At 62.8% G+C, this 225104-nt stretch carries 220 protein-coding genes, 4 tRNA genes, 1 pseudogene and 2 riboswitches (2 of these 227 running past the window's edge); of the genes and pseudogenes, 91 read left to right on the top strand and 134 right to left on the bottom strand.

Annotation, left to right across the window (positions count from 1 at the left end):
• Positions 1–1831: the 3' portion of a translocation/assembly module TamB domain-containing protein gene (locus ACYU8T_RS12705; protein ID WP_461159633.1), read on the top strand. It extends 2384 nt beyond the left edge of the window; the window shows 1831 of its 4215 coding nt (coding positions 2385–4215); its start codon lies beyond the left edge, outside the window; its stop codon occupies positions 1829–1831.
• On the opposite strand, the gene ACYU8T_RS12700 is transcribed toward ACYU8T_RS12705, so the two are convergent.
• The 10 genes from ACYU8T_RS12700 to dapA form a co-directional block, all read right to left on the bottom strand.
• Positions 1825–2286 carry a GFA family protein gene (locus tag ACYU8T_RS12700; RefSeq protein WP_461159632.1) on the bottom strand — a complete coding sequence of 154 codons (462 nt, stop codon included), beginning with the start codon at positions 2284–2286 and terminating at the stop codon, positions 1825–1827. The genes ACYU8T_RS12705 and ACYU8T_RS12700 overlap by 7 nt on opposite strands.
• 215 nt (positions 2287–2501) lie before the next feature.
• The gene (locus ACYU8T_RS12695) at positions 2502–6116 is read right to left on the bottom strand and encodes an error-prone DNA polymerase (RefSeq protein ID WP_461159631.1); all 3615 of its coding nucleotides are present in this window, start codon (positions 6114–6116) and stop codon (positions 2502–2504) included.
• Positions 6113–7708 carry a Y-family DNA polymerase gene (locus tag ACYU8T_RS12690; RefSeq protein WP_461159814.1) on the bottom strand — a complete coding sequence of 532 codons (1596 nt, stop codon included), beginning with the start codon at positions 7706–7708 and terminating at the stop codon, positions 6113–6115. Before ACYU8T_RS12690 ends, ACYU8T_RS12695 begins: the two co-directional genes overlap by 4 nt.
• A complete protein-coding gene (locus tag ACYU8T_RS12685) occupies positions 7605–8420 on the bottom strand; it encodes an ImuA family protein (protein WP_461159630.1) in 816 nt (271 codons plus the stop codon). The genes ACYU8T_RS12690 and ACYU8T_RS12685 overlap by 104 nt, the downstream gene beginning before the upstream one ends.
• 180 nt (positions 8421–8600) lie before the next feature.
• Positions 8601–9674 carry a recombinase RecA gene (recA, locus tag ACYU8T_RS12680; protein ID WP_097090727.1) on the bottom strand — a complete coding sequence of 358 codons (1074 nt, stop codon included), beginning with the start codon at positions 9672–9674 and terminating at the stop codon, positions 8601–8603.
• A 102-nt stretch (positions 9675–9776) separates the two neighbouring features.
• Positions 9777–10133: a response regulator gene (locus ACYU8T_RS12675; RefSeq protein ID WP_097090726.1), complete on the bottom strand. Its 357-nt coding sequence runs from the start codon at positions 10131–10133 to the stop codon at positions 9777–9779.
• A gap of 80 nt (positions 10134–10213) precedes the next feature.
• Positions 10214–12652 (bottom strand): hybrid sensor histidine kinase/response regulator, encoded by a 2439-nt coding sequence (locus tag ACYU8T_RS12670; RefSeq protein ID WP_461159629.1) that lies wholly within the window; start codon positions 12650–12652, stop codon positions 10214–10216.
• Positions 12653–12697: 45 nt separating this feature from the next.
• Positions 12698–13306: a DUF2062 domain-containing protein gene (locus ACYU8T_RS12665; RefSeq protein ID WP_236575055.1), complete on the bottom strand. Its 609-nt coding sequence runs from the start codon at positions 13304–13306 to the stop codon at positions 12698–12700.
• Entirely contained in the window at positions 13306–13788 is a 483-nt protein-coding gene (smpB, locus tag ACYU8T_RS12660; RefSeq protein WP_097090724.1) for an SsrA-binding protein SmpB, read from the bottom strand. The genes ACYU8T_RS12665 and smpB overlap by 1 nt, the downstream gene beginning before the upstream one ends.
• 46 nt (positions 13789–13834) lie before the next feature.
• The gene (gene dapA / locus ACYU8T_RS12655) at positions 13835–14713 is read right to left on the bottom strand and encodes a 4-hydroxy-tetrahydrodipicolinate synthase (protein ID WP_097090723.1); all 879 of its coding nucleotides are present in this window, start codon (positions 14711–14713) and stop codon (positions 13835–13837) included.
• A gap of 154 nt (positions 14714–14867) precedes the next feature.
• Here dapA and ACYU8T_RS12650 point away from each other — a divergent pair, with 154 nt between their 5' ends.
• The 3 genes from ACYU8T_RS12650 to ACYU8T_RS12640 all read left to right on the top strand — a co-directional run bounded on the left by ACYU8T_RS12650 (position 14868) and on the right by ACYU8T_RS12640 (position 18143).
• On the top strand, positions 14868–16907 hold the full coding sequence (locus tag ACYU8T_RS12650; RefSeq protein ID WP_461159813.1) for a lytic transglycosylase domain-containing protein: 2040 nt from the start codon (positions 14868–14870) through the stop codon (positions 16905–16907).
• Positions 16908–16993: 86 nt separating this feature from the next.
• Positions 16994–17476, top strand: a complete 483-nt coding sequence (gene greB / locus ACYU8T_RS12645) for a transcription elongation factor GreB (RefSeq protein ID WP_461159628.1) — start codon at positions 16994–16996, stop codon at positions 17474–17476.
• A 373-nt stretch (positions 17477–17849) separates the two neighbouring features.
• The gene (locus ACYU8T_RS12640) at positions 17850–18143 is read left to right on the top strand and encodes a hypothetical protein (RefSeq protein WP_461159627.1); all 294 of its coding nucleotides are present in this window, start codon (positions 17850–17852) and stop codon (positions 18141–18143) included.
• 182 nt (positions 18144–18325) lie between these two features.
• On the opposite strand, the gene ACYU8T_RS12635 is transcribed toward ACYU8T_RS12640, so the two are convergent.
• The 5 genes from ACYU8T_RS12635 to aspS form a co-directional block, all read right to left on the bottom strand.
• Positions 18326–19675, bottom strand: a complete 1350-nt coding sequence (locus ACYU8T_RS12635) for a S41 family peptidase (protein ID WP_097090721.1) — start codon at positions 19673–19675, stop codon at positions 18326–18328.
• 91 nt (positions 19676–19766) lie between these two features.
• Positions 19767–19952, bottom strand: coding sequence for a hypothetical protein (locus ACYU8T_RS12630; RefSeq protein ID WP_097090720.1), 186 nt, complete (start codon positions 19950–19952; stop codon positions 19767–19769).
• Positions 19953–20034: 82 nt separating this feature from the next.
• Entirely contained in the window at positions 20035–21288 is a 1254-nt protein-coding gene (locus ACYU8T_RS12625; RefSeq protein WP_461159626.1) for a methyl-accepting chemotaxis protein, read from the bottom strand.
• 137 nt (positions 21289–21425) lie between these two features.
• Positions 21426–22220, bottom strand: coding sequence for a polyphosphate kinase 2 family protein (locus ACYU8T_RS12620; protein ID WP_097092645.1), 795 nt, complete (start codon positions 22218–22220; stop codon positions 21426–21428).
• Between the two features lie 155 nt (positions 22221–22375).
• Positions 22376–24160 (bottom strand): aspartate--tRNA ligase, encoded by a 1785-nt coding sequence (gene aspS, locus ACYU8T_RS12615; protein WP_461159812.1) that lies wholly within the window; start codon positions 24158–24160, stop codon positions 22376–22378.
• Positions 24161–24287: 127 nt separating this feature from the next.
• Here aspS and rnd point away from each other — a divergent pair, with 127 nt between their 5' ends.
• Both rnd and ACYU8T_RS12605 read left to right on the top strand, forming a co-directional pair.
• Positions 24288–25454: a ribonuclease D gene (gene rnd / locus ACYU8T_RS12610; RefSeq protein WP_097092644.1), complete on the top strand. Its 1167-nt coding sequence runs from the start codon at positions 24288–24290 to the stop codon at positions 25452–25454.
• Between the two features lie 11 nt (positions 25455–25465).
• A complete protein-coding gene (locus tag ACYU8T_RS12605; RefSeq protein ID WP_461159811.1) occupies positions 25466–25762 on the top strand; it encodes an I78 family peptidase inhibitor in 297 nt (98 codons plus the stop codon).
• 340 nt (positions 25763–26102) lie between these two features.
• Here the strand turns inward: ACYU8T_RS12605 and ACYU8T_RS12600 are convergent, their stop codons facing one another.
• The 4 genes from ACYU8T_RS12600 to lepA form a co-directional block, all read right to left on the bottom strand.
• Complete coding sequence (locus tag ACYU8T_RS12600) at positions 26103–26801, bottom strand: hypothetical protein (protein WP_461159625.1); 699 nt, start codon at positions 26799–26801, stop codon at positions 26103–26105.
• A 150-nt stretch (positions 26802–26951) separates the two neighbouring features.
• The gene (locus ACYU8T_RS12595) at positions 26952–27338 is read right to left on the bottom strand and encodes a PH domain-containing protein (protein ID WP_097090717.1); all 387 of its coding nucleotides are present in this window, start codon (positions 27336–27338) and stop codon (positions 26952–26954) included.
• A gap of 54 nt (positions 27339–27392) precedes the next feature.
• Positions 27393–27599: a hypervirulence associated TUDOR domain-containing protein gene (locus tag ACYU8T_RS12590; protein WP_097090716.1), complete on the bottom strand. Its 207-nt coding sequence runs from the start codon at positions 27597–27599 to the stop codon at positions 27393–27395.
• 63 nt (positions 27600–27662) lie between these two features.
• Positions 27663–29468, bottom strand: a complete 1806-nt coding sequence (lepA, locus tag ACYU8T_RS12585; protein ID WP_097090715.1) for a translation elongation factor 4 — start codon at positions 29466–29468, stop codon at positions 27663–27665.
• A gap of 166 nt (positions 29469–29634) precedes the next feature.
• On the opposite strand from lepA, the gene ACYU8T_RS12580 reads away from it, so the two are divergent.
• The gene (locus tag ACYU8T_RS12580; protein ID WP_461159624.1) at positions 29635–30447 is read left to right on the top strand and encodes a CsgG/HfaB family protein; all 813 of its coding nucleotides are present in this window, start codon (positions 29635–29637) and stop codon (positions 30445–30447) included.
• A gap of 93 nt (positions 30448–30540) precedes the next feature.
• Here the strand turns inward: ACYU8T_RS12580 and ACYU8T_RS12575 are convergent, their stop codons facing one another.
• The 29 genes from ACYU8T_RS12575 to rpsL form a co-directional block, all read right to left on the bottom strand.
• Complete coding sequence (locus tag ACYU8T_RS12575) at positions 30541–31581, bottom strand: acyltransferase family protein (RefSeq protein ID WP_461159623.1); 1041 nt, start codon at positions 31579–31581, stop codon at positions 30541–30543.
• A gap of 99 nt (positions 31582–31680) precedes the next feature.
• Complete coding sequence (locus ACYU8T_RS12570) at positions 31681–32223, bottom strand: SRPBCC family protein (protein ID WP_461159622.1); 543 nt, start codon at positions 32221–32223, stop codon at positions 31681–31683.
• 44 nt (positions 32224–32267) lie between these two features.
• Positions 32268–32918, bottom strand: coding sequence for an adenylate kinase (locus ACYU8T_RS12565; RefSeq protein ID WP_461159621.1), 651 nt, complete (start codon positions 32916–32918; stop codon positions 32268–32270).
• A gap of 42 nt (positions 32919–32960) precedes the next feature.
• Positions 32961–34325 carry a preprotein translocase subunit SecY gene (gene secY, locus ACYU8T_RS12560; protein ID WP_201515253.1) on the bottom strand — a complete coding sequence of 455 codons (1365 nt, stop codon included), beginning with the start codon at positions 34323–34325 and terminating at the stop codon, positions 32961–32963.
• 218 nt (positions 34326–34543) lie between these two features.
• A complete protein-coding gene (gene rplO, locus ACYU8T_RS12555; protein ID WP_461159620.1) occupies positions 34544–35068 on the bottom strand; it encodes a 50S ribosomal protein L15 in 525 nt (174 codons plus the stop codon).
• A gap of 211 nt (positions 35069–35279) precedes the next feature.
• Positions 35280–35456, bottom strand: coding sequence for a 50S ribosomal protein L30 (gene rpmD / locus ACYU8T_RS12550; protein WP_013847753.1), 177 nt, complete (start codon positions 35454–35456; stop codon positions 35280–35282).
• A 6-nt stretch (positions 35457–35462) separates the two neighbouring features.
• Positions 35463–36182 carry a 30S ribosomal protein S5 gene (rpsE, locus tag ACYU8T_RS12545; protein ID WP_201515255.1) on the bottom strand — a complete coding sequence of 240 codons (720 nt, stop codon included), beginning with the start codon at positions 36180–36182 and terminating at the stop codon, positions 35463–35465.
• 2 nt (positions 36183–36184) lie between these two features.
• Entirely contained in the window at positions 36185–36538 is a 354-nt protein-coding gene (rplR, locus tag ACYU8T_RS12540; protein ID WP_097090709.1) for a 50S ribosomal protein L18, read from the bottom strand.
• 1 nt (position 36539) lies between these two features.
• A complete protein-coding gene (gene rplF / locus ACYU8T_RS12535; RefSeq protein WP_201515256.1) occupies positions 36540–37073 on the bottom strand; it encodes a 50S ribosomal protein L6 in 534 nt (177 codons plus the stop codon).
• Positions 37073–37468 carry a 30S ribosomal protein S8 gene (gene rpsH / locus ACYU8T_RS12530; protein WP_021239751.1) on the bottom strand — a complete coding sequence of 132 codons (396 nt, stop codon included), beginning with the start codon at positions 37466–37468 and terminating at the stop codon, positions 37073–37075. The genes rplF and rpsH overlap by 1 nt, the downstream gene beginning before the upstream one ends.
• A 12-nt stretch (positions 37469–37480) precedes the next feature.
• Positions 37481–37786, bottom strand: coding sequence for a 30S ribosomal protein S14 (rpsN, locus tag ACYU8T_RS12525; protein WP_009820643.1), 306 nt, complete (start codon positions 37784–37786; stop codon positions 37481–37483).
• Positions 37787–37835: 49 nt separating this feature from the next.
• Complete coding sequence (rplE, locus tag ACYU8T_RS12520) at positions 37836–38408, bottom strand: 50S ribosomal protein L5 (RefSeq protein WP_097090707.1); 573 nt, start codon at positions 38406–38408, stop codon at positions 37836–37838.
• Positions 38408–38719, bottom strand: a complete 312-nt coding sequence (gene rplX / locus ACYU8T_RS12515; RefSeq protein WP_097090706.1) for a 50S ribosomal protein L24 — start codon at positions 38717–38719, stop codon at positions 38408–38410. The genes rplE and rplX overlap by 1 nt, the downstream gene beginning before the upstream one ends.
• Positions 38719–39087 (bottom strand): 50S ribosomal protein L14, encoded by a 369-nt coding sequence (gene rplN, locus ACYU8T_RS12510; RefSeq protein WP_007686569.1) that lies wholly within the window; start codon positions 39085–39087, stop codon positions 38719–38721. The genes rplX and rplN overlap by 1 nt, the downstream gene beginning before the upstream one ends.
• Before the next feature lie 164 nt (positions 39088–39251).
• On the bottom strand, positions 39252–39515 hold the full coding sequence (gene rpsQ, locus ACYU8T_RS12505) for a 30S ribosomal protein S17 (protein ID WP_006960320.1): 264 nt from the start codon (positions 39513–39515) through the stop codon (positions 39252–39254).
• Between the two features lie 15 nt (positions 39516–39530).
• The gene (rpmC, locus tag ACYU8T_RS12500; protein ID WP_013847759.1) at positions 39531–39734 is read right to left on the bottom strand and encodes a 50S ribosomal protein L29; all 204 of its coding nucleotides are present in this window, start codon (positions 39732–39734) and stop codon (positions 39531–39533) included.
• Positions 39735–39737: 3 nt separating this feature from the next.
• Positions 39738–40169 (bottom strand): 50S ribosomal protein L16, encoded by a 432-nt coding sequence (gene rplP / locus ACYU8T_RS12495; RefSeq protein WP_007686573.1) that lies wholly within the window; start codon positions 40167–40169, stop codon positions 39738–39740.
• A 21-nt stretch (positions 40170–40190) separates the two neighbouring features.
• Positions 40191–40886 carry a 30S ribosomal protein S3 gene (rpsC, locus tag ACYU8T_RS12490; protein WP_022682110.1) on the bottom strand — a complete coding sequence of 232 codons (696 nt, stop codon included), beginning with the start codon at positions 40884–40886 and terminating at the stop codon, positions 40191–40193.
• Positions 40887–40891: 5 nt separating this feature from the next.
• Complete coding sequence (rplV, locus tag ACYU8T_RS12485) at positions 40892–41278, bottom strand: 50S ribosomal protein L22 (RefSeq protein WP_025547267.1); 387 nt, start codon at positions 41276–41278, stop codon at positions 40892–40894.
• Entirely contained in the window at positions 41278–41556 is a 279-nt protein-coding gene (rpsS, locus tag ACYU8T_RS12480; RefSeq protein WP_007686576.1) for a 30S ribosomal protein S19, read from the bottom strand. The genes rplV and rpsS overlap by 1 nt, the downstream gene beginning before the upstream one ends.
• Before the next feature lie 5 nt (positions 41557–41561).
• Positions 41562–42398 carry a 50S ribosomal protein L2 gene (gene rplB / locus ACYU8T_RS12475; protein ID WP_021239761.1) on the bottom strand — a complete coding sequence of 279 codons (837 nt, stop codon included), beginning with the start codon at positions 42396–42398 and terminating at the stop codon, positions 41562–41564.
• 2 nt (positions 42399–42400) lie between these two features.
• The gene (locus tag ACYU8T_RS12470) at positions 42401–42718 is read right to left on the bottom strand and encodes a 50S ribosomal protein L23 (protein ID WP_021239762.1); all 318 of its coding nucleotides are present in this window, start codon (positions 42716–42718) and stop codon (positions 42401–42403) included.
• Complete coding sequence (gene rplD, locus ACYU8T_RS12465; protein WP_461159619.1) at positions 42711–43334, bottom strand: 50S ribosomal protein L4; 624 nt, start codon at positions 43332–43334, stop codon at positions 42711–42713. Before rplD ends, ACYU8T_RS12470 begins: the two co-directional genes overlap by 8 nt.
• A gap of 2 nt (positions 43335–43336) precedes the next feature.
• Positions 43337–44092, bottom strand: coding sequence for a 50S ribosomal protein L3 (gene rplC, locus ACYU8T_RS12460; protein WP_097090703.1), 756 nt, complete (start codon positions 44090–44092; stop codon positions 43337–43339).
• A 274-nt stretch (positions 44093–44366) separates the two neighbouring features.
• Positions 44367–44675: a 30S ribosomal protein S10 gene (gene rpsJ / locus ACYU8T_RS12455; RefSeq protein WP_007686587.1), complete on the bottom strand. Its 309-nt coding sequence runs from the start codon at positions 44673–44675 to the stop codon at positions 44367–44369.
• Positions 44676–44884: 209 nt separating this feature from the next.
• Positions 44885–46075 (bottom strand): elongation factor Tu, encoded by a 1191-nt coding sequence (gene tuf / locus ACYU8T_RS12450; protein WP_097090702.1) that lies wholly within the window; start codon positions 46073–46075, stop codon positions 44885–44887.
• 135 nt (positions 46076–46210) lie between these two features.
• Positions 46211–48304, bottom strand: coding sequence for an elongation factor G (gene fusA, locus ACYU8T_RS12445; RefSeq protein ID WP_097090701.1), 2094 nt, complete (start codon positions 48302–48304; stop codon positions 46211–46213).
• Between the two features lie 153 nt (positions 48305–48457).
• Positions 48458–48928, bottom strand: coding sequence for a 30S ribosomal protein S7 (rpsG, locus tag ACYU8T_RS12440; protein WP_013847768.1), 471 nt, complete (start codon positions 48926–48928; stop codon positions 48458–48460).
• 13 nt (positions 48929–48941) lie between these two features.
• Entirely contained in the window at positions 48942–49313 is a 372-nt protein-coding gene (gene rpsL, locus ACYU8T_RS12435; protein ID WP_007686591.1) for a 30S ribosomal protein S12, read from the bottom strand.
• Between the two features lie 365 nt (positions 49314–49678).
• Between rpsL and ACYU8T_RS12430 the strand changes: the two genes are divergently transcribed.
• Entirely contained in the window at positions 49679–51961 is a 2283-nt protein-coding gene (locus ACYU8T_RS12430) for a putative bifunctional diguanylate cyclase/phosphodiesterase (RefSeq protein ID WP_461159618.1), read from the top strand.
• Between the two features lie 187 nt (positions 51962–52148).
• On the top strand, positions 52149–53294 hold the full coding sequence (locus tag ACYU8T_RS12425; RefSeq protein WP_461159617.1) for a M23 family metallopeptidase: 1146 nt from the start codon (positions 52149–52151) through the stop codon (positions 53292–53294).
• A gap of 23 nt (positions 53295–53317) precedes the next feature.
• Here the strand turns inward: ACYU8T_RS12425 and ACYU8T_RS12420 are convergent, their stop codons facing one another.
• From ACYU8T_RS12420 to yajC, 7 genes are all read right to left on the bottom strand, one after another.
• Positions 53318–54826, bottom strand: coding sequence for a YifB family Mg chelatase-like AAA ATPase (locus ACYU8T_RS12420; RefSeq protein ID WP_461159616.1), 1509 nt, complete (start codon positions 54824–54826; stop codon positions 53318–53320).
• 142 nt (positions 54827–54968) lie between these two features.
• A complete protein-coding gene (locus tag ACYU8T_RS12415) occupies positions 54969–55643 on the bottom strand; it encodes an RlmE family RNA methyltransferase (RefSeq protein ID WP_461159615.1) in 675 nt (224 codons plus the stop codon).
• Positions 55640–56758: a Ppx/GppA phosphatase family protein gene (locus ACYU8T_RS12410; RefSeq protein WP_097092639.1), complete on the bottom strand. Its 1119-nt coding sequence runs from the start codon at positions 56756–56758 to the stop codon at positions 55640–55642. The genes ACYU8T_RS12415 and ACYU8T_RS12410 overlap by 4 nt, the downstream gene beginning before the upstream one ends.
• 132 nt (positions 56759–56890) lie before the next feature.
• On the bottom strand, positions 56891–57232 hold the full coding sequence (locus tag ACYU8T_RS12405) for an Mth938-like domain-containing protein (protein ID WP_461159810.1): 342 nt from the start codon (positions 57230–57232) through the stop codon (positions 56891–56893).
• Positions 57233–57285: 53 nt separating this feature from the next.
• Positions 57286–58272 carry a protein translocase subunit SecF gene (secF, locus tag ACYU8T_RS12400; RefSeq protein WP_247232550.1) on the bottom strand — a complete coding sequence of 329 codons (987 nt, stop codon included), beginning with the start codon at positions 58270–58272 and terminating at the stop codon, positions 57286–57288.
• Between the two features lie 18 nt (positions 58273–58290).
• Entirely contained in the window at positions 58291–59889 is a 1599-nt protein-coding gene (secD, locus tag ACYU8T_RS12395) for a protein translocase subunit SecD (protein ID WP_201515266.1), read from the bottom strand.
• Positions 59890–59896: 7 nt separating this feature from the next.
• Positions 59897–60232: a preprotein translocase subunit YajC gene (gene yajC, locus ACYU8T_RS12390; RefSeq protein WP_201515267.1), complete on the bottom strand. Its 336-nt coding sequence runs from the start codon at positions 60230–60232 to the stop codon at positions 59897–59899.
• Between the two features lie 185 nt (positions 60233–60417).
• Between yajC and ACYU8T_RS12385 the strand changes: the two genes are divergently transcribed.
• From ACYU8T_RS12385 to ACYU8T_RS12375, 3 genes are all read left to right on the top strand, one after another.
• Positions 60418–60494, top strand: a tRNA-Pro gene (locus ACYU8T_RS12385).
• Between the two features lie 165 nt (positions 60495–60659).
• Positions 60660–61199: a glycoside hydrolase family 108 protein gene (locus tag ACYU8T_RS12380; protein ID WP_461159614.1), complete on the top strand. Its 540-nt coding sequence runs from the start codon at positions 60660–60662 to the stop codon at positions 61197–61199.
• The gene (locus ACYU8T_RS12375; protein ID WP_461159613.1) at positions 61192–61461 is read left to right on the top strand and encodes a 3TM-type holin; all 270 of its coding nucleotides are present in this window, start codon (positions 61192–61194) and stop codon (positions 61459–61461) included. Before ACYU8T_RS12380 ends, ACYU8T_RS12375 begins: the two co-directional genes overlap by 8 nt.
• A 524-nt stretch (positions 61462–61985) precedes the next feature.
• On the opposite strand, the gene ACYU8T_RS12370 is transcribed toward ACYU8T_RS12375, so the two are convergent.
• Positions 61986–62510: a hypothetical protein gene (locus tag ACYU8T_RS12370; RefSeq protein ID WP_461159612.1), complete on the bottom strand. Its 525-nt coding sequence runs from the start codon at positions 62508–62510 to the stop codon at positions 61986–61988.
• Positions 62511–62998: 488 nt separating this feature from the next.
• On the opposite strand from ACYU8T_RS12370, the gene rpsM reads away from it, so the two are divergent.
• The 12 genes from rpsM (at position 62999) to ACYU8T_RS12310 (ending at position 74493) form a co-directional block, all read left to right on the top strand.
• A complete protein-coding gene (gene rpsM / locus ACYU8T_RS12365) occupies positions 62999–63367 on the top strand; it encodes a 30S ribosomal protein S13 (protein WP_097090689.1) in 369 nt (122 codons plus the stop codon).
• 74 nt (positions 63368–63441) lie between these two features.
• Positions 63442–63831: a 30S ribosomal protein S11 gene (gene rpsK / locus ACYU8T_RS12360; protein WP_004208752.1), complete on the top strand. Its 390-nt coding sequence runs from the start codon at positions 63442–63444 to the stop codon at positions 63829–63831.
• A 120-nt stretch (positions 63832–63951) separates the two neighbouring features.
• Positions 63952–65013, top strand: a complete 1062-nt coding sequence (locus ACYU8T_RS12355; protein WP_097090688.1) for a DNA-directed RNA polymerase subunit alpha — start codon at positions 63952–63954, stop codon at positions 65011–65013.
• Positions 65014–65211: 198 nt separating this feature from the next.
• Positions 65212–65637 (top strand): 50S ribosomal protein L17, encoded by a 426-nt coding sequence (rplQ, locus tag ACYU8T_RS12350; RefSeq protein ID WP_097090687.1) that lies wholly within the window; start codon positions 65212–65214, stop codon positions 65635–65637.
• A gap of 109 nt (positions 65638–65746) precedes the next feature.
• Entirely contained in the window at positions 65747–65872 is a 126-nt protein-coding gene (locus ACYU8T_RS12345; RefSeq protein ID WP_461159611.1) for a hypothetical protein, read from the top strand.
• A gap of 48 nt (positions 65873–65920) precedes the next feature.
• Positions 65921–66490, top strand: coding sequence for a hypothetical protein (locus ACYU8T_RS12340; protein WP_461159610.1), 570 nt, complete (start codon positions 65921–65923; stop codon positions 66488–66490).
• Between the two features lie 211 nt (positions 66491–66701).
• Complete coding sequence (locus ACYU8T_RS12335) at positions 66702–67955, top strand: TCR/Tet family MFS transporter (RefSeq protein ID WP_461159609.1); 1254 nt, start codon at positions 66702–66704, stop codon at positions 67953–67955.
• 42 nt (positions 67956–67997) lie between these two features.
• Positions 67998–69557, top strand: a complete 1560-nt coding sequence (guaA, locus tag ACYU8T_RS12330) for a glutamine-hydrolyzing GMP synthase (protein ID WP_097090684.1) — start codon at positions 67998–68000, stop codon at positions 69555–69557.
• A gap of 218 nt (positions 69558–69775) precedes the next feature.
• Positions 69776–70948 carry an aminotransferase gene (locus tag ACYU8T_RS12325; protein ID WP_461159608.1) on the top strand — a complete coding sequence of 391 codons (1173 nt, stop codon included), beginning with the start codon at positions 69776–69778 and terminating at the stop codon, positions 70946–70948.
• 63 nt (positions 70949–71011) lie between these two features.
• Positions 71012–72445: a DNA recombination protein RmuC gene (locus ACYU8T_RS12320; RefSeq protein ID WP_461159607.1), complete on the top strand. Its 1434-nt coding sequence runs from the start codon at positions 71012–71014 to the stop codon at positions 72443–72445.
• Positions 72446–72772: 327 nt separating this feature from the next.
• On the top strand, positions 72773–73765 hold the full coding sequence (locus ACYU8T_RS12315) for a UbiA family prenyltransferase (protein WP_461159606.1): 993 nt from the start codon (positions 72773–72775) through the stop codon (positions 73763–73765).
• Between the two features lie 29 nt (positions 73766–73794).
• Complete coding sequence (locus ACYU8T_RS12310; protein WP_461159605.1) at positions 73795–74493, top strand: HAD family hydrolase; 699 nt, start codon at positions 73795–73797, stop codon at positions 74491–74493.
• 38 nt (positions 74494–74531) lie between these two features.
• Here the strand turns inward: ACYU8T_RS12310 and ACYU8T_RS12305 are convergent, their stop codons facing one another.
• Entirely contained in the window at positions 74532–74975 is a 444-nt protein-coding gene (locus tag ACYU8T_RS12305) for a DMT family transporter (protein ID WP_461159604.1), read from the bottom strand.
• Between the two features lie 74 nt (positions 74976–75049).
• Positions 75050–76168 carry a hypothetical protein gene (locus ACYU8T_RS12300; protein WP_461159603.1) on the bottom strand — a complete coding sequence of 373 codons (1119 nt, stop codon included), beginning with the start codon at positions 76166–76168 and terminating at the stop codon, positions 75050–75052.
• A gap of 408 nt (positions 76169–76576) precedes the next feature.
• On the opposite strand from ACYU8T_RS12300, the gene ACYU8T_RS12295 reads away from it, so the two are divergent.
• The 7 genes from ACYU8T_RS12295 (at position 76577) to gltB (ending at position 87854) form a co-directional block, all read left to right on the top strand.
• Positions 76577–78001 carry a pectate lyase gene (locus tag ACYU8T_RS12295; RefSeq protein ID WP_461159602.1) on the top strand — a complete coding sequence of 475 codons (1425 nt, stop codon included), beginning with the start codon at positions 76577–76579 and terminating at the stop codon, positions 77999–78001.
• A 139-nt stretch (positions 78002–78140) separates the two neighbouring features.
• Positions 78141–78268, top strand: a riboswitch (yybP-ykoY riboswitch).
• A gap of 100 nt (positions 78269–78368) precedes the next feature.
• A complete protein-coding gene (locus tag ACYU8T_RS12290) occupies positions 78369–78947 on the top strand; it encodes a TMEM165/GDT1 family protein (protein WP_461159809.1) in 579 nt (192 codons plus the stop codon).
• An 87-nt stretch (positions 78948–79034) separates the two neighbouring features.
• Positions 79035–79982, top strand: a complete 948-nt coding sequence (locus ACYU8T_RS12285; protein WP_461159601.1) for a complex I NDUFA9 subunit family protein — start codon at positions 79035–79037, stop codon at positions 79980–79982.
• 178 nt (positions 79983–80160) lie between these two features.
• Positions 80161–80967, top strand: coding sequence for an undecaprenyl-diphosphate phosphatase (locus ACYU8T_RS12280; RefSeq protein WP_461159600.1), 807 nt, complete (start codon positions 80161–80163; stop codon positions 80965–80967).
• 163 nt (positions 80968–81130) lie between these two features.
• Positions 81131–82582: an NAD(P)-dependent oxidoreductase gene (locus tag ACYU8T_RS12275; protein WP_247232491.1), complete on the top strand. Its 1452-nt coding sequence runs from the start codon at positions 81131–81133 to the stop codon at positions 82580–82582.
• Complete coding sequence (locus ACYU8T_RS12270; protein WP_461159599.1) at positions 82579–83313, top strand: DUF2059 domain-containing protein; 735 nt, start codon at positions 82579–82581, stop codon at positions 83311–83313. The genes ACYU8T_RS12275 and ACYU8T_RS12270 overlap by 4 nt, the downstream gene beginning before the upstream one ends.
• A complete protein-coding gene (gltB, locus tag ACYU8T_RS12265; protein ID WP_461159598.1) occupies positions 83313–87854 on the top strand; it encodes a glutamate synthase large subunit in 4542 nt (1513 codons plus the stop codon). Before ACYU8T_RS12270 ends, gltB begins: the two co-directional genes overlap by 1 nt.
• Positions 87855–87941: 87 nt before the next feature.
• On the opposite strand, the gene ACYU8T_RS12260 is transcribed toward gltB, so the two are convergent.
• A complete protein-coding gene (locus ACYU8T_RS12260; protein WP_247232485.1) occupies positions 87942–88421 on the bottom strand; it encodes a hypothetical protein in 480 nt (159 codons plus the stop codon).
• A 152-nt stretch (positions 88422–88573) separates the two neighbouring features.
• Here ACYU8T_RS12260 and ACYU8T_RS12255 point away from each other — a divergent pair.
• A tRNA-Leu gene (locus ACYU8T_RS12255) sits at positions 88574–88660 on the top strand.
• Positions 88661–88727: 67 nt separating this feature from the next.
• Here the strand turns inward: ACYU8T_RS12255 and ACYU8T_RS12250 are convergent.
• The 5 genes from ACYU8T_RS12250 to ACYU8T_RS12230 form a co-directional block, all read right to left on the bottom strand.
• Positions 88728–89795 (bottom strand): nucleotidyltransferase family protein, encoded by a 1068-nt coding sequence (locus tag ACYU8T_RS12250; protein WP_247232412.1) that lies wholly within the window; start codon positions 89793–89795, stop codon positions 88728–88730.
• Entirely contained in the window at positions 89782–90882 is a 1101-nt protein-coding gene (locus tag ACYU8T_RS12245; RefSeq protein ID WP_461159597.1) for a hypothetical protein, read from the bottom strand. The genes ACYU8T_RS12250 and ACYU8T_RS12245 overlap by 14 nt, the downstream gene beginning before the upstream one ends.
• A 59-nt stretch (positions 90883–90941) precedes the next feature.
• Positions 90942–91244, bottom strand: coding sequence for a hypothetical protein (locus ACYU8T_RS12240; protein ID WP_201515317.1), 303 nt, complete (start codon positions 91242–91244; stop codon positions 90942–90944).
• Between the two features lie 144 nt (positions 91245–91388).
• Complete coding sequence (thiC, locus tag ACYU8T_RS12235; RefSeq protein ID WP_461159596.1) at positions 91389–93236, bottom strand: phosphomethylpyrimidine synthase ThiC; 1848 nt, start codon at positions 93234–93236, stop codon at positions 91389–91391.
• Between the two features lie 11 nt (positions 93237–93247).
• Complete coding sequence (locus tag ACYU8T_RS12230) at positions 93248–93655, bottom strand: DUF2065 family protein (RefSeq protein WP_461159595.1); 408 nt, start codon at positions 93653–93655, stop codon at positions 93248–93250.
• Positions 93656–93707: 52 nt separating this feature from the next.
• Positions 93708–93818, bottom strand: a riboswitch (TPP riboswitch).
• A gap of 78 nt (positions 93819–93896) precedes the next feature.
• On the opposite strand from ACYU8T_RS12230, the gene ACYU8T_RS12225 reads away from it, so the two are divergent.
• Positions 93897–94193: a hypothetical protein gene (locus ACYU8T_RS12225; protein WP_461159594.1), complete on the top strand. Its 297-nt coding sequence runs from the start codon at positions 93897–93899 to the stop codon at positions 94191–94193.
• Between the two features lie 172 nt (positions 94194–94365).
• On the opposite strand, the gene ACYU8T_RS12220 is transcribed toward ACYU8T_RS12225, so the two are convergent.
• Together ACYU8T_RS12220 and ACYU8T_RS12215 are read right to left on the bottom strand one after the other, a co-directional pair.
• Positions 94366–95736, bottom strand: a complete 1371-nt coding sequence (locus ACYU8T_RS12220; RefSeq protein ID WP_461159593.1) for a cytochrome P450 — start codon at positions 95734–95736, stop codon at positions 94366–94368.
• Positions 95733–96860 (bottom strand): hypothetical protein, encoded by a 1128-nt coding sequence (locus ACYU8T_RS12215; protein ID WP_461159592.1) that lies wholly within the window; start codon positions 96858–96860, stop codon positions 95733–95735. The genes ACYU8T_RS12220 and ACYU8T_RS12215 overlap by 4 nt, the downstream gene beginning before the upstream one ends.
• A 21-nt stretch (positions 96861–96881) precedes the next feature.
• Between ACYU8T_RS12215 and ACYU8T_RS12210 the strand changes: the two genes are divergently transcribed.
• Both ACYU8T_RS12210 and kdsA read left to right on the top strand, forming a co-directional pair.
• Positions 96882–97175 (top strand): hypothetical protein, encoded by a 294-nt coding sequence (locus tag ACYU8T_RS12210; RefSeq protein WP_461159591.1) that lies wholly within the window; start codon positions 96882–96884, stop codon positions 97173–97175.
• Positions 97176–97180: 5 nt separating this feature from the next.
• Complete coding sequence (kdsA, locus tag ACYU8T_RS12205) at positions 97181–98008, top strand: 3-deoxy-8-phosphooctulonate synthase (protein WP_461159590.1); 828 nt, start codon at positions 97181–97183, stop codon at positions 98006–98008.
• A 105-nt stretch (positions 98009–98113) separates the two neighbouring features.
• On the opposite strand, the gene ACYU8T_RS12200 is transcribed toward kdsA, so the two are convergent.
• The 3 genes from ACYU8T_RS12200 to ACYU8T_RS12190 form a co-directional block, all read right to left on the bottom strand.
• On the bottom strand, positions 98114–99379 hold the full coding sequence (locus ACYU8T_RS12200) for a glutamate-5-semialdehyde dehydrogenase (protein ID WP_461159589.1): 1266 nt from the start codon (positions 99377–99379) through the stop codon (positions 98114–98116).
• A 211-nt stretch (positions 99380–99590) separates the two neighbouring features.
• Positions 99591–100217, bottom strand: coding sequence for a class I SAM-dependent methyltransferase (locus tag ACYU8T_RS12195; protein ID WP_461159588.1), 627 nt, complete (start codon positions 100215–100217; stop codon positions 99591–99593).
• 148 nt (positions 100218–100365) lie between these two features.
• Positions 100366–102660: a CDC48 family AAA ATPase gene (locus ACYU8T_RS12190; RefSeq protein WP_461159587.1), complete on the bottom strand. Its 2295-nt coding sequence runs from the start codon at positions 102658–102660 to the stop codon at positions 100366–100368.
• Positions 102661–102997: 337 nt separating this feature from the next.
• Here ACYU8T_RS12190 and ACYU8T_RS12185 point away from each other — a divergent pair, with 337 nt between their 5' ends.
• Positions 102998–103879 carry a LysR substrate-binding domain-containing protein gene (locus tag ACYU8T_RS12185; RefSeq protein ID WP_247232373.1) on the top strand — a complete coding sequence of 294 codons (882 nt, stop codon included), beginning with the start codon at positions 102998–103000 and terminating at the stop codon, positions 103877–103879.
• Between the two features lie 88 nt (positions 103880–103967).
• The gene (locus ACYU8T_RS12180; protein ID WP_097090665.1) at positions 103968–105131 is read left to right on the top strand and encodes a GGDEF domain-containing protein; all 1164 of its coding nucleotides are present in this window, start codon (positions 103968–103970) and stop codon (positions 105129–105131) included.
• 7 nt (positions 105132–105138) lie between these two features.
• On the opposite strand, the gene ACYU8T_RS12175 is transcribed toward ACYU8T_RS12180, so the two are convergent.
• Positions 105139–105810, bottom strand: coding sequence for a glutathione S-transferase family protein (locus ACYU8T_RS12175; RefSeq protein ID WP_097090664.1), 672 nt, complete (start codon positions 105808–105810; stop codon positions 105139–105141).
• Between the two features lie 170 nt (positions 105811–105980).
• On the opposite strand from ACYU8T_RS12175, the gene acs reads away from it, so the two are divergent.
• Entirely contained in the window at positions 105981–107924 is a 1944-nt protein-coding gene (gene acs, locus ACYU8T_RS12170) for an acetate--CoA ligase (protein ID WP_461159586.1), read from the top strand.
• Positions 107925–107950: 26 nt separating this feature from the next.
• Positions 107951–108466: a cytochrome b gene (locus ACYU8T_RS12165; protein WP_461159808.1), complete on the top strand. Its 516-nt coding sequence runs from the start codon at positions 107951–107953 to the stop codon at positions 108464–108466.
• Positions 108467–108544: 78 nt separating this feature from the next.
• On the opposite strand, the gene ACYU8T_RS12160 is transcribed toward ACYU8T_RS12165, so the two are convergent.
• Together ACYU8T_RS12160 and ACYU8T_RS12155 are read right to left on the bottom strand one after the other, a co-directional pair.
• On the bottom strand, positions 108545–109753 hold the full coding sequence (locus ACYU8T_RS12160; protein WP_461159585.1) for a UbiH/UbiF/VisC/COQ6 family ubiquinone biosynthesis hydroxylase: 1209 nt from the start codon (positions 109751–109753) through the stop codon (positions 108545–108547).
• A 138-nt stretch (positions 109754–109891) separates the two neighbouring features.
• Entirely contained in the window at positions 109892–110983 is a 1092-nt protein-coding gene (locus ACYU8T_RS12155; RefSeq protein ID WP_247232360.1) for a branched-chain amino acid aminotransferase, read from the bottom strand.
• 157 nt (positions 110984–111140) lie between these two features.
• Between ACYU8T_RS12155 and ACYU8T_RS12150 the strand changes: the two genes are divergently transcribed.
• Together ACYU8T_RS12150 and ACYU8T_RS12145 are read left to right on the top strand one after the other, a co-directional pair.
• Positions 111141–112154 (top strand): threonine aldolase family protein, encoded by a 1014-nt coding sequence (locus ACYU8T_RS12150; protein WP_461159584.1) that lies wholly within the window; start codon positions 111141–111143, stop codon positions 112152–112154.
• Positions 112151–113053 (top strand): DMT family transporter, encoded by a 903-nt coding sequence (locus ACYU8T_RS12145; protein WP_461159583.1) that lies wholly within the window; start codon positions 112151–112153, stop codon positions 113051–113053. Before ACYU8T_RS12150 ends, ACYU8T_RS12145 begins: the two co-directional genes overlap by 4 nt.
• On the opposite strand, the gene ACYU8T_RS12140 is transcribed toward ACYU8T_RS12145, so the two are convergent.
• The 12 genes from ACYU8T_RS12140 to ACYU8T_RS12085 form a co-directional block, all read right to left on the bottom strand.
• Entirely contained in the window at positions 113050–113205 is a 156-nt protein-coding gene (locus tag ACYU8T_RS12140) for a hypothetical protein (RefSeq protein ID WP_461159582.1), read from the bottom strand. The genes ACYU8T_RS12145 and ACYU8T_RS12140 overlap by 4 nt on opposite strands.
• An 81-nt stretch (positions 113206–113286) precedes the next feature.
• Positions 113287–114093 carry a Rossmann-fold NAD(P)-binding domain-containing protein gene (locus ACYU8T_RS12135; RefSeq protein ID WP_461159807.1) on the bottom strand — a complete coding sequence of 269 codons (807 nt, stop codon included), beginning with the start codon at positions 114091–114093 and terminating at the stop codon, positions 113287–113289.
• Positions 114094–114111: 18 nt separating this feature from the next.
• Positions 114112–114474 carry a HesB/IscA family protein gene (locus tag ACYU8T_RS12130; RefSeq protein WP_461159581.1) on the bottom strand — a complete coding sequence of 121 codons (363 nt, stop codon included), beginning with the start codon at positions 114472–114474 and terminating at the stop codon, positions 114112–114114.
• Between the two features lie 119 nt (positions 114475–114593).
• Complete coding sequence (locus ACYU8T_RS12125) at positions 114594–115073, bottom strand: SUF system Fe-S cluster assembly protein (RefSeq protein WP_201515334.1); 480 nt, start codon at positions 115071–115073, stop codon at positions 114594–114596.
• Positions 115066–116358 (bottom strand): aminotransferase class V-fold PLP-dependent enzyme, encoded by a 1293-nt coding sequence (locus tag ACYU8T_RS12120; RefSeq protein ID WP_461159580.1) that lies wholly within the window; start codon positions 116356–116358, stop codon positions 115066–115068. The genes ACYU8T_RS12125 and ACYU8T_RS12120 overlap by 8 nt, the downstream gene beginning before the upstream one ends.
• Positions 116355–117107, bottom strand: a complete 753-nt coding sequence (locus tag ACYU8T_RS12115) for a SufD family Fe-S cluster assembly protein (RefSeq protein ID WP_461159579.1) — start codon at positions 117105–117107, stop codon at positions 116355–116357. Before ACYU8T_RS12115 ends, ACYU8T_RS12120 begins: the two co-directional genes overlap by 4 nt.
• A gap of 97 nt (positions 117108–117204) precedes the next feature.
• Positions 117205–117951: a Fe-S cluster assembly ATPase SufC gene (gene sufC / locus ACYU8T_RS12110; RefSeq protein ID WP_097090654.1), complete on the bottom strand. Its 747-nt coding sequence runs from the start codon at positions 117949–117951 to the stop codon at positions 117205–117207.
• Positions 117952–117954: 3 nt separating this feature from the next.
• Complete coding sequence (locus tag ACYU8T_RS12105; protein ID WP_097090653.1) at positions 117955–118410, bottom strand: hypothetical protein; 456 nt, start codon at positions 118408–118410, stop codon at positions 117955–117957.
• Entirely contained in the window at positions 118407–118808 is a 402-nt protein-coding gene (locus ACYU8T_RS12100) for an endonuclease domain-containing protein (protein ID WP_461159806.1), read from the bottom strand. Before ACYU8T_RS12100 ends, ACYU8T_RS12105 begins: the two co-directional genes overlap by 4 nt.
• A 98-nt stretch (positions 118809–118906) precedes the next feature.
• Positions 118907–120391, bottom strand: a complete 1485-nt coding sequence (gene sufB, locus ACYU8T_RS12095; protein ID WP_461159578.1) for a Fe-S cluster assembly protein SufB — start codon at positions 120389–120391, stop codon at positions 118907–118909.
• Positions 120388–120798 carry an RrF2 family transcriptional regulator gene (locus tag ACYU8T_RS12090; protein WP_201515339.1) on the bottom strand — a complete coding sequence of 137 codons (411 nt, stop codon included), beginning with the start codon at positions 120796–120798 and terminating at the stop codon, positions 120388–120390. Before ACYU8T_RS12090 ends, sufB begins: the two co-directional genes overlap by 4 nt.
• 113 nt (positions 120799–120911) lie before the next feature.
• Complete coding sequence (locus tag ACYU8T_RS12085; protein ID WP_380800753.1) at positions 120912–121856, bottom strand: helix-turn-helix domain-containing protein; 945 nt, start codon at positions 121854–121856, stop codon at positions 120912–120914.
• A 338-nt stretch (positions 121857–122194) separates the two neighbouring features.
• Here ACYU8T_RS12085 and ACYU8T_RS12080 point away from each other — a divergent pair, with 338 nt between their 5' ends.
• Together ACYU8T_RS12080 and ggt are read left to right on the top strand one after the other, a co-directional pair.
• Positions 122195–123244, top strand: coding sequence for a quinone-dependent dihydroorotate dehydrogenase (locus tag ACYU8T_RS12080; RefSeq protein WP_461159577.1), 1050 nt, complete (start codon positions 122195–122197; stop codon positions 123242–123244).
• Between the two features lie 58 nt (positions 123245–123302).
• The gene (gene ggt, locus ACYU8T_RS12075; protein WP_461159576.1) at positions 123303–125003 is read left to right on the top strand and encodes a gamma-glutamyltransferase; all 1701 of its coding nucleotides are present in this window, start codon (positions 123303–123305) and stop codon (positions 125001–125003) included.
• 55 nt (positions 125004–125058) lie between these two features.
• On the opposite strand, the gene ACYU8T_RS12070 is transcribed toward ggt, so the two are convergent.
• The 6 genes from ACYU8T_RS12070 to pspA form a co-directional block, all read right to left on the bottom strand.
• Entirely contained in the window at positions 125059–125553 is a 495-nt protein-coding gene (locus ACYU8T_RS12070; protein ID WP_461159575.1) for a hypothetical protein, read from the bottom strand.
• A gap of 69 nt (positions 125554–125622) precedes the next feature.
• Positions 125623–126036, bottom strand: a complete 414-nt coding sequence (locus tag ACYU8T_RS12065; RefSeq protein WP_097090648.1) for a SufE family protein — start codon at positions 126034–126036, stop codon at positions 125623–125625.
• A 50-nt stretch (positions 126037–126086) separates the two neighbouring features.
• The gene (locus ACYU8T_RS12060) at positions 126087–126317 is read right to left on the bottom strand and encodes a hypothetical protein (RefSeq protein WP_461159574.1); all 231 of its coding nucleotides are present in this window, start codon (positions 126315–126317) and stop codon (positions 126087–126089) included.
• Between the two features lie 20 nt (positions 126318–126337).
• Positions 126338–126718: an envelope stress response membrane protein PspC gene (gene pspC / locus ACYU8T_RS12055; RefSeq protein ID WP_097090646.1), complete on the bottom strand. Its 381-nt coding sequence runs from the start codon at positions 126716–126718 to the stop codon at positions 126338–126340.
• Between the two features lies 1 nt (position 126719).
• Complete coding sequence (gene pspB / locus ACYU8T_RS12050; protein WP_201515344.1) at positions 126720–127001, bottom strand: envelope stress response membrane protein PspB; 282 nt, start codon at positions 126999–127001, stop codon at positions 126720–126722.
• Between the two features lie 29 nt (positions 127002–127030).
• Positions 127031–127699, bottom strand: a complete 669-nt coding sequence (pspA, locus tag ACYU8T_RS12045; protein ID WP_461159573.1) for a phage shock protein PspA — start codon at positions 127697–127699, stop codon at positions 127031–127033.
• Positions 127700–127846: 147 nt separating this feature from the next.
• Between pspA and pspF the strand changes: the two genes are divergently transcribed.
• Positions 127847–128848: a phage shock protein operon transcriptional activator gene (gene pspF, locus ACYU8T_RS12040; protein ID WP_461159572.1), complete on the top strand. Its 1002-nt coding sequence runs from the start codon at positions 127847–127849 to the stop codon at positions 128846–128848.
• 24 nt (positions 128849–128872) lie between these two features.
• Here pspF and ACYU8T_RS12035 read toward each other — a convergent pair whose 3' ends face one another.
• Entirely contained in the window at positions 128873–129751 is an 879-nt protein-coding gene (locus tag ACYU8T_RS12035) for a 3-hydroxyacyl-CoA dehydrogenase NAD-binding domain-containing protein (protein ID WP_097090643.1), read from the bottom strand.
• A gap of 216 nt (positions 129752–129967) precedes the next feature.
• Here ACYU8T_RS12035 and ybgC point away from each other — a divergent pair, with 216 nt between their 5' ends.
• The 8 genes from ybgC to ACYU8T_RS11995 all read left to right on the top strand — a co-directional run bounded on the left by ybgC (position 129968) and on the right by ACYU8T_RS11995 (position 138335).
• Positions 129968–130438, top strand: coding sequence for a tol-pal system-associated acyl-CoA thioesterase (gene ybgC, locus ACYU8T_RS12030; protein ID WP_281494422.1), 471 nt, complete (start codon positions 129968–129970; stop codon positions 130436–130438).
• Positions 130435–131154 (top strand): protein TolQ, encoded by a 720-nt coding sequence (gene tolQ, locus ACYU8T_RS12025; protein ID WP_201515347.1) that lies wholly within the window; start codon positions 130435–130437, stop codon positions 131152–131154. Before ybgC ends, tolQ begins: the two co-directional genes overlap by 4 nt.
• Before the next feature lie 155 nt (positions 131155–131309).
• Positions 131310–131774 carry a protein TolR gene (gene tolR / locus ACYU8T_RS12020; protein ID WP_201515348.1) on the top strand — a complete coding sequence of 155 codons (465 nt, stop codon included), beginning with the start codon at positions 131310–131312 and terminating at the stop codon, positions 131772–131774.
• A 19-nt stretch (positions 131775–131793) separates the two neighbouring features.
• Positions 131794–132768 (top strand): cell envelope biogenesis protein TolA, encoded by a 975-nt coding sequence (locus ACYU8T_RS12015; RefSeq protein WP_461159571.1) that lies wholly within the window; start codon positions 131794–131796, stop codon positions 132766–132768.
• Positions 132765–134087 (top strand): Tol-Pal system beta propeller repeat protein TolB, encoded by a 1323-nt coding sequence (gene tolB / locus ACYU8T_RS12010; protein ID WP_461159570.1) that lies wholly within the window; start codon positions 132765–132767, stop codon positions 134085–134087. Before ACYU8T_RS12015 ends, tolB begins: the two co-directional genes overlap by 4 nt.
• Positions 134088–134145: 58 nt before the next feature.
• The gene (pal, locus tag ACYU8T_RS12005) at positions 134146–134664 is read left to right on the top strand and encodes a peptidoglycan-associated lipoprotein Pal (RefSeq protein WP_097090637.1); all 519 of its coding nucleotides are present in this window, start codon (positions 134146–134148) and stop codon (positions 134662–134664) included.
• 223 nt (positions 134665–134887) lie between these two features.
• The gene (locus tag ACYU8T_RS12000) at positions 134888–136063 is read left to right on the top strand and encodes a glycosyltransferase family 4 protein (protein WP_461159569.1); all 1176 of its coding nucleotides are present in this window, start codon (positions 134888–134890) and stop codon (positions 136061–136063) included.
• Between the two features lie 1012 nt (positions 136064–137075).
• The gene (locus ACYU8T_RS11995) at positions 137076–138335 is read left to right on the top strand and encodes a polysaccharide pyruvyl transferase family protein (RefSeq protein ID WP_461159568.1); all 1260 of its coding nucleotides are present in this window, start codon (positions 137076–137078) and stop codon (positions 138333–138335) included.
• A gap of 500 nt (positions 138336–138835) precedes the next feature.
• Here ACYU8T_RS11995 and ACYU8T_RS11990 read toward each other — a convergent pair whose 3' ends face one another.
• From ACYU8T_RS11990 to ACYU8T_RS11970, 5 genes and pseudogenes are all read right to left on the bottom strand, one after another.
• Positions 138836–138988 (bottom strand): hypothetical protein, encoded by a 153-nt coding sequence (locus tag ACYU8T_RS11990; protein ID WP_461159567.1) that lies wholly within the window; start codon positions 138986–138988, stop codon positions 138836–138838.
• Positions 138989–139180: 192 nt separating this feature from the next.
• A pseudogene (locus ACYU8T_RS11985) lies at positions 139181–139311 on the bottom strand (FUSC family protein); the annotation flags it as partial.
• Positions 139308–139757 (bottom strand): MarR family transcriptional regulator, encoded by a 450-nt coding sequence (locus tag ACYU8T_RS11980; protein ID WP_461159566.1) that lies wholly within the window; start codon positions 139755–139757, stop codon positions 139308–139310. The pseudogene ACYU8T_RS11985 and the gene ACYU8T_RS11980, both read right to left, overlap by 4 nt.
• A gap of 110 nt (positions 139758–139867) precedes the next feature.
• On the bottom strand, positions 139868–140170 hold the full coding sequence (locus ACYU8T_RS11975; protein WP_097092627.1) for a hypothetical protein: 303 nt from the start codon (positions 140168–140170) through the stop codon (positions 139868–139870).
• Between the two features lie 21 nt (positions 140171–140191).
• On the bottom strand, positions 140192–143062 hold the full coding sequence (locus ACYU8T_RS11970; protein ID WP_461159565.1) for a M16 family metallopeptidase: 2871 nt from the start codon (positions 143060–143062) through the stop codon (positions 140192–140194).
• 233 nt (positions 143063–143295) lie between these two features.
• Here ACYU8T_RS11970 and clpB point away from each other — a divergent pair, with 233 nt between their 5' ends.
• The gene (gene clpB / locus ACYU8T_RS11965; RefSeq protein WP_461159564.1) at positions 143296–145875 is read left to right on the top strand and encodes an ATP-dependent chaperone ClpB; all 2580 of its coding nucleotides are present in this window, start codon (positions 143296–143298) and stop codon (positions 145873–145875) included.
• 52 nt (positions 145876–145927) lie between these two features.
• Here the strand turns inward: clpB and ACYU8T_RS11960 are convergent, their stop codons facing one another.
• From ACYU8T_RS11960 to xseA, 4 genes are all read right to left on the bottom strand, one after another.
• Positions 145928–148996 (bottom strand): TonB-dependent receptor plug domain-containing protein, encoded by a 3069-nt coding sequence (locus ACYU8T_RS11960; protein WP_461159563.1) that lies wholly within the window; start codon positions 148994–148996, stop codon positions 145928–145930.
• A 324-nt stretch (positions 148997–149320) separates the two neighbouring features.
• Entirely contained in the window at positions 149321–150154 is an 834-nt protein-coding gene (locus ACYU8T_RS11955) for a M23 family metallopeptidase (protein ID WP_201515357.1), read from the bottom strand.
• Entirely contained in the window at positions 150151–150363 is a 213-nt protein-coding gene (locus ACYU8T_RS11950; RefSeq protein WP_097090628.1) for a DUF2093 domain-containing protein, read from the bottom strand. The genes ACYU8T_RS11955 and ACYU8T_RS11950 overlap by 4 nt, the downstream gene beginning before the upstream one ends.
• Before the next feature lie 33 nt (positions 150364–150396).
• The gene (gene xseA / locus ACYU8T_RS11945) at positions 150397–151902 is read right to left on the bottom strand and encodes an exodeoxyribonuclease VII large subunit (protein WP_461159562.1); all 1506 of its coding nucleotides are present in this window, start codon (positions 151900–151902) and stop codon (positions 150397–150399) included.
• Positions 151903–151909: 7 nt separating this feature from the next.
• Here xseA and purD point away from each other — a divergent pair, with 7 nt between their 5' ends.
• A complete protein-coding gene (purD, locus tag ACYU8T_RS11940; protein ID WP_247232278.1) occupies positions 151910–153187 on the top strand; it encodes a phosphoribosylamine--glycine ligase in 1278 nt (425 codons plus the stop codon).
• Positions 153188–153262: 75 nt separating this feature from the next.
• On the top strand, positions 153263–153778 hold the full coding sequence (locus tag ACYU8T_RS11935; RefSeq protein ID WP_247232275.1) for a hypothetical protein: 516 nt from the start codon (positions 153263–153265) through the stop codon (positions 153776–153778).
• A gap of 60 nt (positions 153779–153838) precedes the next feature.
• Here ACYU8T_RS11935 and ACYU8T_RS11930 read toward each other — a convergent pair whose 3' ends face one another.
• Genes ACYU8T_RS11930 through mutY form a run of 4 tightly spaced genes read right to left on the bottom strand, consistent with a single transcriptional unit; the run spans position 153839 to position 157968 of the window.
• Positions 153839–154636: an inositol monophosphatase family protein gene (locus ACYU8T_RS11930; RefSeq protein ID WP_247232272.1), complete on the bottom strand. Its 798-nt coding sequence runs from the start codon at positions 154634–154636 to the stop codon at positions 153839–153841.
• Positions 154623–155969, bottom strand: a complete 1347-nt coding sequence (locus ACYU8T_RS11925) for a TldD/PmbA family protein (RefSeq protein WP_461159561.1) — start codon at positions 155967–155969, stop codon at positions 154623–154625. The genes ACYU8T_RS11930 and ACYU8T_RS11925 overlap by 14 nt, the downstream gene beginning before the upstream one ends.
• 39 nt (positions 155970–156008) lie before the next feature.
• Entirely contained in the window at positions 156009–156911 is a 903-nt protein-coding gene (nudC, locus tag ACYU8T_RS11920; protein WP_461159560.1) for an NAD(+) diphosphatase, read from the bottom strand.
• Positions 156901–157968 (bottom strand): A/G-specific adenine glycosylase, encoded by a 1068-nt coding sequence (gene mutY, locus ACYU8T_RS11915; protein ID WP_461159559.1) that lies wholly within the window; start codon positions 157966–157968, stop codon positions 156901–156903. The genes nudC and mutY overlap by 11 nt, the downstream gene beginning before the upstream one ends.
• Before the next feature lie 26 nt (positions 157969–157994).
• On the opposite strand from mutY, the gene ACYU8T_RS11910 reads away from it, so the two are divergent.
• The 4 genes from ACYU8T_RS11910 to ACYU8T_RS11895 all read left to right on the top strand — a co-directional run bounded on the left by ACYU8T_RS11910 (position 157995) and on the right by ACYU8T_RS11895 (position 163609).
• Positions 157995–158537 carry a DUF721 domain-containing protein gene (locus ACYU8T_RS11910; RefSeq protein WP_201515365.1) on the top strand — a complete coding sequence of 181 codons (543 nt, stop codon included), beginning with the start codon at positions 157995–157997 and terminating at the stop codon, positions 158535–158537.
• 99 nt (positions 158538–158636) lie between these two features.
• The gene (locus tag ACYU8T_RS11905) at positions 158637–159308 is read left to right on the top strand and encodes a thioredoxin domain-containing protein (RefSeq protein ID WP_461159558.1); all 672 of its coding nucleotides are present in this window, start codon (positions 158637–158639) and stop codon (positions 159306–159308) included.
• A 45-nt stretch (positions 159309–159353) separates the two neighbouring features.
• Positions 159354–160088 (top strand): thioredoxin domain-containing protein, encoded by a 735-nt coding sequence (locus ACYU8T_RS11900; RefSeq protein ID WP_461159557.1) that lies wholly within the window; start codon positions 159354–159356, stop codon positions 160086–160088.
• An 80-nt stretch (positions 160089–160168) separates the two neighbouring features.
• On the top strand, positions 160169–163609 hold the full coding sequence (locus ACYU8T_RS11895) for a chromosome segregation SMC family protein (RefSeq protein ID WP_461159556.1): 3441 nt from the start codon (positions 160169–160171) through the stop codon (positions 163607–163609).
• A gap of 125 nt (positions 163610–163734) precedes the next feature.
• On the opposite strand, the gene ACYU8T_RS11890 is transcribed toward ACYU8T_RS11895, so the two are convergent.
• Positions 163735–165186, bottom strand: a complete 1452-nt coding sequence (locus ACYU8T_RS11890; RefSeq protein WP_461159555.1) for a phospholipase D-like domain-containing protein — start codon at positions 165184–165186, stop codon at positions 163735–163737.
• Complete coding sequence (gene ubiA, locus ACYU8T_RS11885; protein ID WP_461159554.1) at positions 165183–166085, bottom strand: 4-hydroxybenzoate octaprenyltransferase; 903 nt, start codon at positions 166083–166085, stop codon at positions 165183–165185. The genes ACYU8T_RS11890 and ubiA overlap by 4 nt, the downstream gene beginning before the upstream one ends.
• A 110-nt stretch (positions 166086–166195) precedes the next feature.
• Here ubiA and ACYU8T_RS11880 point away from each other — a divergent pair, with 110 nt between their 5' ends.
• A complete protein-coding gene (locus ACYU8T_RS11880) occupies positions 166196–166942 on the top strand; it encodes a 16S rRNA (uracil(1498)-N(3))-methyltransferase (RefSeq protein WP_097090615.1) in 747 nt (248 codons plus the stop codon).
• Positions 166943–167054: 112 nt separating this feature from the next.
• Positions 167055–168428, top strand: a complete 1374-nt coding sequence (locus ACYU8T_RS11875) for a glutamate--cysteine ligase (RefSeq protein ID WP_097090614.1) — start codon at positions 167055–167057, stop codon at positions 168426–168428.
• A gap of 1 nt (position 168429) precedes the next feature.
• Here ACYU8T_RS11875 and ACYU8T_RS11870 read toward each other — a convergent pair whose 3' ends face one another.
• From ACYU8T_RS11870 to ACYU8T_RS11860, 3 genes are all read right to left on the bottom strand, one after another.
• Positions 168430–169731 carry a methyltransferase family protein gene (locus ACYU8T_RS11870; protein WP_461159553.1) on the bottom strand — a complete coding sequence of 434 codons (1302 nt, stop codon included), beginning with the start codon at positions 169729–169731 and terminating at the stop codon, positions 168430–168432.
• A gap of 46 nt (positions 169732–169777) precedes the next feature.
• On the bottom strand, positions 169778–170368 hold the full coding sequence (locus tag ACYU8T_RS11865) for a DUF1345 domain-containing protein (RefSeq protein WP_461159552.1): 591 nt from the start codon (positions 170366–170368) through the stop codon (positions 169778–169780).
• Between the two features lie 336 nt (positions 170369–170704).
• Positions 170705–171280 carry a peptidase S14 gene (locus ACYU8T_RS11860; protein WP_097090611.1) on the bottom strand — a complete coding sequence of 192 codons (576 nt, stop codon included), beginning with the start codon at positions 171278–171280 and terminating at the stop codon, positions 170705–170707.
• 136 nt (positions 171281–171416) lie between these two features.
• Between ACYU8T_RS11860 and ruvA the strand changes: the two genes are divergently transcribed.
• The 3 genes from ruvA (at position 171417) to ACYU8T_RS11845 (ending at position 174913) form a co-directional block, all read left to right on the top strand.
• Complete coding sequence (ruvA, locus tag ACYU8T_RS11855; protein WP_097090610.1) at positions 171417–172025, top strand: Holliday junction branch migration protein RuvA; 609 nt, start codon at positions 171417–171419, stop codon at positions 172023–172025.
• Complete coding sequence (gene ruvB, locus ACYU8T_RS11850; protein WP_201515377.1) at positions 172022–173041, top strand: Holliday junction branch migration DNA helicase RuvB; 1020 nt, start codon at positions 172022–172024, stop codon at positions 173039–173041. Before ruvA ends, ruvB begins: the two co-directional genes overlap by 4 nt.
• A gap of 129 nt (positions 173042–173170) precedes the next feature.
• The gene (locus ACYU8T_RS11845) at positions 173171–174913 is read left to right on the top strand and encodes an AMP-dependent synthetase/ligase (protein ID WP_461159805.1); all 1743 of its coding nucleotides are present in this window, start codon (positions 173171–173173) and stop codon (positions 174911–174913) included.
• Between the two features lie 3 nt (positions 174914–174916).
• Here the strand turns inward: ACYU8T_RS11845 and ACYU8T_RS11840 are convergent, their stop codons facing one another.
• The 3 genes from ACYU8T_RS11840 to ACYU8T_RS11830 are packed head-to-tail and all read right to left on the bottom strand — an operon-like array spanning position 174917 to position 176544.
• A complete protein-coding gene (locus tag ACYU8T_RS11840; protein WP_097090608.1) occupies positions 174917–175324 on the bottom strand; it encodes a hypothetical protein in 408 nt (135 codons plus the stop codon).
• Positions 175325–175382: 58 nt separating this feature from the next.
• On the bottom strand, positions 175383–176105 hold the full coding sequence (gloB, locus tag ACYU8T_RS11835) for a hydroxyacylglutathione hydrolase (RefSeq protein WP_461159551.1): 723 nt from the start codon (positions 176103–176105) through the stop codon (positions 175383–175385).
• A 4-nt stretch (positions 176106–176109) separates the two neighbouring features.
• On the bottom strand, positions 176110–176544 hold the full coding sequence (locus ACYU8T_RS11830) for a VOC family protein (RefSeq protein ID WP_247232207.1): 435 nt from the start codon (positions 176542–176544) through the stop codon (positions 176110–176112).
• A 103-nt stretch (positions 176545–176647) separates the two neighbouring features.
• Between ACYU8T_RS11830 and ACYU8T_RS11825 the strand changes: the two genes are divergently transcribed.
• Positions 176648–177352, top strand: a complete 705-nt coding sequence (locus ACYU8T_RS11825) for an SIMPL domain-containing protein (protein ID WP_461159550.1) — start codon at positions 176648–176650, stop codon at positions 177350–177352.
• Between the two features lie 14 nt (positions 177353–177366).
• Here the strand turns inward: ACYU8T_RS11825 and ACYU8T_RS11820 are convergent, their stop codons facing one another.
• Both ACYU8T_RS11820 and ACYU8T_RS11815 read right to left on the bottom strand, forming a co-directional pair.
• Positions 177367–178224 carry a tetratricopeptide repeat protein gene (locus tag ACYU8T_RS11820; RefSeq protein WP_461159804.1) on the bottom strand — a complete coding sequence of 286 codons (858 nt, stop codon included), beginning with the start codon at positions 178222–178224 and terminating at the stop codon, positions 177367–177369.
• On the bottom strand, positions 178221–178976 hold the full coding sequence (locus tag ACYU8T_RS11815; RefSeq protein ID WP_097090603.1) for an alpha/beta fold hydrolase: 756 nt from the start codon (positions 178974–178976) through the stop codon (positions 178221–178223). The genes ACYU8T_RS11820 and ACYU8T_RS11815 overlap by 4 nt, the downstream gene beginning before the upstream one ends.
• Positions 178977–179119: 143 nt before the next feature.
• Here ACYU8T_RS11815 and ACYU8T_RS11810 point away from each other — a divergent pair.
• From ACYU8T_RS11810 to ACYU8T_RS11795, 4 genes are all read left to right on the top strand, one after another.
• Positions 179120–179206, top strand: a tRNA-Leu gene (locus ACYU8T_RS11810).
• A 507-nt stretch (positions 179207–179713) separates the two neighbouring features.
• Positions 179714–179893 (top strand): hypothetical protein, encoded by a 180-nt coding sequence (locus ACYU8T_RS11805; RefSeq protein ID WP_461159803.1) that lies wholly within the window; start codon positions 179714–179716, stop codon positions 179891–179893.
• Between the two features lie 311 nt (positions 179894–180204).
• Positions 180205–182364 carry an acyltransferase family protein gene (locus ACYU8T_RS11800; protein ID WP_461159549.1) on the top strand — a complete coding sequence of 720 codons (2160 nt, stop codon included), beginning with the start codon at positions 180205–180207 and terminating at the stop codon, positions 182362–182364.
• 614 nt (positions 182365–182978) lie between these two features.
• Positions 182979–184343 carry an aspartate aminotransferase family protein gene (locus ACYU8T_RS11795; RefSeq protein ID WP_461159548.1) on the top strand — a complete coding sequence of 455 codons (1365 nt, stop codon included), beginning with the start codon at positions 182979–182981 and terminating at the stop codon, positions 184341–184343.
• 147 nt (positions 184344–184490) lie between these two features.
• Here ACYU8T_RS11795 and ACYU8T_RS11790 read toward each other — a convergent pair whose 3' ends face one another.
• Together ACYU8T_RS11790 and ACYU8T_RS11785 are read right to left on the bottom strand one after the other, a co-directional pair.
• A complete protein-coding gene (locus tag ACYU8T_RS11790; protein ID WP_236575076.1) occupies positions 184491–185195 on the bottom strand; it encodes a LuxR C-terminal-related transcriptional regulator in 705 nt (234 codons plus the stop codon).
• A gap of 575 nt (positions 185196–185770) precedes the next feature.
• Positions 185771–186322 carry an outer membrane protein assembly factor BamE gene (locus tag ACYU8T_RS11785; protein WP_461159547.1) on the bottom strand — a complete coding sequence of 184 codons (552 nt, stop codon included), beginning with the start codon at positions 186320–186322 and terminating at the stop codon, positions 185771–185773.
• An 87-nt stretch (positions 186323–186409) separates the two neighbouring features.
• On the opposite strand from ACYU8T_RS11785, the gene ACYU8T_RS11780 reads away from it, so the two are divergent.
• The 3 genes from ACYU8T_RS11780 to dinB are packed head-to-tail and all read left to right on the top strand — an operon-like array spanning position 186410 to position 188587.
• On the top strand, positions 186410–186925 hold the full coding sequence (locus tag ACYU8T_RS11780) for a ubiquinol-cytochrome C chaperone family protein (protein WP_461159546.1): 516 nt from the start codon (positions 186410–186412) through the stop codon (positions 186923–186925).
• The gene (locus ACYU8T_RS11775) at positions 186922–187452 is read left to right on the top strand and encodes a YceD family protein (protein WP_461159545.1); all 531 of its coding nucleotides are present in this window, start codon (positions 186922–186924) and stop codon (positions 187450–187452) included. Before ACYU8T_RS11780 ends, ACYU8T_RS11775 begins: the two co-directional genes overlap by 4 nt.
• Positions 187453–187507: 55 nt before the next feature.
• Positions 187508–188587, top strand: coding sequence for a DNA polymerase IV (dinB, locus tag ACYU8T_RS11770; RefSeq protein WP_461159544.1), 1080 nt, complete (start codon positions 187508–187510; stop codon positions 188585–188587).
• Between the two features lie 6 nt (positions 188588–188593).
• On the opposite strand, the gene ACYU8T_RS11765 is transcribed toward dinB, so the two are convergent.
• On the bottom strand, positions 188594–189388 hold the full coding sequence (locus tag ACYU8T_RS11765; protein ID WP_201515396.1) for a DUF1134 domain-containing protein: 795 nt from the start codon (positions 189386–189388) through the stop codon (positions 188594–188596).
• A gap of 232 nt (positions 189389–189620) precedes the next feature.
• On the opposite strand from ACYU8T_RS11765, the gene ACYU8T_RS11760 reads away from it, so the two are divergent.
• Positions 189621–189713: transfer RNA gene (locus ACYU8T_RS11760), tRNA-Ser, on the top strand.
• Positions 189714–189744: 31 nt separating this feature from the next.
• On the opposite strand, the gene ACYU8T_RS11755 is transcribed toward ACYU8T_RS11760, so the two are convergent.
• Positions 189745–190725, bottom strand: a complete 981-nt coding sequence (locus ACYU8T_RS11755) for a polysaccharide deacetylase family protein (RefSeq protein WP_461159543.1) — start codon at positions 190723–190725, stop codon at positions 189745–189747.
• A gap of 102 nt (positions 190726–190827) precedes the next feature.
• On the opposite strand from ACYU8T_RS11755, the gene cofE reads away from it, so the two are divergent.
• The 3 genes from cofE to cofC are packed head-to-tail and all read left to right on the top strand — an operon-like array spanning position 190828 to position 193102.
• Positions 190828–191583 carry a coenzyme F420-0:L-glutamate ligase gene (gene cofE / locus ACYU8T_RS11750; protein WP_461159542.1) on the top strand — a complete coding sequence of 252 codons (756 nt, stop codon included), beginning with the start codon at positions 190828–190830 and terminating at the stop codon, positions 191581–191583.
• Positions 191580–192512, top strand: a complete 933-nt coding sequence (gene cofD, locus ACYU8T_RS11745) for a 2-phospho-L-lactate transferase (protein WP_461159541.1) — start codon at positions 191580–191582, stop codon at positions 192510–192512. The genes cofE and cofD overlap by 4 nt, the downstream gene beginning before the upstream one ends.
• Before the next feature lie 2 nt (positions 192513–192514).
• Positions 192515–193102: a 2-phospho-L-lactate guanylyltransferase gene (gene cofC, locus ACYU8T_RS11740; RefSeq protein WP_461159540.1), complete on the top strand. Its 588-nt coding sequence runs from the start codon at positions 192515–192517 to the stop codon at positions 193100–193102.
• 9 nt (positions 193103–193111) lie between these two features.
• Here cofC and ACYU8T_RS11735 read toward each other — a convergent pair whose 3' ends face one another.
• Entirely contained in the window at positions 193112–195373 is a 2262-nt protein-coding gene (locus tag ACYU8T_RS11735) for an NADP-dependent malic enzyme (protein WP_461159539.1), read from the bottom strand.
• Between the two features lie 127 nt (positions 195374–195500).
• On the opposite strand from ACYU8T_RS11735, the gene mutS reads away from it, so the two are divergent.
• Complete coding sequence (mutS, locus tag ACYU8T_RS11730; protein WP_461159538.1) at positions 195501–198146, top strand: DNA mismatch repair protein MutS; 2646 nt, start codon at positions 195501–195503, stop codon at positions 198144–198146.
• A 15-nt stretch (positions 198147–198161) separates the two neighbouring features.
• Positions 198162–200924, top strand: coding sequence for a [protein-PII] uridylyltransferase (locus tag ACYU8T_RS11725; RefSeq protein ID WP_461159537.1), 2763 nt, complete (start codon positions 198162–198164; stop codon positions 200922–200924).
• A 9-nt stretch (positions 200925–200933) separates the two neighbouring features.
• Here the strand turns inward: ACYU8T_RS11725 and ACYU8T_RS11720 are convergent, their stop codons facing one another.
• From ACYU8T_RS11720 to ACYU8T_RS11670, 11 genes are all read right to left on the bottom strand, one after another.
• Positions 200934–201434 (bottom strand): L,D-transpeptidase family protein, encoded by a 501-nt coding sequence (locus ACYU8T_RS11720; protein ID WP_461159536.1) that lies wholly within the window; start codon positions 201432–201434, stop codon positions 200934–200936.
• A complete protein-coding gene (gene ribA, locus ACYU8T_RS11715) occupies positions 201431–202489 on the bottom strand; it encodes a GTP cyclohydrolase II (RefSeq protein WP_461159535.1) in 1059 nt (352 codons plus the stop codon). The genes ACYU8T_RS11720 and ribA overlap by 4 nt, the downstream gene beginning before the upstream one ends.
• Before the next feature lie 13 nt (positions 202490–202502).
• Positions 202503–203300 (bottom strand): exodeoxyribonuclease III, encoded by a 798-nt coding sequence (gene xth, locus ACYU8T_RS11710; protein ID WP_461159534.1) that lies wholly within the window; start codon positions 203298–203300, stop codon positions 202503–202505.
• 267 nt (positions 203301–203567) lie between these two features.
• Positions 203568–204206, bottom strand: a complete 639-nt coding sequence (locus ACYU8T_RS11705) for a LolA family protein (RefSeq protein WP_097090574.1) — start codon at positions 204204–204206, stop codon at positions 203568–203570.
• A 266-nt stretch (positions 204207–204472) separates the two neighbouring features.
• Positions 204473–206794: an FtsK/SpoIIIE family DNA translocase gene (locus ACYU8T_RS11700; protein ID WP_461159533.1), complete on the bottom strand. Its 2322-nt coding sequence runs from the start codon at positions 206792–206794 to the stop codon at positions 204473–204475.
• A 152-nt stretch (positions 206795–206946) separates the two neighbouring features.
• Positions 206947–207870, bottom strand: coding sequence for a DMT family transporter (locus tag ACYU8T_RS11695; protein WP_097090572.1), 924 nt, complete (start codon positions 207868–207870; stop codon positions 206947–206949).
• A 205-nt stretch (positions 207871–208075) separates the two neighbouring features.
• Positions 208076–209236 (bottom strand): flavodoxin-dependent (E)-4-hydroxy-3-methylbut-2-enyl-diphosphate synthase, encoded by a 1161-nt coding sequence (gene ispG / locus ACYU8T_RS11690; protein WP_097090571.1) that lies wholly within the window; start codon positions 209234–209236, stop codon positions 208076–208078.
• Positions 209237–209287: 51 nt separating this feature from the next.
• Positions 209288–210595, bottom strand: coding sequence for an OmpP1/FadL family transporter (locus tag ACYU8T_RS11685; protein ID WP_097090570.1), 1308 nt, complete (start codon positions 210593–210595; stop codon positions 209288–209290).
• 326 nt (positions 210596–210921) lie between these two features.
• The gene (pgmG, locus tag ACYU8T_RS11680; RefSeq protein ID WP_461159532.1) at positions 210922–212292 is read right to left on the bottom strand and encodes a phosphoglucomutase/phosphomannomutase PgmG; all 1371 of its coding nucleotides are present in this window, start codon (positions 212290–212292) and stop codon (positions 210922–210924) included.
• A gap of 18 nt (positions 212293–212310) precedes the next feature.
• Positions 212311–212751 carry a J domain-containing protein gene (locus ACYU8T_RS11675; protein ID WP_461159531.1) on the bottom strand — a complete coding sequence of 147 codons (441 nt, stop codon included), beginning with the start codon at positions 212749–212751 and terminating at the stop codon, positions 212311–212313.
• A complete protein-coding gene (locus ACYU8T_RS11670; RefSeq protein ID WP_201515410.1) occupies positions 212751–213560 on the bottom strand; it encodes a division plane positioning ATPase MipZ in 810 nt (269 codons plus the stop codon). The genes ACYU8T_RS11675 and ACYU8T_RS11670 overlap by 1 nt, the downstream gene beginning before the upstream one ends.
• Before the next feature lie 103 nt (positions 213561–213663).
• Here ACYU8T_RS11670 and panC point away from each other — a divergent pair, with 103 nt between their 5' ends.
• Entirely contained in the window at positions 213664–214509 is an 846-nt protein-coding gene (gene panC / locus ACYU8T_RS11665; RefSeq protein ID WP_461159530.1) for a pantoate--beta-alanine ligase, read from the top strand.
• 79 nt (positions 214510–214588) lie between these two features.
• On the opposite strand, the gene ACYU8T_RS11660 is transcribed toward panC, so the two are convergent.
• Positions 214589–215029, bottom strand: a complete 441-nt coding sequence (locus tag ACYU8T_RS11660) for a CopD family protein (protein WP_461159529.1) — start codon at positions 215027–215029, stop codon at positions 214589–214591.
• Positions 215029–216090, bottom strand: a complete 1062-nt coding sequence (hemE, locus tag ACYU8T_RS11655; RefSeq protein WP_461159528.1) for a uroporphyrinogen decarboxylase — start codon at positions 216088–216090, stop codon at positions 215029–215031. Before hemE ends, ACYU8T_RS11660 begins: the two co-directional genes overlap by 1 nt.
• 288 nt (positions 216091–216378) lie before the next feature.
• On the opposite strand from hemE, the gene ACYU8T_RS11650 reads away from it, so the two are divergent.
• The 11 genes from ACYU8T_RS11650 (at position 216379) to ACYU8T_RS11600 (ending at position 223451) form a co-directional block, all read left to right on the top strand.
• Positions 216379–217206, top strand: coding sequence for a pyruvate, water dikinase regulatory protein (locus ACYU8T_RS11650; protein WP_097090563.1), 828 nt, complete (start codon positions 216379–216381; stop codon positions 217204–217206).
• Entirely contained in the window at positions 217203–217796 is a 594-nt protein-coding gene (locus tag ACYU8T_RS11645) for a Maf family protein (protein ID WP_461159527.1), read from the top strand. The genes ACYU8T_RS11650 and ACYU8T_RS11645 overlap by 4 nt, the downstream gene beginning before the upstream one ends.
• Positions 217793–218614: a shikimate dehydrogenase gene (gene aroE, locus ACYU8T_RS11640; RefSeq protein ID WP_461159526.1), complete on the top strand. Its 822-nt coding sequence runs from the start codon at positions 217793–217795 to the stop codon at positions 218612–218614. The genes ACYU8T_RS11645 and aroE overlap by 4 nt, the downstream gene beginning before the upstream one ends.
• Before the next feature lie 6 nt (positions 218615–218620).
• Entirely contained in the window at positions 218621–219214 is a 594-nt protein-coding gene (coaE, locus tag ACYU8T_RS11635) for a dephospho-CoA kinase (protein ID WP_461159525.1), read from the top strand.
• Positions 219215–219260: 46 nt separating this feature from the next.
• Positions 219261–219953: a DNA polymerase III subunit epsilon gene (dnaQ, locus tag ACYU8T_RS11630; protein WP_461159524.1), complete on the top strand. Its 693-nt coding sequence runs from the start codon at positions 219261–219263 to the stop codon at positions 219951–219953.
• Positions 219954–220034: 81 nt separating this feature from the next.
• Positions 220035–220640 carry a ribosome hibernation-promoting factor, HPF/YfiA family gene (gene hpf / locus ACYU8T_RS11625; protein WP_097090558.1) on the top strand — a complete coding sequence of 202 codons (606 nt, stop codon included), beginning with the start codon at positions 220035–220037 and terminating at the stop codon, positions 220638–220640.
• Positions 220641–220767: 127 nt separating this feature from the next.
• Positions 220768–221235: a PTS sugar transporter subunit IIA gene (locus tag ACYU8T_RS11620; RefSeq protein WP_461159523.1), complete on the top strand. Its 468-nt coding sequence runs from the start codon at positions 220768–220770 to the stop codon at positions 221233–221235.
• A gap of 1 nt (position 221236) precedes the next feature.
• A complete protein-coding gene (locus ACYU8T_RS11615; RefSeq protein ID WP_097090556.1) occupies positions 221237–221692 on the top strand; it encodes a PaaI family thioesterase in 456 nt (151 codons plus the stop codon).
• Positions 221682–222020 carry a DUF1491 family protein gene (locus ACYU8T_RS11610; RefSeq protein WP_247232061.1) on the top strand — a complete coding sequence of 113 codons (339 nt, stop codon included), beginning with the start codon at positions 221682–221684 and terminating at the stop codon, positions 222018–222020. The genes ACYU8T_RS11615 and ACYU8T_RS11610 overlap by 11 nt, the downstream gene beginning before the upstream one ends.
• A gap of 181 nt (positions 222021–222201) precedes the next feature.
• Positions 222202–222849, top strand: a complete 648-nt coding sequence (locus ACYU8T_RS11605; RefSeq protein WP_461159522.1) for a cell wall hydrolase — start codon at positions 222202–222204, stop codon at positions 222847–222849.
• A gap of 92 nt (positions 222850–222941) precedes the next feature.
• Positions 222942–223451 (top strand): MmcB family DNA repair protein, encoded by a 510-nt coding sequence (locus tag ACYU8T_RS11600; RefSeq protein ID WP_097090554.1) that lies wholly within the window; start codon positions 222942–222944, stop codon positions 223449–223451.
• Positions 223452–223476: 25 nt separating this feature from the next.
• On the opposite strand, the gene ACYU8T_RS11595 is transcribed toward ACYU8T_RS11600, so the two are convergent.
• Together ACYU8T_RS11595 and ACYU8T_RS11590 are read right to left on the bottom strand one after the other, a co-directional pair.
• A complete protein-coding gene (locus ACYU8T_RS11595; RefSeq protein WP_097090553.1) occupies positions 223477–223710 on the bottom strand; it encodes a hypothetical protein in 234 nt (77 codons plus the stop codon).
• Between the two features lie 268 nt (positions 223711–223978).
• On the bottom strand, positions 223979–224602 hold the full coding sequence (locus ACYU8T_RS11590) for an ankyrin repeat domain-containing protein (protein ID WP_247232044.1): 624 nt from the start codon (positions 224600–224602) through the stop codon (positions 223979–223981).
• 46 nt (positions 224603–224648) lie between these two features.
• Between ACYU8T_RS11590 and ACYU8T_RS11585 the strand changes: the two genes are divergently transcribed.
• A protein-coding gene (locus tag ACYU8T_RS11585) for an SCO family protein (RefSeq protein ID WP_461159521.1) crosses the window boundary here: on the top strand, positions 224649–225104 show its 5' portion. 201 nt of this gene lie beyond the right edge of the window; 456 of the gene's 657 nt are visible here — the first part of the coding sequence; it begins with the start codon at positions 224649–224651; its stop codon lies beyond the right edge, outside the window.

Below are 225104 nucleotides of genomic sequence, written 5' to 3'. Positions count from 1 at the left end.
CGCCATGAATGCGGCGCTTCGCCCCAATCTCTACGCCGTCGCCTTGGAAGGCAAGGCGAGCAACATCCCCTTCCGCTTCGCCCAACCAGCGATTATCCGCATCGAACCGCAGGGCTACCGGCTCGAACCCGCGACGCTTGTCTTGCCGCAAGGAAGGGTTGATCTTGCCGGACGGTTCGGCGGGCAGACCGCCCTCCAGGCCCGGTTCAAGGATTTCGACCTCGCCATCATGAACATCGCCAGCCCCGGCCTCGGCATCAGTGGCAAGGCGACGGGCGCGATCGATTTCAACCAGAGCGGCAACGCCTTCCCCACCGCCACCGCCCGCATCGCGATCAATGATTTCCGCCGCTCAAGCCTGTCCGCCGTGTCCGATCCCGTATCCATGGCGATCGAGGGCCGCCTGTCAGGGCGCGGCGGCGATCTGCGCGGCCTCATCCGGCGCGGCAATGCGCCGCTCGGTCGCTTCATCGCCACGCTCGCGCCTCCTGGCCCCGGAGCCAGCTGGACGCAGCAACTCCAATCGGCGCCGCTCGGTGGCGGCATCCGCTACGCCGGCCCGGCCGATGTGCTCTTCTCCTTCGCCGGGCTCGCGGACCAGCAACTGACCGGCCCGATCGCCGTCGCCGCGGACTTCAGCGGCCGCCTCACCGCGCCGCGCCTCAACGGCCTCGTCCGCGCCAACGCGCTCACTTATGAAAATGAGACGTTCGGCACCCGCCTGACGCAGATGCGCCTTGATGGCCGCTTCACCAACGATCGGCTGGAGATACGCGACTTTTCCGGCCGGGCGGGCGACGGCACCGTGCAGGCAAGCGGCTCAGTGGGGCTCGCCGCCGAAAGCGGCTATCCCATGAACATCGCCGTCAAGTTGGACCGCGCCCGCATCGCGCGGAGCGAAGCCATCACCAGCGTCGTGACCGGCAACATCAACGTCACGAATAGCGCGGCAAATGGCGGGTTGATCAAGGGCGACCTGTGGCTCCCCGAAACCCGTTACCGCATCGCCTGGCAGGGCGGCGCGGAAATCCGCCAGCTTCAGGGCGTCCGTCGGAAGGGTGAAGGCAGCGACCTTCTCGACCAGCGCGTCGCGTCCCGGCAGGCGGCGGCAAAGCCCGCCGACTGGAAGCTCGACATCCGCGTGCGTGCCGACAATGAGATCTACTTGACCGGCATGGGGCTCGATTCCGAATGGAAGACCAACATGCGGGTCACGGGCACAACAAAGGCCCCGCGCGTCGTCGGCAAGATCGAGGTGATACGTGGCCGCTACAGCTTCTCAGGGCATCAGTTCGAACTTGAACAGGGGATCATTACCTTCAACGGGCCGATGATGAACCCGGTGCTGGCGATCCGCGCCGAAACCCGGATCAACACGGTGACCGCAGGCATTGCAGTCGGCGGCACGGCGCAACGGCCCGACATCAGCTTCATCTCGACGCCCACCCTGCCGCAGGACGAGATATTGGCGCGCATCCTGTTCGGCGACAATGTCGCGAACCTGTCCGCCACGCAGGCGATCCAGCTTGCCGCCGCGCTCAACGGCCTGCGCGGTGGCGGTGGCGGCCTCAATCCGATGGGCAAGCTGCAGAACGCGTCGGGCGTCGACCGCATCGGCATCGTCGGCGGGGACGATGCCACCGGGCGGGGCACGTCGCTGGCAGTCGGGCAGCGCATCTCCAACAACATCTATGTGGAGGTGATCACCGATCCCAAGGGCTTCACCGCCACCCAGCTGGAAATCTCGCTGTCAAAGACGCTGAGCCTGCTGTCGAAGACCGGCACCAACGCCGGATCATCAGCAAATCTGCGCTATTCGAAGGATTATTGAAGCCGCTCCGCGCGGTAGCGGACGATCAGCCCCTCATATTCATCCATGCCGGGGAAGCGCTCAAAGCTGACCGCGGCCCCGGTTTGCGCCCAGGCCAGCTTCTCCGCTGTCTGCGTTTCCATCCAGGGCGCGAACCAGCTGGCGTCGTCCAGCATCGTCGCGCGGACATTGACGAAGCCCATGTCGGCGGCAGGCCTGGTGAGGACCCAGCTCTTGCACCAGCCGCAATGATGATGGTGCACATCCTCACCATGCATCCCGCCGATCACCGTATCACCAGCGATCAGTGCAAAGCCGCTCGACGGCATGATGATCGTGGTGGAAAAAGCGCTGCCCGTCATCTTCTGGCACCCGGCGCAATGGCACGCCGCCTCACCCCACGGCGCTTCGCTCAACCGGAAACGCACACGGCCGCACCGGCAACCGCCGTCGATGGGGAAATCGGGGATAGGCATGGGGCTTCTCCTGTTAAAGCGGAATGCGTTTAATCTGAACCACGTAACTCGTTCGGGCTGAGCTTGTCGAAGCCTCTCTTTCCTAAAAAGGTAGAGCCCTTCGACAAGCTCAGGGCGAACGGTGCTAAGAGGTGGCGCTGATTTAAAGCGCGAAACTCTAGAGCCGACGTAATTGATCCTTCCTATCGCAAGATGGGGAGTATTCACGCGCGCCCTCAATGAAAGTCCCGCGACTTGGGCAAGATGCGCACATTGCGCGGATGGCTGGACGTGCGCGGGTGCTGGGGATGCAAGAACTCATCCGCCCTCGACAAGGCGATATGCGGCTTATGCGTATCCGACAGGCGCGACATCTCGGCGGTGCGATCATGCACGCGGGTCGCCATCAGGTGGACGACGCCTTCCTTGCTCCGCTGCACCTCACCCTCGACCATCATCAGCCGCGACGCCATGACAGGCCGCCGCTGCATTTCGAACAGTCGCGCCCACAGGAGAATGTTGGTGATCCCCGTCTCATCCTCGATCGTGATGAAGACGGCGTTGCCCTTGCCCGGCCGCTGCCGCACCAGCACCACGCCTGCCGTCCGCACCTTCGTCCCGTTCTTCGCCGCCGATGTTTGCGCGCAACTCAGCACGCCCTCGGCCGCAAAAACCGGGCGCAGGAACTGCATCGGATGGCCTTTTAGGGACAGGCGCGTCATCTGGTAATCGGCCGCGACCTGTTCGGCGAGCGGCATGGCGGGCAGCAGGGCGTCCGGTTCCTGCCCCAATTCTCCCGCCGCTTTCTGGTCCCGTTTGCGGGCAGCGGCGAACAGCGGCAATTCATTGAACGGCGTCCGCCGCGCTTCCCACAGCGCCGTCCGCCTGTCCTGCCCCAACGACCGGCAAGCGTCCGCGTCCGCCAGCAGGCGCAACGCCCGGGCAGGCAACCCCGCCCGCCGCGCCAGATCCTCAAGGCTGGTGAACAGGCCCCCCTCCCGCGCCCCAACCAACTGCTCCGCCCAAGCTTCGCGAAAACCATCAATCTGGCGAAAGCCCAGCCGCAGCGCCAACGCCCGTCCCTCTCCCTCGCCCCTTCGCCTGTTCCGCGATCGCAGCAGCGGTTCCAGCGCATTTTCCCACCCGCTCATGTTCACATCCACATCATGCACGGCAACGCCATGCTCCCGCGCATCCCGGACGATCTGCGCCGGGGCATAAAAGCCCATGGGCTGCGAATTCAGCAACGCACAGGCGAACACGGCAGGCTGGTGGCACTTGATCCAGGCCGACACATAGACCAGCCGGGCAAAGGACAGAGCATGGCTTTCGGGAAAGCCATAGCTGCCGAACCCCTCGATCTGGCTATAGCATCGCTCGGCAAAATCGCGCTCATACCCACGCCGCACCATGCCGCCGATCATCTTCTCCTTGAACTTGTCCATGCCCCCCACCTGCCGGAAAGTCGCCATCGACCGCCGCAGCTGATTGGCCTCCGAAGGCGTAAATTCCGCCGCGACAATGGCAAGCTTCATCGCCTGTTCCTGGAACAGGGGGACGCCGTAGGTCTTGCCCAACAAGGATTTCAGTTCATCATGCGGACCATGGACAGGATCAGGCGCGGGAAATTCCACCGCCTCCTCTCCGCATCTTCGTCGCAGATAGGGATGCACCATATCCCCTTCGATCGGTCCGGGCCGCACGATCGCCACCTGCACCGTCAGGTCATAGATGGATCGGGGGCGCAAACGTGGCAGCATGTTGATCTGCGCCCGGCTTTCCACCTGGAACACGCCGATGCTGTCGCCTTTTTCCAGCATGTCATAGACGGCCGGATCGTCCGATTTAAGATCGATATTGAGGTCATGATCGCCCAGCCTATGGAGCCTCATCAGATCATAAGCCTTGCGGATGCAGGTCAACATGCCCAGCGCTAGAATGTCGACCTTCATCAATCCCAGCGCATTGATGTCATCCTTGTCCCATTCGATGAAGCTACGGTCCGCCATGGCAGCATGATGCAGCGGCACCGTTTCATCCAGCCGGTTCTGGGTCAGCACGAAACCGCCGACATGCTGCGACAAATGCCGGGGAAAAGGCGCCTCCAGCAGCCGATCCACCACTGCCCGCAACCGCACGATCTGAGGATTATGAAGGTCGAAGCCTGCCTCTGTTATTCGCGCTTCTGGAAATTCGCCCGAATAACTCCCCCATACCGTGCTCGACAGGCGCGCCACCACATCTTCGCTAAGGCCCAGCACCTTGGCGGCCTCGCGCACCGCGCTGCGTGATCGGTAATGAATGACGGTCGCTGCGATCCCTGCGCGATGCCGCCCATAGCGATCGTAGATATATTGCATCACTTCTTCGCGCCGCTCATGTTCGAAATCGACGTCGATATCTGGTGGCTCGTCCCGTTCTTCCGACACGAAGCGGGAAAAGAGCAGTTCATGCCGTTCCGGATCGACCGAGGTGACGCCCAGCAGGAAACAGACCATGGAATTGGCCGCTGATCCGCGCCCTTGGCACAATATGCCCTTCATTTTGGCGAAGGCGACGATGTCGTAAACCGTCAGAAAATAATAAGCATAGTTGCGCTCGCGGATGAGCTTGAACTCCTCATCCAGCAATTTGCGTACCTTGGCCGGAATATGCGGACCATAGCGCGCATGGGCGGCCGATATGGTCAATTCCTCCAGCCACTGCTGCGCGGTCCAGCCTTCGGGCACCGGCTCATGGGGATATTCGTAGGATAGCTGGTCCAGCTTGAAATGCACTTTGCCAAGCAAGCGCATGCTTTCGGCCAGCGCTTCAGGACAGTCGCGGAATAACCGCGCCATTTCCTCGGGCGCATGGATGTGCCGTTCGGCATTGGCCTCCAGCAGGCGTCCTGCCTTGCCGATGGTCACGCCTTCGCGAATGCAGCTCAGCACATCCTGCAAAGGCCGCTCCTCAGGCGTCGCGTAAAGCGCGTCCATCGTCGCGATCAGGGGAACGCCTGTGCGGGCACTTAGACCTTTGAAGCGGGCGATCCGACGCGCGTCCCGCCCGTCCCGGCATAACGCCGCACCCAGCCAAATACGATCCGGCGCCAATCGGGCCAACCGCCGAAGATAGGATTCAAGATCGGCAGGACGCGGCGGCGGGACCAGGCTCAAATGTCCCTGCCGGATCGCTTCCTGGGATGCCCTGTCGTCATATTCATACGCAACCGGCTTTCGATGGGCGATCTGCGCCGTGGCGCTGGAGGACGGCAGGACGATCAGCAACAAATCATCAAGATAAGCTGTCAAATCCTCATAGGTGAGGATGCAGTTCCCCTTCACCGACCGCAAATTGCCCACCGTCAGCAGCTTGGTGAGCTCCCCCCAGCCACGCCGGGTCGACGGATAGGCGACTATGTCCGGAGTGCCATCGGAAAAGACCAGCCGTGCGCCGACAACGAGTTTCAGGTCGATTTGGCACGATTGCTCTTCTTCCTCGCTCAACTCCAATGGCTGGCCCGCTTCCTTCTTTGCCTCCAAGAGGCAGACCCGCGCTTTCTCGGGCGCCCGCTTGAGCGCAGACCAGGCCCGCACCACCCCCGCCACCGTGTTGCGATCAGCAATCCCAAGCCCCTTAAGGCCCAGCTTGATCGCCTGCTCCACCACGTCCGATGCATGCGACGCGCCTCGGAGGAAGGAAAAATGGGTGGCGGCCACCAACTCTGCAAAGGCCGGCCCATCGCTACGCGGTGGCGGAGGCCGCGCCTCCTTCATCCGCGCTCTTTGCCGGACCGCTTCCATCGCATCCAGTTCCCGCCGATCCATCGACTTGGGCTTGGAGGGATCAGGCCCCTTGCCGCGTTTCATGCGAACAGGCCGTGGATATACCATCCCGGATGCCGCGCCTCCGTGCCGTAAAGGCCGTGGCGAAATATCCAGTAGCGGCGGCCGCGCGCATCCTCGATCCGGTAATAGTCGCGGGTCATCCCTGCGCTTTCGCCCGCCAGCGCGCCGTCCTTCGCCTTCCACCATTCGGGCGCGATCCGCTCGGGCCCCTCATAGCGGGTTACTTCATGCGCGCTGCGCCGCCAGCGGAAATGATGGGGCGGGCCGTCCGGAACCTCCGCCACCACCTCGATCGGCTGGGGCGGGTCGAACAGGTGGATGGGGCGCATCGGCGGGTCGCCCGGGTCGCCCTGGCGTGGCCAACTGGACGGCTTGCGGCTTTCGATCGCGGGCAAGGCGAGTTGCGCCTGCTCGGGAATATGGCTGTCGCGCGGCTCCAGGCGCTGGATGCGATTGCGCCCGGCCCGCACAGACAGCCGGTCGACCAGCGCCGCGACCGCTTCCTCGCGCCGCGCTTCACCACCTTCCAGCGCCAGTTGGGTCGCAGCCATCGGTTCGGTCTGCGGCACGGTAAGGCGCAGCATGTCGAAGCCGAAACCGGGGTCGAGCGGATCGGACAGGCTGTCGATCCGCTCCTGCACCAGCCGCATGATCGCGGGCGCGTCGCGCACCGGCAGGCCGGTCTCTACCCGCAGTGGAAAGGCGAGACCATCGGTGCGGAAGAACAACAGCTCGAACCGCCGCCCACCTGCGCCCCTCTCGGTCAGCCGTTCGCAGGCTTCCGCTGCCATCTCCTCGACCCGTTGCAGCGCATAGGCGGTGCTGCCCACCGGTTCTGCGAAACGGCGCTCGATCCGCAGCACAGGGCGTGGGCGGCGGGGGCTAAGCGGACGATGCCCCAGACCCAACAGGCGGTGCAGCGCATCCACCGCCTCCTCGCCAAAACGCGCCGCCAGGGTTGCGGCTGGTCTGGCGGCAAGGTCGCCGATGGTGCGCAGCCCCGCACGCCGCAACGCCACGCTGCTTTCCTGCTCCAACTCCAGCGCCTCCACCGGCAGGCGGCGCAAGGCAGCCTCTTCATCGGGCGCTGGTCCTGCGGAAAAGCGGCACAGCGCATGGGCTCCCTCCGCCGTGCCCGCCATCGCATGACGCACCTCCATGCCGTGCCGCTCGAACCGGTCCACCGCCTCACGCGCCATGGCCTCCTCCCCGCCCCACAGATGCGCGCAGCCGGTGATGTCCAGCATCAGCCCATGCGGCGGATCGATCGCCGCCGCCGGCGTATAGCGCGCGCATCCATCGCACAGCCGCTCCAGCCAATCCTGATCGGCGTGGTGATCAGCTTCGAAGCTGACAAGGTCGGGCTCCTGCGCCCGCGCATCAGCCAGCGTCATGCCCGCGCTCAGGCCCAGCGCCAGCGCGTCGGCGTCCGGCGTGACAAGACGCATCGCCCCGCGCATGGACTCGACGATGGCGACCGGCCCGGCACCGGCCTGCGCCTGCCACAGATCAGGCCGCGCGATGCGCAGCCGGTCGACCGCCAGGAAGGGGAACCACAGCGCCAGGTAGCGCCGCCTCTTCAGCGCGTCCTCCGCTTGCCCATCCATGCTCATGGCGTTCATCGCACTCTTCTCCAAAATCTCCCCGCTCGGCATTCCACACCATCCGCCATGTCATGCCGTCCGGCCCCGACCGGCGGCGCAGCAGGTGGAGTGAAAAGGCGCTCATGCCCGGCGCGTTGCCCGGCAAAGGCAGGGAAGGCGCGGCCTCCACCCGCCACCGCGTCTCCGCCGCGCTCGGCACGGGATCGCCGCCGATCCGCAATAGGAAGGCCGTGACTCCCGAGGTTTCCGCCGCCAGCGCCAGGCGGCGGCTTGCCGTCAGGTCCATGAGCGGCGCGCGCCCGCGCAGTTCGATGACCAGCGCACCCAGCGCCGGGCAGCGCAAGGCATCGACCGCCGCCCGCAGCAACAGCGCCTCATCCTTCATCGCCCCGATCAGCAGCCGCGCCGGATCAATTCCCAGTTCCGCAAGTCCCGGCCCATAGGGCTGCCCGCCCGCCCCCTTGGCAAGCCGCAGCCAGAAGAGCGGCAAATCGCCCGCCGCCAGATGAGCAAGGATCAACGACAGGCCCGCTGCCGCGCCTTCATCCTCGTCACCGCCGAAAAGCTCATGCAGCCGCCCGCGCGCCAGACCGCCTTGCAAGGCCTGATCGAACAGACCATGTCCCGTCTCCACCGGCGCACCAGCCTCCATCGCCGGAATGCCTTCCAGCGATGCGATATGCCGCCTGAGGGCTGCAAGGGTTTTTACCGACTCGACCATAAGAATGTTCTTCTTATGTTCTTTTCGATCCTCCGACGAACCCTGTCAATCAGGGATGCATTGCCGTTGAGGGAGCGGGCAGAACTCTCAGCGCCAACGTACGAGAATCAAGAAAGGCCCGCTGCGACATGCGCAGACAGGCCTTTCACTATTCATAAAAAACGCAGGTACTAGCGCGCCTCATTCGCCGTCGTCATCCGGTTCAGGTCCTGTCATCATACCTTCAGCAACTTCCTCGGTCTTGCCGCGGATGGCGCGTTCCAGGCGTTCGGCCATCTCCGGATGTTCCTTGAGGAAAGTCTTGGCATTTTCCCGGCCCTGCCCGATGCGAACGGAGTCGTAGGAGAACCATGCGCCCGACTTTTCGACGATGCCGGCCTTGACGCCTAGATCGAGGATCTCCCCGATCTTGGAAACGCCTTCGCCATACATGATGTCGAATTCGACCTGCTTGAACGGCGGGGCCACCTTGTTCTTCACCACCTTCACGCGGGTCGCATTGCCCACGATATCGTCGCGATCCTTGATCTGGCCGGTGCGGCGGATGTCGAGGCGGACTGATGCATAGAATTTAAGCGCGTTGCCGCCCGTCGTCGTTTCCGGATTGCCGTACATAACGCCGATCTTCATGCGCACCTGGTTGATGAAGATGACAAGGCATTTCGACCGCGAAATCGATCCCGTGAGCTTGCGCAACGCCTGGCTCATCAGGCGCGCCTGAAGGCCGACATGGCTGTCGCCCATCTCGCCTTCGATTTCGGCGCGGGGCACCAGCGCGGCCACCGAGTCCACCACCAGCACGTCGATCGCGTTCGACCGCACCAGCGTATCGACGATCTCCAGCGCCTGTTCACCAGTGTCGGGCTGCGACACGATCAGTTCGTCGATATCGACGCCCAGCTTCTTGGCATAGACCGGGTCGAGCGCATGTTCCGCGTCGACAAAAGCTGCAACGCCGCCCGTCTTCTGCGCCTCTGCAATGGCATGCAGCGCCAGCGTGGTCTTGCCCGAGCTTTCCGGGCCATAGATTTCGATAATGCGCCCGCGCGGCAAGCCGCCAATGCCGAGCGCGATATCGAGCCCCAGCGATCCCGTCGAAATCGCCTCGATCTCGATCTTCTCGCGGCTACCCAGCTTCATCGCCGAACCCTTGCCGAAGGCGCGGTCGATCTGGGAAAGGGCCGCTTCCAATGCTTTCTGTCTGTCCATTGTCCCTGTCTTCTTGGAATCGATGAGTGAGAGCATTGCTGTCATCGGCCTATCCCCTGTCAAGCGGAAGCGCCGATTAAGTGGCGCCTTGGCCACTACGTATCCGCTTTGTTCTCAAAGAACAAGAGGGGAACGGAAATTTCCTATTTAGGCGGAAAGCACCTTCGCCAGCGCCCGCTCGACCGCGCCGATCGTATAGGGTTTCGCCAGCGTCGGCCGATCCGCATGACCTGATGGCACATCATCAGCCATGCCGCCCGTGGCGAAGATGAAGGGAATTCCAGTCTCGGCCAATATGTCGGCCACGGGCCAGCTTTTCTCGCCCTGCAAATTGCAGTCGAGCAGCGCCGCGTCAAAGCCGCCCCTGCGCGCCTGATCGCACGCCTCATCCACCGAAACGGCAACCGCGTGCAGGCGATATCCCAATGTTTCGAGATAATCTTCCAGCATCATGCCGATCATTGCTTCATCTTCGACCACCAGGATGGTCTTGCTGTCCGACATGTGCGATCCCCTATTTCGTCACGCTCGCTATCTTATCATCGACGCGCGGACCAGCATAAACGCTTGATCGTTCAAGAAGTTCATTCAGCCGTGGGCCGCATGGCCAGGGCGTCACGCGCGGCCTCTGCCAACTGGCTGACGGAAAAGGGTTTTGGCAGGAAGGCGACATTGGCAAGGTCTATCGACTTGCGCAGTTGTTCCTCGGCATAGCCCGACATGAACAATACCGGAAGGTCGGGATGCGTATCCCTCGCCCGCGCAACCATGGATGGGCCGTCCATGTTGGGCATGACCACATCGGAAATCAGCAGGTCGATCTGCTCGCCGCCTGCCAGCACCTCCAGCCCCTGCTCGCCGTCATTGGCGGTCAGCACCTTATAGCCCTGCCGCGACAGCGCCCGTTCGGCGACGGCGCGGACCATGTCCTCATCCTCCACCAGCAGCACGGTGCCGGTGCCCCATGTCTCGCTGCGCTTGATCGGCGCCTTTGAGGGGATCGCCTGCTCCATGTCCGCGCCCTGATAGACGGGCAGGTAGATGACGAAGCTCGCGCCCCGCCCGAGTTCGGATTCGGCAAAGATGTAGCCGCCCGATTGCTTGACGATGCCATAGACCGTCGACAGGCCCAGCCCGGTGCCCTTGCCCAATTCCTTGGTCGTGAAGAAGGGCTCGAATATCTTGGAGAGAATGTCGGGCGGAATGCCTAGCCCGGTGTCGGACACGCGCAGCGCGGTATAGTCGGCGGCTGGCAATATTTCCTGCCGCATCTCGCGCACCTTGCCCGCCGGAACCGCATAGGTCTGGATATTGAGGATACCGCCTTCGGGCATGGCGTCGCGGGCATTGACCGCCAGGTTCACGATCACCTGCTCCAACTGACCCGGGTCCGCGCGCACCGCCCCCAGGTTGCGGCCATGGCTGACCTCCAGCTTGACGCTCTCGCCCAGCAGGCGCTTCAGAAGGTTGGAGACATCGGCAACGATGTCGGGCAGTTGCAGCACCTGCGGGCGCAACGTCTGCTGCCGCGAAAAAGCGAGCAGCTGGCGCGTCAGCCCGGCTGCGCGATTGCTGTTCGACTTGATCTGCTGAATATCGTCATAGTCGCTGTCGCCCGGCGTATGGCGCATCAGCATCAGGTCGCAATGGCCGATGATGGCGGTCAGGATATTGTTGAAATCATGCGCGACCCCGCCAGCCAGTTGGCCGATCGCCTGCATCTTCGTCGCTTGCGCCACCTGCCGCTTGAGCTTGCTTTCCTCGCTATTGTCCTTGAGGCTCAGCAGCACCGCCGCCTCGCCCAATCCACGGACGCCCGCGAGGCTCAACGCGGTCGGCTCCTCCGGTTCGTTCCGCAGCCTGATCGCAATGTCGCCGGACATTTGCGGCCCCACGGCAAAGCGGCGCACGGCATCAGCGACCGCGGCCTGATCCTCGCGCACGACAAGGTCGCCCGGATAGCTCGGCTTCTCGCTCCGCTTCAGCCCCACGGCACGGGAAAAGGCGCCGTTCAGGAACAGGATGCGCCCGTCGCGATCCGCCATCGCCAGGCCAAAGGGCAGCAGCGACAGCAGCGTTTCGATATAGGAAAGCGCCGACGTGCCGCCCGCGCTGCCCGCAGGCTCGTCGATCAGCAGCAGGAGCATCGGGCCGTCCTGCCCTCCGCCCTGCCCGCTCCCCTGATAGCCGCCCGGCTGCGTCGCCCGGCGCAACGGCACCTGCAACAGCCGCAGCGGCAACCCGCCCGACTCTTCCCGCGCCAGGAACAGCCGTCCCTTGTCATCGACCCGCATATGGGCCGCAAAATCGCGCCCGGTGATGTTGGCGTCGATCCGCCCCGCCGCGCGCAGCAGGAAAGCGCCATTGGCCGAGCGGATGCGCCCTTCCCCCCCGATCATGACCGCCATGATCCCGGCCTCACCCATCTGCCGCCCGGCATCGCCCGTCAGCAGCCGATGCACGTCATCCAGCGCGTTGGGCTGGCGCACGGGGGTAAAGCGCCACAGCAGATAATCTTCCGACCGGCCCGTGCGGCTGATATCGACGTCCAGCCGCAGCGCGCCCTGCGCCATGCCTTCCACCCGCGCTTCGCCGTCGCGCCAGGCTCCGCGCGCGGCATCGGCAAGGCTTTCGGCCAGCCCCGTTTCGGCCGTGATGTTGGGGGGCGTTGGAAATCCGGGAAACCATTCCCCGAACAGGTCGCTCGCGCAAACGAGCCGCCCGGCACGATCAGTGACCGCGATCGCCATGCTCGACGCGTCCGCCGCGGCCCGCGCGACCGTCCAGTCCGGCACCGCGTCAAGGTCAGCGGCTTCTTCGGGAAAGAGGCGGCGATACCAGCTGAGCAGCGCGGCGGCGGCCAGGATCATGGCGCCGAAACCAGCGCCAACCGCCGCATTGCCGCTCGCGAAAATGACCAATGTCGCTGACAGCAGCGCAGCCAGTATCAGCAGCGGCAGGGCCAGCCGGGAAGGGCGTTCGCCTGTCCACGCTTCCCCATCCCTTTTGATACGCGAGGCCATCGGCCGGCCTTCCCCCTGAAAACGCCTGGACTATTCTACCCGGCGTCAGACGCGGGCGACTTCTTCCAATGCGCTGCTTTCGGGTGCCTTGCCAATCCTCAATTTACGCGCATGCCATTTCCGGCCCATCCTGTGGCGCCAGAACCAGTCGGCCAGAAAATAACCCACGACTGCAAAGGCGATGGAAATAAGGGCGAGGCCAAACAGCATGGCGGGCGCCGCTTCGGAAAAGAGCCAGGCGCACCATTCGCGGATCGATGCATGCTTGTCGACCAGCGCCATGAAGCCCGACGCATCGGCGCTGCGCCCGAGCAGCCAATTACCGATATAGACCGACGCCATCAGGAACAGCGGCGTGGTGGCGGGATTGGACAGGAATGTCATCGCCGCCGCGATCGGGATATTGGCCCGGAACGGCAGCGCCAGCAGCGCCGCGCCCGCAATCTGCACGCCGGGGATCAGCAGAAAGATGCCGACGAGCAGCCCCAGCGCGACGCCACGCGGCACCGACCGCCGGGTAAAGCGCCACAGCGACGGTTCCAGCACCCGGTGCGCGACTGGCGCGATGAAGCGATTTTCCTCCATCGACTCCCGGGTCGGAGCATTGGCGTGCCACCAGCGGGCCAGACGGCCCATGCTCGCCTTGGGCCCCATCAGCGATGCGCCTTCAGGATGCGCTGCTGATCGCGCTTCCAGTCGCGTTCCTTGATGGTGTCGCGCTTGTCATGCGTTTTCTTGCCCTTGGCGAGCGCCAGCTCGACCTTTGCCTTGCCGCGGCTGTTGAAATAGACGCTCAAGGGAACGAGCGTCATCCCCTTGCGCTCCACCGCACCATGCATGCGGGCGATTTCCCGCTCGTGCAGCAACAGCTTGCGAGGCCGCTTGGGTTCATGATTATAGCGGTTGCCGTGGCTGAATTCGGGGATGTTGCTGTTGACCAGCCACACCTGATTGCCCTTCACCTCGGCATAGCTTTCGGCGATGTTGCCCTCGCCGAAACGAAGCGACTTCACCTCCGTCCCCTGCAGGGCGATGCCCGCTTCGAACACGTCCTCCAGAAAATATTCGAAGCGCGCGCGCCGGTTCTCGGCGACGATCTTCTTCTTGTCGAACAGTTCGGGACGGGGGCGGGCCATGGCTCTCTTAACTAACTCACTTCACCATATAGGGCCGCAGCCCCTTTCAGACGAGACCCGCAATTTCCAAAGCGCGATCGACGGCGGCTCGGCTCGGTTCCGAAGGCCATGTGATCGGCAGGCGAAGCTCGCCGGGCATGTCGGGCCGCACCCGATTAAGCGCATATTTGACTGGCCCAGGTGAAGAATCGCTGAACAGCGCGTCGTGCAGCGGGTAGAGCCGGTCCTGCAGCGCCAGCGCACCGGCCCAATCGCCTGACGCGCACGCCGCCTGGAACTGCGCGCACAGGCGCGGCGCGACATTGGCCGTGACGGAGATGCAGCCCCTGCCCCCCATGGCGTTGAATCCCAAAGCGGTTTCGTCATTGCCGGACAGCTGGCAGAAATCATCGCGGCACGCGAGCCGCTGCGCGGTGACCCGCCCCAGATTCCCGGTAGCGTCCTTGATGCCCACGATCGTCTGATATTCTTCGGACAGGCGGTGGATCACCGGCACGCCGATATCGGTAATCGTGCGGCTAGGCACATTATAAAGGACGATCGGCAGCTGGCAGCGTTCGGCAAGATAGGCGAAATGCTGATAGACGCCTTCCTGGTTGGGCTTGTTATAATAGGGCGCGACCACCAGCGCGGCGTCAGCGCCTGCGGCTTGGGCTGCAAACATATGCTCCAGCGCGATTCGCGTATCGTTGGAACCGCAACCCGCGATCACAGGCACCCGGCCCGCTGCCTGGTCGACGCAGATGGCGACGACGCGATTATGCTCCTCGACCGTCATGGTCGCGCTTTCCCCGGTGGTGCCGCACGGTACGAGCGCGCTGCTTCCCTCCTCGATCTGCCAGTCCACCAGCGCGCGAAAAGCCGCCTCATCCACGGCTCCATCGCGGAAAGGGGTGATCAGTGCCGGAATCGACCCGGAAAACATCAACAAACTCCTTCAATTCACCGGCATTCCGGGGCACATTGTCGCCTCAAGGCGACGGGGCGCTATAGCGCGTCATTCAGGGCCTGATAAGGATGGAATTGCGATGATGTCCAGTAGGCTGTCAACTCGCCGCCCCGAAACAGCAATGGTCCGCATGCCCTTGATCGCTCTTCTTCTTTTTACCGCCGGCGCCAGCGCCCAGACCGAAACCCCAACAGCATCGCCCTATCCGCCGGGCGCAATAGTCCAGCAGCTACCTGCCCAGACTCAGCCCTCGCCTCAGCCGTCGCCCTGGAATCAGGTCAGCAGCCGAATCGGCATTGCCTCCGATCCATCGATCTCCGCGACGATCAGCCAGTGGCGCGCCTTGCAGCAAAGCGATGGCCTGGGCTTCTCCTCCTATGCCAGCTTCATCCTCGCCAATCCCGGCTGGCCGGGGGAGGACCGGATGCGGCGGCTGGCGGAAACCGGCATCAACCCCAACAGCTATGATCCGCGTCAGGTGACGGCTTTCTTCGCGCGCTTCCCGGCCCGGACCGCCACGGGCCATGCCCGACATGCGCTGGCGCTGATGCAAATGGGCCGCGCAGCCGAAGCCCGCATCGCCGCCCGCAGCGCCTGGATCGGCGGAACGCTTTCGCCGGACGATGAAGCAAGATTGCTTTCGATGTTCGGCTCGGGCTGGACGAGCGCGGATCATGACCAGCGCGCCGACATGCTGCTGTGGGGCAATGATGTGGCCGGTGCGCAGCGGATGCTCGCCTATGTCACGCCATCGCGGCGGCCGGTCTATGAAGCACGCATGGCATTCCGCCGGAAAGCGCCGGACGCGGCTGTCCGGATGCAGGCGGCAGAAGCCATCGGCGTCTCCGACGCGGGCTTCGTGGCGGACAAGGCCACATGGCTGATGAACACCGGCAATTGGGTCGCCGCCCGTCAATATCTCGCCAATCGCCCGCAGCTGACCTTCCGTCCGGGCAATGCCGAAAAATGGTATGAGACCTTGCTGGGTCAGGCCCGCGCCGCTGCCAACGACAGCCAGTGGAGCTTCGCCTATGGCATCGCCAGCAAGATCGACGACGCCTACGCGCCCGGCACCGACGTCTCCAGCCGCCCGATCGGCGAGCGTGATGACTATACCAGCCTTGCCTGGCTGGCAGGTTCGACCGCCTTCTACAATCTCAATCGTCCATCCGACGCAGCGGTGATGTTCCGCAGCTACGCCACGGCCGCCAAATCCCCCCAGACCCAATCCAAGGGCTATTATTGGGCCGGACGCGCAGCACTGGCCGCAGGGGATAAAAGCACCGCGAACAGCTATTTTGCCCAGGCGTCGGTATTCTCCGACCAGTTTTATGGTCAGCTCGCCCTGGAACGCGTCGGGAAACCGGTGCCTGCGCCCGCCGCCGTCGAGCGCCCGGTGGAAATCTCCGCCGCTGATCGCACCGCCTTCAACAATCGCTCCGTGGTCCGTGCGGTGAAGGCGCTCGGGCAAATGGGCTATTGGGAGGATCAGAGCAAATTCGCCCGCGCCATTGCCAATAATGCCGACAGCGACAGCGACCATTATCTCGCCGCAGAACTGGCCAAGAGCATCGGCAGGCCCGACATGGGCGTGATGGTCGGCCGCCGCGCGGTGTCGAGCGGCCTCACCGGCTATGGCGAGAGCGCTTTTCCCCGTGTGCCAGTGCCCTCTACCGCCCAGTCCAACTGGACGATGGTCCACGCCATCGCCCGGCAGGAAAGCCAGTTCGACCGCCAGATCGTCAGCCATGCGGGCGCACGCGGCCTCATGCAGCTGATGCCCGGCACCGCGCGCGAGCAGGCGGGCAAGCTTGGCCTGGGCTACGACCCCGGCTCGCTCAACGATCCCAGCTACAACATCATGCTGGGCTCATCCTATTTCCAGCGGATGCTCGACTATTATGGCGGCAGCTATCCGCTGGCGGTTGCGGCCTATAATGCAGGGCCCGGCAATGTGAACCGCTGGATCAGAGCCAATGGCGATCCGCGCCTGCCGGGCGCCGACATGTTGCGCTGGATCGAGCAGATCCCGATTTTCGAAACGCGCAACTATGTGCAGCGCGTGCTCGAAAATGCGGTGGTGTATGAAGCGATGAACCCGGAACGGGCACGTTTCCGGGGCTCGAACACGCCGCTGTCCAAATATCTCGGCAAGCAGACGCCGGGCTGACGCTTCTCATTCTCCTGCCGGGTTGAGCCTGTCGTATCCAGAGGGACTTCGACAAGCTCGACCCGAATGGATAGAGATGTCCCGTCATGACCGCTCATCCCAACTATATCTCGCCAGAAGGCTTCGCGAAGCTGCGCGCCGAATATGATCAGCTGCTTGGGCAGGAGCGGCCCCGCATCGTGGAGATCGTCAGCTGGGCGGCAGGCAATGGCGATCGCAGCGAGAATGGTGACTATCTCTACGGCCGCAAGCGCATGCGCGAAATCGACGGCCAACTCCGCCGCCTCTCCAAGAAGATGAAGGACGCCAAGGTCATCGACCCACGTCAACAGCCCGACAAGACCCGCGTCTTTTTCGGCGCGACCGTCACGATCGCTGACGAAGACGAAAATCACCGCACCGTCACCATCGTCGGCAATGACGAAGCCGACGCCAGTGCAGGCCGGATCGGCTGGAACTCCCCAATCGCCCGCGCCCTGCGCAACGCGGCGATAGGCGACCTACGCCGCGTCATGCTCCCCGCCGGGGAAAAGGAATATGAGGTGATGGAGATCAGCTACCCGGAGTGAACACGTCCAAATGACTGTCATCCCAGCGAAAACCGGGATCTCTTGCAACCGGTAAGAACATCAGCCCGGAGACCCCAGCGTCGCTACGACCGTTCCGTCATATGATCCCTTAGAAGGGTCTGTAAGCGACCACTTCTTGCCGTCCAATAAGGCGGCCGAGTGGTCCTGCAATCCGCCATTCGATCACCTTATGATCGATTGAAGTTGAGCGGAACGGCACTATGCTCGGTTGATGGCCAATGATCTCCCTCCTCGCTTTACAATCGAGAAAATGAATGAGAGCCAGGGTCATTGCGATTGCTGCGGTCGGGACAGTCGGTCGATCTGGGGCTTGATCCACGATCGAGGCGGCGCGACCACTGCAGCGTATTGGATGCATTGGACGGAAGGGCATATAGACGAAACGGGCGCCAACCTTGATCTAATTCTCGGTCCCTGGGGCGATGACACTGGCCCATCGGACCGCTACGCCGTCGCCCTGATCCATCGACAGCAGGCCAACGGCACTCCTGCCCTGATGGTCATCGATGCGCATGATCGATCAATAGCAGACGGAACGCTCGCCAGCACAGCGTTGCATAGGAACGACGTAATTGGGACGCCTCTGGCTGAACAGGTGTTCGCGCTGACTGATGCCATCTATGAGCAGGACGACCGGTTCTTTTGAATGTCCGCTTCCTGACCTACGCTCTCCAAAGCAGACCGTCCTCAAACCACCCATACCCGTCATCCCAGCGAAAGCTGGGATCTCAGGAGAGTTTCTGCCCAATCGAGAAAGATGCCAGCTGAAGCTGGCATGACGAAGGGCGGAAGGCGGGGGTCACCGAAAGCCGTCCTCAGCCCGCCCCCTCATCGCACAACCTTCTTCGCTACCGGCTGCGCCTGCGCGACCACCGCGCCCGGCTTTGCCGCCAGCCGCGCGATCGTCTTCAGCGCATAGTCCAGCTGGAAATCCTCGACCCCCTTCTTCTTCAGCTCCTCCGCCGTCATGGCGAAGCGGGGGTCTTCCTTCGTGTCTTCCTCCAGCGCGGCATTGTCCGTCTTGATCTCGTTGATCAGGTGACGGCGCAGGTCGCTTTCGCGGAACTTCGGGCGGTTCTTGTAATCGGGGTCGGACAGCTGGGGTACGCGGACATCAGGCTCGATCCCGCCCTCCTGCACAGATCGCCCGGACGGCGTGTAATAGCGCGCCGTCGTCAGCTTGAGCGCCGTGGTATTGGTCAGCGGCAGCATCGTCTGCACGCTGCCCTTGCCGAAGCTGCGCTCGCCCATCACCAGCGCACGGTGCTGGTCCTGAAGCGCGCCAGCGACAATCTCCGACGCCGAAGCAGAGCCCGCATCGACCAGGACGATGATCGGCAATCCCTTCGCATCGTCACCGGGCTTCGCATAATAGCGCTCGACATCGCCCTTGTTGCGGCCACGCTGCGACACGATCTCGCCGCGTTCCAGGAATGCGTCGCTCACCGACACGGCTTCGTCCAGCAGCCCGCCGGGATTGGAGCGCAGGTCAAGGATGTAGCCGGTCGGCTTATGGCCAAGGCTCTTGTCGATGCTGCGGATCGCCTGCCGCAGATCGGCGCCGGTGTTGGCGGAGAAGCTGACGATGTTGATCACGCCAATGCCGTTCTTCACCTCCCACTTCACCGGCTTCAGCTGAATGATCTCGCGGGTCAGCGTCACGTCGATCGGTTTGTCGCGGCCCGCGCGCACGATGGTCAGCTTGATCGACGTGCCCGGTGCGCCGCGCATCTTGTCGACCGCTTCGTCCAGCGTGCCGCCATAGATGAGCTGCCCGTCCAGATGGGTGATATAATCGCCCGCCTTGATCCCCGCGCGCCAGGCGGGAGTATCCTGCGTCGGCGCGATCACCTTGACCGCGCCATCCTCCTGCGTGACCGACAGGCCCAGGCCGCCATAGCTGCCCTCGGTCTGGGTGCGCAGATTCTGGAAATCGCGCGCGTCAAGGAAACTTGAATGCGGGTCGAGGCTGGCAAGCATGCCGTCGATCGCGCCCTTGATCAGCTTTTCGTCATCCACCTTCTCGACATAGTCGCTGCGGACTTTCTGGAAGACATCCATGAACTCGTCGAGCGCCTTGTAGCTGCTGGCTTCCCCGTCCGCGAGCGCGGCCGTGGTGGCGGGGATGAGCGCGAGCGCACCAAGGGCAACGGCGCCCCGGAAGAAATTGGATTTCATTGCTGTCCTGAGTCCTGGCATCAAGCCATCAGTATAGGGAGGTTCTCAGGCAGACGCAAAACATCGGTGAGGCCGCGCGTCCGGCGTAACGCTATTCGTGCGGCCGTAGTGCCTGGTTGAGATCCTCCATCACCTGCGCGATGGGTTCGACCACGGTGACGCTGCGTCCTTCGCCAAAGCGGATGCGGGTGCCTTCCGTGACGGACGATACGAAGGTGACCTGCGCGGCGTTGATGGCGGTTTCGGTCCGGTCGGCGCCCACGAACATCACGAGCATGGCTTTCCTCTCCTTCTGGTTGGATGGAGAGGTTAGCCGCATTTACGCTATGCGCCAGCCATTTTCGCCTCAGCCTGACGCGTCAGCCCGGACGGATCGCCTCGATGAACAGGCTGGCGCGGGCATCCAGCCGCTGCGCCTCCGCGGCGAGTTGACCCGCGGCCTCCCGCATGGCGCGCGCCCCGTCGACCGCCGCGCTCGCATTGTTGCTGATCTGGCTGGCGCTCACCCGCACATGGTCGCTGGATTCGCCCGCCTCGGCCATGCTCGCCGCAATGCCCCGGCTGAAGGCGCCATGGCGGGCGACCGCGTCGAACAAAGATGCGGAAAGCCGGTCCGCCTTTTCGATCGCTGATCCCATCAGCCCATGCCCCTGCGCGACATGGCCCACCGTCGAGCGGATATGCTCGATCCGGCTGGCGATTTCGGCCGCCGCCTCCCGCGTCTGCCCCGCGAGCAGCTTCACCTCGCGAGCGACTACGGCAAAGCCCTGCCCCGCCTCCCCCGCCCGCGCCGCTTCTATGCCTGCGTTCAGCGCCAGGGTGGCCGTCGCCCGCGCCACGGCGTCGATCAGCGCCGTCACCTCGCCAATGCCATCGGCCTGCACCCGCAGTTGCTCGGTCTGCGCCGATCCCAGCCGCGTCTGCTCGACCGCAGCCCTGATCGCGGCGCCCGCCTGCCGCACTTCCTCCTCGATCGATTGGAACAGTAGGCCAAGGTCATTGGCCGATCCCGCAATGCCGGTCAGATTATCGGCGGTCTGTGCCGCCGCCACCGCCATGCCCGCTGCCGCCTGCCCATTATCCGCCGCCCGTTCCGCCGCATCGCTCGCCAGCCGGGACAGCATATCAGCCATGGCCACCAGATCAGCGATCAGCGTCGCTATGTCGTCGCTAAACCGGCCGCTTTCCCGCGTCACCCGTTCAAGCCGCTCGGCCCGCGCCACTGCTACGCGGGCATCGCGTTCCGCCGCAAGCTTCAGCAGCAATTGCCCGCCGACCATGCCCGCATAGCAGCCGCCCTCCACCACGATCAGCCCTTCGCACTTCTGCCCCTGCGCGGCATAAAGGTCGATCAGCATCTCGATCGTCGCGCTCCGTTCCACCGATGCGCAGGGCCGCACATGATCGTCCAGCCGCCCGCCAAAGCTCGGATTGCGCAGCAGCGCGTGACCGAACGGATTGAACAATATGCGCCGCATGTCCCGCTCATAGATCGCGCCCCTTGGCCGATCCGCGTCATCCAGCACAGGCAGGAGGCGCAGCGACGGGTTCTGCTGAAACTGCTCCACCGCCTCGCTCAGCGGCCGCCCCAGCCGGATGAAGGGGCTCGCCATGACGAATGGCAGGCCCTGCCCTTGGGCAGGCTTGGCGAAGGGTCGAGCATCATGGGCGCGTACATGCGCCGCTGGTAGCCTCCCAATGGTAAATGAGCAGTTAGGTTTTGATGACAGTTTTATGACAAGTCACTGTTTTATTGGGATTTTCGTCCAGGTTCATACCCGAATGCCTGCCTTGCCAGCTGCACCACCTCGGGGTCCGCTTCCGGAAAGTCCATCGGCACCAGCTTCTCCAGCGTCTTCGCCACATATCGGAGCGCGTCGATGCGGCCCGCCTTGCGATCATTATTGTCGATAACCTGCCAGCGGCCATATTTGTTGTCCGTCTTCTCGAACATGTCGTGCATCGCATCGAGATAATCGCCACGCCGCGCCCGGTTGCGATAATCGTCCGCGCCGGTCTTCCACCGCTTCCATGGCGTGTCGAGCCGCTGCGCCAGCTGCTCGTCCTGTGTCTCCTGCGTGATATGCACGAACAGCTTGATGATGTTCGTGCCCGCGTCCGCCTGCTGCTTTTCAAAGGCGTTGATCTCGTCATAGGCGCGCTTCCATTCGCCTTTGGAACAGAGGCCTTCCACCCGCTCCACGAGCACCCGGCCATACCAGCTGCGATCGAATACCGCGATGTTCCGGCCTGCCGGCAGCCGCGTCCAGAAGCGCCACAGGAAATGATGATCGCATTCTTCCGCTGTAGGAGCCGCGATAGGCCAGACCCGATAGTAACGCGGGTCCCATTGCGCGGTCATGCGCTTGATGATGCCGCCCTTGCCCGCCGCGTCCCATCCTTCGAACAGAATGACCGACCGCCGATCATGGATCACATGGGCAACCTGAATCTTCGCCAGCCGCTCCTGCAGCTTGTCGAGTTCGGCCTCATAGTCGCCCTTGAACGGCTTGCCCTTCTCATAGTCGGCAAGGTCAATCGCCATGCGCATCTCCTTCGCTCAGAAGGAAGCAACGCCTCAGGCCGCGAAAAGTCAAATCTCCCTGCCCATGCGCCGTCATCCCAGCGTACGCTGGGATCTCAAGAGGTGAAGTGCGATCTCGACCGAGATCCCGGCTTCCGCTGGGATGGCGGTAGGGGTTAACCCTTCGCCTGCGGCTCAACCACCCGCACATGCAGTTCGCGCAGCTGCTTGAACTCCGCAGCGCTGGGCGCGCCCATCAACAGGTCCTCGGCCCGCTGGTTCATCGGGAACAGCGTCACCTCGCGCAGATTCTGCGCCCCGCACAGCAGCATCACGATGCGATCGACACCAGCCGCCATGCCACCATGCGGCGGCGCGCCATATTGGAAGGCGCGGTAGAGGCCGCCGAAGCGCTCCTCAACGTCCTGCTGCGACAGGCCGACCTTCTCGAAGGCCTTCACCATCAGCTCCGGCGACTGATTCCGGATCGATCCCGAAGCAATCTCATAACCGTTGCAGACCATGTCATACTGATAGGCCTTGATCGTCAGCGGGTCCTGATGCTCCAGCGCGTCCATCCCACCCTGCGGCATGGAGAAGGGGTTGTGCGCAAAATCGACCGACTTCGATTCCTCGTCATATTCGTAGAAGGGGAAATCGACGATCCAGCATAGTTCAAACCGGTCCTTGTCAATGAGGTCCAGCTGCTCGCCCACGCGAATACGGGCCAGGCCCGCGAGCTTGGCAGCCTGGCTTTCCTTGCCCGCGGCAAAGAACACGCCATCATTGGGGCCAAGGCCCAGCGCTTCGATCAGCTTGGCTGTCCGCTCCTCGCCATGATTCTTGGCGATGGGGCCGCCGGGGACGCCATCCTTGATGTTGATATAGCCAAGGCCCGAATAGCCTTCGCCCCGCGCCCAATTGTTCATGTCGTCGAAGAACTTCCGGCTGCCCGCGCCAGCGCCCGGCGCCGGGATCGCGCGAATGACGCTGCCGCTCTCCACCAGCGAGGCGAAGATGCCGAAGCCGGAGCCCACGAAATGCTCGGTCACGTCCTGGATCAGGATGGGGTTGCGCAGGTCCGGTTTGTCCGACCCATATTTCAGGATCGCTTCGTCATAGGCGATGCGCGGGAAGCTGCCTGCGGGCGTCACCGGCTTGCCCTCGGCAAATTGCTCGAACACCTGAGCGATCACCGGCTCCATCGTGTTCCAGACGTCTTCCTGGGTGACGAAGCTCATTTCGAGGTCAAGCTGGTAGAATTCGCCCGGCAGGCGGTCGGCGCGCGGATCTTCGTCGCGGAAGCAGGGCGCGATCTGGAAATAGCGGTCAAAGCCCGCGACCATCAGCAGCTGCTTATATTGCTGCGGCGCCTGCGGCAGGGCGTAGAATTTGCCCGGATGAATGCGGCTCGGCACCAGAAAGTCGCGCGCGCCTTCCGGGCTGCTCGCCGTCAGGATCGGCGTCGAATATTCGGTGAAGCCCGCCCCTTCCATGCGGCGGCGCATGTCGGAAATGATCTTGGTCCGCTTGACGATATTGCCGTGCAGCGTCTCGCGCCGCAGGTCGAGGAAGCGGTAGCGCAGGCGGATATCCTCGGGATATTCCTGCTCGCCAGCCACCGGCAGGGGCAAATCAGCGGCAGCAGACAGCAGCACTGCATCCAGCGCGCGGATTTCGATCTCACCCGTCGGCAGGTTCGGGTTCACCGCTTCGGGCGCACGCGCCACGACCTTGCCGGTCACCGTCACGACGCTTTCGGCGCGCAGCGATTCCATCACCTTGAAGACGGGTCCATCGACCTCGGTGACGATCTGCACCATGCCATAATGATCGCGCAGGTCGATGAAGACCAGGTCGCCATGATCGCGCTTGCGATGCACCCATCCGGACACGCGCACCTCATTGCCGACTTCGGCCGAGGTAAGAGCGCCGCAAGTATGAGTGCGATAGGCGTGCATGGCGATTGTATCTTTCAGCTTCGTTTTACGGAAATGACAAAGTGCCGCAGCCCCGCTATGGGCGGTCTTGTCAAGCATTGACGAGCCCGTGAGCGACGGGCCAGCCCATAATAAGATCGAAGACCATATGCAAATCCATCCGCTGATCACCGACAGCAAAACACTCGCCCAATTCTGCGCCCGTATCGCCAAATCGCCCTACATCGCGGTCGATACCGAGTTCATGCGCGAAAACAGCTATTGGCCCGACCTCTGCCTCGTGCAGGTGGCGGACGATAATGAAGCCGCCGCGATCGACCCCAAGGCGCCGGGGCTCGACCTCACGCCGCTGCTCGACCTGCTGGTCGACAATGAGGATGTGCTGAAGGTCTTCCACGCGGGCGGGCAGGATCTTGAGATCATCTACAACCTGACCGGCAAGACCCCCCATCCGCTATTCGACACGCAGATTGCCGCCATGGCGCTCGGCCTCGGCGAGCAGATCGGCTATGGAAACCTGGTGGACGCATGGCTCGGCGTTCAGCTCGACAAGGGCGCGCGCTTCACCGATTGGGCGCGCCGCCCGCTCGACAAGCGGCAGATCGACTATGCGATCGGCGACGTCACCTACCTAATTCAGATTTTCCCGATGATGCTGGAGGAACTGCGCAAGACTGGCCGGGGCGACTGGCTGGATCAGGAAATGGAACGCGTCTGCGATCCCTCCAACTATGTGAACGAACCGCAGGATGCCTGGAAGCGCGTTCGCATCGCCAGCCGGAAGGCCGATGTGCTCGGCCGCCTGAAGGCGCTGGCCGCATGGCGCGAGATCGAAGCGCAGGACAAGAACCTCCCCCGTGGCCGCATCGTCAAGGATGAGACGCTGGCCGATATCGCCAGCCATCCGCCCCGGTCCCAAGAAGACCTTGGCAAGGTGCGCGGCCTCTCCGCCACCTGGAAGACCAACGACATCGGCGCGCGTCTGATAGCGGCGCTCGGCAGCCAGAAGCCGCTCGACAAGGATGAGATGCCCGAACGCGATCCCAAGCGGCCCGGCCTTGGCAAGGACGGCGCACTGGTCGCGGACTTGCTCAAGCTCCTCCTCAAGATCCGCTCGCGCGACATCAACGTCGCCGCTCGCCTCCTCGCGCGCAGCGACGATCTGGACGCGCTGGCCGCTGGTGTCCGCGAAGGCCTCCCGATCCTCGAAGGCTGGCGCTATGAACAATTCGGCCGCGATGCCGTTGACCTTGTCGAAGGACGCCTGGCCTTCGCGGTGAAGGGCGGCCGGCTGAAAATGACACGTACGGAATAGGAACTACGATGATGCGGGCAGCGGCGCTGATGATCCCCCTTTTGGCTGCGGCCTGCACCACCGCTGACGGGCAAGGGCCTGCCACAATGCCTACTACCGCTGAAGGCCCCTGCCGCAACGACGGGCTCGACCGCTTCGTCGGACAGACCGCAAGCGAAGACATCGGAACCCAGTTGCTGCAAGCATCCGGCGCCCGCACCCTCCGCTGGGGCGCGCCCGGCATGGCCATGACCATGGACTTCCGCCCCGATCGCGTCACTGTCAGCTACGACGAGAAAATGGTGATCACCTCCGCAAGGTGCGGTTAGGCACACTGCTCCCCCTCCCGCAGGCGGGAGGGGGCTGGGGGGTGGGCCAGCGCAACGCCCGTCCCCTGCAAAAAGCTCGCTTCGCTCCCCCCTCCCCTAACCCCTCCCGCCTGCGGGAGGGGAACGCTCACCGTCACTCAAAAACCACACCCCCTCCAAAAACCATCCTATTTCGAGCACCAACCCAAAATCCCGCCTGTCCTATTCTCCTGCAACAAGCCTATCCCCGCGCTCTTCTTTGAAACGTCCCATATCACTCCCTCGCGCCCACGCGCGCTCGCCCTCGCGCGCGCATACACTGTGAACTTCGGCGGATATCCGCCATTTTTGACGTCCCGCCTCAACATTCCCGTCCTACAAGAGCGCCGCTGCCGATCCGGTTCACATGGCGCTTTCCATCGATCTCCAGCCAATCAGGCGTCACCTCCAGCCGCCTGCCGCGGATCGTCGTGCGCAGATGCTCCACCGCGATCCGGTTGCGCGCCACGATCCGCAGGATGGCGAGCCCGTCACCGCGCGCCGCCATGACGCTGTAGCGGTCGCCGCGCAGCAGGAACCGCCAGCTGCCATCGGTGGGCAGCCATTCATTGCCCTGGATCACTTGCACCGGATCGCCGTCAAGGTCACCCAAGCGCAGGCTGATCCGTGTCGCACCCCGGCTGCGGCGCGGCGGCGCGAACATCAGGATCGGCTCGCCATCCAGCATCAGCGGTATCGGCGTATCGCGCAGCAATCGCGAACCGCCCACGATCAGCATCGGCAGTTCCGAAGAAAATGGCATGCGGTCCCGCGCGAAGTGCCGCTGCCTGACGACCGGATTGGTATGAAAGCCCTGCACCTGCGCCGCGGTCAGCCGCCCCTCCTCCACCAGTGCATGACATGTGGGACAGAGCAATGTCGTCTGCGGGGAGTCGGGCAGGCGCAGATAGCGGTAGATCGTCACGCCGCACCGGACGCAGGCAAAGCCGCATGCCTCCCTCACGTCCTCACGCTGCGTCTCAGTCAATTCAGGCAGCGAAAGCATCACCGGCAAGGCCATGGACGAACCCTTTGCAACCGCTCCTCGCGTCATTGCGAAGCAGCGTTACCCAGTGGCGTCCTTTCCCGGATGCAGGCTCTTCAAGGTCCCTTCACTTGGGACATATGGTTGAAATAATTTGGCCTCAGGTCAAGGGGGCGTGAACGCAGGTCAGCGCTGCGGCAGCAAATCCAGGTTGCGCGATGCCGCGATGTTGCGGATGCGCCCCGGCCGCGGCATCGACTTGATGGCGATTTCCGCGATATCCCCCGCGCTGAACAGTTCGACATTGCCGACATCGAAGATGCGCTGCCCGAATGTCTGCGTGATGCGCACGCTCCGGATGCTCGACAGTGCGATCTCCGTCCGCTGCTTCGCCAGCAGCCCGCGCTCCATCAGCACCTCACGGTCGGACAGGGCCAGCCGCTCGCCCTTGGCCCGCAGCCACCAGACGCCGATCGCCAGCAGCCCCACGACCGAGATCAGCAACAGGATGAACAGAAAGGGATGCGCCCGAAACATCGCAGGATGCTCGTCATACAGCCACGCGTCGCTCATCACTCATCCCATACACAGGTGCCGCCGGACATGATCATGGATGCCCTGTCCGCGTCAATCCTTGGACAGCGCCTCCTTCTTGTGCGCGGCGCGCTTGCCATCACCGGTTTCGACGATGAACTGCGGATTGTCCTTGGAAGCGGCAACCTTGTGCCCCTTGATCTGGGTCGCACTGGTCTGCTTCTTCACCACCTTGCCATGCGCCTCGCCGCCATGGCTCTTCCAGCTGACCTTGTCGCCGGCCTTGGGTTCCTGCTTCATGTCCTGATCTCCTGCCAAGCCCCAAGAACCCGGCAAGAGGATAGAGGTTGCGTGCGAACCGCTCTAGCTCTCATCCCCCATCCGCAGCGCCGCGATGAAGGCCTCCTGCGGGATCTGCACCGATCCATATTCCCGCATCCGCTTCTTGCCTTCTTTCTGCTTCTCCAGCAGCTTCTTCTTGCGCGTGATGTCGCCGCCATAGCATTTCGCGGTGACATCCTTGCGCATCGCCGCGATCGTCTCACGGGCAATCACCTTGCCGCCGATCGCCGCCTGGATCGGGATCTTGAACAGGTGCCGAGGGATCAGGTCCTTCAGCCGCTCGCACATATGCCGCCCACGCGCCTCGGCCGCCGAGCGGTGAACGATCATCGACAGCGCGTCGACCGGCTCATTGTTGACGAGGATGCTCATCTTGACCAGGTCGCCCTCCCGCGTGCCGATCTGATGATAGTCGAAACTGGCATAGCCCCGGCTGATCGACTTCAGGCGATCGTAGAAATCAAACACGACTTCGTTGAGCGGCAGTTCATAGGTCACCTGCGCGCGGCCACCGACATAGGTCAGGTTCTTCTGAATCCCGCGCCGGTCCTGGCACAGCTTCAGGATCGATCCCAGATATTCATCGGGGCAGTAGATCACCGCCTCGATCCAGGGCTCCTCGATCATCTCGATATGATTGGGATCTGGCATGTCGGCCGGGTTGTGCAGATGGCGCACAGTCCCGTCCTTCATGTGCATCTCATAGACCACCGATGGCGCGGTGGTGATGAGGTCGAGATCATATTCGCGGGTCAGCCGCTCCTGGATGATCTCCAGATGCAGCAGCCCCAGGAACCCGCAGCGGAAGCCGAAGCCGAGCGCCGCCGACGTCTCCATCTCGAAGGAGAAGGACGCATCATTGAGCCGGAGCTTGGAAATCGAGTCGCGGAGCTTTTCAAAATCGTTCGCATCGACCGGAAACAAGCCGCAGAACACGACCGGCTGCACTTCCTTGAAGCCCGGCAGGGGATTGGCGGCCGGGTTCTTCACCGTAGTGATGGTATCGCCGACGCGGGTCTGGCTGATATCCTTGATCTGCGCGGTGATGAAGCCAATCTCACCCGGGCCGAGTTCCGGCAGCTGCTCGATCTTCGGCCGCATGCAGCCGACGCGATCGATCAGATGCTCGGTCTCGCCGATCATGAACTTGATCTGCTGCCCCTTCTTGATGACGCCATTGACGACGCGCACAAGGATGACGACCCCCAGATAAGGGTCGTACCAGCTATCGACCAGCATCGCTTCCAGCGGCGCGTTGCGATCGCCCTTGGGCGGCGGGATTTTCGCAACGATCGCTTCAAGGATGTCGTCGATGCCGATGCCGGACTTGGCACTCGCCAGCACCGCTTCGGACGCGTCCAGGCCGATCACTTCCTCGATTTCCGCTCGCACTTTCTCCGGTTCGGCGGCGGGCAGGTCGATCTTGTTCAGCACCGGCACGATCTCATGATCATGTTCGATCGACTGATAGACGTTGGCCAGCGTCTGCGCTTCCACCCCCTGCGCCGCGTCCACCACCAGCAGCGCGCCCTCGCAGGCTGCAAGCGACCGGCTCACCTCATAGGCGAAGTCGACATGGCCCGGCGTGTCCATGAGGTTGAGTTCATAAGTCTCACCATTTTTCGCGACATAATCGAGGCGCACCGTCTGCGCCTTGATGGTGATGCCCCGTTCCTTTTCGATATCCATATTGTCGAGCACCTGCGCGCTCATCTCGCGGTCGGTCAGGCCGCCGGTGCGCTGGATCAGGCGATCGGCCAGGGTCGACTTGCCATGGTCGATATGGGCGATGATCGAGAAGTTGCGGATATGCGAAAGGTCGGTCATGGCCCGCGCCGATAGCAGCCATTTGCGGGCCTGTCAGCAGAGCTTAGAAACAGCTAGGCCATCAGTAGGAAAAGGCCGCGAGCTATGGTAAGTGACGCGAGCTTTAAGCGGGTCGTACCATATAAGAAATTCCGTAATTAACCGCTCGAAAAGGGGATTTGGGGCAATGTTCAGGACGGTTTCCGCGATCGTCGCGGCAGCATCGATGCTTGCGACGCCGATGTCTGCGATGGCGCAGACGAATATGAGTTCTTCCGGCAAGACCTATAAGGATGGCACCACCAAGGGCGCGTCGTCGGGCCGCAGGGCGCAGGAACGCGCTCAGCAGGAGATTCCCCGCTGCACCCGCCGCCTTGGCACCGTCGCGATCGTCGAGCCCGACAACCAGTGGTGGCGCGAACTGAACCTGGGCAGCCCGGAAGCGGTGCTCAAGGTCCTTATCCAGCAGTCCGGCTGTTTCGGCATCGTCAATCGCGGCCGCGCCATGCAGAGCCGGGCGATGGAACGCGCTATGGCGGACTCCGGCGAATTGCAGGCCGGATCGAACCTGGGCCGGGGCCAGGTCAAGGCGGCCGATTATTATCTGGAGCCTGATATCGTATCGTCCAACCGCAATTCTGGCGGTGGCGGCTTCGGCGCTGCACTTGGCGGCCTGATGGGCGGCACGTTCGGCGCACTTGCCGGTGGCCTCAACATCAAGAAGAAGGAAGCGAACGTTACGCTTTCCATCGTCAACGCCCGCACGACGGAAGAAGAGGCGCTGACCGAAGGCTATGCGCGCAAGACCGACATCGGCTTTGGCGGCGGCGGCGGTGCCGGGTGGTGGGGCGGCTTTGCAGCCGCCGGTGCCAGCGGCTACCAGAATACCGAAATCGGCCAGGTGATCGTACTCGCCTATCTCGACGCCTATACCAAGCTCGTCACGCAGATGGGCGGCCTGCCCGCTAACGCGGCAGCCGCCGCTCCGCGCGCGCAATAAAGCTTAGATGCAGGGGCTTGGCCAAGCGACGCCGAGCCCCTGTTCTGCTCTTTCAGATCACCTTCGCTGCCGTTGTCAGAACAGGCACCGCTATCAAGTCGGCCGGGACGAGACTTCCGGTTGCACCAACCGTCTTTCGCGCCGCCGCCGCCACCACGACAATATCGCCTCACCTGCGGGACGCTCCACCAGCCTGTTGATCCCCGCCCCTAAGATCAGCGCGACAAGGAAAGCGGAAAAGAAGGCGAGCCAGGCGCTATAGCCTTGCTCCGTCATTTTCAGCATCACGACAAAGCCGACATGCTGGTGAATGAGGTAGAAGGAATAGCTGATGCCTCCCATCCAAAGCAGCGGACGTGCCGCAATCCATCGCAGGCGCCCTTGAATGAGCGCGGCAAAGCCTGCCAGCAAGACGCAGGCCATGATCGTGACGTCCCACGTCTCCATCATGGCGACAGAGAGCAGGGCGATCATCGCATAGGGCGCCTGCTCGCGCCAATGCCGCTGTCCGGACCAGACTCGATAGGACAGCATCCCTATGACGAAGAAGGGAAGGTAGCGCAGCACGAAGAGCATGATGATCCGCTCCGGCATGTCCGGCCAAAAACCATAAACCGCCCGGACCGCAAGCCACAGCGCGAGTACAGGTTCCAGCCTTTTCAACCCGGCCCACTTCCAAATGGATATCATACAGAAATAGAAGGCGATTTCGACCGTCAGCGTCCAATAGGCGCCGTCCACTTCGGGAAGGAAGGCGAAACCTTGCAGCATCGTGATGTTGGCGACGATCGCGCCGGGCCCAACCAGCAACTGGGTGGCTTTCGCCAGATATTCAATCGACAAGGTAAGCAGCATCGCGACGAGATAAGCGGGGTAAAGCCGCGCGACGCGGTTGACCATGAAATCAGCGACGCTCCGAATACGGTCGAGCGTAAAGAAGATCGCGAAGCCAGAAATGGTGAAGAACAGCAGGACCCGATAATTACCGCCGGGGAAGCTGAATGGCACATGGGCCGCTTGGGGGAACAACTCGTGGAAACGGGTCGAATAGTGGAAAACGAGGACGCATAGCGCCCCGATGCCTCGCAGGGCATCCAGTTCCACCAAACGGGTGCGGGGAGGCAAACCAGTCACCCGAACATATTAGCAATCAAACAGCAATCAATCGGTTAAGATGGAAGAACAATCTACCGTTGGGGATAGGGCCTAAGCGGTATATGTTCCTGGGCCGGGTCAGCCCCCCCCCTGCTCCGCGACGCGCTTCAATCGCATGAGTTGCTCAGTCAAAACCCTGTCTACCGCTGGCGCCATCTGCTTCGAATCTATCCGCATATAGCCTGCTGCTATATAGTTCATGGTCACCTCCACACCGCGATCGGATGGCATGATCATGAGTTCAAGCGTGCCGATGACCGCATCGGCTTGCAAGGGCCCTAGAGCCCCGGACAATCTCACCCGCTTGTGGGGCTCGACCAAAATCAGACGTGCATGCTCGACACTACCAACGGTGCCGTCCGCTCCCGGAAGCCGTTCACAAAAGCATCCACCTGCTTGCGGATCCATGCTCAGGTTGGCGGCATCACCGCTATAACTGTGCTCGCTGCTCCACCACCGCGCAGGCTTGACGATCAGCGAGTAGACCGACCGGGCATCCCGATCGATCCGGACGTTGCTGGCGATCGAAAAGCCGACATCATTGACCGATTTGACTTCCGCTTGCGCGGCCGTTCCGGCAGCGATAGCCGTAATGAAGACAGCCCGGATACAAGCTCGCATCCTCTTTCCCCCGTCGATGAACGACGGGAGAAACTAGCGCAAGCTCAGGGCCGATCCAATATGGCCGCGATCGCCGCGGTCACATCGTCCATGTCGGCCATGCCGTCGACTCGAGACACGATGCCCCGCGCCTCATAGATCGGGAGAATAGGAGCGGTCTTGGCGCGATATTCCGCCATGCGGGTGCGGACAGTCTCTTCATTGTCGTCCGGGCGGCGCTTGAACTCATGCCCGTGACATTTATCGCATTCATTCTCGACTTTGGGCTGCTTGAAGCTGTCATGATAGCCTTCGCCACAGCTCGCGCAGGTAAACCGGCCTGTGATGCGTTCGACCAGAGCGTCCTCATCAACATCAAGTTCGATGACATGATCAAGCGTACGGCTGCGGTCAGCAAGAATGGCGTCCAGCGAATGCGCCTGCGCTTCGGTACGCGGATAACCATCGAAGATCACGCCCGTGCCGGTAGCGAGCCCATCCAACGCTTCCCCAATGATGCCGGAGACGATTTCGTCAGAAACGAGTTCGCCCGCTTCCATTACCGCCTTGGCTTTCAGACCAACCGGCGTCTGAGCCTTGACCGCTGCGCGCAGCATGTCGCCCGTCGACAACTGCACCATGCCGCGATCTTCGACCAAACGGCTCGCCTGCGTGCCCTTACCTGCTCCCGGAGGGCCCAGCAGAATGATATTCATGTGCGCATACTCCCCTGTTCTCGCGCTGGCGCTGATGCGCCTTTAACGGAGCCGTCCCTTCAGCTTAGCCTTCTTTATCAGATCCCCATATTGATGGGCCAGCAAGTGGCTCTGGATCTGGGTCACGGTATCGACGGTGACGTTCACCACAATCAGCAGGCTAGTCCCGCCCAGATAAAAGGGGATACCCGCCCGCGCGATGGCAAATTCCGGCACCAGGCAGATGATTGCCAGGTAAGCCGCACCGATGACCGTGATCCGGGTCAGCACATAGTCCAGATAATTTTCCGTGTTCTTGCCCGGCCGGATGCCGGGGATGAATCCGCCGTTGCGCTTGAGATTGTCGGCAGTCTCTTCCGGATTGAACACAACCGCCGTATAGAAGAAGCAGAAGAACACGATGCCGAGGCCGTACAGCGCCATGTAGACCGGGCTACCGTGCGACAGATATTGGTTCAGCGTCAGCACGAAATCGCCGAGTCTGCTCTCGCCAGCAACGGTATTGCCCGCGAACTGCGAGATGGTGAGCGGCATCAGCAACAGCGAGCTGGCAAAGATCGGCGGGATCACGCCTGCGGTATTTACCTTGAGCGGCAGATGGCTCCGGTCAGCCTGCATCAAACCCTGGCGCGTCTGGCGCTTGGGATATTGAATCAACACCCGGCGCTGCGCACGCTCCATGAAGCAGATCAGCAGGATCAGGCCTACGGCCAGAGCGATGACCATCACGATCAGCAGGCCGGAAATCGACCCTTCGCTGCCTGACTTGAACAAATTGCTCAGCGTTACCGGAAGCTGGGCGACGATGCCGGCCATGATGATGAGCGAAACGCCGTTGCCGATGCCGCGTGACGTGATCTGCTCACCCAGCCACATCAGGAACATCGTTCCGCCGATCAGCGAAACGACCGCAGCGATGCGGAACAGGAAACCAGGATCAACCACCGCCTGAACGCCAGACTGCGCCCCAAAGCTTTCGAGGCCTACAGCGATGAAATAGCCCTGCACGGCGGTCAGACCGACGGTGCCGTAACGGGTATATTGGTTGAGCTTCTTACGCCCGCTCTCGCCTTCCTTCTTGATCGCCGCGAGTTGGGGCGAGAGGCTGGCCGCGAGCTGCACCACGATCGAGGCCGTGATGTAGGGCATGACGCCGAGCGCAATCAGGCTCATGCGCGAAAGCGACCCGCCAGAGAAGGTGTTGAAGATGTCCAGGACACCGCCGTTGGTCTGCGCGTAAAGCTGCGAGAGCGCGGTCGGATCGACTCCTGGCAACGGAACGAAGCTCAGAAAGCGGAACACGATCAGCGCGCCCAGGGTGAACCATAAGCGCTTCTTGAGGTCGGTCGCCTGGCTGAACTTCGCCAGGCTGAGATTGGATGCGAGCTGGTCGGCTCTCGATGCCATCTTGGCTGCCCTTCAAAACATCTTGCCGGATTGAGATACCCGGAGCGGAATCGCTAACCCCTTAGCGGGGTGATCGCACGCTGTCGAACTCGGAAATTCACACCGTTCATTCTGAATTCTATCGGAGCCGACAATGAGGGTCTTTTTGATCCCAAATACAAGGCCCCGCCTACCCATATCGGGCAGCGGGGCCATGCTTGCAAGCCTTACGGCCTGGCTCAAGCCTTCTTGGCGGCCTTGGCGCTACCCTTCTTGGCAGCGGCCTTTTCGGCAGCCGGAACGACGGCGATCACTTCGACCTTGCCGCCAGCCTTCTCGACCGCTTCAACAGCGCCCTTCGACGCGCCTGCAACGAGCAGGTTGACCTTGGCCGTCAGTTCGCCCTTGGCGAGCAGACGGACACCGTCCTTGCTGCCCCGCGCCAGCGCAGCGCCCTTGAGCGCTGCATGGTCGATCGTGGCATTGGCGTCGAGCTTGCCCGCGTCGATTGCCTTCTGCAGAGCGCCCAGGTTCACGATCGCGTAATCCTTGGCGAAGATGTTGTTGAAGCCGCGCTTTGGCAGACGCATGTGGAGCGGCATCTGGCCACCCTCGAAGCCGTTGATGCTGACGCCCGAACGCGCCTTCGCACCCTTCTGGCCGCGACCGGCGGTCTTGCCCTTGCCCGAGCCGATACCACGGCCGACGCGCATCCGGCCCTTGCGGGCGCCGGCATTGTCATTGAGTTCGTTAAGCTTCGTCATTGTGCACTCGCTTTCGCTATGTTCGCGCTGAAAAGATGATGCCCCTCCCGCAGGCGGGAGAGGCAAGGATACTTAGGGACGCGCAGCGGCCCTTAGTTGCAATTGTGAGGGCTTGCCGAAGCGTTGCGCCTGGTCCCGCCCTCTCCAACTCCGCCTAACCGCTTGCGCGGCAAGGCTGCATATCCTCTCCCGCTTCCGGGAGAGGAACGGGTCAGTCGACCACTGCTACCATGTGGGGCAGCTTGGCAATGGCGCCGCGGACTTCCGCGGTGTCTTCTAGCTCCACCACGCGGTGCATCTTGCCAAGGCCGAGGCCGATCAGAATCTTCTTCTGGGCTTCGGGACGGCGGATCGGCGAACCGATCTGCTTGATCTTGATCTTCGCCATGCTGTCTTACTCCGCAATCGCTTCGGCGTCGGCCTGAGCGACTTCGGCCGAGGCGCCACCGCGACGAAGCAGGTCGGCAACCTTCTTGCCGCGACGCTGCGCCACAGCCTTGGGGCTGACCTGTTCACCCAGCGCCGCGAAGGTCGCCCGGATCATGTTGTAGGGGTTCGAAGTGCCGTTCGACTTCGTCACGACGTCAGCGACGCCGAGGCTTTCGAACACAGCGCGCATCGGGCCACCGGCGATGATGCCCGTACCGGCCGGAGCCGAACGAACCGTCACCTTGCCCGCCCCGAAATGGCCAAGGCCATCATGGTGCAGCGTGCGGCCTTCCTTCAGCGGAACGCGAACCATCGCCTTCTTGGCCGAAGCGGTCGCCTTACTGATGGCTTCCGGCACTTCGCGCGCCTTGCCATGACCGAAGCCCGCACGGCCCTTGCCGTCGCCGACGACGACCAGAGCCGCGAAGCCGAAGCGTTTACCGCCCTTGACGGTCTTCGAGACGCGGTTGATGTGAACCAGCTTCTCGATCAGCTCTTCACCCTGCTCCTCGTCACGGTTGCCACCCCGACGGTCGTCCCGACGGCCACGGCCGCCGCGCTCGCCACGGTTGCGGTCGCCGCCACGGCCACGGCCACGGCCGGGACCGCGATTTTCGGACTGCTCGCCGCCTTCAACGGCAGCAGGTGCGCCCGGCTGGGCCTGGATATCGTTTTCGTCAGCCATGATCAGAACTCCAGCCCGGCTTCACGGGCCGCATCGGCCAGCGCCTTGACGCGGCCATGGAACAGGAAGCCACCACGGTCGAACACGACCTGGGTAACGCCAGCAGCAGTCGCCGCAGCAGCGACGCGCTTGCCGACATCGGCAGCGGCTTCGGAAGTGGCACCGGTCTTGCCGCGCACATCCTTGTCCAGGGTCGACGCGGCGGCCAGGGTCTTGCCCTGCGCATCGTCGATGACCTGAGCGTAGATATGACGGCCCGAACGGTGGACGCTGAGGCGCGGACGCGTGCCCGAAACAGCCTTGAGCGCGGTGCGGACGCGGCGGCGACGCCGCGCGAAGAGGGAAAGCTTTGCCATCTTACTTCTTCTTCCCTTCCTTGCGGAAGATGAACTCGCCGGCGTACTTGATACCCTTGCCCTTATAGGGTTCGGGCTTGCGCCAGCGGCGGATCTCGGCGGCAACCTGACCCACCTTCTGCTTGTCGATGCCGCTGATCTCGACCGTGGTGTTATCCGGGGTCTTGATCTCGATGCCTTCGGGCACCGCGAAATCGACGTCGTGGCTATAGCCGAGCTGAAGCTTCAGGGTCTTGCCCTGAGCGTTGGCACGGTAGCCGACGCCGGTGATCAGCAGCTTCTTGGTGTACCCTTCGGTCACACCGGTGATCAGGTTTGCGATCAGCGTGCGCTGCATGCCCCAGAAAGCGCGAGCGCGCTTGCTGTCATTGGCGGGCTTTACCGCGATCGAACCGTCTTCGATGCTGTAGGTCACTTCGTCAGCCAGCGGCAGCGACAGGGTGCCCTTCGGGCCCTTCACCGACAGCTGACCGCCTTCGATGGCGGCGGTGACGCCCGATGGGACGGCAACCGGCTTCTTACCAGTACGGCTCATCAGAACACCTCCGCCAGCACTTCGCCGCCGACATTCTGCTCACGCGCTTCGGCGTCGGACAGAACGCCACGGGGCGTCGAGACAATGGTGATGCCCAGGCCATTGCGAACCACCGGCAGTTCCTTGGAACCCGAATAGACGCGACGGCCGGGCTTCGAGACGCGGGCGACGTGCTTGATCGCCGGCTGGCCTTCGAAATATTTCAACTCGATGCGAAGGCCGGGGTGCTTGCCGAGGGCTTCCTCGGAATAACCACGGATATAGCCTTCGCGCTGGAGCACGTCGAGCACGCGGGCGCGGAGCTTCGAAGCGGGGGACACAACGCTGTCCTTCTTCGCCTGCTGCCCGTTGCGGATGCGGGTGAGCATATCACCCAGGGGATCGGTCAATGCCATCTCAAATGATCCTTACCAGCTCGACTTGGTGACGCCGGGAATCAGGCCCTTGTTGGCCAGATCACGCAGCTGCACGCGGCAGAGGCGGAATTTGCGGTAATAAGCGCGGGGACGCCCCGTCAGTTCGCAGCGGTTCCGGATACGGGTCGGATTGCCGTTGCGGGGGATCTCCGCCATCTTCAGACGCGCGATCAGACGATCGCTGTCGTCGGCCGCGGTATCATTCGCGATCGCCTTGAGCTTCGCATAGCGGCCGGCATATTTCTTGACCAGCTTCTTGCGGCGCTCATTCTTGTTGATCGAACTCAGTTTCGCCATGACTTAAGTTCTCTTTCCTTGGGTGTCTGGAAAGAGAAGCGGGACCCGATCAGGCCGCCTGCTTCTCTTCAATCGGGAAGGGGAAGCCGAAGAGACGCAGCAGTTCGCGCGCTTCCTCGTCCGTCTTCGCCGTGGTGGTCACGATGATGTCCATGCCGCGCACCTTGTCGATGCGGTCATAGTTGATCTCGGGGAAGATGATCTGCTCCTTGATCCCGAAGGCATAGTTACCACGGCCGTCGAAGCTCTTCGGATTGAGACCACGGAAGTCGCGCACGCGGGGCAGAGCGATATTGATCAGGCGATCAAGAAACTCGTACATGCGCTCGCGGCGCAGCGTGACCTTGGCACCGATCGGCATGCCTTCACGCAGCTTGAACTGCGCGATCGACTTGCGGGCCTTGGTGATAACCGGCTTCTGGCCAGCAATCAGTTCCATTTCCTCGGCGGCCGACGTGACCTTCTTCTTGTCCTGGGTCGCTTCGCCAACGCCCATGTTGAGCGTGATCTTCTCGATCTTGGGCACTTCCATGACGTTCTTGTAACCGAACTTTTCGGTCATCGCCTTGGCGATCTCGGCGTCATACAGCGACTTGGAGCGCGGAGTGTACTTCTCGCTCATTACAGCACCTCACCGGACTTGACGGCGACGCGGACCTTCTTGCCGTCGCGGTCCTCGAAACGGACGCGGGTCGGCTTGCCATCCTTGTCGGCGACAGCGACGTTCGAAATGTGAAGCGGCGCGGGCTTGCGCTCGATGCCACCCTGCGGGTTCGCCTGGTCGGGCTTGCGATGACGCGCATGCACGTTGATGCCTTCCACCAGCACCTTATCGTCCTTCGGCATGACCTGGAGGACGGCGCCCGTGCGGCCCTTGTCCTTGCCAGCCAGGATGACGACCTTGTCGCCCTTCTTGATTCTAGCAGCGCTCATTACAGCACCTCAGGAGCAAGGCTGATGATCTTCATGTGCTTCTTGGCGCGCAGTTCGCGAACGACCGGGCCAAAGATACGGGTGCCGATCGGCTCCTCGTTCTTGTTGATGAGCACAGCGGCATTGCCGTCGAAGCGAATCACGCTGCCGTCAGCGCGACGCACGTCCTTGGCGGTGCGCACGATGACCGCGCGATGCACGTCACCCTTCTTCACCTTGCCACGAGGCGCAGCTTCCTTGATCGAGACGACGATGATGTCGCCCACGCTCGCGAAGCGACGCTTCGAGCCGCCCAGCACCTTGATGCACTGGACGCGCTTGGCGCCGCTGTTGTCAGCGACGTCAAGATTGGATTGCATCTGGATCATGGATCCGGTTCCTTCTTGTCTGGCCTACCGAGACTATCCCGGCGGTTCCGAATTCGAGTTTCGACCGGAAGATTCGAAACACGAAGCGCGGGCCTGTAACCTCTCCCGAAGGAAAAGGCCAGCCCCGCGTCCGAAATTTCGACCCCTACGGCCGGTGACTAACCTCAGGCCGCCGTTTCGGGCGACTTGTGGGTGTCCACGCGCTCGATGACCTTCCAGGTCTTGAGCTTGGAAATCGGAGCGGTCTCTTCGATGCGGACCGTTTCGCCTTCCTTGTAGACATTGCCCTCGTCATGGGCATGGTACTTCTTCGAACGGCGAATGATCTTGCCGTAGAGCGCATGCTTAACCTTGCGCTCCACGCGAACCACCACCGTCTTGTCGGTCTTGTCGGAAACCACCGTTCCCGTCAGCACGCGCTTGGGCATCGTGTGATTTCCTTCTTACTTCGCAGCCGAGCGCGAACGCTCGGACTGAAGGGTCTTGATCTGCGCGATCGACCGGCGGACTTCACGCACGCGGCTGGGCTTTTCCAGCTGGTTGGTGGCCGCCTGGAAGCGCAGATTGAACTGCTCACGCTTCAGGTTGTTGAGCTCGGTCGACAGCTCGTCGTCCGTCTTGGTCTTGAGGTCAGCTACATTCGCCACGGATTAACCCTCCAGGTGGGAGGTGTCGCCGAGGCGAGCGACAACCTTCGTCTTGATCGGCAGCTTCATCGCGGCGCGCGAGAAAGCCTCTGCTGCGAGCGGGCCGGGCACGCCGTCCAGTTCGAACAGGATGCGGCCCGGCTTGACGCGAGCTGCCCAATATTCGACCGAACCCTTACCCTTACCCTGACGGACTTCGGCGGGCTTCTTCGACACCGGAACGTCGGGGAACACGCGGATCCACAGACGGCCCTGACGGCGAAGGTGACGCTGGATCGCGCGGCGGGCCGCTTCGATCTGGCGTGCGGTAACGCGCTCGGGCTCCAGAGCCTTCAGACCATAGGCGCCGAAGTTCAGAGCCGAACCGCCCTTGGCGTCGCCCTTGATCCGGCCCTTGAAGGTCTTGCGGAACTTCATTTTTTTCGGTTGCAGCATGACGCTATACCTACCTTATTCTCAGCGCGCCGGGCGCACGCCGGAGGTCTGAGCCTCCAGCATCAGCCGGTCGGTCGCGAACGGATCATGGCCGAGAATCTCGCCCTTGAAGATCCACACCTTGATGCCGCAAACGCCATAAGCGGTGTGCGCGGTTGCTTCGGCATAGTCGACGTTCGCGCGCAGCGTGTGCAGCGGAACGCGGCCTTCGCGATACCATTCGACACGCGCGATCTCTGCGCCGCCCAGACGGCCGCCGCAGGTGATCTTGATGCCTTCAGCGCCTAAGCGAAGAGCCGACTGCACCGCACGCTTCATGGCGCGACGGAAAGCAACGCGGCGTTCCAGCTGGTCGGCGATACCCTGCGCAACGAGCTTGGAGTCGATTTCCGGCTTGCGGATTTCGACGATGTTCAGGCTGACGTCCGAAGAAGTCAGGCTGCCCAACTTCTTGCGCAGCTTCTCGATGTCCGCGCCCTTCTTACCGATGATGACACCGGGACGGGCAGCGTAGATCGACACGCGGCACAGCTTGGCGGGACGCTCGATCACGACCTTGGAGATCGCGGCCTGCGGCAGGTTCTTCATGATATACTGGCGGATCTTCAGATCCTCCAGCAGCAGACGGCCATAGTCGGCGCCTTCCGCGAACCAGCGGCTGTCCCAGGTACGGTTGATCTGCAGGCGCAGACCGATCGGATTGCTCTTGTGACCCATGTCTCTTACGCCTCCGCTTCTTCAGCTGCTTCACGCACGACGATGCGCACGCGGCTGAAGGGCTTCAGGATCCGGGTCGACTTGCCACGGCCGCGAGCGTGGAAGCGCTTCATGGTGAAGCTCTTGCCCACCGATGCTTCCGCGACGACCAGGCTGTCGACGTCCAGATTGTGGTTGTTTTCCGCATTGGCGATGGCCGAAGCCAGCACCTTGCGCACGTCGACCGCCATCGCCTTCTTCGAGAAGGCGAGGATGTTCAGCGCGTCCTCGACCTTGCGGCCGCGGATGAGCGTGGCCACCAGGTTCAGCTTCTGGGCCGAACCACGGATCTGCGTGCCAACGGCCAGCGCCTCATTGTCGGCGACGCGACGGGGAGCCTTTTCCTTGCTCATTAGCGCTTGCCCTTCTTGTCGGCGGCGTGGCCGGGGAAATAGCGGGTCGGAGCGAATTCGCCCAGCTTATGACCCACCATATCCTCGTTCACCGAGACCGGCACATGCTTGCGGCCGTTATAGACGTTGAACGTCAGGCCGACGAACTGCGGCAGGATGGTGGAGCGGCGCGACCAGGTCTTGATCGGACCCGAACGGCCACCGGCATCCTGAGCGACTTCCGCCTTCTTCAGAAGGCTGAGGTCCACGAACGGACCTTTCCAGACGGAACGAGCCATCTCGCTTACCTCTTCTTCTTCGCGTGGCGGCTACGGATAATGAACTTGTCCGTCGCCTTGTTGTGGCGGGTGCGCGCACCCTTGGTCGGCTTGCCCCAGGGGGTGACCGGATGACGGCCGCCCGAGGTCCGGCCTTCACCACCGCCATGCGGGTGATCGACCGGGTTCTTCGCCACACCGCGCGTCAGCGGACGCTTGCCGAGCCAGCGGTTACGGCCGGCCTTGGCAAGGTTGGTGTTGGCATTGTCCGGGTTCGACACGGCGCCGACGGTGCCCATGCAATCCGAACGGATGTAGCGCTGTTCGCCCGAAGACAGACGGACCATCACCATGCCACGATCGCGACCGACCAGCTGGGCATAGGTGCCCGCCGAACGGCAGAGCTGCCCACCCTTGCCGGGCTTCATCTCGATATTGTGGATGATGGTGCCGACCGGCATCTGGCCGAGTTCCATCGCGTTGCCCGGCTTAACGTCAGTCTTCTTGCCCGCGACGACCTTGTCACCGGGAGCCAGACGCTGCGGCGCCAGGATATAGGCCTGGGTGCCGTCGGGATAGTTGACCAGCGCGATGAAGGCGGTGCGGTTGGGGTCATATTCCAGACGTTCCACCGTGCCTTCGACGTCCCACAAACGACGCTTGAAGTCGATGATGCGGTAACGCTGCTTGTGACCACCGGCGATGCCGCGCGAGGTTACATGGCCCTTGTTGTTGCGGCCACCGGTCTTGCGCTTGCCTTCGGTCAACGCCTTGACGGGCTTGCCCTTGTGCAGGCCACTGCGGTCGACGAGGATCAGCCCGCGCTGGGCCGGGCTCGTCGGGTTGTAGCTCTTAAGCGCCATGGTCAGCGCACTCCTTCGGTGATGTCGATCGACTGGCCATCAGCCAGACGAACGATCGCCTTCTTCACGTCAGACCGGGTGTAGGGCTTGCCCTTCCACTTCTTGGTCTTGCCCTTGGCCACCAGCGTGTTCACGCTTTTGACGGTCACGCCCCAGAGCGCTTCGACGGCAGCCTTGATCTCCGGCTTGGTCGCATCATTGGCGACCTTGAAGACCACGGCGTTGTTCTCGGAGAGAAGGGTCGACTTTTCGGTGATGACCGGGGCGACGACGACGTCGTAATGACGGTTGTCGACCTTCGCGGCTTCTTTCTTAGCCATTGAAACGCGCCTCCAGCTTTTCGACCGCGGCGCGCGTCAGCACCAGCGAATCCGCCCTCAGGATGTCGTAGACATTGGCGCCGACGGCCGGCAGCAGGTCCACACCGACGATATTCGCCGAAGCCTTCGCGAAGCTGACATTCACTGCGTCACCGTCGATGAACAGCGCCTTGTTGAGGTTCAGCTTGGCGAGGTGCGCGACCAGAGCCTTGGTCTTGCCTTCCGCTACGTCGAGATTTTCGAGAACGATCAGCGATCCGTCCTTGGCCTTCGACGACAGGGCCATTTTCAAGCCGAGCGCACGAACCTTCTTGTTGAGGTCGTGACCGAACGTGCGGGCACGGGCACCGTGCGCCTTACCACCGCCGATGAACACCGGCGCCTTGCGGTCGCCGTGACGGGCCGTACCGCCACCCTTCTGGCGGCCAAACTTCTTGCCCGTGCGGGCAACGTCCGAACGCTCACGGGTAGCACGCGCCGGAGCGCGGCGCTTCTCGAGCTGCCAGAGCACGACGCGGTGCAGGATGTCGGTGCGGGGCTCGACACCGAACACGGCATCGTTCAGCTCCACATCGCCAGCGGCCTGCGCGTCGAGGGTCTGTACATTGACCTTCATGATTAGCCCTCCTGGCCTTCGGTCGCTTCGGGAGCAGCCGCTTCTTCAGCGGGCGTCTCGGCCGGAGCGTTGTTGCTGTTGGCAGCCTGCTTGAGGCTCGCCGGATAAGGAGCGTCGGCAGGACGCTTCACCTTGACGGCATCGCTGACGGTCAACCAGGTGCCCTTTGCGCCCGGAACGCTGCCCTTGACGAACAGCAGGCCACGCTCGACGTCCGTGCGAACGATTTCGAGATTCTGCTGCGTGCGCTCGCGATCACCCATATGACCCGCCATCTTCTTGTTCTTGAAGACGCGGCCCGGGTCCTGGCGATTACCGGTCGAACCATGGGCACGGTGGCTGATGGACACGCCGTGCGTGGCGCGCATACCACCGAAGCCCCAGCGCTTCATGGCACCGGCGAAACCCTTACCCTGGGTGTGGCCAGCGACGTCGACCAGTTGGCCGGCGATGAAATGATCGGCTGCGATCTCGGCGCCGACATCGAGGAGCGCATCCTCGGCGACACGGAATTCGACCAGACGCGCCTTCGGCTCCACTTCCGCCTTCGCGAAATGGCCACGCTGCGGCTTGGCGACATTCTTGACCTTCGCGACGCCCGCACCGAGCTGAACCGCGACATAACCGTCACGATCGACTTCCTTGCGAGCCACGACCTGATTGCCCTCAAGGGCCAGAACCGTAACGGGAATATGACGTCCGTCCTCCTGGAACAGACGGGTCATCCCGACTTTCTTAGCGATCACGCCTGTGCGCATCACTGATTACTCCCATAGAGGCCCGCCTTAGCAGCGGGCGTATCCAACGAAAAAACCGCTCAGGATCCCTCCCTCGCGGCCAACCCAATTAACAATCACCCCGTCCGGGTTGGATGCCGACCCCTGCTCGGGGAAGGCGACGGGGGACCAGGACCACGAGCCATTCCGGTTCACCGGAGAGGCCGTGCGGTATCCCTTGTGTCGTTTGAGCTCCTGGCAAGCCAGAACGCCCGATACCCTGCCAGCTTTTCGGGTTGGCAGGGACTTGCCAGCTTTAGGCCAGCTTGATTTCCACGTTCACGCCGGCAGCCAGGTCCAGCTTCATCAGCGCGTCGACCGTCTGCGGCGTCGGCTGCACAATGTCAAGCATGCGCTTGTATGTACGGACCTCGAACTGCTCGCGCGACTTCTTGTCGATGTGCGGGCCACGATTGACCGTGAACTTTTCGATCCGCGTCGGAAGGGGAATCGGACCGCGAATGAGGGCGCCGGTGCGGCGGGCGGTGTCGGCGATGTCGCCGGTCGCCTGATCGAGCACGCGATGATCGAACGCCTTGAGGCGAATGCGGATGTTGCTGTCCATTGTTCCTGTACCGATGCGAAAGAGCCAAAAACCTGGAGCATTTTCAGAAATCAGCTGGAGCAGCCGATGACTTGTGAGAATGCACCATCAAAAAATATCCGCCCCGTTTTCTGCCCTTCTAGCTCAGCAAGAGCCGGAGAAAGGCGATCCGGGGCGGTAGAAAATCCGAGCGGCGCGAATCAGGCGATCCGCGCCGCTGCGGTCCTATATTACTTCGAGATCGTGCCGACAACCCCGGCGCCGACGGTGCGGCCGCCTTCGCGGATGGCGAAGCGCAGACCCGAGTCCATCGCGATCGGCGCGATGAGCTTCACGCCGAGCTTAACGTTGTCACCGGGCATGACCATCTCGGTGCCCTCGGGCAGGATAACTTCGCCGGTGACGTCCGTGGTGCGGAAGTAGAACTGCGGACGATAGTTCGCGAAGAACGGGGTGTGACGGCCGCCTTCTTCCTTCGACAGCACGTAGACTTCAGCGTCGAACTCGGTGTGCGGTGTAACCGAACCGGGCTTCGCCAGAACCTGGCCGCGCTCAACGTCTTCACGGCCAACGCCACGAACCAGCGCACCGATGTTGTCGCCAGCTTCACCTTGGTCGAGCAGCTTGCGGAACATTTCGACGCCGGTGACGGTGGTCTTGCGGGTATCGCGGATACCGACGATCTCGACTTCTTCGCCAACCTTCACGATGCCGGTTTCAACGCGGCCGGTCACAACCGTACCACGACCCGAAATCGAGAACACGTCTTCGATCGGCATCAGGAAGGGCTTGTCAACCGGACGCTCCGGCTGCGGGATGAAGCTGTCGACGGCAGCCATCAGCTTCAGAACAGCTTCGCGGCCGATTTCGTCGTTCGAACCGTCCAGCGCCTTCACGGCCGAACCGGGGATGACGGGGATGTTGTCGCCGTCGAAGTCGTAGGACGACAGCAGTTCGCGGATTTCCAGCTCGACGAGTTCCAGGATTTCCGGATCGTCGACCAGGTCAACCTTGTTCATGAACACGACCAGCTGGGGAACGCCGACCTGCTTGGCGAGCAGGATGTGCTCACGGGTCTGCGGCATCGGGCCATCGGTGGCCGAAACGACGAGGATCGCGCCGTCCATCTGGGCCGCACCGGTGATCATGTTCTTGACGTAGTCAGCGTGACCCGGGCAGTCGACGTGCGCGTAGTGACGGGCTTCGGTCTCATATTCGACGTGCGCGGTCGAGATGGTGATGCCGCGCTCGCGCTCTTCGGGCGCCTTGTCGATGTTGGCGTAGTCGACGAAGGTCGCGCCGCCGGTTTCGGCGAGAACCTTGGTGATCGCCGCGGTCAGCGAGGTCTTGCCATGGTCAACGTGACCGATGGTGCCGATGTTGCAGTGCGGCTTGTTCCGCTCAAACTTAGCCTTAGCCATTTTTTCCTACCTTCTAATCAAATCAGCTTGGTCAGACCGCTCGGCCGCGCCTCGCGAAGGCGCGTCCATAGCAGCAAATTTACAGATTACCAGCCCCTAACCGAGCCGCCTGCACGGCCCGGCCAAGGAAAATCATCAGGCCATCTTCGCCTTGACTTCGTCCGCCACATTCTGCGGCACTTCGTCATAGTGGGAGAAGATCATCGAGTAGTTCGCACGGCCCTGGGTGAAGGAACGCAGCGAGTTTACATAGCCGAACATGTTGGCCAGCGGCACCATGGCCTCGACCACCTGCGCGTTGCCGCGCGTATCGGTGCCTTGGATCTGGCCACGACGGCTGTTCATGTCGCCGATGACGTCGCCCAGATATTCTTCCGGGGTGACAACTTCGACCTTCATGACCGGCTCGAGCAGGGTGATGCCCGACTTTTGCGCCGCTTCGCGCATTGCTGCGCGACCGGTGATTTCGAACGCCAGCGCAGACGAGTCGACGTCGTGGTAGGCGCCGTCATAGAGCAGGATTTCGAAGTCGATGATCGGGAAGCCGATGAGCGAGCCAGTGGCCGCCGTCTCGCGCATGCCCTTTTCGATCGCGGGGATATATTCCTTGGGAATGTTACCGCCCTTGATCTCATCCTTGAAGATGATGCCCGCACCGCGCTCACCCGGCGTCAGCTTCACCTTGATGCGGCCGAACTGGCCAGTGCCGCCCGACTGCTTCTTGTGGGTGTAGTCAATATCGACGGGCTTCTTCAGATACTCGCGATAGGCCACCTGCGGCGCGCCGACATTCGCCTCGACCTTGAACTCGCGCTTCATGCGGTCGACCAGGATTTCGAGGTGAAGTTCACCCATGCCCTTGATGATCGTCTGACCCGATTCGTGATCGGTCGTGACGCGGAAGGACGGATCTTCGGCAGCCAGACGGTTGAGGGCGACGCCCATCTTTTCCTGGTCGGCCTTGGTCTTGGGTTCCACCGACAGTTCGATAACCGGCTCAGGGAATTCCATCCGCTCTAGGATGATCGGCTGGCGCTCGGCGCACAGCGTATCACCGGTGGTGGTTTCCTTCATGCCGGCCAGCGCGACGATGTCACCTGCATAGGCCGCCTCGATGTCTTCACGGCTGTTGGCATGCATCAGCAGCATGCGGCCGATCTTTTCCTTCTTGTCCTTGACCGAGTTCAGATAGGTGCCCTTGGTCAGGGTGCCGGAATAAATGCGCAGGAAGGTGAGCGAGCCCACGAACGGGTCGTTCATGATCTTAAACGCCAGACCCGAGAAGGGCGCGTCGTCCGAGGTCGGGCGGCTGTCGGGCTCTTCGGTATTCGGGTTGATGCCCTGCACATCTTCAATGTCGAGCGGCGAAGGCAGATAATCGACGACCGCGTCGAGCAGCGGCTGGACGCCCTTGTTCTTGAACGCCGAGCCACACAGTACCGGCACGAACGACTGATTGAGCGTACCCTTGCGGATCAGCTTCTTGAGCGTGGCGGCGTCGGGGATGTTGCCTTCGAGATAGGCTTCCATCGCCTCATCGTCCTGCTCGACGGCGAGTTCGATCAGCTTTTCACGATATTCGGCGGCCTTGTCGGCCAGATCGTCCGGGATCGCTTCATAGGTGAACTCTGCACCCAGATTCTCGTCCTTCCAGATGATCGCGCGATCATTGACGAGGTCGACCAGGCCTTTGAAATCCGATTCCGCGCCGATGGGCAGATAGAGGACAGCGGGAGTCGCGCCCAGGCGATCGATGATCGTCTGCACGCAATAATAGAAGTTGGCACCGGTGCGGTCGAGCTTGTTGATGAAGCACATCCGCGGAACCTTGTACTTGTCCGCCTGGCGCCACACGGTTTCCGACTGGGGCTCAACGCCCGCAACGCCGTCGAACGCAGCGACCGCGCCGTCAAGCACGCGCAGCGAACGCTCGACTTCGATGGTGAAGTCGACGTGGCCAGGGGTGTCGATGATGTTCAGGCGATGCTCGGGGCCTTTGCCCTCTTCGGCCTTCCACACGCAGGTCGTCGCAGCCGACGTGATGGTGATACCACGCTCCTGCTCCTGCTCCATCCAGTCCATGGTGGCGGCACCGTCATGGACTTCGCCGATCTTGTAGGACTTGCCGGTGTAGTAAAGAATACGCTCGGTCGTGGTGGTCTTGCCGGCGTCGATATGCGCCATGATACCGAAATTGCGATAGCGTTCGAGCGGATGGCTGCGGGCCATGATGCTTCTCCGTTGCCGGCGCGCCGGCGGTCAAGTGAATGAGTCTTGCGGCTGGCCCCTAAACCAATCCGTCCGCCATGGGTAGCCCCACGGCGAACGGACCGATATTCAAAACCAGAAATGAAAAGCGGGCACGTCAGCGCCCGCCCCTCTTTACCAGCGGTAGTGCGAGAAGGCGCGGTTCGCTTCCGCCATGCGGTGCGTGTCTTCGCGCTTCTTGACGGCATTGCCGCGGTTGTTGGCAGCGTCCAGCAGTTCACCCGAGAGACGAGCGGCCATGGTGGTTTCGCTGCGGTTGCGCGAAGCCGTGATCAGCCAGCGGATCGCCAGCGCCTGGGCGCGCTCGGGGCGCACTTCGACGGGGACCTGGTAGGTCGCACCGCCAACGCGGCGGCTGCGGACTTCGATGCCGGGCTTCACATTGTTGAGCGCATCATGGAACATGCCGATCGGGTCCTTCTTGGACTTCGCTTCGACAGTTTCGAGCGCACCGTAAACGATGGACTCGGCGACGGCCTTCTTGCCGTCCTGCATGATGCTGTTCATGAACTTCGACAGCACGATATCGCCAAACTTGGGATCGGGCAGGATAACGCGCTTTTCGGGGCGACGACGACGTGACATGCTTTAGTCTCCCTTACTTCGGACGCTTGGCGCCGTACTTCGAACGGCTCTGCTTACGGTCCTTGACGCCCTGGGTATCCAGAACGCCGCGCAGCACGTGATAGCGCACACCGGGAAGGTCGCGTACGCGGCCGCCGCGGATCAGCACAACGCTGTGCTCCTGAAGGTTGTGCCCTTCACCCGGGATGTAGGTGATGACTTCGCGCTGGTTGACCAGACGCACCTTCGCCACCTTGCGGAGAGCCGAGTTCGGCTTCTTCGGGGTCGTCGTGTAAACACGGGTGCAAACGCCCCGCTTCTGCGGGTTCGCTTCCATTGCAGGGACCTTCGACTTGGTCTTCTGCAGCTCGCGGCCCTTGCGGACCAGCTGGTTAATTGTTGGCATGAAGCCCTTCACCTTTTCAGTTACTTTACCGCAAGCATTCCCGCGTTCTTCGCAGCCTGAAAAGGACAAGCCTCCAAACAGCAAAAGCCCCGACGGATGAACCGTCTGGAGCCGCAAGAGCACCGGCAATGTTCAGCTCTGTTTTGCCTCACATAGCATCCACCAGCGAAAACGAATCTTCACCGGCCGAGAAACGCTGGGCAGGCGCGCCTATAACGGCGCAGCGTTTCCCGGTCAAGAACAGCGCGACACGGGCTTGTTCCGGAAACGTTCCGGCATGGTGAACGGCCTCTTAGGGAATTGATAACCGGGTCAACCTATTGTTTTTCCGGTGGCGCCACTGGGAGCGCCGACATGGACTGGCCGTGACCCATCTTTCTCTCTTTACCGGTGAGTTTCTCAGCCGGGCGCAGGAAACGGCGTTTCAAGCAGAGCGTCTCCCTGAGTCGCGCCGCCACGCCCGCACACTCTTTATCTTTTCGGTCGTCCTCAACGCACTGTTCCTGCTGAGCGACTGGCGCTTTGCGGGCACTTCGCATTTCTGGATCGCGGTGCCAGCACGTGTCGCCGTTGTGCTGTGGTCCCTCATCTGCCTGTATCTCAGCCGCGAGCTGGATTCGTTCCAGAAGGTCGAGCGGCTTTGCTGCGCTTGGCAAGTCGTAACCGCGGTCGGCGTGGCTTTCCTTGTTACCTCCCGCAGTGACATCGCGCTGTTTGTGCTGCTCATGCTGCCGCTCATATTCTACCTCGTGGTGCCTACGAGTTTCAGGGGCAATTTCGGCGGCGGTCTGGGATGCGGCGTTGCGCTCCTCATAGGCTATCTGGCGCCTGCCCCCGTTTCAGCAACGATGCCCGGCATGATTCTGGCCGTGCTGATCCTGCATTGCGGCATGTGGATCACCATCGTGCGGACCAACCGGCTGCAGCGTTTGGCATGGATGGCAAGCCAAGCCGCCAACACGGCCAGAGCCGCGCTGGCCCGCAACGGCGAAACATTGGAGCGCATGTTCATGAGCGTCCCCATCCCCCTGCTGGTGACGCGGCAGGACGGGACCGTTGTGCGCTTCAACAATGCCGCAGCACGCACCTTTGGCTCTGAGGATATTTCCCGCGTTCACCTGCTGGGCGAAGGATCTTCGGCGCAGGCCAACCTTCGCGAGCGGATTGCCAGCGGTGAACCTCTCGACAATCAGGAATGCCGCATTGCCGGTAAGGATGGGGTGATCCACGACGTGCTGCTCGCCACCCGCTCCATCCGGGTGGATGACGAGGATTGCGTCCTTTCCAGCATCGTCGACATCACTGATCGCAAGGATGCCGAGCGACACCTTGCGCATCTTGCCATGACTGACGCGCTCACCGGGTTGGCCAACCGCTCCCATTTCATGGCGACGCTGACGCAGGCTGCGGGTTCGACGGGCCATGCTGGCGGCCAGATGGCAGTCGTGTTGATCGACGTCGACGAGTTCAAGCGGATCAACGACAGCGCCGGGCATGATGTCGGCGACGCCCTCCTCAGCGCCGTGGCGGAACGGCTGCGGAAAGCGGTGCGGCCCGGTGACCTCGTCGCACGCATGGGCGGCGACGAATTTGCTGTCCTGTTGACGCGCCTGCGCAATGCGTCCGATCTGGAGGTGGTGCTGGCACGGATGACAGCCCAACTTCATCAACCACTTGCTTACGGCAACCGCGATGTCGATTGCCGTGTCAGCATGGGCGTCGCCCTGTTCCCTGAACATGCCGGCGACATTGCGGAATTGATGAAGTTTGCCGACATCGCTCTTTACGAGGCGAAGAACGGCGGACGAGGACGCGCATGCCTTTTCGAACCTGGCCTGCTCGACCGCTGGCAGCGGGAAGCGCGAATGCTGGATCGCGCCCGAGACGCTTTGGTCCATGCGCCGCCTGTCCCGTGGTATCAGCCCAAGATCGATCTATCGACCGGCGCCGTCATCGGTTTCGAGGCACTGCTGAGATGCGTGCGGCCCGATGGCTCGGTGATCATGCCCGCCGAAATCGCGGCGGCGTTCGAACATTCGGAACTCGGCCGCACGATCAATGACCGGATGCTGGACAGGGTTCTATTGGACTGTCGGCAATGGCAGGATCAGGGGATGGCCATCGGGCATGTCGCGATCAATGTGCCGGGCGTCGAACTTCACGACAGCAGTTTCCCTGATCGATTGCTATCCAAGCTCAAGCAGATGGGCGTGCCGGCTTCTGGCATCGAGCTGGAAGTGACCGAATCGGTCTTTCTTGGCCGTAACGCCGAGGTCGTGGAGCGGAGCCTTCACCAATTGAGTGCTGCAGGCATTTCCATCGCGCTGGACGATTTCGGAACCGGCTATGCGTCGCTTTCGCACCTCAAGCAGTTTCCCATCGACATCATAAAGATCGACCAGCGGTTCGTCCGCGACCTCGAAACGGACCCGGACGACGCCGCGATCGTCAGAACCTTGCTGAACCTAGCCTATAGCCTGGGCATTCGCACCGTTGCGGAAGGCGTCGAGAATATCCGCCAGGTCGACTATCTCCGCGCCGGAGGCTGCCATTATGCGCAGGGTTTTCATTTCGGCGCGGCAGTGCCGGCTGATGCTGTTCCCGCGCTGCTTAACCTCTTCCCCGAGATGCAGCCGAAAAAGGCATAATTATTTCTCCTGAGGAGGAACCAGGGGCAACTCAGGCACGTTTCGCCCCGCGCAGATTTCGATTCGTCACGACTCAGCCGTGGCGGATTCGCTTGCCCATGCTCCTTTTGCTAGCGGCCCGATTCTCCAAGGATCGAGTGTGGGGTCGTCATTGTTACAGCCGAGTAAGTTGCGCCTGTCGGGCTTGATGGGCAGGATCACGGAGTTCTGCCCAGAGCGCGAAATTGTCGTCGGAACGGGCGGGAAGCTGCGGTCCATACGCGTCACCAGTGCTGCCCAATTCGGAATTGCAGCCATCCTGCTTTCGCTGCTGCTGGGTGCAATGGCTCTGATCCTGTCGGTGGCGACGACCCGCGCCGATATCGCGCGCGAACGCGCCGCGATCACTGCACAAAGCAGGGCCGTTGCTGCCGCTGCCAGCAAAAGCGAGCGCTATCGCAAGTCGGTGGAACAACGCACACGCGAGTTGGAGGCACGGCAGGACTTCATGGACGACCTCTATCGTGCCCACTTTGGCGAAGACGAGGCGGGAGTTGACGGCGCGCGGGCTGAAGCATCGAAACAGGCACTGGGCGCACGTGCGGAAAAGCTGCGCCTCGGTGCGGTTGCGGATGCCAAACCCCTGCAAGCCATCGATGCGCGGCAGCGCCGCTTCGCAGCGCTTCTGACGCATGCAGTCAGGCGCCGGGCGGACCAAACGGCGCACGCCATCCGAAGCCTCGGCCTCAATCCGGAAGCATTGGTGCGCACCGCCGCCCGCGCGCAGGGCGGCCCCTTCGTACCATGGCCTGAAGCACAAGCTTCGATGCCGCAGGAAATGGAACGTCTTGCCGACGCTCTGGCGCGGATGGAGCTTTTGGAAGCCGGCTTGAAGACCATTCCGTCGGGCCGTCCAACGATGGCGCCGATGCAGTCAAGCTCCTATGGCTACCGCCGCGACCCCTTCAACGGCCACGCGGCTTTCCATGCCGGCATAGACTTCCCCGGCAGGCATGGAGAGCCGATACTCGCCGCCGCAGCGGGCAAGGTCACCTTCGTCGGGCAGCGCAGCGGCTATGGCAATGTGGTCGAGGTTGCGCACAACAACGGCATCATGACACGTTACGCTCATTTGTCGGGCTTCAGCACCAGCGTGGGCAGGAAGGTGACGCAAGGCCAGCAAATCGCACGCATGGGATCAACTGGCCGCTCGACCGGTGACCATCTTCACTTTGAGGTCCGCATAAACGGGCAGCCCGTCAATCCACGCCCATTCCTTCAGGCGTCCCAAAACGTGCGGCAGGTCCAGCAACTAGCAGCCACCCGAGCCGCCGGAGTCCGTAACCGCGGCTAACCTCTGCCTGGCACGCGCAAGGATCAGTTGATTGGAGCGCGTCGACGGTAGCTGAGCGCTTCGGCCACATGGACTCGGCCAACCTGCTCCGATCCCGCGAGATCCGCTATGGTTCGCGCGACGCGTAGCACGCGGGTATAGCCCCGCGCAGAAAGCTTCATCGCGGCTGCCGCTTGTGCCAGCAATTCCCGTCCGGCGGCATCGGGTCCGGCAATATCCTCCAGCTTCTCTCCGTCCACTTCCGCATTGGTGCGGACACGCGTTCCGGCATAACGCTGGGTCTGTATCTCACGCGCCGCCGACACCCGGGCGGCGATCTCTGCCGACCCCTCCATGGGTGGAGGCAAGACAAGGTCCGCCGCCGTGACCGCCTGCACCTCCACATGCAAGTCGATGCGGTCGAGCAGCGGGCCCGAGACCTTGGCCTGATAGTCCGCAGCGCAACGTGGTGCGCGGGAGCAGGCAAGGGCGGGATCGCCCAGATGGCCGCAACGGCAGGGGTTCATCGCCGCAACGAGCTGTACCCGTGCAGGGAATGTCACATGCGCATTCGCACGCGCCACTGTGACCTCTCCCGTCTCAAGCGGCTGACGCAAGGAATCAAGGACGGTGCGCTGGAACTCCGGCAATTCATCGAGAAAAAGGACGCCCAGATGGGCCATGCTGACCTCACCGGGCCGGGCCTTGTGCCCGCCGCCGACCAGCGCCGCCATCGAAGCGCTGTGATGCGGGCTACGAAAAGGCCGCGCCCGGCTGATGCGCCCGCCTTCAAGGGATCCAGCCACGCTAGCCACCATGGATGTTTCCAATGCCTCGGCCGGTGTCAGTTCGGGAAGAATGCCGGGCAGACAACTCGCCATCAGCGACTTGCCCGCACCCGGCGGTCCGACCATCAGGAGATTATGTCCGCCAGCTGCCGCAATCTCCAACGCACGCTTGGCCGTTTCCTGCCCCTTGACCTGACGCAGGTCAGCGGCGCGCGGAGGGACTTCCACTGTTCCAGGCTGCGGAGGGGACAGCGCGGCGCTTCCTTTCAGATGGTTGAGCAAGCTCAGCAGATCAGGCGCTGCGACAACTTCCACCTGCCCTGCCCAAGCGGCTTCCGGTCCTTGAGCGACGGGACAAATGAGGCCAAGTTCCTTTTCGCCCGCATGCAGTGCTGCAAGCAGCACGCCGGGCGTCGAAGCGATGCGGCCGTCCAGCCCCAGCTCACCGACGACGACATAGCCCGCCAGCGTCTCGGCATCGATCACCCCCATGGCGCCCAGCAAGGCCAGTGCGATCGGCAGATCGAAATGCGAACCTTCCTTGGGAAGGTCGGCGGGTGATAGGTTCACGGTGATCCGTTTGGGCGGCAGGGAGAGGCCGATCGCCGCAATGGCGTTGCGCACCCGCTCGCGGCTTTCCGCCACGGCCTTGTCCGGCAAGCCAACCAGGATGAAGTTCGGGAGGCCCGGAACAAGCTGGCATTGCACTTCCACGCTGCGCGCATCCAGCCCGAGATAGGCGACCGTCGATACCGTCGAAACCAATGTGCCCCCGCTATCCTGAAAATGCCGCTCTAGAGCATCGTGCGCAAAAGTGGGAACCGGTTTTCAGCTTAAAACGATGCGATAACAAAAACTAACGCGCGCGACCTGCGTCCGATTGAACGCAGCGCACTCTAGAGCAGCGTCAGCCCTGCTCGCCGGGCCGCCCCTTGAACCCTTGCGCGACGACATACCATTCCACGCTGCCCTTGCGGCTGGCGGGCGGCTTGGCATGCTTGATCGTCGTAAAATGCTGCTTCAACACCGCCAGCAGATCGGCATCCGTGCCGCCCGCGAACACCTTCGCGACGAAGGTGCCGCCTTTGCGGAGATTTTCCACGGCAAACCATGCCGCTGCTTCGACCAGGGCCATGGTGCGCAAATGATCTGTCTGCGCATGACCCACGGTATTCGCGGCCATGTCTGAAATCACAAGATCGGGTGCATCGCCTAGCGCTTCGGCGAGAACAACAGGCGCCTTGTCATCCATGAAGTCCATTTCGAACAGGGTGACGCCAGGGATCGGGTCCGTCGGCAACAGGTCGATGCCCACAACCTTGGCCTTGGGCGACAGCTTGCGCACCACCTGTGCCCACCCCCCCGGCGCTACCCCCAGATCGACTACCGCGCGAGAGCCCTTCACGAAGTGGAACTTCTCATCAAGTTCGATCAGCTTGAAGGCTGCCCGGCTTCTCCAGCCTTCCGCCTTGGCCTTGCGGACATAGGGATCGTTCAACTGCCGCTCGAGCCAGCGCGTCGATTGCGCCGTCCGTCCCTTGGCCGATTTGACCCGAACCTTGCCGGCTCCGCCGCCTCTCACATCATTGCTCCATCGCGATCCATCAGGCCGCGCAATATACCTTCGCGAATACCGCGATCAGCGACGCCCAACCTCTCGGCGGGCCATATATCAAGAATCGATTCAAGGATCGCGCATCCCGCCACCACAAGGTCGGCGCGTTCCGATCCGATGCAAGGCAGCTTCTGCCGTTCGGCGAGCGACATGGTGGACAATCTGCTGGAGATCGATCGCATCGATGTCGACGGTACGATCAGCCCGTCGATCGCCTGCCGGTCATAGCGCGGCAGATTGAGATGGACGCTCGCCAGCGTCGTCACCGTTCCCGACGTGCCGAGCAGGCGCATCGAACAATCGGCTTGGGGCAAGCGGCGAGCGAGAGGCGCAAAGGCTTCCGCCACGCGCGACCGCATTCGCGCATATGCGGCCAGGCGTTCGCTCTGGTCCGCATGATCGAACAGCTCGCTTTCGGTTAGGGAGACCACGCCCCAAGGCGCGCTGACCCAATCGACGATGTGCGGCGCACCTTCCCTATTTGCGTCGACCAGAACCAACTCGGTCGACCCGCCGCCTATATCGAAGATCAAGGCAGGGCCATCGCCGGGCTCAAGCAGTGCGTGACAGCCCATGACTGCCAGCCGCGCCTCTTCCTGCGCACTGATGATGTCGAGAGCGATCCCCGTCTCCCGATAGACGCGCTGGATGAACTCCGCGCCGTTGGCTGCGCGGCGACATGCTTCGGTCGCGACGGATCGCGCCAGCGTCACATGCCTGCGCCGCAACTTGTCAGCACAAACCGAGAGCGCCGCGATTGCGCGTTCGATGGCAGCATCGCTGATCCGGCCCGTAGCGGCCAGCCCCTCACCCAGCCTGACGATCCGCGAAAAGGCATCGACAACGATGAAGCCATCTGCGGAGGGCTTGGCGATCAGCAGGCGGCAATTGTTGGTGCCGAGATCGATCGCTGCATAGGAACGCCGCCCTCGCGATGGATGAGGCAATGAGCCCCGCTGCTTTGACGGGGGAGGTATGGCCGCAGCCTTGCTCCCATTACCCTGGCCGGAACGAGCGTTCTTGCCCGAAGCGCCCCCGGCGGGACCGGAACTCTGCGGCGATGGGCGGCTTTGCTGCACCATGGCCGGATCACTTTTCTTCTTCGCCGCCACCGACAGGTGACGGAACTTGACGTCAGACTATGCGGATGCCACGCAAAGCGCAAGACGGGGCCAGAAATCCAATGGCATAGAGGTGCGGACGAGTGCCGCCCGTCAAAGTGGCAGGAGAGCCGCCACTATCCAGCGCTCCTCGGCGCGCAACACGCCCCAAGCGCGAGCCGCCGCGCGGCTGTCCATCGCTTCGACGCCAATGCCCATATTTTCCAGTTCGCGCACGAAGGCGCGCGGTGGCTGGCGCAAGCCCGCCCCAGTCCCGAGCAACAGGAATTCCGGCAGCGGATCGATCGTCAGCAGATCGCCCAAGGCAGCAAGCGTCAGTTGTTCAGGCGCAGGAGCATCGCTCCATCGCAAGGCCCGGGCCGGGGTGAGCAGCAGCCCGTCCGGAAAGACATCGTCCTTGACGCGAAAGCCCTTGCCGGAAAAACCGGTAACGATCGGCCCCTGCCCCGTGTCATCGCGGCGCAGTTCGATGCCAGTGCGCTTGTCGGTCAGGGCCGCGCCCCGTCGTCGCGCGGGCCCATGCGTTCGGCTTGCGCTGCGATATTCGTCTTGCCCGCCTTCTTCTCTCCCACCTGCGGCGACAGGCCCAGCGTGATCAGAAGCGAGGAGGACACATAGACCGAAGAATAGGTGCCGACCACGATGCCCAGCATCATGGCAGCGGTGAAACCACGCAGCACATGACCACCGAAGAGCAGCAGGGCGCCCAATGCCAACATGATCGTGACCGATGTCATCACCGTGCGAGGCAGCGTTTCATTGACCGACAGGTCGATCAACGCCTTCATGTCCATCTTGCGATATTTCCGCATATTCTCGCGAATGCGGTCGTCGATCACCATCTTGTCGTTGATCGAATAGCCGACGATCGTGAGGACCGCCGCAACGATGTTGAGGTCGAATTCCAATTGGGTGATCGCGAAGAAGCCGAGCGTCATCAGCACGTCGTGCATGATCGCGACAAAGGTGGAGACGCCGAACTGCCATTCATAGCGGAACCAGGAGAAGATCGCGATCCCGATCACCGCGAGCATGACGGCCAGCACGCCATTCTGGATCAACTCGCCCGAAACCTTGCCCGACACGGTGTCGTAACGGGAGAAGGCGACGCCGGGGAACTCCGCACTGAGCGCCTTGCGCGCCTTCTCGACAATCGCGTTGGCCGCACCCGCGCCACCTTCTTCTGGAAGGGGAAGGCGGATCTGCACCGTCTTGGGATCACCGAATTGCTGGAGCGATCCGTCACCCACGCCGAGCCTGTCGATCGTCGTGCGAACCCGGTCGAGTTCGGCAGGCTGCTGGAACTTGGCCTCGATCATCAGGCCGCCGACGAAATCGACGCCAAGGTTGAGGCCGCGATGGATCGTCGCGCCTACCGCGAGAAGGGTAAGCAAAGCCGTCAGGGCGAAAGCCCAATGGCGCAGCTTCACAAAGCCGATATTCGTGTTGTCGGGGACGAGCTTTAGAAGTTTCATGGGTTTTCTCCCGGCCCCTTAAATATGGATCTCGGTCGGACGCTTGGCGCGAAGCCAGCGGGACGCGAGCAGGCGGGTGAAGGTCACGGCGGTGAACACACTGGTCGCGATGCCGATCAGCAGAACGATGGCGAAGCCTTTGACCGGCCCTGACCCAAGCGCGAGCATGATGCCTCCTGCGATCGCATGGGTGACATTTGCTTCGAAGATGGTGCGGCTGGCTTCCTTATAGCCGAACTCGATCGCCTGAACGACGCCGCGCCCCCGCCGCCTCTCTTCCCGGATGCGTTCGTAGATAAGGACGTTGGCGTCCACGGCAGTACCGATGGTGAGCACGAAGCCCGCGATCCCCGGCAGGGTCAATGTCGCTCCCAGCATGCCCATGACGCCAAGGATCACGAGCACGTTGATGGCGACGGCGAGGTTCGCATACATGCCGAAACGACCGTAGCTGACGAACATGAACGCAGCGACCGCGGCCACGGCGATAACCGATGCCAGCAAACCCGCCCGGATCGAATCGGCACCCAATTGCGGGCCCACCGTGCGCTCTTCCACCACGGTCAGAGCGACAGGCAGCTTGCCCGATCGCAGGGCGATGGCCAACTGGTTCGCACTTTCGACGGTGAAACTGCCGCTGATCTGGGCAGAGCCGCCGAGGATGGGCTCGTTGATATTCGGCGCAGACAATACAGTGCCGTCAAGGATGATCGCGAAAGGACGGTTGACGTTTTGCGACGTCACCTGACCGAACTTGCGCCCGCCTGACCCGTTGAAGCGGATATTGACGATTGCCTGGTTGCTCTGGTCATATCCTTGCGTGGCGTCGGTCAGGTCCTCGCCGGACACCATGACCTGTCGCTTGACCGCGATGGCCGGAATTCCTGAGGGATTATTGGGATAAGGCAGTACTTCGCTGCCGACAGGTGCGCGGCCCTGCGCAACTTCCGACGGGTTGGCGCTGGTATCGACCAGCTTGAACTCCAGCTTGGCGGTCTGGCCGAGCAGGTCCTTCAACGCCTTGGGGTTCTGAAGCCCAGGCACCTGCACGACAATGCGATTGCCACCCTGCTGCTGAATGGTCGGCTCGCGCGTGCCCATTTCGTCGATGCGCTTGCGGATGACTTCGGTCGCCACTTCCATGGCGCTCTTGACCGCATTGTCGATCCCGGCCTCGGTAGGCGTGATGACGACGGTCGAGCTGTTCACGACCTCGACATTGAAGTCGCGCTGGCCGGTCAGTCCCGCGCCCTGCGTCAACGGTCGGATGCGCTCGACCGCGGCATCAACCTGCGACGGATCGCGCACCATGAAGCTGAGCTTGCCGTCACGGCTGGAAATATCACCGATCGCGATGCGCGGCGTGCCGCGGCGAAGCTCGGTACGGACCTGCTCTTCCATGTTGGCGAGGCGCTGCTTGGCAACGTCCTGTGTCGATGCTTCGAGCAGAAGATGGCTGCCGCCGGAGAGGTCAAGGCCCAGGTTGACCCGAGTCTGCATGAAGCCGGGCAGCCGCTGCACCGCCGCATCCGGCAGGAAGCTGGGGATAGCGCAGACGATACCGATAACCAGGGGCAGCAGGATTGCCGCGACAGCCCAGCGCGAAAAGTTCAGCATCGGGCGGTCAGTCGTTCGCAGGCTTGGCGGTGGCGGGGTCGACGACATCGGTCAGCGTCGACTTGACCGCCTTCACCTTCATGCCCGGCGCGAGCTCGACATCGACATAAAATTCATCGACGCGGGCCACCTTGCCCACCAGGCCGCCCCCGGTGACGACCTGATCCCCCTTCTTCACCGCGTCGATCTTCGCTTTATGCTCCTTCATCCGCTTCTGCTGGGGGCGGATCAGGAGGAAGTAGAAGACGACGAAGATGAGGACGAGCGGCGCCATCTGCACCAGCATGGATGCGCCGGAAGACTGCTCGCCCGCGGTCTGGGCAAAGGCTGGGGTAATGAACATGATGGGACTATCGCCTTATTCTCTTGTCCGGCCGCAGACAGGCAAATGCCTGCGGATCAAGGGCGCGCGGCTAACACAGATCGGGACAGGGAGGCAATATCATTAGGGAAGGAAGAAAGGCGCGAAAAGGCTTGCCGAGAGGCTTGCATGTTCTGAAAACTGCTTCTATGTGCCGCCGCTCCGGTCGGGACGTAGCGCAGCCTGGTAGCGCATCACACTGGGGGTGTGGGGGTCGGAGGTTCGAATCCTCTCGTCCCGACCAAAATTCATGAATGAAGTAGCGAGAAAAGCCGATTTTCGAAATCGGCTCCATGCTTCGTGCCCTTTCCTATTTTTCCTATTTTTAGCGTGGCGAGCGATTTGCGCTGTCCTACAGCTAACCAGATGGGATAAATGCCCTGCCTCATTCGATGAAGGAGGCGGGTTGATGGATATTGCGGCATTGATCGAAGAGGTGATCGCGCGCGAGGGCGGCTTCAGTCACCATCCGGCAGATCGCGGTGGGGCCACCAATTTCGGGATCACGGAAGCTGTCGCGCGCGCCAACGGCTATGCGGGCGACATGCGGCGGCTGCCCCGCGCGCTGGCGGAGAGCATCTACCGGCGGCTCTACTGGGAGAGGCCAGGCTATGCCTTCGTCGCGGAGATGGTGCCGGAGATTGCCGCCGAACTGTTCGACAGCGCGGTCAACATGGGCGCGGCAACCGCGACCGGCTTCCTGCAGCGGGCGCTCAACGCGCTCAATCGGAACCAGAAGGATTATCCGGACCTCAAGGTCGACCGCGTCATCGGCGCAAAGACCTTGGCGGCGTTGAAGGCCTTCATGGCCTTGCGCGGCAAGGCTGGGGAGAAGGTGCTGCTGAAGGCGATCGAGGCGTTGCAGGGGGAGCGCTATCTGGCGCTGGCGGAGAGCAGGCCTGCCAACGAAGCCTTTCTCTATGGCTGGCTGGCGAACCGCGTTGGTTAGGCGCCATGTGCAGGGGCGGGCCGATCGCTGGACGTTGCGGGCGCGGCCTGCCTTTCTCTACGTCATGTATGGCCTGCTGCTCTGGTCGGTGCCGGTGGGCTTGATCGGCGGGGTCTGGCCGGACGGCGCGGCGGCCATCGTCCGAGCGATGCGGGGCTATTTCGAGGCACTGCCCGAGCCGCTCTATGCGTTGTTCGGTACGGGCTATCTTGGATATACCGCGGCGCGGACATGGGGGAAGGTTAAGGGGGTGGAGCGGTAGTTGGGAGCGTCTTGAGCGTTGCCCCCCTCTCCCGCCAACGCTTCGCTCGTTTGCAACTAAATTCCATAAATGAGAGGGGCCGCTGGGCAGATCGACCCAGCGGCCCATCATTGACATGGTCACAGTGGCCGGAAGTGCGGCCCAAGGGAAACGTTGATCGCGCTATCTTGGCGGACAAGGAACGCCCGTTCGCGACATGTCGCGGCGGAGGCTGTTTCGATGTCTGCAAAAACCGACGTTATGACGTCGCTCAGCGGCGCGTTTCCCGAATGGACTTGACCGACCTCACTGCTGAACCATGAGACATCGGATCACCTCCTTTCGCTTGTTTAAGCCCGTGCGACCCGGCTCAAAATCGACCTTTCACCTGGCCACGAAACGGACTGTGAATCAGACGGGACGCACGATCAAGACTTGTAAATTTCTTTTTTCGAATCATACTTGCGCGTCCGCCTGAAAAGCCGATCTGGTGCTTTGGCGATGATTTCCCCACAAGATGATGCGGTGAGAGACTGATCCGCTCTTTAGCGGCGGCAGTCTTCGATGACGCGGCCGACCTCTGCCCAGGCGGGGAGGATCAAGGTGTCGAGCCCCTGCGCCTCCACGGCAAAGCGGCCACGGCTGTATGCGATCTGATCAAGCACCGTGTCGCTCGCGGCGCGGACGGCCAGCGTGCCGGTGCCGCCCGGTGTGGCGGGCCAGCTGGTCGCGCCATAGCTGGTGCGGATCGTGAGGCTCCCCTGCCCTGCTCCGGCGCGCAGGACGCTGATGCGCCCGGCGGCGGGATCGCACCGGACGGACAGCAGCGTGCCCGATGCGGGGCTGGAGAAAGCGGCGACGGAACCTGAGCCCTCGGCGCGGTAGCTCCATGTGCCGGGCGTTGCCGGGCGATATTGCCATTCGACCGGCGCAGGTGTCGGCAGAGGCGCGCTGGCCGAGGGCGGCGGCGACGGGCGCGGGGCTGCTTGCCGTGGAGGCAGCGCGTCAGGGGCGCTGACGCAAGCGGGGAGAAGGAGCAGGGATGCCAGGGCGGCGGAGGCGGGGGTCATGCGCATGGGTCCCTCAATGCCCGAGGGGACGGAACGGGTTCAACCGGGAAAAGCATTTTTCTGTTGGTGGGTTGCGAGATGGGAGGGAAAGAACATCCACCCCTCCCGCGAGCCGAGGGTGGCGAGAGCGGGAGCGGAGCGAGGTTCTTTTCACTGCATTCGTGCTGCTCACTGCATCAGCGTTGCGCTAACCCACCCCCCCTGCCCTTCAAACGAGTCACCCGCCTCGTTTGAACGCCTGCGGGAGGGGATGGCAGTGCGCCATCCAGAATACCCAGTCATGAGGCGCTCGCCGATTGACAGTTTCCCGACGAATCGCTAGGGGCACAGCCATCCCGGACACGCTGGTGAGCGGCAGTGCATGGCACTGGCCGTCTTTTTTGCGTCTCGGGGTCTATCGAATCGGCCGCAGTCCTTCTAGGGCTCGGCCCGGACGCTTTGAGATGGGGTGGCGCCAACCGCCCCGTGGAGCAGGAGTACAGATTACCATGGCACGTATTGCGGGTGTCAACATCCCGACCAACAAGCGCGTGATCATCGCGCTCACCTACATCCACGGCATCGGCCGTCACACCGCGGTTGCGATCGCCGACAAGCTGGGCATCGACCACAGCCGTCGCGTTCAGGACCTGTCGGATGCCGAAGTCCTGCAGATCCGTGAAGCCATCGACGCCGATCACACGGTGGAAGGCGACCTGCGCCGCGAAACCGCGATGAACATCAAGCGCCTGATGGACCTCGCCTGCTATCGCGGCCTGCGTCACCGCAAGGGCTTGCCGGTTCGCGGCCAGCGCACGCACACCAATGCGCGCACCCGCAAGGGCAAGGCCAAGCCGATTGCCGGCAAGAAGAAGTAATCGTTGAGGGCCAGCCTTTTGGCATGGTCCTCCGGTCACTTCCGCTTTCAACGATTTCAGTAGGATAGAGCAACATGGCACGCGAACCACAGCGCATTAAGCGGCGCGAGCGCAAGAACATCTCGGCCGGCGTCGCGCACGTCAACGCCAGCTTCAACAACACGATGGTCACGATCACCGACGCCCAGGGCAATGCGATCAGCTGGTCCTCGGCCGGCATGATGGGCTTCAAGGGCAGCCGTAAGTCGACCCCGTACGCCGCGCAGGTTTGCGCCGAAGACGCGGGCCGCAAGGCCGCCGAACATGGCGTGCGCACCCTGGAAGTCGAAGTGAAGGGTCCGGGCTCGGGCCGTGAATCGGCTCTGCGCGCCCTGCAGGCCGTCGGCTTCCACATCACATCGATCCGCGACGTGACGCCGATCCCGCACAATGGCGTGCGTCCTTCCAAGCGCCGCCGCGTCTAACCGCCGGGCTTGCGTTTTCCGGGCGGCGGACGCGCCGCCCGTTTAACCCATTTACATCGCCGGGCGGTCCTGTCGGGTTCAGGATTTCAAACGTTCCGGCCTCATCCCCAGGGGAAATACATGACTGTCAACATGAAGAACTGGCAGGAATTGAAGAAGCCCAACAGCCTTGAGATCAAGGCGGCGGGCGACGGCAGGCGCAAGGCGACCTTCGTTGCCGAGCCGCTGGAGCGCGGTTTCGGCCTGACGCTCGGCAACGCGCTGCGCCGGGTTCTTCTGTCCTCGCTCCAGGGCGCGGCGGTCACCTCGATCAAGATCGAGAACGTGCTCCACGAATTCTCGTCGCTGGCCGGCGTGCGTGAAGATGTGACGGACATCGTCCTCAACATCAAGCAGGTCGCGCTGAAGATGGAAGGCGATGGCCCTCGCCGTCTCCAGCTGTCCGCGACCGGCCCCGCCGAAGTGCGCGCGGGCGACATCACCACCGTCGGCGACATCGAAGTGATGAACCCCGACCTGGTGATCTGCCACCTGGACCAGGGCGCGACGCTGAACATGGAACTGACCGCCGACGTCGGCAAGGGCTATGTCCCCGCCGTCGCCAACCGTCCGGCCGATGCGCCGATCGGCCTGATCCCGATCGACGCGCTCTATTCGCCAGTTCGCCAGGTCGCCTACAAGGTGGACAATACCCGCGTCGGCCAGGAACTGGACTATGACAAGCTGTCGCTGACCGTCGAAACCGACGGCACCGTCACGCCGGAAGACGCAGTGGCCTATGCCGCCCGCATCCTGCAGGACCAGTTGCAGCTGTTCGTCCACTTCGAAGACGCCCTGCCCGTCGCCGCTCCGGCTGCTGGCGCTGCTGCTTCGGCTGCCGCGGAAGGCGAGAGCGACACGAACCAGATCAACCGCTATCTTCTCAAGAAGGTGGACGAACTGGAACTGTCGGTCCGTTCGGCCAACTGCCTCAAGAACGACAACATCATCTATATCGGCGACCTGGTTCAGAAGACCGAAGCCGAGATGCTGCGCACCCCCAATTTCGGCCGCAAGTCGCTGAACGAAATCAAGGAAGTGCTGTCGTCCATGGGTCTGCGCCTGGGCATGGACATTCCCGGCTGGCCGCCGGAAAATATCGAGGAAATGGCCAAGAAGCTCGAACAGGAGCTGCTGGGTTAAATCCGACCCGTCGCCCCAGCGGATGTCGCAGGGAGTCACGTGCCTCCCTACGAGGCCTCAGGCCGCTATGGGCGACCTAGCGGCGCGAGATTCCAGCTTCCGCTGGGATGACGAAAATGGGCTGGTGGGCGGTGGCCCTTAACACCGCCTGGTCTGGGCTACCTCATACGGGCCCTTAACGAACGGAAGGAAAGACTTATGCGTCACAAGGTTGGTCATCGTAAGCTGCAGCGCAGCGCCGGGCATCGCAACGCGCTGCTCCGCAACCTCGCCGCTTCGCTCATCAAGCATGAGCAGATCCTGACGACCACGCCCAAGGCGAAGGAACTGCGTCCCTACGTCGAAAAGCTGATCACCCTCGCCAAGAAGGGTGGCCTGTCGAACCGCCGTCTGGCCCATGCCCGTCTGCAGGACGACACGCAGCTGACGAAGCTGTTCGAGGTCCTGGCCGAGCGCTACAAGGATCGCAACGGTGGCTACACCCGCGTGATCAAGGCCGGCATTCGCGCTTCGGACGCTGCGCCGATCGCGATCATCGAACTGGTCGATCGCGACGTCGATGCCAAGGGCAAGGATTCGGGCCCGGTTCAGAACGCTGATGCGGACGAGCTGGAAGCGGCCTGATCAGAGGCAAGGGCGCGCTTCCTGAAAGCGGGCTGATGGATTGAGAAACAGGCTGCGGCTCGATGAAGCCGCGGCCTGTTTTGTTTTTTGGGGCGAGGCGAGAGGAACGATGCGCGTTCCGGCTGGCCATGAGCCGGGGACGCCGGTGGACGAGCTGATCGCGGTACAGGACGGGGGCTATGCCTTTGCCGCCCCGATATCCGCGACGAGCCGTGGGCTGCGTTCAGCCATGTGACAGCCGGGGCAGCCTAGACCAGCGGCGCATCTGGAGAGGAGCGATGGCATGAGCGGCAAGGCGGGGTGGATGAGGGGAGCGATGCTGGGCGCGGCGTTGCTGGTGAACAGCGCGGCGGTGGCCCAGTCTGGGCAGGGATCGGACTACGGATACCGACAGGCCGACGACCGCCAGCCGCAGGACGAGGGTTACGCGGACGATGACCTTGCCGAAGGCGCGCAGCGGGACAACAGGCCGTCAACGCAGCCCCGCGCGGATGATGATTTTTCCGACGTCACCGGCGAGCCGTATGAGCAGGCGCAGACTGATGCGAGAGCCGGGCGTGATGGCGATCCCTCGGCACCAACGCAGGACGCCTGGGCCGATCGGGAGCGGGAAGAGGCCACCACCGAATGCGCGGTTGCCGCGCGCGAGGAGGCAGAGCGGGACGGCGGCTTTGCGGAGGTTCGGCAAGTGCAGGAGCCGCGGGAAAGCCGCGACGGTTATGAGGTGGAGGGGGACATCGATGCCCGATCCAGCTGGCGCGCGACCGATGGCAAGACGCTCCACTTCACCTGCTCGGTCGAGAATGGCCGCATCGTCAAATTGAATATCCCTCGCGGGCCGTCCGCGCGATAGCGGCGTCAAAAGCTAGGGGCAGGAAGCGATCCGGTCCTGCTGCACCAGAACGACGCCATATCCCCGACGCCGAATTTTCGCGTCAGTAGATCAGGCCATCTGCCTGCTGCCCCGACGCATCTCACACGAACTTTCGAGCCTAATTCGGAAATTTCGCGCATTATGATTCCGGCGGTTCCACGCGGAGTGGGAATCGGGTAGGCGGGCCATCATGTCGTCAACCCCCGCCCCTCCCCGCACTGCTGCGATCGTCTTCATTCTGCTGACGGCGCTGCTGGATGTGATGTCGATGGGCATCGTCATCCCGGTCGTGCCCCAGCTGATCGAGGAGCTGACGGGATCGACGAATAATATCGGCTTGTGGAACGGCCTGCTGGTCGCGCTGTGGGCGGTGATGCAGTTCCTGTGTTCGCCCATCATCGGGTCGCTGTCCGATCGGTTCGGACGGCGGCCGGTGATCCTGATTTCGGTGGCGGGGCTGGCGCTGGATTTCCTGCTGATGGCGCTCGCGCCCAATCTGTGGTGGCTGGCGCTGGGGCGCATCCTGGCGGGCGTAACTTCGTCGAGCTTCACCTCCACATTCGCCTACATGGCCGACATCATGCCCCCGGAAAGAAGGGCGCGCGGCTATGGCCTGATCGGCGCGGCGTTCAGCGGCGGGTTCGTCGCCGGGCCGCTGCTGGGCGGCATGCTGGGCGAAATTTCGGTGCGGGCGCCATTCTGGGCAGCGGCGGGTTTTTCCGCCCTCGCCTTCCTCTATGGCCTGATCGTCTTGCCCGAGTCGCTGGCGCCTGAGAAGCGGATGGCCTTTTCGTGGAAGCGGGCCAATCCCTTCGGCGCGTTGAGGCTGCTGCGGTCGCATCCCGAGCTGTCGAGCCTCGCCACGGTCAACTTCCTGCTGCATTTTGCGCATCACCTGTTTTCAGCGGTGTTCGTGCTCTATGCGGGCGATCGCTATGGATGGGGCCCATGGCAGGTCGGCACGTTGTTCGCGCTGGTCGGCGCACTGGACATGAGCGTACAGGGGCTGCTCGTCGGCCCGGTGACGAAGCGATTGGGCGATCGGCGGACGATGGTGATCGGCCTTGCCTTTGGCGCGCTGGGCCTGGCGGTGATGGGCCTCGCGCCGACCGAAGAGCTATTCATCGCGGCCGTATTCCCCAGCGCTTTCTGGGGTTTGGCGATGCCAACCATCCAGTCGCTGATGACGCAGCGCGTGTCCGAGTCCGAACAGGGGCAGTTGCAGGGCGCGAACAACAGTGTGGGATCAATCGCTGGGGTCCTCTCCCCGATCTTCTTCGGCGCGATCTATTCCATATCGGTGGGTGAGCGGCCGGTGCTGCCCTTCATCGGCAGCGCCTTCCTCATCGCGGCGGCGGTGTTGGGCGGCGCGGCGCTGCTTGGCTGGGCGGCGGGACGGGCGCAGGCCGTGCCTTCGCTGGACAAGAGGAGCCAAGCGCACTAACCGCGCGGCATCCCATTTCCTCCGGTTTGCAAAGGCGATTCGATGACGCTGCCCCTTCAGGATTCCATCCTTATCGTGGATTTCGGCAGCCAGGTGACGCAGCTGATCGCGCGCCGCGTGCGCGAGGCGGGCGTCTATTCCGAGATCGCGCCGTTCAACAGCGCCGATGAGGCTTTCAAGCGGATGCAGCCCAAGGGCATCATCCTGTCGGGCGGACCGTCTTCGGTGATGTGGGAAGACAGCCCGCGCGCGCCGCAGTCCTTCTTCGACGCGGGCATCCCGATCCTGGGCATCTGCTATGGCCAGCAGACGATGATGCAGCAGATGGGCGGCAATGTCGAAGGCGGCGAAAGCGGCGAGTTCGGCCGCGCCTTCATCGAGATCAAGAAGCGCTGCGCCCTGTTCGACGGCCTGTGGGCCGAAGGCGAACGGCATCAGGTGTGGATGAGCCATGGCGACAAGGTGACGAGCCTTGCCCCCGGTTTCGAAGTGGTGGCAGTGAGCGAAGGCGCGCCCTTCGCCATGACGGCCAATGAGGAAAAGCGTTTCTACGCTACCCAATTCCATCCCGAAGTCGTGCATACGCCCGACGGCGGCAAGCTGATCGCCAATTTCGCGCGCCATGTCTGCGGCCTGAAGGGCGATTGGACCATGGCCGAGTTCCGCGCGACCAAGATCGCCGAGATCCGCGAGCAGGTGGGTGATGGCAAGGTAATCTGCGGCCTTTCCGGCGGCGTCGATAGTGCCGTCGCGGCCGTGCTGATCCATGAGGCGATCGGCGACCAGCTGACCTGCGTCTTCGTGGACCATGGCCTGATGCGCAGCGGTGAAGCCGAGCAGGTGGTGAGCCTGTTCCGGGGCAGCTACAATATCCCGCTCGTCCATGTGAATGCCGAGACGCTGTTCATGAAGGGCCTGGAGGGCGTCACCGACCCGGAAGCCAAGCGCAAGTTCATCGGCAAGACCTTCATCGACGTGTTCGAGGATGAGGCGAAGAAGATCGGCGGCGCGGCTTTCCTGGCGCAGGGGACGCTTTACCCTGACGTCATCGAGAGCGTGAGCTTCACCGGCGGCCCTTCGGTGACGATCAAGAGCCACCATAATGTCGGCGGCCTGCCCGAGCGCATGAACATGAAGCTGGTCGAGCCGCTGCGCGAGCTGTTCAAGGACGAAGTGCGGGTTCTGGGCCGTGAGCTGGGCCTGCCCGAGGTGTTCGTGGGGCGTCATCCCTTCCCGGGGCCCGGCCTTGCGATCCGCATTCCGGGCGAGGTGAACAAGGAACGCTGCGACATTCTGCGCAAGGCGGACCTCATCTATCTGGAGGAAATCCGCAACGCCGGGCTGTACGACGCGATCTGGCAGGCCTTTGCCGTGCTGCTGCCGGTGCGCACGGTCGGCGTGATGGGCGACCATCGCACCTATGACAGCGTCTGCGCGCTGCGGGCGGTGACATCGACCGATGGCATGACGGCGGACATCTACCCGTTCGACGCCTCCTTCCTCAGCCGCGTGGCGACGCGGATCATCAATGAGGTCAAGGGCATCAACCGCGTGGTTTACGACTATACCTCGAAGCCGCCGGGCACGATCGAGTGGGAATAAACCGGATTAAGTGACCGTCCGGGGGACGGTCATCCGGTTTATTCGGCGGCGTAAGGTGCCGTGGGGGAGAGCTAGCCTCTCCCGAGTGGCGTTCGCTACTTCCGCTCTTCCGCTTGACGAAGTGGAGGGCTTCGACAAGCTCAGCCCGAACGGGGTTAGATGAGTTGACGTTTTCCAGCGCGCTATACTCCGGCAGTTGCGCGCGATAGTCTCGCGCCATGACCAGCGCGCCTCTGGGCCATCCCGTCTATCGGGACATGCCCGCCACCATCTTCGAGAAAATGTCCGCCCGCGCGCGGGAGACGGGTGCGATCAACCTCGGCCAGGGCTTTCCCGACGCGCAAGGGCCCGAGGACATATTGCGCGCGGCCGCAGACGCCTTGATGACCCGGTCCAACCAATATCCGCCAAGTGGCGGCTTGCCGGAATTGCGGGCGGCGGTGGCGGCGCATTATGGGCGGCATCAGGGGCTGGCGCTTGAGCCCGAAGCGGTGATCGTCACTTCCGGCGCGACCGAAGCGATCGCGGCCAGCCTGTTCGCGCTGGTGCAGCCGGGCAACGAGGTGCTGCTGCTCGCGCCGCTTTATGACGCCTATCTGCCGCTGGTGGAGCGCGCTGGTGGGATCGCGCGAGTGATCAGGCTGACGCCGCCCGACTGGCGGGTGACGCAAGAGGCGCTGGAGGCAGCGGTCGGACCGCGCACTCGCCTGCTGATTCTCAACAATCCGCTCAATCCCAGCGGCAGCATCATGGATGAGGCCGAGCTGGCGATGCTGGCAGCCTTCTGCGTCGAACATGACCTGATCGCCATTTGCGACGAGGTGTGGGAGCATGTGACCTTCGACGGCCGCACCCATCAGCCGCTGATGCGCTTCCCCGGCATGGCGGAGCGGACGGTGAAGATCGGATCGGCAGGCAAGATATTCTCGCTCACCGGCTGGAAGATCGGCTGGATGTGCGCGGCGCCGCCCGTGGCGCGGTTGTTGGGGCGGGCGCATCAGTTCCTGGCCTTTACCAGCGCGCCGAGCCTGCAATGGGCGGTGGCGGAAGGGCTGGCGAAACCCGATGACTGGTTTGCGGCCATGCGGGCGGGCTATCAGGCTTCGCGCGACCGGCTGGTCGATGGCTTGCGCGCGGGCGGCTATGATGTGCAGCGGAGCGCCGCGACATGGTTCGTCACGCTCGATCTTCGCGGGTCGGGCATCGCGTTGGACGATGTGGCGTTTTGCGAGCGGATCATCGGCGAAGCGGGGGTGGCGGCGATCCCGATTTCCGCCTTCTATCCCGATACGGCGGTCAAGCATCTGGTCCGGCTGTGCTTTTCCAAGAGCGATGCGGTGATCGACGAGGCGGTGGCGCGCCTTTGCCACCTTCGCGACGCGGTGAGGTAACTAGCTCTTGCGGCCTGATGGCCAGGCGGCTAGGTTCACCTTTCGTTCCACAGGGGGATCTTCATGGACAGCCTAGCCATCATTCTCAGTCTGGCCGCCCTGGTCGCGGGGCTGGGGCTCGGCTGGCTGTTTCGCGGCAAGGCGCTGGCGCCTTTGGCGGCGGAGAAGGCAGAGCTGACGTCGCGGCTGACCCAGGCGGAGGCGCAGCGCAACAGCGCCTTGCAAGAGCTGGTTGTGGCGCAGGACCGGGCCGCGCAGGCAGGGGTGCTGGCGCAGCGGCTGGAGGATGAGCGGGCGGCGCGGGGACTTGCCGAGCGGGAGCTCGCGGCGCTGCGATCCGAGGCGCAGGCGCGGGCGGAAGCTTTCGAGGCGCAGATCGTGGCGCTGAAGGATGCGAAGGAGCAGTTGTCGGCGCAGTTCAGCGAGATCGGCGGCAAGCTGCTGCATCAGGCGCAGAGCCATTTCCTGGAGCGCGCCGACCAGCGGCTGGCGCAGGCGCATGAGAAGAGCGAGGCGCAGCTCAAGCAATTGCTGCATCCGGTCAACGAGACGATCCAGCGCTACGACCAGAAGATCAGCCAGATCGAGCAGCAGCGCACCGAAGCCTATGGCATATTGCGCGGCGAGATCGAGTCGATGAAGTCGGGCCAGGAAGCCGTGCGCGCCGAAGCGCAGCGGCTGGTCGATTCGCTGCGCCATGCCCCCAAGGCGCGCGGCCGCTGGGGCGAGCAGCAGTTGCGCAACGTGCTGGAGACGTGCGGGCTTTCGGAACATGTCGACTTCCGCACCGAAGTCAGCGTCGAGGGCGAGGATGGGCGGCTGCGGCCCGACGCGATCCTGCGCGTGCCGGGCGGGCGGGCGCTGGTGATCGACGCCAAGGTGTCCTTGAATGCCTATCAGGACGCTTATGGCGTAGAGGGCGAGGATGAGCGCAAGCGGCTGCTGTCCGCTCACGCTGCCGCGATGCGCGCGCATGTCGAGACGCTGGGGCGGAAAAGCTATGCCGACCAGTTCGACGATGCGCCCGACTACGTGATCATGTTCGTGCCGGGCGAGCATTTCCTTTCCGCCGCTCTGGAGCATGATCCGCAGCTGTGGGACCACGCCTTTGGCAAGCGCGTGCTGCTGGCGACGCCCACCAACCTCATCGCCATCGCCCGCACCGTCGCGGCAGTGTGGCGGCAGGAGAAGATGGCGGACGAAGCCAAGCGGATCGGCGCGCTCGGCAAGGAATTGTACGAGCGGCTGGCGGGCGCGGCCGGATCGCTCAAGAAGCTCGGCAATCGGCTGACGGGGGCGGTGAGCGACTATAATGCGTTCGTCGGCAGCTTCGAAGGCCGGGTGCTGGTGACGGGCCGCAAGCTGCGCGACCTCAATATCGAGACGGGCGGACGGGAGCTGGATGCGCTGGAACCGGTGGAAGCATTGGTGCGGGAGCCTGCCTCTCCTGAAGCGGTGCGGGCGTTGCCGGACGTGGTGGCGGACGCTGCGGAGTGAGCGTTGTAAATGCGCAGGCTCCATAAACGCCGCAGACTGATCGCGAGCGGCGGTCTGGCCCCAGCGTTTTCAAGGGAAAAAAAACACCAAGAAGTGTTGCTGATCTAAAGCACGAATTTCAAGGCCCATTTGGCCAAAACGCTCCTGCCTCGTATCCAAAAGCGTCGCGGCCATGCCCCCTTTGCACCGGTCCCGCCACTGGCATGGGGCGGGCCGCTATGGCAATAATCAGCCAAGTTTCTGGACAATGATTGACAGCGATCAAAGCCCGTTCGCCCGCCATATGCGGTGGAATGAGCCTCTAGACGCGCCCCGGAGGAGCAGAAAGTGATCATCAACCAGTCTGACGCCGCCGCCCGTGGCGGCATTAGCTCTCAAGCTTCGCTGCGTGATTATCTTGCAATCGCGCGCTTCGATCACATGACCAAGCATGTCTTCATCCTACCTGGCATCATTCTGGCCTATGCTGTCCACAGCAGCGCGGCGCAATTTTCCATGACCCGGCTGCTACTCGGCTTTGCAAGCGCCATCCTGATCGCATCGGCGAATTATGTGATCAACGAATGGCTGGACCGGGAATTCGACGCCTACCATCCAACCAAGTCGCAGCGCACCGCGGTCCATCAGGCGCTGTCGCCAACGCTGGTCTACGCCGAATATTTTGCCTTGCTCCTGCTCGGCCTGTTTCTCGGATATCAATTGGGGCACCTGTTCTTCATCGCCTCGATCGCGTTCGGGCTTTCAGGCATTAGCTATAATGTCGAGCCGATCCGGACCAAGGACAAGGTCTATCTTGACGTTATCAGCGAGTCCGTGAACAATCCCATCCGGCTGGTGCTTGGCTGGGCCATGGTGGATCCCACTGCCCTGCCCCCCGCCAGCCTTTTCATTGCCTATTGGGCAGGGGGCGCTTTCCTGATGGGCGCCAAGAGACTCAACGAGTATCGTGATGTCGTGGCGGGCCAGGGCGTCGAAATGTTGCATAGGTACCGCAAGTCATTCCGGAGCTATTCGAGCGAAACGCTCACCGTATCCTGCTTGCTCTACGCCATGCTTTCCGCGTTCTTCATCGCGGTCTTCCTGATCAAATATCGCTTGGAATATATCGTCGCCTTCCCCTTCATCGGCGGATTGTTCGCGATCTATATGTGGCTGGCACTGCGGCAGGGATCGGTTGCGCAGCGGCCTGAACGGCTGTTTCGGTCGCGGCGCCTGCTGGCAGCGACTGGCCTGGCGGTGTTGTCGGTCGTGGCGGCTACCTTGATCGACCTGCCTTGGCTGAGCGCGCTGTCGCAGCCCTATCTCATCAAGGTCGGCTGAGCGGGCAGGGCAAGGCAATGGCGGCACAGATGTCCACTCCGCTGGATTGGAGCGCGATCGACCTCGTGATCTTTGACATGGATGGCACGCTTTACGATCAAAAGCGCCTTCGCGCGCGGATGCTGGCCGCCCTGCTGCGTGATGCCGTCACCCGGCGCAGCCTGGACACTCTGCTGACGCTCCGTTCATTCCGCCGCTGCCGCGAGGCGCTAGCCGATGGATCTGCCCAGGATTTCTTGACAGCCCAATATGATATTCCGGCATCGCAGCGCGGCTGCACGGCTGATGCGGTTCGCAGGCTGGTAGTGGAATGGATGGAGGAGCGGCCACTCTATATGCTTGCGGCTTGCCGCCGATCGGGAATCCAACAACTCTTTGATGCGCTCAAGCGGGAGGGCAAGCAGGTCGCAATCTTCTCGGATTATCCTGCGGCTGCAAAGCTCGCGGCCTTGGGCCTGCGCGCCGACTTTATCGTGGCTGCCACCGACCCGGATGTGGGCCGACCCAAGCCCGATCCGGCTGGTCTTAACAAGCTGCTGCGCTTGTCCGGCGTTTCCGCCGATCGCGCGGTGCTGATCGGCGACCGCGTGGAACGGGATTGGGCAGTGGCCGCGCGTCTTAACATGCGCGCGTTGATCCTGTCCCGAGGAGGAGGATCGGGAGAAGTCGAGCGCTTCACCTCTTTCAGCGACGCGCTGTTTCAGCCGCTGCTAGCAAAGATAGCGTAAGGCTTCGGGCCGATATCCGCCAGCAATAGGATCAAGGATCAAAGGCGCGTCGCCTGTTCCAGTTTGCCGGAAAGCTGTTCCTCTTGGCGCGTGGGGGAAGCGGACAACCCAATCAGCACCACGCCGAAGACAATGGAGGCGACGCCGACAAGCTTGGTGGCGGAGATTGGCTCTCCCAAAATGAAGTAGCTAGACGCAACGGTGATGACGAGGCCCAGCCCGATGAAAGGGTAGGCGGTGGAAAGATCGACACGGGCCAGCACCAGCAACCACACTACGGCGCTCAGCACGAAGCAGCCAAGGCCAAGGATGATCAGTGGCGAGGTTCCGATCACGATAGCTGCGCGGATGATCGACTGATGCGGTTGGGCGAGAACGCCTTGCACCGACGCACTGGACATGCCGATTTTCAGTATCAACTGCGCTGCCGCTGAAAGAAGGACGCTTGCAAGAACCAGTCCCAGGAGCATCGCCTTTGCCATGAATCGCCTATCCTTTTACCGCTTCAAATTGCCAATACCGCTGCGCCCCGCCCGATCGCGCGACATGCCCTAGCTCACGCCCCGCGAATTTTCGGGGAAGGCGCGATCGGAGCGGCGGGTCTCGTCCAGTTTTGCACGGGATCGACCGGGCCGGCCGGAGCAGCGCCCACGGCAGACCGCGCCATGCTTTCGACAGCGCCAATCAGGAAGAGAGGCATGGAGAACATCACGATCCGGCCGACATTGAATTGAACGTCGATCGCCAGGGTGAACAGAAACAGCGCGATTATGATGCCTAGATCACAACCGTAGACCAGGGGATCGCGAGTCTGCCTGACGGCGGTCCACCACAAGATGATCACGATAATCACGGGCCAGACGTTCTGATACGCGCCCTTGGCACCTAAAAGGTTACCGATCGAGTTGATCACTGAAGGAAGATAGGTGGTCGGGTCCCGCTGATTGTCGAGGCCTGGAATCGCGAGCGTCAGGACCGTCGCTGCATAGGCCGCAAGCGCGAAGGCGGCAAAGCCCCACATGATGAGGTAGGACTTGCGATGCTCGACGAGGAACAGCATCCGGAGCCCGGTTGCGAAGAAGGCAATCAGTGCCACCTTTTCGTTGACGATCGTTCCGAGAAGCACAGCGGCGGCGAAGATGGCAATCCGGCGCTCAATCATCGCGATAGCTGCGACCACGAGCGGGAGCGTCGCTATGCCATCGGTGGACCCCATGCCGAGATATCGGGTGAGCAACAGGAAGATGAGAGTGGCCGAAAACGCCCAAGCTGAAGAAACATTACGCCAGAAAGCGAGATAAAGCCCAACGATGCAGGCGGACAGCGCGGCATATGCGGCGTTCGCAGCACACATAGCCTGTAATGCCCTGACATATTCCGGTTGCATCACCACAGGCGCGTGCAGAATGCCCTGCCCGGAAAACAGAACGACCGGCAAATGGTAGAAGGGTGTCGCCAAGACAATCGCGCCGAACCGATATGCGTGGGGGCTGACAGGAACCTTCCCGCCCGGCTCACCTAGCATCCACAAAAGATAGGGTGAGTAGTCGTCAAACGACATGGTGCTGTAAAAAACGGTTCTGTAAATTTCGAAGAACATGGGCAGCACTAGCGCCGCGAGGATTGTGACCATGAAGAGCGGGGCGATATGATTTCCGCGTATCATCGGGTGCATTTTCGAGGAAATCCCCCTTCCCTATTCTTCGCCGCAAGAGCATCATCGGCCCGGAGAAGTTGATCGTGATAGAGCAACGTCCAACGGCGGACGCTCACGATGTTCCCTCTGGGCTTGATCAATCACGAATTCTACAGCGGCTTCGTCCAGCGAACATATGCGCTTTGGTATAAGCGCCACTCCTTAGGGGGACTGCTTTACCCCTACCGGGCAGCCCGGAATAGTCGTTCCGAATTCTGTCGCTTAGGCGATCATGCCAGTACTAAATTAGCGCGTGAGACAGGCATGATCGGGAAAGCCATGACAATCCTGCATCCTTTCCAACGGCCCTTGCGAGGGAGTGGCGAGCTGTTCATGCATGCAGGTCTTGCATCAGTTCTGGCCAGCCGTGAGCGCCCGTGCTCGAATTTGCGGCGCCTGTCGGGCTCGTTCGCAATCTTCCTGCTGATCGGACCGCTTGTCGCTGAGGCGAAGACCAAAGAGGCTTTCCCTGGTGCGGTTGGCTATGGCCGCTATTCGCAGGGTGGCCGAGGTGGAAAGATCATAGCGGTGACCAGCCTTGCCGACAGCGGACCTGGAACACTGCGCGCCTGCATCGATGCGCAGGGACCACGCACATGTATCTTCCGGGTAAGCGGCGTCATCCGTTGGACAACCGAGCGTCCGATAATCCGCAATCCCTATATCACCATCGCGGGACAAACAGCGCCAGGCGGGGGAGTCCTGATCACGCATGCTGGCGGTCCATATGGCCTGACTCCAGTCGTCGCGAAGAAAACGCATGATGTCGTCATCCGGCATATCAGGGTGCGGCTGGACAATCGGGGGGACACGCGCGCGTCCGACAGCGGAATCATCTTCGAAAAAAGCAGCAACGTTATCATCGACCATGTCAGCGTTTCATGGGCGGAAGATGAGACGATCGGGGGTCAGGGACAGAATGACAACATAACGATATCCAACTCCATCCTGGCGGAGGGCTTACGCAAGCATGACAAGTGCGCGCTTCTGAGCAGTGATCCTACATCAAGCCAGAATTTGACGTTCACCGGCAATATCTGCGCTCATAATGGGGACAGGAACCCTGACGTCAATTTCTTTCCCGGTTCCTGCGTCGATGTCGTGAACAACCTTATCTACAACGCGAGGTCTGATTTCGTAGAGGTCTGGGAACAGCATGGCGGCAGTCCGGTCAACATAGTCGGGAATTACTTCAAGTCCGGCCCCAACATGCAGCCTGGCCGATATATCATCGTTCGCCAGTCGGTGGCGTCCACCGGCCGGGCGCGGATATACGAGGCTGGCAACCATATCGAGGGCATGATTGAGCGCGAACCCCCTCCTTATCTTCGCGAGGCGCTGGTACAGACCCCGACCTGCCCTATCGGCACGCCGGTTATCGATGCGAAGCAAGCCTATGAGCGGGCTCTGACGACAGCGGGCGCGTTTCCCCGCGACGCGGTGGATAACCGAATCGTAAAGGAGGTGAGGAAGGGAAGCGGGAAAATCCGCAAGGTTGCCGGGACCCTTCCCGACATTGCCGAGGGTAAGCCTTATGCAGATTCCGACGGAGACGGCATGTCCGACCAGTGGGAAAAGGCCAATGGCACCAACCCTGGCAGAAATGATGCCTGGGAAGATGCAGATCGCGACGGATGGGCCAACTTCGACGAGTTCTTGGACTATGCGCATCATCAGGTGGTGAAAGGTTCGACCCTTGCTGCTGCCGATGAGAGCCGGATTGAGCCAAGGACGATTACGGCATGGGCGGTGGCTCTGACTATCGCGGCCGTTGCTGGCCTCCGGAGCCTCTTCAAAGCGGTCATGGCTTGATGGTGCAGGGACCCGCCTCCCATGCGATTGGAGCGCCCAGCCTTGGAGTGTTGAAGCCTACCTTCCCATAGCTGGGGCTTCACTCCGACCCGTTTCCGAACTCCGCGACATTGCATCCGCCACCAATCTCCCCTAAGTGCACCCCGTCATCTGGGGAGTAGCCAGCCGTTCGCCTCGGTCGAACGGGCCGCCTGTCAACATATTTGGCCGAGAGGCCGTGGCATGCGGGATGCGGAGCGTCGGGGCGAAAGCCTGCGCAGCCGTATCGGGCGAGACCAATGGCATCGGCTCTTCCCTGTCCGGCCGGGCGGGAGGAGGCGGTGGCATTGCGTCTTCAACCCTTCGCCCGGCCCCGGATATGCACATGATGGACGCTCTTTTCACCTCCACTGCCCTGGTCGCGCTTGCCGAGATGGGCGACAAGACGCAATTGCTGGCCATGCTGCTCGCCACCCGCTTTCGAAGGCCGGTGCCGATCATCATGGGCATATTGTTCGCTACCATGGCCAATCATTTCCTGGCGGCGCTGGTCGGCCATTCGATCGCGGGGGTGCTGACGCAGCCCTGGTTCCGTTATGCCGTGGCGACGAGCTTCATCGCGATGGCGGCATGGACGCTGATCCCCGACAAGATCGATGAGGATCAGCCGCTGAAGGCACCGTCGAAGGCGGGCGTGTTCGTGACGACGCTGGTCGCCTTCTTCCTCGTAGAGATGGGCGACAAGACGCAGGTCGCGACGGTGGCGCTGGGCGCTAGGTTCGACGATGTCCTGGCGGTGACGGCGGGCACGACGCTGGGCATGATGATCGCCAATGTCCCGGCCGTCCTGTTCGGCGAGGCCCTGGCGCAGAAGGTGCCGATGCGCGCCTTGCAGATCTGCGCGGCGCTGCTGTTCCTCGCCCTTGGCCTGTGGATGATCGCGGGCCTGCAGGGGTGGATCGGCTAAAAAAGGAACATCGGCGGGCGCCCGGCTGTTGTCAGCAGGCGGCGGCTGTTGCAAGGGGAGCTGACTCTTCCCCCAAGCAGGACAGGCATGGAACGCGTGATGAAGGACAGTCTGGTTACGGTGTTCGGCGGCGGCGGCTTCCTTGGCCGGCAGGTCGCCCAGGCCCTGATGGAGCGGGGCGCGCGCGTCCGCATCGCGCAGCGCGATCTGGCGGGGGCGCTGCGCGTGCAGCCGCTGGGCGCTCTTGGCCAGAAGCAGTTCGTGGCAGCCGACATCCGCAATGCGCAAAGCGCTGCGCGGGCGGTCGCGGGCAGCGACATCGTCATCAATCTGGTGGGCGTCCTGAGCGGCGACCTGGAAGGATCGCATCATGACGGCGCGGCCAATGTCGCGAAGGCCGCGGCGGATGCCGGAGCCCGCGCCCTGGTCCATGTGTCCGCGATCGGTGCCGATGCGCAGAGCCAGTCCGAATATGGCCGGTCCAAGGCTGCGGGCGAGGCGGCGGTCAAAGCGGCTTTTCCCAACGCGACCATCATTCGCCCGTCAATCATCTTCGGCCCGGAAGATCAGTTCCTCAACCGCTTTGCCGAGTTGATCAGCCGACTGCCTGTCGTGCCGGTGATCGGTGCGGACACGAAGTTCCAGCCCGTCTATGTCGCCGACGTCGCACAGGCGATCGCGAACGCGGCGGCCGACCCGGACCGGCATGGCGGCCAGACGTTCGAGCTGGGCGGCCCGCGCCAGATCAGCATGATGGAACTCAACCGCTGGATCGGCAAGGCGATCGGCCGGGATCGCAGCCTGGTGGCGGTGCCGCCCTCGATCGCGTCGGCGATCGCGAGCCTGGGCTGGCTGCCGGGCGCGCCGATCACGCGCGATCAATATGCGATGTTGCAGCGGGACAATGTCGTGTCGCCGGGCGCGCCGGGACTGGCGGAGCTGGGCGTGTCACCGACACCGATGGAAGCCATCGCCGACAGCTGGCTGGTCCGCTATCGCCGCCACGGGCGCTTTGCAGGACGCGTGAAGGCCTGAAATCAACACGGTGCATTCATCGCCGCGAGGCAAACTGTCGATGGGCTGACGGGATGGCGCGGCGGTGAGCGTCGCGCCCGCATTGCGCCAGCGCGGCGCATCTGCACAATAGGCGGGACCATCCTTTCGCCCTCTTCCGGGCCGATTTCCCCTATCAGTTCAAGGACCAGAGCTGCTCATGGACCATTATCTGACGGTCATCCTGCTTGGCATTGTCGAGGGATTGACCGAGTTCCTGCCGGTATCGTCCACCGGGCACCTGATCCTGGCCAGCGAGCTGCTGGGCTATGACGCCGCGACATGGGCGATGTTCAACGTCATCATTCAGCTGGGTGCGATCCTGGCGGTGGTGGTGCTTTACTGGCGGACATTCTGGGCCGTTGCGATGGGGTTGCTCCGCAAGGAACCAACGAGCTGGCGGTTCCTGCGCAATCTGCTGGTCGCGTTCCTGCCGTCCGTCGTGATCGGGCTGGCGATGCATGATTATATCGAGGTGCTGCTGGGCGCGCCGCAAGTCGTCGCCTGGGCGCTGATCATCGGCGGTGTCGCGATATTGTTGATCGAACGGATGGCGAAAGACAATCGCTTCCACGGCATTGCCGATATCCCGTTGGCTCGGGTCGTGGGCATCGGCCTTATCCAGTGCATTTCCATGATTCCGGGCGTCAGCCGGTCGGGCGCGACGATCATGGGCGCCTTGTCGCTTGGGGTGGAGCGGCGGACGGCAGCGGAGTTCAGCTTTTTCCTGGCGGTCCCGACCATGTTGGGCGCGTCGACATTGGAGCTGTTGAAAAAGGGAAGCGACATCACTTCTGCCACGGTTGGCTGGAGCAGCATCGCCTTGGGCTTCGTCGTCTCCTTCATCGTGGCACTACTGGTAATCCGTTGGTTTGTCGGCCTTGTCTCGCGCCAAGGCTTTGTGCCTTTCGCCTGGTATAGGATCATCGCTGGAACGGCAGCACTGCTATGGCTGGCGATGCGATAGGGCCGATGTGGACCAATGATGGCGTGCTCTGCACTTGTGGCTGATAGGGCGTGCTGCAAACGCCGCCATTTTAGGTAATTAAGGCTGTCATATATCGCAGAATCCACGTGACTCCGCCGGTTTTTCTGCTATGTGCGCCCTGAATTCATTTTAGGGACTCATCATGGCTGACAATCCAATGCTGAAATTCGTGGGAACGGGCCAAGCCTATCCCGAGAAGCGTTCGGCGGATGATCGCGCCGACGACTTCATGGAAATCAGCCGTAGCTTCCTGCTGGAGAAGGCGGAAGAACAGGCGTCGCGCTGCTCGCAGTGCGGCGTGCCCTATTGCGCGACCCACTGCCCGCTGCACAACCACATCCCCGACTGGTTGCGCCTGACGGCCGAGGGACGGTTGCGCGAAGCCTATGAACTTTCCAACCTGACCAGCACGATGCCGGAGATTTGTGGCCGGATCTGCCCGCAGGACCGCCTGTGCGAAGGCAATTGCGTCATCGAATTTTCCGGTCATGGCGCGGTCACGATCGGGTCGGTCGAAAAGTTCATCACTGACACGGCCTGGAAGGAAGGCTGGGTAGAGCCACTGGTGCCCGGCCAGCCGCTCGGCCAGTCGGTCGGCGTGATCGGCGCCGGTCCAGCGGGCCTGACCACCGCCGAATATCTGCGCGCCGCGGGCTATGACGTGCATGTCTATGACCGGCACGACCGCGCGGGCGGGCTGCTAACCTACGGCATCCCCGGTTTCAAGCTGGAGAAGGACGTCGTCATGCGCCGTGTCCAGCGGCTGAAGGATGGCGGCATTATCTTCCATGAGGGCTTCGAAGTCGGCCGCGATGCGTCGATGGAGGAACTGCGCAGCCGCCATGACGCCATCCTGATCGCGACCGGCGTCTACAAGCCGCGCGACATCAAGGCGCCGGGCGTCGGAGCCAAGGGCGTCATCAAGGCGCTCGACTTTCTCACCGCGTCCAACAAGGCGGGCTTTGGCGATGCAGTGCCCGAGCATGAGGACGGCACGCTGCACGCCAATGGCAAGAAGGTCGTAGTCATCGGCGGCGGCGACACGGCGATGGATTGCGTCCGCACCGCCATCCGCCAGGGCGCGACGTCGGTGAAGTGCCTCTATCGCCGCGACCGGGACAATATGCCCGGTTCGCAGCGCGAGGTGCAGAATGCGGAGGAGGAAGGCGTCGAGTTCGTCTGGCTCTCCGCGCCGATCGCGTTCGAAGGCACGGAACATGTGACGGGCGTCAAGGTGACGAAGATGCGCCTTGGCCAGCCCGACGCGTCCGGCCGCCGCGCGCCGGAAGCCGATCCGGGGACTGAATATACGCTGGAAGCCGACATGGTCATCAAGGCGCTGGGCTATGACCCCGAAGAGCTGCCAAAGCTGTTCGGCGCGGATGACCTGTCGGTCACGCGTTGGGGCACGCTGCGCGTCGATCACAAGACGATGATGACGTCGATGGACGGCGTGTTCGCTGCGGGCGACATCGTGCGCGGCGCTTCGCTGGTCGTATGGGCGATCCGCGATGGCCGCGACGTGACCGAGCATATGCACCGCTATCTGCGGGCCAAGGCGAAGGCGGCGGCCGGAGAAAGGCAAGCGGCGTGAGGCGGGCTTTCCGCTTTTCCCTGATCGGGTTGGCGCTGCTGGCCGCGCCGCCCGCCCTTGCGCAGGGCGCGCCTGACGCCGCGCGGGTGGCGGCTGCGCGTCCGGTCGTGGACAAGATCTTCCCGGTCGGCACCTATCGCCGGATGATGGACGGCACCATGTCCAAGATGATGGACAGCATGATGGACGGCATGATGAAGATGCCGATTGCTCAGTTCGCCCGCATTGGCGGTGTGCCGGAAGAGAAGCTGGCGGCGCTCGAGGAGTCCTCGATGGAGCAGATCAGCGCGATCATCGATCCCAATTTCCGCCAGCGTACGAAGCTGGGCATGGATGCGATGATGGGGTCGATGGTCGACATGATGGACGGCTTTGAGCCCAAGGTGCGCGACGCGCTGACCCGCGCCTATGCGCGCAAGTTCGACGGCAAGCAGCTTGGCGAATTAATGGCGTTCTTCAAGACATCGACCGGGGGCCTGTATGCCCGGGAGTCCATGATGATGTTCATGGATCCGGAGATCATGGGCGAGATGCAGGCATTGATGCCCGAAATGATGAAGAAGATGCCGGAAATGGCAGCCAAGGCGGAGGCAGCGACGAAAAGCCTGCCGCCGCCGCGCAAGATCGCCGACCTGTCGCAAGAGGAACGCGGCAAATTGGCGAAGCTGTTGGGTGTCAAGGCGAGCGACCTGAAGGACGGCGCCGCCACGAGTGACGAAGGAACGAAGTGATGAGCGATCAGACCCCCTATATGGCGAGCCCCGAAGAGCGCGCGCGCCTTGCCGCCGAGGGCATGTATCATCCGGAGATGGAAGGCGACGCCTGCGGCGTCGGCCTTGTCGCCGCGACGGATGGCCGTCCGAGCCGCCGCGTCGTCGCTTCGGCGATCGATGCACTGAAGGCCGTGTGGCACCGTGGCGCTGTCGATGCGGATGGCAAGACTGGCGACGGCGCGGGCATCCATGTCGATCTGCCGGTGCGCTTCTTTGACGATGCGATTGCCGATTCGGGTCATAAGCCCCTGCCCAACCGCCTCGCCGTCGGCATGATCTTCCTGCCGCGCACCGATCTCTCTGCGCAGGAAACCTGCCGCACGATCGTAGAGAGCGAGATCATCGACGCGGGCTACACCATCTATGGCTGGCGCCAGGTGCCCGTCGACGTGTCGGTCATCGGCGAGAAGGCGCAGCGCACCCGTCCGGAAATCGAGCAGATCATGATCGCCGGGCCGATGCCCGAAGAGCGCGACCAGACCGAGTTCGAAAAGGACCTCTACCTCATCCGGCGCCGGATCGAGAAGAAGGTGATCGCCGCGCAGATCCAGGATTTCTACATCTGCTCGCTGAGCTGCCGTTCGATCATCTACAAGGGGCTGTTCCTCGCCGAATCGCTGTCGGTCTTCTATCCCGACTTGCAGGACGAGCGGTTCGAGAGCCGGGTCGCGATCTTCCATCAGCGCTATTCGACCAACACCTTCCCCCAATGGTGGCTGGCCCAGCCGTTCCGCACGCTCGCGCATAATGGTGAGATCAACACCATTCGCGGCAACAAGAACTGGATGAAGAGCCACGAGATCAAGATGGCCTCGCTGGCCTTTGGCGATCATAGCGAAGACATCAAGCCCGTGATCCCGGCAGGCGCTTCGGATACCGCTGCGCTCGACGCCGTGTTCGAGGCGATCTGCCGGTCGGGCCGTGACGCGCCGACGGCAAAGCTGATGCTGGTGCCCGAAGCTTGGCAGGCTGCCGCTGGCGAAACGCCGCAGAGCCATGTCGACATGTACGAATATCTCGCCTCCGTCATGGAGCCGTGGGATGGTCCGGCCGCGCTGGCGATGACTGATGGTCGCTGGGTCGTGGCGGGCGTCGACCGCAACGCGCTGCGTCCGCTGCGCTATACGCTGACCGGCGACAATCTGCTGATCGTGGGTTCGGAAACCGGCATGGTCGTGGTGCCCGAAACCACCATCGTGAAGAAGGGCCGCATGGGCCCCGGCCAGATGATCGCGGTGGACCTTCAGGAAGGCGCAATCTACGACGACCGCGCGATCAAGGACCAGATCGCGGGTGAGAGGCCCTATGCCGAGCTAATCAAGGACTTCATGAAGGTCGGTGATCTGCCCCAGGCTGACAGCGCCCTGCCCGCATGGGACAAGGCGGAGCTGACGCGCCGCCAGGTTGCCGCCAATCTGTCGCTGGAGGATATGGAGCTGATCCTCGCCCCAATGGTCGAGGACGCCAAGGAAGCCGTCGGATCGATGGGCGACGACACGCCGCTGGCGGTCATTTCCGATAAGCCGCGTACCGTCAGTCACTTCTTCCGCCAGAATTTCAGCCAGGTCACCAACCCGCCGATCGACTCCCTGCGCGAACGGCATGTGATGAGCCTGCGCACGCGCTTTTCCAACCTGCACAACATATTGGAGCAGGAAGCGCAGAACAGCCATGTGCTGGTGCTGGAATCGCCGGTGCTGATTTCGTCCGAATGGGCGCGGCTGAAGGCCCATTTCGGCCCGGCGGTTGCGGAAATCGACTGCACCTTCCCGGCGGAAGGCGGGCAGGAGCAGCTGCGCGCCGCCATCGCCCGCATCCGCGAGGAAGCCGAGCAGGCGGTGCGTGAAGGCCGCACGGAAATCTTCCTGACCGACGAGCATATCAACGCCGACCGGGTCGCCATCGCTGGCGTGCTGGCGGCGGCGGCGGTGCACACGCACCTCGTCCGCAAGGGCCTGCGCAGCTACGCGTCGATCAACGTCCGCTGCGCCGAGGCGCTCGACACCCATTATTTCGCGGTGCTGATCGGCGTCGGCGCGACCACGGTGAACGCCTATCTGGCCGAAGCGAGCATCGCGGATCGCCATGCGCGCGGCCTGTTCGGAGATCTGGCGCTTGAGCAGTGTTTCGAACGGTTCCGCACGGCCATCAACGAAGGTCTGCTGAAGATCATGTCCAAGATGGGCATCGCGGTCATCAGCAGCTATCGCGGCGGCTATAATTTCGAAGCGGTGGGCCTGTCGCGCGCGCTGGTGAACGACCTGTTCCCCGGCATGCCCGCGAAGATTTCCGGCGAAGGCTATGCGTCGCTGCACCATAATGCGGTGCTGCGCCATGAAGCGGCCTATGACAGCGCAGCCGTGCGCCTGCCGGTCGGCGGCTTCTACCGCCAGCGCAATGGCGGGGAGAGCCACGCCTATTCCGCGCAGCTGATGCACCTGTTGCAGACGGCGGTGGGAACGGACAGCTATTCGACCTATCTGCAATTCTCGCGCGGTGTGCGGGATCTGCCGCCGGTCTATCTGCGCGACCTGCTGGAGTTCAATTTCGCGCGGGAGGCTGTGCCAATCGACGAGGTCGAGGCGACGACGGAAATCCGCAAGCGCTTCGTGACGCCGGGCATGTCGCTGGGTGCGCTCAGCCCTGAGGCACATGAGACGCTGGCGATCGCGATGAACCGCATCGGCGCGAAGGCCGTGTCGGGCGAGGGCGGCGAGGATGCGAACCGCTTCAAGCCCTATGAGAATGGCGACAATGCCAACAGCGTGATCAAGCAGATCGCTAGCGGCAGGTTTGGCGTGCATGCCGAATATCTGGGCAGCGCCGAGGAGATCGAGATCAAGGTCGCGCAGGGCGCCAAGCCCGGCGAAGGTGGCCAGCTGCCCGGTTTCAAGGTGACCGAGTTCATCGCCAGGCTGCGCCATTCGACGCCCGGCGTGACGCTGATCTCGCCGCCGCCGCACCATGACATCTACTCGATCGAGGATCTGGCGCAGCTCATCTACGACTGCAAGATGATCAACCCGCGCGCGCGGGTCTGCGTCAAACTGGTGAGCCAGGCTGGCATCGGCACGGTGGCGGCAGGCGTGGCGAAGGCGCATGCCGACGTCATCCTGATCGCGGGCCATGTCGGCGGCACCGGCGCAAGCCCGCAGACGTCGATCAAATATGCCGGCACCCCTTGGGAAATGGGCTTGTCCGAAGCCAATCAGGTGCTGACGCTCAATGGCCTGCGCCATCGGGTCAAGCTGCGGACCGATGGTGGTCTCAAGACCGGCCGCGACATCGTGATCGCTGCGATCCTGGGCGCGGAGGAGTTCGGCATCGGCACGCTGAGCCTCGTCGCCATGGGCTGCATCATGGTGCGTCAGTGCCACAGCAACACCTGCCCCGTGGGCGTCTGCGTGCAGGATGAAAAGCTGCGGCAGAAGTTCACCGGCACGCCGGAGAAGGTTATCAACCTCATGACCTTCATCGCCGAGGAAGTGCGCGAGATCCTGGCGCGGCTGGGCTATCGCAGCCTTGACGAGGTGATCGGGCGGACGGAACTGCTGAAGCAGGTCAATCGCGGTGCCGAGCATCTCGACGACCTCGACCTCAACCCCATCCTTGCCAAGGTGGATGCGCCCGACGATCAGCGGCGCTTCAGCCTGACGGAATGGCGCAACGAGGTGCCCGACAGCCTGGACGCGCAGATGATGCGCGATGCCAAGGCCGTGTTCGAGCGGGGCGAGAAGATGCAGCTGACCTATACGGTCCGCAACACGCATCGCGCCGTGGGCACCCGGCTGTCGGCGGCGGTGACCGAACGGTTCGGCATGTCTGCCCTTGCGGACGGGCATCTGACCGTGCGCCTGCGTGGGTCGGCCGGTCAGTCGCTGGGCGCATTCCTTTGCAAGGGCATCACGCTGGAAGTGTTTGGCGACGCCAACGACTATGTGGGCAAGGGCCTGTCGGGGGGCACGATCGTCGTGCGCACCACCGTGTCCTCGCCGCTGACCAGCAAGGACAACACGATCATCGGTAACACCGTGCTGTACGGCGCAACGGCGGGCAAGCTGTTCGCGGCGGGCCAGGCCGGTGAGCGCTTTGCCGTCCGCAACTCCGGTGCTCAGGTAGTGGTCGAAGGCTGCGGCGCCAATGGCTGCGAATATATGACCGGCGGCATGGCGGTGATCCTGGGCAAGACGGGCGCGAACTTCGGCGCGGGCATGACCGGCGGCATGGCGTTCATCCTGGACGAGGATGGCAGCTTCGAGCAGCAGGCCAATCCGGAAAGCATCGTGTGGCAGCGGCTGGAAAGCGCCCATTGGGAAGCGCAGCTCAAGGCGTTGATCGCCGAACATGCGGTGACGACCGACAGCAAATGGTCGAACACGATCTTGGATGATTGGGATCGCTGGCGGCGGTATTTCTGGCAGGTGTGCCCCAAGGAGATGGTGCACCGGCTCGCTCATCCGCTGAGCGATGCGCCTGCCGCGGTAGTGGCCGCCGAGTAAGAGGAAGGGGAGGAAAGCGAAATGCTTCCTCCCCTTTTTCTATGACGGTGCGAAGGGCCTCGTCCCGCCCCTTGCTTTTTAGCTCAGCTAATAGGAAGTCACTGTTGCTGCGGGCGTCCGATCGAATGCCGGCTGGCTGCCTTGCGCCAGTTGAGCGGGGTGGGGCGGCGCATCATCGCCGTTTGCGAAACGCTCTATATTCGCGGGCAGGCGGTGAACCGGTGAGGGCGGCGCGTCGGCCAGAGGCTGCCAGTCGGTATCGGTTTGTACATCCTGCGCTTCATACCGCTGAACCGCCGGATCGTCATAGCCGCTCCAGCTTCCCATCATCGCGGTCATCTGCCGCTGCGCCAAGGTTGGGCCGCAGCCCTTGCAGTCGATTTCCTCGGGCCCGGCCAGATCACCGCCATCCGTCGCAATGACAGGATCAGGAGATGCGGAATAGGAGGATTCGATGTCGGTAAACGCCACGCGCGGCGGGGTCGTCGCATAGAGGCCGAGCGCCAGTCCGCTCGTCAATGCGGCTCCGGCGCTTGCCAGGCTGAACAACCAGAATCGAGCGGACATGCGACCTTCTCCTTTTCCGCCCTCGCCCACGGACTTCACCATCCTTCGGCAAAAGAAACGCGCATGACGATCGGTTGTTGCATGGCCTTGAAGCCTTTGCTAAGGGCCGCCTCCTACCAAGGCACCGGCCCCGCCGGTTTCCCTTCAGATGTGCGGTCGTGGCGGAATTGGTAGACGCGCAACGTTGAGGTCGTTGTGGCCGAAAGGCCGTGGAAGTTCGAGTCTTCTCGACCGCACCATCTTTCTCTCAAACAGCTGTACATGTGATACCGCCAAGCGCGGCGGGCGTTCGCGCGTTAGGCGTTGCTAGATTTTGCCAAGCTCATTGCGAATGAACAGCCGCTGTAGGCTTTCGCGCCGAGGCAGTCCGGTTGCGCCCTTGGATAGCCCGTCCTTCCCGGCGCGCCGCGCGACATGGCGGGCGATCAGATAGCTGGGGTCCAGCAGGGAGAGGAAGGTGAGAGAAGGCGCGAGGCTGGGCCAGCGCAGCTGAATCAAGCGCCTGAGATATTGGAGCCGCGCGCGCGCGCCGTGCGTCGCGGTGCGTGGAACATCCATGTCCAGCAATTTCTTGGCGGTCAGCAACTGGGTGCGCATCGCGTTGCGGGCATAGCCCGAGCGGAAGAGCCGGTTGAGCTCATCCCAGTCCGCGCGGGTGAACTGGCTGGCGAAAGACTGGATGTCGAGCAGGTGACGCAGGTCGATCCGGCCGCGCAGATAGTCCCTGCCCTTCAGCTGGTCATGCAGCAGGAGGATGGCGGTGCAGGCAACGGGCGAAGGCAACGATATGATGCCGCCTTTCAGGTCCAGCAGGGCAGCATCCTTTGCGAGATCGTCGAAGCGATAGAAGAGGGTGTTGATACTGCCATATTCCGAATGGAGATCTATGGTCGCCGCATCTTGCGGGCGGAAAAGAACGGCTGGGACGCCCGGTTCGAGATCGGTGGTTTCCAGATGATAGCCGATGCCGCGAAGCTGATCGATCATGGCATGAAAGCGGCCTGCGGGAACCATGAGATCAATGTCGGCCAGCATGCGTGCCGCACGCCGTTCAGGCGGCGCATGGGCGAGCCAGGCGGTCCCTTTCAACAAGAGGGGTGACACGCCAGCGGCGTTCATGACGACGGCCGCTTCGTCCAGCTGTGCCATGAGACGATCGTTGCGATCGCCATTGCGCCTCTCCATCTCGCTGAAGAACAAGGTTACGTCCGCAGGGAGTTCGGGAAAGAGCCCCGCCTCCCGAAGGCGCGCCGAGACGGCGGGCGTGCACAAGGTCTTGTTCGCCAGACCGATGATGCGGGGCCAGTCGGCATGCGCAGGCAGTTGGCCGCGCAGGCAGGCGAGAAGGCCATGAAGAGGATCAAGCCGGGCCACAAAATTCGCCGAGAAGGGCCGCGGCCTCGTTCAGATCATCATATTCCAGCATGCAGGTACGGGCCGCGCCCACGGTACGGATCATTATATCGATCGCGCTCCGGTCAGCTTCGCCGCTGGACGAGGCGGCTTCGGAGAGAAGATGTTTGACGAGTGCGGCCGGGTGTTGCTGGATGAGCCGGGCTGGAGCGCCTTTGGTCCGCCGCAACTTGACGATCCAGCCGACCGGTAGCGGCTCCTGGGCTGCCTTCTCGGGCAGATCGAGATAGCGGACGCGCCGTCCGTCAGGCCGCCAGTGGATCAGCGGCTGAAGCCGTCCCGGATAACGCGCGGCCATCATCGGCCATGCGCCGGACTTGACCGTCGGCAGGAAGGGCAGGCCCCGCACCCGCCCATCGGGTCCGAGCATGCTGATGTCGTCGCCATGATAGGCAAAGCCGTCGCCGATCAGCCAGGAGATCAGCGTGGTCTTGCCCGCCCCCGGAGGCCCGCTCAAGAGCAGCGCCTTCCCACCGCGGCTGACGCATCCCGCATGCAGGGCGAGCGTCCAGCGGGGATCGTCGATGATGTCCTGCACGACCTGCGCCTTGACCAGCGTGGCCGCCTGATTGAGTTGCAGCAGTGCGGCAGGCCCGCCGTCACGGCTGAACAGGCAGAGGCCTTCATTCTGCCAGAGGTCGTAGCTCGTCAGGGCCCCTTCAGTCGGCGCGTCAGGTTCCAAATGTACGAACAGCGGGGATATCTGCCGCGCCAACGCCTCGTCATGATAGCGCAGCGCGAAAGTTCGGGCGCCCAGCGACATGCGTTGGGTGAGGATGGGCGGGCTTGCGGGCGGTCGGATGGTGGCGTGGACCAGCCCCGATTGGGACCAGTCCGCCAGCACCTTGTGCAGCATGACCGATGAGTGACTGACACCCCGGTCAGCCACTTCCTGAGCGAGTTGCGAAACGGATATGCCGTCTTCCAGGCGGCAGCCGATATAGCCCGCGATCTGGTTCAGTTCATAGATGGCTCGCCGGGACTGCGACACGATCAGCGGCTGATCGCCGATGAAGGTCATGGAAGTCCCGGGAGTAAGGCGCAGCATCAATTCCGCCCTTTGAGGGCGCTCCGCCCATTCGCCATTTGATCGCCGGACTAGCGTGCTCAGGGTTTTTTACCCTTGCCGCCGCTGCCACCCTTGTTCCCGGGGTTGCCAGGACCAGTGCCGGGGCCGTCGTTGATCGGCGGATTGCCCGGAGGCTGGGGATCATAGCCATTGCCGACGCCGTTATTCCCCTTCGGCCCGCCGCCACCACCGCCGCCCGATGCCGCGATCGCCGGAGATGACAGGGAGGTCGACAACATGATCGTCATCGCCGGAGGAACGGTCGCGGCGAAGCGCCCGCAGGTCTTCAGGAAATTGCGGCGGTCGTCGGCCGCAGCCAAAATGGTGGGTTCCTCTGCCAAGGGTAGCCTCCTCTTGTTCAGGATTGAGGCACGCTACCATCCCGGCCGAGTCCACCGCACTGCTATGGAGGGGTATATCAGAAGGTATAACCTTTCCGCCTCCCTCCATAGCTGGCACTAATCATCGACTTAGCTCAGCTGAAGCTATTCCGAAGCGGGCAGGTAAATCTCGCTCCCCTTGTTTTTGAATGTCTCGCTCATCTCGGCCATGCCCTTTTCGGCATCTTCGGCAGCGAGGAACTGGTCGCTCGGCTGGTTCTGCTTGGCGGCGAAATCCCGCACCTCCTGCGTGATCTTCATCGAGCAGAATTTGGGGCCGCACATGGAGCAGAAATGCGCCGTCTTCGCGCCCTCGGCAGGCAGCGTCTGGTCGTGATATTTCTCCGCCGTGTCGGGATCGAGCGACAGGTTGAACTGGTCCCGCCAGCGGAACTCGAAGCGGGCGCGGCTGAGCGCATCGTCGCGGACTTTCGCGGCGGGATGGCCCTTGGCGAGGTCGGCGGCATGGGCGGCGAGCTTGTAGGTGACGACGCCGACCTTTACGTCATCGCGGTCGGGCAGGCCCAGATGCTCCTTGGGCGTGACGTAGCAAAGCATCGCCGTGCCATACCAGCCAATCATCGCCGCGCCGATGCCGCTGGTGATATGGTCGTAGCCCGGCGCGATGTCGGTGGTGAGCGGCCCAAGCGTGTAGAAGGGCGCTTCGCCACAGGCCTCCAGCTGCTTGTCCATATTCTGCTTGATCTTGTGCATGGGCACATGGCCCGGCCCTTCGATCATCACCTGCACATCCTGCTCCCAGGCGCGCTTGGTGAGTTCGCCCAGCGTGTAGAGTTCGGCGAACTGCGCTTCGTCATTGGCGTCGGCAATCGATCCGGGACGCAGACCATCGCCAAGCGAATAGGCGATGTCATAGGCCTTCATGATCTCGGTGATCTCGTCGAAATGTTCGTAGAGGAAGCTTTCCTTGTGATGGGCGAGGCACCATTTCGCCATGATCGACCCGCCGCGCGACACGATGCCGGTGACGCGCTTGGCGGTCATCGGGATATAGGGCAGCCGCACACCGGCATGGATGGTGAAATAATCTACGCCCTGTTCGGCCTGCTCGATCAGCGTGTCGCGGAAGATGTCCCAGGTCAGCTCTTCGGCAATACCGCCGACCTTCTCCAGCGCCTGATAAATGGGCACGGTGCCGATCGGAACCGGCGAGTTGCGCATGATCCATTCGCGGGTGTCGTGAATGTTGCGGCCAGTCGACAGATCCATGACCGTATCCGCGCCCCAGCGGTTCGACCAGACCAGCTTGTCGACCTCGCTCGCCACATCGGAAGCGACGGCGCTGTTGCCGATATTGGCGTTGATCTTGACCAGGAAATTGCGGCCGATCGCCATCGGCTCCGATTCCGGGTGGTTGATGTTGTTGGGGATGATGGCGCGGCCGCGCGCGACCTCGTCACGGACGAATTCCGGCGTCACATAGTCGGGGATCGATGCACCCCAATCCTGCCCGTCGCGCACATATTCAGCGAGGCGGGCGCGGCCGAGATTCTCGCGTGTCGCGACATATTCCATCTCCGGCGTGATGATGCCGCGCCGGGCATAGTGCATCTGGGAGACGTTCATGCCCGGCTTGGCGCGCAAGGGGCGCTTCACGACATGGGGGAAAGGCTGGACGCCGCCTGACCGGTCGGGGCCCTTGAGGCCGTTATCTTCCGGCTGGATCGCGCGGGCGTCATATTCCTCGACATCGCCACGGCCGATGATCCAGTCGCGGCGCAGCGCTGGCAGGCCCGCCATGATGTCGATGCGCGCATCGGGATCGGTATAGGGACCGGACGTGTCATAGACGCGGACCGGGGGCTCGCCGCTGCCGGGCTCCAGATCGATTTCGCGCATGGCTACCTTGAGCGGGCCGACATGAATCTTGCGGCTGCCCCGGATAGGGCCCGTGGTTACGCGCATTTCAGTGCGGGCTGGAATGTCTGCCATGGTGGTTCCTTTCAGGCGATAACGGTGGCGCGGCCAGTGAGGCCAGCGAGGAAGAGGAAGAGGCCAAGGACGATGCTGACAGCAGCCCAGGCTCGGGTGAAATTGAGCGACCAGCGGCCGATGCGGAGCAGCGGAGCTGGGACGGCGAGCAGCAGCGCGCCTTCGACCAGCGCGGCATAGCCGATCAGGCTGACGATGACGGCGAGTGGATCGGTCCAGATGCTGTGGATGAGGACGAGGGCCGCGCCGACCACGAAGACGGGGAAGCCGAGCGCCATGACGAGACCCGGCGAGCGCTCCAGATCGTCCATCACCGCTCGCCAGCGCAACGGCGCCATGAGGCCGCCAATGCCCAAGACGATCATGTACAGGCCGATGGCTTCGGATAGGCGCAGGGTGAGGATGGAGATGGTGTCCATGGCAGCTCCGTCCTCCTCTTCTTCGCTGGGCGGAAGGAGGGTGCGGACATGCCGGTGACAAGCCGTCCCTCCCTACGCCGGTCTCATCCGGATCAGGTTCAACGGGTCGCAGCCACATCAGCCGCCTCTCAACCGCCTGTGAGCGGTCCCCCGGGGATGGAGAGTCGATAGCCGAAATGGTTCGATCACGCCAGCCCATTGCGCTGGACATGGGACGGGCTTGCCGCTTTTGTGGCAGGAGATGAAGCATCATGATCTGTCCACCAAGGGAGGCCGCAAGGCGCACCGGCATGAAATGCGCATGGTCGCGGTGCGGCCCAGGCGTTGGGGGCTGTGGCTGCTCACCGCCGGGTTCCTGCTGGTGCTGACGCCCTCCGCGCTGGATGTGCATAGCCTGTTCGGGCTGTGGCCGCCGATGCTCGGGGCGGTTTGCGTGATTGTCGGGGTGCCGCTGCTGGTGGCAAGCGTGGTGCTGAAGCGGCGCTATGTTCGCGAGCGGGCGGCGGGGCAGGTGATGGTGGGACGGATCAGGGGGTAGGTCATGGTTTGCGATGTCGCCTTATTCCCCTCCCGCAGGCGGGAGGGGTTGGGGGTGGGCGCGAGCGGAGCGAGCTTCTTGGATCAGCCGCTGAAGACCCCGCAGACGTTGCGCTAACCCACCCCCTAGCCCCCTCCCGCCTGCGGGAGGGGGAACATCGTGTCTCAACCGCTCAGCCTATTGCCTCGAACATCAGCTTCATGCCTGTCCTGGGCCTGATCGTCAGGCGGCTGATCGGCTCCGGCTTGAATCCTTCCGGAACCGACAGCCGATAGCGGCGCAGGACGCTGGCGATGACGGTCATTACCTCCTGCTGGGCGAAGCCTGCGCCGACACAGACGCGGGGGCCGCGGCCGAAGGGGAACCAGGCTTGGCGAACCATTTCGGCATTGGCGGGATCGTCGAAACGGTCGGGATCGAAGCTGTGCGGGCAGCCCCAATTATCCTTGTTCCGCTGGGTGAGCCACGGTGCGACGACGAGCATCGCGCCCTCCTCCAACTGCTTGTCGCGCATCGGCATGGGGCAAGGCACCTCGCGCGGGAAGAAGGCGACGGGCGGATAGAGCCGCAGCGTTTCGCGGAAGATGTTGCGGACATGCCCCATGTCCTTGAGCATCGCGGCGGTGAGCGCTTCCTCCCCTGCCAGCGCCAAGACCTCGGCACGCGCCGCATTCTGGATATGGGCGCATTCGGCGAGCATGTAGAGCGCCCAGGTCATGGTGCTGGCCGATGTCTCATGCCCCGCGAGAAAGACGGTGGAGACCTGATCCATCACCTGTTGCAGGGTGAAGGGCTCGCCCGTTTCGGGGTGCTTCGCCTCGATCAGCGACTGGAGGATGTCCTTGTGCGGCGATTCTCCACGATCGTGGAAGCCCTGATAGCGGGCCTCCACGATCGGGCGGAACACGTCGTGGATGGCTTTGGCCGGTTTCAGCGACCGCTGCTCGAACCAGCGCGCGGGGAAACCGTAAAGGCGCAGCATCGAGGCGCTGTGGGCGTAGCGCTGGAAACGGCCGAAGGCGTTGTGGATGATGTTGGATCGATGCTCGTCCAGCGCCTCTGAAAAGAGCGTGCGGAAGATGATGTCGGCCGCGACATGGGTCATCATCGGGTCGATATCGACGGGCTTCGTGCGGTCGGCGGCATCGATGCGGGCGAGCAGATCGTCGGCAGCCGCGACCATCAGCGGCATGGACCGGTGCAGCGCCGTATGGGCAAAGGCCGGGTTGACCATCGCGCGCTGGCTTTCCCAATCCTCGCCATTGGCGGAAAAGACGCTGTTGCCGATCAGGGGCGAAAGGTTGCGGACGAGTTCGCGATGCTTGGGGAAGGCAGTGCCGCCGCGCAGAACCTTGTCCACCAGCGGCAGTTCATTGGCGATATACATGATCTGCCCGGGCATGCGGATTTCGCCAAGCTTCATCGTGTAGCTTTTTTCGAACAGCACATGGATCCAGCTGTGCCAGCCGCGCAGGAATCGCTTGAAAAGGCCTCGGCGGGTACGCGGCGGTTGCGGATAGGGCGGAGTGAAAGGTTCTGTCACGCTATGGCCCTGAAGGCTGTGATGGCTTGGTCGATCGTGCGGCGGCCAGCGGTCAGGCTGACATAGTCGACGGGGGACAGGCGGTCGCCGACACGCAGATAATCGAAATGCGCCTCATATTTGTTCGACCAGCCGCTGTGATAATTTTCCGGGTCGTAGAAGAGATGGAAGCGCGGCGAGAGCAGATCGACGCGGGCGGCGCAGCGATCCGATACCAGGCGGATGGGGTGGACGTCATAATAGGCGGCGCCATCGGGAGGCGCGGAAAGATCGACGAGGCGGAATTGCCCCTCGTCCAGCGCCTTGAGGTCGGCATGATACCAGCGGGCATCCTTGCGCAGGGCTACGACCGGCACGACCTGTCCCAAGGTGAGGGCCGTGAAGTGATCAGGCAGGGGCTTGCCTTCGCGCAGTTCAAGGATGCGGCGAAGGACGCTCATCGCGTAGATGGTGCCGTTGCTGTGGGAAGCGAAAATGACTTCGTCCCAGGGGCCGTCCATTTCCTGCGCGATGCGGGCGGCGAACTGGTCGAGCCGGGCGTTCATCTCTTCGCCTGGGCCACGCGCCGCGACGCTGTGATTATAATACATGAAGCGAAGCAGCCAAGGCACGATTAGTTTGTTAAGCAATCGGCCGGAGAGCAGCATGCTGATGCCGATCCCGATCAGAGCGGCGGCCCAGAACGGCATCAGGAAAGACAGGAGCAAGGCGGGGATGAGCGTCAGCGCGAGCGGTATGAGGATGGCAAGTAGGGGCGGGTAAAGGATCGTGATGACCGGGCCGGGCCGGAGCTTTCGCATGCGCAGGAACTGCATGTGCCGCGCATGGGCGAAATAGGTCGCGACCGACCGCCAAGCGAGGAGCAGCGGATTGCGGATCCAAACCTTGCCGACCAGATCCTCCCAGCGGAGGAATTCATAATCGGTCTCCACCCCCGCGCTGTGGTTGGTGATCGTCCAGATCGCTGAAGAGGCTGGACCTGAACGGCGCGCGCTTACCTCCACCTGCTCGCCTGACAGCCGGGCATAGCGCTCCGCCTGCTCACGATAGAGTTGGTGATAAAAACGCACCCCGCGCGGATCGAAACCGCCAAGGTAGAAGACTTTACGCTTGAACTTTTGCACGGCCCTGTTCCACATCGGGCCATGACGACACCCGAACGCGATTACTGCTATTTCATAGATCACCGCAAATACAACCGAAACATCGGCTGCCGGAAACATGACAATGCCTATGGCATCAATGGCGGGGGCAGCGAGCGCGACCGGTGGCGGGCGGATTTCGCCTTTTACCGGCACATGCGCGGCAATGGCGACCCGATGGCGCTGCCTTCCCTGCTCGCCTGCCTGGCGTTTGGCTGGTTCTGCTGGAACTATCACCCCGGCAAGGGGCTGTGGCGGGGACAGCTCTTGCGCCGCTTCGTGAAAGCGCCGAAGTGAGCGGCATGACCAATCCCAAGCATGTTTCCGTGGGGCCGATCACGATCGGCAATAACCTGCCCCTTGTCCTGATTTCCGGCCCCTGCCAGATCGAGAGCCGCGATCATGCGATGATGATGGCGGAGAAGCTGGCGGATGTCGCGCGCAAGGCGGGCGTGCCGTTCATCTTCAAATCCTCGTTCGACAAGGCAAACAGGACGTCCGTGTCGGGGCAGCGTGGCGTAGGGATCGATGCGGGTCTGGCGATCCTGGCCGACGTGAAGGCCCAGCTCGGCTGTCCGGTGCTGACCGATGTGCATGAGGCAGGCCAGGTAGAGGCAGCGGCGCAGGCGGTGGATATTCTGCAAATCCCGGCTTTCCTGTGCCGTCAGACGGACCTGCTGTTGGCGGCGGGAAAGACGGGCGCAGTGGTCAATGTGAAGAAGGGCCAATTTCTCGCGCCCTGGGACATGGCTGCGGTGGCGCAGAAGGTCGCCTCCACCGGCAATGAGCGGATATTGCTCACCGAGCGCGGTGCGAGCTTCGGCTATAACACGCTCGTCAGCGACATGCGGGCTCTGCCGGTAATGGGTGAGACCGGCTATCCGGTGGTGTTCGATGCCACCCACTCCGTGCAACAGCCGGGCGGATTGGGGTCCGCGTCAGGCGGGCAGCGGGAATTTGCGCCTGTGCTGGCGCGCAGTGCGGTTGCGGCTGGCGTCGCTGCAATCTTTGCCGAAGCGCATGACGATCCGGATCGGGCACCATCGGATGGGCCGGTCATGCTGCCGCTGGAATGGATGGGGCCGCTGCTGGAGAAGCTCAGGGCGATCGATGAGGTGGTGAAGGGATAGGGTCACGCGGAGGCGCGGAGACGCGGAGGGAATGGGCGTAGCCCTGTTTCATCCATTTTGCGTCCTCTGCGTCTCCGCGTCTCCGCGTGAACCAAATTTACTGGCCTACGGCCGCGTCTGGCCCGTTCCGCGCACCAGCCACTTATAGGTTGTCAGCCCCTCAAGAGCCACCGGGCCGCGGGCGTGGAGGCGGCCGGTTGAAATGCCGATCTCTGCGCCAAGGCCGAACTCGCCGCCATCGGCGAACTGGGTCGAGGCGTTCCACATGACGATCGCGCTGTCGACCGCGTTGAGGAAGCGCTCCGCTTTCTGCGCATCTTCGGTGATGATCGCGTCGGTGTGATGGCTCGCATGCGCGGCGATATGGGATAGCGCTTCGTCAAGCCCATCAACCAGCCGCACGGAGACGATGGCGTCGAGATATTCGGTATCCCAGTCCTCGTCCGATGCCGCGACGACACGTGCGTCCAGCGCCTGCACCGCAGCATCGCCGCGCACTTCGCACTTGGCGTCGAGCAGCGCTTTCACGATGGCGGGCGCGGCTGCGAAGGCCTGGTCGATCAGCACCGTTTCGGTCGCGCCGCAAATGCCCGTCCGGCGCATCTTGGCATTGACGATCAGCTTGACGGCCATGTCGGGATCGGCGGCGCCATCGACATAGCTGTGATTGATGCCGTCCAGATGCGCGAGCACAGGCACGCGCGCCTCTTCCTGTACGCGCGCGACGAGGCTCTTGCCGCCGCGCGGGACGATAAGGTCGATGAAGTCCGACGCCTTGAGCAAAGCGCCCACGGCGGCGCGATCAGTCGTCGGCACCAGTTGCACCGCGTCGGCGGGCAAGCCCGCGGCGGCGATCCCTTCCGCCATGGCGGCGTGGATGGCGCGATTGCTTTCCTTCGCCTCGCTTCCCCCGCGTAGGATGACGGCATTGCCCGCGCGCAGGCAGAGCGCAGCGGCGTCGGCGGTCACATTGGGACGGCTTTCATAGATGATGCCGATGACACCCAGGGGCACGCGCACGCGCGACAGCTCCATGCCGTTGGGCCGGACCTGCTTGTCGATGACGCTGCCCAGCGGATTGTCGAGGCTCGCAACCTGATCGACGCCAGCCGCAGTCGCTTCCACACGGGCTTCGTCCAGGCGCAGCCGGTCGAGCATGGCTGGCGAAAGACCATTGGCGGCGGCATTTTCCACGTCGCGCGCGTTGGCAGCAAGGATTTGCGGCGTCTGATCCCGAAGCGCCTGGGCGGCACGGCGCAGCGCATCTATCTTCTGCGCGTCGCTCGCGCTGGCCAGCGCCGTGGCGGCGGCACGGGCGCGTGCGCCCATCGCGGCGATGAGCATTTCGGGAGTCTGAGTGAGGTCATTCATCTGGTCGAGCCTTTCGTCCGCGCCCTTAGCATGAAAGCGTGATCGGGCGAAAGGCGCCGAGACCTGCGATGGATGGCCCGTTGAGCGCTGATCTTTTAACCGCGTCACCCAACCGTTCGGGCCGAGCTTGTCGAAGCCTCTTCTTCCTAAAAGAAGTAAGGCCCTTCGACAGGCTCAGGGCGAACGCGGTGGTGGGGTGACTCCTGACGCCCTAAGCCGCCTGCGCCAAACTCACCGCCTTCATCGCGCGGAAGGTGCGGCAGGGCGGAATATTGCGCCATTCGACACGTTCGGCGATGTCGTTGAACTGCCCGGTAAGCAGCCGCCGGACGAAGGCCGAATATTGATAAACCAGGAACTCGCCGCCCGGCCGCAGCGCCCGCTGCGTTTCCGCGCAGATCAGTTCGCCGACGCCATCTGGCAGGGTGGAGAAGGGAATGCCCGACAGGATGTAATCGGCCTGCTGATGCCCAGCTTCGCTGATGAAGCGGCGCACGTCCGCCGCCGATCCATGCACTACCCTAAGCCGGGGATCATCGATCTGCGCTTCCAGCCAGGCGACAAAATCGAGGTTGAGGTCGATCGCCAGCAGCTTGGCGTCCGGGTGCATGCGCTCCAGGATCGGCCGGGTGAAGGTGCCGACGCCCGGACCATATTCGACGAACAGCCGCGTGCGCTGCCAATCCACCTGATCGAGCATGCTGCTCACCAGCGCGGGAGAGGATGGGATCACCGATCCGATCATGCCGGGATGCTTCACGAACTGACGGAAGAACATGCTCCATTGGCCAAGGAATGAGGCCGGAACTGCTTTTGTCTTCAGGGGAATGGAGGCCATCAATACTCGCCTGTCTGCCTTCTGTCTGGGCCTTGCAAATAACGGCCCGCCTTGCAAGCCGCTTTGCGCTGGCGGGCTTGTGGCCCGGCCATGGGTAAGCGAACGCGCGGAGTGCGGATGGGTTCAATCCGCAATCCGCTAGCCCTTGTTAAGAGGGACGCTCGCGCGACCGGAGCATGCCCGGCGCGACGAAGCCGATCGGATCGACCCGCATCGCGCTTTGCTTCAGCTGGGATTGGATTTTTTCATATTCCTGCTCCATTTCGGGCGTGACCGATGCGCGGGTTTCTTCCAGCGCCTCATTGAAATGCGCCTGTTCGACGCGCTCCACCGACAGCGACTGACGCAGCGCGATCAGGCCCGCGCGGCGCACCAAGTCTTCAAGGTCAGCGCCGGTGAACCGCTCGGTCCGTTCCGCCAGATCATCGAGGTCGACATCGTCGGCCAGCGGCATTTTACCGGTGTGGATGGCAAGGATGCGCTTGCGCCCCGCCTTGTCCGGCACAGGCACATAGATAAGCTCGTCGAAGCGGCCCGGCCGAAGCAGTGCGGGATCGATCAGCGTCGGCCGATTTGTCGCGCCGATGACGACCACCGATTGCAGTTCCTCCAGCCCGTCCATTTCGGCAAGGATGGTGTTCACCACCCGCTCCGTCACTGCCGGTTCGCCCAGCCCGCCGCCACGCGCCGGGACGAGGCTGTCCAACTCGTCGATGAAGATGACTGTCGGCGCCACCTGGCGCGCGCGGGCGAACAGGCGGGCAATCTGCTGCTCGCTTTCGCCATACCATTTGGACAGGAGGTCGCTGGACTTGGTCGCGATGAAGTTCGCCTGCGCTTCCCGCGCCACCGCCTTTGCCAGCAGCGTCTTGCCGGTGCCGGGGGGGCCGTAGAGCAGGAAGCCCTTGGCGGGACGGATGCCGATGCGGCGGAAGGCGTCGGGGTCCTTGAGCGGAAGCTCGACCCCTTCCTTGAGGCGCATCTGCGCTTCGTCCAGGCCGCCAATGTCGGACCAGCCGATATTGGGCGCCTGCACCATCACCTCGCGCATGGCGGACGGCTGGACGCGCTTGATGGCGGCCATGAAGTCATCGCGGGTGACCGACAGTTCCTCCAGCACATCCTGCGGAATGGTGCCTTCCTCAAGGTTGAGGCGCGGCATGAAGCGGCGCACCGCTTCGATCGCTGCCTCTCGGGTCAGCGCGGCAAGGTCAGCACCGACGAAGCCATAGGTCATGCGCGCCAGTTCGCCGAGGTCAACTCCCTCGCCGAGCGGCATGCCGCGCGTGTGGATGCCCATGATCTCGCGCCGTCCGCGCTCGTCGGGAACGCCGACGATGATCTCGCGATCGAAGCGGCCTGGGCGCCGCAGCGCCTCGTCTATCGCTTCGGGCCGGTTGGTGGCGGCGATCACGACCAGATTGGTGCGCGGTTCGAGGCCGTCCATCAGGGTCAGCAGCTGGGCCACCAGGCGCTTTTCCGTCTCGCCGGTCACATTGCCGCGTTTGGGCGCGATCGAATCGATTTCGTCTATGAACAGGATGGATGGCGAGGACTTCGCCGCTGCCTCGAATATCTCGCGCAGCTGCTTTTCCGATTCGCCATAGGCCGATCCCATGATCTCCGGCCCGTTGATCAGGAAGAACTCCGCCTCCGATTCATTGGCGACGGCGCGGGCGAGCCGTGTCTTGCCCGTTCCGGGCGGGCCATGGAGCAGCACGCCCTTGGGCGGATCGACGCCCAGCCGCTCGAACAATTCGGGGTAGCGCAGCGGCAGCTCCACCATTTCGCGGAGCTGGTCGATCGCTTCGGCCATGCCGCCGACATCGTCATAGGTGACGTCGGCCCGCCGGGATTCCTTAGGCTCTTCATATTCGGCGCGCAGGTCGATCTCCGTGTCGGCGTCGATCTGCACGAAGCCTTTGGGCGTGGTGGATACGACTACCAACCGGATTTCCTGCAAGGCATAGGCGGGCGCGGCCAGCATCTGGCGAAGCTGCGGCGGCATGTCGCTAGGCGGGACCTGTTGCTGTCCAGCCGTGGCGACGATGTCGCCAGCGGCAAGCGGGCGCTGGAAGAAGACGCGTTTCAGCGCCTCCGGATTGCCCTGAAGCCGCAGGTTATTTTGTGCGGGCGCGAAGACCACACGCTGGGCGGGCCGCGGTTCGATCTTGCTGATCTGGACGAAGTCACCGGAGCCCACGCCTGCGTTCGCGCGCTGCAAACCGTCGAGCCGAAGGACGTCGAGCCCTTCATCCTCCTTATAGGGCCGCACGACGCGCGCGGGCGTTGAACGTTTTCCCGCGATCTCGATCACGTCGCCTTCAGCAAGCTGAAGTTCCGCCATAACGGCGACCGGAATGCGCGCGAGCCCGCGCCCTGCATCCTCAGGCCGTGCATTGGCTACCTGAATCCTGCGTTCCGGGCTTTCCTGTTCGGCCATTGCCATCCCCATTCTTGTCACTGCGTAACGAGATAGGAAACGTCGAAGCGCAAGGAAAGAGCCCCGCGATCATGATAACCCGGGATAAAAAAAGGGCTGACCCGAAGGCCAGCCCGGAAAGTTTTAGGAGAGGATGCCTGAAAGGCCTTTCCTATGTGCGTTGCAGCATGGCATTTTGCAATTGCGAAAAGGATCGAAGAGTTGCAAATTTTGCATCTTACCAGTTGACGCTTTTTCATGCTGGTGAAAAGAGGATGACTGAAACCGGGCTGCTGCCTGCCCGCACCGCGACGATGACGCGTCGCAGCAGAGCGGTGGCTTGGCTATTAGATTGACTATGCGCAGACTGCCGCCCCTTACTGCCCTTGAGGCCTTTGTTCAGGTAGCCCGGCTTGGGTCGGTCAAGGCTGCGGCGGAAGAACTCGCCTTGTCCACGCCCGCACTCAGCCGCCGCGTGCAGGCGCTGGAGCGGTTCATCGGCCGCCCCCTGTTCGATCGCAAGCATCAGGCGCTGGAGATCAACGCCGATGGGCAGAAGCTGCTCGACGACATCGCCCCCGCGCTGGATTCGCTGAGCCAGGCGCTGGAGAATATCCAGAGCGGCGGCAATCAGCTGCGCCTGCGCCTGGCCGTCATGCCGCTGTTCGCGACCCAGCGGCTCTTCCCCCATCTGGGCGCCTTGCGGCAGAAGCATCCCCAATTGCATATCGATATCGAGACGACTCCCCATGCCGTCGCGCGTCTGGGCGAAGGGTTGGATGCGGCGATCGTGCTTGCCAAGGATATCGATCCGGCGCTTTATGCCCATGAGCTCGATCATGACGAAGTTTATCTGATCGGCCGCAAGGCGCTGCTCGACGCCCCGCAAAAGATCGGATCTCCGGCGGATCTGGCGCAGCACACGATCCTGCTCCACCGCGACATGAACCTGTCCTTCGACGCATGGAAGGATGCGGTGGGCTTGCCCGACCTGCAGCCGCTGGCGATCGACAATTATGATTCGGGTCAGTTGATGCTGGAGGCCGCCGCGCAAGGGCTGGGCGTCGCCGTCATGCATGCGAGCCACTTCAAGGAAGCCGGTGACTCGCGTCTTGTCCGTCTGTTCCCGGAGACGCGGGTGGAAAGCCCCTATCGCTATTATTTCGTGTGCCGTCCGCGCGCCTTGCAGACCCGCGCCGTGCGCATTTTCCGCGACTGGCTGATCGCGGCGGATATCTGATTCCGCTCAATATCGGCGGCTGATCAGCGGCTTGGCGATTTTTGCCAGCCGCTCTTAACCCTGTCACGCTCGCGCCGTTATTAGCCGCATGACTGGGGCATCATCATCCGCAAATCCGCAGCACGGCCTGGCCGACCGCCTGACACGGTGGGCGCGTGGCCTGTCGGGCAAGCTTGAGGCAGAAGAGGAAGCGGATGAGGCGGAAAGCCAGCGCACCCGATCAGGCAGCACGGTGCATCGCGAGGTCAATCGCCGCCGCAAGCTGTATGACGAGATCGGCAATTTCCTCTTTGCGCATGACCTTGACCTGACTCCGCTCAATTTCGGGGTCGCGCATGATTATCTTACCGGATCGCAGATCGCCGTTGAAAAGGCGATTAGGGCGGTGCTTGCGGAGCGCGGCAAGATCAGCAACAGCTGGGTCGAAGAGATCGTCGCCGAACAGCGCGCCGACGAAGTGACGCCCGAAGCCCTGTCGACCATGTTGGCGAAAGTCGAAGAGAATCTCTCCGAATTCACCGGCCTGATGACCGAATCGCGCAACTCCGCCAAGGATTATGGCGCAGCGTTGCAGGAAGAGGTGAAGGGCTTGGCGGCACGGGCGGACAATGAACCGGTCCTGTCCCGGCTGGTGGCGCTCACCCGATCAATGGTGGAAAAGACGCGGCAGGTCGAAGGGCAGCTGCGGCAGAACCAGAAGCAGAATCACGCGCTCCGCTCCAGCCTCGCCAATGCGCGGCGCGCGGCCGAACATGATCATCTGACCGGCCTTCCCAACCGGCGCGCGTTCGAAGGCAGGTTGCGCGAGGAAGTCGCCACGGCGCGGAAGGAAGGACAGCCACTCGCCGTTGCTTTCTGTGATATCGATCATTTCAAGCTGATCAACGACACCCATGGGCATGACACGGGCGACAGGGTGCTGAAATTCGTCGCCGGGCTGCTGGCCAAGGCAAGCGACGACCAATGCCATGTGGCCCGTCACGGCGGCGAGGAATTCGTCATGCTGTTTCGCGGCAAGACGGCCGCGGAAGCGTGCGAGGCGGTGGACAGCGTCAGGCAGGATCTGGCGACCCGTAGCCTCGTCAACCGCACCAATGGCGAGCGGATGGAGCGGGTAAGCTTTTCGGCGGGCGTCGCCAATGTGCTCGCCCACGACGATCCGCGCACGGCGCTGAAGGCAGCTGACCGGGCGTTGTATCTGGCCAAGGAACATGGCCGCAACCGCGTCTATCTCGCAGTCGAGGGCGAGTGATCCTGCCTTAGAAGTCCGGCTTCTCATAATGGGGCGGCGGGGTGATCACCTCCATCCGCTCCGACAGCAGGGGACGGAAGGACGGGCGCGACTTGAAGCCTGCATACCAGCGCTTGACCGTCTCATGCCCGGCCCAGTCGATGCCTCCCAGATAGTCGGCAACCGACAGATGCGCCGCCGCCGTTATGTCGGCAAGGCTCATCGTACCGCCAGCCATCCAGCTGCGGTGATCGAGCAGATAGTCCATATAATCCATATGGACATTGGCCCGCTTCATGGCTTCGCGCAGCACGCGGGCGTCTGGCGGCGCCCGTTCGATCAGCCGCTTCTTCATCCGCTCGTGCAGTAGTGGGCCAACGACATCGCCGTAGAAATTCTGGTCGAAGAAGGCGACGAGCCGCCGCACCTCCGCCCTGCCCGCCGCCGTGCCGGAGATCAGCGGGAATTTCTCCACCGTCTCTTCGAAATATTCGCAGATCGCCTGGCTGTCGATCAGCGTCGATCCCTTTTCCTGGTCAACCATGACGGGCGTCGTGCCCGCCGGATTGAGATCAAGAAATTCGTCTCGCGCTTCCCAGGGCGATTCGCGTACCAGATCATAGCCGATCCCCTTTTCGCCCAGCAGCAGGCGCACCTTGCGGGAGAAGGGACAAAGCGGGAATTGGAAGAGCTGCCACATGGCCTCCTGTTAAGCGGAGCCAAGCGCTGCGAAAAGCGGCAAATGGCTGACACTCGCTTAAATGGGGGACGATAGTCGCGGAAACTTTGGCGGCGGGGCGACAATCCGGGGCTTCCGATGATCGCCTCTACCCTCTAGAGGGTCAGGCAACGCATAGGAAAGGATGATCGATGTCTGACGATTTTTTCCCGGTCCCTTCGGAATGGGCCGCTTCGGCGCTGCTCGACCGGGATGGACGTGAGGCAGATTATCAGCGGTCGATCGATGATCCGGAGGCCTATTGGCTGGAGCGTGCAGAGCGCCTCGACTGGCTGACTTTCCCCAGCAAGACGGACGAGAGCAGCTTCAACGAAGCGGATTTCGGCGTGAAATGGTTCGCCGACGGCGTGCTGAACGTCAGCGCCAACTGCATAGACCGGCATCTCGCCGAGCGTGGCGACCAGACCGCGATCATCTGGGAGCCGGACTCGCCGGACGGGGAGCCGCGCCGCTTCACCTACAAACAGGTTCATGAGGAAGTCTGCCGTTTCGCCAACGTCCTGAAAGCCGCAGGCACGAAGAAGGGCGACCGCGTCACCGTCTATCTGCCGATGATCCCGGAAGCGGCCTTCGCCCTCCTCGCCTGCGCGCGGATCGGCGCCATCCATTCGGTCGTCTTCGGCGGCTTCTCTCCCGAAGCGCTGGCGGGCCGGATCATCGACTGCGATTCCAACATCGTCATCACCGCCGATGAAGGCTGCCGCGCGGGCAGACAAGTGCCGCTCAAGGCCAATGTCGATGCCGCGCTGAAGGATTGCCCAAGCGTCAGGAAGGTCGTCGTGGTGCAAGCGACCGGCGGCGGCATCGCCATGCAGGACGGCCGCGACCTGTGGCTGCATGAGGAAGTGGCAAAGGTCTCCGCCGACTGCGCGCCCGAGCCGATGAACGCGGAAGATCCGCTGTTCATCCTCTACACCTCCGGTTCGACGGGCAAGCCCAAGGGCGTGCTGCACACAACCGGCGGCTATCTGCTGTGGGCGAGCCTTACCCATGAACTGTGCTTCGACTATCGCCCCGGCGACATTTACTGGTGCGCGGCGGACATCGGCTGGGTCACCGGTCACAGCTATATCGTTTATGGCCCGCTGGCGAATGGCGCTACGACGCTGATGTACGAGGGCGTTCCCAACTATCCCACCGCCAGCCGCATCTGGGAAGTGGTGGACCGTCATCAGGTGCAGACCATCTTCACCGCGCCCACGGCTCTGCGCGCATTGATGAAGGAGGGCGACGCGTTCGTGCGCTCCACCAGCCGCAAATCGCTGCGCCTGCTCGGCACCGTGGGCGAGCCGATCAATCCCGAGGCGTGGCGCTGGTATCATCATGTCGTGGGTGAGGATCGCTGCCCGATCATCGATACCTGGTGGCAAACCGAAACGGGTGGTGCGATGATCGCGCCGATGCCGGGCGCCACGGACCTGAAGCCCGGCTCCGCCACATTGCCGATGCCGGGCGTGATCCCGCAGATCGTCGACAGCGAAGGCAAGGTGCTGGAAGGCGCGGCGGAGGGCAATCTGGTCATCGCCGGAAGCTGGCCGGGCCAGATGCGCACCGTGTGGGGGGACCATGAGCGCTTCTTCCAAACCTATTTCACGACCTTCCCCGGCAAATATACGACCGGCGACGGAGCCCGCCGCGATGCGGACGGCTATTACTGGATCACCGGCCGCGTCGATGACGTCATCAACGTGTCGGGCCACCGCATGGGCACCGCCGAGGTCGAAAGCGCGCTGGTGCTGCACGAAGCGGTCGCCGAAGCGGCCGTGGTGGGCTTCCCCCACGACATCAAGGGGCAGGGCATCTACGCCTATGTCACGCTGAACAGCGGCGAGGAACCGAGCGAGGACCTGCGCAAGACGCTGGTCGCCTGGGTCCGCACCGAGATCGGCCCGATCGCGACGCCCGACGTCATTCAGTTCGCTCCGGGCCTGCCCAAGACCCGGTCGGGCAAGATCATGCGCCGCATCTTGCGCAAGATCGCTGAAGGCGAAGTGTCGGCACAGGCGCTGGGCGACACCAGCACCCTTGCCGATCCCTCGGTGGTGGACAATCTGGTCGCCAATCGGCAAGGATGACGCCTGATCTGGATCAGGAGACGCCCTTGGAACGCTACAGCCTGGTTGCTCGTACGCTGCACTGGGTCATGGCGATCCTGATCCTCTTCAATCTATGGTTGGGACTGGCGCACGAATCCCTGCCGGGCGACTGGCAGGTGATGCCGGTGCATAAATCGGTGGGCCTGACCGTACTGGCGCTGGCGGTCCTTCGGCTGGTTTGGCGTCTCACCCACCGCCAGACACCCTTGCCAGAGGGACTTCCCGCCTGGGAAAGGCTGGCCGCGAAGGTTACGCACTACAGCTTCTACGGCTTCATGCTGCTGGTGCCGCTTACCGGCTGGATCATGAGTTCTGCCGGGAGATATCCGCTGAACTGGTTCTTTCTGTTCGACGTGCCGAAGTTCGCGGTTACGAAGGATGATGCGATCGTCGGCTTTTCCGCCGAAGCGCATGAGATATTCGCCTTCGCCTGGATCGCCCTCCTCATCCTGCATGTCGCGGCGGCGCTGCGCCATCACTTCATCCTGAAGGATGACGTGCTGCGGCGGATGTTGGGTTAGACCCCCCCTGACCTCGTCACCCCAGCGGAAGCTGGAGTCTGTGCGAGATGCAGCTTTCGTTGGCATGACGGAACAGCTTTAGACCATTTCCCCGATCAGCAGCTTGGGCAACGCGCCGCTTTCACCCCTTGCTTCCGCCATGAAGCGGTTCTTGAGCATCGGCGTGCGCTGGACTGCGGCGAGGCCGAAACGGCGGATGGCAGAAGGAATGCGGCCGGGCACATCAAACAGCCGGACGAGTCCGTCCATGGCAACGCTGACCGACATCGCGTCCAGCCCCCGCCACCGCTGGTAGCGCGCCATCAACTGGGCGTCGCCGGGGTCTAGGCCAAGGCGCATGCCATCGACCAGCACCTCCACCAGCGCCGCGACGTCGCGAAACCCAAGGTTCAGGCCCTGCCCCGCGATCGGATGGATCGCATGGGCGCTGTCGCCGACCAAGGCCAGCCGCGTATCGGTGATCCGCGCGGCATGGTGGAAGCCCAACGGGTAGCTGGAGCGCGGACCTGCGAGTGATATCTCGCCCAGGAAGCCGCCCATTCGCTTCTGCGCTTCAGCAAGCCATGCCCGTTCGGACAATTTCAGCATCACCGGCGCCTGCTCGGTCGGCACTGTCCAGACGATGGCCGATCGCGTCCCCGGCAGCATCGGCAGCAGCGCGAAGGGGCCGCCGGGATAGAAAATCTCATAAGCCGTGTTGGCGTGCGGCACCTCATGATCGATCGCCGTCACCATGGCGGTGTGCTTATACTGCCAGCGCGTGGTGCGGATGCCTGCAGCTTCGCGGGTTGGGCTGTTTCGTCCCTCGGCCGCCACCAGCAGAGCGCCGTGCAGCATCTGCCCGCTGGCGAGCGTCAGGCTGACTCCGTCGGCATTGCGGTCGACATGGATGGCGCGGTCGGGCTGGAAGCGGATCAGATTCTCCGCCTTCTCGGCCGCTTGGGATAGGGCGATGCGCAGGTCGCGATTGGGGAACATGATCCCCATGACACCATCGTCCGCGTCAGGCGCGAAATCGAGAGCGCCGGGCTCCAGCCCGTCGCTTACCCAAATGCGGTCGATGGGGCAGCCTTTCCCGTCCAGCAGATCAGCCACACCGATGGCGGACAGCATCGCATAGCTGGTCGAGGAAATGGCGGACACGCGCCCATCGAACCCGACGGCGCTGGTCTCCACCGGATCGGCGGGATCGATGACGGCGCAACGCACCCCATGACCGGAAAGCGCAATGCCCAGGGTCAGCCCGACAAGGCCCCCGCCCAAGATGACGACGTCAAAACGTTGCATATGAGCTATCTAGGCGCTCGGCCGGGGAATGGGAAGCGGCGCGAGCCGCCTATTCATCCGTGCTCCTGCGAAGGCAGGAGCCTAGGCGTTTATTTAAGCTGGGCTCCTGCCTCCGCAGGAGCACGGCAAAGAAAATTTTTAAAGCTTGCGCACCCAGCCAGCGGGGTCGGCCACCGTCCCGCGCTGAATGCCGGTCAGTTCCGTGCGCAGTGCTTCGGTTACGATGCCGCCATCGCCATTGCCGATGGTGAAGTCGCCATCGACGCTCTTCACCGTGCCGATCGCGGTGACGACCGCCGCCGTGCCACAAGCGAACGCCTCGCGCAGCTTACCGCTCGCCGCATCGTCGCGCCATTGCGCGAAGCTGTAGGGCTCCTCGCGAACCTCATGCCCCTTGGCGCGGGCCAGCGTAATAATGCTGTTGCGGGTGATGCCGGGTAGGATCGTGCCCGACAGCGGCGGGGTAACGATCGACCCGTCGTCCATGACAAAGAATACGTTCATGCCGCCCAGTTCCTCGACCCACTTATGCTCTGCGGCGTCGAGGAAGACGACCTGATCGCAGCCATGCTTCGTCGCTTCCGACTGAGCCACCAGGCTCGCGGCATAATTGCCGCCGCACTTGGCAGCCCCCGTGCCGCCCTTTGCCGCGCGGGTATAATGTTCCGACACCCAGAGCGTGACCGCCTTCTTCCCACCCTTGAAATAGGCGCCAGCGGGCGAAGCGATGACGCAGAAGATATACTCCGCCGCCGGGCGCACGCCCAGAAAGCTTTCGCTCGCGAACATGAAGGGGCGCAGATACAGGCTTCCTTCGCCGCTGGGGATCCAATCGGCGTCGATCTTCACCAGTTCTTCGACGGCCTCCAGGAAGATGTCCTCCGGCAGGACCGGCATGGCCATGCGTTCCGCCGACTCGGCGAAGCGGCGGGCATTTTCCTCCGGCCGGAACATGGCGATGCTGCCATCCTCAAGCCGGTACGCCTTCATCCCTTCGAAGATTTCCTGGGCATAATGCAGCACGGCGCAGGCCGGATCGAGCTGGAACGGCTCACGCGGGCCGATGGCATGGCTGTGCCACCCCTGCCCTTCCGTATAGCGGATCGTCACCATATGATCGGTGAACAGGCGCCCGAAGCCCGGGTCCTCCAGCAATACGGCGCGCTGGTCAGCCGATACAGCCTTGCTGCTCGGGTTGACGGTAAAGCGCGACTTCTGCTGGACGTCCATGATCTATGCTCCTTTGGTAGGACCGGCCGCCTATGTCACAAACGGCTCGCGGAAACAATGGGTCATCAATACTGACCAATTTGTTGCACTTTCGAAAGGGCCGCTCGCTGCCTGCTGGCATCTTGGCGCAGGGCGGCGGCGCGCTTATGCCGCAGCCATGCACTTTTTCTCGGACAATGCGACACCGGTCTGCCCGCAAGTGATGGCGGCGATGGCTGCGGCTGATGTCGCGGACCATGGCTATGATGGCGACGCGTGGAGCGCACGGCTGGACGGCGCATTTTCCGACCTGTTCGGCACCCCGGTTCGCGCGCTGTGGGTCGCGACCGGCACCGCGGCGAACAGCATCGGCCTTGCGTGCCTGTGCCCGCCCTATGGCGGCATCCTGGCCCATGAAGAATCGCATATCGTGGTGGACGAATGTGGAGCGCCCGGCTTCTACACCCATGGCGCAAGCCTGATGAGCTTGCCCGGTGATGGCGCGAAGCTCTCCCCCGAAACGTTGATCGAGCGGCTGAAGGCGATCCGCCCGGACGTGCACCAGATCCCGGCCCGCGCGATCAGCATCACCCAGGCCAGCGAATATGGCCGCGTCTATACGTCGGAGGAGGTTGCGGCGATTGGCGAGGTGGCGCGGGATCACCGCTTCGGCCTGCACATGGACGGGGCGCGCTTCGCCAATGCTGTCGCGCATCTGGGTTGTCATCCCGGCGATATCAGCTGGCGCGCCGGGGTTGATGTCCTGACCTTTGGTTGCGTCAAGAATGGCGGCATGGTGGGTGAGGCGCTGCTCTTCTTCGGCAGCCAAGCGGATGCGCGCGCGTCCGAAGCGGCGCGCTGGCGCAAGCGCGGTGGACACCTGCTGTCCAAGGGGCGCTATCTTGCCGCGCAGATATTGGCGATGCTGGAGGATGACCTCTGGCTGCGCAATGCGCGGGCCGCCAATGCCGCAGCCGCCGCGTTGGCGCAGGCCGTCCCGGATCGGCTGCTTCATCCCGTCGAGGCTAACGAGCTGTTCATCCGCCTCTCTTCTGCCGAAGCGGCAAGTCTGCGCGGGCAGGGCTTCGACTTTTACGACTGGGGAGAGGGGGCGGCGCGCCTCGTCACCAATTGGGCGCAGGAAGCGGGCGCGGTCCAGCCGCTCGCCGACGCACTCAGGTCGCTTGCATGAGCGGATCGTCGGAGGCGAAGGGCGGCGTCATCCTGCCTTTCCTGCTGGTCACGCTGATCTGGAGTTCGACCTGGATCGTCATCCGCGATCAGCTGGGCGCGGTGCCGCCGAGCTGGTCGGTCTGCTACCGGTTCCTGCTCGGAGCGGCTGGCATGGCGCTATTCGCGATGATCCGCCGTGTGCCGTTGCGATTGCCGCCAGCCGGTATCGCCTTTGCAGGCGCGCTCGGTGTCGCGCAGTTCGTGCTCAACTTCAACTTCGTCTATCGGGCAGAACATTATCTGACCTCCGGCGTCGTCGCGACCGTCTACGCGCTGCTGCTGATCCCCAATAGTATCCTCGCCTGGATCGCGTTTCGCCAGCCGGTCAGCCGCTCCTTCATCCTGGGTTCGCTGGTGGCGATCGCGGGCATCATGTTGCTGCTGCTGCGCGAATATCGCGCTGCGCCGGTGTCCGCCGAGGCAGTTCTGGTCGGCATCGCGCTCAGCGTCGCTGGCCTGCTCAGCGCGTCCAGCGCGAACGTCATGCAGGGGATGCAGATCGCCCGCCGCCTGCCGATGGCGGCTGTGCTCACCTGGGGCATGCTGATCGGCAGCGCCGTCGACGCGACCTATGCATGGGCGACCGTCGGGCCGCCTGTGATCGAGTGGCGCGCGGGCTATCTGTTCGGCATCGCGTGGCTGGGCATTGCGGGGTCGGTGGTGACCTTCCCACTCTATTTCGAGCTTATCCAGCGGGTGGGGCCGGGACGAGCAGCCTATAGCAGCGTGCTTATTCCCGTGATCGCCATGCTGATTTCCACGGTTTTCGAGGATTATCGCTGGTCGACGCTAAGTGCGGCAGGCGCGGTGCTGGCCGTGGCGGGCATGGTGATCGCGCTGCGGGCGAAAACGGCCTAGCGGCGCAGTCCCGGCTCATAATGGCGTTTTGCCGCATTCACCCGATCGATCAGGCTGGCGAGTGACTGGGGCGCGGGGGTCGCGGCTTCGGGCATCGCCAAGCGGCTCATGCGCTGGCTGAGCGCGGCGAAGTTGCGGTCGATCCGTTCCATGGCGACAAGTCCCTGCAAAAGCTGTGGGACCATCCATGGGGCGCTTTGGTTAACAGGGCGTAAGTGATGCGGCAGCCTGAGTCATTCCGCCGCGGCAAGGCAGGCGGCCAGGCCTTCGCGATAGGTGGGGTAGCGCGGTGCCCAGCCGAGAAGCCGCTTGGCCCGGCCGTTCGCCACACGCCTGTTCTCCGCATAGAAGGACAGCGCCATGGGCGACAGTTGCGCCTCCTCCAACGATAATAGCGGCGGCAGCGGCGCGCCGAGCATGGCGCAGGCCGCCTCGATCAGACGGTTCTGAGCGCAGGGCAGATCGTCGGAAAGATTATAGATGCCGGGCGGTCCATCGAAGGACGCGATAATGCCGCTGACGATATCATCCACATGAGCGCGGCTGAAAATCTGATCGGGCAGGTCGATGCGGTGCGCCTTGCCATCGCGCACCCGCTCGATCGCCGACCTGCCCGGGCCGTAAATGCCGGGAAGGCGGAAACAGCGCATGTCGTCACGCAGCGCGCGCCAGTCGCTGTCTGCCTGCACCCGGGCGGCACGGCGGCCGGAGCCGATGGGGCTGGCTTCGTCCACCCACGCCCCCGCAGCATCGCCATAAACGCCGGTCGCGGAAAGATAGCCGCTCCATAGCGCCGGGGCGGCGGCGATCGCCGTGCCGTAACGGGCCAGGACCGGGTCCGCCCCGCCCTCAGGCGGCACGGAGGAAAGGATGTGCGTCGCCTTGGCGATGCTGGCGCGCACGGCATCGCCGTCATCGAAGGCGATCGCCTCGGCATCGGCGGCGCGGCGGACCCCGGTAACCTCCCACCCCTCTCCGCGCAGGCGAGCGGCCAGCCGGGACGCGGTGTAACCCATGCCGAGGATCAGCATATGAGGGATGGCAGCGACCCTCCCGAACTAGACGGTAAAGCTTTCGCCGCAGCCGCAGCTGCCCTTGGCATTGGGGTTGTTGAAGACGAACCCGGCGGTGAAGTCATCCTCCACCCAATCCATCGTCGATCCGACGAGATAGAGCACCGACGCGCCGTCGATATAGAAGACGCCGCCGGGCGTTTCGATCTTCTCGTCGGACTTCGCTTCCTCGGTCACATAGTCGACCGAATAAGCGAGGCCAGAGCAACCGCGGCGCGGCGTGGACAGCTTGACGCCGATCGCCCCTTCAGGAGCCTGACGCATCAGGTCGGCGATGCGCTGTTCCGCACTCGGCGTCAGGATGACAGCGGCAGGGCGCGCGCGGGTCTTGGTGGTCGTCTCGGTCATTTTGTTCCTCTTCTCCCCTCCCGCAGGCGGGAGGGGTCGGGGGTGGGTTCGTGCCGCGCAAAGCTCGCTCCGCTCGCGCCCACCCCTTGGTCCCCTCCCGCTTGCGGGAGGAGAAATGGTTAGAGCATCCCCAGTTCCAGTTTCGCCTCGTCGCTCATTTTCTGCGGGTCCCATGGCGGGTCCCAGACGAGATTCACCTGCGCGTCCCCCACGCCCGGTACGGCACCGACGCGTAGTTCGACTTCGCCGGGCATCGATTCAGCGACCGGGCAATGCGGCGTCGTCAGCGTCATGGTCACGACCGCATGGCCGTCTTCCGTCACATCGACGCCATAGACGAGGCCGAGATCATAGATATTCACCGGAATTTCCGGGTCATATATCTCTTTGAGCGCGTCGATGATCGCTTCATACAGGTCGCCGCCCGGCTCGCCCTTCGGCGCTTCGCTGGGCTTGGCGTTCAGGAAGCCGTCCAGATAGTCGCGCTGGCGCGGAGCTGCCTCAGCCGCCGTCTCCTCCACGCGCGCCTTGGGCGGGGCGTCAACCGCCTCCACCTCTTCCACCCGGATCTGGCGTTCCCCGGAATTTACCTCAGTCATTGACGAAGATCTTCCTCACTCGCTCTATGCCCTTGACCAGGGCATCGACATCGCCCTCGTCGCTATAGATGCCGAAACTGGCCCGCGCCGTCGCTTCGACGCCCAGATGCCGCATCAGCGGCTGCGCGCAATGATGCCCGGCGCGGATCGCGACACCCGTTTCGTCCAATATGGTGCCGACATCGTGCGGATGCACCCCCTCGACTTCAAAGGAGAGGATACCCGCACTGTCCTCCGGCCCGAAAACCCGCACGCTGTTGATGCTCTCCAACGCGGCCCGCGCCTTGCCGACCAGCGCGCATTCATGCGCATGGATCGCGTCGAGGCCGATCGCCTGCACATAATCGATCGCGGCGGACAGGCCGACGACGCCGGTGATATGCGGCGTCCCCGCTTCGAACCGGGTCGGCGCGGGCGCGTAGGTGGTTTTCTCGAACGTCACCTTGTCGATCATCGACCCGCCACCCTGATAGGGCGGCATGGCGTCCAGCAGTTCCTTGCGGCCCCACAGCACGCCGATCCCGGTCGGGCCGTAGAGCTTGTGCGCGGAAAAGACATAGAAGTCGCAATCGAGCGCCTGCACATCGACGGCAAGGCGCGGCACCGCCTGGCATCCGTCGATCAATATCTTCGCGCCCACGCTGTGGGAGATGTCTGCTGCGCGGCGCACATCAAGCACGCTGCCCAGCACATTCGACACATGGGCTAGCGCGACCAGCTTGTGCGCAGGCGTGATCATCGCGGCCATGGCTTCGAGGTCGATCCTGCCATCCGCCGTGAGCGGCACGACATCGATCGCCGCGCCGACACGTTCGGCGACGATCTGCCAGGGGACGATGTTGCTGTGATGCTCCAACATCGACAGTAGGATGCGGTCGCCCGCCTTCAACTGCGTGTCTGCCCAGCTATGCGCGACCAGGTTGATCCCCTCGGTCGCGCCGCGGACATAGACGATCTCGCTATCGGAAGCCGCGCCGATGAATTGCGCGACCTTGCGCCGCGCCGCTTCATAGGCGAGCGTCATGTTGGCGGAGCGTTCATAAACGCCGCGATGGACGGTCGCATAGTCGGGGCCGTAGGCGCGGGCAATCGCGTCGATGACAGCGGTGGGCTTTTGCGCGGTGGCGGCGCTGTCGAGATAGTGCCAGCTGCCGACGCCGGGGAAATCGTCCCTTAATTTCAGCAAACCGTTCGGGCTGAGCCTGTCGAAGCCTTCTCCTGTCTTTGAAGAGAGTTGAAGCCCCTCATCAGGCTCAGGGCGAACGGAGGACGGATCACCACTCATACCAAATCTTCCAGCTTGGCCAGCGCAGCCGCCTCCAGCCTGTCCTTGACTGCCTCATCAGCCACATCGTCGAACACGCCAGCAACGAAGGCCTTCAACAGCAGCGTCTTGGCAGTCGCCGGGTCCATCCCCCGCGACGCCATGTAGAACAGCGCCTGACGGTCCAGTTCACCCACGGTTGCGCCATGGGCGCATTTCACATCGTCGGCGTAGATTTCCAGTTCCGGCTTGGCATTGGCCGTGGCAGTGCGATCGAGCAACATGACCTTCACCGACTGAAAGGCATCCGTGCGCTGCGCATCGCGCGCGACATTGATCGACCCGAGATAGCTGCCCGTCGCCCGCTGGCCCAGGATGGAACGGATCGTCTGTCCGCTGGTCGCGTCCGGCTCGGCATGGGTGACCGAGGTGATGATTTCCAGCACCTGATCCCCGCCGCCGATGATCGCGCCGTTGAGTTCGAAGTGGCTCCCCTTGCCCAGCGTCACCTTAAAGGTCACGCGGCCGAGCTTGCCGCCGATGTTCAGCACATGAAAGTCGCACCGCGCTCCGTCCGCGATCGTGATGACATAGTCATGCACCGCCGCTGCGCCATCGCTGGCGTCCTGCAACAGATGGTGGCGGGACGTTTCTCCGGCCGCGACGTCGATCCGCGTCGGCGCAGGCGTCGGCCAAATGGAGGCTACCGCCTCCAGATCGCTATAGCGCCATTCCTCTTGCTTGCGCGTGGGCAGGGCGAGCGCGGTCATGACCGAACCTCCTCCGCGCCTCCGCGCCTCCGCGTGAGCACAATCATTTCACGCGGAGAGGCGGAGACACGGAGAGAAAGGGAAGTGCCTGCGGCGCTCATGCAGCGACCACCTCCGCATAGCCCTCGCGCTCCAGTTCCAGCGCGAGTTCGGGGCCGCCGGACTTCACTATCCGGCCGCCAGCCAGCACATGGACATAGTCCGGCTTCACATAGTCGAGCAGCCGCTGATAGTGGGTGATGAGCAGCACCGCCTTGTCCGGCTTGCGCATGATCGCATTGATCCCCGCCCCCACGATCTTGAGCGCGTCGATGTCCAGGCCGGAGTCGGTTTCGTCCAGGATCGCCATTTTCGGATCGAGAATGCCCATCTGCACCATTTCGGCGCGCTTCTTCTCGCCGCCGGAAAAGCCGACATTCACCGGGCGCTTCAGCATCTCCATGTCGAGACCCAGCAGGCCTGCCTTTTCCTTGGCGAGCTTGATGAACTCGCCACCCGACAGCGGCTCCTGCCCGCGCGCCTTGCGCTGAGAATTCAGGCTCTCGCGCAGGAATTGCAGGTTGGACACGCCGGGAATCTCGACGGGGTATTGGAAACCGAGGAACAGGCCTGCTGCGGCACGCTCATGCGGCTCCATGCTGAACAAGTTCACACCGTCCAACGAGGCAGCGCCGCCGGTCACTTCATAGCCCGGACGCCCGCCCAGCGTATAGGCCAGCGTCGACTTGCCCGCGCCGTTCGGCCCCATGATCGCATGGACCTCGCCCGCATTGATGGAGAGCGACAGACCTTTCAGGATCGCCTTGCCGTCGATCTCGTTGGCCAGATTTTCGATCGTCAGCATGCGTTATCCCTTGTGCGCGCGCTGGAGCGTCCGCGCGGTCCAGAAGGCCATGTCCCGCACGTCGCCCGGCGCGGGGAACAGCGTGTCGATATGGCGCTTGATCGGCATATAGGGCCACCAGTCGGCGCCGGGTTCAGGCGAACCCTTTTCCAGCAGCCCGGTCACGAACTCCGTCACCGGCCCCATGCGGGCGAGGTTCGGCGCCTTCGCCTTGTGGAAAGCCTTGTCGCTTTTCAGCTTTTCGGTGAAGGCGACGTCGCCCTTCTCCAGAGCCGCACGGCATTCGGCCTCATAGGCGTCGAGATCGCCGAAATCCTTGCGCGCGCGCGCTTCCAGCTCGCCGTCTTCCAGCTCATAGTCTTCGGTCAGGATGCGGATCGCGGCCGTCCATGACTGGCCATTGCCGACATCCTCCGCGAAATCGGCCAGGGCATCCTGAATATCGTCTTCGTCGCTCAAAGGTCTTGGTCCTCAACAAGGGAAAGCCCCTCCCCTTCAGGGGAGGGGTTGGGGTGGGGGCTAGCCCAACGATCCGGCGCCTGTTCCAGTGCGCCGAAGATCGCGGCACAAACCCCATCGATATTGTGCATCACCTCCTGATTGGCGATGCGGATGATTCGGTAGCCCATCTCGCTCAGCACGGCGTCGCGCCGATCGTCGGATCCCGCCGCATGCGTATCGCCGTCAACCTCGACGATCAGCGCCTTTTGCGCGCAGAGAAAGTCAGCGATGTACGGGCCGATCACGGATTGGCGACGGAATTTGTAACCGCCGAGTTGCGAGCGGTTGAGTTTCGTCCACAGGCGCTTCTCTGGCTCCGTTGGATCGCAGCGCATTTCGCGGGCGAAGCCTGCCAGTTCAGCGAGGCGTCCAGAGGATAGCCCCCACCCCCGGCCCCTCCCCTGAAGGGGAGGGGAGTTTGAGCGCTTCGCTTGGTCGAGAGGCGTCAAATCCCTCAACCGACCGAACCCTCCAGCGAAATCCCCAACAGCTTCTGCGCCTCCACTGCGAACTCCATCGGCAGCTGTTGCAGCACCTCGCGGGCGAAGCCGTTGACGATCAGGCCGACCGCCGCCTCCTGATCCAGCCCGCGCTGCATCGCGTAGAACAGCTGATCATCGCTGATCTTGCTGGTCGTCGCTTCATGCTCGATCTGCGCGCTCGGGTTGCGCACCTCTATATAAGGCACGGTATGTGCGCCGCATTTGTCGCCGAGCAGCAGGCTGTCGCACTGGGTGAAGTTGCGCACGCCCTCCGCGCCCGGCGCTACGCGCACCAGCCCGCGATAGGTGTTGTTCGAACGCCCGGCGCTGATCCCCTTGGACACGATGGTCGAGCGGCTGCCCTTGCCATTGTGGATCATCTTCGTGCCGGTATCGGCCTGCTGCAGATTGTTGGTGAGCGCCACCGAGTAGAATTCGCCTACGCTGTTCTCGCCGTTCAGCACGCAGCTGGGATATTTCCAGGTGATGGCGGAGCCGGTCTCGACCTGCGTCCAGCTGACCTTGCTGTTCTTGCCCTGGCACAGCGCCCGCTTGGTGACGAAATTATAGATGCCGCCCTTGCCCTGCTCATCGCCGGGATACCAGTTCTGGACGGTGCTGTACTTGATCTCCGCATCATCCAGCGCGACCAGTTCCACGACCGCCGCGTGCAGCTGGTTCTCGTCGCGCATCGGCGCGGTGCAGCCTTCGAGATAGCTCACATAGCTGCCCTCGTCCGCGACGATCAGCGTGCGTTCGAACTGACCCGTATTCTCAGCATTGATGCGGAAATAGGTGGACAGCTCCATCGGGCAGCGCACGCCCTTGGGGATGTAGACGAAGGTGCCGTCGGAAAAGACAGCGCAGTTCAGTGTGGCAAAATAATTGTCATGCATCGGCACGACCTTGCCCAGCCACTTCTTTATCAGCTCGGGATATTCGCGCACCGCCTCGCTGATCGAGCGGAAGATGACGCCCGCTTCCTCCAGCTCCTTGCGGAAGGTGGTGGCGACGGAAACGCTGTCGAACACCGCATCCACCGCGACCTTGCGGCTGCTCTTGACGCCCGCCAGCACTTCCTGCTCGGCAATGGGGATGCCGAGCTTCTCATAGGTCGCGCGAATCTCGGGATCGAGTTCGTCGAGCGAGTCCAGCTCCGCCTTCTTCTTCGGCTCGGCGTAATAATAGGCGTCCTGATAGTCGATCGGCGGGATGTTGAGCTTGGCCCAGTCGGGCGCTTCCATCTTCTGCCACATGGCAAAGGCCTTCAGCCGCCAGTCGAGCAGCCATTCCGGCTCCTTCTTCTTGGCGGAAATGAAGCGGACCGTGTCCTCATTCAGCCCCTTGGGCGCGAAGTCCTGCTCGATGGCGGATGACCAGCCATGTTCGTAGGCCGAGGCGCGCTCCGCGGCCTCATGCGCTTCCAGGTTGCGAATAGTGGTCGTCTCTTCGGTCATGCCATTTCTCGTGTCAAACTGGCGATCGTCACCCCGGCCAGTGCCGACCGGATCGCATTGTTCGCGACATTCATGTGCGGGCGTACGCGGCAACCCTGTTCCAGCGTGCAGTCGTGCGCGCCCTGTTCGGCGCAAGCGGTCATGGCAATGGGCCCTTCCACCGCCTCCACGACATCCACCAGCGTGATGGCCGCCGCAGGCCGCGCCAGCCGAACCCCGCCGCCGGTCCCGCGACTCGATTCGAGCAGCCCCGCAGCCGACAAGCGGCTCACCAGCTTCTGCGCTGTCGGCAGAGGAATGCCCGTTTCGCTGGCAAGCGTGGTCGCATTCATCTTAGCGCCACCGCAATGGCGGGCGGCGGCCGACATCAGCACCACGGCATAATCTGCGAAACTCGAAAGCCTCATCCTGGCCAAGCGTCCCGGTTGCGAACCATTCTCAAATCGGATCGAATCAATCCGATTGCGCATGTGGTCGCGCGGGCACGCGGAATCAAGCCATTTCTAAAGTGGCAGCCGCCTCAACTGAAACGGTTCAGCACGGCCACGTCCCCGCCCAGCGAGCGGCGCAACAGGGTAAGCTGGGCGACCGCCGTCGGCTCGGTCTGCAACTGATGCGGGGTCAAGCCGATGAAATGCTTGATCTCCCGGATGAAATGCGACTGGTCGTAGAAGCGGCCATCCTCGCACAATTCCTGCCAGCTATGTTGGTCGAGCGCGATACGCGCACTGCACCGCAGCGCCCGGTATTTGCGCGCCAGCAGCTTGGGCGGGCAACCATAATAGCGGTTGGTCATCCGGGCGAGCTGGCGCGGAGACAATCCGGTTTGCTCCACCAGCGCTTCGATCCGGGGCGATCCTTCCCCCATCAGCCAGTTGTCCACGGCTTCCAGCAGCCGCCAGCTCGTTTCCGGCAAAGGCCTAACCCATTGCGCCAGCACCGACCAGCAGCAGGCGGCAATCGCTTCGGGATCGTGCATGCCCTTAAGCCGGGTCAGCAGCGCGGCCATGGCGCCGTTTTTCTCCGCGCTCATGTCACGCAGCCGGTCCGCGAGCAGGCTGGCATCGCCTCCGCCCAGGCTGACCCAGCCTGCGGGCAGGAGTGAGATGCCGACGACGCAGGCGGGGCCGTTCAGCTCGAACCGCGTCGCTCCCAAAGTGGGGCCGAGCAGGCAGATTTCCGGAGTCGCGGCCACCGTCCCGTCATGGAAATGATAATCGCCCGCCCCCGCGACCATGAAGCGCAATTGCGGAACATCCGCACGCGTCACGTCAAGATAGCGGTCGGCGCTTTCGGTAAAGATGTAGACGGAGCCGAAATAGGCATGCAGCGGGTCAGGCGGAGCGAAATAGCGGAGTTTGACCGGCCCCTGCGCCGCTTCCACAGTATAGGAAAGCGACGGATCGCCACCCTTTTCCACTCTCTGTGGCATCCCCCCGGATGCGCTGTCGCGATGCGGCCCCATAATCACCCCACAGCTGCACTATGAAGCTTCTTTGCTGCTGCGCAAGAGAGATACTGAGGCAACGAAGGTTTTTTCCGAACCGATTCGAAAAAAATGACCCGGCGCTTTTACACGCCGGGCCAGTAAAAGGTCTCGTTAGCCATATGGCCAAGAGCCTTCGGGTCGCAGCACGGTCATAAATCCGAATCGGATCGGCTTGATTGGATGAATCGGACATTAAGCGCGCAAAAATGCCACCAATATGAATGATTTGGCGGCTAATTTGTCCTTCTCGGCCAACTGTTGCGCCATTGTCACAGCGACTCGACGGGGAAGATCGGCGATGGCATAGCGCGCCCATGTCCTACCGCCTCGTTCGCCCGCTCTTTTTCGCGCTTGATGCAGAGCGCGCGCATCATCTGTCTGTCGCGCTGCTGCGCATGATGCCATTCGCCGCTCCCCCAGCGCCCGACGCTGCCCTGACCCATACCGTGGCAGGTATCAGCTTCCCCAACCCAGTCGGGCTGGCGGCGGGCTATGACAAGGAAGGGCTGGTCGCGCACAAGATGCATGCGCTGGGCTTCGGCTTTGCGGAGCTCGGGACGCTGACCCCCATGCCGCAGCCGGGCAATCCCCAGCCGCGCCTGTTCCGGTTGGTGGAGGATCGCGCCGTCATCAACCGCATGGGCTTCAACAATGGCGGCCTCGCTGCTGCGGCCGAGCGGGTGGCAAAGCGCCGCCGTCCGGCCGGTCAAGGTGCAGCGCCGGTGATCGGCATCAATATCGGCGCGAACAAGGACGCGGCCGATCGCATCGCGGACTATGTGACCGGCGTCACCTGCATGGCGCCGCTCGCCGACTATCTCACGGTCAACATTTCGTCGCCCAACACGCCGGGCCTGCGCGCGTTGCAGGACAGGGCGGCGCTGGACCAGCTGCTGGGGGCCGTAATGGCGGCGCGCGGCGCGGACCGCACCCCCATTTTCCTGAAGGTCGCCCCCGACCTTGAGCCAGCCGATGTCGAGGATATCGCCGCCGCCTGCCTTGACCATCAAGTCGATGCGCTGATCGTGTCCAACACCACCATTTCGCGCCCGCCGCTCCGCTCCGCCCATGCGGGGGAAAGCGGCGGATTGTCGGGTGCGCCTCTCAACGACCTGTCGCTTCAGCGGATCAGGGATTTTCGGCGGATATTGGGTAATCGCCTGCCCCTGATCGGCGTTGGCGGCATCGGCAATGCGGAACAGGCCTATGCCCGGCTCCGCGCGGGGGCGAGCCTGATCCAGCTGTACAGCGCGCTCGTCTATGAAGGGCCCTTTCTCGCCAAACGCATCAATGTGGGACTGAAAAAGCTGATGGCGCGGGACGGCTTCACGCATATCAGCCAGGCCATCGGCATCGACAGCTGATCTTGACCTTTGATCTCAGGGGCTTGCGGCGGACCGGCTGGACGATAGTGTGCGGGGGATGACGCCTCGCCTCGCTGGCCTGCTGGCCCCCTTTGCCTTTGTTTTCTTCTACACTGCGCCGGCCGTGGCGCGCGAACCCGTTTCGCTCAATGCGACGGTTTCGGCTGCCGATCCGCGCGCCGCGGCGGCGGGGCAGGAAATCCTTTGGCAGGGCGGCAGCGCGACGGATGCCGCGATCGCCATGATGCTCGCGCTCAATGTCGTCGAACCGCACAATAGCGGCGTCGGCGGCGGCGGCTTCCTGGTGCATCATGATGGCGAGACGGGAGTGCTTGAATCGATCGACGGGCGCGAAACCGCGCCTGCGGCGGCGCGGCCGGATCGCTTCATCGGGGCGGATGGCCAGCCGCTCGATTTCCGCTCCGCCTGGCCCGGCGGCTATTCGGTGGGCGTGCCGGGGAATGTGCGGCTCGCCTGGGAAGCGCATCGTAAATGGGGCAAGCTCCCCTGGGCAAGCCTGTTCGCACCCGCAATCCGCCTTGCCGAAGAAGGGTTCGAAGTGCGCCAGCGTCTCGACACCGCGATGAAGGCCGTGGCGCCGATCTGGGCCGATTTCCCGGAAATACAGAAGTTCTTCTGGGTGGATGGCGCCCCTGCCCCGATCGGCACGACGCTCAGGAACCCTCCGCTTGCCGCCCTCTTCCGGCGCATCGCGACAGAAGGGCCTGACGCCTTCTACAAGGGGGAGACCGCGCGGGCGATCGCCGCCACTGTCACCAGCGCCCCCAAAAATCCCGTGCCGATGACGGAGGCCGACATTGGCGCCTATCAGGTGAAGGCGCGCAAGCCGGTTTGCGGCCCTTATCGCGGCTACAGCATTTGCGGCATGGGGCCGGCCTCTGCGGGCGGCATCACCGTGCTGCAGATATTGGGCATGGTCGAACGCTTTCCGCTCAATCAATGGGGCAAGGATGATCCGCGTTCCTGGCATGTCATCGGTGAAGCCATGCGCCTTGCTTATGCCGATCGGGACAAGTGGCTCGGCGATCCGGAATATGTGTCCGTGCCGATCGCCGGGCTGATCGATCCCGATTATCTCAGGAAGCGGTCGGCGCTCATTGCGCTTGGCCGGTCGCTCAACGACTATCGCCCCGGCACGCCGCCCGGCGCTGAAGCCCGCACCGCCGCCGCGCCGCAACCGGAAAGCGGCACCAGCCATTTCGTCGCCATCGACCGCGACGGCGACATCGCCGCCTGGACGTCCACCATCGAAAGCTTCTTCGGCAGTCAGTTGATCGCCAACGGGGTCATCCTCAACAATGAACTGACCGACTTCAGCTTCACGCCCGAGAAAAATGGCGCGCCGGTCGCCAACCGGGTGGAACCGGGCAAGCGGCCCCTGTCCTCCATGTCCCCCACCATCGTTTATGACGGCAAGGGAACGCCTGTCTTCACAATCGGCGCGGCTGGCGGGCGGACGATCATCATGCAGGTGACAAAGGCGATCATCGCGCATTTCGACTGGGGCCTGTCAGCACAGGACTCGATCGCGCTAGGGCTGGAGTTCTTCGACGCCAAAGGCCTTGTGCTGGAGAAGGGGACGGCGCTGGAGGCATTGAAGGCGCCGCTGGAGGCCTGGGGCCACACGGTCACGATCGCACCGCTTGGCCTCAAGGCGAATGCGGCGGAACGCGGAACTGACGGGCGGTGGCAGGGCGCGGCTGACCCCAGAAGCCCCGGCGTGTCGCTCCAGGAATAGCCTTCCCCCGCTCAGTGAACAGCCCGCTCCCCCCCACGGGTTGTGGACGGAAACATCACCCCTTCAAATCCAGCCCCGCGACGTTGAACTCAAACGGAAAGCTCTTGTCCTTGGGGCCGATCACCAGATTGACCTTCAGCAGCTTGGTCCCCTTGATCGCCTGATCCGCCTTGGCTGCGGGCAGCACCTCTAAGCCGTCCTTATTCTCCGTCATCCGCCCGCGCCATTCATGGCTCTTGCCGTCGTCGGTCACGGCGGTCACGCGGCAGTCGGACAGGTCGCAGCTGAAGGGCGCGCCCACCAGCTTCACCGTCACCTGCGCGCCGCCTTCCGCCATCGGCTGGACCAGCAGCACCGAGAAAGTGTCTTGCGCCGTCATGGTCTGCACGCTGTTGGCGCTGCCGATATAAGCGACCTTGGGCTTGCCCGCCTGCCCGCCTTCATATTTCCATTGCTGACCGATCTGCTCGCGCTGCGTCGGCCCTTCTTTCTCACCGCCGGAGCAGCCCGCCAGCATGCCGATAGCCGCCAGCATCCACAGGCTTCGCATCGCGCATCTCCTCATCATCCGTTTCGATCACGGAAGGAGAACGCCGGGACGTCAGCAGGTTTCCTTATGTCAACTGTAGCGTTCCGCCGTCTGCCGGATCAGCGCGATCATGTTGGGGATGCCCTGTGTCCGGTTGGAGCTGAGCTGATTCTTGAGGTCGAAGGGCGCCAGATCGCCTTCGATCTCGGCTGCCGCGATTTCCGCTGGCAGCTGGTCCTGCACCGTCAGCAGGACAAGCGCGATGATCCCCTTCGTGATCGCGGCATTGCTGTCCGCGAGGAAATGGAGGCGGCCATCATCGCGCACGGTGGGATAGACCCACACCGCCGCCGAACAGCCCCGCACCAGCGTCGCATCGGTCTTGAGCGCATCGGGCATCGGTTCCAGCGCGCGGCCAAGGTCGATCAGCAGCCGATAGCGGTCATCGGCATCAAGAAATTCATATTCTTCCTGAAGATCGGCAAGGGCGGGCGCTTTGGTCATAGCCCGCATATAGGCAGAAAAGCGGCCCGCGAAAGCCGCTTTTCCTCACGTCATGGATCAACGCCCGCCGCGATCGCCTCCAGCTTGCGGATGCGCTCCTTGAGGTCCGCCATCTCGATCCGCGTGCTTCCCATGGCCGTAACGCGTTCCACGGGACGGCCAAGCTCCGCGCGCTTGAGCGCTAGCCACCCGTCCCATCCGCGCAGCGCCGCCCCCGCGACGATCAGCAGCCCAAGCAGGCTTCCCATTACCATGGTCAGCGTGAAAGCCATGTCCTGCATATGACCCTCCGACGCTCCGTTCAGCGCAGGCTTTCGATCTCGTCCGCCAGCCTTTTGTTGCGGCTGGTGTAGAAAGTCTCGATGTCCGCCAGCCGCCGGTCGATGTCGCGGAACTTCGACCGCACGTCGCGCGCGGATCGCGCCGGATTGGTGCGCACGCCCTGCCAGAATTTTTCATCGTCCCGATCGGCATAGAGGCCAAGCGGCTTGTTCTCACCGAAATAGGCGACCGCGAAATAGGCGATCAGCGACCAGGGGAAGGCGCCCATCAGCGTCACCAACACTGCGCCGACGCGCACCCAGGTCACGTCGATGCCGGTATAATCGGCGATGCCTGCGCATACGCCCATCCATTTGCCATTCTGCTTGTCGAGGTAGAATTTGGTACGGCGCGCAGCCATGTCAGTTCCTCCTGTCGAGGTTCGGGCGATCGAAATCATAGCTATCGTCGGGCGCGGGGCGCGCCGGACGGAAATCGGGATTGTCGGCGGCGACGATCCGCTCGACCGTCTGCAACCGGTCCTCCAGCCGCCGGGCGAGCAGGTGCAGCTCATCGAGCAGCCGCTCATCCTCGTCGGTGATCTTGGGCGCCTGCTTCCACTTGGTCGTATAGTGCAGGATCAGCCAGGGCATGCCGATAAACAGCATGCCGCAGATCATGATCGGCAGAAACACATCCTCCATGCGTCACACTCCCTATTCGTCTGGCGGGTTCAGGCGGGCCGGTTCATGCTGGCCTTGAGCGCTGCGAGTTCGGCGTCCACCTTGTCGGCGGATTGCAATTCGGCAATCTCCTCCTCCAGTGTCTTGGGCTGCTGGCCAAGGTTGAAGGCATCCGCCCGCCCTTCTGCCAGGTCCGCCCGCCGTTCGAGCATGTCGAACCGGGCAAAGGCCTCGTTCACCTTTTCACCGGCATAGGCTTCGCGCATCCGCAGCCGGTTCTGCGCGCTTTCCATCCGGCTGGCCAGGCTGTTCTGCCGGTTGCGCGCCTCGCTCAGCTTGGCCTGAAGCTTGGCGATATCCTCTTCGGACGCTTTCAGCGCCTCGTCCAGCAGATCGATTTCCGCCTCAAGCTTTTCCGCCATGTCCGCCGCCTTCTGCTTTTCGACCAGCGCGGCCTTGGCCAGGTCCTCGCGATCCTTGCTCAAGGCCAGTTGCGCCTTTTCGGTCCAGCTGTCCTGCAGGCCCTGAAGCTTGCCGATATGACGACGCATCTCCTTCTGATCAGCGATGGTCCGCGCGGCAGACGCTCGCACTTCGACCAGCGTCTCCTCCATTTCCAGGATGATCATGCGGATCATCTTGGCTGGGTCCTCCGCCCGGTCGAGCAGGTCGGTGACATTGGCGGCGATGATGTCGCGCGTACGAGAAAAAATACCCATCGGAACTGCGATCCTTCCGTTCAAGCGGCCTTGCCCCTCCTCTGCAGAAGCCGTGCCAAATCGGAGAAACGCCGGTTTCTCGACGCTTCGAAATGTTCGCCAATCTGATCATTGCCAAATGATTGTAATTTTCACCATATGTTGGCCATGGAGCGCAACACGCAATTCGTTGGCCAGTCCCTCGCCTTCCTCGACGCGGTGGAGCAAGCAGGCCGCGCAGCCGAACTCAACCGCCCCGTGCTGGTGGTCGGCGAACGCGGCACCGGCAAAGAACTGGTTGCCGAGCGGCTCCACCGCCTCTCACCCCGTTGGGGCGAGCCGCTGATCGTGATGAATTGTGCCGCGCTGCCGGAAACATTGATCGAAGCGGAACTGTTCGGCCATGAACAGGGCGCATTCACAGGCGCCACCCGATCGCGCGCGGGCCGGTTCGAGGAGGCCGATGGCGGGACGCTGTTCCTCGATGAACTGGCGACCCTATCCATGGCGGCGCAGGAACGGCTGCTGCGCGTCATCGAATATGGCGAAGTCACCCGCATCGGCGCGTCGCGGCCGATGACGGTGGATGTCCGGATCATCGCCGCCACCAACGAAGACCTGCCCGGACTGGCGGAGGCAGGCCGCTTCCGCCCCGATCTGCTGGACCGGCTGAGCTTCGAGGTCATCACCCTCCCGCCGCTCCGCGCCCGCGATGGCGACGTGGCCGTCCTTGCCGATCATTTCGGCAGGCGCATGGCGGCTGAACTGGGATGGCCGCAATGGCCGGGCTTCTCCACGGACTGCCTGGACGCGCTGGAAGCCCATGCATGGCCCGGCAATGTCCGCGAGTTGCGCAATGTCGTGGAGCGCGCCGTATACCGCTGGAACGAGCCAAGTCGCGCCGTCGCGCAGATCGTCTTCGATCCCTTCGCCTCACCCTGGCAGCCGCAACGGCCGGCAAAAGCGGGCGAGGAACCCCAATCCGCTCCCGTGCCCAGCCTCGCCCCCGTCAGCGACCTGCGCGCCGCCGTGGACGCACATGAAGCCGCCATCGTGCAAGCGGCGCTGGAGCGCCACCGCTACAACCAGCGCGCCACCGCCAAGGCGCTTGGCCTAAGCTATGACCAGCTGCGCCACTGCATGCGGAAGCATCGCCTGGGGGCGGACTGAAACCCCCTTGCCACCCTTCCCGCCTCAGCGCGTCGGCACAGGCTCCGCCCCGGAATAGTCGTAAAAGCCTTTGCCGGTCTTCCGCCCGAGCCAGCCGGCCTCGACATATTTGACCAGCAGCGGCGCGGGGCGATATTTGGAATCGCCAGTGGTTGACCGCAGCACGTTCAGCACCTCAAGGCAGGTGTCGAGCCCGACAAAGTCCGCCAGCGTCAGGGGCCCCATGGGATGGTTGAGCCCCAGCCGCACGCCCATGTCGATGTCGCGAATGTTCGCGACCCCCTCGCCCAAGGCGAAGATCGCTTCATTGATCATCGGCAACAGGATGCGGTTGACCACGAAACCGGGGGAGTCGAACGCCTGCACGACATTCTTGCCGAGGCTGGCGGCAAAGGCCTCCACGGTAGCCACCGTTTCATCCGAGGTCGCAAGGCCCCGGATCAGTTCGATCAGCGCCATGACCTGCACGGGGTTGAAGAAGTGGATGCCCACGAACAGCGCCGGATCGGGAACCACCTGCGCCAGCCGGGTGATGGGAATGGAGGATGTATTGCTCGCCAGGATCGTGCCGGGCGTGATCACCGCGCCGACATTGGTAAAGATCGTGCGCTTGATCTCTTCCCGCTCGGTCGCCGCCTCGATCACCAGCTGCGCACCGGCGAGGGGGGCAAGATCGCCGCTCGGGCGGATGCGGGCGAAAGCGGCTTCGGACTCTTCCGGGGTCAGCTTGCCCTTCTCCACGGCCCGGCCGAGCTGCTTGGAAATGCCTTGAAGTCCCTTTTGCGCGCGCGCCAGATCGACGTCGCACAGGATCACGTCATAGCCAGCCTGCGCGCTGACCTGCGCTATCCCCGCGCCCATCTGACCGGCGCCGATGACGCCAACGGTCTGAATGTCGGTCATGCCAAAATGTCCTTGCATAAATCAATTTGCCGCCCACTAGCGCCATGGCAAGCAGGGGGCCAGCGCTTTTGAACATCATCACAACAGGCGCCGTGTTAATCAGGGCTTAGCGTGATCCCTTTGTGGGATGGATTGCCCCGGCTGCCCGGCAGGACGCGCACGCTTCTTTCATTTCCGCCTTTGCCTGCCGCCTGCTTGATGGTTAAAAGGCCGCGCATGTCCGTTACAGCGCCCATGCCCGAGCCGGCGGCCGGAAGGTTCATCGCCGCCGTGCATCATTATCCCGTGCGCGTCTATTTTGAGGATACGGACCTGTCCGGCGTCGTCTATCACGCCAATTACCTGCGCTACATGGAACGCGCACGATCCGACATGCTGCGGGTCGCGGGAATCAATCAGCGCGCCGCGCAGGAAGATGGAACCGGCGTCTATGCCGTGACCAGCCTGCACATCGATTACAAGCGCCCGGCCCGGCTCGACGATGATCTGATGGTGGAAAGCCGCGTAACTGCAATCCGCCCTGTCGCCTGCACCATTCATCAAAGAGTCAGGCGCGGCGATGAAATACTGACGGACGGCGAAGTCTCGGTCGCCTTCCTTAACGATCAGGGTCGCCCTACACGGCAACCAAAGCCCTGGACCGACATTTTCAGCCGTTTGATGAGAGGGGAAGACATCAACTCATGAGCCTTTCGATGCCTGACGTTGGCGCAGCGGTGGGCGCTGCCACCCAAGCCGCGACCATTTCGCCGCTGGCCCTGTTCCTTCAGGCGGACATCGTCGTGAAGCTGGTGATGCTGGGGCTGTTGCTCGCCAGCATCTGGACCTGGGCGATGATCATCGGCTTCAGCTTCACGCTGCGCAAGGCGAGCCGCCAGAGCAGCGCCTTCGAAGCCGACTTCTGGAAAGCGGAGGATATCGACCGTTTCTACGAAGCACGCGGGAAGGCCGATTTTCCTGCTGCCAAGGTGATGGCGGCGGGCGTCACCGAATGGCGCCGGTCGACCGCGCAAAAGGTAATAGACCGCGACGGCACGCGCGACCGGCTGGCGACGTCCATGTCCAGCATGATCGCGGCCGAGGTCGATCGCCTGTCCGACCGGCTCAACATCCTGGCAACGATCGGCTCGGTCGCCCCCTTCGTCGGCCTGTTCGGCACCGTCTGGGGTATCATGCGCGCCTTCACCGCCATCGCAAAGGAACAGAATAGTTCGCTCGCCGTGGTCGCGCCCGGCATCGCCGAAGCGCTGTTCGCCACCGCTATCGGCCTGTTCGCGGCGATCCCGGCCGTCATCGCCTACAATCGCTTCAGCCATGGCATCAACCGCATGGAATCCAAGCTGACCCGCTTTGCCGACGGCTTTTATTCGACGCTGAGCCGGGAGCTGGAGGCGCAGCGGTGATGGCGGGAGCACAAGTCAACCAGACCATTTTCGTCATGCCAGCGACCCGAAGGGCGGCGTTAGCCAACGCTGGGATCTCGTGCCTCACCCTCCGCCCTATCCGGCCTGCGATCCCAGCTTTCGCTGGGATGACGAATTCGGCGGAGATCGCGTAAATGGCAATGTCCGGCCCCCCATCCCACCGCCGTGGCCGTGGTCGCGCGCCGATGGCGGACATCAACGTCACGCCCTTGGTGGACGTCATGCTGGTTCTGCTCATCATCTTCATGGTGACTGCCCCGCTGCTCGTCACGGGCGTGCCGGTGAACCTGCCCGAAACCCGCGCCAAGGGCCTTGATCAGGACGACAAGCCAGCCGTGGTCTCGATCGATCGCGACGGCGGCCTCTATATTGACGAGACGCAGATCAGCGACGCTGAATTGCCAGACCGTCTGGCGGAGATCGTTTCCGCCAATGCGGGCAAGGCCGAGCCGCCTCAGATCTTCCTGCGCGCCGACACCGGGCTCGACTATGGCCGGGTGATGCGCGTGATGGGCGAACTCAACCGCGCCGGTCTGAACAAGGTCGCGCTGGTCAGCACCGGCGGCGACGAAGCCGCTGCCAGCGGCGGTTCTGAATAGGGCCATAGGGACTTAACGGATGGAACGCGCGGAGAAGATCGGCCTTGGCGTCGCGACGGCGGGACATGTCCTGCTGTTCGGCCTGCTGTCCGCCGGATTCCTGGCCACGCCCAATCCGCTCAAGCTGAACTCCCCGCCGATGGACGTCAGCCTGGTGGATGAAGCGGCGCTCCAATCGACCGCGCCGCAAATCTCGACCCAGCCGCCCCCGCCCAGCGTCGCGCCGGAAGAGGGACCGACCGAGGACGCGGCCCCTGCGCCCGTTCCAGAGCCCGCGCCTGTTCCCGAGCCGGAGCCTTCGCCCGCGCCGCCGCCGCCAAAGCCTGCTCCACCCAAGAAGGTGGAGAAGCCTGCTCCCGCCAAGCCCGAACCCGCTCCGGCGAAGAAGGACGTGGCCAAGGCCAAGCCAAAGCCCAAGCCCGCGCCCGAAAAGCCAGCGGCCAAGCCTACGCCAGCCAAGGCGAAGCCCGCCGCCGCCGCTAAACCCGCTCCAGCCAAGTCAGCGCAAAAGCCTGCTGCCAAGGCGAAACCTGATGCCCCGGCCCGCGCATCCGGTCAGGGCAAGGCGGAAAAGCCCAAGGGATCGCTGCTCGGCAAGGATTTCCTCAAGGGCATCGACACCGAAGCCGACGCCCCGCGCAAGGCCGCGCCGCCGCCCGCCGCCGCGATGGGCCCCGCGCAAAAGGCCGCGCTCGACCGTTTGATCGGGGACCAGATCTACCGGCACCTGAAGCTCCCTTCCGGCGCGGATGTCGAGCAGCTGGTGGCTTTCCTGGAGGTGAAGATCGACCGCAACGGCCGGGTGATCGGCAGGCCCGAAGTCATCGACGTGCAGGGCCAGACCGCCAGCAACAAGCCACAGGTCTCCATCTACAAGGAACGCGCCGTGCAGGCGGTTATGCAGGCTTCCCCTTTCCAGGGGCTGCCGGACGAATATTATGAACAATGGAAATGGCTCAAACCGTTGAGAGTCTACGCAAGGAAAGCGCGATGAGAAGCTTTGGAATAACCGCACTGCTCGCCCTTTGCGCAGCCTTTGCCAGCCCTGCGATGGCGCAGCTGTCGGTCGATGTGACGGGCGAGATCGACAGCAACCTCAAGATCGTCGTGCCCGCCCTGCCGCCGCAGGCCGAAGTATCGACGCCCGCTGGCTCGTCATCCGAACTTGGCCGCAAGATCGCCGAAGTGATCGCCACGGACCTCAAGGGATCGGGCCTGTTCGATCCATCCGGCCCGGCCGGCATTCCCGCCATCGGCTTCCCGGAAGTCACCAATCCCGCCTATGACAAATGGGGCGCTTACCAGGCGCTGGTGCAGGGCTTCGTCCGCACCACTGGCGGGGAAGCCGACATCACGGTCGGCTGCTACCTCTACGACGTCGCGTTGAAGCAGGAACTGACCCGCCAGGGCTATGTGGTCGCCCCGCGCGACTGGCGCCGCGCCGCGCATAAATGCGCCGACGCCATCTATGCCCGCCTGTCGGGCGAAAGCCCCTTCTTCGACAGCCGCATCGCCTATATCGCGGAAAGCGGCCCCAAGGGAAACCGTACCAAGCGCCTCGCCATCATGGACAGCGATGGCGCCAACCACCGCTTCATCACCAACGGCCAGTCGATCGCGCTCACCCCGCGCTTCTCACCCGACTACAAATCGATCGTCTATGTGAGCTATATCGGCAGCCGCGTGCGCATCTATGTCTATGACATCGGCACCGGGCGTCAGCGGCTCGTCACCGAAAGCAACAACGCGACCTTCGCCCCGCGCTGGTCGCCCGACGGCCGCAACATCCTCTTTTCCATGGCGGTCGCGGGCAATACCGACATCTACCGCGTCTCGGCGCAGGGCGGCCAACCCGTCCGCCTCACCACCGCGCCGGGCATCGACGTCGGCGGCAGCTATTCGCCCGACGGCACCCGCATCGTGTTCGAAAGCGACCGTTCGGGCAGCCAGCAAATCTATGTCATGAACGCCGATGGCTCGAGCCAGCGCCGCATCAGCCATGGCGGCGGCCGCTATGCGACACCCGAATGGAGCCCGCGCGGCGACCTCATCGCCTTCACCAAGATCAGCGGCGACTTCAAGATCGCCGTCATGACGCCGGACGGCGGCAATGAACGCATCCTCACCAATGGCTGGCAGGATGAGCAGCCCACCTGGTCGCCCAACGGCCGCGTCCTGCAATATTTCCGCACCACCGCCGGGCGCGAAGGCACCAGCCAGGTATGGCAAGTCGACCTGACCGGCGTCAACGAACGCCGCATCCCCACTCCGCTCAGCGGTTCAGACCCCGCCTGGGGTCCGCTGCTCCCCTGATCGGGAACAACATCGTCGCGCAGACGTAACGACCCTATGCTCTTCAAGGAGACCCCTGATGAAACTCAACCGCCCCCTCCTCATCGCCGTCTCGGTCCTGGCGCTCGCCGCCTGTGGCAAGAAAGCGCCCAAGGATTTGCCGCCCCCGCCCGCGACCGACAGCAGCGCGCAGACCGGGACCGGCACGGGCACCGGCACGGGCGCCCCGGTCAAGGGCAGCCAGGAAGATTTCGTCGCCTCCGTCTCGTCGGATCGCATCTTCTTCGACACCGACCAATATGATGTCGACGCGCAGGACCAGCAGACGCTGCAAAGCCAGGCCGCCTGGCTCCAGCAGAACCCCAATGTCCGCGTCACGATCGAAGGCCATGCCGACGAGCGCGGCACCCGCGACTATAATATCGCGCTGGGCGACCGCCGCGCCAACGCCGCGAAAAACTATCTCGCCTCGCTCGGCATCGACCCCAGCCGCATCAACACCGTGAGCTATGGCAAGGAACGCCCCGCCGCGCTCGGTTCGGACGAAGCCGCTTGGGCACAGAACCGCCGCGCGGTGACGGTCACTGTCCAATATTGAGGCCATGAAGCGCGGCTAAAAAACAACCACTCATCCGGCGGAGCACCGGCGATACCAGTCTGAGGCCCCGTCCAGGTCCGACACCTCATTCTAGGTACCACCTTTTCACGCCTTCGCACGGAACTGCGTTGTGCAATGATCGGGCGTCGAATGGTGAAGGAGCCCGGCGCATGGATCGTTATGCCAATATCTCGGCGACACAACGCTACCCGAACGTGCGCGCATGAGCCCACTCAGCACGGCTTCGTCCTCAGCGCTGGCGGGCCGCCACATCCTCTTCGTCATCTCCAGCCTGGGAGCCGGCGGCGCAGAACGAGTGATCGCGAAACTGGCCGCGCATCTGATGGATGCCGGGGCCCAGATCTCAATCGTTGCCTTCGATAGGGAGAGCGAACCGATCTACCATGATTTCGCGCCAGGAACCGGCTTTCACCGGCTAGGTGACGAGGCCGCGCCAGCCGCCTTCCGGTCGGCTCGCCGGATGATCGCGCTGCGGCGGACGATTCGGCGGCTGGTGCCCGACATCGTCATCAGCTTCCTCACAAAGATCAATGTGATATCGCTCACGGCAACGATCGGCCTGGACGTGCCTGTCATCGTGTCTGAGCGGAACAACATGCTGCGGCAGCCTATGAATCGCCTTTGGAGGATGGGGGTGGCCGCTCTCTTCCCCCGCGCCGCGGCCATCGTCCTTCAGACGGCGGCGAGCGCCGCTATGTTGCCGGCTCGGTTGCAGCGCAAGGCCGTCGTGATCAGCAACCCCATAGAGCGCCTGCCGTGGCGGCCCGCGGCGTTTGCCGACAAGCGGATCACGGCTGCCGGGCGGCTGACGGAGCAGAAGGGTTTCGATACTTTGATCGAAGCTTTTGCGAAGGTCGCGCCGCTCCATCCGGACTGGCAACTCGACATCTGGGGCGAGGGGGAGAACCGGGATGAACTTCTTGCCCGCATAGCTAGGCTAGGACTTATCGGCCGGGCTGATCTGCGCGGATTGAGCAAGCGTCCGGGCCAATGGATCGAAAGCGCATCCCTCTTCATTCTCTCATCGCGCTATGAAGGCTTTCCCAACGTGCTAGGCGAGGCGATGGCTGCGGGCATGCCGGTAATAGCGACCGATTGCCCTTTCGGCCCTGTGGAGCTGGTGCAGGACGGAAGGAACGGCTTGCTCGTGCCGCAGGACAATCCGGCGGCGCTGGCGGAGGCGATGATTCGGCTGATCGAAAATCCTGACCTGGCCGCCCGCCTCGGCGCCAGCGCCGCACGGGTTGCCCGGACCTACAGTTCCCCGTCCATTGTCGCGCGTTGGGAAAGGCTGATCGAAGCCTGCCTGACTGCTCCGGCCGGACAGGCCGCAGGCCATGAGATCACCGAACGAAACAGGGCTGCAATCAGGGCTTAAACCAAGACGTACAGAGGCTTACCAAGATTAGAAACCGTAACGGCGATTGCTGTTCGCCCGACTAGACCGGCAGCATCACGCCCCTTCTTGACCCAAGGATAAGAGGGCGGGTCAGTTTTTGATCAAGCCTCGATCGACTCCGCATGGGCGCTCGACAATTTCATTATTGGGTACGCGTTCGCCTCAAATATTTCCGGGCCGCCATACTGGCTTCTAGTTCGATATCTTCGCGTCCGACACCACATCACCCGTCCTCCCTTCGGGTGAGCGCTCTAAACACATGTGAGGAAAATCGGGTTAGGCTATTTGCTAATGAGCCCGGGCCTAACTCTAAAGCGCACTTAGCGCCTGGAGCGCCGCTGAACTATGTTATCCCCGCTTTAGGAGTTAGTGTGCAGCGCGTTTCAGCGATCCTCGGCAAAAGCGTCCAGCATGTGCAGCAAGGCGAGCGCTGGCGCTTGCACTCAGCTGTGAGCGTCGGCGGTATCCCTTAAGAATGCGCAACGCTGGCTATATGGATCGAACCGTTAGTGCCGAGCCGCCGAAGTCGTGTCCACCCGCGACAGCTAGAGGCCAGAACCGGATGCAATTTGACAATATTGACTTCATTATCATCGGGGCAGCGAAATCGGTTACTACCTGTCTTCAGACCCAGCGGCAGTCCGACCCGGCAATTTACATGCCTGATCGGGAGCTGCACTATTTTACCAAAGGATATAGGCGCGGAGACAGTTGGCATCTGTCGCAGTTCAGCGAGGAGGGTGCTGGCAGGATCGTTGGCGAGAAATTCAATTCTCACCTCTACACGCCTGAAGCAGCCGACCCGCCTCCGCCGGCACTCGCCCGATGTGAAGCTTCTCGTACAGCTGCTGAACCCTGTGGACCGGGCAGACTCCAAATAGTGGACGCTCTTCAGGCGGGGCGAGGTCGACCCAAACAATCGTCAGCCACTTCGCGTGCCGCCTGTCCGACGCGTTTAAACTGATCATTTATCAACGGGGTGTTAGGTCATATGAAAACGTTCATCATAACCGGCATACAGATGAGAAACAAAGGATCGCAGGCGATGTTCGTGTCGCTGAGAAATTCTTTAAAGTCTATCTACAATGATTGCCAAGTAATTGGCTTCGCCAATAAATATGACTTTCCTGAACAATATACATATCCTCTCATGCCTTATGACGACTATACCCGCTCTGTTTTCAAATATCGTCTGGACAAAGTTCCACTATTGACAACGATGATGACCGCAATCTTGAGCCGCTTGCGGAAAAACAATAAGTGGCAAGGCAAAATCCCGCAGATGATAAAAGCACTTCAAAGCGCAGACGCCATCTTCGACGCTAGTGGATACGCACTTGGATCCGGCTGGCCCAAGCAAAGCGGAAGAGTATTGCTGGATACAATAAGAATTTCCAAGCGATACAACAAGAAAATCATATTGATGCCGCAAAGCTTTGGACCATTTGACTGGGGAGAAAAAGATGACTCAGCCTTCACTGAAGAGATGAAGAAAGAGCTGTCATACCCCTTGAAAATTTACGCGCGCGAGCACGAAGGTTATGAATGCCTCACCTCCTTGGGGCTAGCTAATGTCGAGCTATCGGCCGACATGGTGATCAGGGAAAAACATTTTCCAGAAGCTCACCAAATTCTCGTTCAGAAGAGCAATGCTGCGACGGAGTTACCAATTAAAAACTCTGTCGGCTTCATAATAAATAAAAATGTTTTTCGAAAGGGAGAGGGCTCCGACGTTCTTGATTTATATGCAGAATTGCTAAGAAAATTGCTGGCCAATGGCGAGCAGGTATATATCCTGTGCACCTCGACCGCTGATACCGATCTTGCTACACAAATCGTCAGCAGGACGAAGAGCGATCAGAAGGTCAATATTATTTCCGGGGAATATTCAAGTCCAGATCTGATAGATATCATCGCGCAGTTTAAATATGTGGTCGCGTCGCGCTATCACTCAGTGGTATTTGCTTACAGAAGTGGCGTCCCGGCGGTGATACTCGGATGGGCCAAAAAATATGATGACCTCGCAGCACTTTTCCAACAACAGGAATATGTCTTTGACATAAGAAATTTAGCTCCTGAACAAATTCTGAAAGGAGTAGAAAAAATGGGATCTAACTATAGGGATGAAGCAGTCCGCATTAAGGGATGTCTGGAGGGTCTTCAGGCGGATTCCGTAGTGCGACAAGCTGTACATGTCTTGGACTGTGACCAATTGAATCATCCCGAAAACGTCGTGTCCGCTGTCCGGTAAAGACAGCCGACGACGGGCAGTCGCTCTAGCAAGACCTTGCGGGATATCCGCATGGCCTAGGGCGGTGTCGTCGGCATGATCTCGCTAGCAGATCCCTTCGTCGGAGTGCGACTGACGATATGCAGGGCATTAAGCATCTCATCGCTATTTTCCCAGAGAAGAAAGCCTTCCTAGGAACAAGGAGTGCAAAGGCCTCCTTGTAGCGATCCGCTAAGCTTAAAAATCTGGGGCAGAAATCCCGCCACCCATCGCCAGCATCCACATTAGACTCTTTTTGCACCACGCCGGACTAAAAGAGCGGTCGCTAACCGGGGCAGCGCCAAAAAATGAGATCCTGTATCCAGTGCCGGATGACTATCCCTTCATATGAGTATGCCCTAAGCCGCTGGTTACAGGTCCATGGGCTCCTGCATGCTTTCCCATCCAGCCACCGCCCATCACCAGGAACACCGCCCCGACGGCCGCAAAACCCTGGCTCGCTAGAGGGCGGACTTGCCTTTTCAGCGCCCCAGCCTGTCCTCGACGGCCGCGCCCAGGCGCAGCAGTTGTGTCAAATCATCTTGCGGCGCGCGCACCATCTTCCGGGTGGCGGCGAGGCGGGAGGTGTCGAAGAGCAAGTAGACGGACAGCAGTCGCAATTCGCTAAACGTCATGGGCCAGCCTGCTCCGCCCTACTCCAAACCCACCACTGGATGCCGAAAGAAGGGTCATGCGATGATGGTTCGGCATCAGTGAACATCGCCTTCACCGTGCTAGCAACATGTTGCCAACCGATCCTGGCAATATGACGTTATGCACTTAGGTAGAGCGAATTCTGAGGGCACCGAATTATTTGCGTTGAACGAGATATAGGATGTCAGGAACGCCCAATAGGGCGCTCCAGCCCGATGCTGAGCGCAACGAACAACGCCAACATGCTGGCCGCGAAACATTTCAGGGAAAAAAGCGCCGCGGGCCAGCCGAAGCGCGCGCTCATGCCTGTTGGCGGCGCTCGGCGATGCGGCGGCCGAGCAGCTCCATGAGGTTTACGGTGATCTCGATCGCGGCGTCCGGCACGCCGTCGAGCAGTTCGCGGCGCAGATTGTCGAGCCGTTCTTCGATCCGGCCCGCCAGTTCCTTGCCGGTGGAAGTGAGGGTAATACGGTTCGACCGCTTGTCGTCGGGGTTGGGAACTCGCTCTACCAAGGCCATCGCCTCCAACTGATCCAGCGTACGCACCAGCGACGGTTGGGTAATCCCCAGCTGTTCAGCCAGGTCCGCCTGCCGCGTCTCCGGCTCCATCCTGGAAAGATGCACCAGGCACCAGCCCGCGCTGTTGGACACGCGAAACTCCGCCAGCGCCTCATCCGCCAACATGCGCCAGTTGCGCGCCACCTGCGGCATCTTGTGCGCCAGCGCCCGCTTCATTTCAGATCTCGACATGGCGCTTAGATAGCTAACTAACACCCCTGTTCAAGTCTGCACCCCGTTAATCCGCCACTTCATTAATGCATTTAAATTCCGGGAGCTTCAAAACTCCCGGAATCCGTGGCTCAAACCCGCCGCGTCCCGGAAAAACCAGCCGCCCCGAACGCACCCAACTGCATCGTCCCGTTGATGCTGTCTCCGCTGACTTCCGCCTCACAATCCATCGTGATCGGCATCGGCATGGTCATGTTCATCTTCCAGCTGAGCTTGTTCCCCTGAACCTTGCCCTCGGCAACATCCAGCGATCCCATCATGCCCGCGAAGGTCCCGTGAAAGCTGTCGCCCGAGCTGATGACGGTCAGCACGCCCTTCTGCTCACCCAGCGGCGTTTTCGCCACGCAATCATAAGCTCCATCGACACCTGCCATCTTCATTCTCCTTATCAACCCTCAATCCGCGAGCGTGCCCGTCTCGACCGGCAGCCCGACAGCGTCAAGCTGCGGCCGCACCAGTTTCGCGTCACCAACCACCACCCAGATCAGCCGATCAGGATCGATCGCCTCACGCGCCGCCTTGTCCAGGTCAACGGGCGTCATCGCCCGATATATCCCCGGCAGCTTTTCATAAAAGTCATCGGGCCGCCCCAGCAGCCAGTTGCGCATCATCGCGCCCAGCAGGTCGGATGAGGTTTCGAAACTGCCCGGCAGAGACAGGATCTGGCTGTTGATCGTCTGGTTCCGTTCGGCGGCCGTCGTGCCCTTGCTCGTCAGGAATTCGGCGATGTCCTTGCGCGCGGCAATGATCGAATCGCCAGTCTTGTCGGTTTGCACCGGCGCATAGACGAGCAGCGGGATCGTTTCCTTGACTCCCGGCATGGCGGTGCCGGCGGAATAGGCCCACCCCTTGGTTTCGCGCAGATCCATGATAAGTCGGGATGTCGAACTGCCGCCAAGCACCTCATTGGCGGTCAGCAGGGTCAGCGGATTGTCGGTCCCGCGCTTGCCCGTGAGCAGTCCGGCCAGGATCAGAGACTGGGGGCTTTGCGGCTTGTCGACCAAGATGATCCGTGCTGGCCGCATCATCCTGTCCATGCGAAACAGCTTGCTGCCCCTCTCTCCCTGCGGAGATTTCCAGTCGCCAAAGCGCTTCTCCAGCAGCGGCAGGATCTCGGCCAATGTCGTGTCGCCCGTCACGAAAATGGTCGCATTGTCGGGCCGGATCCATTTGCCGTGGAAGGCGGCCAAGTCCGCCCGCGTCACCGCCTCTACGCCGCTTTCCGTTCCCGATCCCGTGAACGGGATGCCATAGGGGTGCGCCTGCCCATAGAGGAGCGGCGGCAGCAGGCGCTGCGCAATCGGCATCGGCTCGGTCTTTTCAGCAGCGATCCGCGTCAGCACTTGACCGCGCAGCCGCTCCACCTCTTTCGGATCGAAAGCGGGATTGCGGATCAGGTCCGCCAGCAGTTCGAGCGACGCGTCCAGATTGGGCTTCAACGCATAGAGGCCGACATTGGTCGTATCCATGCCGTTGCCCGCGCTTATCGATGCGCCCAGCCTCTCCTGCTCCTCGGCGATCTGGATGGAGTTGCGGCTCCTGGTCCCTTCATCCAGCAAGGCAGTCACCAGTCCGGCCGTGCCTAGCTTTGCCTTGTCATCGGCGGCATTACCCGCGTCGAACGCAACCGATACTCGGACCACCGGCACGGTCGCCCGGCGCGCGAACAGGATGGGAATCCCATTCTTCAAGGTGGCATGCTCCACATCTGGAAACTCCAAGTCCTTGACTGGCTCAATGGCAGGTTCAGGGACCTTGGTTGGCGGCGGCGGCGTGCCAGCGGAGGGGGCGGGCTTCTTCGGGTCCCGGAAGAAGGCAGGGCGATGGGTCGCGTTGCCCGCAAGCGCATTATCTTCAGCCGAGCGCTCACCCGGTGCCACGGTCAGGCGCAACACTGGCCGCCCCAGCCATTTCCGGGCAGCCGCACCGACGGACTGCGGTGTTGCCGCTGCATAGAGCGCAAGGTCCTTCTTATATTTCCCCGGATCGCCGGAATAAACGGCGCCTTCCGCCAGGGTCACAGCCTTGCCGCTGAATCCGCCGACTTTCTCAAGACCGCCGATCGTGCCGGAAAGCTGACGGGTGGCCGCGCGTTGCACCTCATCGGCGGTCGGCCCCTTGGCAAGATAGTCGGCCAGCAACTGGTCGAGCCGCCTACCCACGGCCGCAGCATCCTGCCCCGGTTTCACATCGACCGTAATTTCGGCGATGCTCAGCTTTTCAAAAGGCTGGATGCTTGCGCTCACGCCTACGGCGACTTTTTCGCCGCGCACCAGGATATTATCCAGCCGCGATGATTTGAGTCCGCCAAACAACGCCATCGCGAGGGCCAGCTGTGGCAGGTCGGCGGAATTGACGCCGGGCACGATCCAGTTGCGATAGAGCCGGGTCGCCGCGACATTGTCGTGCATCAGCTTTTCAGCGTCTCGCGGCAAGGTTGGGACGGTCGCATCCACATCCTTTGGAACCGGGCCGGATGGAATGGCTCCAAACCATTTCTCCACCTTTGCCTTCGCCGTCGCCACATCGATGTCGCCAGCAAGCACCAGAACGGCGTTGTTGGGCCCATAATGGGTTTTGAACCAGTTCTGCACGTCCGCCAGGCTGGCCGCGTTCAGGTCAGCCATCGAACCGATGGTCGAGTGACGATAGGGATGGCCTACCGGCAACATGGCGGCAAGCTGAGCATATTCGACAAGGCCGTAAGGCTGGTTTTCGCCCATGCGCTTTTCATTCTGAACGACGCCGCGCTGCGTATCCAACTTCGCCTGCGTTACCGCGCCGAGCAGATGGCCCATGCGGTCGGCTTCAAGAAACAGCGCGCGGTCGAGCGCACCCGTCGGGACCGTTTCGAAATAATTGGTGCGGTCGAACCAGGTCGTCCCGTTCCAATCGGTCGCGCCTATATCCTCCAGGCGCCCGAAGAAAGGGCCGTCCGCATTTTCGGAGCCGTAGAACATCAGATGTTCGAACAAATGGGCAAAGCCGGTCTTGCCTGCCGGTTCAAAGCGCGAACCCACATGATACCAGACCGACACGGCGACGACGGGCGCCTTCCGGTCGGTATGAACGATCACGCGAAGGCCATTCTTCAGCGTGAACTGCTCATAGGGAATATTCACGGCTGCGACTAAGCTAGAGAGCGCCGCGGGTGCCGCTGCATCCGTTTTCGCCGGAGCAGCCGATATGGCCGGGACCGAAACTGCCATGGCCGTGAAAGCCAAGGAGCAAAGGCCGAGCGTCAACGGACGGGGGAAGAATCTCATGAAGCGCCCTCATCAAGGTCGGGGTCATAGCCGCAGAACCGGCCAGGGATTGCAGCAACATAGCGGCGAAGGTCGACGGCGCAACAGGCATCGCCTACCTGGCGATGGCGGTCCACGTTGGAGCAAACGGGTTCGTGGTGGATTTTTGAACGATGGCAAGGATATTTGCGTAGCGCCTCTTGTGTTGCTTTTATGCAACATTACATCGTGGCAAGTTTCACGAAGGGCTTCTTATGAACCTCGATAAATTCACTGATCGCGCCAAGGGATTCCTCCAGTCGGCGCAGACCGTCGCGATCCGTATGAGCCATCAGCGGATAAGTCCCGAGCATCTGCTCAAGGCGTTGTTGGAAGACAATCAGGGCATGGCGTCCGGCCTTATCAAGGCGGCGGGCGGCGATCCGGCGGTAGCATTACGCGAAACCGATGCGGCTTTGGCCAAGGTGCCTGCCGTTTCGGGCAGCGGGGCGCAGCAGACGCCGGGGCTCGACAATGATGCCGTGCGGGTGCTGGACAGCGCGGAGCAGGTGGCGGCGAAGGCTGGCGACAGCTTCGTGACGGTCGAACGGCTGTTGCTGGCGCTGACGCTGGCAACCACGAGCATGGCGGGCAAGGCGCTGACCGCAGCGGGCGTGAAGGCGGAGGCACTGAACGCGGCGATCAACAATCTGCGCGGTGGGCGCACCGCCGATACTGCTGGCGCGGAAGATCGTTACGACGCGCTCAAGAAATTCGCGCGTGACCTGACCGAGGCGGCGCGGGAGGGCAAGCTCGATCCCGTGATCGGCAGGGACGAGGAAATCCGGCGGACGATTCAAATTCTGGCGCGGCGGACCAAGAATAATCCTGTGCTGATCGGCGACCCTGGCGTTGGCAAGACCGCGATCGCCGAAGGCCTCGCGCTGCGCATCGCCAATGGGGACGTGCCCGACACTCTGAAGGACCGTACGCTGATGGCGCTCGACATGGGGTCGCTGATCGCGGGCGCCAAATATCGCGGCGAATTTGAAGAGCGCCTCAAGGGCGTCCTTGACGAGGTGAAAGCTGGCGAAGGCCAGATCGTCCTGTTCATTGACGAGATGCACACGCTTATCGGCGCGGGCAAGTCTGAGGGCGCGATGGACGCGGGCAACCTCTTGAAGCCTGCCCTCGCGCGTGGCGAGTTGCACTGCATTGGCGCGACGACGCTCGATGAATATCGCAAATATGTCGAGAAGGACCCTGCGCTCCAGCGGCGGTTTCAGCCCGTGTTCGTGGGTGAACCGACGGTGGAGGACACCATCTCCATCCTGCGCGGGCTTAAGGAGAAATATGAGCTGCACCATGGCGTGCGGATAACCGATGGCGCGATCGTGTCAGCGGCAACGCTCAGCAACCGCTACATCACCGACCGTTTCCTACCGGACAAGGCGATCGACCTGATGGACGAAGCGGCTTCGCGGCTCCGGATGGAAGTGGAGAGCAAGCCCGAGGAGATTGAGACGCTCGACCGGCGGATCATCCAGCTCAAGATCGAGCGCGAAGCTCTGCGCAAGGAGACTGACAAGGCATCAAAAGATCGGTTGGAGGCGCTCGAGGAAGACTTGGCCAATCTGGAGGAGCAATCAGCCGCGCTGACGCAGCGCTGGCAGGCGGAGAAGGACAAGATCGCGGGCGAGAGCAAGCTGAAGGAACAGCTCGAAGCCGCGCGCGTCGAGCTGGAGCAGGCGCAGCGAGCCGGCGACCTCACCAAGGCGGGCGAGCTTGCCTATGGCCGCATCCCTGAACTGGAGCGCAAGATCGCCGAAGTAGAGGGCGCGACCGAAGACGCGATGCTGCGCGAGGAAGTGACGAGTGAGGATATCGCCTCCGTCGTGTCACGCTGGACCGGCATTCCCGTCGACAAGATGATGGAGGGTGAGCGCGAGAAGCTGCTGGCCATGGAGGAGGAACTCGGAAAGCGCGTGATCGGGCAGGCCGATGCGGTGAAGGCCGTGTCAACCGCAGTGCGACGTTCGCGCGCGGGCTTGCAGGACCCCAACCGGCCGCTTGGGTCGTTCCTGTTCCTGGGACCGACCGGCGTCGGCAAGACCGAGCTTACCAAGGCGCTCGCCGGATTCCTGTTCGACGATGACAGCGCGATGGTGCGGATCGACATGAGCGAGTTCATGGAGAAACATTCGGTCGCGCGGCTGATCGGCGCGCCTCCGGGCTATGTCGGCTATGAGGAGGGCGGCGTGCTGACCGAGGCGGTGCGGCGGCGGCCCTATCAGGTCGTGCTGTTCGATGAGGTCGAGAAGGCGCATGGCGACGTGTTCAATGTGCTGTTGCAGGTGCTGGACGACGGCCGCCTGACCGATGGGCAGGGCCGGACGGTGGACTTCACCAACACGATCATCGTTCTGACGTCGAACCTGGGTAGCCAGTTCATCGCGGGCCTTGCCGATGATGAACCGGTGGAGAAGGTCGAAGATCAGGTGATGGACATCGTCCGCGCGCATTTCCGGCCGGAGTTCCTCAACCGCCTGGACGAGGTGATCCTGTTCCATCGGCTGGGCGCGAGCCACATGGCGCCGATCGTCGACATCCAGGTGGCGCGGATCGGCAAGCTGCTGAAGGACCGCAAGGTGACGCTGGACCTGACGGACGGCGCGCGGGCGTGGCTGGGGCGGGTCGGTTATGATCCGGTCTATGGCGCGCGGCCATTGAAGCGGGCGGTGCAGCGGTATCTGCAAGATCCGCTGGCGGACCTGATTCTGCGGGGCGAAGTGCCCGATGGATCACGAGTGCGCGTGGATGAAGGCGATGGAGCGCTGAAACTCAGCCTCGCATGAAAAAGGGGCGCTTCCTCGCGGGAGCGCCCCTCCTTTTTTAAGATGGCTAGCCTTAGAAGTTAGCGCGGACACCCAGACGATAGGCGCGGCCATAAATGCCTGTGCCACCCTGAACCGGATTGTAGTTGTTCGCGCCATAGGTGACCGGATCGATAGGCGGCAGGTCGTCAAAGACATTGAGCACGTTCAGGTAGAGCGTGAAATTGTCATTGAGCTTGTAGCTGGTGGTGAGATCGACCGTGATATAGTCGTCCACGTTGCACTTCACGAAGCGCTCCGGCAGCAGGCCGCACTTGCCAGCGGAACCCGGGCCTTCCTGATCTTCGGCCGACAGATTATAGCCACCGAAGAGTTCGGCCGTGGCCGACAGGGTCCACTTGCCCCATTCCAGCGTGTTGGTCCAACTACCGTGCCATTCGGGCGTACCCGAACCTGCGGTCAAGCTGTAGTTACCGATCGTGCCCTCATAGCTTTCGACGCTGCCGTCGGGAAATGAGGTGTCCAGATTGATGATGTAGGTCGCCTCCAGAGAACTGGTGAAGCGGACATCGCCAAAGTTGAACCGGCCGGTCGCGCCGAAATCAAGCCCCTCCGAACGGATCGTTGTCGCGTTGATCAGCGGCGCCTGGACGTAGGCAACCCGCGGCAAGGCACCGGGATTATTGGGATCGGGCGAGTCCGGAATGATGTTGTATCCGTCTGGAATTGCCTGGCCCGAATAATAGGCAGCTAGGGCGGGAGCAAAAGGAGCCGGGATGATCGCGCCCGTCTTTTTGATATTATAATAATCCACACTGAGGCGAATGTTGCGGGTCGGTTCAAAGATAACGCCCGCCGTCCAGCTGGTCGATTTCTCGGGCTTCAGATCCGGGCTCGCCAGCTGGGTCTGACCATAGCTGCTGGAGCTGAGATAGGTCGGACAGCTGGAGAATGTCAGCCTGGTGCAACCGAATTGCGCCAAATAGGATTCGGGGAAGTTGGACGCGTTGTTATTAACGAAGCCAGTAGTCGGCACGGCGTTCGCTTCCGCGAAGCTGGGGATACGAAAGCCCCGCGACCAGGTGCCGCGCAGCGTCAGCGCATCGATAGGCTTGTAACGGAAGCCGACCTTGGGCGAGAATGCGTCCTGACCGCTATTATAATTATCGTAGCGGCCCGAGGCGTTGAGTTCGAAGCCTTCGAAGGCAGGAACGTTCAGTTCAAAAAAGCCGGACCGGACGACGCGTTCACCCTGGGTACCGAAGGCGTTGAGGATGAAATAGCGCTCCGTGGGGCCAGCGAAGTCGGCATTGGCGCTTGGTGCATTGACCGATTCCAGGCGTATCTGGCCGCCGAAGCCCAGCTGGACGGGACCGGCCGGAAGATCGAACAGGGTGCCGTTGAAGCTCAGCTGTGCGGCATAGAGTTCAGACGATGCCTTGGTGATGTTGTCCGGCGACAGATAATCGAGCGTCGACTGGCTGTTGGCGAGCGGGTTGACGAAATTATAGCTGCCATCGGCAACCACGTTCAGCAGCCGCTGAATGTAGACATAGCCTGACGAGGTGCGGGTCAGGTCCGTTCGCATGCCGACGATGTCAGCCGCGAAGTTCCAGTTGTCGGTGATCGGCCCCGAAATCGAGAAAGCGCCACGATAGGTACGGCTCAATGTCTCGTTGTACTCGAGTAGATTGGGAATGCGGCCGAGTATCCGGGCTTGTTGACCCTGCGCCGCAAAGGGGTTGTTTGGGTTGAGCGTGCCATTGGTAGCGTCACAGTTCGGCTGCGGCAGGCCGTTAACCAGCGGGCAGATATAGACCGGCAGCGCCAGCGCGAAGGAACCGGGCGCATTGGGCAGGCCGTTGCTATAGGTGCTGAAGCGCGGGAAGGCGATGCCCGCCGGGCCGTTAGCGCGGATGGTCGCCGGCTCGCCGGTGTAGCTTACCTTGCTTTGTAGATAGTTGGCCGTGAAGGACGCTTCGATATCGTCCGTGACAGCCACGGTCGCCTTGAGGGCGCCGCCGAAACGTTCGATCCTCGGCGAGATGACGCCATATTGGCGAACCAGGTCGCCTTGGCATACCGTGTTGGGCGCAAGGGCGTTCGCTTCATCCGCCAGTTCCGCAGCTGTCAGGGTATAAGGCGTCTCGCCGGCAATGCAGCCAGCGGCCGGATTAAGAAATTGATAGCGGCCGAGCGGATCATCTTGCGCGCTGAGGGAATCAGTCGGGGCAACGAAGAAGGTCGTCGCGAACGAGCGACGGTTGCTGGATGAGGTCGCCTCATCCCAGCCTACATAGCCGGTGCTCGACGGGTTGATCGACCCGCCATTCGGGCCAACCTGCGGTCCGCAGACGCCGTCGCGGCAGATACCGGACAGATCCTGTGAATTGTAAGGATATGGCCGGTCACGATTATAAAGAGCGTTCTGGCGATACCAGAAGCCGCTGGCGTAAATGTTGTAACCATCACGGCCGAGGTCGCCGGTGCCCGCCGTCAGGCTGATGCGATAGTTTTCACCATCGCCGCGCTCGGTGAGGCCGCCTTCGATTCGGCCGCCGATGCCCTTGAACTGCTTTTTCGTAATGACGTTGATCACGCCCGCAATGGCGTCCGCGCCGTAGGTCGATGATGCGCCATCGCGCAGCACTTCGACACGGTCGACGATGTCGTCTGGAATAGTGTTGAGATCGACGAAGTTTCGCGTCGCGTCATCCGCGAGCGGATAATAAGCGGCGCGTTGACCATCGAACAGCACAAGCGTGGAACTGGTGGTCAGGCCGCGCAACGACACGGCAGATGCGCCGGCGGCGAAAGCGCCGTTGGCCGAAAAACTGTTCGTGAGCGCCGCGCCGTTGTTGGACGAAATGCGCTGAAGCGCTTCCTGGGTCGTCTGAATGCCGCGCTGTTCGAGCGACTCAGAGGTGAGAACGGAAACAGGCGAGGGCGTGTTGTTGACGTCCTGCCGCAAAATGGAACCAGTGACGACGATCGTAGCCTCCGGTTCTTCAGCCACCGTACCGGCCGGAGTATCCTGCGCAAAGGCAGGGGCGGCGAGCGCCGCAAAGCCCGCGCCCGCGCATGCGAGCGCCTGCAGCGCCGCGCTATTGCGCAGCCACGCATTGTTCGAGAGTTTCTTCACAATCCAGTCCCTTGCTCTGGAGCGACGCAAGCGAACCTGCGTCCTTTGTTTGACGCATGAAGAGGGGCATTGGAGCCCGACAGCAAACCCCTCTTCATCCGTGCTGTGCGACAGTCTGCGCAGTCGTTTTATGCGTGTAAAGCAATGCTACAGACACACAGGCACTTTGCTGTTGCACTGTCGTAAATTTGCCACATCTTAGCAAAAGGCTACTTTGCAGCTGTTCAACAACATTGTTGGCCAAGGGAGCAGTTCGGTAGAACTTTGATGCTCCACGGGTGCGGCTAGTGGCGCTAAGTTGCGCGATTGCATCGCCCATTCCTGCTAAGGCATAGGGCCTGCGAGAAGAAGCGGGTCGATCCGCGCCTCGTTCCACCGCATACCCCAATGAAGGTGGGGGCCCGTCGCGCGGCCGGTTGCGCCCACGGCGCCGATGCGCTGACCTTGGCGGACGCTTTGCCCAAGCTTCACATCGATGCGGGACAGATGAAGGAAAGCGCTGCTGAGACCATGACCATGGTCGATCATCAGCAGATTGCCCTCAAGCGTGAATGGCCGGTCAGCGGCCAGAACCACGACGCCGTCGGCAGGAGCAAGGACTGGATCTCCGGTCGACCCCGCGACATCGATGCCGCCATGATAGGCGCCCGGCACGCCTTGGTAAACGCGCTGCGATCCGAACAATCCGGAAATACGGCCGACCCGGGGCCACAGGAAGCGCTGGCGCCAACCAGTCGCGCCTGTGTCCACGCTGCGCGCTGCGGCGATCCGGGCCAGTTCGGGCCGGCGAAGCGCAAGATAGGCTTCATTATCCCGCACAGGGCGAAGTGCCGTGTTGACCCGCTCTATCCGCCAAGCACGAGGGGCGACGTTGATGATCTGGCTAAGCATATGGCCATTGGCGAGGCGCGCGGTCAGGCGCGCCTGCGGCTTGGCGTCACGGTCGAAAGCGATGAGAAAGCGTCCGTCCCGATCGAACCGGACTGGCTGATCATCAAGGCGCAGTTCCGCTGTCGCGGCCGGCGCTGTGCCGATGAGGACGCCGCCTTGTTGTGCTTCACCATCAAGGATGATGCCGGTAATGAAGTTGGAGGTTGGATCTTTTGCCGCCCCCACACTGCCTATCATCAACAGGAGCGCGACCGCCCAACGCCTCATCGCAGGCCGCGCGCCTTCAGTTCAGCCTGCGCCGAGGCTTCCGCGCTAGCATAAGGCTCCTGCCGGGCGATGCTCCAATAGCGCAGATCGTCGAGGGGGATTTTTTGCCCAGTGACCGCGCACACGACATGATCGCCCGCCTGCAGCACACGGAAGCTGTAGGCCATATAGTGGAGACGGGCCGGACGATCGCGATTGGACATCAGCATGAGATCAAACGGCCTTCTTCTTGGTCATGCACATCAGGAGAACAAATCCTGTTGGCGATTTTCCCCTCTCTCCTGCGCTTTGCGAGAAGAGCGTGATGAAGGGGATATAGCTTGCGGCGGTGCCATCTCAAGGGTTGGCGATGTAGATCTTGGTCCTACGTCTGCGCCGACTGCTCCGTCGCTGAAATGGAGCAACACGGCCCCCGCAGCTTGAGCTTCCGCGACCGATCTGACGAGTCGGCCTTCCGCCATCACCCGAGCAAAACCACGCGCAAGCGGCAAGTCAGGGTTGACCGAAACGAACAGGCGGGAAAGCCTGTCAAAGGCAGTGGCGCGGTCACGAAAAACGCGCGACAGATAGTCCGGGCGGAGCCGTTGACGATCAAGCCGCTCTTTAGCGCGGGCCAGATGCTGGTGCAGGAGAGCCGGTCGCAGAGCGCCACCCGCTTGATTGAGATGTGCCCGCGCGTCCGACACGCGATAACGCAGGCAGTTGCCAAGGTCGCCGGACAATTGGTCGAGCCGCTGACGTTGCGGAGCCAGCAGCATGTCTGGCGTCGGCATGAGCCGGGCCTGCATCTCCAGCCGGTCGCGGGCTTGCGCAGCACCGCGCCGCACGGCCCTGTCCATGCGCAGCCCTTGCTCAGTCAGCATCGCCATCAGATCGGCGCGAACAGGCACCGCCATCTCCGCAGCGGCGGTCGGCGTGGGCGCGCGCATGTCGGCGGCATAGTCGCAAAGCGTCGTGTCCGTTTCGTGACCAACGGCGGAGATGACCGGGATCGAACATTCGGCCACCGCCCGCACGACGATTTCCTCGTTGAAGCTCCACAAATCCTCGATGGAGCCGCCGCCACGCGCAACGATCACCAGGTCGGGGCGCGGCAGGGGGCCTCCGGGCTGCATTGCCGAAAAGCCGCGAACCGCACGGGCGACCTGGTCGGCTGCGCCCTGCCCTTGCACCAGAACTGGCCAGAGCAACACATTGGTGGGGCAACGATCTTCCAGCCTGTGGAGGATGTCCCGGATCACCGCGCCGGTTGGCGAGGTGACGACGCCGATGGTGCGAGGCATGAACGGGATCGCCCGCTTGGCGGAGCGGTCGAACAACCCCTCGGCGGCGAGCTTTGCCTTCAGCTTTTCGAGCAGCGCCATCAGCGCGCCTTCGCCCGCCAGTTCCATGCGGTCGATCACGATCTGATATTTGGAGCGGCCCGGATAGGTGGTTAGCTTGCCGGTGGCGATCACCTCGACGCCGTCCTGAGGCGCGAACGGCAACCGTTGCGCTCCGCCCTTCCACATCACTCCATCTATGACCGCATTGTCGTCCTTCAGGCACAGATACAGATGGCCCGATGCAGCGCGCTTGAACCCCGAAATCTCGCCACGCAGACGAACATGACCAAAGCGGTCCTCGACCGTGCGCTTCAGCACGGCGGACAATTCGCTCACCGAAAGCGGCGGCGCGTTGTCCCCTGCCCTTTCCTCCGCTAACAGGCGGCCCGACACATCGAAACCAGCTTCATATTCCGGGGACATGGGCGAAATGAACATCCTTTTGTTGGGCAGCGGCGGCCGCGAACATGCTCTGGCCTGGAAGCTGGCGCAATCGCCCAGCCTCACGACCCTTTATGCCGCACCGGGCAACCCCGGCATAGCCCAGCATGCGACTTTGGTCGATCTGGATGTCACCGATCATCGTGCTGTGGTCGATTTCTGCCTGCGCCACTCCATCGGACTGGTGGTGATCGGGCCGGAAGCGCCGCTGGTCGACGGCCTTGCCGATAATCTTCGGGTGAAGGGATATCCGGTATTCGGGCCGGGCAAGAAGGCGGCGCAGCTGGAGGGGTCCAAGGGTTTCACGAAGGATCTGTGCAAGCGCGCCGGCATCCCCACCGCTGCCTATGAGCGCGTCCACAGCCAGGACGGCGCGATTGCAGCGCTGGCCGATTTCGGGCTGCCGGTCGTCATCAAGGCAGATGGCCTGGCAGCGGGCAAGGGCGTCATCATCGCCGAAACGCACAGCCAGGCCGTAGAAGCGATAGAGGATATGTTCTCTGGCGCATTTGGCGCAGCGGGCGCGGAAGTTGTGCTGGAAGAATTCATGATCGGTGAAGAGGCGAGCTTCTTCGCGCTCACCGACGGCAGCGCGATACTGCCGTTTGGTTCCGCCCAGGACCATAAGCGCGTCGGCGATGGCGACACCGGTCCCAATACCGGCGGTATGGGCGCCTACAGCCCAGCGCGGGTGCTGACGCCCGAACTGGAAGCCGAAGTCGTAGAGAAGATCATCCGGCCGACGGTGGAAACGCTGGCGGCTGAAGGGACGCCTTATTCCGGCGTCCTCTATGCCGGGCTCATGCTGACCGAAGAGGGGCCCAAGCTCATCGAATATAATGCGCGCTTCGGGGACCCGGAATGCCAGGTTCTGATGATGCGCTTTGACGGCGATCTGGTGGACCTGCTGCTTGCCGTTGCGCAGGGACGGCTTGCGGAGCAGGGCCCGGTGAAGCTGGCTGACCGGACGGCTTTGACCGTAGTGATGGCAGCCAATGGTTATCCCGGCACGCCTGAAAAGGGCGGGGCGATTGCCGGCATCGATGCGGCAGAAGCAGGCGGCGCGCTGGTCTTCCATGCTGGCACGGCAGCAAAGGATGGCACGCTGGTCGCCAATGGCGGACGCGTGCTGAACGTCACCGCCAGCGGCCACAGCGTCAATGAAGCCCAGGCAGCCGCTTACCGCGCAGTAGATGCAATCGACTTTCCGACGGGCTTCTGCCGCCGGGACATCGGATGGCGCGAGGTTGAACGCGAGGGGCGGTGAGAGACGCTCAACACGGCCTCTTGCTCATTCCCGTCGAGCGCCACTAGATAAAGGCTGAAAGCTGGAGGGAGCGCGATGCAGGAATTCTTCATGGACTATGGCCTTTGGCTGCTGATCGGATTGCTCGTCCTGATCGGCGCCATATTCCTGCTCGCGGGGCGCAAGGCGTCGGTTGACTCGCCTGCCGCCGAACGGCCCGCCTTGGTCGAGAAGGAAGTAGCGCCGACAGCTGCGGCCATTCCAGAGCCGGTAACGCCCGCTCCCCCGATTATTGCGGCCGAGCTCCAGCCGTTGGTCGCACCAGTGGCACCCCCACCAATCGCGTCTCAGGCCACCGCCCCCGTGCAAGGCGGTCAGGATAATCTGCTGAGAATGAAGGGCGTAGGACCAAAGCTCAACCAGCTGCTTATCGAACTGGGTGTCACCCGCTATGAGCAGATCGCCAATTGGACCGACGCTGACTTAACGGCGATCGACGCGAAACTCGGCAACTTCAAAGGGCGTCCGGTCCGCGATCAGTGGATCGATCAGGCGAAATATCTCGCAGCGGGAGATTTCGCCGGTTTCGAAGCCAAGTATGGCAAGCTCTAAGCCGCGAGCGCTGCGGCTGGGGTCAGCCCAATTCTTCCAACAACCGACACAGGCCGCGCGCTAAGCCCGCCCCAGCAACTCACGCGCGCGGGGGGCGAGGCGGTTGGTGGCGGCTTCGTGGATGCCTGGGGCCGTGCAAAGCAGACCGAAGGCGGTGGGTTCGGGGCGATTAAAGGACAGGGGATCGCCGAGCGCGTCGGTGACTATTGCGCCCGCTTCCTGTGCGATCAGGGCGGCTGCGGCGACGTCCCATTCATTGCCCCAACGGACAGTGGCGACGATATCGGCTTCGTCAGCGGCGACCATCGCCATGCGCAGGGCGATGCTGTTGGGTTTGTGGACGGCGCGAAGATCGCTGTCGTGACGGGGCAGATGGTCGGCGGGCACGCGGGCGCCCGGCAGGATCATGCGCGAACCGGCGGTGAGGGTTCGGCCGTTTCGAGTAGCGCCCTCCCCTGCCCTGGCAATCCACAACTCATTGCGCGCGGGCGCAGCGAGTATTCCTATGCTTACCGCCCCATGTTCGACCAGTGCGACCGAAACCGCCCATCCAGGACGCCCACGCAAATAGTCGCGGGTGCCATCGATCGGATCGACGACCCAGACGCGGGCAAGGTCCAGCCGGTGAACGGTATCGGCGGTTTCTTCGGACAACCATCCGGCCGCAGGATCGATGAGGCTGAGGCTCTGGCGGAGCATGACGTCGATTTCGAGGTCCGCTTCGCACACGGGATGGCCCGGGACTTTTTCCCATTGGCGCACCTGGGTCTGCCCGCCCGCCCAGAGGGTAAGCGCCCGGTCAGCCGCATCCGATACCGCGCCGACGAGCGCACGCAGATCGATCTCAGCCCCCGGCAACGGTCATCCCGTCGATGCGGATAGTTGGCACGTTCATGCCATAGCGAAATACAAGGTCGTTTGCAGGAACAAGGACGCGGAACATGTCCTTGAGATTGCTGGCGATGGTGATTTCGGACACCGGCCGGGTGATTTCGCCATCCTCGATCAGGAAACCGGCCGCGCCGCGGCTATAATCCCCCGTGACGCCGTTGACGCCCATGCCGATCAATTCTGTGACATAGATGCCGCGCTTGATGTCCGCCATGAGCTCGGCTGGCGAGACGCTGCCCGGCTCCATATGGACGTTGGTGACACCAGCGCCAGGCGCGCCGCTGCCGCCCCGGCTCGCATGACCCGTGGGTTCTAGGCCGAGCTGGCGGGCGGAGGCGCTGTCCATCAGCCAGCCCGTCAGCACGCCCTTGTCGATCAGAGCGCTGCGAGCGACGGGAAGCCCTTCCCCGTCAAAAGGACGCGAACGCAGCCCGCGCGGGCGCAACGGATCGTCGATGATGGTGATGGCGCTGTCAAACAGTGTTTCTCCGAGGGAATCGAGGAGGAAGCTCGAGCGCCGCGCAATGGCAGCGCCGACCATCCCGCCGATCAAATGGCCGAGCAGGCCGGAGCCAATGCGCGGATCGAAGAGAACGGGCAGGACGCCGCTTTCAATCTTGGCGGGATTGAGGCGAGCAACCGCCCGCTCCCCGGCGCGCTGGCCGATCGCCGTAGGATCATCAAGGTCGTCCAGGTAGCGCGCACTGTGACTGGCATGGTCACGCTGCATATCCGCGCCCGTGCCTGCGAGGACGCTGGCCCAGGTCGAATGGCTGGTGCCCGCATAAGCGCCGGCAAAGCCGTGGCTGGTTGCGAGCGCAACCTGGCTTCGGCCGTTCGATGCCCCGCCGCCCTCACTGTTCGTGACGCCCGACACGCCGCGAGCGGCTTCTTCCGCCTCAAGAGCGCGGGCGCGCAGCAGCGCAGGTTCCGGGTCGCTCGGGTCGGCTATATCGAGTTCCGGCAAGCTGCCGCGCAACAGCCGATCTTCGGGCGCGAGTCCCGCATAGCGGTCCTCCGGGGCCTCCCGCGCCATGGCGATGCAGCGGTCGACCAGCGTAGCAAGGGTGGCTGGATTCATGTCCGACGCAGCGATGCTGGCGGAGCGCTGGCCAACGAAAAGGCGCAGGCCGATTTCCTCACCTTCGGACCGCTCCACATCCTCCAGCGCGCCAAGGCGCACGGCTACAGTGGTGGAGGCATTGCAGGCATAAATGGCATCTGCCGCATCAGCCCCTGCCCTGCGTGCCGCCGTTACCAGATCCTGCGCGCGCGACTGGGCTTCTTCGAGGCTGAGCATATGTGCGGGGCGTTCCTGATAAGGGGTCAGGCTTTGGCCTTACGCGCTTGGGCCGAGCGGGGCAACCTGCGCATCAGCCCAATGCTTAAGCAGATGATGCGCGACCGCCATGAGAGGCGGCGCGGTGAAGGGTGCGTCGGCCTCACCCGCCAGAGCCGCGCGAACACCCGCCGCATCGCACCAGAAGGCATGCTGGATTTCAGTCTCGTCCAGCTTCAACGCATCATCGTCGGCCTGGCCGATGCAGGCGATCATGAGCGAGGAGGGGAAAGGCCAGGGCTGGCTCATCACATAGCGGACGGAATGGACGGTGACGCCCGCTTCTTCCTTGATCTCCCGCATGACCGCTTCTTCGATCGTCTCACCTGGCTCAACGAAGCCTGCGAGGGCGGAATAAAAGCCCTCGGGCCAGCTATGCTGCCGCCCCACAAGCACGCGGCCGTCATGCTCGGTAAGCATGATGACGACCGGGTCGACACGGGGGAAATGCTCCGCGTTGCAGGCGCCGCAACGGCGTGCCCATCCGGCCTTTTCGGGCGATGTGCGCGAGCCGCACACCGAGCAGAAGGGATGACGGCCATGCCAATGGACGAGGCTGCGAGCCGCGCCATAGAGCGCAACTTCGTCGGCCGGGATTTCAGTGACGATGGCGCGGCTACGGGGGCTGGGGAAGAAATTGCTGCCGACTTCCTGAGCAAGGCGGACGAAGACCGGGCGCTGTTCGTCGTCAAGGCCGAGCAGCAGATGATCGTCAAGGCTGGCGTCTGTCGCGACCGGCTCCATCAGAAGATGGCCATCCTGGGTGACGGGATCCAATCCATCGAGCACGAGGCAACGCGCGCCAGGCGAAGCGAGGGCTTGCGCTGCCTGATCGGGGTTCATGCGCATATGATCGGCTCTGTCGAGACGGCCGCCTGCATAGCCAAGCTGCTCAAGGGGCATGTGGTTCACTCTCCTTCATCGCCACATCTGCCGCGCGACGGAACAAGGTCGGCAATCCCGCCTCTTCCAACCGGGCGAGCGGCCACCATTCCCCCTCGCCGGGAGGTATGCTTTCATTTGCCACATGGGCGACATGGACGGTCAAGGCCAGCGAGAAATGGGTGAAGACATGGCCGACAGGTTGGGAAACCGTCTTCCATTCAGCAGCCATGGGTGGCGCGGCGGTGGGCGCGTCGCTCCAGTCCGAAGACGGGAGCGCGCGCATGCCGCCGAGCAGGCCCTTGGCCGGACGGCGGATCAACCAGACATGGCCGTCCGGTCGCTCGATCCACCAGCCATGGCCCAGACGGTGTGGCTTTGCCTTCTTCGCGACCTTGACCGGAAAGGCGGCTGCATCGGCGGTGCGGAAGGCCGCACAATCCTGGCGCAACGGGCAGATGCCGCAGGCAGGGTTGCGGGGCGTGCAGATGGTCGCGCCAAGGTCCATCATCGCCTGGGCAAAGTCGCCAGCACGCACATCGGGGGTAATGCGATCGGCGGCAGCGCGGATCGCGGGACGCGCTGCGGGCAACGGGGTATCGATCGCAAACAGGCGAGCAACCACGCGCTCCACGTTGGCATCCACCACGACGGCGCGGCGGCCAAAGGCGATCGCCGCCACCGCAGCGGCGGTATAGGCGCCAACGCCGGGAAGGGCGCGCAACCCATCTTCGTCGCCCGGAAAGAGGCCGTCATGCTGCTGCGCCACAGTGCGGGCGCAGGCGAGCAGGTTGCGGGCGCGGGCATAATAGCCAAGGCCCGCCCATGCCGCCATGACATCGGCATCCTCGGCTGCCGCAAGTGCTTGCACCGTGGGCCAGCGGGCCGTGAACTTCGCGAAATAAGGGGCGACCGCCGCCACCGTCGTTTGCTGAAGCATGATCTCGGACAGCCAGACTCGATAGGGATCTGTTGCGTTGCTCCCGGGCGGCGCGCGCCATGGCAGGCGGCGGGCATGCACATGATAATGCGCGAGCAGATCTTCTGCGATTTTCTGCGGGGTCCCCTCGACGTGCATGGCCGCCCTATGCCATTAAGCGGCGCATGACGGAACGGCCCGCGACACCCAAATTGAAAAGCCGTGCAGAAGCGGCGGCCGAACGGCCCCGCGTCGGCGGCCCGCGCCAGATCGCCGACCTGATGCCGCAAATTGGCGCTGCGGCCTTTCGCAAGTTCGGTTTTGTCCAATCCAGCATCGTCACGCGCTGGGCCGAGATTGTCGGATCGCATTATGCGGAGATTTCCGCGCCCGAATCGATCCGCTTCCCCGTCGGCAAGAAGGCAGGCGGGACGCTCCAGCTCACGGTCATGAGCGGCCATGCCCCTATGATCCAGCATGTGCTGCCGGACATTATCGAGCGGGTGAACCGATTCTTCGGCTATGCCGCGGTGGCGAAGATCGCGATGAAGCAGGGGGAAGTACGTGGAACAGCGGCCGAGCGGCGGCCACCGCCGCGCAACTTGCGGCCGGTCCCGATCGAGCTCGGCGATTCGCTGCGGGACATCGGCGACCCGGAACTGCGCGCCGTGCTGGAATCCCTGGCACAGGGGCTTGCCAATTCGAACGGCTTGCCGAAAATCAGCTAGCAAAAAAAAGGCGTGGTTCTGACAGCTATGCTGCGACCGGTACTGCCGCCTGCATCAATTCAACAGCCGTACAGGGGCGGCGCTTCATTGGGTGATCGCATGATGAAACTCCGCTTTGCCGTGCTTGCTCTATTTGCCCTGCCCTCCATCCTGATGGCGGCTCCCGCTGCCAACTGGACGGCGCGGGTCGCGCTTTCATCCATCGGCGGCCATGTGCTCGGCAATCCTGCCGCGCCTACGAAGCTGGTCGAATATGTAAGCTATACCTGTTCGCACTGCGCGCATTTCGTGGGCGAGGCGAGTGCACCCTTGAAGGCGAACTATGTGAAGGGCGGCAAGGTGAGCGTCGAAGTGCGCAATGCCGTGCGCGACAAATATGACCTTACCGCCGCGCTGCTGGCGCGATGTGGAGGCCCAAGGCGCTTCTTTGGCAATCACGAGGCACTGTTTGCCAATCAGGACGCCTGGATGGCGCAATTGCAGGCCTATGACCGAGGTGCCGTCAAGCCATCCGAGCAAATCCCCGCGCTCAAGGACATCGGGCGGAATACCGGGCTCTACACGTTGATGGGCAAGCGCGGCTTCACGCCCGCACAGCTTGATGCCTGCATTGCCGATCCGGCCGCGATGAAGCAGATATTGGCGATGACCGACGAGGCGTGGAACAAGGTGAAGATCGGCGGGACACCTGCCTTCACGATCAACGGGACGCGGGCCGGGGGGTCAAGCTGGACGAGCTTGCGCGATGCATTGCCCGCCGCCGCGCAGTGAACTAAACCCCTGATACCGACGCCCGAGCAACGGAGCCTGCACTCAGTGAAAGCCATTACCGGACTTGCCCTTATCGCCCTCTCGCTGACCATTTCCGCCTGCGGGAAAAAGGACGCGGCCAGCAACTCTTCCGCCGAGCCCGTCGCCGCGGTTGCTGCGCCGGCAGGGACCAGTTGGTCCAGCACAGTGACCGAAACGCCTGAGGGCGGCTTCGTCATGGGCAACCCGCAGGCGAAGGTGAAGCTGGTCGAATATGCGAGCTATACTTGCAGCCATTGCCGCGATTTTTCCGCCGAGGCTTCCGAGGAAATCCGCAAGATCGTCGATACCGGCAAGATGAGCTATGAATTGCGCAACTTCGTGCGCGATCCGATCGACATCTCGACCTCGCTCCTCGCCCGCTGCGGCGGCAAGGATGTCTTCTATCCGCTGAGCGAACAGTTCTTCGCCAACCAGAATGCCATGTTCGAAAAGGCGCAGGCGCTGGGTGATGCGAAATATCAGCAGTTGATGAGCAGCCCCCCGGCGCAGCGCTTCGGCAATCTCGCCGAAGCTGTCGGGTTGGTTGACTTCGCCAAGCAGCGCGGGATCGCGGAAGACAAGGCAAAGCAATGCCTTGCCGACACGGCGGCGGCTGAAAAGCTGGCCAAGGGTGTCGAGACCGCAAGCAATCAGTATAAGATCGACGGCACGCCGACCTTCGTCCTCAACGATGTGAAGGTGGACAATGTCGCAAACTGGGCGACATTGCAGCCCAAGCTGAAGGAAGCGGGTCTCTGATTGACTGAAGGGGGGCGGACATCTGCAATGAGCTTGCCCGCTGAAGGCGGGGCGGCCGCGCGCTGCCCCGGCGGACGGTCATGCAGATAAAGCGCCTCAAGCTTTCCGGCTTCAAGAGCTTCGTCGATCCGACGGAGTTGCGCATCGAACCCGGCCTTACCGGTATCGTCGGCCCCAATGGTTGCGGCAAGTCCAACCTGCTTGAGGCGATCCGCTGGGTGATGGGCGAATCCAGCGCCAAGTCGATGCGCGGCGCTGGCATGGAGGATGTGATCTTCGCGGGCACATCCACCCGGCCGCAGCGGGACTTTGCCGAAGTGTCGCTGCTGACCGTGCAGGAGCAGGGCGAGCTGTTCAATGCGGTCGAGGTCGGCGCGGACGGTGAACTGGAAGTCACGCGGCGGATCGAGCGCGGCGCAGGCAGCGCCTACCGCGCCAATGGCCGCGACGTGCGGGCGAAGGACGTATCGCTGATCTTCGCTGATGCCGCCACCGGGCCGCATAGCCCGGCGCTGGTAAGCCAGGGCCGGATCGCCGCCGTTATCGCCGCGCGGCCGCAGGAACGGCGGGCCATGCTGGAGGAAGCGGCAGGCATTTCCGGCCTGCATGTCCGGCGCAAGGATGCGGAGCAGAAGCTGCGCGCGGCCGAGGCCAATCTCGCCCGCCTTGACGAGATTTTGACCGACATGGAAGCGCGGGCGAGCAGCCTGCGGCGGCAGGCGAAGGCCGCCGAACGCTATATCAAGCTGTCCGAGCAGATCAGGGTGGCCGAAGGGCGAGTCATCTTCGCGCGCTGGCGTGAAGCGTCGGCGAGTGCAGATGCCGCGCGGAAGGAAGCCGCCGAGGCTGAAGGCGCGGTGCGGACTGCTCAGGAGGCGCAAGCGGCGGCGGCGGTGCATGCCAATGCCGCGGTGGAGACGCTCGCTGAACGACGGGCGGCGGCGCAGGCGGCGCGGGATCAGGCCAATGAGGCGGGCCATAGGCTATCGGCGCTGAAGACCGAGCGCGATGGCGTGGTGCGGCGGCTGCATGATCTGGCGCAGCAGTCCGAACGGCTGGAAGAGGATCGCGCGCGGGAAGGGACGCTCGCCAACGACGCGGCGGAGGCGATTGCCCGGCTTTCGGGCGAGATCTCAAGATTGAAACAGCGAATTGCGCAGATTGAGGCGATGCGGCCTGACTTTGCAGGGCGGATCGCGCAGGCGGAGGATGCGGCGCGCGACGCGGAGCTGGAACTGGCCAAGGCGATGGCGCGGCAGGCGAGCGAACAGGCGGAGTTGCGCGTCGCCGAAGCGGCGCTGGCGGCGGCGCGGAGCCGATTGGAGCGAGCGGAGCGGGAGGTGGCGCGGCTCGACGCCGAGGCGGCTGCCCTGCCCGATGCAGGGCCGCTGGAAACGAAGCGAAGAGACGCGCTGACCGCCCAGGCGCAGGCAGGAGCGGACCGCGACCGCGCGGAGGCGGCGATCGAACAGGGTGAGGCAGCGCGGCAGGCGGCAGCCGAAGCGCGGGCGACGGCGGAAGCGGCGCTTTCGTCAGCGCGCGCAGGTCTGGCCGCGCTCGACAGCGAAGTCGCGGCGCTGAAACGGGCAGTTGAGAGCGGAAGCGGCGCCAGCCGTGCGCTGGATCAGATGAAGGCCGCGCCGGGCTTTGAACGAGCGTTGGCTGCGGCACTGGGTGATGATCTCGAGGCGCCCGTAGGCGCCCAGGGCATGCGGCGTTGGCAAGGCGCGGTGCCTCTAGATGGTGATCCAGCCCTGCCTGCCGGGTGCACCGCGCTTGCGGATCATGTGAGCGCGCCTAAGGAGCTCGCGCGGCGGTTATATCAGGTGGCCGTTGCCGATAAAGACGATGGCCAGGGACTCGCTGTGGGCCAGAGGCTGGTCACCAAGGGCGGGCAACTACGGCGCTGGGACGGCTATGTTGCAGCGGAGGGCGGCGCTGCGGCGGCCGAGCGGCTGATCCGCCTCAATCGGCTGGAAGCTCTCGAGATTGTACGCCCTGCGGTGCATGCGGATGTCGATGCAGCCCGCAAGGCGCAGGACAAGGCTGCAGCGGATGAAAAGATGGCATCGGAAGCGCTGTCGGATGCGCGCACGAAGCTGGGCGGCGCAGATCAGCGGTTGCGGGCGGCGCTGCGCGCCGCTGATGAGTCAGCCACTGCGCTTGAGCGGCTGAGCGGTCGGCGCGAGGCCATCGACGAACGCTTGGCGGAAGCACGCGCAGATCAAGAGGCGGCACGCACTGAGCATGGAAAAGCGGATGCCGCTCGATCTGCCGTGCCCGATGGCGGCGAAACGCAGGCCCTGGTTGCCTCCCTATCCCAGCTGAGTGAGAAGGCCCGCATCTTCGCCAGTCAGTTGCAGGCGGATCAGGCGCTGGCTGACCGCGCGTTGGCAAGCGATCGGGAAAGAATGTCAGCGGCTGATGCCGAGGCCAAGGGGTGGCGTGCTCGAGCGGGCGAGGCGGCAAAGCGGATCGCGGCCATGGTCGATCGGAGCAAGACGATTGCCGCCGAGCGCGACGAACTGACGCTTCAGCCCGACCGGCTGGCGGAAGCGATCGCCCGGCTCGCCGAGCAAGGCGATGGCTTGGCGGAAGCTGCCGAGTCTGCGCGCCGCGCGGAGAGCGAGGCGGAAGCGGCTTTGCGCGCTGCCGAGACCAGGGCCGCGCAAGCGGGGGAAATACTGGCTCAGGCGCGTGAACGGCGCGCGACTGCCGCCGCGCGGGCCGAATCGGCGGAAGATAAGCGGATCGAGACGAACCGCTTTTCAGGCGAGCGATTTGAATGCCCTCCGCCAGTTCTTCCTGAGAAGCTGGGCTTCGTTAGTGCAGAGGTTCGGATTGCGCAAAGTGAGCAGGGTGAACATGATCGTCTGTCGGCCGAGCGCGAGCGGATCGGGCCAGTCAATCTGGTGGCTGCCCAGGAACTGGAAGAACTTGAGGCGACACAGGCGACCAGCCGGGCCGAGAGCGAAGAGTTAGCCCAAGCCATCAACCGGCTGCGCGGCTCCATCGGCAGTCTCAATCGCGAGGGGCGGCAGCGGCTGCTCGCCGCGTTCGAGGCCGTCGATGGGCATTTCCGGCGACTGTTCACCACTCTGTTCAACGGCGGGCAAGCGCATCTGGAATTGATCGACAGCGATGATCCGCTGGAGGCAGGTCTGGAAATCATGGCGCAGCCGCCGGGCAAGAAGCTGGCGGCGCTGACCCTGTTGTCAGGCGGTGAGCAGGCGCTGACGGCGGTCGCGCTGATCTTTGGCCTGTTCCTGACCAACCCGGCGCCGATCTGCGTGCTGGACGAAGTCGATGCGCCGTTGGATGACGCCAATGTCGAACGCTTCTGCGACTTGCTGGACGTCATGGTCGGCCAAACCGATACCCGTTACCTGATCGTCAGTCACAACGCGGTCACGATGGCGCGCATGCACCGCCTGTTCGGCGTGACAATGGTCGAGCGCGGCGTGAGCCGCCTGGTATCCGTCAGTTTGGGCGGTGCGGAAGAGCTGCTGGCGGCTGAATAGAGCAGAGCGCGTCCAAAATCCGAGCACTCGACCGTTCGGGCTGAGCCCTTCGACAAGCTCAGGGCGAACGGAATTAAACGGGGCGCCGGTTAAAAGCACATTGGTTCAGGTGAAAGAGCGCGCCGTCAGCGCTTCTTGCGCAACCGCCGGAACAGGCTGCGGTCAGCGACGGGCTCGAACATTTCCTCAGGACCTTCGGGATCCAGCACCTCATTGTCGGCGAGCCAGGCCTGCACATCGTTAAGGTCCGGCGTCACATAGGGACGCAAGGTTCGGCCCGGCTTGTCGCGCAACTGTTCGATGGCGGCGATCAGTCCACGCTCTGCGATGACGGCGGAGACGCGTTCCGCAGGCAGGTCCAGATGCTCTGCGATGAGGTCGTCGCGGATGGCAAGGATGGTCGCCTTCTGCCCGGCGTTCGCAGGCAGTACCGTGTCGATCGTCACGTCGCATTCGGTATCGAGCCGCAGCGAGCGGTTGTTCATGTTGGATGACCCGACGCGCACGCTGCGGTCATCGACGATCATGATCTTGGCATGGACGTAGATGGGTTCGCCGCGCACGGTGAAAGGATGGTAGATGCGCAGCTTGCCATAGGTGTCGCGGGCGCGCAGCGCTTCCACCAGCCGGGCGCGGGCCGTGTCCATCGCCTGCTGTTCCAGCCAGCCGTCAGCCTGTTCGGGATTGATGATGACGATTTCCGGGCCGTCGGGATCCCCGAGCCGGGCAGCGATCGCCTCCGCTATGCGGCGCGACGCGAAATATTGGCTTTCGGCATAGATGCTGTGCCGGGCCGCCGCGATCTGGTTCAGATAGAGCTTCTCGATCTCCCGATGCGGCTGCTGATCCTCCATTTCCGGCGCTGACCGGGAAATGGCGATGTCGACATTTTCGAACTGCACCGGCAGCGCATCGGGCCAGCAATCATGTTCGCCGAAGATGGGCTCCAACTCGCCACCGCCTGCACCCTGCCATCGGGCACGGGCATGGTCGCCCAGCACCATCGCCACATCGCCCTGCAATGCGGTGGTGGCGTCATGCCAGGGACCATAGGGCGAGCCATCGGGATGGTGGCGGCCAGGGTCTTCGTCACGGTGGTGGCGCGTGTCCCAACGGTCGCCGGTCATGTCGATGCCGCCGCAAAAAGCGAAGCAGTCGTCGATCACGACGATCTTTTGGTGGTGCGAGGCCGCGGGCGGATGATGGCTGTCCAGCTTCACCTGAATCCGCTTGTTGGCCATCCATTTGACGGTGGTGAAGAGGTTGGCGGGCTGCACCATCGACTTCATCGCGCCAACGTCCCAGCGCAGCAGGAAAATCTCAAGCTCCGGCTTCTCTGCGACGAGCCAACTGATGAAGTCGCCGATGATGACGGGCGCGCCATCTTTCGCCTCATCTTCGCGGATGAGGCTTATGGCTGCATCGAAATCCCATCCGATCAGCATGATGCGGCGCTTCGCCTTGAGCATGGCGGCACGGGCGTGGCGGAAATAGGCTTCGGCGTCGATGATCACGCTGGCCTTGGTTGCGCGGGCGATGCGCCAGCAATCCTCGCCCGGGAGGGGACCGCTGCTCATGCGCTGCCTACCACCAGACAGCCGAGCAACATGAGGAGCCCGGCAAAACGGTTCGACCGGAATTTGGTGAGAGGATCGGCTCCATCCTCCTTCAGCGTTCCCACCTGCCAGAGGAGATGCGCCGCCATCGGCAGCAACGCGGCGAGAGCAAGCCATTGCGGCCGGATCTGCCACAGCGCTGCGGCCCATAGGGCAAGTGCGGCCATATAGCAGAGTGTTACGCCAGCACGGACATGGCGGCCCATGGAAAGGGCGCTCGACCCGATACCGATCAACGCGTCATCCTCCCTGTCCTGCAATGCATAGATGGTATCATAACCTACAACCCAGAAGATGGTGCCTGCGTAAAGGAGTAGCCCCGGCAGGGTAAGCGCGCCCGCCACCTCGCTCCAGCCGACGAGCGCCGCCCAGGAGAAGACGAGGCCGAGCCAGATCTGCGGCCAGCCGGTGATGCGCTTCATGAAGGGGTAGGCGGCCACCAGCGCGAGGCTGCCGAGCGAGACGAGTTGCGCATAGGGGCGCAGTTGCAGCAGGACGACCAGCCCGATGAGGCAGAGCAAGATCAGCCATGCCCAGGCCGCCTTCAGACTGACCGCACCACTGGCAAGCGGTCTTGCGGCAGTGCGAGCGACCTTTCGGTCAAGGTCACGATCGACGATGTCATTGAACACGCAGCCAGCGCCACGCATGGTTATGCTGCCGAGCAACAGCCATAGGATGAGCGGCCAGCGTTCCCCTGCCCCGCCCGCCAGAACCACCGCCCAGGCACCCGGCCAGAAGAGCAGCCACCAGCCGATCGGACGATCGAGCCGGGCGAGCAGGGCGAGGGCGCGAGGCGTTGCGGGCAGGCGGGCAAGCAGGCTGCGCGCCTGGGTGTCGGGTACTATACTCTCACTCAACGTCACGCTCGCTTGTCGAAAGGCCGTTCTTCCTCTTTAGAGGAGTGGAGAGCCGCAACAAGCCTGTCCTGCGCTTGTTGAATGGCGCAGCCCGAAGGGATGGATGTTCGATGACTGCAACCCCTGCCTGGCCGCCTCAAAGCGCGCCGCGCCTGCATGTCGAGACGCAGTTGGGTGATGGCGTGGCCGTGCCGGTCGATGGCAATCCCGCCCATTATCTGATCAGCGTCATGCGGGTGAAGCCGGATGACATCATATTGCTGTTCGATGGCAGATCCGGCGAATGGGCCGCGCGGGTGCGGGACATGCGAAAGCGCGACCTGGTGCTGGAGTGCGTGAGCCAGACGAAAGCGCCGGAAGAGGTGCCCGATTTCTGGCTATGCTGCGCCCCGATCAAGAAGGGCCGCATCGACCTGATCGCCGAAAAGGCGTGCGAACTGGGGGTGGCGAAGCTGCAACCGGTGCTGACGCGGCGGGCCGTTGTGGACAAGCTGAACCTCGACCGGTTGCACGCGCATCTTGTCGAGGCGGCGGAGCAGTGCGGCCGCACCGCCTTGCCGGAACTGGGCGCGATGGTGAAATTGGACGCACTGCTGCGGGAGTGGCCCGATGACCGCTGGCTGTTCTTTGCCGATGAGAGTGGCGGCGAACCGCTGAACGAGGCGCTGCGCGCGCATCCGGGCGCAGCGGCGTTCCTTATCGGGCCCGAGGGCGGATTCGATCCAGCCGAGCGGGAGGCGATCCGCGCTGTCGGCAAGGCCGTTCCGGTCTCGCTGGGCCCGCGCATCCTGCGCGCGGAGACGGCCGCGATCGCAGCAACGGCCGCCTGGATGACGCTGAACGGCGACTGGCGATAGGAAAGCTGGGCCAGTTGCAATCCGAAATTGGATTGCAGCCCCAGCCAGCGCAACCTATTTGGTCGTTGAGCGCTGTCGATTGACGCGCAAGGGGGGCAAGACAAGGCGGGGCATGAGCACCAGAACCGACTCAGGGGGACTCGATCCCGTCATCGAAAGCCGCGATCAGCTGATCCTGGCCTTTTCCAAGGGCGCGAAGCCCAGGGAGCGCTGGCGCATCGGCACCGAGCATGAGAAGTTCGTCTATTCCAAAGCCGATCATCATGCGCCCTCTTATGACGAGCAGGGCGGCATCCACACATTGCTGATCGGCCTGACCCGCTATGGCTGGAGCCCGGTGTTCGAGGGCGACAATATCATCGCGCTGTCGGGCTCTGACGGGACGGTCAGCCTGGAACCGGCGGGGCAGCTGGAATTGTCCGGCGCGCCGCTGGAAAATCTGCACCAGACCTTCGCGGAAACGGCGCGGCACCTGGAACAGGTCAAATATGTCGGCGGCATGCTGGGCCTGGGCTTCCTGGGCCTGGGCATGTGGCCGGACAAGACGCGCGACGAACTGCCGGTGATGCCCAAGGGGCGCTATGACATCATGCTGCGGCACATGCCACGGGTGGGCACGATGGGCCTCGACATGATGCTGCGCACCTGCACCATCCAGACGAACCTCGATTATGGCAGCGAGGCGGACATGGTGCAGAAGTTCCGTGTCAGCCTGGCGCTGCAACCGCTGGCGACGGCGCTGTTTGCCAATTCTCCTTTCACAGAGGGCAAACCCAACGGCTTCCTGTCCTATCGCAGCCATATCTGGTCGGATACGGACCCGCACCGGACGGGCATGCTGCCCTTCGTGTTCGAGGATGGCTTCGGCTATGAGCGTTATGCGGACTATGCGCTCGATGTGCCGATGTATTTCGTCTATCGCGACGGCCGCTATATCGATGCGGCGGGCCTGAGCTTCCGCGACTTCCTGGATGGCAGGCTATCGGTGCTGCCGGGTGAAAAGCCGACGGAGAAGGACTGGGAGGATCATCTTTCGACCGCTTTCCCGGAGGTGCGGCTGAAGAGCTTCCTGGAAATGCGCGGGGCCGATGGCGGAAGGGCCGATCGGATCACGGCGCTGCCCGCATTCTGGGTGGGCCTGCTCTATGACCAGGGCGCGCTGGATGCCGCATGGGATCTGGTGAAGGACTGGACGATGGAGGACCGGCAGATGTTGCGCGACGCGGCGCCGAAGCTGGCGCTCGACGCGCCGGTTCCCGGCGGGCGCAAGTTGCGGGATATCGCCGCTCAGGTGCTGGATATCAGCCGCAGCGGGCTCAAGGCGCGGGCGCGGCTGAACGATGGCGGCGCGGATGAAGCGGCCTATCTGGCGCCGCTGGACGCGATCGTCGCGGCGGGGCGGACGCATGCCGAAGAGTTGCTGGAGCGCTATCATGGCGACTGGGCGGGCGATCTTTCCCGCGCCTATGCCGACGAGAGCTTCTGACCTATTCCGCTGGGTTGAGCGCCGGTTCGGCCTTGCGCCCGCGCCCCGTCATCCAGGCGAAGAGGCGGGGCACGGGGGCGTTGCGCTCCATCCAATCACTATAGGCGCGGTAGGCGGGGTCAGTGGAGAGGTGCGCCTCCTCCGTCCGCGCGCGCCAATAATAGACGGCGTTGGTGATCGCCAGCATCGCGCAGTTGCGCACCATGTCGGTGAGGCTTCCCGAAACCGTCAGGAAGGGTAGCGCGGAAAACCACCAGAAAAGATTTTTCGAGAGATAAGCCGGATGACGGCTCCAGCGATAAGGGCCGTGGGTCAGGATGCCCCTATGGGTAAGGTTGGAAAAGCGGATGCCGAAGACGACCGTCGCCCAGGCGTAAATGGCGGTCAGCAGGACCAGCCAGCCGCCGAGCAGCCATTGCAGCGCCCTGTGCCCTTGCGTCCACACGTCCCATTCCGCGCCGCCCGCATGATAGTCCAGCGGACCCCCTCCCCCCATCAGCACGAAGGGCGGATAGCAGATAAGCGCCGCTACCCAGCCAGCGAGCAACGGATTGGCTGACCGGATGTGGGAATCGAGCGGCTTGCATGTCAGCAGATAGCCCACCGTTGCCATGCAGACATCGATCATGAACATGACCGCGATCAGGAAGGCCGCCAGGCTCACCGGGTTGGCGAAGGCATGATCCAGCCGCCAGTCGACGATGCTGGCGAAATTGCCCGGCACGATGGAGAGCATGAAGGCAAGGAAGAAGCCCTTGACCGCCCAGGCGCGCGCATGATTGGCGACCTGGGCCATGTCGGGTTTCCCTGCTGCGCCGCCGATGACCCATTGGCCAAAAGCGTAGGTCGCGTCACGAGGCTCAACCAGCCGCCGGTCGAGCCATGCGACATAAGGAAAGGAAAACAGGAGCAGCCAAGGGGCGGCGTCCATGAACAGGTCCATGGAGTAGCGATAGTTGCCGTTCCAATACCAGCGGGCGAGACAGTAGAAGATAGCGATCGCCAGCCATGTCGCCCAAAGTCCGGCGACCTTTACGAGGCTGATGTCGAGCACGGCGCGCAGCCGCCGGGATGGCGCCTGCCAATCGATGCCGGTCGAAGCATTGCGATGAACCTTGTCCACCAGCAGCGACCAAAGGACCATCGGAAGGCCGCAGGCGACGACCGCGGCAAAGCCCGCATTGGGGCCGTTCATGCCATAATGCCGGGCCACCATTGCCCAAAGACCCAGCCCCGCGAGGCCAACAAGGCCGACGCCATGACTGACGGCGGATGGGGGGCAGGGGTCGGCAGCAGGAGGCATGCTCGCGCTTATGCCTGCAAATGGTAAGCAAGCCGTGAAGCTTGGCTCAGGCACCTCCGAGCACGTTGATGGTGAAGGCGAGGATGCCGAGATTGAACAGAAAGGCAGCGAGGCAGTGCGCCGTGACGACCTGGCGCATGGGCGTGCCGGTGACCGTGACGTCCGAGGTCTGAAATGTCATGCCGAGGGTGAAGGCGAAATAGACGAAGTCGCTGTAGCCGGGCTCCGGCGTGCCGGGAAATTCGAGCCCCTGGCTATCTGAACCCTGCGCATCGGCCAGATAGAAAAGATGCGCATAGTGCATGGCATAGACAAGGTTCGAAAAGAGCCAGGCGAGCGCCAGTGTCACGAGCAGCAGGGCTATGACCGCCGCGTTCGGGCCGCCATGCTGGCTAACGGCAGCGCCTACGGCAACCAGAACGACCAGTGAGACGATACCCGTGAGAAGGAGCATGAGGCGGCGATTGGCGTCGTTCACTTCGGCATTGCGGCGCATGCTGTCCGGATCGGCATGGACGAGCGACGCTGCGGCGGCGATGAAAGCGGAAGAGGCACAATCGAACCCTGCCATCACCGCCTGATGCCAAGGCATCATCAGGCCGAAGGGCAAGGCCGTCGCCAGAAGCATCAGGAACATCCCATAGCGCCAGGGGAAAAGTGCGCGAGGCAAAGAGGCAGGCTTCATGTCCATCAGGAAGCCGCAAAAAACGGAGGCTGGCAAGCGTGTGCTATTTCTGAGAGCGCCCGTTGGCCCTGCCTGCACAAAGAGGAGCGAACAGAAGGATTTCAGGATCGCACCTCAATCGGCTTTTCTTTTCACTACCGTTCGCGCTGAACTTGCTTCTCCTACCGTTCGCCCTGAGCTTGTCGAAGGGTTTTACGTTTAAAATGAGAAAGGCTTCGACAGGCTCAGCCTGACGGGCTTTTAGTTTTTCGGATCAATTTTAGTTTTCAGATCAAATGCTGCGCGCTTCTAGAGCACCGCTGCCACCAGACCGAGCGACGCAGCTTCATTGGCTTCCAGATACCAGTTTTCGGGGGCGCGGCGCAGGACTTCCTCAAGCGTGATGTCGGAACCAAGGATAAGGTTCGAAAAGCCCTCATTCTGAATGGCGATCGAAGATTCAATCTCGTTGAGCGCAGCTTTGAGCGGCGCGATGCAGGTCGTGAGCGGCCCCTGCAAATGGATGTCTTTCGTGATCAGCCGCTCATGGATCATGACCCGCGTCCCGCGGGTGAGATAGCGGTTCTCCTTAGCGAAGAAGCCCATGAAGGTAGCTCCTGCCGAATAGACGGCGGTCTTGCCAAGGAAGACGAGTCTGCGGCCAGCACTGAGCTCAGAATGAAACCGGATATCCTCGCCCATCATCCGGGCGATTTCGGGATCGCCCCCCAGCGTCGCGATTTCTATTACCACCAAGCCTTCAGAAGGAGCGGCGGCGAGTGCATCCTTGAAGTGCAGATACATCGCCTGGTCCACAGGGCCGGAAAGGCGAATGGCGGGGCAGACGAAATCCTGAGGCGAGAGCAGCGGCGCTTGCATGGACATCAATGGCTTCCTGAAAAAAGGGAGGATTTCGCTGCATTACGCCCAGCAGACCAAATGGTGCCGTGACAACACGCTTTTGACTGGCGCTGCGCTGGAGACGCTGTAAAGAACAGACCATGACCAAAGGGTGCGGGGCATGATCGCGAAATTGAAAGGGCGGCTGGACAGCACCGGGCTGGACCATGCGATCATAGATGTGGCGGGCGTGGGGTATCTGGTCGGGGCATCGTCCCGGACGCTGGCTGCGCTGGGGCCGGTGGGCGAAGCCGTGACCGTGCATACCGAAATGCTGGTGTCGGAGGATTCGATCCGGCTCGTCGGTTTTGCGCGCGGTGAAGAGCGCGACTGGTTCCGCCTGCTGATCGGCGTACAGGGCGTGGGGTCGCGCGTGGCGCTGGCCATTTTGTCGGCGCTTGAACCAGCCGAACTGCATCGCGCGGTGGCGACGGGCGACAAGGCCATGGTGGCGCGCGCCAATGGCGTCGGCCCCAAGCTGGCGCTGCGCATCGTCAATGAACTCAAGGACAAGATCGGCGCCGCGCCGGGCGCGGGTGGAATATCGGGCGCCGGCATCATCCCGGCGACTGCCGGAGGGCTCGGCGCGGATGCCGTGTCTGCGCTTCAGAATCTCGGTTTCAAGCCGGTTGAGGCCAGCAGCGCGGTTGCCGCGGCGGAAGAAGAGCTGGGTGAAGGCGCGACGCTGGATGCGCTGGTGCGGCTGGCGCTGCGGAAGGCGGCCAAGTGAGCGAGGACCGGTTGATCGCCTCGACGCGCCGTCCCGAGGATGTGGACGCAGCGCTGCGGCCCAAATCGCTCACCGAATTTATCGGGCAGCAGGCAGCGCGCGAAAATCTGCGCGTCTTCATCGAAGCGGCGAAGCAGCGTGGCGACGCGTTGGACCATGTGCTGTTCTTTGGCCCGCCCGGCCTTGGCAAGACGACCCTGGCGCAGATCGTTGCGAAGGAGATGGGCGTCGGCTTTCGCGCGACATCGGGCCCAGTGATCGCCAAGTCGGGGGATCTGGCGGCGCTGCTCACCAACCTCGACGAAGGCGACGTGCTATTCGTGGACGAAATCCACCGACTCAATCCAGCCGTGGAAGAAGTCCTCTATCCCGCGATGGAGGACCGGGCGCTCGACCTGATGATCGGCGAGGGGCCATCTGCCCGGTCGGTGCGCATCGACCTGCCCCGCTTCACGCTGGTGGGCGCGACGACCCGGCAGGGACTGCTGACGACGCCGCTGCGCGACCGTTTCGGCATTCCGGTGCGGCTGCAATTTTATACCGTTGAGGAACTGGAACTGGTGGTGCGGCGCGCTGCCCGGTTGCTCGACCTTGGCATCACGTCTGACGGAGCGATCGAGATCGCCCGGCGGTCCCGCGGAACCCCGCGCATCGCGGGGCGATTGCTGCGGCGGGTGCGCGATTTCGCGAACGTCGCTGGTGTCGAAGCGGTCGACGCCAAGGCCGCCGACGCGGCGCTCAGCCGTCTGGAAGTCGATCAACTGGGCCTTGACCTCATGGATCGCCGCTACCTGATGATGATCGCCGACATTTATCGCGGCGGGCCGGTGGGCGTCGAAACACTGGCGGCGGGGTTGTCGGAGCCGCGCGACACGATCGAAGAGGTGATCGAGCCCTATCTGATCCAGCTTGGCCTCATTGCGCGCACGGCGCGCGGACGCTGTCTCAACGGGCCGGGCTGGAAGCATCTCGGTCTCAATCCACCCAGCGGTCTCCAGGACGGGCTGTTCGACTGAAAAATGCGTGACCGCTACGGCAAGGCACGGCTATAGCGGCCGAAGGAGCGGATGCGCGGGTGATACGCGCCCTCAATCAAGGAGTTGCGCTGCTTGCGGGCGATCGAACAGTATCCCAATCTGGTGACCATGTTCTTCGCGCGGGCGAAGGAAATGGGCGACCTGCCTTTCCTGTGGCGCAAGACAGCAGGCGGCTGGAAATCGCTCAGCTGGACCGAGGTGGCGTTGCAGGTTGCGGGCCTTGCCGCTGCCCTCAAGGCACAAGGGCTGAAGCCAGGCGACCCCGTGATGCTGGTGAGCGAGAACCGGCCGGAATTCTGCATCGCCGACCTTGCCATCATGGCAGCCGGTTGCGTGACGGTGCCGACCTACACCACCAACACGACGCGCGATCATCAACATATCCTGACCGACAGCGGCGCGCGGGCGGTGATCGTGTCGACGGCCAAGCTGGCCCAGACGCTGATGCCCGCCGTCCTGCGATCGCAGGCGAGCTTCATCGTCGGCATGGAACCGCTGCGCGGCGCGCAGGGCGATCTGTCCTGCCATCTGTGGGCGGACATGATCGCGTCGCACATCGCCGATCCGGATGCCTGCGCGGCGGAGCAGACGGCGGGGCGGAACGACCTTGCCTGCATCATCTACACCAGCGGCACTGGGGGTGCGCCTCGGGGCGTCATGCAGCATCATGGCGCGATCCTGTGCAATATCGAGGGCGCGGGAAAGCTGGTGGCGGAGGATTTCGGATGGGGGGACGAGGTCTTCCTGTCCTTCCTGCCGCTGAGCCACGCCTATGAGCATAGCGGCGGCCAGTTCCTGCCGATCATGCTGGCGGGACAGATCTATTATGCCGAGGGGCTGGAGAAGCTCGCCAGCAACATAGAGGAAGCGCGGCCCACGATCATGGTCGTCGTCCCCCGCCTGTTCGAGGTGCTGCGGGCGCGGATCATCAAGTCGATCGAGAAGCAGGGCAAGTTTCCGGCCTGGCTTCTGGCCCAGGCCCTGCGGATCGCGGCCAAGGAGCGGAGGGGCGAGGGATCCATTGCCGACCTGCCGGTGAAGCTGTTGCTGAACCGGACGCTGAAACCCAAGATCGCCAAGCGCTTCGGCGGGCGCATGAAGGCTCTGGTATCGGGCGGCGCGCCTCTCAACCCTGATGTCGGACTCTTCTTCGATGCGATGGGGCTGACGCTGCTACAGGGCTATGGCCAGACGGAGGCCGGGCCGGTCGTCAGCTGCAACCGGCCGGGCGTTGGCATCGCGATGGACACGGTCGGACCGCCGTTGGACGGGGTCGAGGTGAAGATCGCCGATGATGGCGAGATCCTGGTGCGCGGGGAACTGGTAATGCAGGGCTACTGGCGCAACGCGGCGGAGACGGAGAAAGCGCTGAAGAACGGCTGGCTGCATACCGGCGACATCGGCGAGATCGACCACAAGGGCCGGATCCGGATCACCGACCGCAAGAAGGACCTGATCGTCAACGACAAGGGCGACAATGTGTCGCCTCAGAAGGTCGAGGGCATGTTGACGCTGCAACCCGAGATCGGCCAGGCGATGGTCTATGGCGACCGGCGGCCGCATCTGGTGGGTCTGCTGGTGCCGGATGCCGAGTGGACGCGCGAATGGGCGCTGGCCGAAGGGAAGACGGTCGATCAGGTCACTGGCGATGCGCAATATATCGCCGCGCTAAGGGCAGCGGTGGACCGGGTGAATGAAGAGCTTTCCGTGACCGAACGGGTGCGCCGCATCATCCTGGCCGACGAGCCCTTCACCATAGAAAATGGCGAGATGACACCGTCGATGAAAATCCGCCGCCATGTCATCAAGGCGCGCTACAGCGAACAGCTGGACGCCTTGTATAAAGGTTGAACGTCAGCGATCCGGCGTGCGATAAGGTGTGAAGGAGCCAAGCGCACAACCGCCCGTGATGGACCCGGTAACCAGATCGGCGCTGCGCACGATGTCGCCACGGCAATATTGAGACCCGGCGCCGGTCGGCCTGATGACGAGCGTGTCGCCCCGGCCGAGTCCAGTGCAACTGCCATTAAGGTCGTTGCGGTAGACGAGGCGTCCGCTTACCCGGTACAGCAATACGCTTTCGCTGATCGCGGTAAGGCTGGAACCGGGATAGCGGCTCACGCAACTGACCGGCTCACCAGCGACCTTACCGTCCAACGCGGCTTCCAGCCGGTCGGCTTGCTTTTCCGTAAGACGCGCGGGTTCGTCACCACCCGCGCACGCTGCCAGCATCAGCGGCGCCAGACACATCCATGCACGCATGGCACTTCTCCTGCACTTGTCTCCGCACGGCGGAGCAATCGCGGTAACGCCCGAACCGTCAGGCCGTATCCTTGGCCGTGCGTCGACGGGCGAGTTCCTGCACATCATTGGCGCGCATGAAGATATTGGTCGCGCGCTCAAGGCCGATGGTGGTGGGCACGGTTGCTTCTCCCCGCGCCCGCGCCTCATCCACCTCGGCCATACGCGCCGCCAGCGCTTCATTGTCCGGCTCGATCGTCAAAGCGAAGCGGCCATTGCCCTGCGTATATTCATGCGCGCAATAAACCGCCGTCTCGTCGGGCAAGGCGGCGAAGCGGGCCATGTTGGCGAACATCTGGTCGGCCGTCCCTTCGAACAGCCGCCCGCAGCCCATCGCGAACAGCGTGTCGCCGACAAATATGATGCGATCGGAGGCGAGATGATAGGCGATGTGACCGGCGGTATGGGCGGGCACCTCCATGACCGTCGCGACATGGCCGCCGATGCGTACCTCGTCGCCCTCGCCCACCTGCCGGTCGAGCGCACCGATCTTGGCGGCCTCCGCTGCGGGTCCGGTGATCCGGCAACCGGTCGCGGCCTTGATCGCCGCATTGCCGCCGACATGATCGCCATGCCAGTGCGTGTTCCATATCTGGCTTATCGCCCATCCCCGCTCCGCCGCCGCAGCCAGCACGGGTTCCGCCACGGCGGGGTCGATCACGACCGTTTCGCCGCTGGCATCATCATGCAGCAGCCAGACATAATTGTCGGACAGTACGGCTACGCGCGCGACGCTCAGCATGGGATTACCAGACGCCCGTGTTCGGCATGGACGCCCAGGGTTCGGCAGGCTCCAGATGACCGTCCTGCAACAGTTCGATCGAGATATTGTCCGGCGTGCGGACGAAAGCCATATGGCCGTCGCGCGGCGGCCGGTTGATGGTAACGCCCGCATCCATCATACGCTGGCAGACGTCATAGATGTTGCTCACCCGATAGGCGAGATGGCCGAAATTACGGCCCTCGCCATAGTGTTCAGCAGGCGTGCCATCTTCCGCTGGCCAGTTATAGGTCAGTTCAACCTGAGCATCCTCGTCCCCCGGCGCGGCGAGAAAAACGAGTGTGTAGCGGCCGCTTTCATTGTCGAAGCGCTTTTGCTCCTCAAGGCCCAACAGCTTGAAGAAGGCGACTGTGCGATCGATGTCGGTCACACGGATCATGGTATGAAGATATTTGGTCAAGCAGTCGCTCCATTCGTCGCCAGCAAGCAACGGTTCATCTCGGCAGTGGCAGGGTCGCTGCCAAGATAGGGCGGCACAGGCATCGATGAAAGAGGAGACGCGAATGGCGCTGGAGTATCGCGACAAGGTGCTGCTGGCTTGTGCCGGGCTGCTGACGCTGGGATTGGTCAGCGGCGGCTATTTGCTGGGTGATGGGTTGAAGCGGGCCAGGGCCGCCGATCGGTCCGTCACGGTCCGCGGCTTGGCGGAGCGCAATGTCACGGCTGACCTCGCTACCTGGTCGATCAGCTATGCTGCGACGGGCTTTGATCTGCCCGCCGTACGCGCGGAGATCGACAACAATACGCGGGAGCTGAAGGCCTATTTTACAAACCTGGGCTTCAAGCCGGAGGCGCTGACGCCCACCGGCGCTGGCGTCAATCAATATATCAACAACGGCGTCAACACGATCACCATCACCCAACGCATGTTGTTGCGCACGACCGACATCGCCAAGGCGCAGAAGGCAGTCGCGCAACAGTTCGATCTGGTCCGCCGGGGCGTCACATTACAAGAGGGGTCGGGCATGCGTTACAGCTTCACCAAGCTCAATGACATCAAACCGCCCATGATTGCCGCCGCGACCCGCGATGCGCGCGCGGCGGCCGAACAATTTGCCCGCGACAGCGGCGCCAGCGTAGGCGGCATCAAGAGCGCGACCCAAGGCTATTTCTCCATCGATCCGCGCGACGGCGAGGCGGACGGGTCCAGCGATACGCCCTACAAGAAGGTGCGCGTCGTCACGACCGTGGACTTCTACCTCAATTAGGGCGTGTTGGCCGTTCAGCGAGCCGGAGCGCCTGTAGGCAGCCGGGCGAGATTGTCGGCAGCGGCCTTTCCAGCGGGGGATTTAGGGGCGAGCTTGATCGCGCGCTGCCAGGCCGACCGCGCGACATCGTCATGGTGGGTCAGGACTGCGATGTTGCCCTCCTCCAGCGCGACGGATGCATCATCGGGGGAAAGCTGCACCGCGCGCGCAATATGCGCCTGCGCGAGCTTCAGCTCTCCAGACCGACGCGCGAGTGTGGCCGATAACAGCCAGGCAAGGGGATCCTGCGGTACTTGAGCGAGCGCCACATCGAGCGAGTCCCGCGCTTCCTTGGCGTCGCCCAACGCCACGAGGGCCCGTGCGCGATCGAGATAGGTCTCGCCCTTTTCAACGCCATCGGGCAAGCCGCGCGCCAAGGCCGCATCGAAACTGCTGCGCGCCTTTGCGGCATCGCCTGCCGCCAGCGCGGCGTTCCCCGCCTGCGCCCACAACCGGGCGCTTTGCGCCATCTCGCCGCTCCGTTCCGCCTCATCGGCGGTCTGCTCGAAGGCGACCATGGCGGGCGCCCACCGCTCCGCGCGGGCATAAGCGAAACCCATGCAATGGCGCGCGTAGAAAGAGCCTCCTTCAATCCGCCATTTCTGTGCGAAGGCTACACCTTTGTCGGGGGACGCGAGCGCTTCATCAAGGCAGGCCTGAAATGGCGCGGCATATTTTTCCGGAACGGGAATGCGGCCATCGGCAGCGGAGGAGCCGCTCGGTCGCGGGGTGGACGCCCGCTGCTCCTCCTTCTTGGGCCGGTTCATCACCGCTTCGATTTCGGGATCATAGGCTTGCGGCGTCAAGAGCAGCAGCGGGAGAAGGAGCATCAGAGAATATCCAGAAGGCTGCCAAGGGTGTTGATCAACAGCGTGATGTCGCTGTCACGCGACAGGCGATGATCGCCATCCTTAACGAGCAGCGTCTGCACATCATATGAATGCAGGCGCTGGGAAAGCCGCAGGGCCGTCTGCCAAGGCACGTCGCGGTCCTCTTGCCCCTGCAGCAGCCGGACGGGGCAGCTGATCGGGATTGGCCGGTCGAGCAAACGAAGCGCCTGGCCCGACTGCCAGAAAGCGAGCGTAGTCACAAGCGGCTGGTCGCCATAGGGCGTGGGCTCGCGCAACTGGCCCTCCGTAGCCAGCAGCGCCTTGTCCGCGTCGCTGAAGCCCCATTCGGTAAAATCCGGCGCCGCGGCGATCCCGACCAGCCCGGCAATCCTTTCGGGACGAGCCAGCGCGATGAGCAAGGCGATCCAGCCGCCCATCGACGATCCCGCCAGCAGCAGCGGCCCGTCCGTCAAAGCGTCGATCAACAGCAACGCATCGTCACGCCAACTGGCAAGCGTACCATCCTCGAACCGGCCTTCGCTCGCTCCGTTGCCGCCATAGTCGAGCCGCAGCATCGCCCGGCCAGTCCGTGCCGCCCAGGCGTCGATGGCGATCGCCTTGCCGCCTTCCATGTCGGACATATAGCCCGGCAGGAAGACGATGGTCGGGCCGGAACCCGGGCGATGCCGATAGGCGAGGCGCACGCCATCGGCGCGGGCGAACGACGCCAGCGGAACTGCTGAAATAGGGTTCATCGGCTATCTCCCACCGACCTTTGATGCGGCTTGCATGAAGCCAATAGACGCTGGCGCGCGGAAAACCAGAAAGGAAGAAAATAATAGCTCCGATGGAATTGACACTAGGCAGACCAACGGCTAATCGCGCCGTCCTACCCCGTGCCCAGATGGCGGAATTGGTAGACGCACCAGCTTCAGGTGCTGGCGATCGCAAGGTCGTGGAGGTTCGAGTCCTCTTCTGGGCACCATTTTGTTCTTCCGGGAACGTCCGAGGACTTTCCGGAAATGGCTGAATCCCGTCGATTCTTATGCTATAATCGTCCGGCGAAATTCGGGGGGATACGGCACCAATGGGGAACAATTCGGGTATCTGTGATGGTATCGCTATCCTCTTCTTTTTTAGCCGCTATCTAAACCGCAATCCTCTTTGCGACAGCCGTGGCAAGCGCGAAGCCGCCGACAAGGACTATAAAGCTCAGCGACACCGCGGGGCTATATCTGCTCGTACGTCCTAAAGATCCTAAGTTATGGCGCTTGAACTATGTCCACTTGGCAAGCACCGCAAGCTGGCCTTCAGCGCCTGGTCCGAGGTCGGCCTCGCCGACGCTTACGGCAGGCGCGACGAAGCGCGCCTCGGGGGCTAGACTCCACCTACGCGCGAGGGGAAAGTCACGCGGACCAAGGCGCGCGTCGAGGAGAACGACACTCTCAAGACGGTCGCAAAGGAGTGGACCGCCAAGAACGAGCGCAAGAACATCGCCGAGATTAGGCTCAGCAAGATTCGTTGGCTGGTCGGCATGGCCTTTCCAAAAATCGGCAATCGGCCGATCGCCAAGATCACTACCCAGGAAGTGCTCACCCTCCTCATTCATTCAAGGCGACCGGCTTGTCACTTTAGACTTACTCACAATGCTCGCCGCTACGGTCCCCAATAACTTTTGCCGCGTAATGCATCGCAGCGCACATTTCGAGCCGGGCTGCTTTCGCCCTTAGGCAGAGCGGTAGTGCACCGGGCCACGAGGTCCAGCACATATGCAATGCTGATCGAAGCCAAAACAGCGGGGCAAGGATGAGCGGTAAAGACGGGTGGTTTGGCGAGTTAAGGCCCAACCCCTGGCGTTGGGCTGCTGCCGCCTTGACCCCGGCATGCCGTGACAGCCTGACGCCGCGAAGGGGATCACGCTGTCACGGGCGTGCCGAGCGCTTGGCCATCATAGCTGTGCGGGCTACGTAAGGAGTATCGCTGATGTTTGGAACGAAGGAAGCCGCGCCGATACTTCTCAGGGATCGCTCCGGTGGCGACTTCACCGCCTTCGCTAGGGAGGAGGCACCTTCCACCCCTGTCAGCAGCGCTCCGACTTTTCGCTACCGTCGTGAGCTCGATGGTGTGCGCGCCATTTCGATCCTGCTGGTCATCTTCTACCACGCGCGGATAACGGTCGCCGGACTTGATGTTTTTCGGGGCGGCTTCATCGGCGTGGACGTCTTCTTCGTGATTAGCGGATATCTGATCGGGACGATCACCTTGCGGGAGCTTTCCGCGGGCAAATTCTCTTTCATCCGGTTCTACGAACGGCGTGCACGGCGAATGTTTCCGGCGCTCTACGCAGTGCTCGCGCTGACCACTATCCCGGCATGGCTGTACATGCTGCCGGAAGCGTTCAAGGATTACTCCGCAAGCTTGGTGGCGGCTGTCGTATTCGCATCGAACTTCTATTTTTGGGACTCGGTCAGCTATGATGCGGGCGAGACGAGCTTCCAACCGCTCATTCATACATGGTCCCTAGGAATAGAAGAGCAGTTTTACCTATTCTTTCCGCTGCTGATGGTGCTGGCTTACCGCTATGCGCGCGGCTGGATCACGGTGCTGCTCGTGCTGGCCTGTCTTGCCTCGCTTGTGCTGGCTGAACATATGACTGCCACGGCGCCGGACTCTTCTTTCTTCCTGTTGCCCTTCCGCGTCTGGGAACTGGGAGTTGGAGCCCTGCTCGCCCGGCGCGAACAGCTGCATGGGCGGCACGTATCCCCCACGCTTGGCTGGGTGATGCCGATGGTTGGCATTGCCCTGTTGGTGACGGCCGTGACAATAATGGGACCGCATTGGCATCATCCCGGCATAGCTACCCTTATCCCCGGAGGGGCGACCGCGCTGCTGATCTGGTACACGGGACAGGACGATCCGGTCACTCGGCTGCTGTCATCGCGGATCCTGGTCTTTTTCGGCTTGATTTCCTATTCGCTGTATCTTTGGCACCAACCCATTCTAGCCTTTGGCCGACTGGCCTCTATCGATAATCCAAGCAATGCTCGCTTGCTCTTGTGGATCATGGTGTCGATCATTCTGGGAGCAACCACTTACTGGCTGGTGGAAGTACCGACGCGGAACCGTAAACGGACCAGCAGCGTCGCAATTTGGTCCATGTCGCTGGCGGGCGCGCTGCTGCTGGCTGCGCTGGGCCTCTATGGTTATAGCCAGCAGGGCATGAAGGAACGCTTCTCCCCACAGCTGAAGCCGATCGCACAGGCGTCGGAAATCGTCGAGGCGAGCATATTTCAAAAGGGCAAGAGCTGTCACAATTATGATCCGGCGAAGGGCCCATGCATATTCCCCGGACCCAACCCTGAAGGGTTCAACCTGATCAGCGCCGGAGATTCTTATGGGCGCACCTTGACCACGCCTGCGTCCAAGGGGATCGCGCATTACGCTGACTTCGCGTCCTTCACGCCGCTGAGCCGCGGCGGCTGCCAGTTTCTGCTGGACGTGCAGCGATCCGATGGCGTGTCCGTCAGCTGCCCTGCGGAATATAACAAAACCCGTATGGACTATATATTGGCGCAAAAGCGCGCGATCGTTGTGATCCTGCTTCGACTGCCGATGCTGCTGGAGCATTCACGGTTCAACAATGGCGAAGGCGGCGTCGAGCCCGGCCATGACCATCCCTATCTGTCACGGACGGGAGAAAGGATCCCTGCGAGCAAGGCCGTAGTCGGTCAGTCACTATCCCGCACCGTCGGCACCTTGCTGCGCCGGGGCGTGAAGGTCGTGCTTGTCTATCCGGTGCCCGAGATGGGCTGGAACGTGCCGCAGATACTGCTCGCACGTGCACGGTCAGGCGCAGCGGCGCACATTTACGATCCGGTGTCAGTGTCCTATTCCGGGTTCCGGGCGCGCACGCGCCAAACCTATGAACTGTATGACGCTTTGGGACAGGACGTCAACTTGCTGCGGGTCTATCCTGAAAAGCTATTCTGCGGTCAGGACCGGTGCTTCGCGAACAAGGGCAGGCAGATATTCTATCGCGACAATAATCACATAAGCTATCGCGGGGCGATCATATTGAACACAGCGATCATGGATGCCATCGCGAAGCGCTGGGGCTCGGGCGCAGCTGCTCGCGGAAGTTAATCGGCGAGTGTCAATGCCGAGGAAACTGTCCACGAATGCGACGTGAGCGACCCGATGAGCGGTTTCAAGCGACATCGGAAAGGGGCCCCTTAGCGACACCTAAGGCTGGTCCCGTTTCATGATGGTTCGCTGCCTGCTGGTTCAAGCGACTCCGCCGCATTTCGCGTGATTGGTAGCTGTAGCCGCAGATCGTGATCACATGTCACGGCCTCATCAGGCGGCAAGCGCCAGAAATTGTGATTAGTTTCCCAACGAAATAAAAAGTGATCTCCTTACTCAAACAATGGGCATTCCTCTGCTGCCGTTGTATCCTAAAAAACGAGCGCGCTCAGGCAGTTGGTGCATTTCCCTGGGAAATGCCAGATGCCAGCAACTGCTGCGATCCAAGCTCCGCCACAGGTCAACAATCTTCCAGATCATCTGTTGATAACTGTCCACAAAATCGCTTATGACGCAGGCGGGCAAGCTGCTTACCTGCAAGATGCGCCGACGTATGCGACCGCGCATGAATGAGGTACGTCGATACCCACATGTTTGGCGCATAACGGCTGTCGGACGCTCGTCCACGGGATGGCCGCGAGAGTCAGTTCTTAACGATCGGAAGCACGACGATAATGTACGATCCCAGCGAAAATGCCGCGGCTGATATTGCAGCTCACTTCCATTCCTTCACGAACCTGGCGGCCCATCCTGAGGTCGGTCCCCTTGTCATAACCAAGGGTGATGGCGTGTTCGTGGAAGATGACAAAGGTAACCGCTATCTTGAGGCGGTGTCGGCGCTGTGGTGTGCTTCGCTGGGCTTCAGCAATGAGCGTCTTGCCAAGGCAGGAAGCGATGCGCTGCGAGGCTTGCCTTATTATCACACCTTCACCGGCCGCTCCAATCCAACCGTGATCGAGCTGGCCAACAAGCTGCTGTCTGTCGCGCCTGTTCCGATGTCGAAGGTATTCTTCGCAAACAGCGGATCTGAAGCCAACGACTCCGCTGTGAAGATGATTTGGTATTATCATAATGCCATTGGCAAGCCGGAAAAGAAGAAGATCATCGCCCGGCTCAATGCCTATCATGGCGTGACTGTCGCGTCGGCAAGCCTCAGCGGACTCGTCACGAACCATCGCGATTTTGACCTGCCGATCGCCAATATCCTGCATGTCGATTGCCCGCATTATTTCCGCTACGCCGAGCCCGGCGAAAGCGAAGAGGATTTCGCCACTCGCCTGGCCGACAATCTTGAAAAGCGGATTCTGGCTGAAGGTCCCGACACCGTCGCCGCTTTCTTCGCTGAGCCGGTGATGGGCGCGGGCGGGGTGATTCCGCCACCGGCGACCTATTTCGAGAAGATTCAAGAAGTTCTCGCCAAGTATGACGTGCTCCTCGTCGCGGACGAAGTGGTGTGTGGCTATGGCCGGACGGGCGAGATGTTCGGTTCGACCACCTTCGGCATGAAGCCTGACATTCTGACGACGGCAAAAGGCCTGTCCTCGGCCTATGCGCCCATCTCCGCAGTGATGGTGAATGAGAAGGTCTATGCGCCGATCGCCCGAAACAGCGGCACTATCGGAACCTTTGGCCATGGCTTCACCTATTCCGGCCACCCGGTGAGCTGTGCCATCGCGCTCGAAACCCTGAAGATCTACGAAGAAGATAATGTGGTCGGCCATGTGCAGTCACTGATGCCGCAATTCTGGAAAGCGCTGCGCAGTTATGAAGGCCGCAAATATGTCGGCGAAGTGCGTGGCGTAGGCCTGGTAGCCGCGATCGAGCTCTATGCCGATCCTGAGAACCGGACCAGCTTCGATCCAGCAGTAAAGGCGGGTGCACGCCTTGTTGAAATCGGGCTCACCCAAGGCCTGATCGTGCGGGCGCTTGGCGACACGATCGTCTTCTGTCCCCCGCTCATCATCACAGCGGAAGAGCTTGACGAGCTATTCGCCCGTTTCGAACGCACCATGGCGATCTTTGAAGAAACTATCGGCTGACCGGCAGGCGAGGGCCGCCGATGCGAGCGGCGGTCGCTGAGCTAGGATGCCGCTGCTGCACTTCGCCACATTAGGCGAAGTGCAGCATGCACCAATAGCGATCCTTTAGAGAATACTTGCCGCGGCTATCATAAACCGCGGTGTGGGTCAGGCACGGCTGAGAGGCATTGCGGCGATCTCAAGCTGTGGAAGCTGCGCAGGATGCGGGATCGTGACGTCCACGGGTACAACCGGCTCCACTTCGGGGACACGGCCGCGCATGCCGTGATTGGCTGCCCAGATGGCGGCTTGGGTGCGGTTCTTGACGCGGAGCTTGCGCAGCACCGCCTTCACATGGACCTTCACCGTCGCCTCGCTGATATCCATCCTCTTGGAAATGACCTTGTTCGGGCATCCCATGATGAGCCAGCGCAGGATTTCCAGCTCACGATCGGACAGGCTTGCAGCATCGACGGGCCGTTCCACCTCCAACGCATCTGTCAGCGTCGGCCGCGACTGCAATTCGTCGGCAAGTTGCGGCGGCAGGACGCGCTCACCCATCGCAACCAGATGCAATGTCGCCACCAGGCGATCGCAACTGATTTCCTTGATGATGTAACCCATCGCGCCCAGGCGGAAGGCCTTCAGCATGGTTTGGAAGTCAAACCGATCGGATAATAGTACCAGATAGGCGCAAGGGAATTTCCGCTGAAGAACGGCGACACTGTCGGCGTCCAGCTCTTCGGTTCCATTATCTATCAGGAGCAACGAAGGCCCCGTATCTTCCTCCGGCACCTCCACCTTTTGGAGTGCGGCGGCAATATTTGGATATTGATTAACCCGGAAGTCCCGCTCAGTGAGAATCCGGCTCAAACCTTCTCTTACGATTGCATTACCGCACAACAGACGCACATTGACTGGGTAAGCCATTGGGTAGTCCCCTCATGATCCCTTCCACTTTCGTTAGCAGGCCCCAAACGAAGCGTGAAAGACCAGTGATCAAATGCCTGCAGTGCAACCCTTTCTTTTCGTTTCAATAAGTTATGACTAGCATATTTACGACGCTAGAGTCCTGAACTGACCTATGGAAATTTAGGGTTAGTTCAACAACTCGCTAACTGATTGGTAAGATTGTGTATTTCGCTCTTAACCATGGGAGTTATGTCCTAAGCACAGCATCCCATGTAATACTTTGGGCTTACTGCGAAGAACGTGACTCGAGCATATGCCGGACGAACGATGGTTGCGAGTCTCTATTGGTTAACTTCAGCTGTTAACTATCTTTCCTAACAAGTCCAAAGACTTGCCCTGCGCCAAAAGCGAGGATGCGGCGCTCCTTTGCGGGTAGATCCTGCAGAGACTCGATAGAGCGAGGATTTCAGGTCACAGTAGGAAGGGCGTGCCGAACGTCAGGGCGTTTTCAAGCTCAATGACGCCTTCTTCGGCCGTCAGCTTCCGTTAGGGCCGCCGCCGGTATTGGTGCCGCCACCGCCGCCACCCATGCCACCGGCCCCTACTGCGCCGATATTGCCGAATATTTCGTCGAACAGGCTGCGATGGCGACCCAGTGTGGGCGTTTTGTCGCCGGACGGCGAAATCTTCGCCACCTGCTCAAGGCCCATGCGGTCAACCGCCACGACATTGCCCGCGGGGTCAAAGCGGACATGGAGCACCGTCTGCGCCACCGGCTTGGGATTGGAGAAGGCCAGCGCCCGCATGTCGCGCGACACATAATACCAATCCTGATCGCCGAATTGGGCAGTAAAGCTGGGTCGGCCCAGCGTCCCTTCTACCGAAGCGCGGTTGTCGATGCCCGGCTGGATCGAATCGACCAGCAGCTTGTCCACCTGATATCCCTGATGGGTGCGGATGCGCGAACAAGCCGAGGTTCCGAGCACGAGCGCGCCAAGGCCGACGGCAAGCAACAGATGTCGGCTGAACTGACGCATGAACTTCTCCTGCCGGGAAGGGACCCGGAAACCAAATACCAAAGCCGCCATTGCATCGCGCGGCCCGCCGATCAATATGGAATTGCGCGCCCCCCGGCAAGGGGCCTCCGCTCAGCTCAGCCAGGAAACCGTTTCGACATGCCAAAGCTTTTCCAGCGCCTGTTCGCGCGCACCGACCCCAAGGATGCGATGCAGCCGCTTTACCAAGCCGTCATCCGCGAAGGCCGCGCGCCGCACTGGTATATGGAAGGCCAGGTGCCCGACACGATGGATGGCCGGTTCGACATGATCGTCGCCATATTGGCGCAGGTGCTGATGCGGCTTGAAGCGCTCGGAGCAGCTCAGGAAAGCGTCTGGCTGACCGAATTGTTCGTCGACGACATGGACGGACAGTTGCGGCAGGAGGGCGTAGGCGACGTGGTGGTGGGCAAACATGTCGGCCGCATGGTGAGCGCGCTCGGTGGAAGGCTCTCAGCCTACAAGGCGGCGCTTCTGGGCGGGGCGGAACTGCGGGACGCCCTGGCGCGTAACCTGTACCGTGGGGCGACGCCTGCTGGAGACGCCGTGAAGCATGTCGAATCCCGGCTGAGGTCGCGCTGGGTCGGCCTTTCCACCTTGCCGCTCGACGCATTGATGGCGGGAGATATTGGATGACTAATCCTGCGCCCGAATTTTCTCGACCCGTTCGGGCCGACCAGATCGCGCGGCATGCGCAAGGCATGACCATCACCGCCGACGCCGGGGAGCGCGACGCGTTGGCGCGACGCTTCAACCTGACATCACTTGATTCACTTAAGGCTGATTATGCGTTGAGCGAACAGGACGGCGCCATCGAGGCACGGGGCCGGGTACGCGCAAGATTGGCTCAGCCCTGCGTCGCCACTGGTGTAGCGGTGCCGGAGACCATCGATACCGACTTCCTGTTGCGCTTCGTTCCGGAAGGTGGCGGTGCCGATGGTGGTGAGGAATTGGAGATCGATTCGGAAGATTGCGACACGATCGGCTATGACGGGCAGACGATCGACATGGGGGAAGCGGTCGCCGAGACGATGGCGCTGGCGATGACGCCTTATCCTCGATCAGCGGAAGCCGATGCTTATCTGCGGGAAGCGGGCGTATTGACGGAAGAGCAAGCAAGTCCTTTTGCCGTGTTGCAGTCGCTCAAAGACAATAAGCCCTGACGGACCGGCCTCCACGCGTTTCACTCTCCTGCTTGCTGTGGCATAAACCGCCTTCATGGACTCCCGGCCGCGCAAGATCATCCATATCGATATGGATGCCTTTTACGCGTCGGTGGAGCAGCGCGACGATCCAAATCTGCGCGGGAAACCCATCGCAGTAGGCGGCGGTGGGCCGAGGGGGGTGGTGGCGACGGCCAGCTATGAAGCGCGCGTTTTTGGCGTGAAGTCCGCCATGCCGGGCGCGCGAGCGCGGCGGCTCTGTCCGGACCTGTTGTTCGTGAAACCCCGATTTGAGGTGTACAGGGCGGTTTCCACTCATGTGCGTGAGATTTTCGCCCGCTTCACCGATGTCATTCAGCCCCTGTCGCTGGATGAAGCCTATCTGGACGTGACCGAAAACAAGGCAGGGTCATCGTCCGCCACCGCGATCGCGCAGCAGATCCGGCGCATGATCCGGGACGAAACCGGCCTTACTGCCTCAGCCGGCGTCTCCTACAACAAGTTGATCGCCAAGCTCGCATCGGATCAGAACAAGCCGGACGGTATTTGCGTGGTGCGGCCGGACGAAGGAGCGCGCTTCATGGCGCAGATGCCGGTCCGGCGAATCCATGGTGTGGGACCCGTAACAGCGCGGCGGATGCAAGCTTTGGGAATAGAGACAGGCGCCGACTTGCTGGCCCGTGACCTTGGTTTCCTGCAGCAGCATTTCGGGAGCGCTGCGCCTTTCTACTATCGCGCCGCGCGGGGAGAGGATGATCGGCCCGTCCATGAAAGGCAGGAGAGGAAATCGGTCAGCGTCGAAGACACGTTCTTCGATGACCTGATCACGAAGGACGCACTGGTCGCGGAAATCGACCGGATCGCGCAAAGCCTCTGGACGCGGATCGAGAAGAGCGGCGCCTATGGCCGCACTATCGTCCTCAAGATCAAGTTTGCTGATTTCCGGATCATCACCCGGTCAAGGAGCATGAACGCGCCGGTTCGCTCGCCAGACCTGCTGGCGGAAACGGCGCGCGCCCTGTTGGTCGCCCAGTTGCCGCTGCGGATGGGCGCGCGGCTGCTGGGCTTGGGTGTCCATAATCTTGATGCTGAGGAGCCTGTCGAACAAAGTCAGCAGCTCAGCTTCCCCCTGTGAAAGGGTTTAGAAGGGCAGCCAGTTGCGCTTTTCCGTGAACTTCATGTAACCGGCGTTCACCCCAAGCCGATACCCAACTCCGAGGCGGATGGGGATCAACACGACGCTGCCCCAGCGAAGATAGCTCGCCGTAAAGCCGCCAACCAGATAGGCCGTGCCTTCCGCCGCAGGGAAACGATGGTAAAGATCCTGCGTGTCGTAGAGATTATAGACCAGGACGAAGGTGTTGGCGGCGTTGCCCCCCACGTCGAAGCCGATCGACGGCCCGGTCCAATACACTTCCCGGCGCCCTTCCACCTTGTGGTTGAGCGTTCCCGATCCATAGCGCAGACCAACCACAAAGGCACCCGACGCTTCCCGGCCAGCGATATAGGCGTTGGGGCGGCCTTGATCCTTCAGGATCTTTTCGATCATGCCAGCCAGCCCCTCTGCCCCCTTGCCGAAGACGCCTTCGGCAGCGCCGATCAGGTCATCTTCCTGATAGGATTCGCTGGGGCTCAACGCAGCGGGCGGAGAGTTGGCGGTGACGGGAGCTCCCGTCGCTGTACTATTTGCCGTGGATGCCGAAGACTCCGGTGCCGCACTGCTCGCTGGCGGAACGCTATTGTCCACACCCGGTTCGGTCGGCGTGCTGTTCGCCTGCGGCACGGGCGCGAGATCAGCGTCAATCGCGCTGTTCGGATCGACCGTGCGCACCTGCGCCTCCGCCGCGAGCGGACTGAATGCCACCCCGGCAACGGCAAGCGTCCATGCGCCACGTCGTGCCACGCGAGCCGACACTCGCCTTACCATCCCGATCATGCCCGCTACTCCCCGACTTTGCCGCTCTTCGACCATCTATCAGATTATCGGAAGCCAAGCTGAAACGACAATGAACGAACGGCGACCCGAGTCGATTCCGGGCTGGAACGAATCCGGCAGCGAAGTTTGTAAGAATTTCATGGCATAGCCCGTTGCCTTGCGGGAAAGCCGCCGTTATAGCGCTTCTCGCCTAGCCGCTGTCCCGCCCCAAGCGGGCGTTCAGGCCATGTTTGGAGACGTGGGTGAGTGGCTGAAACCAACGGTTTGCTAAACCGTCGTACTGGTAAATCCGGTACCGAGGGTTCGAATCCCTCCGTCTCCGCCATCATTCCGATATTAGATCACAGCTGCGGCAATCACGCCGGGATCAAGCGGCGTTCGTAGCGCCAGCTGGCCCATAGCTGCTGCGCCATGCGGCTTGCCGTTCGCACGCGGCTTGGCGGTACGCGGTTGTGTGAGGAGGGTGCGGCCGCCGCCATGTGGGATGGAAGATCGTGGAAGCCGCACACAGTGAGCCCTGGTAGTCGGGCTGCGGCGCGGCAGAGAGAAGTGAACCGGCGCATGACTGCGTGGTTTGGACGTTTGCGGTCGCGGCTGAGCATTTCGAAGCTGTGCGTGACGACCACATAAGCCGCATGGCTTTCGCGCACGGCGTGGCGCAGGCCCGCGTGCATCTCTTGCGCGGACATCGCGCAGATTTGAGCCGGGCGGAAGCTGCCGGGCCGGTCCGTTATACCCGACACGGCGAGTTCGCCAACGCCGAAGCGGTGAGAAGGAGCGATCTGATCGCGAGCGCCGCTGATCCGGCAGCCATAGCGATGATAGGCCGGATTGACGCTGCTGTCCCATGCCAGGCCGACGTCGGCAAGCGCCCGTAATGTATCGTCATTGGCACCGAAATTTCCCGCGCGGAAGGCGGTAATCGGCGGTGCCCCCGCCTCCTCCAGCCATGCCTTGCCGAGGCGCAGCAATATGGCTTGGTCTGCTTGACTGAAATCGCCGATGTTGCGGCCCAGTTGCCCGCTCACAGGAGAGTGACGCGCCCAGCGAAGCCATTCGCTGTGGATATGCAGCTGCACCTCATGTCCGCGTGCCACGATCGGCGTGACGATGGGTCTCAGAAACTCCGTCCCATATAAAAGCGCGGGCATCGGGTCGACGAAGAACACGCCTTTCAGGCCATGGCTCTCCAGCTCATCCATCTGCCAGCCAATGCCATAAGCTCGGCCCTCGGCCTCTCCCCAGATGGAGGAGCGGACATTATCTTCCAGACCCATCCCGCGCTCATGAAGCAGCGACGATAATTCTGTGTCTACGGTAATCAGGACGGCGGTCATCATCAACGCCTTACTTCATCCATGTTAAGGAGCCGTAACACCCATGCTGTTCACGGCAATGGAGCGGCTACCCACAGGGATAGCCGCGCGCTACATCGCCTCATGATCTCGATTCATCCGCTGACCGGCCTTGCAGAAATATGTGAAGGTGACGACTTGGCCATGCTGTTGCGCGATGCGCTTGGGCGGGCCGGGCTGTGGCCGCTGCAGAAAGGCGATATACTGGTCGTCACGCAGAAAATCCTGTCCAAGGCGGAAGGCCGCATGGTGGAGCTCACTGAGGTCGCGCCTGGCGAGCAAGCGCTGGAACTGGCGAAAACGACGAGGAAAGATCCCCGCCTCGTCGAACTTGTGCTTCGTGAAAGCAGCGCCATTGTACGTGCCGTGCCGCACATATTGATTACCCGGCACAGGCTTGGCCATGTCATGGCCAATGGTGGCATAGATCGATCCAATATCGGTCCGGGGGGGGCGGAAAGGGCGCTGCTTCTGCCGGTGGATCCCGATGGATCAGCCGCCGCGCTTAGCCATGATCTTGCGAGCGAGGGCGCCGCCCCTGCCGTGGTCATTTCCGACAGCTTCGGACGCCCCTGGCGCCACGGTGTCGTGGGTGTGGCGATCGGCGCAGCGGGACTGCCGGCGCTCGTCGATCGCCGGGGCGAAGAGGACAGGGATGGGCGGCGGCTGGAAGTGACGCAGATCGCGCTGGCTGATCAGATTGCGACCGCCGCCGCTCTGGTCACCGGTGAAGGGGCCGAAAGCATACCGGCTGTTCTCATGCGTGGATTGCGTCTGCCGCCCGGGGATGCTCCAGCCGCCACGCTTGTGCGGCCGATCGAGGAGGATCTGTTTCGATGAGCCGGGTCGTGACCCTGACCGGAGGCGTGGGCGGAGCCAAGCTGGTGCTCGGGTTGATGCAGATATGCCCGCCGGAACAGATCACCGCCATCGTGAACACGGGAGACGATTTCCGGCACCTGGGGCTTGCCATATCGCCCGACATCGACACGCTGCTGTATACCCTGTCCGGCAAGGCCAATAAGACGCAAGGCTGGGGCCGGGAGGGCGAAAGCTGGAACTTTATGGATGCCGTCAAATCGCTGGGCGGCGAAGACTGGTTCCTGCTGGGCGATGGGGACCTGGCGCTGCATGTACTGCGGTCGCATCTGCTTGCAGAGGGCGAGACATTGAGCGCTATCACGGCGCGGTTTGCTTCTGCGTGGGAGTTGGAGCTTTCCATTCTGCCGATGAGCGATGACCCTGTGGCCACTCATCTCAGCACAAGTGAGGGCGACATGGCGTTTCAGCGCTATTTTGTCGAACGTCGCTGCGCGCCTGAGGTGGAGGCCATCCGGTTTGAGGGCGCCGAACGGGCCTCAGCGGCGGCGGGCGTGATCGAAGCGATCGCGGATCCAACCACAAAGGCCATTCTGATAGCGCCCTCCAATCCCTGGCTCAGCGTCGACCCGATCCTGGCCGTGCCCGGTATAAAGGAGGCACTTGCGGTTACGCATGCACCGGTCGTGGCAGTGTCGCCGATCGTGGGCGGGCAAGCAGTCAAGGGGCCTACTGCGAAGCTGATGGGCGAGATGGGATTGGCCGTGACGAACGAAAGTATCGCCGCGCATTATGCCGATGTCATCGACGGCTTGCTGGTCGATGAGCGGGACGATGCGTCTGGCCTGACCATTCCACATGACGTCACCGACACGCTGATGAAGACGCTAGCGGACCGGGAACGCGTCGCGCGCGCTGCTTTGGCGTTGGCGGATCGGATCGCTGGCTGATCGTGAACTGCTGGGTCGTCATACCGATCAAGGCCCCGGAATGGTGTAAGACGCGGCTTGCGCCTGTCCTCGGCGATAGAGAGCGTCGAAAGCTGGTGGCTGACATGCTGGCACAAACCGTATCTGCCGCGCAAAGCATTGTCGGTCTGCAGCGGGTATTGCTACTCGGCCCGTCACGCCATGACCTACCAGGCGACATCCCGCTGCTTCCCGACGCTGGACAGGGGCTCAATGTGGCGCTGGAAGGAGCGCGGAATGCGGCTATCGGGGCGGGGGTCCGTCGGCTGCTGATAGTGTCGGCGGACCTGCCCTTGATCCGAAGCGAGGACGTATCGGCCTTGCTCAACCTGCCGGGGGAGAGTGTTGCCATCGCGCCCGACCATGCGGGCACGGGCACCAACGCTGTGTCGTTACCCCTCCCCTCGGCCGCCAAGTTCGCGTTCCACTATGGCGATGGCAGCTTTGCCGCGCATCGGGCCGAAGCAGAGCGGCTTGGCCTGCCCGTTCTCGGCCTTCGACGACCTGGCTTGGAACTTGATATCGACCGGCCGGAAGAACTCGCGCTCTGGCGGCAGAGCCGAGTTCATTAACACCGGACGTTAAAGGGCGACGCCTGCCGAAGCCAGCACTGCGAGCGTCAGCAGTTCAGACGCATTGGACGACATGGTCGCGATCTGCACGGACTTCTCCATGCCCACGAGCATAGGTCCGATCATCGTCGTACCACCTAACTCCCGCAGCAGCTTGGCCGAGATGTTGGCTGACTGGAGACCCGGCATGACGAGCACATTGGCGGGACCCGACAGACGGCTGAACGGATAATTCTTCATGACCGCGGGATTGAGCGCCGCGTCGGCGGTCATCTCGCCCTCATATTCGAAATCGACATTCCGGCCGTCGAGCACCTTCAGCGCATCACGGACATTTTCCAGATGGCCACCCGGCGGGTTGCCGAAGTTGGAATAGGAAAGGAAAGCGACACGCGGGTCATGCCCCATGCGCCGCGCGACGGCGACCGTGCCCTCGGCGATATCGGCAAGTTCACTGGCGGAGGGGCGCTCATTGACCGTGGTGTCGGCCAGGAACACCGTCTTGTCCTTTGACACCATGATATGAATGCCAAAGGCGGTGCGGCCCACCGCCGGGTCCATGACCCGCTTCACTTCACGCAGCGTCTGCGCGAACGGCCGCGTCACGCCGGTGATCATCGCATCGGCATGGCCCATGCTGACCAGCAAAGCACCGAATATATTGCGATCCCGGTTGACCATACGCTCGCAGTCGCGACGAAGATGGCCACGCCGCTGCAACCGGCCGTAGAGCGCATCCACCATCTCCGGGACCAGTGGCGAATTGACGCTGTTATGCAGTTCGAAGCTCTCCGGATCGCGGACGCCCAGAGCCTTCAGCTTGTCATAGACTTCGTTCCGCCCGACCAGCACGGGGATGCCGTAGCCAAGGTCGCGGAACTGGATGGCGGCGCGCAGCACCACCTCCTCTTCTGCTTCGGCGAACACCACGCGCTTGGGGTTGGCTTTCGCCACCTCATAGGCGCTTGTCAGGACCGAAGTCGTGGGATTCAACCGACCTTTAAGCGATTGGCGATAGGCGGCCATGTCAGAAATCGGCTTTTGCGCGACGCCGCTTTCCATCGCAGCCTGCGCCACGGCCGCCGGAACGACCTCCATCAGGCGCGGGTCGAACGGTGCGGGGATGATGTAATCGGGGCCGAAACTGTGCGACCGGCCATAGGCCTTCGCCACTTCCTCGGGCACCTGCTCGCGCGCGAGTTCCGCGATCGCCTGGGCCGCGGCGACCTTCATCGGCTCGTTGATGCCTGTTGCCCGCACGTCCAGGGCGCCGCGGAAGATGAAGGGGAAGCCAAGCACATTGTTGACCTGGTTCGGATAATCCGAGCGCCCGGTCGCAACGATCGCGTCGGGCCGAACTTCCAGAACCTCGGGCGGGGCGATTTCGGGATCGGGATTGGCCATCGCGAAGATGATCGGCTTTTGCGCCATCGACTTCACCATCTCCTGCGACACCGCGCCCGCGACGGAGAGGCCGAGGAAAACGTCCGCACCCTTGATCGCTTCGCCAAGCGTCCGTGCATCCGTCTTCACCGCATGCGCCGACTTCCACTGGTTCATGCCTTCGGTACGGCCCTGGTAGATAACGCCCTTGCTGTCGCACATGATGACATTGTCGTGCGCGACGCCAATCGCCTTGATCAGCTCGGTGCAGGAGATGGAGGCGGCCCCCGCCCCGTTCACCACCACCTTCATGTCCTTGAGGTCGCGCCCGGTCAGCATCGCCGCATTGATGACGCCCGCCGCCGCAATGATCGCGGTACCATGCTGGTCATCGTGAAAGACAGGGATGTTCATCCGTTCTTTCAGCGTCTGTTCGATGATGAAGCATTCGGGCGCCTTGATATCCTCAAGGTTTATGCCGCCAAAGCTCGGCTCCATCAGCTCGACCGCGTCGATGAACTTGTCGACATCTTCGGTCTTGAGCTCGATATCGATCGAGTCGACGTCAGCGAAGCGCTTGAAGAGCACCGCCTTGCCCTCCATCACCGGCTTGGACGCGAGCGCGCCCAGATTGCCAAGGCCAAGGATGGCCGTACCGTTGGAGATGACGGCGACGAGATTGCCCTTGGCGGTATAGTCATAGGCGGTTTGCGGATCGGCAGCGATGGCGCGCACCGGGACGGCCACGCCTGGCGAATAGGCGAGGCTGAGGTCGCGCTGGGTCGCCATCGGCTTCGATGCGATGATCTCGATCTTGCCTGGCCTGCCAGTCGAATGGAAAAACAGCGCCTCGCGCTCGGAAAATTCCACGTTCGACTTATCTGCCATGACGCATCCGCCCCTCTTTACCTACTGATGAGGCCCTAGCGGCAAGGCGGACCTGTCGGCAAGCGCACGGCCACCTTTTTTCCACACCCTTTCCTGATCTGCTGCTTGCCGCTATCGCCAAAAGGCCATGCACAGCCCCAAGGATATCGCAGCGAGCCAGCCGACGCCGATGATGGCGCAATATCTGGCGCTGAAGGCGGAGGCGCAGGATTGCCTGCTCTTCTATCGCATGGGCGATTTTTTCGAACTGTTCTTCGACGATGCAAAGGCGGCGGCGGCCACACTGGACATCGCGCTCACCAGCCGGGGGGAGCATGGCGGCGCGCCGATCCCGATGTGCGGCGTTCCGGTGCACAGCGCGGAAAACTATCTCGCTAGGCTGATCAAGGCGGGACATCGGGTCGCCATCGCGGAACAGACGGAGACGCCCGCCGAGGCGAAGGCGCGGGGCAGCAAGGCGCTCGTCGCACGCGCGATCGTGCGGTATGTGACAGCGGGCACGCTCACAGAGGAAACGCTGCTCGATTCCCGGCGCGACAATATGCTGGTTGCGCTTGCGCAGACAGGTGGTGAAGGCACCGGCGAGATCGGGATTGCCGCCGCCGACATTTCAACAGGTCGGTTCGAGACGCTGACTTTGCGGTCGAGCGATCTTCCGGCAGAGCTGGCACGGCTGAGGCCCAGTGAGATCGTACTGCCCGATGGGTTCGATCTTGATCAGCCCGAGGCGCATCCGTTCGACCGTGCAGCCTTTTCGAGCAACCGGGCCGAGGCGGCGCTCAAGCGGCTCTTTGGTGTCGCCACTCTCGACGGATTCGGTCAGTTCAGCCGCGCGGAGCTTTCCGCGATGGGCGGGCTGATCGCCTATCTCGACCATGCGGGCAAGGGCACCCTGCCCTTCCTGGCTCCCCCCGTGCGGAAGACGAGCGGCGCGCATGTCGCGATTGACGCAGCGACGCGGGAAAGCCTGGAAGTCACCGCCACGATGAGCGGCGCGAGGGCCGGGAGCCTGTTGGGGGCGGTGGACAGGACCGTCACGGGCGCAGGCGCGCGGCTGCTCGCACAGGATCTGTCGGCTCCGTTGATGGATCAAGAGCTGATCGAGGCCCGGCTTGGACTGGTGCAACTGCTCCATGACGACCCGCTGCTCCGCGATCAGCTGCGGGCTGCGCTGAGGGCCCTTCCCGATATCGGGCGAGCGTTGGGACGCATCGCGGTGGGTCGGGGAAGTCCGCGTGACCTGGGGCAGCTTCGCGACGGCCTGAATGAGGCGCGCATGCTGCGCGAGCGGCTGGGCAGACTGGCTGATCAGCCGCTTCTACTCCGGCAATTATTGCCAGCGCTGGACGGCCATGGAGCGCTGGTCGACAGTCTATCGCGCGCAATGGTGCCCACCCCTCCGACAGAGACGGCCAATGGCGGCTATATCGCCGACGGCTACGACTTGGCACTCGACGAACTGCGGCGGATGGCAGGTGATGGCAGGCGCGCCATCGCGGCTCTGGAAGCCAGCTATCGTGAGCGTACCGGCATCGCATCGCTGAAGATCCGGCATAATGGCGTGCTCGGCTATCATGTCGAAGTCCCCGCCCGATCCGCCGACCCGCTGATGCAGCCGGACAGCGGCTTCACCCATCGCCAGACGCTGGCAGGCGTGGTGCGGTTCAACTCGGTCGACCTGCATGAGCAGGCAGGGCGTGTCGCCCAGGCGGGTGCCCATGCACTGGTGGCTGAAGCGGCCCATCTGGAGGATCTGATCGAGTCGGCGTTGGCGCGCAAGGCGGAGATCGCGTCTGCGGCGGACGCGCTCGCCAGGCTGGACGTCGCGGCTGCGCTGGCGGAGCGGGCCGCCGAAGGAGGCTGGCAAAGGCCCCACTTCCTGCCGCAGGATGGCGAAGGACCGTGCCTGCAGATTATCGGCGGCCGTCACCCGGTCGTCGAGGACGCGCTGCGCAAGGAAGGGCAGCCCTTTGTCGCGAATGACTGCTGCCTGGGCGCCGATGATCGGCTTTGGCTGGTTACCGGGCCAAATATGGGCGGCAAATCGACCTTCCTGCGGCAAAATGCGCTGATCGTGGTATTGGCGCAGGCAGGGAGCTATGTTCCGGCGCAGTCAGCGACGCTCACGTTGGTGGACCGGTTGTTCAGCCGGGTCGGTGCTTCGGACAATCTCGCGCGCGGACGATCGACGTTCATGGTGGAGATGGTCGAAACCGCCGCCATCCTGGCGCAGGCGACCGAACGCAGCTTCGTCATCCTGGACGAAGTCGGCCGCGGCACGTCTACCTATGACGGGCTGGCTCTTGCGTGGGCCGTCGTGGAAGCGGTGCATGAGGTCAATCGCTGCCGCTGCCTCTTCGCCACCCATTATCATGAGCTGACGCGATTGGCGGAGACGCTTTCCTCACTGTCCCTCCACCATGTGCGCGCGCGGGAATGGAAAGGCGACCTCATATTGCTGCATGAGGTGGCACCTGGGCCAGCCGATCGCAGCTATGGCCTTGCCGTCGCGCGGCTGGCGGGATTGCCGCCCGCTGTGCTCAAGCGGGCCAAGGATGTGCTGAACAGGTTGGAAGCAGGGCGCGCCAAAACGGGCGGCATTGCGGCGGGGCTTGGCGACCTTCCCCTCTTTGCCGCTGCCGCCGCGCAGGAGGAAGAGAAGGTCGACGCCCTGCGCGCCGCCATCGACCTGATCGATGCCGACGCCCTTTCTCCCCGCGAGGCGCTGGAGCAGCTTTATCACTTGAAACAACTGGCCGCAGCCAGCAGCTGACATTAGATTGAGCCGATGGTCATGCAGTACCCCTCCCTCGGCTCCCGCCGGTCCATCATCGATCGGCGCGCGATTTCAGACCGTATCCACGATCTGGCGCGGGAGCACAGGAGTGATCCGGCGAAGCTGCGGGGCCTGATCGTCCGGGAATTGAAGTCAGCCCTCGATGCGGGGCGTCTGGACGTTGCAAGGCGGTTGGAGGCCAAGCCGACGCGCGGTCGGGAGGCTGTGACGGCCTTCGCTTTCCTGATCGATCAGATTTTGCGGCTGCTGTACGACGCGACGACGCATCATCTTTATCCCGCCAGCAATCGCAGTACCGGTGAGCGCATCACATTGATGGCGGTGGGCGGCTATGGGCGCGGCGAGATGGCGCCGCACAGCGATGTCGATATCGCCTTCATCACACCATGGAAGCCGACCGGATGGACCGAGCAGGTCATCGAATCGATGCTCTATTCGCTTTGGGACCTGGGGCTGAAGGTCGGGCATTCCAGCCGCTCGATCGACGAAACCATGCGAATGGCCAAGGCGGACCTGACGGTTCGCACGGCGGTGCTGGAGGCGCGCTATGTGTGGGGAGACCGCGCGCTATATGAGGAAACCGCCCGGCGTTTCGATGCCGAAGTGATGCAGGGAACCGCCCGCGCGTTCGTCACCGAAAAGCTGGAAGAGCGGGACGAACGGCACAAGCGGATGGGTGACAGCCGCTATGTCGTCGAACCCAATGTCAAGGAAGGCAAGGGGGGCCTGCGCGACCTCCATACGCTGTTCTGGATCGGCAAATATGTGAACCGGGTGAAGTCCGTTGCCGAACTGGTGGATGTCGGCCTGCTCACCGACATTGAACTGCGGCAGTTCCAGAAGGCGGAGGACTTCCTGTGGGCGGTGCGGTGCCATCTGCACATGATCACCGGGCGGGCGGAGGACCGTCTGACGTTCGATCTGCAACTGGAAACGGCAACCCGGATGCACTTTACTGGGCGACAGGGCCGGTCCGGCGTCGAGCGCTTCATGCGCTACTATTTCTTGAACGCGAAGATCGTCGGCGACCTGACCGCCGTGTTCCTGGCGCATCTTGACGACCAGCTGGGCGCCAAGGGACGGCGCTACATCCCGTCGATTTTCCGTCGCCCGAAGAAGCTGGACGGTTTCGTGCTGGACCGCGGTCGCCTCGCGCTGCCGAGCGACGACTTCTTCCAACAGGATCCAGTGCGGCTGCTGGAAATTTTCGCCGTGGCCGATCGTCATGAACTGGCCATTCACCCGAGCGCGATGCGCGCGGCGAGACGGGATGCGGGCCTTATCACGGCCAAGGTTCGCCGAGATGCCCGCGCCAACGCCGCCTTCATGGACGTGCTGACATCACGCCGCGATCCCGAAACCGTGCTGCGCTGGATGAACGAGTCGAGCGTCTTCGGCCGCTTTATCCCCGATTTTCGCCGCGTCGTCGCACAAATGCAGTTCGACATGTACCATCATTACACGGTCGATGAGCATACCATCCGCGCGGTCGGGCTTCTCGCGCGTGTGGAAAAGGGCGACCTGGAAGAGGATCATCCCCTTTCCACCGAGATCATGGGAAGGCTGCTGTCGCGCCGGGTTCTCTATGTCGCGGTTCTGCTCCACGACATCGCCAAGGGACGGGGAGGGGACCACAGCATACTGGGTGCAGAGGTCGCGGAACATCTCTGCCCTCGCCTGGGGCTGTCCGCTGCGGAAACCGAGACCGTTGCCTGGCTGGTGCGGCACCATCTGCTGATGTCGGCCACCGCCTTCAAGCGCGACCTGGCGGATTACAAGACGATCCTGGATTTCGTGGAGGTGGTGCAAAGCCCGGAGCGGCTGCGCCTCCTCCTTTGCCTCACTGTCGTGGATATCCGCGCCGTCGGGCCTGGCGTATGGAACAGCTGGAAGCGGCAGCTTCTGGGTGACCTGTATGAAGCTGCCGAGGAAGTATTGCGCCTTGGCCACAAGCAAAAGGGACGCAGCGAGCGTGTCACCGCCAAGCAGGAATCGCTGCGAAACGCTCTTGGCATGACAAAGGCCGAGTTCCAGAAGCTCAGCAATCGCCTGCCCGAATCCTACTGGATTGCCGAGCCCGAAGACATTCTGATCCACAATGCGCAGCATATATTGGCGTCCGGCGACGCGCCGCTGTCGATTGCCGCACAATATTATCCACAGCGCGGCGCGACGCTGGTCACCGTCTATGCCGCCGACCATCCCGGCCTGTTCTACCGGATTGCCGGTGCGATTCACCTTGCAGGGGGCAACATCATCGACGCGCGCATCCACACCACGCGGGATGGCGTCGCGATCGACAATTTCCTGGTGCAAGACCCGTTGGGCGGCGCTTTCCACAGCCCGGAGCAGTTAACCCGCATCCGCAATGCGATCGAGGATTCGCTGGCCAACCGTCACCGCATGATCACGAAGCTGGAAGCGCGCCCCCTGTCCCGAACCCGTGCCGAGGCGTTCCGCATCGAACCCAATGTGCTGATCGACAACAAGGCATCCAACCGCTTCACGGTGATCGAGGTCAATGCCCGTGATCGCCCTGCCCTGCTGTTCAGCCTCGCCAACGCGCTCTTTCAGTCGAAGGTCACGGTGCATAGCGCCCATGTCGCCACCTATGGCGAAAGGGCGGTCGACACCTTTTACGTGACGGACCTTCTGGGCGGAAAGATCGAGAGCAAGGCGCGCATCCAGACATTGGAACGGCGGCTGCTGGAGGCTGCGGGCGATCAGGCGGATGAAGCGCTTCAGCACGCCTGATCGCCGCCGCTAGACGATCTCCACCGTGTCGCCCGGGGCGAGCATCGGCAACAGCTTCAGCATGTCACCGCGATCGATCGCGATGCAGCCAGCGGTCGGACGACCTTCGGAGAGGTGGAGGAAGATGGCACTCCCCTGCCTTGGCACCGGCGGTGCGTCATTGTGGCCGAGTATGATGATCACGTCGTAGGCATCATCTTCGCGCAGCAACGACTCGGCTGAAAAAGGCCGTGGCAGATGGACTGGGCGGTTATAGGCGGGATCAGCCGGATCATCGGACCAGCCATCGCCCTCCCTCACCCAGCGCCAGGGAAGCTGGATAGCGGCGGGATCAATCTTCCCAGGGCGCAGCAACACGCCACGCAGCGGCCATTCGCCCAAAGGAGTGCAACCATCCCCTTCCCGCTTGTCGGCCGCCGCGCAAACGCCGTTGCGGCCCAGCGTGCATGCGATATCCAGCGCTCCGGCCCGGAGCCGGCCGGTGGCGCTATCGACGTGGATGACGCTCATAGCTGGTGCCCGGTGCGGTCGCGCTTGGTAGCCAGATATTGTTCGTTATGGGGATTGGCCGCCAATATGATGGGCAAGCGCTCGGCGACCTTGACGCCGGCTTGCTCCAACCCCTCGACCTTCTTCGGGTTGTTGGTGAGCAGCCGGACCTCATCGATGCCCAACAATTCTAGCATGCGCGCCGCTACGGAAAAATCCCGCGCATCGATGGCAAAGCCGAGGCGGATATTGGCGTCGACCGTATCGAAGCCCTGATCCTGCAAAGCGTAGGCGCGCAGCTTGTTGATCAGGCCGATGCCGCGCCCCTCCTGCCTGAGATAAAGCAGCACCCCCCAGCGAGAGTCGGCGATCCGGTGCAGCGCCTCATGCAGTTGCGGGCCACAATCGCATTTGAGGCTCCCGAGAACATCGCCCGTCAGGCACTCGCTATGCAGCCGCACCACGGGCGGCGAGTCATCGCGCGTGCCGATGACCAGCGCAACATGCTCGCGCGGCTCGTCGGGACTGCGGAAGGCGATGATCTCGGCCGTCTCACTTGTAGAGACCGGCAACCGGGCGCGCGTTGCGATCGCAAGGTGCGCCGCATCGTCATAAGCGTCAATGTCGGCTGCATCGACTGACGCTTCGCTTGATCCTTCTGATCCAACGAAGAAGGCGGGAAGAATGCCCGCGAGGCGGGCGAGCCTGAGCGTCGCTTTAGCTGCCAAAGGCGCGCCGATCGGCTTTGCCGCAAATGGTCCCTTCAAGGGTGATGAGAGGTCGAGCACCGGATCAGCGATCGCAGCCGCCACATCGCCATCGATCCAGGGGGCGCGGGCGATCAGCACCGGCATGTCGGGATCAGCCGCCGCCAACTGGTTGGCAAGCTTCAACGTCTCGCCTCTGGCCGCCGCGACCAATATGTCGGCCTTGCCCGAAGGATCGAAAGCCTTCAGCGTCACAGCGTCCGCGCCTTCTACAGCCATGACATGCACGACACCGTCCGCTGCATGGACGCTGATGGCCCAGCCACGACGAAGGGCATCTATTGCACGGGCGGCAGCGCGGGCGTTCATGACAAGAGCCTCATCAGAAGGCGAACTCCGTGATGATCGGAATATGATCCGACGGCTTGACCCAGCTTCGCGCCGGTTCGACGACCCGATGTGAGACGGCCTTGTCAGCGACGTCCTGTGTCATCCACATATGGTCCAGCCGCCGTCCCCGGTCGGACTCCGCCCAGTCGCGCGCGCGATAGCTCCACCAAGTATAAAGGCGCTGCGGTGCCGGAAAGAATTTGCGGCCGATGTCCACCCAACTGTTGGAATCCTGCAACCGGCTGAGCAGTTCGCATTCGATCGCCGTATGGCTGACGACGTTCAGCAGTTGCTTGTGGCTCCACACATCGCATTCCATCGGGGCGATATTGAAATCGCCGGTCAGGATGGTCGGCTTGTCTTCGAGCTGGGAAGACCACTCGATCATGCGCTCAAGGAAGTCGAGCTTCTGGCCGAACTTCGGATTGACCGTCCGGTCGGGAACATCGCCGCCCGCCGGGACGTAGACATTTTCGATGCGGACCCCATTGTCCAGACGGACGCCGACATGGCGCGCTTCCCCATTGGCTTGCCAGTCCAACCGGTCATCCTCATGGATTGGCACCTTGCTCATGATCGCGACGCCATGGTGCATGCGCTGTCCGTTCAGCACCTGATGAACATAACCCAAGCGCCGAAACATCTCCGTCGGGAATGTCTCGTTCACCACCTTGGTTTCCTGAAGGCAAAGAAGGTCAGGCGCTTCTTCGGTCAGGAAACGTTCGACGATGTCGATTCGGGCGCGGACGCTGTTGATGTTCCAGGAGGCGATGCTGAGTGTCTTCGGCATGCTGATCCCCTAAGACCCTGTGAAGGCCCGCGCAAGCTTGGGCGCCGCGCCGCATGATCCTGACACAGTAAGACCCCCGCTCCGGGGGCATGGAACGGGGGTCTCGATCGCGCCCTTGAAGCGCTTTGCGGCGGGAGTGACATCCGAGTAACAGGGGGGAAATCCCGGATTTCGTCTCGCGCCGTGGAGTCCTTATTAGGGCTGCGGATATGAGCCCAAGATGAACAGGATTTATCGTATCACCGTCCATCTCACGCCAGACCCGCTTCATCCGCCCGCAGCACGCCCTTTCGGCCGTGGGTCTGTCCAGCGGAACGCAGAATCAGCAACGGGAACGCCGTAACGCTGGTTCGACAGGCGAACCGTCGTGCGGTTATTCTGCGAATCCAGCGCCACCCAGCCATAGAGTTGCAGGCCAGCGGGGCCAGCCGGATCCTTCTGGAAGATCATCGTGATGGTCCCGAACTCGGGCCGCTTGGGATCGCGCGCCTGTACACTGATGACCTTCGGATCGCCGGTCTGGATCAGCTTGCCGAAGCGGGACAGGTCCTTCTTCGGGTCGAGCAAGGCGCCGAGCGGCGAGCTGCCGATCGGCCAGCGCTGTACCTGACGGACCTCATAGTCGATCATGGTCAATGCCTTGCCATCCCCGACGATGAGCAGCGGCACCCCCTTCTGATATTGGAACCGCACCTTGCCCGGTTGCCTGATGGTGAGCTTGCCCGACAATGTCTGACCGGCGCGGTCGGTTTGCACGAAGTCCGCCGTCATGGTCGTGACGCCACGGATATAGGCATTTACCTGCGCCAAGCCGCCCTGCGCCTGCTGCGCTGGTGCGGGCGACGCAGGGATGATCAGGGGCGCGGCGGCCAGAGCCAAGGCGAGGGGCGCAACCAAGCGCTTCATGTATTTTTCTCCGCTTTGTTGAGAAAACAATATGTAAGGGTCAGGCGTTGAACCCATCGTGAACTGATGCGTTCCTGATCACGCGCGCCAATAAGGCCGTTCTGCAGCCGGATGTAAATTCCTGGCAGATCAAAAAAAAAGGCTGGTCCGAAGACCAGCCTGGAAAGTTTTAGGAGAGGATGCCTGAAAGGCCCGTCCTTATTGAACGGTCCCGATCATTTTCGCAAATGCGTTGAGCATCGCCCCGATTGCGTTTTTCGCAATCGTCAAAGTGGATTACCATTTTCGTCACGCAGCACTTCACGGCGTCCGACATGGTTGGGGGCACCGACCAGCCCTTCTTCCTCCATCCGTTCTATGAGGCGCGCGGCCGAGTTATAGCCGATGCGGAGCTGGCGCTGGAGCCAGCTGGTCGATGCCTTCTGATTCTCGAACACCAGCTGACACGCCTTGCGGAACAGCTGAGCGTCGGGGCTGTCATCGCCCAGATCCACCCCATCCAGGGCAAAGCTGCCCTCTTCGGGTTCCTCGGTTACGGCGGCGATATAGTCGGGCTGGCCCTGGGCGCGCCAGTGATCGGCAACGACGCGGACCTCATCGTCGGACACGAACGGTCCATGGACGCGCATCAGCCCCTTGCCGCCATGCATATAGAGCATGTCGCCCTTGCCCAGCAGTTGCTCGGCGCCCTGTTCGCCCAGGATCGTGCGGCTGTCGATCTTCGAGGTCACGAAGAAGCTGATGCGGGTCGGCAAGTTCGCCTTGATGACGCCGGTGATGACGTCGACCGATGGGCGCTGCGTCGCGAGGATCAGGTGGATTCCCGCAGCGCGCGCTTTTTGCGCGAGACGCTGGATCAGGAATTCCACTTCCTTGCCCGCCGTCATCATCAGGTCGGCAAGTTCGTCCACCACCACCACGATCTGGGGCAGCGGCTGGAAGTCGAGCTGTTCTTCCTCGTAGATCGGCTTGCCGGTTTCGGGATCATAGCCGGTCTGGACGCGGCGGCCGAGCGGCTTGCCCTTGGCTTTTGCCGCCCGCACCTTCTCATTGTAATTGGCGAGATTGCGGACGGAAATCGACGCCATCATGCGATAGCGGTCCTCCATCTGCTCGACCGCCCATTTCAAAGCGCGGATCGCCTTGCTCGGCTCGGTGACTACCGGCGACAGCAGATGGGGGATGTCGTCATAGGTCGACAGTTCCAGCATCTTGGGATCGATCATGATGAGGCGCAGCTGATCCGGCGTCATGCGATAGAGCAGCGACAGAATCATGGCGTTGAGACCGACCGACTTACCCGAGCCGGTGGTGCCCGCGATCAGCAGGTGCGGCATGGGGGCGAGGTCGGCGATGATCGGCTCGCCCGATATGTTCTTGCCCAGGATGATCGGCAGGGTGGCGTCCTGCGCAAATTGTTCGGACGTGATCAACTCGCGGAAGGAGACGCCTTCGCGATTGGCGTTGGGCAGTTCGATGCCGATGACGGTCCGGCCGGGAATGGTCGCGACGCGGGCAGACAGCGCGGACATGTTGCGGGCGATGTCATCAGCCAGCGCGATCACTCGGCTCGCCTTTATGCCGGGCGCGGGTTCCAGCTCGTACATGGTGACGACCGGGCCGGGGCGCACTTCGACGATGTTGCCTTTGACATGAAAGTCATCGAGCACGGATTCGAGCAGGCGCGCATTGCGTTCAAGCGCCGCCTTGTCGATCTTCTGCGCCTGCCCAGCCGGAATCGGGTTGAGCAGATCGGCCGAGGGAAGCGAGCTGTTGCCGAACAGGTCATCCTGAGACACCGGCGCCATTTGCCGTTGGGCGGGCGCGGGTTTGGGAGTCTGGATGGTGATTGGCGGCTTGGGCTCGTTCGACACGGCGCGCCGGGGCGCGATGACGCGTTCCTCCGCACCTTCATCATCATCGTCGGCTTCGGCGGGAGCGTTGCCTGCGAAGGCAAGGGCGGGCTTGGGCAGGCTGAGACGCGGCAGGGTCGGGCGGCGCAGCGCTAATATGGGCTTTTCCAGCGCGAGACTGCGATACCAGGTGAAGAAACCGGCGATCAGCATCAAAATGACGAGAATGCCGGTGATCCACCCCTGCGCGGCGGGTGCGGCGGAGGTGAGGCTGCGCACGCCGTTGGCGGTGGCGAGGCCGATGAGGCCGCCCCAACCCGAAGGCAGGTCGATGAGCGAGTCCGGTTGGAAGATCGCAAGCGCCATGCCGATGAGGACGATGCCGAGCAGGCATTTGCCGAACTGCCCTTTCCAGCCCGACATGTCCTGATCGCCCCAAAGCCGGCGGGCGGTGATCGCCAGCAGCGGCAGGACAAGGGCGACGGGGACGCCGAGCAGGGTGAAGAGGAAGGCGGAGACCCAAGCGCCGGGCCAGCCCATGATGTTCTGCACCTGATTGTCGGCGACAGTCATCATCGATGGGTCGCTCAGGCGGAAGCTGAGCAGCGCGAGCGCCAGGAACAGGGTAGCCAGCATCAACGCTATCGCGCTGATCAGCGCGCCGCTGCGGATGAGGCTGCGTTTCAGCATTTCGCGCCATTCCGGCGTGCGCTTGGCTCCGCGGCTGACAGCCATGGCTTTCGAATGTCCCCCAAATGTTCCGTTCCGGCACAATGCGCCGAGCGGGGAGTGTGCGTCAAGAGTCCGCTGTTTCGGCTGGTCGTGGGAAAGTCATGAAGGAAGTGGTGAGAAAAACGCGTTTTTCAGCGGACGTCGAAATCGACAAGTCATGCGATTCCTTCATGCATTTGCGCTGGCGGACCGGAGCGCATCGCGATGAGACAGCCCGCGACGATCAGCGCCGCGCCCGCGATGGTGGAGAGGGTCAGCCGTTCGCCAAAGGCAAGCCACCCGATGATCGCGGCCCAGAGGAAGGCCGTATATTCAACCGGGATCAGATGCTGCGCCTCCGCCCGCGCATAGGCCCAGGCAAAGGCGGCGAGTGAGGTGAAGGCGAACCCCGCGCAGGCGGCGATCAGCAGGAAGGAGGCGGGCACGGGCAGATCGAGGCGGAGGGGCACGAGATCGGGTGCCGCCCAAGCAGCGATGGCGCAGAGACCAAAGAGGATGAACATGATGCCATGCTGGAAGAAGGCGACCTCCACCGGCGAGGCGAGCTGCGCCTGCTGACGCTGGATGATGAGGTTCCATGCGAAAAGGACAGCGGAAACCAGCACGGCGATGGCGCCGAGCAGGGCGTCCCAATCATAGCTGTCCTGCATCCGGCCGGACAGGATGACGGCAACGCCGACCAGGCCGAGCAGCGACGCGCTGATGGCGCGCTTGCCGATCCGTTCGCCAAGCAACAACGCGGCGAGATAAAGGGCGATGAGCGGCGCGATGAAGGATAGCGCGATGGCTTCGGCAAGCGGCATGCGCATCAGCGCCCAGAAGAAGAGGCTGGCCATCAGCGTCACGACGACGCCGCGCAGGACATGGAGGCGCAGCACCGCCCTGTCCGGCCAGCGGTGGCCGGTCGGCAGCATGATGGCGAGGCCGAGCAGCGTTCCGGCAAGCGCGCGCCAGAACAGGGCGTTGAAAAGGCCGATCGAGAGGCTCAAGCCTTTCATCGTCGCGTCCATGATGGCGAACAGCAGGACGGCGAGACAGGAGACCGCGAAGGGGATGGCGAGGGAGCGGCTTTGGGTCATGAGGTCATGGCATCGGTTGGGATGGTCGTTGGAGTTTGCCTAAGAAAGGGCCTTCGGCTGCCTGCTTGCAGCAGACGCTCAGGAGCAGGCTTCGACAAGCTCAGCCCGAACGGGGGTTGGGCGGAACCGCAGAGGAGAGGTCAAGCTCAGCGGGACCGTCTTAGGCAAGCAGGCTGGTGAGCGATCGAGAAGAAAGCCCCCTCCCCTATTCCGCCGCCTGCGCGCGTCCTGCGTCCGTTGTTTCCGCCTCGATCTTTGCCGCTTCGATCTCCGCTGCCTTGGCTTCGACCAGCTGGACGATATGGTCGATCATGCCTTCATCCTGGATGGTGTGGTCGGTGAGGCCGGAGAGATAGACCATGTGCTTGCCTGCGCCGCCGCCGGTAAGGCCGATGTCGGTTTCGCGCGCTTCGCCCGGGCCGTTCACGACGCAGCCCAGGACCGAGAGCGACAAGGGCGTGTGGATATGCTGGAGCCGTTCCTCCAGCGCCTGAACGGTGCGGATGACGTCGAAACCCTGGCGCGCGCAGCTGGGGCAGGAGATGACCTTCACCCCGCGCGTGCGGATGCCGAGGGACTTCAGGATCTCATAGCCGACGCGCACTTCCTCCTCCGGTTCGGCGGAGAGGGACACGCGAATGGTGTCGCCGACCCCGGCCCAGAGCAAGTTGCCGATCCCGATCGCGCTTTTCACCGTGCCGCCGATCAGGCCGCCCGCTTCGGTGATGCCAAGGTGCAGGGGGCAATCGACCGCGTCGGCGAGTTGCATATAGGCAGCGACGGCAAGGAAGACGTCGCTCGCCTTCACCGCAACCTTATATTCGTGGAAGTCCTGATCCTGCAGCAGCTTGATATGATCGAGCGCGCTTTCCACCAGCGCCTCCGGGCAAGGCTCGCCATATTTTTCGAGCAGGTCCTTTTCCAGGCTGCCCGCGTTGACGCCGATGCGGATCGCGCAGCCATTCGCCTTGGCGGCGTCCACCACTTCCTTGACGCGCGCCTCCGACCCGATGTTGCCGGGATTGATGCGCAGGCAGGCCGCACCCGCGTCGGCCGCTTCGAGTGCGCGCTTATAGTGAAAATGGATATCGGCGACGATCGGCACGCGGGCGGCGCGCACGATCTGCTTCAATGCGGCAGTCGATTCCTCGTCCGGGCAGGACACGCGGATGATGTCGACGCCGACTTCCTCGCAGCGGCGAATCTGGTCGATCGTCGCGCGCACATCATGGGTCGGCGTGTTCGTCATCGTCTGCACGGTGACGGGCGCGCCGCCCCCCACCGGCACATTGCCCACCATGATCTGGCGGCATTGACGCCGGGCGATGTCGCGCCAGGGACGCAGGCCGGGATTATGGTCGGACATGAACTGGGGGCTCCGTGCTGATGGAGCCCCTATAGTCATTCGCGGACCAAGTTAGAAGCGTGCCGTCACCGATGCGGCAATCTGATCGGCATTGCCGCTGGTCCGGGACAGGGTGGTGACGGTCGTCGCCGCCGCAGTTCCGGCATAATAGGTGTCGGGGCGGATGATCGTCGCCTTTTCCACGAAATTATGCGCGTAGCTGAGATTGAGGGCGAGATTGGGCGAGACATTATAGGTCGCCCCTGCCGACAGCCAGGCGCGATCGCCATCGGGCACGCGGGTCGTCAGGAACTGCGCATTGGTGGGCGTGCGATCGAACATCGTGCCCGCGCGCAGGGTCAGCGCCGGATTGACATCATATTCGCCGCCCAGGCTGACGCTGTAGCTGTCCCTGTAATCCAGTTCCTTGACCGAGGTGCGGCCACCGGCCGTGATCGCGATCGATTTGAAAACCGACCAATTATACCAGCGCGCGCTGATCAAGGCGCGCAGGCGCGGCGTCAACCGGTGCATGAAACCGGCGGTCACGATGTCGGGAAGATTGAGCGGGGCGCTGACACCGGTGCTGCCATTCTGGGCGGCAAGGAGGCTTTGCAGGCCCGATATGGTCTGACTGCCCGTCATGCTATGATCGATGCCCGACCGATAGGAAATGCCAATATTTGTCACGCCGTTGGTGTAGAAAAGGCCAGCGTGCCATCCGACGCTCCAATCCTTCCCTTTCACCTCCGCAAGCCCATCGGCCGCGATGAGCGGCGAGAGCTGCGGCAAGGCGTTGGTCAGCGTGACTTTCACATATTGCACGTCCACGCCGCCGCCGATGGAGAAATGATCGTCCAGCTTGTAGGCGGCCGATCCCTGCATGTTATAGGTCTTCAGGTCGGTGTGGAGGGAGTCGTAGCGGCCAAAAAAGCCGTCATCATAGGCAAGCTTCAGCCCGAACGGCGCATTGACGCCCGCGCCGATCCAGAGCCGGTCCGTGACCTGCCCCGTGACATAGAAGCTGGGCACGGGGATGAGTTTGTCGAACGGATTGCCGCCGGAATTGCCAGCAACTGGAACGGTGGCGCCGGGCAGCCCGGGAACGGTGCGATTGCTGCCCTGATTTTGCTGGCTCGCAGTCGCGAACAGGGCAATCACGCCAGCAGACAGTTGAACGCCCGGAAGCTCCGTCATGGCGGCGGGGTTGAAATAGATGGCGGAAGGATCATCGGCAGCCGCGCCCGCACCGGAAAGCGCCCGTCCGGTCTCCTTGGGCGATTGTTCCTGAAGATAGAATCCGCCTGCGAATGCTGGGAGTGGCAGTGCGACCAGCCCTGCGGACAGACAAGCGCTGGCAGCGCGGCGGCTTAGAAACATGCAGATCCCCCTTCTTCAAACCCGTGCGGCGCGAAGCGCGCAGATGTGGCACCGGCTATGGCAGCGATATGGTAAATTTCCCGTTCGGAAAATCCGCTGTGGCTGCTGGAGGCAAAAAAAAGCCGCCCCAAGGGACGGCCTGAAAGTTTTAGGAGAGGATGCCTGAAAGGCCCGTTTCTTGTGCAGATCGGCGCTGCTTTTCGCAACTGCGAAAGAAAACTACACGGTTGCGTTTATTGCAACTGTCGGTGAAACCGGCTGATGCCGTAGCGGAAGATGCAACCAGCAACGTTGACGGTTGCCTTTTTTCGCTTTCCTCTGCTTCTTTACCCATCAAGGCCCGGCACATGCGGTGACAGATAACTCCACAGGTCGGTCCGAAGATGCTCGAGTCCGGGTTGATCGTGCGATTCGATTCTGGCGACCAATTCCGCCTGGGTGTTGGAGGCGCGCAATAGCCACCAGCCCTCTTGCCTCGTCACCCTGGCGCCATCGATGTCGTTCAGGATCGCGCCCTCCGCCCGCAGCCGGGCGATGATGTCCCGCATGATTGCGAATTTGCGGTCCTCCTCGACGGCAAATCGCAGTTCGGGGGTGTTCACCAGCGGCGGCAGATCGTCATGCAGGGCGGTGATGGTCTTGCCTTCATAGCCTGCCATGCGGATGACGCGCAGCGCGGCGTACAGGCCGTCGTCAAAGCCCAAATAATCGTCGGCGAAGACGATGTGGCCGGTCATCTCGCCGCCCAACGGGCTGCCGATCTGCTTCATCTTCGACTTGATATGGCTGTGCCCGGTTTTCCACATGAGCGGCTGGCCACCCAGCGCGGCGATCCGGTCGAACAGGATCTGGCTGCATTTCACGTCGGCGACGATGGTGGCGCCCGGCCGTTCCTGAAGCACTGGCCCGGCCAGCAGGGCGAGCAGCTGGTCGCCCCAGATGGTGCGGCCCTGTGCGTCGACCACACCGACACGATCGCCATCCCCGTCGAAGGCCAGTCCAAAATGGAGCTTGTTCGCGAGGACAAGGTTGCGAAGGTCGTGCAGATTCTCCTCGATTGTCGGGTCGGGGTGATGATGGGGAAAATTGCCGTCTATTTCGGTGAAAAGCGTGTGATGCTCACCCGGCAGCAGCTTGACGAGCTTGTCCACGACCGGACCCGCTGCGCCATTGCCCGCGTCCCAGCCGATGCGCCAGGCGGTGCCGTCAAATCCTTCCATGAGCCGCGCGACATAGCGGTCCATGACGTCGATGGCGCAGCTGCTGCCGCTGCCCGCTTCCCAATCGCCAGCAGCGGCGATGGCGCCAAGACGGGCGATCTCGGGGCCAAAAAAGGCTTCATGCGCAAGTACCAGCTTGAAGCCATTGTGATCGGCGGGATTATGGCTGCCGGTCACCTGGATGCCGCCATCAACATCAAGCAGCATTTCGGCATAATAGAGCATTGGCGTGGGGCCGATGCCGATGCGCAGTACGTCGATGCCGCTGGCTTGAAGGCCATCGGCCACGGCCTGCTCCAGCATGGGCGAACTGAGACGGCCGTCGCGCCCAAGCACGACCGCTGAACCGCCCCTGCGCCTGACGATCGTGCCGAAGCTGCGGCCGAAGGCATAGGCGTCTTCCTCGCCCAGTGTTTTGCCGACGATGCCGCGCATGTCATATTCGCGCAGCAGCGAAGGGTGGAAGTGGTGGGACATGAACCCTGTTCTACCGCCCTAGCGGGTGGGCGGCTGCTTTTTTTTGTCCGATTCAGACAGCAGCAGGTCGCGGGCGGCGTTGATTTCCGCCGCCAGGGCTTCCGTGCCGCCGCGATCGGGGTGGACCGAGGCGATCAGCCGCCGGTGGGCTGCGCGGATCATATTTTCGTCGGCATCCTCGGGAACGCCGAGCAGGGCGCGGGCTCTGGCGATGCTGGCGGGTTCGGGGGCTGCCTTGGGAGCGGCGGAGCGCTTTTTATGGCGCGACTGGTTCATGAAAAAGAGCGCCGCGCCAAGCAGCAACGGCGCTCCGGCGAGCGGCTTGCCCTTGGCCGCCATGACCGCGCCCACCAGCGCGCCCCCCAACACCATGCCATCCTTCACACTCATGCGCTGCAAACGTCCCGTCCAGATGAGCCAGGCGGCGAGCCCGAGAAGAAGAAAGGCGAAAAGACCCATCAGGCCGCGCCGAGAAGATCGACCGGCGTCCTTTCCTCACGCGAGGGAAGGGCAAGGCCGGAGACCATCTCGCGCAGTTCCTGGCGGGCGGCGATGTGGCTTACGCCTAGGTCGCCCAGATGCCCCTTGTCGAGCAGGGTGAGACCGGACGGGAAAAGCTCGCGGAAGATGACGCGCTCGGAGAGGCCGGGAATGACGCGGAAGCCGACGCGGCGGGAGAGTTCCATCAGAGCGTCGCCGACGCGCTTCTTGTTGCGGGCGTCATGATGCTGGACGCGGTTGCGCAGGACGACCCAGTCGATCGAGACGCCGTCCGCCTTGGCGCGGGTCTTGCGCGCTTCGAAGATGAGTTCGGAATAGAAGGACAGGCGGCGGACCTTGAAGGTTTCCGCGTCGACCTGGCCGATCAGGTCGAAATCCACGAAGCTGTCGTTCATCGGCGTTACCAGCGTATGAGCGCGGGCGGCCATGTGGCGGGCGAACAGGTCATCGCGGCCGGGGGTATCGACGACCAGGAAATCCTTGCCCTCTGCCACGGCGGCGGATTCTTCCTCCAGCGCTTCTATCGTGTCACCCTTCAGCACGGCGAAGTCCGGCGCGGGGAGGTCGATGTTGCGGCGGCGGGCGGTTTCGGCGCGATTTTCCATGTAGCGCGTGACAGTGCGCTGGCGCGGGTCGAGATCGATCATGCCGACCTTGTAGCCGAGCGCGGTCAAGGCGATGGCGGTGTGCACGGCGGTGGTCGACTTGCCGGTCCCGCCCTTTTCATTGGCGAAGACGATATGATGCGTTTGGGTGTTCGTACCCATTGATAACCCCGTTTATTGCCGCAACGATTCTTGACCCTATTGTCGGGTCGTGCCTTTAGCAGGATAGTCCCCGTGCCCCTGCCATATCGGAGCCCCTCGTCCCGTGCAAACCCTGCGTGACCTTCCTTCCTTAAGAACCGCGATCGATGCGATGAAAAGCGATGGGCGGCCCGTCGCGCTGGTGCCGACGATGGGCGCGCTGCATGAAGGGCATATGGCGCTGGTCGAGGAAGCGCGGCGGCATGCCGGGCATGTCGTGGTGTCGATCTTCGTCAATCCGCGGCAGTTCGGCGCGAACGAGGATCTGGACGCCTATCCCCGGCGCGAGGCCAAGGACGCGCAGATGTTGCAGGCCGCAGGCGTCGATGCGCTGTGGGCGCCTACCCCGCAGGTCATGTATCCGGAGGGCTATGCGACCAACATCTCCGTTTCAGGGATCACCGAAGGATTGGACGGCGCGGCGCGGCCGGGGCATTTCGATGGCGTGGCGACGGTCGTCACCAAGCTGTTCAACCAGGTGCAGCCCGATGTCGCGCTCTTCGGGGAGAAGGATTATCAGCAGCTTGCGATGATCCGGCAGATGGTGCGCGACCTTGACATGCGGATCGAGATCATCGGCGTGCCGACGCAGCGGGCCGAGGATGGGCTGGCCCTGTCATCGCGCAACGCCTACCTGACCGACGAAGAGCGCAAGGAAGCACTCGCCCTGCCCCGCGCTTTGGGTGAAGCGGCGCGGCAGATGGAGAAAGGCGCCAGTGTCGAAGCGGCGATTGCCAAGGCGATCACGATGCTGAGCGCGCATGGCTTTGAACCTATCGATTATGTGACGCTGTGCGACGCGGTGACGCTGGAGCCGATGCACGTGCTGGATCGCCCCGCGCGGCTGCTGGGCGCGGCGAAGCTGGGGCGGACGCGGCTTATCGATAATATTGCGGTGGAGCCTTCCTGAACCATTCCAGCGGAGGCTTGAATCGGCCGACGTTCAGCGATGCCTCATGAGATCCCAGCTTTCGCTGGGATGACGCTGTTCAAAAAGGTTTGACGATCACGGCGACCACAATGACTGCGGCGGCGATGCCGGGGACTTCGTTGATCAGGCGCAGCTTCTTTTCGCTTAATGGGCGCAGGCCTTTGGCGAGCTTCTTCGCATAGCTCGCGATCCAGCCATGATAGGCGGAAAGGCCAAGGACGAAGAGCAGCTTCAAGTGGAACCAGCCGAAATGCCAGGCGCCGATTTCGACCATCAGCATGAGGCCGAAGACCCAGACGAGGATCAGAGAGGGGTTGAGGATGATCTTGAGCAACCGCTGCTCGCGGTCGATCCATTTGCGGTCCTCATCCGATCCGACGGCGCATTGGTGATGATAGACGAAGAAGCGCGGCATCATGAACAATCCCGCCATCAGGAAGATGACGAAGATGACATGGGCGGCCTTCACCCACAGATAGGCAGCTCCAAGATAGGGCATCAGCTTCTCTTTCCTTGCCGGACATAGGCGATGAGCGCCTCGACATGGGCGATTGGTGTGTCGGGGAGAATGCCATGGCCGAGGTTCAGAATGTGGGGCCGTTCTGCAAAGGCGGCGCGGATGTTGTCGACCGATTGTTCGACCGCACTGCCCCCGGCGATGAGCGCCAGCGGATCGAGATTACCTTGCACAGGCAGGCCCTCCGGCAACACCCGGTTCGCCCAATGGGGATCGATGGTTTCATCGACACCGATCGCGTCAACGCCGGTCCCTGCCGCATAGTCGGCAAGCTTCGCTCCAGCGCCCTTGGGAAAGCCGATGATCGGGACGCCTGGATGCAGGCTTTTCAGCTTTTCGACGATGCGGCGATTGGGTTCGATCACCCAGCGGCTGAACTGAAGCGGCGCCAGGCTGCCTGCCCAACTGTCGAACAGCTGCACCGCCTCTACCCCGGCATCGATCTGGCCTGACAGATAGGTGACGGTGGACTCGATAATGGCATCGATGATCGCGCCGAACCGTTCCGGGTCCTGATAGGCGAGACGACGGGCCGCGCCCTGATCCTTGCTGCCCTGCCCGGCCACCATATAGGTGGAAATGGTCCAGGGGCTGCCTGCAAAGCCGAGGAAGGTGACAGAGGGGTCCAGCGCCGCTTTCACCCGCCGCACTGTTTCATAAACGGCTTCATAGCGGCTGAGGTCAGGCTTCAGCGCTGACAGGTCGGTTTCGCTGAGGATGGGTGCGAGGCGAGGCCCCTCCCCCGTTTCGAACCAGAGATTTTGCCCCATCGCATAAGGCACGATCAAAATGTCTGAAAAGAGGATCGCACCATCGAAGCCGAAACGGCGCAGCGGCTGAAGCGTGACTTCAGCGGCCGCCGGACTGTCATAGACCAGTTCGAGAAATCCGCCCTTCTGCGCCCGCAAGGCACGATATTCCGGCAGATAACGGCCCGCCTGGCGCATCAGCCACATGGGCGGCACGGACAGGCTTTCACCCTTCAGGACGGAAAGCAGCGGTTTGGAAGGTCCAGCGGAAAGGCCGGCATCTGGTCCCGTCATAATCTCTCTTATTTAGATTCTTAAAAAGGATGATGGAGATAGTAGAGGCGTTGGCAGCGGGGTTTATGCGCTGTGCCCGGATTTGCCAACAGCTTGACTCCTTCACGTCAAGGATTCCGATGCGAGTCAGTCCGTTCATCCACGTTACCCACAGGCTGTGGATGAAAATGACGGCCTGTGGGAGCCATGTGGATAAGATTCCGGCTAATGTGAGCTACCTAAAAAGGGGTATTTCGTCCGCAACCTATCCCTTGCTTTATCCACAGGCTCCACACAGAGATATGCGTCATGTCGCGTATCCATCTGCATTTGCTGTCTGACTCCACCGGGGAGACGCTGGAAAATATCGCCAAGGCAGCGATCGGCGCCTTTGAAAATGTCGAGGCGGTGCGGCATTTCTGGCCGATGGTGCGGTCCGATGTCCATCTCGACCGGATCATGGAGGAGATTTCCGCCAATCCGGGCCTGGTGCTGTTCACCCTGTCCAATCACCAGTTGCGGCGGCGGCTGGAAACGCGCTGTCGGGCGCTGGGCCTGCCCCATGTCGCCGCGCTCGACAGCGTGACCGACGCCCTGTCCAACATATTGGGTCAGGAAACCCGCAACCGGCCGGGGCGCAAGCATATCCTCGACGAAGCCTATTTCGCGCGGATCGAGGCGATCCAGTTCACCATCGCCCATGATGATGGCGTGGGCCATGAAAATTGGGAGGAGGCGGACATCGTATTGGCGGGCGTGTCGCGCGCGTCCAAGACGCCGACGTCCATTTATCTTGCCAATCGCGGATACAAGACGGCGAACATTCCGCTGGTGGTGCAATCACCGCCGCCGCGCAGCCTTTATTCGCTGAGGCACCCGATGGTCGTGGGGCTGACCGTCAGTCCTGAGCGGCTAGTGCAAATCCGCCGCAACCGGCTGCTGTCTTTGAACCAAGCGCCCGAAACCAGCTATGTCGATCTGGAAAAGGTGCAGGAGGAACTGGCCTTTGCCCGGCGCATGTTTGCCGACAATGGCTGGCCAGTGATCGACATGACGCGTCGCTCGATCGAGGAAGCGGCGGCTGCGATCATCAATCTGTTCAATGACCGCGTGTTGGCGGAAGGAAGTGAATCATGATCGTGCTGGCGTCACAAAGCGCAAGCCGCCGGGCGCTGTTGCAGGCGGCGGGCGTTCCGTTCGAAGCGCTCTCGCCCGGCGTCGATGAAGAAGCGGCGAAGGAAGCGCTGCGGGCGGATGGACTGGACGCGCGGGCGTTGGCGGATGCATTGGCGGAGTTGAAGGCGCTGCGGATATCATGCCGGGTGCCGGGTGGATTGATCCTGGGATGTGACCAGACGCTCAGCCTCGATGATGGCAGCATGATCGACAAGGCTGTGGATCGCGCGGATGCGGAGCGGATTTTGCGGCTGTTGTCGGGACGGGTGCATCATCTGCATAGCGCGGCCGTCATCGTGCTGAATGGCGAGCCGATCTGGCGGCACATTGAGCGGGTGCGGATGACGGTGCGGCGCTTGTCCGATAGTTTCATAGCTAAGTATCTGGATGATGAATGGGAGCAGTGCCGCTGGTGCGTTGGCAATTACCGGATCGAGGGACCCGGTGTGCAGCTGTTCAGCAAGGTGGAAGGGAGTCAGTTTGCGATTCAGGGACTTCCGTTGCTCCCGCTGCTTGACTTTCTGCGCGTGCGGGGCGTTCTGCCGTCATGACTGACACGCTTCCCTATGCAGAGGTGATCGGCGATCCGATCGCGCACAGCAAATCGCCGCTTATCCATAATTTCTGGCTCGATTGCCTGGGTATCGAAGCGGAATATCGCAAGACGCATGTCACGGCGGAGGGGCTTTCCGCCTATTTTCTGGAGCGCAGGGCGGATCCGGACTGGCTGGGCTGCAATGTCACCATTCCGCACAAGATCGCGGTGATGGACTATACCGACGATCCGGGCGGCGTGCGCGAGCGGATCGGAGCGATGAACACGATCGCGAGCGAAACCGGCGGACCGCTGATCGGGACCAATACCGATGCGGGGGGATTCCTCCAGCCGCTGCTCCGCGACAAGTGGAAAGGGGAGAGCGCCGTGCTGGTTGGCGCGGGCGGCGCGGCGCGGGCGATCCTGTTTGCGCTCACCAGCCTGGGCGTGGCGGATATTACCGTGATGGCGCGCGATGCCACCAAGGGGCAGGCCTTGCTTGACCGGGCGAAGGTCAAGGGGCGGGTAATCGGCATGGGTGACATGCTTCCGGCGGCCGATCTGCTGGTCAACACAAGTTCGCTCGGCATGGTGGGTCAGCCGGTGCTCGATCTGGATCTTTCCACCCTGCCCGATGAGGCGACGGTCTATGACATTGTCTATGCGCCGCTGGAGACTCCATTGCTCAAGGCAGCGCGCGCGCGCGCATTGAAGGCCTTGGACGGGCTGGAGATGCTGATCGGGCAGGCGGCGCTGGCGTTCGATATCTTTTTCGACGCGCAGGCCCCGCGCGAGCGGGACGAGGAATTGCGCGCGTTGCTGCTGGCGGCCTGACGCGCCATGAAAATCTATGGGCTGACCGGATCGATCGGCATGGGGAAGTCGGCCGTGGCCGCCATGCTGCGGCGGGAGGGCGTGCCAGTCTTCGATGCGGATGCGGAGGTGCATCGGCTGCAAGGGTCAGGCGGCAGGCTGTTGCCAGCTATCGAGGCGCGCTTTCCCGGGACGACCGGGCCTGCGGGCGTCGACCGGGCGAAACTCGGCGCGGCGGTGTTCGGGCATCTCCAGGAGCTCAAGGCGTTGGAAGCGATCGTCCATCCGGCGGTGAAGGAAGAGCGGATGGCTTTCCTGCGTCGGCATCGCTCGCGCGCCTTTGTCGTGCTGGACATTCCGCTGCTGTTCGAAGGGCATATGGAGCGCAAGCTGGCAGGCGTCATCGTCGTGACGGCGCCAGCCTGGAAGCAGCGCAAGCGCGTGCTGGCGCGCAAGGGCATGACGGTGGAGAAATTCCGCAGAATCCTGCACTTGCAGACGCCCGATGCTGAAAAGCGGCGGCGGGCAGACTATATCATCCATACAGGCACCACATTTGCGGCCACGCAGCGCCAGGTGCGGCGCTTGGTTGCTTGCCTTGGATCAAAGACGGGCCGATAAGGGACAGGCCGACAGGGTGAGCCGCAGAGTCGGCATGAAGAGGTCAATGCGCGAAATCATATTCGATACCGAAACGACTGGATTTGACCCCGCTTCCGGGGATCGAATGGTGGAAATCGGGTGCATCGAACTCGTGAATCGGGTGCCCACAGGCCGCACCTTTCATGCTTATTACAATCCCCAGCGATCGATGCCCGCCGCCGCCGAGGCGATCCACGGGCTGTCGGACATATTCCTGAAGGACAAGCCGCTTTTCGCCCATGGCGTGGAGGAGTTGCTGGACTTTCTGGAAGACAGCCATCTGGTCGCGCACAATGCGCGGTTCGATTTCGGCTTCCTCAACCATGAGCTGAAGCTTTGCGGTTTTCCGGAAGTCGGCATGCACCGGATGATCGATACCGTGGCGATCGCGCGGCAGCTGCATCCCGGCGCCAAGCATAGCCTCGACGCGCTTTGCACCCGCTACGGCATCGATCGCAGCCATCGTGTCAAGCATGGCGCGTTGCTGGACGCCGAATTGCTGGCGCAACTTTATATCGAATTGAGAGGAGGCCGTCAGATCGGCCTTGGTCTTGCACAGGAGGAAGAGAAAGACGCCATTCGGGTGGAACTTGCGGCCAATATCGCGGTTCGCCCTGTTCGTCCCGCGCGGGTTTTCACGGCCAGCGCGATGGAGCTGGAAAGGCATGCAGCGTTTGTCGCGACGCTGGAAAAGCCGCTCTGGCTGGAGGAGGCTTGAAGGCTGGTTTGACATGCTGCCCTTCACGCTTCGCCCAACCGGACTGCCTCCCGCAGCCCGGCAAGAACAAGGAGAAGGCATATGGATATTCGTGTTTCCGGGCATCAGGTCGATACGGGCGACGCTCTAAAAGAGCATGTGGCGACCCGGTTGGAGGCGATGGCCGAGAAATATTTTTCGCGCACGATTTCCGCCCAGGTCACGTTCCGGCCTGCGCCCCACGGGGCTTTCCACTGTGATATCGTCTGCCATGTGATGACCGGCCTGATCCTCAAAGGAGCGGGCGAGGCGCAGGAAGCGCATCCGGCCTTCGACCAGGCGGCAGAAAAGATCGAGCGGCAGCTGCGGCGCTACATGCGCCGCCTGAAGGACCGTCATCCCCAGGCCGTCGCGGCCGAGGCGCAGCGAGCCAATGGCTATGACCTCAACGGATTGGATGGCGCGGGCTATACCATTTTCGCTTCGTCGCCGGAGGAAGAGGAACCGGCTGACGCACCGCTGATCGTGGCGGAAACGCGGGTTGATATTCCCGAAGCGAGCGTCTCTGACGCGGTGATGATGCTCGACCTGCGCAACACCAACGCGCTGTTGTTCCTGAACGCGGGCACATCGGCCTATAACATGGTCTATCGCCGTCAGGATGGGACGATCGGCTGGGTGGAACCACGGGAGCAAGCACGCGCCTGACCATCGGGCCCGGTCCCGGGCCGCCATTGACCCGAAGCGGCAGGCGGCTTATGGGGCCGGGCTTTATATCCCCGGGCACGCGTGATCAAAAGGGGCGTGGCGCGCGCCCGGCTGTTCCAGGTTGGTCATGGTTCATTTCAACGACATCGTCGCGCCACAAGCACTTGCAACGGACGTTTCGGCTAACGGCAAAAAGCCGCTGTTCCAGAAGATCGCGCAACTTGCCGCTTCCGCTTACGGGCTGGATGCGGCCGCGGTTTCGGATGCCCTGTTCGAACGGGAGCGGCTTGGGTCGACTGGCTTTGGCGGCGGCGTTGCCATTCCGCACGCGAAGATTCACGGCCTGGAACGGATGAGCGGCGTCGTGGTGCAGCTCAATCCACCGCTCGCCTTCGATTCGGTCGATGACGCGCCGGTGGACATCGTCTTCGCCTTGCTTTCCCCTGTGGACAGCGGGGCGGAGCATCTGAAGACATTGGCTCGCGTCTCGCGCTATTTGCGCGACGAGGGACATGTCGCGCGGCTGCGGGGGGCGAAATCGGCCGAAGCGCTGCACGCGCTGCTGGCTGGCGGCGAAGCGCGTGACGCCGCCTGACATGGCCGATGTGCCGAGCGGCGAGGCAGCGCATTTTCGTGCGCTGGAGAATCTCTACCGCTCCGCGCCGATCAACCGGATGTTCCGGTCGGAACTGACGATCGCCGAACCCGGCCGTTCCATCATCGAATTCGATGTCGATGAAGAACAGTTCCATGCGGCAGGCGCTGTCCATGGCACCGTCTATTTCAAGATGATGGACGATGCGGCCTTCTATGCGGCGAACAGCCTGGTCAGCGATCGTTTCCTGCTGACTACCGCGTTCAACCTGCTGTTCACCCGGCCGATCGGACCAGGGCGAATCCGTGCGGAAGGCCGTTGGATCAGCGGCAAGCGGCGCGTGTTCGTCGCCGAAGCAAGCCTGGTCGATATGGACGGCGAAGAGGTCGGCCGGGGAACGGGCACGTTTATGCGGTCGCACATCCCGCTGTCGTCATTGCCCGGTTATGCAGGCTGACCGGCTGACCAGCGCGATGCTGATCGGCGTGCTGGTAAGGCGCGCAGCGGCGGCAGGGGGCTTCGCCACGGTGCTGGTCAAAGGCGACGAGATCAGCGGTGTGATCCTGATCGAAGCAGCGGAAAAAGGGCAGTTCGCAGGGCTGTTCGAACGGGTGTCGGACTTTGCTGGCGGGTACAGGATGGAACGGTGCGGGCCCGCGGCGGAAGAGGGAACCGATTCCCTCAATCAATATCTAGCGAGGCGGAGGCGATCCGACCCCGATCTGTGGGTAATCGAACTCGATATCGCGGATGCGGAACGGTTCGCCGCTGAAACAATCTGCTAATCGTTGACTCCCCGGCTGGTCAAAGGCACTGGCCCCTCCCAACGCTTAACGCGCAGGTTGCCAAATTCGCCCGTGGGGGGCGGGGGAGGTAAACACGCAGACGGGGGGCGGCCTGACGTCGATAGTTGTATGGGGTTTTTCCTGACGTCCCTGGCCAAGAACCGCATGTTTCTGAGTTGTAATGAGTTTTCGTTTGAAGGCCGCGACTGCCGCGGCATTTGCCCTGACCGCCACCGTCGCGGTAACTGCGGCCGACATGTCGAGCGCTAGCGAAGTCGCTCCATCGGTCGTCTCCCTTCCGGGAAATCAAGAGCTGAATGCAGCTCCGGCGGCTTCCAAGCCCGCTGTTGTTTTCGCCGCACCGCGCGAAATCGCGCAGCCGCTGGCCAATCTTTCCGACAGCGCCGATGTGCGCGCCGACAATCTGTCTGCCCTGGTCGCCTCGCACGGCGAAGCCGAAAGCGTCGATGGCGACATGAAGTGCCTGGCTGGCGCGGTCTATTTCGAATCCAAGGGCGAAAGCCTGGAAGGCCAGCTGGCCGTCGCTCGCGTGATCATCAACCGGGCGAAGTCGGGCCGTTTCGCCAGCAGCCTGTGCGGTGTCGTCTATCAGCCGGGCCAGTTCAGCTTCGTGCGTGGACGCGGTATGCCCGCCATTCCGATGGCAAGCGAAAGCTGGCGCGAGGCGGTTGCGATTGCCCAGATCGCCATGCAGGATAGCTGGAACAGCAAGGCGGAAGGCGCCCTGTTCTTCCATGCCCGCCGGGTTTCGCCGGGCTGGGGCAAGCGCCAACTCGCCGCGATCGACAATCATATCTTCTATCGCTGATCCTCGGGTCGCACATCACAGGGACAGCGGGCCGGTTCAGGAAACTGAATCGGCCTTTTCTTTTGTTCCCTTCCTGTTCTAAAAGCTGGACCATGAGTCCGGCTTCTTCCCTGCCCGCGCCTGATGAGGGCTGCTCTCCACTGACTGACGGCACCGCCTTGGCCGTCGCGCGCGGGACCTTGCGGCTGTTCTTTCGGCACGACATGAGCGGGATATTGGAAGTGCCGCTGCCCAACGGCCGCCGTGCCGACATCATGGCGCTGGATAGCGCGGGACGCATCACCATCGTCGAAATCAAATGCAGCCGCGCCGACTTGCTGGGCGACATGAAATGGCCAGATTATCTCGATTATTGCGACCGCTTCTTTTGGGCGGTGCCGTCCGGCTTCGACCTGTCGCTCTTCGACAGCGAGGCGCTGTGGCCCGCGCGCACCGGCTTGATCGTGGCGGATCAATATGATGCGGAATTGCTGCGGCCTGCGCCGGTGGAGCCGCTTGCGGCTGCGCGGCGGAAGGCCGAGACGCTGCGCTTTGCGCGGCGAGCAGCGCGGCGGCTGACCGCGCTGGCGGACCCGGACCATGCTGCGGAATTGGGGTGGTGAGGGCTAAACGCCACCACCTTCATCCTTATCGGGGGCGCTTGCCCCAATATTCGTCAGCCAGGAATCGGTTGAGCGCAGTGGAACCCTGCCGGGCCGCAGTTCGGGCCATGTGGCGGCGGATGTCGTAGCTGCTGTTGGTCAGGCTGCCATGAAATGAGTCCAGCGCCTTCTTCATGTCATGCGGGGCATGCGTATAGGGCTGGAATATATTGCCGAGTGCCTGTTCCCAGGCCTTTTCGATATCGTTCTTGCGCTCCATGACCGGCCTCTCCAGGCTTTCAGGATCATAGAGAGAAGATGGGAAGGCGCGGGGCCGGAGACAAGGCGGTTCGGGCGATATCGATCCTGCCCACATTGCTAACGCCCCGTTCGGGCTGAGCTTGTCGAAGCCCTTTTCTTATCTTGAAGGAAGTAAGACCCCTTCGACTGCCTGCTTGCAGCAGGCGCTCAGGACAGGCTTCGACAGGCTCAGCGCGAACGGTGGACTTAGACTAGCGCGTTCGTTCTAGACCGCGGGCTCGGCGACTTTAAAACGTCGGGCCTTGGACCGGACCCGATGGCGTGGCTTTCGGCTTGGCAGCTGCCAGCGCTTCGACGATTCCCGAAGTGCGGGCGTCCCGTTCAGCATAATCACGCGCGGACATGCCAGCGATCGTGTCGCGCTTGTCGGCATTCGCTCCCTGCGCGACGAGCAGGCGGACCATGCCGATGTCGCGTAACTGCACTGCGCGGATCAGCGGGGTCTCGCCGCTGCCATTGGTCTTGTCGATCTGCGCGCCGTTGCCGAGCAGCGTGCGGACGCCATCCTCGAAACGGGCCTGCACCGCATTCATGAGCGGAGTGTTGCCGCGATTGTCGGCAAGATTGGGATTGGCGCCCTTAGCGAGGAGGAAGGAAAGCCATGTATTATCGCGCCGGGCGATGACGAGATGCAGCGCGGTCTCTCCGCTGGTGACATCGCGGCTGTTGATGACGGTCGATCCCGGCTTCTGGATCAGGTCGGTGACTTTCTGCCCGTCGGCATCCTTCACCGCCTTCAGGAAATTATAGGCGTCCGAAAATTGCGCCTGCGCCGCGACCGGCGAGAGCAGTGTCAGCGCGAGGGCAGCAGCGCGAGCCGCACCCATCCAAGCCGGAAAAGCCTTCATCATCGTCCTTGAGCCCCGTTGGCATTTGCAATGGCGCCCATAGCAGGGCATGGCTGGCGGCGCCATGAACAAAGCGATCCGTTCCCTCATCCTGCCGATCATAGCCCTGCTGGCCGCCTGCAATATGGGTGGCGGCGGCAACGCATCAAGCGAGGCGGAGAGCATGCGCGGTGATCTGGCCGGAGCGCGCATCGGCGCGCCTTTCACCCTGACCGACCAGGATGGGAAGAAGGTGCGGTGGGACGATTTCAAGGGCAAGTACCGGCTGGTCTATTTCGGCTACAGCTATTGCCCCGACGTCTGCCCGCTGGACTTGCAGCATATCATGCAGGGCTTTTCCCAATTCGAGAAGGCGGATGCGGCACGCGCCGCGAAGGTCCAGCCGATCTTCATCAGCGTCGATCCGGAGCGCGACACGCCGGCCGTGCTGAAGACCTATGTCGCGGCGTTTCACCCCCAGCTGATCGGCCTCACCGGTACGCCGGAGGACGTCGCGAAGGTGGCG

Source organism: Sphingobium sp. TomMM35A (assembly GCF_054771735.1).
This window is presented reverse-complemented; position numbering and strand designations above follow the sequence as displayed.

Excerpts from the sequence above, each read along its gene's own strand:
- rpsC (WP_022682110.1), bottom strand. The coding sequence starts at position 40,886 with ATGGGTCACAAGAGCAATCCGATCGGTCTGCGCCTGCAGATCAACCGT.
- ACYU8T_RS11975 (WP_097092627.1), bottom strand. The coding sequence starts at position 140,170 with ATGGCAGGTGTCGATGGAGCTTATGATTGCGTGGCGAAAACGCCGCTG.
- ACYU8T_RS12690 (WP_461159814.1), bottom strand. The coding sequence starts at position 7,708 with ATGAGCATGGATGGGCAAGCGGAGGACGCGCTGAAGAGGCGGCGCTAC.
- ACYU8T_RS11825 (WP_461159550.1), top strand. The coding sequence starts at position 176,648 with ATGGCGCTGGAGTATCGCGACAAGGTGCTGCTGGCTTGTGCCGGGCTG.
- ACYU8T_RS12060 (WP_461159574.1), bottom strand. The coding sequence starts at position 126,317 with ATGCAGGACATGGCTTTCACGCTGACCATGGTAATGGGAAGCCTGCTT.
- rpsQ (WP_006960320.1), bottom strand. The coding sequence starts at position 39,515 with ATGCCCAAGCGCGTGCTGACGGGAACGGTGGTTTCCGACAAGACCGAC.
- ACYU8T_RS11840 (WP_097090608.1), bottom strand. The coding sequence starts at position 175,324 with ATGCGTGCATGGATGTGTCTGGCGCCGCTGATGCTGGCAGCGTGCGCG.
- ACYU8T_RS11775 (WP_461159545.1), top strand. The coding sequence starts at position 186,922 with ATGACTAATCCTGCGCCCGAATTTTCTCGACCCGTTCGGGCCGACCAG.
- ACYU8T_RS11605 (WP_461159522.1), top strand. The coding sequence starts at position 222,202 with ATGAGTTTTCGTTTGAAGGCCGCGACTGCCGCGGCATTTGCCCTGACC.
- ispG (WP_097090571.1), bottom strand. The coding sequence starts at position 209,236 with ATGTCCGACCATAATCCCGGCCTGCGTCCCTGGCGCGACATCGCCCGG.
- ACYU8T_RS11700 (WP_461159533.1), bottom strand. The coding sequence starts at position 206,794 with ATGGCTGTCAGCCGCGGAGCCAAGCGCACGCCGGAATGGCGCGAAATG.
- ACYU8T_RS12225 (WP_461159594.1), top strand. The coding sequence starts at position 93,897 with ATGAAGCATCATGATCTGTCCACCAAGGGAGGCCGCAAGGCGCACCGG.
- pspF (WP_461159572.1), top strand. The coding sequence starts at position 127,847 with ATGGAGCGCAACACGCAATTCGTTGGCCAGTCCCTCGCCTTCCTCGAC.
- ACYU8T_RS12305 (WP_461159604.1), bottom strand. The coding sequence starts at position 74,975 with ATGGCAAAGGCGATGCTCCTGGGACTGGTTCTTGCAAGCGTCCTTCTT.
- mutY (WP_461159559.1), bottom strand. The coding sequence starts at position 157,968 with ATGCACGTCGAGGGGACCCCGCAGAAAATCGCAGAAGATCTGCTCGCG.
- ACYU8T_RS11815 (WP_097090603.1), bottom strand. The coding sequence starts at position 178,976 with ATGAACCCTATTTCAGCAGTTCCGCTGGCGTCGTTCGCCCGCGCCGAT.
- ACYU8T_RS12410 (WP_097092639.1), bottom strand. The coding sequence starts at position 56,758 with ATGGTGCAGCAAAGCCGCCCATCGCCGCAGAGTTCCGGTCCCGCCGGG.
- ACYU8T_RS11590 (WP_247232044.1), bottom strand. The coding sequence starts at position 224,602 with ATGATGAAGGCTTTTCCGGCTTGGATGGGTGCGGCTCGCGCTGCTGCC.
- rplN (WP_007686569.1), bottom strand. The coding sequence starts at position 39,087 with ATGATCCAGATGCAATCCAATCTTGACGTCGCTGACAACAGCGGCGCC.
- ACYU8T_RS11905 (WP_461159558.1), top strand. The coding sequence starts at position 158,637 with ATGATGAAACTCCGCTTTGCCGTGCTTGCTCTATTTGCCCTGCCCTCC.
- secF (WP_247232550.1), bottom strand. The coding sequence starts at position 58,272 with ATGAAACTTCTAAAGCTCGTCCCCGACAACACGAATATCGGCTTTGTG.
- cofD (WP_461159541.1), top strand. The coding sequence starts at position 191,580 with ATGAGCCGGGTCGTGACCCTGACCGGAGGCGTGGGCGGAGCCAAGCTG.
- ACYU8T_RS12620 (WP_097092645.1), bottom strand. The coding sequence starts at position 22,220 with ATGGCGATTGACCTTGCCGACTATGAGAAGGGCAAGCCGTTCAAGGGC.
- rplE (WP_097090707.1), bottom strand. The coding sequence starts at position 38,408 with ATGAGCGAGAAGTACACTCCGCGCTCCAAGTCGCTGTATGACGCCGAG.
- ACYU8T_RS11795 (WP_461159548.1), top strand. The coding sequence starts at position 182,979 with ATGTACGATCCCAGCGAAAATGCCGCGGCTGATATTGCAGCTCACTTC.
- ACYU8T_RS12630 (WP_097090720.1), bottom strand. The coding sequence starts at position 19,952 with ATGCTCGTGATGTTCGTGGGCGCCGACCGGACCGAAACCGCCATCAAC.
- rplR (WP_097090709.1), bottom strand. The coding sequence starts at position 36,538 with ATGGCAAAGCTTTCCCTCTTCGCGCGGCGTCGCCGCCGCGTCCGCACC.
- ACYU8T_RS11765 (WP_201515396.1), bottom strand. The coding sequence starts at position 189,388 with ATGATCGGGATGGTAAGGCGAGTGTCGGCTCGCGTGGCACGACGTGGC.
- ACYU8T_RS11865 (WP_461159552.1), bottom strand. The coding sequence starts at position 170,368 with ATGTTCCTGATGCTTCTGGCGACGGCCTTGCCCTTCGGCCTGATGATG.
- rplB (WP_021239761.1), bottom strand. The coding sequence starts at position 42,398 with ATGGCGCTTAAGAGCTACAACCCGACGAGCCCGGCCCAGCGCGGGCTG.
- xseA (WP_461159562.1), bottom strand. The coding sequence starts at position 151,902 with ATGTCCCCGGAATATGAAGCTGGTTTCGATGTGTCGGGCCGCCTGTTA.
- coaE (WP_461159525.1), top strand. The coding sequence starts at position 218,621 with ATGAAAATCTATGGGCTGACCGGATCGATCGGCATGGGGAAGTCGGCC.
- ACYU8T_RS12125 (WP_201515334.1), bottom strand. The coding sequence starts at position 115,073 with ATGACTGAGGTAAATTCCGGGGAACGCCAGATCCGGGTGGAAGAGGTG.
- smpB (WP_097090724.1), bottom strand. The coding sequence starts at position 13,788 with ATGGCCCGCCCCCGTCCCGAACTGTTCGACAAGAAGAAGATCGTCGCC.
- rplX (WP_097090706.1), bottom strand. The coding sequence starts at position 38,719 with ATGAGCGCTGCTAGAATCAAGAAGGGCGACAAGGTCGTCATCCTGGCT.
- rplO (WP_461159620.1), bottom strand. The coding sequence starts at position 35,068 with ATGACGAAGCTTAACGAACTCAATGACAATGCCGGCGCCCGCAAGGGC.
- ACYU8T_RS11610 (WP_247232061.1), top strand. The coding sequence starts at position 221,682 with ATGCAGGCTGACCGGCTGACCAGCGCGATGCTGATCGGCGTGCTGGTA.
- ACYU8T_RS12175 (WP_097090664.1), bottom strand. The coding sequence starts at position 105,810 with ATGTGGCAGCTCTTCCAATTCCCGCTTTGTCCCTTCTCCCGCAAGGTG.
- ACYU8T_RS12335 (WP_461159609.1), top strand. The coding sequence starts at position 66,702 with ATGTCGTCAACCCCCGCCCCTCCCCGCACTGCTGCGATCGTCTTCATT.
- ACYU8T_RS12565 (WP_461159621.1), bottom strand. The coding sequence starts at position 32,918 with ATGAATATCATTCTGCTGGGCCCTCCGGGAGCAGGTAAGGGCACGCAG.
- rpsH (WP_021239751.1), bottom strand. The coding sequence starts at position 37,468 with ATGGCATTGACCGATCCCCTGGGTGATATGCTCACCCGCATCCGCAAC.
- ACYU8T_RS12380 (WP_461159614.1), top strand. The coding sequence starts at position 60,660 with ATGGATATTGCGGCATTGATCGAAGAGGTGATCGCGCGCGAGGGCGGC.
- ACYU8T_RS12130 (WP_461159581.1), bottom strand. The coding sequence starts at position 114,474 with ATGACCGAGACGACCACCAAGACCCGCGCGCGCCCTGCCGCTGTCATC.
- ACYU8T_RS12035 (WP_097090643.1), bottom strand. The coding sequence starts at position 129,751 with ATGACCGACATTCAGACCGTTGGCGTCATCGGCGCCGGTCAGATGGGC.
- ACYU8T_RS11735 (WP_461159539.1), bottom strand. The coding sequence starts at position 195,373 with ATGGCAGATAAGTCGAACGTGGAATTTTCCGAGCGCGAGGCGCTGTTT.
- pspC (WP_097090646.1), bottom strand. The coding sequence starts at position 126,718 with ATGGCTGCGCGCCGTACCAAATTCTACCTCGACAAGCAGAATGGCAAA.
- ACYU8T_RS12065 (WP_097090648.1), bottom strand. The coding sequence starts at position 126,036 with ATGACCAAAGCGCCCGCCCTTGCCGATCTTCAGGAAGAATATGAATTT.
- thiC (WP_461159596.1), bottom strand. The coding sequence starts at position 93,236 with ATGGCAGACATTCCAGCCCGCACTGAAATGCGCGTAACCACGGGCCCT.
- rpsK (WP_004208752.1), top strand. The coding sequence starts at position 63,442 with ATGGCACGCGAACCACAGCGCATTAAGCGGCGCGAGCGCAAGAACATC.
- clpB (WP_461159564.1), top strand. The coding sequence starts at position 143,296 with ATGAACCTCGATAAATTCACTGATCGCGCCAAGGGATTCCTCCAGTCG.
- ACYU8T_RS12675 (WP_097090726.1), bottom strand. The coding sequence starts at position 10,133 with ATGTCGGACAGCAAGACCATCCTGGTGGTCGAAGATGAAGCAATGATC.
- ACYU8T_RS11880 (WP_097090615.1), top strand. The coding sequence starts at position 166,196 with ATGACTGCAACCCCTGCCTGGCCGCCTCAAAGCGCGCCGCGCCTGCAT.
- ACYU8T_RS11670 (WP_201515410.1), bottom strand. The coding sequence starts at position 213,560 with ATGGGTACGAACACCCAAACGCATCATATCGTCTTCGCCAATGAAAAG.
- ACYU8T_RS11875 (WP_097090614.1), top strand. The coding sequence starts at position 167,055 with ATGAGCACCAGAACCGACTCAGGGGGACTCGATCCCGTCATCGAAAGC.
- ACYU8T_RS11780 (WP_461159546.1), top strand. The coding sequence starts at position 186,410 with ATGCCAAAGCTTTTCCAGCGCCTGTTCGCGCGCACCGACCCCAAGGAT.
- ACYU8T_RS11660 (WP_461159529.1), bottom strand. The coding sequence starts at position 215,029 with ATGCCCTATCTTGGAGCTGCCTATCTGTGGGTGAAGGCCGCCCATGTC.
- ACYU8T_RS11675 (WP_461159531.1), bottom strand. The coding sequence starts at position 212,751 with ATGGGTCTTTTCGCCTTTCTTCTTCTCGGGCTCGCCGCCTGGCTCATC.
- ACYU8T_RS12580 (WP_461159624.1), top strand. The coding sequence starts at position 29,635 with ATGTTCAGGACGGTTTCCGCGATCGTCGCGGCAGCATCGATGCTTGCG.
- ACYU8T_RS12185 (WP_247232373.1), top strand. The coding sequence starts at position 102,998 with ATGCGCAGACTGCCGCCCCTTACTGCCCTTGAGGCCTTTGTTCAGGTA.
- ACYU8T_RS12640 (WP_461159627.1), top strand. The coding sequence starts at position 17,850 with ATGCATTGGACGGAAGGGCATATAGACGAAACGGGCGCCAACCTTGAT.
- ACYU8T_RS12200 (WP_461159589.1), bottom strand. The coding sequence starts at position 99,379 with ATGAATGACCTCACTCAGACTCCCGAAATGCTCATCGCCGCGATGGGC.
- tolQ (WP_201515347.1), top strand. The coding sequence starts at position 130,435 with ATGAGCCTTTCGATGCCTGACGTTGGCGCAGCGGTGGGCGCTGCCACC.
- gltB (WP_461159598.1), top strand. The coding sequence starts at position 83,313 with ATGAGCGATCAGACCCCCTATATGGCGAGCCCCGAAGAGCGCGCGCGC.
- mutS (WP_461159538.1), top strand. The coding sequence starts at position 195,501 with ATGCACAGCCCCAAGGATATCGCAGCGAGCCAGCCGACGCCGATGATG.
- ACYU8T_RS11925 (WP_461159561.1), bottom strand. The coding sequence starts at position 155,969 with ATGCTCAGCCTCGAAGAAGCCCAGTCGCGCGCGCAGGATCTGGTAACG.
- pspA (WP_461159573.1), bottom strand. The coding sequence starts at position 127,699 with ATGGGTATTTTTTCTCGTACGCGCGACATCATCGCCGCCAATGTCACC.
- ACYU8T_RS12425 (WP_461159617.1), top strand. The coding sequence starts at position 52,149 with ATGGGCAGGATCACGGAGTTCTGCCCAGAGCGCGAAATTGTCGTCGGA.
- rpsM (WP_097090689.1), top strand. The coding sequence starts at position 62,999 with ATGGCACGTATTGCGGGTGTCAACATCCCGACCAACAAGCGCGTGATC.
- ACYU8T_RS12310 (WP_461159605.1), top strand. The coding sequence starts at position 73,795 with ATGTCCACTCCGCTGGATTGGAGCGCGATCGACCTCGTGATCTTTGAC.
- hemE (WP_461159528.1), bottom strand. The coding sequence starts at position 216,090 with ATGACGGGACCAGATGCCGGCCTTTCCGCTGGACCTTCCAAACCGCTG.
- ACYU8T_RS11695 (WP_097090572.1), bottom strand. The coding sequence starts at position 207,870 with ATGACCCAAAGCCGCTCCCTCGCCATCCCCTTCGCGGTCTCCTGTCTC.
- ACYU8T_RS12090 (WP_201515339.1), bottom strand. The coding sequence starts at position 120,798 with ATGAGGCTTTCGAGTTTCGCAGATTATGCCGTGGTGCTGATGTCGGCC.
- ACYU8T_RS12195 (WP_461159588.1), bottom strand. The coding sequence starts at position 100,217 with ATGGCCTCCATTCCCCTGAAGACAAAAGCAGTTCCGGCCTCATTCCTT.
- ACYU8T_RS12085 (WP_380800753.1), bottom strand. The coding sequence starts at position 121,856 with ATGGGGCCGCATCGCGACAGCGCATCCGGGGGGATGCCACAGAGAGTG.
- ACYU8T_RS12650 (WP_461159813.1), top strand. The coding sequence starts at position 14,868 with ATGCCCTTGATCGCTCTTCTTCTTTTTACCGCCGGCGCCAGCGCCCAG.
- ACYU8T_RS12355 (WP_097090688.1), top strand. The coding sequence starts at position 63,952 with ATGACTGTCAACATGAAGAACTGGCAGGAATTGAAGAAGCCCAACAGC.
- rplP (WP_007686573.1), bottom strand. The coding sequence starts at position 40,169 with ATGCTGCAACCGAAAAAAATGAAGTTCCGCAAGACCTTCAAGGGCCGG.
- rplV (WP_025547267.1), bottom strand. The coding sequence starts at position 41,278 with ATGAGCAAGGAAAAGGCTCCCCGTCGCGTCGCCGACAATGAGGCGCTG.
- dapA (WP_097090723.1), bottom strand. The coding sequence starts at position 14,713 with ATGTTTTCCGGGTCGATTCCGGCACTGATCACCCCTTTCCGCGATGGA.
- ACYU8T_RS11800 (WP_461159549.1), top strand. The coding sequence starts at position 180,205 with ATGTTTGGAACGAAGGAAGCCGCGCCGATACTTCTCAGGGATCGCTCC.
- ACYU8T_RS12670 (WP_461159629.1), bottom strand. The coding sequence starts at position 12,652 with ATGGCCTCGCGTATCAAAAGGGATGGGGAAGCGTGGACAGGCGAACGC.
- rpmD (WP_013847753.1), bottom strand. The coding sequence starts at position 35,456 with ATGGCGAAGATCAAGATCAAGCAGATCGGTTCGCCGATCCGCCGTCCC.
- kdsA (WP_461159590.1), top strand. The coding sequence starts at position 97,181 with ATGACCAATCCCAAGCATGTTTCCGTGGGGCCGATCACGATCGGCAAT.
- guaA (WP_097090684.1), top strand. The coding sequence starts at position 67,998 with ATGACGCTGCCCCTTCAGGATTCCATCCTTATCGTGGATTTCGGCAGC.
- ribA (WP_461159535.1), bottom strand. The coding sequence starts at position 202,489 with ATGAACGCCCGCGCTGCCGCCCGTGCAATAGATGCCCTTCGTCGTGGC.
- ACYU8T_RS12685 (WP_461159630.1), bottom strand. The coding sequence starts at position 8,420 with ATGGTCGAGTCGGTAAAAACCCTTGCAGCCCTCAGGCGGCATATCGCA.
- yajC (WP_201515267.1), bottom strand. The coding sequence starts at position 60,232 with ATGTTCATTACCCCAGCCTTTGCCCAGACCGCGGGCGAGCAGTCTTCC.
- ACYU8T_RS12160 (WP_461159585.1), bottom strand. The coding sequence starts at position 109,753 with ATGCAACGTTTTGACGTCGTCATCTTGGGCGGGGGCCTTGTCGGGCTG.
- fusA (WP_097090701.1), bottom strand. The coding sequence starts at position 48,304 with ATGGCCCGCAGCCATCCGCTCGAACGCTATCGCAATTTCGGTATCATG.
- ACYU8T_RS11685 (WP_097090570.1), bottom strand. The coding sequence starts at position 210,595 with ATGTTTCTAAGCCGCCGCGCTGCCAGCGCTTGTCTGTCCGCAGGGCTG.
- ACYU8T_RS12120 (WP_461159580.1), bottom strand. The coding sequence starts at position 116,358 with ATGAGTGGTGATCCGTCCTCCGTTCGCCCTGAGCCTGATGAGGGGCTT.
- ACYU8T_RS11890 (WP_461159555.1), bottom strand. The coding sequence starts at position 165,186 with ATGAGCAGCGGTCCCCTCCCGGGCGAGGATTGCTGGCGCATCGCCCGC.
- ACYU8T_RS11955 (WP_201515357.1), bottom strand. The coding sequence starts at position 150,154 with ATGAGGCGTTGGGCGGTCGCGCTCCTGTTGATGATAGGCAGTGTGGGG.
- ACYU8T_RS12155 (WP_247232360.1), bottom strand. The coding sequence starts at position 110,983 with ATGGACGTCCAGCAGAAGTCGCGCTTTACCGTCAACCCGAGCAGCAAG.
- ACYU8T_RS11910 (WP_201515365.1), top strand. The coding sequence starts at position 157,995 with ATGACGGAACGGCCCGCGACACCCAAATTGAAAAGCCGTGCAGAAGCG.
- ACYU8T_RS12665 (WP_236575055.1), bottom strand. The coding sequence starts at position 13,306 with ATGGGGCCCAAGGCGAGCATGGGCCGTCTGGCCCGCTGGTGGCACGCC.
- dinB (WP_461159544.1), top strand. The coding sequence starts at position 187,508 with ATGGACTCCCGGCCGCGCAAGATCATCCATATCGATATGGATGCCTTT.
- rplQ (WP_097090687.1), top strand. The coding sequence starts at position 65,212 with ATGCGTCACAAGGTTGGTCATCGTAAGCTGCAGCGCAGCGCCGGGCAT.
- nudC (WP_461159560.1), bottom strand. The coding sequence starts at position 156,911 with ATGCCCCTTGAGCAGCTTGGCTATGCAGGCGGCCGTCTCGACAGAGCC.
- ACYU8T_RS11620 (WP_461159523.1), top strand. The coding sequence starts at position 220,768 with ATGGTTCATTTCAACGACATCGTCGCGCCACAAGCACTTGCAACGGAC.
- rplF (WP_201515256.1), bottom strand. The coding sequence starts at position 37,073 with ATGAGCCGTACTGGTAAGAAGCCGGTTGCCGTCCCATCGGGCGTCACC.
- ACYU8T_RS11980 (WP_461159566.1), bottom strand. The coding sequence starts at position 139,757 with ATGTCGAGATCTGAAATGAAGCGGGCGCTGGCGCACAAGATGCCGCAG.
- aspS (WP_461159812.1), bottom strand. The coding sequence starts at position 24,160 with ATGCACGCCTATCGCACTCATACTTGCGGCGCTCTTACCTCGGCCGAA.
- ACYU8T_RS11645 (WP_461159527.1), top strand. The coding sequence starts at position 217,203 with ATGATCGTGCTGGCGTCACAAAGCGCAAGCCGCCGGGCGCTGTTGCAG.
- ACYU8T_RS11720 (WP_461159536.1), bottom strand. The coding sequence starts at position 201,434 with ATGAGCGTCATCCACGTCGATAGCGCCACCGGCCGGCTCCGGGCCGGA.
- ACYU8T_RS11600 (WP_097090554.1), top strand. The coding sequence starts at position 222,942 with ATGAGTCCGGCTTCTTCCCTGCCCGCGCCTGATGAGGGCTGCTCTCCA.
- ggt (WP_461159576.1), top strand. The coding sequence starts at position 123,303 with ATGACGCCTCGCCTCGCTGGCCTGCTGGCCCCCTTTGCCTTTGTTTTC.
- ACYU8T_RS12145 (WP_461159583.1), top strand. The coding sequence starts at position 112,151 with ATGAGCGGATCGTCGGAGGCGAAGGGCGGCGTCATCCTGCCTTTCCTG.
- tolB (WP_461159570.1), top strand. The coding sequence starts at position 132,765 with ATGAGAAGCTTTGGAATAACCGCACTGCTCGCCCTTTGCGCAGCCTTT.
- ACYU8T_RS12595 (WP_097090717.1), bottom strand. The coding sequence starts at position 27,338 with ATGAGCGACGCGTGGCTGTATGACGAGCATCCTGCGATGTTTCGGGCG.
- ACYU8T_RS12140 (WP_461159582.1), bottom strand. The coding sequence starts at position 113,205 with ATGGAACGGATCGACCGCAACTTCGCCGCGCTCAGCCAGCGCATGAGC.
- ACYU8T_RS12635 (WP_097090721.1), bottom strand. The coding sequence starts at position 19,675 with ATGAAATCCAATTTCTTCCGGGGCGCCGTTGCCCTTGGTGCGCTCGCG.
- ACYU8T_RS12300 (WP_461159603.1), bottom strand. The coding sequence starts at position 76,168 with ATGCACCCGATGATACGCGGAAATCATATCGCCCCGCTCTTCATGGTC.
- ACYU8T_RS12000 (WP_461159569.1), top strand. The coding sequence starts at position 134,888 with ATGAGCCCACTCAGCACGGCTTCGTCCTCAGCGCTGGCGGGCCGCCAC.
- ACYU8T_RS12070 (WP_461159575.1), bottom strand. The coding sequence starts at position 125,553 with ATGCGAAGCCTGTGGATGCTGGCGGCTATCGGCATGCTGGCGGGCTGC.
- ACYU8T_RS11870 (WP_461159553.1), bottom strand. The coding sequence starts at position 169,731 with ATGCCTCCTGCTGCCGACCCCTGCCCCCCATCCGCCGTCAGTCATGGC.
- ACYU8T_RS12180 (WP_097090665.1), top strand. The coding sequence starts at position 103,968 with ATGACTGGGGCATCATCATCCGCAAATCCGCAGCACGGCCTGGCCGAC.
- ACYU8T_RS11995 (WP_461159568.1), top strand. The coding sequence starts at position 137,076 with ATGAAAACGTTCATCATAACCGGCATACAGATGAGAAACAAAGGATCG.
- ACYU8T_RS12015 (WP_461159571.1), top strand. The coding sequence starts at position 131,794 with ATGGAACGCGCGGAGAAGATCGGCCTTGGCGTCGCGACGGCGGGACAT.
- ACYU8T_RS12210 (WP_461159591.1), top strand. The coding sequence starts at position 96,882 with ATGACGACACCCGAACGCGATTACTGCTATTTCATAGATCACCGCAAA.
- rpsE (WP_201515255.1), bottom strand. The coding sequence starts at position 36,182 with ATGGCTGACGAAAACGATATCCAGGCCCAGCCGGGCGCACCTGCTGCC.
- cofE (WP_461159542.1), top strand. The coding sequence starts at position 190,828 with ATGATCTCGATTCATCCGCTGACCGGCCTTGCAGAAATATGTGAAGGT.
- rpsG (WP_013847768.1), bottom strand. The coding sequence starts at position 48,928 with ATGTCACGTCGTCGTCGCCCCGAAAAGCGCGTTATCCTGCCCGATCCC.
- ACYU8T_RS12080 (WP_461159577.1), top strand. The coding sequence starts at position 122,195 with ATGTCCTACCGCCTCGTTCGCCCGCTCTTTTTCGCGCTTGATGCAGAG.
- ACYU8T_RS11990 (WP_461159567.1), bottom strand. The coding sequence starts at position 138,988 with ATGACGTTTAGCGAATTGCGACTGCTGTCCGTCTACTTGCTCTTCGAC.
- ACYU8T_RS11845 (WP_461159805.1), top strand. The coding sequence starts at position 173,171 with ATGTTCTTCGCGCGGGCGAAGGAAATGGGCGACCTGCCTTTCCTGTGG.
- ACYU8T_RS11970 (WP_461159565.1), bottom strand. The coding sequence starts at position 143,062 with ATGAGATTCTTCCCCCGTCCGTTGACGCTCGGCCTTTGCTCCTTGGCT.
- greB (WP_461159628.1), top strand. The coding sequence starts at position 16,994 with ATGACCGCTCATCCCAACTATATCTCGCCAGAAGGCTTCGCGAAGCTG.
- xth (WP_461159534.1), bottom strand. The coding sequence starts at position 203,300 with ATGCCGAAGACACTCAGCATCGCCTCCTGGAACATCAACAGCGTCCGC.
- secY (WP_201515253.1), bottom strand. The coding sequence starts at position 34,325 with ATGGCATCGAGAGCCGACCAGCTCGCATCCAATCTCAGCCTGGCGAAG.
- rpsL (WP_007686591.1), bottom strand. The coding sequence starts at position 49,313 with ATGCCAACAATTAACCAGCTGGTCCGCAAGGGCCGCGAGCTGCAGAAG.
- ACYU8T_RS12700 (WP_461159632.1), bottom strand. The coding sequence starts at position 2,286 with ATGCCTATCCCCGATTTCCCCATCGACGGCGGTTGCCGGTGCGGCCGT.
- tolR (WP_201515348.1), top strand. The coding sequence starts at position 131,310 with ATGGCAATGTCCGGCCCCCCATCCCACCGCCGTGGCCGTGGTCGCGCG.
- ACYU8T_RS12230 (WP_461159595.1), bottom strand. The coding sequence starts at position 93,655 with ATGGACACCATCTCCATCCTCACCCTGCGCCTATCCGAAGCCATCGGC.
- ACYU8T_RS11725 (WP_461159537.1), top strand. The coding sequence starts at position 198,162 with ATGGTCATGCAGTACCCCTCCCTCGGCTCCCGCCGGTCCATCATCGAT.
- ACYU8T_RS12695 (WP_461159631.1), bottom strand. The coding sequence starts at position 6,116 with ATGAAACGCGGCAAGGGGCCTGATCCCTCCAAGCCCAAGTCGATGGAT.
- sufB (WP_461159578.1), bottom strand. The coding sequence starts at position 120,391 with ATGACCGAAGAGACGACCACTATTCGCAACCTGGAAGCGCATGAGGCC.
- ACYU8T_RS11595 (WP_097090553.1), bottom strand. The coding sequence starts at position 223,710 with ATGGAGCGCAAGAACGATATCGAAAAGGCCTGGGAACAGGCACTCGGC.
- ACYU8T_RS12340 (WP_461159610.1), top strand. The coding sequence starts at position 65,921 with ATGAGCGGCAAGGCGGGGTGGATGAGGGGAGCGATGCTGGGCGCGGCG.
- pgmG (WP_461159532.1), bottom strand. The coding sequence starts at position 212,292 with ATGTCCCACCACTTCCACCCTTCGCTGCTGCGCGAATATGACATGCGC.
- rpsS (WP_007686576.1), bottom strand. The coding sequence starts at position 41,556 with ATGGCTCGTTCCGTCTGGAAAGGTCCGTTCGTGGACCTCAGCCTTCTG.
- acs (WP_461159586.1), top strand. The coding sequence starts at position 105,981 with ATGTCTGACGATTTTTTCCCGGTCCCTTCGGAATGGGCCGCTTCGGCG.
- ACYU8T_RS11755 (WP_461159543.1), bottom strand. The coding sequence starts at position 190,725 with ATGACCGCCGTCCTGATTACCGTAGACACAGAATTATCGTCGCTGCTT.
- rplC (WP_097090703.1), bottom strand. The coding sequence starts at position 44,092 with ATGCGCACAGGCGTGATCGCTAAGAAAGTCGGGATGACCCGTCTGTTC.
- ACYU8T_RS12625 (WP_461159626.1), bottom strand. The coding sequence starts at position 21,288 with ATGGCGAGCCCCTTCATCCGGCTGGGGCGGCCGCTGAGCGAGGCGGTG.
- ACYU8T_RS12470 (WP_021239762.1), bottom strand. The coding sequence starts at position 42,718 with ATGGCTAAGAAAGAAGCCGCGAAGGTCGACAACCGTCATTACGACGTC.
- ACYU8T_RS12260 (WP_247232485.1), bottom strand. The coding sequence starts at position 88,421 with ATGTCCGCTCGATTCTGGTTGTTCAGCCTGGCAAGCGCCGGAGCCGCA.
- ybgC (WP_281494422.1), top strand. The coding sequence starts at position 129,968 with ATGTCCGTTACAGCGCCCATGCCCGAGCCGGCGGCCGGAAGGTTCATC.
- ACYU8T_RS12190 (WP_461159587.1), bottom strand. The coding sequence starts at position 102,660 with ATGGCCGAACAGGAAAGCCCGGAACGCAGGATTCAGGTAGCCAATGCA.
- recA (WP_097090727.1), bottom strand. The coding sequence starts at position 9,674 with ATGACAGCAATGCTCTCACTCATCGATTCCAAGAAGACAGGGACAATG.
- ACYU8T_RS12290 (WP_461159809.1), top strand. The coding sequence starts at position 78,369 with ATGGACGCTCTTTTCACCTCCACTGCCCTGGTCGCGCTTGCCGAGATG.
- ACYU8T_RS12150 (WP_461159584.1), top strand. The coding sequence starts at position 111,141 with ATGCACTTTTTCTCGGACAATGCGACACCGGTCTGCCCGCAAGTGATG.
- rplD (WP_461159619.1), bottom strand. The coding sequence starts at position 43,334 with ATGAAGGTCAATGTACAGACCCTCGACGCGCAGGCCGCTGGCGATGTG.
- tuf (WP_097090702.1), bottom strand. The coding sequence starts at position 46,075 with ATGGCTAAGGCTAAGTTTGAGCGGAACAAGCCGCACTGCAACATCGGC.
- ACYU8T_RS12345 (WP_461159611.1), top strand. The coding sequence starts at position 65,747 with ATGCGCGTTCCGGCTGGCCATGAGCCGGGGACGCCGGTGGACGAGCTG.
- ACYU8T_RS11785 (WP_461159547.1), bottom strand. The coding sequence starts at position 186,322 with ATGGCGGCTTTGGTATTTGGTTTCCGGGTCCCTTCCCGGCAGGAGAAG.
- ACYU8T_RS12370 (WP_461159612.1), bottom strand. The coding sequence starts at position 62,510 with ATGACCCCCGCCTCCGCCGCCCTGGCATCCCTGCTCCTTCTCCCCGCT.
- pspB (WP_201515344.1), bottom strand. The coding sequence starts at position 127,001 with ATGGAGGATGTGTTTCTGCCGATCATGATCTGCGGCATGCTGTTTATC.
- gloB (WP_461159551.1), bottom strand. The coding sequence starts at position 176,105 with ATGCTGAGCGTCGCGCGCGTAGCCGTACTGTCCGACAATTATGTCTGG.
- ACYU8T_RS12570 (WP_461159622.1), bottom strand. The coding sequence starts at position 32,223 with ATGCGAGCTTGTATCCGGGCTGTCTTCATTACGGCTATCGCTGCCGGA.
- ACYU8T_RS11650 (WP_097090563.1), top strand. The coding sequence starts at position 216,379 with ATGTCGCGTATCCATCTGCATTTGCTGTCTGACTCCACCGGGGAGACG.
- sufC (WP_097090654.1), bottom strand. The coding sequence starts at position 117,951 with ATGCTGACGATCGAAAATCTGGCCAACGAGATCGACGGCAAGGCGATC.
- ACYU8T_RS12275 (WP_247232491.1), top strand. The coding sequence starts at position 81,131 with ATGGCTGACAATCCAATGCTGAAATTCGTGGGAACGGGCCAAGCCTAT.
- ACYU8T_RS12605 (WP_461159811.1), top strand. The coding sequence starts at position 25,466 with ATGCGGGCAGCGGCGCTGATGATCCCCCTTTTGGCTGCGGCCTGCACC.
- ACYU8T_RS12325 (WP_461159608.1), top strand. The coding sequence starts at position 69,776 with ATGACCAGCGCGCCTCTGGGCCATCCCGTCTATCGGGACATGCCCGCC.
- purD (WP_247232278.1), top strand. The coding sequence starts at position 151,910 with ATGAACATCCTTTTGTTGGGCAGCGGCGGCCGCGAACATGCTCTGGCC.
- rpsJ (WP_007686587.1), bottom strand. The coding sequence starts at position 44,675 with ATGGACAGCAACATCCGCATTCGCCTCAAGGCGTTCGATCATCGCGTG.
- aroE (WP_461159526.1), top strand. The coding sequence starts at position 217,793 with ATGACTGACACGCTTCCCTATGCAGAGGTGATCGGCGATCCGATCGCG.
- secD (WP_201515266.1), bottom strand. The coding sequence starts at position 59,889 with ATGCTGAACTTTTCGCGCTGGGCTGTCGCGGCAATCCTGCTGCCCCTG.
- ACYU8T_RS11895 (WP_461159556.1), top strand. The coding sequence starts at position 160,169 with ATGCAGATAAAGCGCCTCAAGCTTTCCGGCTTCAAGAGCTTCGTCGAT.
- dnaQ (WP_461159524.1), top strand. The coding sequence starts at position 219,261 with ATGCGCGAAATCATATTCGATACCGAAACGACTGGATTTGACCCCGCT.
- ACYU8T_RS12115 (WP_461159579.1), bottom strand. The coding sequence starts at position 117,107 with ATGACCGCGCTCGCCCTGCCCACGCGCAAGCAAGAGGAATGGCGCTAT.
- ACYU8T_RS12590 (WP_097090716.1), bottom strand. The coding sequence starts at position 27,599 with ATGAAGCAGGAACCCAAGGCCGGCGACAAGGTCAGCTGGAAGAGCCAT.
- ACYU8T_RS12600 (WP_461159625.1), bottom strand. The coding sequence starts at position 26,801 with ATGGCCTTGCCGGTGATGCTTTCGCTGCCTGAATTGACTGAGACGCAG.
- lepA (WP_097090715.1), bottom strand. The coding sequence starts at position 29,468 with ATGACCGACCTTTCGCATATCCGCAACTTCTCGATCATCGCCCATATC.
- ACYU8T_RS12320 (WP_461159607.1), top strand. The coding sequence starts at position 71,012 with ATGGACAGCCTAGCCATCATTCTCAGTCTGGCCGCCCTGGTCGCGGGG.
- ACYU8T_RS11860 (WP_097090611.1), bottom strand. The coding sequence starts at position 171,280 with ATGTCCATGCAAGCGCCGCTGCTCTCGCCTCAGGATTTCGTCTGCCCC.
- rpsN (WP_009820643.1), bottom strand. The coding sequence starts at position 37,786 with ATGGCGAAACTGAGTTCGATCAACAAGAATGAGCGCCGCAAGAAGCTG.
- rnd (WP_097092644.1), top strand. The coding sequence starts at position 24,288 with ATGCAAATCCATCCGCTGATCACCGACAGCAAAACACTCGCCCAATTC.
- ACYU8T_RS12280 (WP_461159600.1), top strand. The coding sequence starts at position 80,161 with ATGGACCATTATCTGACGGTCATCCTGCTTGGCATTGTCGAGGGATTG.
- hpf (WP_097090558.1), top strand. The coding sequence starts at position 220,035 with ATGGATATTCGTGTTTCCGGGCATCAGGTCGATACGGGCGACGCTCTA.
- ACYU8T_RS11950 (WP_097090628.1), bottom strand. The coding sequence starts at position 150,363 with ATGCTGATGTCCAATCGCGATCGTCCGGCCCGTCTCCACTATATGGCC.
- ACYU8T_RS12245 (WP_461159597.1), bottom strand. The coding sequence starts at position 90,882 with ATGCTGCGCCTTACTCCCGGGACTTCCATGACCTTCATCGGCGATCAG.
- ACYU8T_RS11935 (WP_247232275.1), top strand. The coding sequence starts at position 153,263 with ATGCAGGAATTCTTCATGGACTATGGCCTTTGGCTGCTGATCGGATTG.
- pal (WP_097090637.1), top strand. The coding sequence starts at position 134,146 with ATGAAACTCAACCGCCCCCTCCTCATCGCCGTCTCGGTCCTGGCGCTC.
- ACYU8T_RS11705 (WP_097090574.1), bottom strand. The coding sequence starts at position 204,206 with ATGAAGCGCTTGGTTGCGCCCCTCGCCTTGGCTCTGGCCGCCGCGCCC.
- ACYU8T_RS11615 (WP_097090556.1), top strand. The coding sequence starts at position 221,237 with ATGGCCGATGTGCCGAGCGGCGAGGCAGCGCATTTTCGTGCGCTGGAG.
- ruvA (WP_097090610.1), top strand. The coding sequence starts at position 171,417 with ATGATCGCGAAATTGAAAGGGCGGCTGGACAGCACCGGGCTGGACCAT.
- ACYU8T_RS12285 (WP_461159601.1), top strand. The coding sequence starts at position 79,035 with ATGGAACGCGTGATGAAGGACAGTCTGGTTACGGTGTTCGGCGGCGGC.